The 230,686-nt window shown below is 56.0% G+C and carries 179 protein-coding genes, 1 tRNA gene and 1 riboswitch (3 of these 181 only partly in view); of the genes, 50 read left to right on the top strand and 130 right to left on the bottom strand.

Annotated features, from left to right (window positions below; all coding sequences use genetic code 11):
- The 27 genes from ABID47_RS26235 to ABID47_RS26105 all read right to left on the bottom strand — a co-directional run.
- On the bottom strand, positions 1-333 hold the 5' end (the start) of the coding sequence (locus tag ABID47_RS26235; RefSeq protein ID WP_354501182.1) for a hypothetical protein. Its footprint begins 1,437 nt before the window's first position; only the first 333 of its 1,770 coding nucleotides appear in the window; the start codon lies at positions 331-333; the stop codon falls past the left edge of the window.
- A gap of 42 nt (positions 334-375) precedes the next feature.
- On the bottom strand, positions 376-1,380 hold the full coding sequence (locus ABID47_RS26230; protein WP_354501180.1) for a sugar phosphate isomerase/epimerase family protein: 1,005 nt from the start codon (positions 1,378-1,380) through the stop codon (positions 376-378).
- A 162-nt stretch (positions 1,381-1,542) separates the two neighbouring features.
- Positions 1,543-2,415: a carbohydrate ABC transporter permease gene (locus tag ABID47_RS26225; RefSeq protein WP_354501178.1), complete on the bottom strand. Its 873-nt coding sequence runs from the start codon at positions 2,413-2,415 to the stop codon at positions 1,543-1,545.
- Between the two features lie 40 nt (positions 2,416-2,455).
- The gene (locus ABID47_RS26220) at positions 2,456-3,352 is read right to left on the bottom strand and encodes an ABC transporter permease (protein ID WP_354501243.1); all 897 of its coding nucleotides are present in this window, start codon (positions 3,350-3,352) and stop codon (positions 2,456-2,458) included.
- 44 nt (positions 3,353-3,396) lie between these two features.
- The gene (locus ABID47_RS26215; RefSeq protein WP_354501176.1) at positions 3,397-5,025 is read right to left on the bottom strand and encodes an extracellular solute-binding protein; all 1,629 of its coding nucleotides are present in this window, start codon (positions 5,023-5,025) and stop codon (positions 3,397-3,399) included.
- Between the two features lie 307 nt (positions 5,026-5,332).
- Positions 5,333-7,594 (bottom strand): helix-turn-helix domain-containing protein, encoded by a 2,262-nt coding sequence (locus tag ABID47_RS26210; protein WP_354501174.1) that lies wholly within the window; start codon positions 7,592-7,594, stop codon positions 5,333-5,335.
- Positions 7,595-7,868: 274 nt separating this feature from the next.
- Positions 7,869-9,035 carry an SEC-C metal-binding domain-containing protein gene (locus ABID47_RS26205; protein WP_354501172.1) on the bottom strand — a complete coding sequence of 389 codons (1,167 nt, stop codon included), beginning with the start codon at positions 9,033-9,035 and terminating at the stop codon, positions 7,869-7,871.
- A gap of 200 nt (positions 9,036-9,235) precedes the next feature.
- A complete protein-coding gene (htpG, locus tag ABID47_RS26200) occupies positions 9,236-11,113 on the bottom strand; it encodes a molecular chaperone HtpG (RefSeq protein WP_354501170.1) in 1,878 nt (625 codons plus the stop codon).
- Positions 11,114-11,359: 246 nt separating this feature from the next.
- Positions 11,360-12,247, bottom strand: coding sequence for a carbohydrate ABC transporter permease (locus ABID47_RS26195; RefSeq protein WP_089548628.1), 888 nt, complete (start codon positions 12,245-12,247; stop codon positions 11,360-11,362).
- Positions 12,248-12,265: 18 nt separating this feature from the next.
- Positions 12,266-13,135: an ABC transporter permease gene (locus tag ABID47_RS26190; RefSeq protein WP_354501241.1), complete on the bottom strand. Its 870-nt coding sequence runs from the start codon at positions 13,133-13,135 to the stop codon at positions 12,266-12,268.
- Positions 13,136-13,256: 121 nt separating this feature from the next.
- The gene (locus ABID47_RS26185; protein WP_354501168.1) at positions 13,257-14,894 is read right to left on the bottom strand and encodes a type 2 periplasmic-binding domain-containing protein; all 1,638 of its coding nucleotides are present in this window, start codon (positions 14,892-14,894) and stop codon (positions 13,257-13,259) included.
- A gap of 265 nt (positions 14,895-15,159) precedes the next feature.
- Positions 15,160-15,465 carry a Dabb family protein gene (locus ABID47_RS26180; RefSeq protein WP_354501166.1) on the bottom strand — a complete coding sequence of 102 codons (306 nt, stop codon included), beginning with the start codon at positions 15,463-15,465 and terminating at the stop codon, positions 15,160-15,162.
- 154 nt (positions 15,466-15,619) lie between these two features.
- The gene (locus ABID47_RS26175) at positions 15,620-17,302 is read right to left on the bottom strand and encodes a sensor histidine kinase (protein WP_354501164.1); all 1,683 of its coding nucleotides are present in this window, start codon (positions 17,300-17,302) and stop codon (positions 15,620-15,622) included.
- Positions 17,271-18,023, bottom strand: coding sequence for a response regulator transcription factor (locus tag ABID47_RS26170; RefSeq protein WP_116233912.1), 753 nt, complete (start codon positions 18,021-18,023; stop codon positions 17,271-17,273). Before ABID47_RS26170 ends, ABID47_RS26175 begins: the two co-directional genes overlap by 32 nt.
- A gap of 319 nt (positions 18,024-18,342) precedes the next feature.
- On the bottom strand, positions 18,343-19,539 hold the full coding sequence (locus ABID47_RS26165) for a Gfo/Idh/MocA family protein (protein WP_116233911.1): 1,197 nt from the start codon (positions 19,537-19,539) through the stop codon (positions 18,343-18,345).
- A gap of 294 nt (positions 19,540-19,833) precedes the next feature.
- On the bottom strand, positions 19,834-21,405 hold the full coding sequence (gene gcvPB, locus ABID47_RS26160) for an aminomethyl-transferring glycine dehydrogenase subunit GcvPB (RefSeq protein ID WP_354501161.1): 1,572 nt from the start codon (positions 21,403-21,405) through the stop codon (positions 19,834-19,836).
- Positions 21,402-22,826 carry an aminomethyl-transferring glycine dehydrogenase subunit GcvPA gene (gene gcvPA, locus ABID47_RS26155; RefSeq protein WP_354501239.1) on the bottom strand — a complete coding sequence of 475 codons (1,425 nt, stop codon included), beginning with the start codon at positions 22,824-22,826 and terminating at the stop codon, positions 21,402-21,404. The genes gcvPB and gcvPA overlap by 4 nt, the downstream gene beginning before the upstream one ends.
- 101 nt (positions 22,827-22,927) lie before the next feature.
- Complete coding sequence (locus tag ABID47_RS26150) at positions 22,928-23,710, bottom strand: SDR family NAD(P)-dependent oxidoreductase (RefSeq protein WP_354501159.1); 783 nt, start codon at positions 23,708-23,710, stop codon at positions 22,928-22,930.
- Positions 23,703-26,852, bottom strand: coding sequence for a beta-galactosidase, LacZ type (lacZ, locus tag ABID47_RS26145; RefSeq protein ID WP_354501157.1), 3,150 nt, complete (start codon positions 26,850-26,852; stop codon positions 23,703-23,705). Before lacZ ends, ABID47_RS26150 begins: the two co-directional genes overlap by 8 nt.
- Before the next feature lie 53 nt (positions 26,853-26,905).
- A complete protein-coding gene (locus tag ABID47_RS26140) occupies positions 26,906-27,718 on the bottom strand; it encodes a carbohydrate ABC transporter permease (RefSeq protein WP_354501155.1) in 813 nt (270 codons plus the stop codon).
- Complete coding sequence (locus ABID47_RS26135; RefSeq protein ID WP_076175657.1) at positions 27,715-28,704, bottom strand: carbohydrate ABC transporter permease; 990 nt, start codon at positions 28,702-28,704, stop codon at positions 27,715-27,717. The genes ABID47_RS26140 and ABID47_RS26135 overlap by 4 nt, the downstream gene beginning before the upstream one ends.
- Positions 28,705-28,729: 25 nt before the next feature.
- Positions 28,730-29,995, bottom strand: a complete 1,266-nt coding sequence (locus tag ABID47_RS26130) for an ABC transporter substrate-binding protein (RefSeq protein WP_116233906.1) — start codon at positions 29,993-29,995, stop codon at positions 28,730-28,732.
- A gap of 131 nt (positions 29,996-30,126) precedes the next feature.
- On the bottom strand, positions 30,127-31,308 hold the full coding sequence (locus ABID47_RS26125) for a response regulator transcription factor (protein ID WP_354501153.1): 1,182 nt from the start codon (positions 31,306-31,308) through the stop codon (positions 30,127-30,129).
- Entirely contained in the window at positions 31,268-33,031 is a 1,764-nt protein-coding gene (locus ABID47_RS26120; RefSeq protein WP_354501151.1) for a cache domain-containing sensor histidine kinase, read from the bottom strand. Before ABID47_RS26120 ends, ABID47_RS26125 begins: the two co-directional genes overlap by 41 nt.
- 214 nt (positions 33,032-33,245) lie before the next feature.
- Complete coding sequence (locus ABID47_RS26115; protein ID WP_354501149.1) at positions 33,246-34,955, bottom strand: amylo-alpha-1,6-glucosidase; 1,710 nt, start codon at positions 34,953-34,955, stop codon at positions 33,246-33,248.
- Positions 34,956-35,138: 183 nt separating this feature from the next.
- Positions 35,139-36,035: a phytanoyl-CoA dioxygenase family protein gene (locus ABID47_RS26110; protein WP_354501147.1), complete on the bottom strand. Its 897-nt coding sequence runs from the start codon at positions 36,033-36,035 to the stop codon at positions 35,139-35,141.
- Positions 36,036-36,168: 133 nt separating this feature from the next.
- Positions 36,169-36,951 (bottom strand): helix-turn-helix transcriptional regulator, encoded by a 783-nt coding sequence (locus tag ABID47_RS26105; protein WP_354501145.1) that lies wholly within the window; start codon positions 36,949-36,951, stop codon positions 36,169-36,171.
- Between the two features lie 207 nt (positions 36,952-37,158).
- Here ABID47_RS26105 and ABID47_RS26100 point away from each other — a divergent pair, with 207 nt between their 5' ends.
- Positions 37,159-37,770 (top strand): hypothetical protein, encoded by a 612-nt coding sequence (locus ABID47_RS26100; RefSeq protein ID WP_354501143.1) that lies wholly within the window; start codon positions 37,159-37,161, stop codon positions 37,768-37,770.
- Between the two features lie 143 nt (positions 37,771-37,913).
- Here the strand turns inward: ABID47_RS26100 and ABID47_RS26095 are convergent, their stop codons facing one another.
- Both ABID47_RS26095 and ABID47_RS26090 read right to left on the bottom strand, forming a co-directional pair.
- Positions 37,914-38,732 carry a phosphotransferase enzyme family protein gene (locus ABID47_RS26095; protein ID WP_354501141.1) on the bottom strand — a complete coding sequence of 273 codons (819 nt, stop codon included), beginning with the start codon at positions 38,730-38,732 and terminating at the stop codon, positions 37,914-37,916.
- Between the two features lie 71 nt (positions 38,733-38,803).
- On the bottom strand, positions 38,804-40,366 hold the full coding sequence (locus ABID47_RS26090; protein WP_354501139.1) for a sigma-70 family RNA polymerase sigma factor: 1,563 nt from the start codon (positions 40,364-40,366) through the stop codon (positions 38,804-38,806).
- Positions 40,367-40,637: 271 nt separating this feature from the next.
- Between ABID47_RS26090 and ABID47_RS26085 the strand changes: the two genes are divergently transcribed.
- The gene (locus tag ABID47_RS26085) at positions 40,638-41,264 is read left to right on the top strand and encodes a DUF3298 and DUF4163 domain-containing protein (RefSeq protein WP_354501137.1); all 627 of its coding nucleotides are present in this window, start codon (positions 40,638-40,640) and stop codon (positions 41,262-41,264) included.
- Positions 41,265-41,467: 203 nt separating this feature from the next.
- Here ABID47_RS26085 and ABID47_RS26080 read toward each other — a convergent pair whose 3' ends face one another.
- From ABID47_RS26080 to ABID47_RS26045, 8 genes are all read right to left on the bottom strand, one after another.
- Positions 41,468-42,328, bottom strand: coding sequence for a carbohydrate ABC transporter permease (locus tag ABID47_RS26080; RefSeq protein ID WP_116233967.1), 861 nt, complete (start codon positions 42,326-42,328; stop codon positions 41,468-41,470).
- A 104-nt stretch (positions 42,329-42,432) separates the two neighbouring features.
- Complete coding sequence (locus tag ABID47_RS26075) at positions 42,433-43,305, bottom strand: carbohydrate ABC transporter permease (protein ID WP_354501135.1); 873 nt, start codon at positions 43,303-43,305, stop codon at positions 42,433-42,435.
- Position 43,306: 1 nt separating this feature from the next.
- Positions 43,307-44,389, bottom strand: coding sequence for an ABC transporter ATP-binding protein (locus ABID47_RS26070; protein WP_354501133.1), 1,083 nt, complete (start codon positions 44,387-44,389; stop codon positions 43,307-43,309).
- Positions 44,390-44,442: 53 nt separating this feature from the next.
- Positions 44,443-45,759, bottom strand: a complete 1,317-nt coding sequence (locus ABID47_RS26065; protein ID WP_076175633.1) for an ABC transporter substrate-binding protein — start codon at positions 45,757-45,759, stop codon at positions 44,443-44,445.
- 219 nt (positions 45,760-45,978) lie between these two features.
- Positions 45,979-46,575, bottom strand: coding sequence for a glycerol-3-phosphate responsive antiterminator (locus ABID47_RS26060; RefSeq protein ID WP_084204193.1), 597 nt, complete (start codon positions 46,573-46,575; stop codon positions 45,979-45,981).
- A gap of 44 nt (positions 46,576-46,619) precedes the next feature.
- Entirely contained in the window at positions 46,620-47,462 is an 843-nt protein-coding gene (locus tag ABID47_RS26055; protein ID WP_354501130.1) for a metallophosphoesterase family protein, read from the bottom strand.
- 103 nt (positions 47,463-47,565) lie between these two features.
- Complete coding sequence (locus ABID47_RS26050) at positions 47,566-48,240, bottom strand: hypothetical protein (protein WP_354501128.1); 675 nt, start codon at positions 48,238-48,240, stop codon at positions 47,566-47,568.
- A complete protein-coding gene (locus ABID47_RS26045) occupies positions 48,213-49,220 on the bottom strand; it encodes an ROK family protein (protein ID WP_354501126.1) in 1,008 nt (335 codons plus the stop codon). The genes ABID47_RS26050 and ABID47_RS26045 overlap by 28 nt, the downstream gene beginning before the upstream one ends.
- 307 nt (positions 49,221-49,527) lie before the next feature.
- Between ABID47_RS26045 and ABID47_RS26040 the strand changes: the two genes are divergently transcribed.
- From ABID47_RS26040 to ABID47_RS26030, 3 genes are all read left to right on the top strand, one after another.
- On the top strand, positions 49,528-50,661 hold the full coding sequence (locus tag ABID47_RS26040) for a CobW family GTP-binding protein (protein WP_354501124.1): 1,134 nt from the start codon (positions 49,528-49,530) through the stop codon (positions 50,659-50,661).
- A gap of 36 nt (positions 50,662-50,697) precedes the next feature.
- Entirely contained in the window at positions 50,698-51,690 is a 993-nt protein-coding gene (locus ABID47_RS26035; RefSeq protein ID WP_116233889.1) for a permease, read from the top strand.
- A 107-nt stretch (positions 51,691-51,797) separates the two neighbouring features.
- Positions 51,798-52,739: a TIGR03943 family putative permease subunit gene (locus ABID47_RS26030; RefSeq protein WP_354501122.1), complete on the top strand. Its 942-nt coding sequence runs from the start codon at positions 51,798-51,800 to the stop codon at positions 52,737-52,739.
- A gap of 124 nt (positions 52,740-52,863) precedes the next feature.
- Here the strand turns inward: ABID47_RS26030 and ABID47_RS26025 are convergent, their stop codons facing one another.
- Together ABID47_RS26025 and ABID47_RS26020 are read right to left on the bottom strand one after the other, a co-directional pair.
- Positions 52,864-53,718, bottom strand: a complete 855-nt coding sequence (locus ABID47_RS26025; protein ID WP_089548651.1) for an NAD-dependent epimerase/dehydratase family protein — start codon at positions 53,716-53,718, stop codon at positions 52,864-52,866.
- Positions 53,719-53,775: 57 nt separating this feature from the next.
- Positions 53,776-54,714 (bottom strand): aldo/keto reductase family protein, encoded by a 939-nt coding sequence (locus ABID47_RS26020; RefSeq protein ID WP_089548652.1) that lies wholly within the window; start codon positions 54,712-54,714, stop codon positions 53,776-53,778.
- 146 nt (positions 54,715-54,860) lie between these two features.
- Here ABID47_RS26020 and ABID47_RS26015 point away from each other — a divergent pair, with 146 nt between their 5' ends.
- Entirely contained in the window at positions 54,861-55,205 is a 345-nt protein-coding gene (locus ABID47_RS26015; protein WP_076175611.1) for a winged helix-turn-helix transcriptional regulator, read from the top strand.
- 44 nt (positions 55,206-55,249) lie between these two features.
- On the opposite strand, the gene ABID47_RS26010 is transcribed toward ABID47_RS26015, so the two are convergent.
- Together ABID47_RS26010 and ABID47_RS26005 are read right to left on the bottom strand one after the other, a co-directional pair.
- Positions 55,250-56,755 (bottom strand): serine hydrolase domain-containing protein, encoded by a 1,506-nt coding sequence (locus ABID47_RS26010; protein ID WP_354501119.1) that lies wholly within the window; start codon positions 56,753-56,755, stop codon positions 55,250-55,252.
- A 186-nt stretch (positions 56,756-56,941) separates the two neighbouring features.
- Positions 56,942-57,235 (bottom strand): hypothetical protein, encoded by a 294-nt coding sequence (locus tag ABID47_RS26005; protein WP_354501117.1) that lies wholly within the window; start codon positions 57,233-57,235, stop codon positions 56,942-56,944.
- 224 nt (positions 57,236-57,459) lie between these two features.
- Here ABID47_RS26005 and ABID47_RS26000 point away from each other — a divergent pair, with 224 nt between their 5' ends.
- The gene (locus ABID47_RS26000; protein WP_354501115.1) at positions 57,460-58,038 is read left to right on the top strand and encodes a TetR/AcrR family transcriptional regulator; all 579 of its coding nucleotides are present in this window, start codon (positions 57,460-57,462) and stop codon (positions 58,036-58,038) included.
- Between the two features lie 302 nt (positions 58,039-58,340).
- Entirely contained in the window at positions 58,341-59,465 is a 1,125-nt protein-coding gene (locus ABID47_RS25995) for a cytochrome P450 (RefSeq protein WP_354501113.1), read from the top strand.
- 213 nt (positions 59,466-59,678) lie between these two features.
- On the opposite strand, the gene ABID47_RS25990 is transcribed toward ABID47_RS25995, so the two are convergent.
- On the bottom strand, positions 59,679-60,626 hold the full coding sequence (locus ABID47_RS25990; RefSeq protein ID WP_354501111.1) for an aldose epimerase family protein: 948 nt from the start codon (positions 60,624-60,626) through the stop codon (positions 59,679-59,681).
- A 30-nt stretch (positions 60,627-60,656) separates the two neighbouring features.
- Positions 60,657-63,998, bottom strand: a complete 3,342-nt coding sequence (locus ABID47_RS25985) for a DUF5107 domain-containing protein (protein ID WP_354501109.1) — start codon at positions 63,996-63,998, stop codon at positions 60,657-60,659.
- A 192-nt stretch (positions 63,999-64,190) separates the two neighbouring features.
- Between ABID47_RS25985 and ABID47_RS25980 the strand changes: the two genes are divergently transcribed.
- From ABID47_RS25980 to ABID47_RS25970, 3 genes are all read left to right on the top strand, one after another.
- Complete coding sequence (locus ABID47_RS25980; RefSeq protein ID WP_435530667.1) at positions 64,191-65,297, top strand: helix-turn-helix domain-containing protein; 1,107 nt, start codon at positions 64,191-64,193, stop codon at positions 65,295-65,297.
- Position 65,298: 1 nt separating this feature from the next.
- Entirely contained in the window at positions 65,299-65,457 is a 159-nt protein-coding gene (locus ABID47_RS25975) for a response regulator (protein WP_354501107.1), read from the top strand.
- An 80-nt stretch (positions 65,458-65,537) separates the two neighbouring features.
- A complete protein-coding gene (locus ABID47_RS25970) occupies positions 65,538-67,049 on the top strand; it encodes an alpha/beta hydrolase family protein (protein ID WP_354501105.1) in 1,512 nt (503 codons plus the stop codon).
- Between the two features lie 228 nt (positions 67,050-67,277).
- Here ABID47_RS25970 and ABID47_RS25965 read toward each other — a convergent pair whose 3' ends face one another.
- The 4 genes from ABID47_RS25965 to ABID47_RS25950 all read right to left on the bottom strand — a co-directional run bounded on the left by ABID47_RS25965 (position 67,278) and on the right by ABID47_RS25950 (position 74,631).
- A complete protein-coding gene (locus ABID47_RS25965; RefSeq protein ID WP_435530666.1) occupies positions 67,278-69,404 on the bottom strand; it encodes an alpha-galactosidase in 2,127 nt (708 codons plus the stop codon).
- 131 nt (positions 69,405-69,535) lie between these two features.
- On the bottom strand, positions 69,536-71,161 hold the full coding sequence (locus tag ABID47_RS25960; protein ID WP_354501103.1) for an ABC transporter substrate-binding protein: 1,626 nt from the start codon (positions 71,159-71,161) through the stop codon (positions 69,536-69,538).
- A gap of 139 nt (positions 71,162-71,300) precedes the next feature.
- Positions 71,301-73,115: a cache domain-containing sensor histidine kinase gene (locus tag ABID47_RS25955; RefSeq protein ID WP_354501101.1), complete on the bottom strand. Its 1,815-nt coding sequence runs from the start codon at positions 73,113-73,115 to the stop codon at positions 71,301-71,303.
- Positions 73,084-74,631 (bottom strand): response regulator, encoded by a 1,548-nt coding sequence (locus ABID47_RS25950; RefSeq protein ID WP_354501099.1) that lies wholly within the window; start codon positions 74,629-74,631, stop codon positions 73,084-73,086. The genes ABID47_RS25955 and ABID47_RS25950 overlap by 32 nt, the downstream gene beginning before the upstream one ends.
- Positions 74,632-74,897: 266 nt before the next feature.
- Between ABID47_RS25950 and ABID47_RS25945 the strand changes: the two genes are divergently transcribed.
- From ABID47_RS25945 to ABID47_RS25930, 4 genes are all read left to right on the top strand, one after another.
- On the top strand, positions 74,898-75,869 hold the full coding sequence (locus ABID47_RS25945) for an ABC transporter permease (protein ID WP_354501097.1): 972 nt from the start codon (positions 74,898-74,900) through the stop codon (positions 75,867-75,869).
- 21 nt (positions 75,870-75,890) lie between these two features.
- Positions 75,891-76,784, top strand: a complete 894-nt coding sequence (locus ABID47_RS25940; RefSeq protein WP_163881234.1) for a carbohydrate ABC transporter permease — start codon at positions 75,891-75,893, stop codon at positions 76,782-76,784.
- A gap of 1,135 nt (positions 76,785-77,919) precedes the next feature.
- Positions 77,920-78,366, top strand: coding sequence for a DUF5301 domain-containing protein (locus ABID47_RS25935; protein WP_354501095.1), 447 nt, complete (start codon positions 77,920-77,922; stop codon positions 78,364-78,366).
- A 711-nt stretch (positions 78,367-79,077) separates the two neighbouring features.
- Positions 79,078-79,977 carry an aminoglycoside 6-adenylyltransferase gene (locus tag ABID47_RS25930; protein WP_354501093.1) on the top strand — a complete coding sequence of 300 codons (900 nt, stop codon included), beginning with the start codon at positions 79,078-79,080 and terminating at the stop codon, positions 79,975-79,977.
- A 146-nt stretch (positions 79,978-80,123) separates the two neighbouring features.
- Here the strand turns inward: ABID47_RS25930 and ABID47_RS25925 are convergent, their stop codons facing one another.
- The 8 genes from ABID47_RS25925 to ABID47_RS25890 form a co-directional block, all read right to left on the bottom strand.
- Positions 80,124-81,293: an SGNH/GDSL hydrolase family protein gene (locus ABID47_RS25925; protein ID WP_354501091.1), complete on the bottom strand. Its 1,170-nt coding sequence runs from the start codon at positions 81,291-81,293 to the stop codon at positions 80,124-80,126.
- The gene (locus ABID47_RS25920; RefSeq protein WP_354501089.1) at positions 81,280-81,924 is read right to left on the bottom strand and encodes an HAD family hydrolase; all 645 of its coding nucleotides are present in this window, start codon (positions 81,922-81,924) and stop codon (positions 81,280-81,282) included. Before ABID47_RS25920 ends, ABID47_RS25925 begins: the two co-directional genes overlap by 14 nt.
- 17 nt (positions 81,925-81,941) lie before the next feature.
- Positions 81,942-83,717 (bottom strand): alpha-1,3-galactosidase-related protein, encoded by a 1,776-nt coding sequence (locus tag ABID47_RS25915; RefSeq protein WP_354501087.1) that lies wholly within the window; start codon positions 83,715-83,717, stop codon positions 81,942-81,944.
- Positions 83,718-83,883: 166 nt separating this feature from the next.
- Positions 83,884-85,551 (bottom strand): extracellular solute-binding protein, encoded by a 1,668-nt coding sequence (locus ABID47_RS25910; protein ID WP_251678817.1) that lies wholly within the window; start codon positions 85,549-85,551, stop codon positions 83,884-83,886.
- 127 nt (positions 85,552-85,678) lie between these two features.
- Positions 85,679-86,587: a carbohydrate ABC transporter permease gene (locus tag ABID47_RS25905; RefSeq protein WP_076175564.1), complete on the bottom strand. Its 909-nt coding sequence runs from the start codon at positions 86,585-86,587 to the stop codon at positions 85,679-85,681.
- Positions 86,588-86,602: 15 nt separating this feature from the next.
- Positions 86,603-87,544, bottom strand: a complete 942-nt coding sequence (locus tag ABID47_RS25900; protein WP_354501085.1) for an ABC transporter permease — start codon at positions 87,542-87,544, stop codon at positions 86,603-86,605.
- 267 nt (positions 87,545-87,811) lie between these two features.
- Positions 87,812-90,103 (bottom strand): helix-turn-helix domain-containing protein, encoded by a 2,292-nt coding sequence (locus ABID47_RS25895; RefSeq protein WP_354501083.1) that lies wholly within the window; start codon positions 90,101-90,103, stop codon positions 87,812-87,814.
- A gap of 274 nt (positions 90,104-90,377) precedes the next feature.
- Positions 90,378-92,717, bottom strand: a complete 2,340-nt coding sequence (locus ABID47_RS25890) for a glycoside hydrolase family 95 protein (protein ID WP_354501081.1) — start codon at positions 92,715-92,717, stop codon at positions 90,378-90,380.
- Positions 92,718-92,916: 199 nt separating this feature from the next.
- On the opposite strand from ABID47_RS25890, the gene ABID47_RS25885 reads away from it, so the two are divergent.
- Complete coding sequence (locus tag ABID47_RS25885; protein ID WP_354501079.1) at positions 92,917-93,783, top strand: helix-turn-helix domain-containing protein; 867 nt, start codon at positions 92,917-92,919, stop codon at positions 93,781-93,783.
- An 86-nt stretch (positions 93,784-93,869) separates the two neighbouring features.
- On the opposite strand, the gene ABID47_RS25880 is transcribed toward ABID47_RS25885, so the two are convergent.
- The 11 genes from ABID47_RS25880 to ABID47_RS25830 all read right to left on the bottom strand — a co-directional run bounded on the left by ABID47_RS25880 (position 93,870) and on the right by ABID47_RS25830 (position 110,573).
- Positions 93,870-94,697 carry an aldo/keto reductase gene (locus ABID47_RS25880; RefSeq protein ID WP_354501077.1) on the bottom strand — a complete coding sequence of 276 codons (828 nt, stop codon included), beginning with the start codon at positions 94,695-94,697 and terminating at the stop codon, positions 93,870-93,872.
- Positions 94,698-94,793: 96 nt separating this feature from the next.
- Entirely contained in the window at positions 94,794-97,397 is a 2,604-nt protein-coding gene (locus ABID47_RS25875) for a carbohydrate-binding protein (RefSeq protein ID WP_354501075.1), read from the bottom strand.
- A 31-nt stretch (positions 97,398-97,428) separates the two neighbouring features.
- Positions 97,429-99,495 carry an alpha-galactosidase gene (locus tag ABID47_RS25870; protein WP_354501073.1) on the bottom strand — a complete coding sequence of 689 codons (2,067 nt, stop codon included), beginning with the start codon at positions 99,493-99,495 and terminating at the stop codon, positions 97,429-97,431.
- An 890-nt stretch (positions 99,496-100,385) separates the two neighbouring features.
- A complete protein-coding gene (locus ABID47_RS25865) occupies positions 100,386-101,057 on the bottom strand; it encodes a ThuA domain-containing protein (RefSeq protein WP_354501071.1) in 672 nt (223 codons plus the stop codon).
- Positions 101,058-101,110: 53 nt separating this feature from the next.
- Positions 101,111-101,812 (bottom strand): SDR family oxidoreductase, encoded by a 702-nt coding sequence (locus ABID47_RS25860; RefSeq protein WP_354501069.1) that lies wholly within the window; start codon positions 101,810-101,812, stop codon positions 101,111-101,113.
- Between the two features lie 28 nt (positions 101,813-101,840).
- Complete coding sequence (locus ABID47_RS25855; protein ID WP_076175540.1) at positions 101,841-102,293, bottom strand: VOC family protein; 453 nt, start codon at positions 102,291-102,293, stop codon at positions 101,841-101,843.
- Between the two features lie 141 nt (positions 102,294-102,434).
- Positions 102,435-103,472, bottom strand: coding sequence for a LacI family DNA-binding transcriptional regulator (locus tag ABID47_RS25850; RefSeq protein ID WP_354501067.1), 1,038 nt, complete (start codon positions 103,470-103,472; stop codon positions 102,435-102,437).
- Positions 103,473-103,824: 352 nt separating this feature from the next.
- Positions 103,825-105,558 (bottom strand): allophanate hydrolase, encoded by a 1,734-nt coding sequence (gene atzF / locus ABID47_RS25845; RefSeq protein ID WP_354501065.1) that lies wholly within the window; start codon positions 105,556-105,558, stop codon positions 103,825-103,827.
- Positions 105,555-109,187 carry an urea carboxylase gene (gene uca / locus ABID47_RS25840; protein ID WP_354501063.1) on the bottom strand — a complete coding sequence of 1,211 codons (3,633 nt, stop codon included), beginning with the start codon at positions 109,185-109,187 and terminating at the stop codon, positions 105,555-105,557. The genes atzF and uca overlap by 4 nt, the downstream gene beginning before the upstream one ends.
- Positions 109,180-109,848, bottom strand: a complete 669-nt coding sequence (locus tag ABID47_RS25835) for an urea amidolyase associated protein UAAP2 (protein ID WP_354501061.1) — start codon at positions 109,846-109,848, stop codon at positions 109,180-109,182. Before ABID47_RS25835 ends, uca begins: the two co-directional genes overlap by 8 nt.
- Before the next feature lie 2 nt (positions 109,849-109,850).
- Entirely contained in the window at positions 109,851-110,573 is a 723-nt protein-coding gene (locus ABID47_RS25830; RefSeq protein ID WP_354501059.1) for an urea amidolyase associated protein UAAP1, read from the bottom strand.
- Between the two features lie 119 nt (positions 110,574-110,692).
- Positions 110,693-110,801, bottom strand: a riboswitch (guanidine-I (ykkC/yxkD leader).
- A 261-nt stretch (positions 110,802-111,062) separates the two neighbouring features.
- Here ABID47_RS25830 and ABID47_RS25825 point away from each other — a divergent pair.
- A complete protein-coding gene (locus ABID47_RS25825) occupies positions 111,063-112,394 on the top strand; it encodes an APC family permease (RefSeq protein ID WP_354501057.1) in 1,332 nt (443 codons plus the stop codon).
- A 123-nt stretch (positions 112,395-112,517) separates the two neighbouring features.
- Here ABID47_RS25825 and ABID47_RS25820 read toward each other — a convergent pair whose 3' ends face one another.
- The 14 genes from ABID47_RS25820 to ABID47_RS25755 all read right to left on the bottom strand — a co-directional run bounded on the left by ABID47_RS25820 (position 112,518) and on the right by ABID47_RS25755 (position 128,355).
- On the bottom strand, positions 112,518-113,126 hold the full coding sequence (locus ABID47_RS25820) for a YdcF family protein (RefSeq protein ID WP_354501055.1): 609 nt from the start codon (positions 113,124-113,126) through the stop codon (positions 112,518-112,520).
- 154 nt (positions 113,127-113,280) lie between these two features.
- Positions 113,281-113,354 (bottom strand) — tRNA-Pro (locus ABID47_RS25815).
- Between the two features lie 383 nt (positions 113,355-113,737).
- Positions 113,738-114,229 (bottom strand): hypothetical protein, encoded by a 492-nt coding sequence (locus ABID47_RS25810; RefSeq protein WP_354501053.1) that lies wholly within the window; start codon positions 114,227-114,229, stop codon positions 113,738-113,740.
- An 86-nt stretch (positions 114,230-114,315) separates the two neighbouring features.
- The gene (locus ABID47_RS25805) at positions 114,316-114,825 is read right to left on the bottom strand and encodes a metallophosphoesterase family protein (RefSeq protein WP_354501051.1); all 510 of its coding nucleotides are present in this window, start codon (positions 114,823-114,825) and stop codon (positions 114,316-114,318) included.
- A gap of 356 nt (positions 114,826-115,181) precedes the next feature.
- Complete coding sequence (locus ABID47_RS25800; RefSeq protein ID WP_145948345.1) at positions 115,182-115,499, bottom strand: cupin domain-containing protein; 318 nt, start codon at positions 115,497-115,499, stop codon at positions 115,182-115,184.
- 36 nt (positions 115,500-115,535) lie between these two features.
- The gene (locus ABID47_RS25795; RefSeq protein WP_354501049.1) at positions 115,536-117,851 is read right to left on the bottom strand and encodes a DUF4962 domain-containing protein; all 2,316 of its coding nucleotides are present in this window, start codon (positions 117,849-117,851) and stop codon (positions 115,536-115,538) included.
- Positions 117,852-118,051: 200 nt separating this feature from the next.
- Positions 118,052-118,819, bottom strand: a complete 768-nt coding sequence (locus ABID47_RS25790) for an SDR family NAD(P)-dependent oxidoreductase (RefSeq protein WP_354501047.1) — start codon at positions 118,817-118,819, stop codon at positions 118,052-118,054.
- Positions 118,816-120,669 (bottom strand): sensor histidine kinase, encoded by a 1,854-nt coding sequence (locus tag ABID47_RS25785; RefSeq protein WP_076175508.1) that lies wholly within the window; start codon positions 120,667-120,669, stop codon positions 118,816-118,818. The genes ABID47_RS25790 and ABID47_RS25785 overlap by 4 nt, the downstream gene beginning before the upstream one ends.
- Position 120,670: 1 nt before the next feature.
- Positions 120,671-121,711: a response regulator transcription factor gene (locus tag ABID47_RS25780; RefSeq protein WP_354501045.1), complete on the bottom strand. Its 1,041-nt coding sequence runs from the start codon at positions 121,709-121,711 to the stop codon at positions 120,671-120,673.
- Positions 121,712-121,817: 106 nt separating this feature from the next.
- Positions 121,818-123,389 carry an extracellular solute-binding protein gene (locus ABID47_RS25775; RefSeq protein WP_354501043.1) on the bottom strand — a complete coding sequence of 524 codons (1,572 nt, stop codon included), beginning with the start codon at positions 123,387-123,389 and terminating at the stop codon, positions 121,818-121,820.
- Positions 123,390-123,513: 124 nt separating this feature from the next.
- Positions 123,514-124,386: a carbohydrate ABC transporter permease gene (locus tag ABID47_RS25770; RefSeq protein ID WP_354501233.1), complete on the bottom strand. Its 873-nt coding sequence runs from the start codon at positions 124,384-124,386 to the stop codon at positions 123,514-123,516.
- 25 nt (positions 124,387-124,411) lie between these two features.
- The gene (locus ABID47_RS25765; protein WP_354501041.1) at positions 124,412-125,383 is read right to left on the bottom strand and encodes an ABC transporter permease; all 972 of its coding nucleotides are present in this window, start codon (positions 125,381-125,383) and stop codon (positions 124,412-124,414) included.
- A gap of 1,412 nt (positions 125,384-126,795) precedes the next feature.
- On the bottom strand, positions 126,796-127,608 hold the full coding sequence (locus ABID47_RS25760; RefSeq protein WP_354501039.1) for an SDR family oxidoreductase: 813 nt from the start codon (positions 127,606-127,608) through the stop codon (positions 126,796-126,798).
- A 339-nt stretch (positions 127,609-127,947) separates the two neighbouring features.
- Entirely contained in the window at positions 127,948-128,355 is a 408-nt protein-coding gene (locus tag ABID47_RS25755; RefSeq protein ID WP_354501037.1) for a MerR family transcriptional regulator, read from the bottom strand.
- 184 nt (positions 128,356-128,539) lie between these two features.
- On the opposite strand from ABID47_RS25755, the gene ABID47_RS25750 reads away from it, so the two are divergent.
- The 5 genes from ABID47_RS25750 (at position 128,540) to ABID47_RS25730 (ending at position 131,603) form a co-directional block, all read left to right on the top strand.
- Positions 128,540-128,920, top strand: coding sequence for a carboxymuconolactone decarboxylase family protein (locus ABID47_RS25750; RefSeq protein WP_354501036.1), 381 nt, complete (start codon positions 128,540-128,542; stop codon positions 128,918-128,920).
- 240 nt (positions 128,921-129,160) lie between these two features.
- The gene (locus ABID47_RS25745) at positions 129,161-129,919 is read left to right on the top strand and encodes a YheC/YheD family protein (RefSeq protein ID WP_354501034.1); all 759 of its coding nucleotides are present in this window, start codon (positions 129,161-129,163) and stop codon (positions 129,917-129,919) included.
- Between the two features lie 173 nt (positions 129,920-130,092).
- Positions 130,093-130,575 carry a DUF2975 domain-containing protein gene (locus ABID47_RS25740; RefSeq protein ID WP_354501032.1) on the top strand — a complete coding sequence of 161 codons (483 nt, stop codon included), beginning with the start codon at positions 130,093-130,095 and terminating at the stop codon, positions 130,573-130,575.
- A gap of 10 nt (positions 130,576-130,585) precedes the next feature.
- Positions 130,586-130,810 carry a helix-turn-helix domain-containing protein gene (locus ABID47_RS25735; protein WP_105441995.1) on the top strand — a complete coding sequence of 75 codons (225 nt, stop codon included), beginning with the start codon at positions 130,586-130,588 and terminating at the stop codon, positions 130,808-130,810.
- Positions 130,811-130,832: 22 nt separating this feature from the next.
- Positions 130,833-131,603, top strand: coding sequence for a DUF817 domain-containing protein (locus tag ABID47_RS25730; RefSeq protein ID WP_354501231.1), 771 nt, complete (start codon positions 130,833-130,835; stop codon positions 131,601-131,603).
- Between the two features lie 127 nt (positions 131,604-131,730).
- On the opposite strand, the gene ABID47_RS25725 is transcribed toward ABID47_RS25730, so the two are convergent.
- From ABID47_RS25725 to ABID47_RS25710, 4 genes are all read right to left on the bottom strand, one after another.
- On the bottom strand, positions 131,731-132,144 hold the full coding sequence (locus ABID47_RS25725; protein ID WP_354501030.1) for a DUF6508 domain-containing protein: 414 nt from the start codon (positions 132,142-132,144) through the stop codon (positions 131,731-131,733).
- A gap of 137 nt (positions 132,145-132,281) precedes the next feature.
- Positions 132,282-133,406, bottom strand: a complete 1,125-nt coding sequence (locus ABID47_RS25720) for a response regulator (protein WP_354501028.1) — start codon at positions 133,404-133,406, stop codon at positions 132,282-132,284.
- Positions 133,384-136,533 (bottom strand): ATP-binding protein, encoded by a 3,150-nt coding sequence (locus tag ABID47_RS25715; RefSeq protein WP_354501026.1) that lies wholly within the window; start codon positions 136,531-136,533, stop codon positions 133,384-133,386. Before ABID47_RS25715 ends, ABID47_RS25720 begins: the two co-directional genes overlap by 23 nt.
- Positions 136,534-136,878: 345 nt before the next feature.
- Positions 136,879-137,379, bottom strand: a complete 501-nt coding sequence (locus ABID47_RS25710) for a CYTH domain-containing protein (protein ID WP_354501024.1) — start codon at positions 137,377-137,379, stop codon at positions 136,879-136,881.
- A 378-nt stretch (positions 137,380-137,757) separates the two neighbouring features.
- On the opposite strand from ABID47_RS25710, the gene ABID47_RS25705 reads away from it, so the two are divergent.
- Positions 137,758-138,507, top strand: a complete 750-nt coding sequence (locus ABID47_RS25705; RefSeq protein WP_354501022.1) for a class I SAM-dependent methyltransferase — start codon at positions 137,758-137,760, stop codon at positions 138,505-138,507.
- A 4-nt stretch (positions 138,508-138,511) separates the two neighbouring features.
- Here the strand turns inward: ABID47_RS25705 and ABID47_RS25700 are convergent, their stop codons facing one another.
- Both ABID47_RS25700 and ABID47_RS25695 read right to left on the bottom strand, forming a co-directional pair.
- Positions 138,512-138,784, bottom strand: coding sequence for a hypothetical protein (locus tag ABID47_RS25700; RefSeq protein WP_354501020.1), 273 nt, complete (start codon positions 138,782-138,784; stop codon positions 138,512-138,514).
- 96 nt (positions 138,785-138,880) lie between these two features.
- On the bottom strand, positions 138,881-139,411 hold the full coding sequence (locus ABID47_RS25695; RefSeq protein ID WP_354501018.1) for a TetR family transcriptional regulator: 531 nt from the start codon (positions 139,409-139,411) through the stop codon (positions 138,881-138,883).
- A gap of 284 nt (positions 139,412-139,695) precedes the next feature.
- Here ABID47_RS25695 and ABID47_RS25690 point away from each other — a divergent pair, with 284 nt between their 5' ends.
- A complete protein-coding gene (locus ABID47_RS25690) occupies positions 139,696-140,571 on the top strand; it encodes an NmrA family NAD(P)-binding protein (RefSeq protein ID WP_354501016.1) in 876 nt (291 codons plus the stop codon).
- 288 nt (positions 140,572-140,859) lie between these two features.
- Entirely contained in the window at positions 140,860-141,837 is a 978-nt protein-coding gene (locus tag ABID47_RS25685) for a ring-cleaving dioxygenase (RefSeq protein ID WP_354501229.1), read from the top strand.
- Between the two features lie 35 nt (positions 141,838-141,872).
- Here the strand turns inward: ABID47_RS25685 and ABID47_RS25680 are convergent, their stop codons facing one another.
- The 17 genes from ABID47_RS25680 to ABID47_RS25600 form a co-directional block, all read right to left on the bottom strand.
- Positions 141,873-143,366 carry an FGGY-family carbohydrate kinase gene (locus ABID47_RS25680; RefSeq protein ID WP_354501014.1) on the bottom strand — a complete coding sequence of 498 codons (1,494 nt, stop codon included), beginning with the start codon at positions 143,364-143,366 and terminating at the stop codon, positions 141,873-141,875.
- A 186-nt stretch (positions 143,367-143,552) separates the two neighbouring features.
- Positions 143,553-144,431 (bottom strand): hypothetical protein, encoded by an 879-nt coding sequence (locus tag ABID47_RS25675; RefSeq protein ID WP_145164138.1) that lies wholly within the window; start codon positions 144,429-144,431, stop codon positions 143,553-143,555.
- Between the two features lie 425 nt (positions 144,432-144,856).
- Positions 144,857-147,028 carry a Sip1-related alpha-galactosidase gene (locus ABID47_RS25670; RefSeq protein WP_354501012.1) on the bottom strand — a complete coding sequence of 724 codons (2,172 nt, stop codon included), beginning with the start codon at positions 147,026-147,028 and terminating at the stop codon, positions 144,857-144,859.
- Positions 147,029-147,208: 180 nt separating this feature from the next.
- Entirely contained in the window at positions 147,209-148,222 is a 1,014-nt protein-coding gene (locus ABID47_RS25665) for an ROK family protein (protein ID WP_354501010.1), read from the bottom strand.
- A complete protein-coding gene (locus tag ABID47_RS25660; protein WP_105444281.1) occupies positions 148,219-148,848 on the bottom strand; it encodes a D-sedoheptulose-7-phosphate isomerase in 630 nt (209 codons plus the stop codon). The genes ABID47_RS25665 and ABID47_RS25660 overlap by 4 nt, the downstream gene beginning before the upstream one ends.
- Positions 148,832-150,361 carry a four-carbon acid sugar kinase family protein gene (locus ABID47_RS25655; RefSeq protein WP_354501008.1) on the bottom strand — a complete coding sequence of 510 codons (1,530 nt, stop codon included), beginning with the start codon at positions 150,359-150,361 and terminating at the stop codon, positions 148,832-148,834. Before ABID47_RS25655 ends, ABID47_RS25660 begins: the two co-directional genes overlap by 17 nt.
- Positions 150,358-151,023 carry a class II aldolase/adducin family protein gene (locus ABID47_RS25650; RefSeq protein ID WP_354501006.1) on the bottom strand — a complete coding sequence of 222 codons (666 nt, stop codon included), beginning with the start codon at positions 151,021-151,023 and terminating at the stop codon, positions 150,358-150,360. The genes ABID47_RS25655 and ABID47_RS25650 overlap by 4 nt, the downstream gene beginning before the upstream one ends.
- 1 nt (position 151,024) lies before the next feature.
- Complete coding sequence (locus ABID47_RS25645) at positions 151,025-153,454, bottom strand: alpha-mannosidase (RefSeq protein WP_354501004.1); 2,430 nt, start codon at positions 153,452-153,454, stop codon at positions 151,025-151,027.
- Positions 153,455-153,505: 51 nt separating this feature from the next.
- Entirely contained in the window at positions 153,506-154,435 is a 930-nt protein-coding gene (locus ABID47_RS25640) for a class II fructose-bisphosphate aldolase (protein ID WP_354501002.1), read from the bottom strand.
- Positions 154,436-154,590: 155 nt separating this feature from the next.
- The gene (locus ABID47_RS25635) at positions 154,591-155,313 is read right to left on the bottom strand and encodes an aspartate/glutamate racemase family protein (RefSeq protein ID WP_354501000.1); all 723 of its coding nucleotides are present in this window, start codon (positions 155,311-155,313) and stop codon (positions 154,591-154,593) included.
- A 7-nt stretch (positions 155,314-155,320) separates the two neighbouring features.
- Positions 155,321-156,709 carry a sedoheptulokinase gene (locus ABID47_RS25630; RefSeq protein ID WP_354500998.1) on the bottom strand — a complete coding sequence of 463 codons (1,389 nt, stop codon included), beginning with the start codon at positions 156,707-156,709 and terminating at the stop codon, positions 155,321-155,323.
- Positions 156,710-157,083: 374 nt separating this feature from the next.
- Entirely contained in the window at positions 157,084-159,135 is a 2,052-nt protein-coding gene (locus ABID47_RS25625) for a YyaL domain-containing protein (RefSeq protein ID WP_354500996.1), read from the bottom strand.
- A gap of 54 nt (positions 159,136-159,189) precedes the next feature.
- Positions 159,190-160,443 carry an amidohydrolase family protein gene (locus ABID47_RS25620; RefSeq protein WP_354500994.1) on the bottom strand — a complete coding sequence of 418 codons (1,254 nt, stop codon included), beginning with the start codon at positions 160,441-160,443 and terminating at the stop codon, positions 159,190-159,192.
- A 98-nt stretch (positions 160,444-160,541) separates the two neighbouring features.
- Entirely contained in the window at positions 160,542-161,849 is a 1,308-nt protein-coding gene (locus ABID47_RS25615; protein ID WP_354500992.1) for an ABC transporter substrate-binding protein, read from the bottom strand.
- A 173-nt stretch (positions 161,850-162,022) separates the two neighbouring features.
- Complete coding sequence (locus ABID47_RS25610; RefSeq protein WP_145028812.1) at positions 162,023-162,844, bottom strand: carbohydrate ABC transporter permease; 822 nt, start codon at positions 162,842-162,844, stop codon at positions 162,023-162,025.
- Between the two features lie 14 nt (positions 162,845-162,858).
- Positions 162,859-163,731 carry a carbohydrate ABC transporter permease gene (locus ABID47_RS25605; RefSeq protein WP_076173788.1) on the bottom strand — a complete coding sequence of 291 codons (873 nt, stop codon included), beginning with the start codon at positions 163,729-163,731 and terminating at the stop codon, positions 162,859-162,861.
- Between the two features lie 22 nt (positions 163,732-163,753).
- Positions 163,754-164,776 carry a LacI family DNA-binding transcriptional regulator gene (locus ABID47_RS25600; RefSeq protein WP_354500989.1) on the bottom strand — a complete coding sequence of 341 codons (1,023 nt, stop codon included), beginning with the start codon at positions 164,774-164,776 and terminating at the stop codon, positions 163,754-163,756.
- Between the two features lie 635 nt (positions 164,777-165,411).
- On the opposite strand from ABID47_RS25600, the gene ABID47_RS25595 reads away from it, so the two are divergent.
- Positions 165,412-165,846, top strand: a complete 435-nt coding sequence (locus ABID47_RS25595) for a ferritin-like domain-containing protein (RefSeq protein WP_354500987.1) — start codon at positions 165,412-165,414, stop codon at positions 165,844-165,846.
- A 36-nt stretch (positions 165,847-165,882) separates the two neighbouring features.
- On the opposite strand, the gene ABID47_RS25590 is transcribed toward ABID47_RS25595, so the two are convergent.
- Both ABID47_RS25590 and ABID47_RS25585 read right to left on the bottom strand, forming a co-directional pair.
- Positions 165,883-166,605, bottom strand: coding sequence for an SDR family oxidoreductase (locus ABID47_RS25590; protein WP_354500985.1), 723 nt, complete (start codon positions 166,603-166,605; stop codon positions 165,883-165,885).
- Entirely contained in the window at positions 166,605-166,982 is a 378-nt protein-coding gene (locus ABID47_RS25585) for a MerR family transcriptional regulator (RefSeq protein WP_306434130.1), read from the bottom strand. The genes ABID47_RS25590 and ABID47_RS25585 overlap by 1 nt, the downstream gene beginning before the upstream one ends.
- A 268-nt stretch (positions 166,983-167,250) precedes the next feature.
- On the opposite strand from ABID47_RS25585, the gene ABID47_RS25580 reads away from it, so the two are divergent.
- The gene (locus tag ABID47_RS25580) at positions 167,251-168,183 is read left to right on the top strand and encodes a copper amine oxidase N-terminal domain-containing protein (RefSeq protein WP_354500983.1); all 933 of its coding nucleotides are present in this window, start codon (positions 167,251-167,253) and stop codon (positions 168,181-168,183) included.
- Positions 168,184-168,281: 98 nt separating this feature from the next.
- A complete protein-coding gene (locus ABID47_RS25575; RefSeq protein ID WP_354500981.1) occupies positions 168,282-168,830 on the top strand; it encodes an AAA family ATPase in 549 nt (182 codons plus the stop codon).
- A gap of 50 nt (positions 168,831-168,880) precedes the next feature.
- On the opposite strand, the gene ABID47_RS25570 is transcribed toward ABID47_RS25575, so the two are convergent.
- The 3 genes from ABID47_RS25570 to ABID47_RS25560 form a co-directional block, all read right to left on the bottom strand.
- Positions 168,881-169,249 (bottom strand): sensory rhodopsin transducer, encoded by a 369-nt coding sequence (locus tag ABID47_RS25570; RefSeq protein WP_105444263.1) that lies wholly within the window; start codon positions 169,247-169,249, stop codon positions 168,881-168,883.
- Between the two features lie 162 nt (positions 169,250-169,411).
- Entirely contained in the window at positions 169,412-170,572 is a 1,161-nt protein-coding gene (locus tag ABID47_RS25565; RefSeq protein ID WP_116233792.1) for an MFS transporter, read from the bottom strand.
- Positions 170,573-170,694: 122 nt separating this feature from the next.
- Positions 170,695-171,246, bottom strand: coding sequence for a PadR family transcriptional regulator (locus tag ABID47_RS25560; RefSeq protein WP_263881855.1), 552 nt, complete (start codon positions 171,244-171,246; stop codon positions 170,695-170,697).
- 318 nt (positions 171,247-171,564) lie between these two features.
- On the opposite strand from ABID47_RS25560, the gene ABID47_RS25555 reads away from it, so the two are divergent.
- The 5 genes from ABID47_RS25555 to ABID47_RS25535 all read left to right on the top strand — a co-directional run bounded on the left by ABID47_RS25555 (position 171,565) and on the right by ABID47_RS25535 (position 178,278).
- On the top strand, positions 171,565-173,322 hold the full coding sequence (locus ABID47_RS25555; RefSeq protein ID WP_354500978.1) for a cache domain-containing sensor histidine kinase: 1,758 nt from the start codon (positions 171,565-171,567) through the stop codon (positions 173,320-173,322).
- Positions 173,315-174,880, top strand: coding sequence for a response regulator (locus tag ABID47_RS25550; RefSeq protein ID WP_354500976.1), 1,566 nt, complete (start codon positions 173,315-173,317; stop codon positions 174,878-174,880). Before ABID47_RS25555 ends, ABID47_RS25550 begins: the two co-directional genes overlap by 8 nt.
- A gap of 118 nt (positions 174,881-174,998) precedes the next feature.
- Positions 174,999-176,339: an ABC transporter substrate-binding protein gene (locus tag ABID47_RS25545; RefSeq protein ID WP_354500974.1), complete on the top strand. Its 1,341-nt coding sequence runs from the start codon at positions 174,999-175,001 to the stop codon at positions 176,337-176,339.
- Positions 176,340-176,533: 194 nt separating this feature from the next.
- On the top strand, positions 176,534-177,433 hold the full coding sequence (locus ABID47_RS25540) for a carbohydrate ABC transporter permease (RefSeq protein ID WP_354500972.1): 900 nt from the start codon (positions 176,534-176,536) through the stop codon (positions 177,431-177,433).
- Between the two features lie 5 nt (positions 177,434-177,438).
- The gene (locus tag ABID47_RS25535) at positions 177,439-178,278 is read left to right on the top strand and encodes a carbohydrate ABC transporter permease (RefSeq protein ID WP_435530665.1); all 840 of its coding nucleotides are present in this window, start codon (positions 177,439-177,441) and stop codon (positions 178,276-178,278) included.
- 89 nt (positions 178,279-178,367) lie between these two features.
- On the opposite strand, the gene ABID47_RS25530 is transcribed toward ABID47_RS25535, so the two are convergent.
- Positions 178,368-178,802 (bottom strand): Rrf2 family transcriptional regulator, encoded by a 435-nt coding sequence (locus ABID47_RS25530; protein WP_354500970.1) that lies wholly within the window; start codon positions 178,800-178,802, stop codon positions 178,368-178,370.
- Positions 178,803-178,976: 174 nt separating this feature from the next.
- Between ABID47_RS25530 and ABID47_RS25525 the strand changes: the two genes are divergently transcribed.
- Positions 178,977-179,768, top strand: coding sequence for an alpha/beta fold hydrolase (locus tag ABID47_RS25525; protein WP_354500968.1), 792 nt, complete (start codon positions 178,977-178,979; stop codon positions 179,766-179,768).
- A gap of 143 nt (positions 179,769-179,911) precedes the next feature.
- Here the strand turns inward: ABID47_RS25525 and ABID47_RS25520 are convergent, their stop codons facing one another.
- The 3 genes from ABID47_RS25520 to ABID47_RS25510 form a co-directional block, all read right to left on the bottom strand.
- Entirely contained in the window at positions 179,912-180,289 is a 378-nt protein-coding gene (locus ABID47_RS25520; protein WP_354500966.1) for a hypothetical protein, read from the bottom strand.
- Positions 180,290-180,487: 198 nt separating this feature from the next.
- Positions 180,488-181,123 (bottom strand): LysE family translocator, encoded by a 636-nt coding sequence (locus ABID47_RS25515; RefSeq protein ID WP_354500964.1) that lies wholly within the window; start codon positions 181,121-181,123, stop codon positions 180,488-180,490.
- Between the two features lie 126 nt (positions 181,124-181,249).
- Positions 181,250-181,852: a thiamine pyrophosphate-dependent enzyme gene (locus ABID47_RS25510; protein ID WP_354500962.1), complete on the bottom strand. Its 603-nt coding sequence runs from the start codon at positions 181,850-181,852 to the stop codon at positions 181,250-181,252.
- Between the two features lie 279 nt (positions 181,853-182,131).
- On the opposite strand from ABID47_RS25510, the gene ABID47_RS25505 reads away from it, so the two are divergent.
- Positions 182,132-182,578 (top strand): DUF6843 domain-containing protein, encoded by a 447-nt coding sequence (locus ABID47_RS25505; RefSeq protein WP_354500960.1) that lies wholly within the window; start codon positions 182,132-182,134, stop codon positions 182,576-182,578.
- A gap of 212 nt (positions 182,579-182,790) precedes the next feature.
- Here ABID47_RS25505 and ABID47_RS25500 read toward each other — a convergent pair whose 3' ends face one another.
- Both ABID47_RS25500 and ABID47_RS25495 read right to left on the bottom strand, forming a co-directional pair.
- Positions 182,791-184,287, bottom strand: a complete 1,497-nt coding sequence (locus tag ABID47_RS25500) for a DEAD/DEAH box helicase (protein WP_354500958.1) — start codon at positions 184,285-184,287, stop codon at positions 182,791-182,793.
- A gap of 370 nt (positions 184,288-184,657) precedes the next feature.
- A complete protein-coding gene (locus tag ABID47_RS25495) occupies positions 184,658-190,834 on the bottom strand; it encodes a phosphodiester glycosidase family protein (protein WP_354500956.1) in 6,177 nt (2,058 codons plus the stop codon).
- 918 nt (positions 190,835-191,752) lie between these two features.
- On the opposite strand from ABID47_RS25495, the gene ABID47_RS25490 reads away from it, so the two are divergent.
- The 5 genes from ABID47_RS25490 to ABID47_RS25470 all read left to right on the top strand — a co-directional run bounded on the left by ABID47_RS25490 (position 191,753) and on the right by ABID47_RS25470 (position 199,896).
- Positions 191,753-192,652, top strand: a complete 900-nt coding sequence (locus ABID47_RS25490; protein WP_076173809.1) for a carbohydrate ABC transporter permease — start codon at positions 191,753-191,755, stop codon at positions 192,650-192,652.
- 15 nt (positions 192,653-192,667) lie between these two features.
- Positions 192,668-193,543, top strand: coding sequence for a carbohydrate ABC transporter permease (locus tag ABID47_RS25485; RefSeq protein ID WP_354500954.1), 876 nt, complete (start codon positions 192,668-192,670; stop codon positions 193,541-193,543).
- Positions 193,544-193,658: 115 nt separating this feature from the next.
- A complete protein-coding gene (locus ABID47_RS25480) occupies positions 193,659-195,011 on the top strand; it encodes an ABC transporter substrate-binding protein (protein WP_145164195.1) in 1,353 nt (450 codons plus the stop codon).
- A 163-nt stretch (positions 195,012-195,174) separates the two neighbouring features.
- On the top strand, positions 195,175-198,432 hold the full coding sequence (locus ABID47_RS25475; protein WP_354500952.1) for a carbohydrate-binding protein: 3,258 nt from the start codon (positions 195,175-195,177) through the stop codon (positions 198,430-198,432).
- Between the two features lie 306 nt (positions 198,433-198,738).
- Positions 198,739-199,896, top strand: coding sequence for an epoxide hydrolase family protein (locus ABID47_RS25470; RefSeq protein ID WP_354500950.1), 1,158 nt, complete (start codon positions 198,739-198,741; stop codon positions 199,894-199,896).
- 129 nt (positions 199,897-200,025) lie between these two features.
- On the opposite strand, the gene msrA is transcribed toward ABID47_RS25470, so the two are convergent.
- Positions 200,026-201,000, bottom strand: coding sequence for a peptide-methionine (S)-S-oxide reductase MsrA (gene msrA / locus ABID47_RS25465; protein ID WP_354500948.1), 975 nt, complete (start codon positions 200,998-201,000; stop codon positions 200,026-200,028).
- Positions 201,001-201,156: 156 nt separating this feature from the next.
- Between msrA and ABID47_RS25460 the strand changes: the two genes are divergently transcribed.
- Positions 201,157-201,828, top strand: coding sequence for a YitT family protein (locus ABID47_RS25460; protein ID WP_354500946.1), 672 nt, complete (start codon positions 201,157-201,159; stop codon positions 201,826-201,828).
- Between the two features lie 66 nt (positions 201,829-201,894).
- On the opposite strand, the gene ABID47_RS25455 is transcribed toward ABID47_RS25460, so the two are convergent.
- Positions 201,895-203,196 (bottom strand): MFS transporter, encoded by a 1,302-nt coding sequence (locus ABID47_RS25455; RefSeq protein WP_354500944.1) that lies wholly within the window; start codon positions 203,194-203,196, stop codon positions 201,895-201,897.
- A 196-nt stretch (positions 203,197-203,392) separates the two neighbouring features.
- Here ABID47_RS25455 and ABID47_RS25450 point away from each other — a divergent pair, with 196 nt between their 5' ends.
- Both ABID47_RS25450 and ABID47_RS25445 read left to right on the top strand, forming a co-directional pair.
- The gene (locus tag ABID47_RS25450; protein WP_354500942.1) at positions 203,393-203,671 is read left to right on the top strand and encodes a hypothetical protein; all 279 of its coding nucleotides are present in this window, start codon (positions 203,393-203,395) and stop codon (positions 203,669-203,671) included.
- Between the two features lie 64 nt (positions 203,672-203,735).
- Entirely contained in the window at positions 203,736-204,197 is a 462-nt protein-coding gene (locus tag ABID47_RS25445; RefSeq protein ID WP_354500940.1) for a LytR/AlgR family response regulator transcription factor, read from the top strand.
- A 51-nt stretch (positions 204,198-204,248) separates the two neighbouring features.
- On the opposite strand, the gene ABID47_RS25440 is transcribed toward ABID47_RS25445, so the two are convergent.
- From ABID47_RS25440 to ABID47_RS25425, 4 genes are all read right to left on the bottom strand, one after another.
- Positions 204,249-207,419: an ATP-binding protein gene (locus ABID47_RS25440; RefSeq protein ID WP_354500938.1), complete on the bottom strand. Its 3,171-nt coding sequence runs from the start codon at positions 207,417-207,419 to the stop codon at positions 204,249-204,251.
- Between the two features lie 180 nt (positions 207,420-207,599).
- Positions 207,600-209,342, bottom strand: a complete 1,743-nt coding sequence (locus ABID47_RS25435; protein ID WP_354500936.1) for a family 43 glycosylhydrolase — start codon at positions 209,340-209,342, stop codon at positions 207,600-207,602.
- 429 nt (positions 209,343-209,771) lie between these two features.
- A complete protein-coding gene (locus tag ABID47_RS25430) occupies positions 209,772-211,169 on the bottom strand; it encodes a family 43 glycosylhydrolase (RefSeq protein WP_354500934.1) in 1,398 nt (465 codons plus the stop codon).
- Positions 211,170-211,226: 57 nt separating this feature from the next.
- A complete protein-coding gene (locus ABID47_RS25425) occupies positions 211,227-212,984 on the bottom strand; it encodes a glycoside hydrolase family 2 protein (RefSeq protein WP_354500932.1) in 1,758 nt (585 codons plus the stop codon).
- A gap of 175 nt (positions 212,985-213,159) precedes the next feature.
- On the opposite strand from ABID47_RS25425, the gene ABID47_RS25420 reads away from it, so the two are divergent.
- The gene (locus ABID47_RS25420) at positions 213,160-214,074 is read left to right on the top strand and encodes an ArsR/SmtB family transcription factor (RefSeq protein ID WP_354500930.1); all 915 of its coding nucleotides are present in this window, start codon (positions 213,160-213,162) and stop codon (positions 214,072-214,074) included.
- Positions 214,075-214,170: 96 nt separating this feature from the next.
- On the opposite strand, the gene ABID47_RS25415 is transcribed toward ABID47_RS25420, so the two are convergent.
- From ABID47_RS25415 to ABID47_RS25370, 10 genes are all read right to left on the bottom strand, one after another.
- Positions 214,171-215,130 carry a glycoside hydrolase family 43 protein gene (locus tag ABID47_RS25415; protein WP_354500928.1) on the bottom strand — a complete coding sequence of 320 codons (960 nt, stop codon included), beginning with the start codon at positions 215,128-215,130 and terminating at the stop codon, positions 214,171-214,173.
- Positions 215,131-215,305: 175 nt separating this feature from the next.
- Complete coding sequence (locus tag ABID47_RS25410) at positions 215,306-216,106, bottom strand: AraC family transcriptional regulator (RefSeq protein WP_354501226.1); 801 nt, start codon at positions 216,104-216,106, stop codon at positions 215,306-215,308.
- A gap of 290 nt (positions 216,107-216,396) precedes the next feature.
- The gene (spoVB, locus tag ABID47_RS25405; protein WP_354500926.1) at positions 216,397-217,953 is read right to left on the bottom strand and encodes a stage V sporulation protein B; all 1,557 of its coding nucleotides are present in this window, start codon (positions 217,951-217,953) and stop codon (positions 216,397-216,399) included.
- A 286-nt stretch (positions 217,954-218,239) separates the two neighbouring features.
- Positions 218,240-218,881: a TetR/AcrR family transcriptional regulator gene (locus tag ABID47_RS25400; RefSeq protein ID WP_354500924.1), complete on the bottom strand. Its 642-nt coding sequence runs from the start codon at positions 218,879-218,881 to the stop codon at positions 218,240-218,242.
- Between the two features lie 217 nt (positions 218,882-219,098).
- The gene (locus ABID47_RS25395; protein ID WP_354500922.1) at positions 219,099-219,299 is read right to left on the bottom strand and encodes a hypothetical protein; all 201 of its coding nucleotides are present in this window, start codon (positions 219,297-219,299) and stop codon (positions 219,099-219,101) included.
- A 36-nt stretch (positions 219,300-219,335) separates the two neighbouring features.
- The gene (locus ABID47_RS25390; RefSeq protein ID WP_354500920.1) at positions 219,336-219,932 is read right to left on the bottom strand and encodes a MurR/RpiR family transcriptional regulator; all 597 of its coding nucleotides are present in this window, start codon (positions 219,930-219,932) and stop codon (positions 219,336-219,338) included.
- Between the two features lie 72 nt (positions 219,933-220,004).
- Complete coding sequence (locus ABID47_RS25385) at positions 220,005-220,769, bottom strand: PHP-associated domain-containing protein (RefSeq protein WP_354500918.1); 765 nt, start codon at positions 220,767-220,769, stop codon at positions 220,005-220,007.
- Positions 220,766-221,914, bottom strand: coding sequence for an ABC transporter ATP-binding protein (locus tag ABID47_RS25380; RefSeq protein WP_354500916.1), 1,149 nt, complete (start codon positions 221,912-221,914; stop codon positions 220,766-220,768). The genes ABID47_RS25385 and ABID47_RS25380 overlap by 4 nt, the downstream gene beginning before the upstream one ends.
- Positions 221,915-223,741: an ABC transporter permease gene (locus tag ABID47_RS25375; RefSeq protein ID WP_354500914.1), complete on the bottom strand. Its 1,827-nt coding sequence runs from the start codon at positions 223,739-223,741 to the stop codon at positions 221,915-221,917. It abuts the gene before it with no gap.
- A gap of 42 nt (positions 223,742-223,783) precedes the next feature.
- Positions 223,784-225,082 (bottom strand): ABC transporter substrate-binding protein, encoded by a 1,299-nt coding sequence (locus ABID47_RS25370; protein WP_354500912.1) that lies wholly within the window; start codon positions 225,080-225,082, stop codon positions 223,784-223,786.
- A gap of 426 nt (positions 225,083-225,508) precedes the next feature.
- Here ABID47_RS25370 and ABID47_RS25365 point away from each other — a divergent pair, with 426 nt between their 5' ends.
- Complete coding sequence (locus ABID47_RS25365) at positions 225,509-226,303, top strand: DUF6492 family protein (protein WP_354500910.1); 795 nt, start codon at positions 225,509-225,511, stop codon at positions 226,301-226,303.
- Positions 226,300-227,412 carry a glycosyltransferase family 4 protein gene (locus tag ABID47_RS25360; protein ID WP_354500908.1) on the top strand — a complete coding sequence of 371 codons (1,113 nt, stop codon included), beginning with the start codon at positions 226,300-226,302 and terminating at the stop codon, positions 227,410-227,412. Before ABID47_RS25365 ends, ABID47_RS25360 begins: the two co-directional genes overlap by 4 nt.
- A gap of 42 nt (positions 227,413-227,454) precedes the next feature.
- Positions 227,455-228,795, top strand: a complete 1,341-nt coding sequence (locus ABID47_RS25355) for a sugar phosphate nucleotidyltransferase (RefSeq protein WP_354500906.1) — start codon at positions 227,455-227,457, stop codon at positions 228,793-228,795.
- A gap of 111 nt (positions 228,796-228,906) precedes the next feature.
- Positions 228,907-229,362, top strand: coding sequence for a GyrI-like domain-containing protein (locus ABID47_RS25350; protein WP_354500904.1), 456 nt, complete (start codon positions 228,907-228,909; stop codon positions 229,360-229,362).
- A gap of 149 nt (positions 229,363-229,511) precedes the next feature.
- On the top strand, positions 229,512-230,686 hold the 5' portion of the coding sequence (locus ABID47_RS25345; RefSeq protein ID WP_354500902.1) for a sensor histidine kinase. The gene runs 1 nt beyond the window's last position; only the first 1,175 of its 1,176 coding nucleotides appear in the window; its start codon is at positions 229,512-229,514; its stop codon straddles the right edge of the window (only 2 of its three bases are visible, at positions 230,685-230,686).
- Positions 230,674-230,686, top strand: the start of a protein-coding gene (locus ABID47_RS25340; RefSeq protein ID WP_354500900.1) for a response regulator transcription factor. It continues 632 nt past the right edge of the window; 13 of the gene's 645 nt are visible here — the first part of the coding sequence; the start codon lies at positions 230,674-230,676; its stop codon lies beyond the right edge, outside the window. Before ABID47_RS25345 ends, ABID47_RS25340 begins: the two co-directional genes overlap by 14 nt.

Raw genomic sequence — 230,686 nt, 5'->3', positions numbered from 1 at the left:
ACCGCCTGCCACGAACGCCGTATCCGGCGGGGAGTGCATATTCGTCCAGCCCGGGGAGATGGAGCCGTCGGCATGCTGGAATCTTAATAGGAATTCGGCTCCATACTCCAGCCGGCTGAGCAGCTCTTCGTTATGATAATAACGCGAATCGGGATTGATCAGCGCCGCGGCCCAGAGCGCCATCACCATCGGCGTGCCGCCATGGCTGGCCCAGGCGATGCCGTTGACCGGGTCCGTGACGCCCCCATGATAACGGCTGTACTCGTCCAGCACTTGGCGGCTTAGGCTTTCCTCCACGCATCGGTCGTTAATGCCAACCAATTGTTCATACATGCTTTATTCACTCGCTTTCGGGTTCATCATGCCGCCGTATCCTTACTCCACACCACTTTCGTTAACCGGAATGTGCCCCGTCCCGGTCCGGCCGCCTGCTGCGCGCAGACGCTCCAGCTTGGCCGTCAGCAGCCCATGGCTGCGGTCGATCTCCTCCGGCGTACAGGCTGATTTCAGCTCGTAGACCTTCACGGGCGCGGCTTCGATCACCGGCAAAAACCGGTCGAAATAAGCCATGTCGCCGCTGTGGACATAGGGGCACCAGTGGTCGGACAAGCCCACGCTCTCGTGGATATGAATCCCCGCGATATGGTCCATGATCAGGCTCATGTCCGCCGCGTTGTCGTACAGACCCATCCGCTCCATCATCATGCCGTGGCCGAAGTCGTACCACAAGCCGATCTTGGCGCCTTGAAGGCGGTCAATGATGCCGCGCGCTTCCCTCAGCGTCGGCATCTGGTAGCACCGCGACCGGGTCTCGATGCCGATTGTTACGTCCCATCCTTTGGCTGCGATCCGCCCGCAGGCCTCTTCCAGGCTGTGCGCGATCCGCTCCGCATAATGCCCGCTCAGCGAATCCCGGCGCTCCAGCATCTCTTCCCACAGGCTGCGGTATGCCGGCGAATCGGGCCCGTGCTCCTTGTAGAGCGCCTTCAGCTCCTGATCGATATTGGCCTCAAACGGTACCTCTCCCGGGTGGACGACCACGGCTGCCGCTCCGTAACGGGCGGCATATTCCGCCGACTGCACCAGCAGATCGACCGCCCGCTTCCGCTTGGCTTCATCCTCAAATCCGAGCAGCACCGAATCGGTCCCATAATCGGGATCGTCAATAAACGGGAACGTATTATGCACACTGGAAATCCCGATTTCGCCGCGCTCAATCATCGGTTCGATCGTGGACAGCATTTCCCGGGTGACGTTATAGTTGAGCTCCACGCGCTTAAAGCCCAGATCCCGGATCTCTTCGATCATATCGCTTCCCACGGCGTGGCGTTTAATATTCCAGCAGGTTGAAAAGGAATACTCTCCCTTATCCAGAACCATCAAGCCGCCTCCTTCTACTCGATTAAAAGCGTTTCGCCCCTCGAAAGGCATCGCTCACTCAATCTCAAATTCAAACTAAGCCTCATATCTCCTGCCAAAAAACCGGTGCAACTGTGCAACTGACCCTTACAGCCAGTGAATATATTACCCACTCCCTTGCACCTATCCCTTAACCGCGCCGATCATGACCCCGTTCACGAAATACCGCTGCAGCCAAGGGTATACGAGCAGTATCGGAACGGTGGCAAAAATAACGCTCGCCGCCTTCAGGCTCTCCGGCTGCATCGGATTCACCATCGCGCCCTCCATCTGCATCAGGTCGGACACCATGTTGTTCTGGATCAGCTGATACAGCTTCAGCTGCATCGGATACAGCTCCGGGCTAGTAATGTACAGCAGCGTATCCGTGAACCCGTTCCACCGGCCCACCGCATAGAACAAGCTGAGCGTGGCGATGACCGGCATCGACAGCGGCAGGATAATGCTGATGAGCGTCCGGAAGTGGCTGCTTCCGTCCAGTTCAGCCGACTCCTCCAGGCTGTCCGGGATGTTGTTGAAGAACGAGATCAGGATGATCAGGTAAAAAGGGTTGATCAGCCCGGGCAGAATCAGCGCCCACATCGTATCGATCAGATGGAGGCTGCGGACCAGAATGTATTCCGGGATGATGCCGCCGCTGAAGAACATCGTCACCACGATCAAAAACATGATCAGCTTGCGGCCTTTCAGCTTTTTCTGGGTGAGGGGATACCCCGCCGCAACGGTCATCAGCATGCACATGACGGTATGCATCACGGTGAGCAGCACCGTAAAGCCAAGCGATCGGATCATCGACAAGTCGCTGAACACCTGCCGGTAAGCCCCCCAATTCAGCTCGACCGGGAGCAGGCTCACTTCTCCGGAGAGAACCGGGCGGCTCGAACTGAGGGATATAGCCAGAATATGAAGGAACGGGGCCAGGCAGACCACCACGACGATGCCGAGCAGCACCATATTGACGATATCGAATCCCCTGCCGGACGTTTGCGATCTCATCTTCGTTCACTCCTTTTCTCGTAAAAATGCTCCTGTCGAGCTACAAAATGCTTTCATCGGTCAGCTTCTTCGAGACAAAGTTCGCCCCGAGGACGAATACCAGCCCTACCACCGCCTGGAACAGGCCGACAACAGTAGCCAGCGTATACTGTCCCGATTCGAGGCCGATCCGGTACACAAACGTGCTGAGCACGTCGGAATAATCGCGTACCATCGTGTTGCCGATAATGTACGGGCGTTCGAAGCCGATCGAAATCATGTGGCCCAGGTTGATGATCAGCAGGGTCACGATCGTCGGCTTGATGCCGGGGAGCGTAATGTGCCAGATGCGCCTCATCCGCGTAGCCCCGTCCACCTCCGCCGCTTCGAACAGCTCTTTGTTAATGCCGGTCAATGCCGCCAGGTAGATGATCGTCCCCCAGCCCGCGCTCTGCCATACCCCGACCAGCAGATAGGTGATCAGCCAGGTATTTTTATCCGTCAAAAAGGGAACCTCCGGAAAACCAAAGGCCGTAATGACGTTGTTGATCATGCCGGACTGGGTGCCAAATACCTGGTACACGATGCCCCCGATAATCACCCAGGAAATGAAATGGGGAATGTAGAGGATCGTTTGGGACAGCTTCCTGAACCACGCGCTCCGCAGCTCGTACAGCATAATCGCCAGGATCAGCGGAGCCGGAAACGAAACGAGCAAATCGAGAAAATTCAGCATCAAGGTGTTGCGCAGCGTTTTGTAAAAGTCCCGCATGCCGAACACTTCCTTGAAAGCGTCCAGTCCGATCCATTCGCTGCCGTTAATGCCTTGAAACAGATTGAAATCCTTGAAGGCGATCTGAATGCCGTACATCGGTCCATACCGGAAGATGATAAAATAAGCCAGCGGCAGAAGCAGAAGCGCATACAGCTGCCAGTATCTGCCCAAATAACGTGTCATTTTCACAAGCCTTCCTCCTCTGTTGACGGGCCTAACCGCACGGTTTATTTCGACTTCATTTCGCCGTACACTTTGGTCCGCTCATCCAGAACGGCCTGGCCGCCGCTGGCCATATAATCCTTCATGAGGGAATCGTACACCGCTTCGAACTGCTCCGGTTTTACCGTCGTCGTCTTGACGATCATTTCATTGAACTTGTCGAGCAGCGTATTGCCGTATTTGGCCTGGGCTTCGATTGGCCGGTCCATCAGTACCGGCGGCACCGTATCCGAGTTGGAAATCTTCAAGGCTTCCCGGGCACCGTCCTGATACTTCGGCGGAAACTGAAGCGCTTTGGCCTCTTTGTTCTTCTCAGGGCTTCCCAGCTGCTGTCCGTTGGTAATGAGGGTCATATCACCGGCGTTGAACATCCGGTTCTTCGCTTCCTCCGTCGGATTTTCCAGCGCCACCGGGATGCCGTCTTTCATTGTATAATTCTCGCCTTCGACCCCTGTCTGCATGTTGAAGAGCACGTCACCCGATGCCATCCAGTCCAGGTATTTCACCGCTTCTACCGCATGCTTACTGGATTTGGGGATCATAACGTACAAGCCCACCGGCGCGTATTCCGGCTTGGCATGCTCACCTTTTTCATTCGTGTATACATCCACCGCCTGGAGTTCCGCATCCTTGACGTTGGACTGCAGCGTCTCGTAGGTACCGTCGGCATAGTAAATATTCGTGTCGTCCTCGCTGAAGAAGCCAACTTTTCCGGTGGAGATATCCTCGCTCATCTTCTTCTTGTCCTCGTCCAGCCCGAAGTCCCGGCTCATCAATCCCTCGTTGTACAGCTTGTTCATGAACTGGAGCGCATCCTTGAAGCCGGGAAGCAGGATCGGATAATCACGGGAGCCGAGCTGCTGCGTCAGCGTATATTTCTGCTCCTCCGTCGTCTCCTTGATGAAAGACCAGATCAGCGGCTCATACTGCGCCGGAGCGATCGTCATGCCGAGCGGGATCACTTTGCCCCCGGTTCCGCCCGGATCCTTGTCCTTAAAAGCTTTCAGCGTCGTGTACAATTCGTCCGTCGTCTGCGGCACAGGCAGGCTCAGCTTATCGAGCCAGTCCTTGCGGATAAACGAGGAATACTTGCCGAGGTTCGACCGTTTGGCCGGAACGGCATACAGCTTCCCTTCCACCTTTCCATAGTTCAGCACCTCCTCGCCAAGAAACTTTTTCAGGTTCGGCCCGTACTGGTCGATCAGCTCCGTCAAGTCCGTCAGCCCGCCCTGCAGCGCATATCGGTAAAAGGTGCTGGAATCATACGTGAACACGATGTCCGGCACATCTCCGCCGCTTGCCATCAGCACGTTCAGCTTCTCGACTTCCTCCGAACGCGGGACGGGAACGTAATTCATCTGAATCTGATTAGGAGTGCCGAACTTCTCCTGAACCCAGCGGGTCCAATAATTATCTTTGATGGTATACCCCGAAGGCGAATTGCCGCGGTCGAACACCTCCACCGACAGGGTCACCTGTTTGCCTGAGGACCCGGATCCTGATCCGGATCCTTCCGAGGCCGCCTGTTCCGATTTGGGCGAACATGCAGACAACAGCATACTGCCCGCGACCAGCACGGCTGACATGAAGCGAACCGATTTTGCCAAAGATCTTGTGTTCCTGTTCCCAACCATTCGTATCATCCCTTCATCTTTTCTTGCCGGCTCCGCTGAATGGCAAGCGGATTATTGTTTACGCTTTCAATCGGGCCGGTTACCGCATCAGCGGGAATGCCCACAGTATGTCACGGGATGCGGTGGCTGGACAATAAACCAGTTTCGGATCGATAAACCGTTTGGGCGTAGAGGCGGAAAACCTATGACACCCTGTTGAGCAAACCGTTTTCCGGCAATAAACTATTTTCAAAATACCGCTCAGGCCAGCAGCCGCAAGGCTTGGTGGACTGCTTACGGCTCCTGCATCTGCCCTCGAACGCGTTCCTTAAATCGGAACGTCACGCTGCGTCTTCGCCTTAAATTTGCGGTAATCGCCCGGGGTCACCCCCACCTCCCGCTTGAACGTCCGGCCGAAGGTAATGGAATTGGCGTAGCCGACCTGAAGCGCAATGTGCTGGACGGTATCGTCGGTCTCCAGCAGCAGCCGTTCCGCTTTGGCCATCCGCAGCTGGACCATGAAATCGACGAACTTCATGTTGAACTCTTCCTTGAACAGGTAACTCGCGTATTTACCCGAGATCTGGAAGCGGTCGCTCAGATGCTTCAGCGACAGATCCGGATCGGCAAAATTCTCTTCGATGTATGCCTTCATCTCCACGATCATCGCCCGGTGGCTTTTCGTTTCACTGACGGCGACGAACGTACGGTAAATCTCTGCCAGCTGCTCCGTAAATAAGGATCGCAGCCGTTCCAGCGACGTCGTCTCTTCAACAACCCGGCGCCAAGATCCAGCCCGCTCGCCCGTAAAACAGGACTGCAGCTGTTCGGAAAGGTCCCCGACCTCCCGCGCCAGCATTTCCATCATCGTCAGCAGCAGCATGCGAATATCCTCATCCTTCAAGGCATCGGCTTTCAGGTCGTCAAAAATCCGCTCAAGACGGCTCCGCCAATCGCCGTCGGACAGCCGGAACTGCTTCACGAATTCGGCGATGCCCTGCAGGTGGGTATACGTTCGGGTCGCCGCATTAACCGGCATGTCCTCGCTGAGAATAAATGCCCTCTGGCCAAGCGACAGCTTATGCTGCAGCGCCCTGGCCGCCGCCTGATACGAGGCGGACACCTCTTCCCATGAGCCCGAACGCGGTCCGACGCTGACCATCAGGGACAAGCCCAAATGGTCATTGGTCCAGGCGATGCCCCGCTCCGATAGCCTTCGAATTCTCTCCTGCGTCTCTTCTTCCGTCACATCCGGGCTCACGCCGAGCAGCAGGCCCATCCGGTTCGCTTCCGTCCATTCCCCCCAGCCGTGCAAGCCTTCGTCGCGGGCCATTTCCTGCAGCACATTGGTCAGCGCAAACTTGAGCGTACTCTGGTCCTGAACCGAAAAGCCCTGCTGGAAACGCGGAAATTCCAGTATTTCCACGAGGACAAGCAGATACGGCCCCGTGACCTGTACCGGCAGCGGCTTCAATCGGTCCAGACGCTCGCCTGCATCCCCAAGGCGTTCCCCCTGAACGAGGTCGATGAACAGCTGCCTTCTGGCGATCAGCATGTTCTCCTGCTGCTGCTTCTCGTAGTCGGCGGTCTGCCGGATTAAATTTTCCAATGCCCGGTCGATCAGAAGCAGCTCGTCGCTCTTGGCGCCGCCCGGAGGATCCATCCGGTCACGGACGGCTTCGATCCGGTGCATCATGGCGCGGATCGGTTTATAATTGCGCTTGGTGATATACAGTAAGTAGGCGACGGCTGCCAGCACGGTGCCTACGCCGATGACGATCCAGATGTACGAAACGACCGACACCCACGTAAACAGCTGGCCCGCTGCGATCCCGCTCTCAAACGTCCAGCCGGTAGCTTGGAACGGAATACGGTTCAAAATGCGGCCTTCTGCAGCCTCTGTGCCTCCCGGTTCGGATGGACGTGTCGAGAAGATGAGATTTCCTTCCCGGTCGCGGATTTGAAGAAAGGACACATCGGTATCTTTCATGGTCCGGATTTTCTGCTCCAGCGCATACATGTTGACGTTAATGACGACAAAGCCCTGCGTGCCGAACGGAAGCGGGGCCCGTTTGTACATAGAGATGACCCGCCGCTTCGCATCGCTCCCCATTTCATGATAGTCGCGGATCGGGGACCAGCCCTGGTATGCCGGCTGGCCCAGCGCCAGCTCGACAAACGGCCTGTCGGCAAACTCGTCCCACGCCAGGAGACCGCTCGTTGTGAGCGTCTGCCGATCGCCGCTGCGGTACACATACACGGAATCCACGAGTTCGTCTTTGGCAGCCAGGGTTCGCAGGCTGTCCACGACTGCGTATACTGCATCCCGCTCATGTGGACCGTCCGCCTGAAGAAAATCGTTGTAGCGGCTGTTCCGCTCCACCTCATCCAGTGCGTTCATTTCGATTTCCTTGAGGGCCATCTGGACCGTGTCCACGATGTATCCCGTAGAAATCTGATCCGCCTTAACCGTCTCCTTCTGGGAAATTTCATTGACGACGAGGAAGGACAGGAACACAAGAATCGTTACAGTGATCAAAAAGATAGGAAAATACGAAAGCAGCATTCGGCGGTACCAGCTGTTCCGCAATGCCAATCACTCCTTTACAACGGGTTATTTGCCATGGAATCACGATAACGGATCAAAGGGGCAATGGTAGTCGCCAATTTTTTTCGGCAGGGGGGTAAGCGCTTTCTTTATTCATTTTATTCTATCGGATGGGACCGTTCGGAATCAATCCATAGGCGCTGGATCATATGAAAAGAAGGAAACTCAAAAACGGCAGCCCGGGACATGACGTTCATGTCCGGACTGCCGCTCATATAGTTGATGATCTATATAGGATAAATAGAGCGATAAGCGTTTATTTTCCGTGGCACTTCTTGTACTTCAGCCCGCTGCCGCAAGGGCACGGCTCGTTGCGTCCCACCTTCGGCACGGTATCCGCTGCGGAAATGTTCACCAGCTTCACCAGCTCCGGCTTAACGCCATCGGCAATGGCCTGAAGCTCCACCAGGGTAAAGCCGTTATTGGCCCACATCCGGGTATGGTTATAGACTTCGGTCAGCAGCTGAATCGTCTGCTGGGCCTGAAGCGGGTTTTTGAAATTGATTTTGCGGCTCTCGAATTCGTAGATCAGATCCTGAATCGACGAACCCTTGGCGCACGCCAGCTGTAGATCGTCGATCAGGTATTCCACCGTCTCCTGGTCCTTGCACAGCTCCCGCAGCACGTACTGCTGAAGCGCGGACAGCTGCGGCGTCATTTCAAAATACGTCTCGTCCGCATACCGGAGCAGCTCCTCTTGGTCGGGAACATAATACGGTTTCCCTTCGACCTTCGCGATCCAGTCGTTGATCTTCTGCTCGTCCAGGTCGTGGAGCAGATAGCTGTTTACGATGTATCCGCCGTGAAGGAGCAGGTTCTCGCCACGGCCGATCGCCTCGTTCACTTCATTCAGAAGCTCCTCCGCACTCAGCGCCTGTTCATTCTGGGCGTTGTAGATCTCAAGAAGCTTGTCCACCTTAACCGCTCCATACAAATGGGATGCGGCAACAATATATTGATAAGCCAGCTGGTGCTGGCCGTGCTGCTGTTTCAAAGCAGGCAAATCAGCCTTGCGGATGGCGTCCCTTATTTCTTCCGGCATGATCAGGTGCAGCTGACCTTCCGAGAAAAAGCTGAATACGAGCCCGCGATCCAGCAAAAAGGCATAATCCCCGTATGGAATCGTATTATCTTGAACGGAAGACTCCTGAAGGAGCGTCTCAAACAGGCTCCATTCGGCACCATCCATCTGGAGCAGCATGGACGACAAATGCTCCGTATTCGTGACGTAATCCGACAGCGCTTCGGCAAGCTCTTCCTTCTTCATCTTGGAACGACCTGTGATGCTGTGGACGGAAGCCAGCGCGGACAGCCTCGTCTTGGTCAGGCTCAGCAAAATCTCGGACAAGCTGGTCATGGGTTCGCCGATGATGGCGTGCTGTATGTTTGTTTGTTCCAGTTGTAACGTAGGGTCTTCCAACATGTACACCTCTTCTTCGTTATTAAGCATGCGCAGCATGACCGGTTAAGGCATCACCCTGCGCCCTTCTACCATTATACACGATGTTCGCTTCACAGCCCGCCCTCCGGCAAAAAAAGGAACCCGGCCCGGAGGTCAAAACTCCGGCAGGCCGGGTTATACCGCCTGTCAGGCATTCTGCCGCAGGTCGGGAGGAGCTTGGCTTACACCATAATTTTGCAAATATCGTTCGTAAATTCGACCGGATCCTGGATCGGCAGCCCTTCGATCAGCAGCGCCTGGTTGTACAGCAGGTTCGTGTACAGGCCCAGCTTCTCGCGGTCCTTGTCATAAGCATCCTTCAGGGACTGGAACACCTCGTGGTGAATGTTGATCTCCAGCACCTTGTCGGCCTGGATGTCCTGGCCGCTCGGCATCGCTTTGAGCACCTTCTCCATTTCGATCGACAAGTCGCCTTCCGTGGACAGGCAGACCGGGTGGGACTTCAGCCGTTTGGAAGCCTTGACTTCTTTCACCTTGCCCGAGAGAATGTTCTTCATCTCCTCGAAGAGCTCCTTGCTCTCCGTCTCCGCCGCTTCATCCTTCTTGTCCGCTTCCGTCTCGATACCGAGATCGCCGCTTGATACCGACTTGAATTCCTTGTCCTTGTACTTCATCAGCATCTTGATGGCAAATTCGTCAATATCGTCGGTGAAGTACAAAATTTCGTAGCCCTTATCGGCCACCATTTCCGTCTGCGGCAGCTTCTCAAGCCGTTCCACGGATTCGCCGGCGGCGTAGTAAATATATTTCTGATCCTCCGGCATGCCGGATACGTATTCGTCCAGCGTTACCAGCTTCTTCTCCTTGGAAGAGGTAAACAGCAGCAGGTCCTGGAGAACGTCCTTATCCGCGCCGTAATTGTTGTACACGCCGAACTTCAGCTGTCTGCCAAACGCCTCGTAGAACTTCTCGTATTTCTCCCGCTCATCCTTGAGCAGCGTTTGCAGCTGGCTCTTGATCTTGCTCTTGATATTTTTCGCGATCAGCGTCAGCTGACGGTCATGCTGCAGCATTTCTCGGGAAATGTTCAGCGACAGGTCTTCGGAATCGACCATCCCTTTGACGAAGCTGAAGTAATCCGGGAGCAGGTCGCCGCATTTTTCCATAATAAGGACGCCGTTCGAGTAAAGCTCAAGCCCCTTCTCGTATTCCTTCGTATAATAATCGAACGGGGTGTGCTCCGGAATGAACAGGATCGCGTTGTACACAACGGCCCCGTCCGCCTTGATGTGCACATGCGTCAGCGGCTTGTCAAACCCGTAGCGCTTCTCGTTGTAAAAGTTGACGTAGTCCTCTTCCGTCAGCTCGCCCTTGTTCTTGCGCCAGATCGGAACCATGCTGTTCACGGTCTGCTCTTCGCTGTATTCCTCGAACTCTCCGTCCGCGCCCTCTTTCGGCCGGTGTCCGGTGACGTCCATCTTGATCGGGTACCGGATGAAATCCGAGTACTTCTTGATGATCGTCCGGAGGCGGTAATCCTCCAGAAATTCATCGTAATTGTCTTCTTCCGTGTTATCTTTGATTTTCAACACAATTTCCGTACCCACGGTATCCTTCGCCGCAGGCTCGATCGTATAGCCGTCCGCTCCCGCAGACTCCCACTTGTACGCCGTATCGGAGCCAAGCGCCTTGGTGATGACCGTCACCCGGTCCGCCACCATGAACGCCGAATAGAAACCGACCCCGAACTGGCCGATAATGTTGTGGCCGTCCTTGGCTTCGTTCTCGTTCTTGAAGGCCAGCGACCCGCTCTTCGCGATGACGCCCAGATTGTTCTCCAGCTCCTCCTGCGTCATCCCGATGCCCGTATCGGAAATCGTCAGCGTTCTGGCTTCTTTATCCGGCGTGATCCGGATGTAATAATCGTCTTTATTGAAAACCAGCTGGTCGTCTGTTAGCGCTTTATAATAGATTTTATCGATAGCGTCGCTGGCGTTGGAGATGAGTTCGCGCAAAAAGATCTCCCGCTGCGTATAAATGGAGTTGATCATCATTTCAAGCAGTCGTTTCGACTCGGCTTTAAACTCTTTCATGGCCATCTAGCATACTCCCCTCAACGAACATAGTATCTTAGCACTCAAACATAATGAGTGCTAATTATTCTTATTTTTATATAACATAAGTTCATTTTTGAAGTCAACAATTGGTTATCCGCACCACTTTCGCATCCCTTCCGGCCATTCCCGGCAAACGCCGAACAGGGCTGCCCCCGCAGCCTTTTGCAAAGCTTGCGCGGTCAGCCCCGTCCTTCATTGTCGCTGTCATGTTTTGCCTATCGGAATCCGCTATTCCTTGACCGACCCCAGCACGATGCCGTGGATGAGATACCGCTGCAGGAACGGATAAATCAGCAGGATCGGGATCATGGACACGAGAATTTTGGCCGAGTTGAGCGTGGTGTTAGAGATCTTGTTGTACTGCTGCAGCTGCTCAACCGACAGATTCTGCATTTGGTCCCGGGTCAAATTCAGCTGCTGCAGATACGTTTGCAGCGGGATCTTATGACTGTCGTTGATCAGCACGATCCCGTCGAAGAAGTTGTTCCAGTGGCCCACGATGACAAATAAGGTGATCGTCGCCAGGCTGGGCAGGGACACCGGGATGAAGATATGCCACAAAATTTTCAGCGGACCCGCCCCGTCGATAAAGGCCGCCTCCTCCATCTCTTTCGGAATCCCTTTGAAAAAGTTCATCAGCAGGATAACGTTGAAGACCGGCACCGCGCCGGGCAGCACGAGCGCCCAGATTGAATTGATCAATCCCAGCTTGCTGATGACCATGTACCAGGGAACAATGCCGCCGCTGAACAGCATCGTGAACACGATAATCCACATATAGACGTTGCGTGCCCGGAACTGCGAGGCCGTTCTCGACAGCGGATACGCCATCAGAATTGTCAGCACCATGTTGATCGCTCCACCCAGGGCGACCCGTTCCACCGACACCAGGAAAGCCCTCCAAAACTTCTCGTCGTCCAAAATTTTAACGTAAGAGGAGAAGTTGATATCTACCGGGAGAAAATATACCTTGCCCGCGTTGACCGCCGTGCTGCTGCTCACCGACACCATGATCGTATTGATGATCGGGGCCAGGGACAGGCAGGCGATCAGCACCAGCACCAGGATGATCAGGAAGCGGGAAGCCTGCGCCCCAAACGTTCTCGATTGTATCATGCAAATCAGCGCCCCTTTCTAGAAAATCCGGTAACCGGCGTATTTGGAAGCCAGCTTGTAGGATACGACGATCAGCACGAAGCTGATGACCGATTTCATCAAGCCGACCGCAGTGGCAAACGAATACTGCATCTGGATCAGACCCATCCGGTACACGAACGTATCGATGATGTCTCCGGTCTGATATACCAGCGGATTGTACATATTGAACACCTGATCAAAGCCGGCATTCAGCACATTGCCCAGGCTCAGCGTGCCGAGCAGGATGATCGTCGGCAAAATTCCGGGCAGCGTAATGTTCAGCGTCTGCTTCCACCGGTTTGCCCCGTCAAGAGCGGCCGATTCATACAGCGAAGGATTGATGCCCGTCAGGGCGGCCAAATAGACGATCGTTCCGTAGCCGAACTCCTTCCAGGTGTCGGTCACGATCAGCAGCGGCCTGAACCAGGTGTTGCTGGCCAGAAACATCGTCCGATCGAGTCCGAAGAGCTGCAGGATATTGTTCACCATGCCGTCGTAAGAGAAGATCATCGTCATCATCGTGCCGAGCACGACCCAGGACATGAAGTGGGGAAGGTACACGATCGTCTGCACGGTGCTTTTGAACACCTTCAGGCGGACTTCATTCAGCAGCAGCGCAAACACGATCGGCACGATCAGCCCCAGAATGATTTTTCCGACCGCGATAACCAGCGTATTGACGAAAATTTGCTTCGCGTCCGGGAGCTGAAACATATACGTGAAATTGGTCAGCCCGGCCCATTTGGAGCCGAAAATGCCTTTGGCCGGGATAAATTTCTGAAAGGCCATCACGATGCCGAACATTGGGACGATGGAGAAAATGAACAGCAGCACCATGCCCGGCAGCAGCATGAAGTGATAGGTCATTTCATGAAAAGCTTTCCGTTTCTTCCGTATCCGTCCCGAAACCTGCCGCTCCGTACTGAGACTTGCTTCCAGCGAAGACATACTTATCACTTCCATTTATCCAGGATGTATTGACTGGGACTTACCTGCTGCTCATCTCTTCCACTTCCTGTGTGATCTCATCGCCGCCGGTCTTTTTCCAGGTCGACACGAATTGATCAAAAGCATCGATGCTGGCTTGGCCCATAATAATCTTCAGCATCATTTCCTGCTCCATCTTCTGCAGGTTGGCCCATTTCAGTTTCATTGTCTCCGTCGTACCGTAGAAGCCGGCCGGGATTACTTCAAGGTTCGGATTGTTGGCCTCACGCTGCCCCTCGATCCGGGACAAATATTCGCCGTACGTATTGGCGTCGATCGCAGTCCCCTTTTGCTTGAACTCCTGGTACGCTTCATAGGACACGACGCGGTCCTCTTGAATTCCGTCGGCGCTGCCTGCTTTGTCAGCCTTCATGATGTCATCGTAATAGCGCTTGAGCACGTCGTCATAGTCCACCTGCATCGGAATTTGCGTCGGCTCGTTATTCCAGCGGCTGTGGTCGGTCAGCCCTTCGCTAGCATGCTCCTTCTTGTACTGGACGGCGTCGTCCGTCAGCGAGTACAGGAAGTCCGTCGTCAGGTTGATCGATTTCATGATCGCTTCAGGATGAGGGTAACCTTTGCGCACGACAACAATGCCTCCACCAACGGGGTCCTGCCGGATCGTTTTAAATTTGCCGTTCTCATCTACAGGTGCGGATACTGCCACCCATTCGGCTTTCGGATCCTGCTTGATAGAGTCCTTGTAGTTCGTGTATCCGATCCACCATGGGTTAAAGAGCATGCCGGCCTGGCCGTTGATGACCAGCGCTTCCTTCTCTTCGTCCGAGCGGACCGCAAACTGCTTGTCGATCAGCCCTTCCTTGTAATGCTCGGCCAAATCGGCGAGCGCCTCTTTCATTTCGGGCTGCACGGAGCCGTACACGACCTTGCCGTCTTTCTTGATCCACTGGCCCGGAAATGCATTATAAGCTGCAAATATCGGCGAAAAATTCATCGCGTCCTGATTCATCCCGAACCCGATCGTCTTGCCGGTTCCGGAGGCATCCTTCTCCACAAAGGTTCTGGCCAGGTTCCACACATCGTCCACCGACTGTGGCAGCTTGCCGCCGACCTTGTCCAGCCAGTCTTTGCGAACCCACAGCAGCTGATGCTGATTGCCGATATTCGTCATCGGCAGACCCATGATTTTGCCGTCTACCTTCACTTGGTCGAGCAGCAGATCCCCATAAGAGGAGTAGATGTTTTTGACACCCTCGGAGGCGGTTTTTTCGTAGACCTCGGTCATATCTTCAATGAGGTCATTGTCTACAAGCTGATTGAAAATCGTGCGGCTGACCAGCATCACGTCCGGCAGCTCACCGGTCGTCATCGACAGGGACAGCTTCTGGTCCATATCGTCGGTCTCCCAGGCTACCTTGGCCTTCACGTTCACTTTGCTCTCGACGTAGCGGGTCGCCATGTTGTTTTCAATCGAATCGCCCTTCGGCAGATTGTTCGTATGGCTCGTATTGCGTCCGATGGTAAACTCCACCGGTGATTCGTACTTACTGTACGGCTCGTAGTCCTTTTCGCTGACAACCTTGTCCTCCGCCTTGCCGCTTCCGCCGCCGCATCCGCTGACGATGAGCGCCGTTATGCACGTGACGGCCAGCAGTGACGATATTTTTCGCTTGTTCATCCCTTTGAACCCCTTTCATGTCGATTCCTTGTACAAGTAAAATTGTATGCGGTTGCAAAAAAATCGTATATATCACATTTTTCCGTTCTGTGTCACTTTTTTCATGAATGCCCCGCAGCGGATTCGACACACAAAAAGAGCGCCCCGAAGGAACGCTCTTTTGGCTCTGGAGGCAACTACCAGACGTTGAGCATGGGAATACCCCGGTATATGCCAACAGGCAGCACGACCGCCCGCTTCACACAGCCTCACCGATTATGGATGCTCAGCCTTGAACGGGGTAGTCCACCACCACGACCTGCTCGATCAAGCCATCGAGTTTGCGGACAAATTCCTGATGCGCCGGATGCGGCCCATAGGCTTGCAGCGATTCGCGGTCCTTGAAAGTCACGCGAAGCCCAAGGCTGAACCCGTGGATGTTCTCCGTTTCCTCCGTTTCATTGACGCCGGCCGTGAGGTCAACAATGCCGGGGATCTGATCTTTCAGCCCCCACAGCAGTTCAAGGAGCTCCTGCTCCAGCTCCGGTTCAAGAATGCGGTTAAATTTAAATGAGACCAAATGTTCAAACATGTGGTTTCTTCCTCCTCAAGCGTTCTTTCTTTCCTTACTCTCTTTCCATGCGGAATCCCGCTCTTCCTTCTACTCGCTAAAAATAGGATCGCCTGCCGGCCAATGGCGCTTCGAAGCGGATACACGCCCCATTCGCTACCGCTGATCCCACCCTCTATGGACCGGCAGCCGCGCTCTCGGCCAATCCCATCGGCGCTGTGCCCGCCGGCTCCGCAGGAAACGTCAGGGTGACCGTCGTGCCCATCCCGGGAACGCTGTCGATGGCAAGGCCGTACGTCGGCCCGTAATACAGCTTCATCCGGTCGTTGACGTTCTTCACGCCGGTTCCCCCGTTCTCGGCCGACAGCAGCTTGGCGGCCTGGACAGGGGTCATACCGACGCCGTTATCCGTTACGCTCAGCGTCAGGATGCCCTCCTGCCGGCGCGACGCAATGACGATCCGCGGAGTTTCCTCAGCCTCCGGATGGGTGAATCCATGCTTGATTGCGTTCTCCACGATCGGCTGCAGCACGAAGTGAATGATTTTCAAATCCGCCGTATCTTCATCCACTTGAAATTCCACGTCAAAGTCCCCGTCATTCATGACGAGCTGCAGGTCCAGGTACGCCCGGATATGCTCGATTTCGTTCGCGACCGTCGCCATATCCCTGCCCCCGTTCAGGGTCGTCCGGTAGAACTTGGCCAGCGTCGATACCATGTACCCGGTTTCCAGATCACGCTTCTTTTTGGCCCGCCAGTGTATAAAAGACAGCGTGTTGTACAGAAAGTGGGGATTGATCTGATTAATCAGCCGCTGGTATTCACTCTGCTGCCTGGCGATTTCCGCCTGATACACCTGGTGAATCAGACTGTTGATGCGCCCCAGCATCCTGCCGATGCCGTTCGTCAGTTCCCCAAACTCATCCCGGGAGGAGCTCTGGATGACCACGTCCAGGTTGTTCTGCTCCACCTTGTCCACTTTGTTTTTGAGGTGGATGATCCGCCTCGTGAAGTTGTTCGACACGATATAGATCAGGAAAAAGGCGACGAGCAGGCTTAATCCAATGACGAGCAGGGTGATTTTGAAAAACGTCAGCGCGTTGACATACGCATTCGCATTGGAGAGGTAATAATGGATCGTCCAGCCGTTGCTTTTCAGTGTCCGGTCGAGCCGGGTCGCCCCTTGCGCGGGCGGGTCCGCCTTCTGTTCACGGAAGATCGGCTGGTGCTGCGGACCCTCGATCTGTACGGTAATATGATCCGACAGCTTGTCCATATCCGAGAAAATGCTGTCGTAATTGACCGAGATCACCATGTAGTTGCTGTCCTTCAAATTGCTGATCAGCTCCTGCACCAGGTAGACGTGACTGCCGTCCACCACCCAATGCCTGCCCCGGTACCCGTCGAACCACGGCTTTTGCTTCAAATCGCTGAGCGGCAAAATGTTGTCGCGGATGCCGAGCAAATCCCCGGACGTATAGAACGTAATGCCTTCGATATTGTCGTCCATCGTTTTCGTATTGGAAATGAGCGGGTCCATAATATCCCGAAAATCGAGGAACATCTCGAAGTAGTTGCCCGCATAGTTCCGGGTGAATAATTTCGAAAAATCACGGTTCAGCACGATAAATTCGCTCAGCGTGTTGTAGCGGTTGATTTTATAATCGAGAATGTTCGCCACTTGGTCCAGACTGGCCGCAGCTTCGCTCTTCAGCTCCTTCATTTGGATGCGGTAGGACTGGATAAAAGCGAGAACGCCTAGCAGCAGAATAGGAATCAGCGCAATAAAAAGGTGGGACAGCAGCAGCTTGTTGCGGAACCGGATATCATTGAACCTGCTCTTGATCCAGTGAAGCATGGACATTCCCGCTCTCTCTATACTGTAATGGGCTCACGCCGTAGTTGGTTTTGAACAGCCGGCAAAAATAAGAGGTGTTGTCGATGCCGACAAACGCCGCGATGTCGTTAATTTTCATATTGGAGTTCAGCAGCAGATGGCCTGCCTTGCGGAGGCGGAGGTCGGTCAAATATTTGGAAAAGTTCATCCCGGTTTCTTTCTTGAACAAAATGCTCAAGTATCCTGGGGACAGGTACACCTCATTAGCCACCTCCGTCAGGGACAGGTCGCGCTGAAAATGGTCCTTCACGAACTCCTTCACCTGGCGGATCACCTTCGATTCCTCCGATTCCACCTCCGGCTCGCCGGCATGGGGGCGAATATGCGTAATCTCCTCCATCACCTCCAAAAATTCCTCGGTCACAAGCGGCTTGAGCAGATAGTTGACGACGCCCAGCTTAATGGCAGTTTTCGCGTATTCGAATTCGTCGTATCCACTGCAGATGACGATTTTGAGGTTGTCCTGCGTTTTTTTCGCCAGCCTGCCGAGCTCGAGGCCGCTCATCAGCGGCATTTTGACATCGGTAATCAGAATATCGATCGGGTGACGGTTCAAAATGGTTTCGGCCGCGCGGCCATTGTCGGCTTCGAGCACGTGGAACGGAAACCGGTATTCCGATATCAAATCCTTGATGCCCTCTCGTTGAACATGCTCATCGTCTACTACAAGAACATTAAACATCGTACGGACTCGTCTCCTTATGAACTAATGATATGCAGGGATAGAACTTTAGGGGCAAGCGGCTGCTGCGCTTTAACGATGCAAACGGTGGAAGTGATTGATATATTAGGTATGTCTGCTTTTATTGCATTATATCATATGAAGTGAAAGTGCTTTCAATAATTTGTTCACTCATAGGGTAAGGATGGCCGGCGGTTAAACAAAAAAAAGAGCACCGGCTTCATCGCCAGCGCCCGTAACCTGTACATTCGGGAAAGTTTCTCCGAAATGGCTGCAGGTCACTTTTTCGAGAAATATCGCTTAAATATCGCTTTATCGATCAACGACTCATCCACTTTCCGTTCGTGAAATCCGGAATCGCCACCGGATGACCGCCGAGCGCAATCGACTCCTCGGACAGAGCCGATATGCTCATCCATGCTGCCATATCGTACACGTCAAGCGGCGTATCCGTGCCGTTCTTCACGCATTCGATAAATTCGGAGTAGACCAGCCAGTCCATGCCGCCGTGGCCCCCCTTTACGCCTTCGCTGATGAATTTCTTCCAGATCGGATGCTCATACTGCTCACGGAAGGAATCGGCGTTGCCCCATTGGTTTTTCCAGTCAAAGTGGTGCTCGTCATGCTGTCCATCGATGTAAATGGAATGGTTCTCCTCCACATACATCCCCTTCGTGCCCCGGACCGTAAACCCTCTGGAGTAGTAGCGGGGAAGCGTCGTGTCGAGCGTGATCGTGATCGTTTCGCCATGGGCGCACTTGATAACGGTAGTAACGATATCGCCCTGCATAAACTCGGTCTGGGCAAGCGCCGAATCGGCGCCTCTCTCCCGGACAACGTATTCATGCATGCCTTTGGCCTTGGAGGACATGGAGACGAGGGATACCATCCGGTTGCCGTGGTTGATGCCCAGGATCTGAGCAATGGGTCCGAGCTCATGCGTCGGGTAGTTTTCACAGTTGCGGTGAATATAGTTGTTCAGGCGGTAATGCCGGTTTTCGATGCCGTAGGCAATTTCTTCGCGCAGATCGTGATGGTAGCCGCCGGCGCAGTGAACGATGTCGCCGAATACGCCCTGCTTGACCATGTTCAGCACCATCAGTTCTTCGCGTCCGTAGCAGCAGTTCTCCATAATCATGCAGGGTACGCCGGTGCGCTCGTACGTCTCTACCAGCTTCCAGCACTCCTGCACCGAATAGGCGCCGCCGACTTCGCTGGCCACGTAGATCCCGGCTTCCATGCATGCCGTTGCAATATGAATATGGTCCGCCCAGGATGCGCCGATCACAACGGCGTCCAGCCCTGGGAGGGCCACAACTTCCTGATATTTGGTCGTTACCAGCGGTCTGGCGGTTCCTGTCTCCTGGACATAGCCCGCCGCCTCCTCGCAGCGGTCTTCATACAGGTCGCAAACCGCGACAACCTCGACATCTTCCATATGCAGGATGATTCCTCTCAGCAGCCCCATGCCGCGTGCGCCGAGACCGATCATTCCAACACGCACCTTCTCCTTCACCCTCGATCACTCCTCCAAATATTTGGTTGTTTTGGCTGTGAACAATGCAGTCCATCTTTGGCTGTTTTATGGACTATACAAGCATAGTTCTCTATAAAAAGGGTTATTCCTTCTCCAAATTTTTCGTGTTTTTTGGATAACGAGTGTAAGGGAACCGGAAGACCTATTCCTCCCCCGGATCCAGCTTGGCCAGCCGCTCTTTATGTCTAAGAGGACTATATTGGGCCAAGTCCATAAAAAAAGACCAAAGCCATCGGTTCGGCTGTGGCCTTGGTCTCACAAGTTCATTTGTGGTTACTTCACTGCTGACGGTTCGGTCTTCTTCAGATAGGCGCGCCAGGTAATGCACCACTGCCGCGGATCGTCCAGGGACGATTCGTCGTTGCGGTGAACCGTGCTGGCATGAGGAGCCGTCCGGACCATCTCGGGATTCGTGTACGCTTCATTTGAAATATGCTCCAGCGCCTGGATGTACTCGTCCAGATCTTCCTTGGAGTACGATTCGGTCGGCTCGAGCGTAAACGGCTGCGGCACGATGTACGGATGATGGGACGTCCAGTAATGCAGGCCGAAGTCGCACATCCGCCGCGTAATATCTTCGGTCGTGACGCCGGTCTCGTCGGTCAGCTGCTTCCAGCTGTAGCGGACCTGCTCCAGGCGTCGGCCCTTGATGTATGGCGCGCTTGCCCCGCGGATCTGGAGGATTTTGTGGTACAGATAGTTATTGTTCAGCACAGCGGTCTGCGCCACATCCTTCAGCCCTTCCGCGCCGAGGCTGAGAATCCACGCGTAGGCGCGGAGCACCGTCTGGGCGACGCCGTGGAAGCTGCGGACCTTGCCGATGCTGCTGCCGCCCTGTTCCCGCAGGACATAGCTCCCGTCCGCCGCCTGATCCACCAGCGGTCCCGGCAGAAACGGCTTCAGCGCGTCCGTCACGCCGAGCGCGCCGGTGGCCGGTCCGCCGCACATATGCGGCGCGGCAAACGTCTTGTGCAGGTTGAAGAAGCACATGTCAAAGCCCGCTTCCTTCGCGCGGGTAATGCCGAGCAGGCCGTTGGCATTGGCCTGGTCGTAGTAGCAGACCCCGCCGGCGGCATGCACCACGTCCGTAAACTCGCGGATCCGGTGGTTATAAATGCCGGTGTCTTCCGGGTTCGCCACGACGAAGCCGGCGGTCCGTTCAGAGACCGCAGCTTTCAGCTTCTCCAGGTCCGGGAATCCGTCCTTGTCCGGATGAAGGGTGATGATTTTGTAGCCTTTGACGGCAGCGGTCGCGGCCTGGGACGGGTGGGAGAAGATCGTCGTGATGATCTCGTCACGCTTCTCCCCCTCCCCGCGCGAGTCATGGTAAGCCCGCACGATGGAAGCCATGGCCAGCAGCGCCTGGGTGCCGCTGCTCGGCTGAAAGCTAAAGGCGTCCATGCCGGAAATCTCCCGCATCGCAAGGTCCAGGCTGTAGTAGATTTCCAGCATGCCCTGTACCGAGCTCACATCCTGGAGCGGATGGAGCTCGGTCATATGGGGGCTGCGGATCAGCATTTCGTTGATCCGCGGGATATATTTCATCGTGCAGGTGCCCTGCCCGATTTCGACGTTCAAATCCGAGCCCAGCGTCTCCTGGGAGAGGCGCAGGTAATGGCGCAGCACCTTGGCCTGGCCGATCTCCGGCAGGGCAGGCGCCTGGCTCCGGCGCATGTTCGCCGGAATGGCGTCCTGCACGCCGCCGGCTTCCGCTGCAACGGCCGGTTCGGCCTGCGGCGGGATGACGCCCCGCTCTCCCGCGCGGTGCAGTTCAAAGATGACCGGCTCATCCCATTTGGCTTGGTGGAACTGGCGGACCTTCCGGTCCCTGACAATCCGTTTCATGGCGTCTGCTCCTCTCCTGATGCTCCGGCCGCCGCGGAGCCTGTGCCCACGATGGCGCGGACGGCTCCGGCCAGGCGGTCCAGGTCGGCCTGGGTATGAATTTCCGTGACGCAGTACAGGGCGCACTGCCCCCACTCGGGATAGCTTGCCGACAAATCCTTGCCGCCGAAAATCCCTTCGTCCAGCAGCCGGCGGTTGATGTCGGCCACGGTGCGTCCCGTACCGTTGAAATCGACGACGAACTCCTTGAAGAACGGCGTGCCGCCAAAGCGCAGGGATACACCTGGAATGCCGGACAGCTGGTTGGCAGCATATTTCGCCTTCTGGACGATCGTTCCCCCCACTTCCTGCATGCCGTTTGGTCCCATCAGGGCCAAGTAGACGCCAGCCGTAATGCCCCACAAGGCGGTTTGCGTGCCGACGGATTCTTTGCCCTTCTCCCGCAGCGCAAACGAGGTGCGCTCGTATGCAACGTCGCCGAATCCGTACTCGCCCTCCACTTCCGTCGGAACGATGCCGAACAGCCGGGACGGGTATTCCATGACGAATTTCTCTTCATCGCGGGTTGCGATAAATCCGGCCTGTCCCCCGCCGTAGTTCATATGCATGCCGAGCGGCTGCAAGTCCCCGCAGACGATATCCGCGCCGTAACGGGCCGGCGGCTCCAGCACGCCGAGGGAGATCGGGTCCACCCCGACGATCGACAATGCCTGAGCGGCATGGGCGAGGCGGGATATGTCCGCTCCCTGGTCCTCGATGATGCCGAGATACCCGGGATTCTCGAAATAGACGGCGGCGGTGTCCCCGTCCAGCTTGGATTCCAGATCGGCCAGGTCCATTTTCCCGGTGGCCGGGTCGATCTCCACCATGCGGATGTCCATGACCGGCGTGCAGTAATTACGGATGATGGCGACCTTATCCGGATCTACCGAGCGCGGAATCAGGGCGGTGCGCCGCCCGGTGATGCGGCCGGCCATGCGGATCGCCGTGGACGCCGCCTGCGCCCAGTCAAAGGTCGGAACGTTGACGACGTCCATATCCACCAGCTCGGCCAGCAGGCTCTGATACTCAAACAGCGCCTGGAAGCGGCCGTGATCCTCATAGGGCTCGCCGGCATAAGCCGTCACGAATTCGGAGCGCTGGTTAATTTCGTCGCAAACCGCCGGAATAAAATGCTGCCAGCAGCCTGCCCCCAAAAAATTCAGGTAATCCGCGCCGTGCTTGTTCTTGGCGAGTATGCCTTCGATATGCCGGCGCAGCTCATATTCGTTCATGGCCGGCGGAAGGTCCATCTCCCGCTTCAGCTTCAGATGATCGGGAATGGCGTCATGCAGCTGGTCCATGGACGTCAGTCCGATTTCCCGCAGCATGGCGTCCCGGACTTCCGGGACGGTATTCGGTATATAAGGATGGGCATACATTCTGTGTTCTGCCAAAGTTAACGCCTCCGTTCTGTACAGAATGAACTAAAGAAATGATGGGATTGTAGTATAGGGTTGAAAAAATCAGAACGTGCTTCGTGTCAGGCGATCCCGCCGCCGTCGACGACGAGCACGCTGCCCGTGACCCAGGCGGACAGGTCGCTCGCGAGAAACAGCACCGCGTTCGCGATATCGCGCGGCGTGCCGAGCCTCTCGAGCGGGCGTCCCCCGGCGGAGGCGACAAGGAACGCCGCCTCGTCCTGCTGCAGCTGCTTGGCTTCGTCCCGAAGCAGCGGCGTGTCCGTATCGCCCGGCGATACGCAGTTGACGCGGATGTTTGCCGGCCCATGGTCGATCGCCATCGCCCGCGTCAGGTTCACGACGCCGGCCTTGGCGGCGCAGTAGGCCGCGGCACGGTCCCCGCCCTTAAGGCCCCAGCCGGAGCCCGTATTGATAATGCTGCCTCCGCCGCTCCGCTCCATCACCGGAATGACGTACTTCGAGAGGAGGTAGACGCCTTTGAGGGACACGTTGAGCACCAGGTCCCAATCCCGCTCCTCGAGCTCGGTCACGCTTTGGCGGCGGATCACGCCCGCATTGTTGAACAGAATGTGGATGCCTCCCAAATCAGCGGCGATCTCCGCCGCGGTCCGTTCGCAGTCCGCGGCCGAGGTGACGTCGCAGCGGCGGAAGGTGGCCAAGCCTCCTTCGGCCCGGATGCCTGCGGCTGCCGACTCCCCAGCCGCCTCATTGATATCGATCAGCACGGCGTGAGCGCCGAAGCCCGCCAGGAGCTCGGCGGTAGCCAGGCCGATGCCGGATGCTCCTCCGGTCACGACCGCCACTTTCCCCGACAAGTTCAAAACGTCCTGTGTATTAAGCATCCTCGTTCTCCTCCTTAAGTGGGTATCGTGCGGCCTCCCCAGCCATCTGCCGGCTCAGCCGCTCCGGCACCTGGTCCTCCGCCAAATACGGCTGCAGCAGCATCCGGAACCGGAACGGTTCGGGCTTCACCGCATGCTCCGGCGCCTGCGCCGGACCGCAGCTGTTGCTGCCGAGCCCGTTCTGCCGGTAGTCCAGGTTCAGCGTAATGTAGTCGCGCGGCTTAAGTTCAGTCATGTGCTGCGCCTGCTCGAGATCCTGATCCGTGTACCGCCTTGCGCTGAACTCCAGTACGGGCGAGCCCGCCGCAAGCAGCCCCAGCCCCGCGCTGTCCGCCATCGAGACCCAGCGCACATCGGTGCGGTTGCCGTTCTCCTGCGGATACACGTACGGCGTAAACAGGCCGTCCACCGTGCTCCGGTACACGCCGATGCGACCGGCTTCCTTGCTGTCCGAGTAGCTCTCCCCGGGACCGCGGCCGTACCAGGCCACCCGTTCACAATCCCCCGGAAGCTGCAGCTGCAGCCCGATCTTCGGCAGCATGGACGGCGGCGTGCCGATCGGCGATCCGGCTACGTCCATGATGATAAGCCCGTCCGCCGTCACCGTGTACGACGTCTCGCAGCGGAAGCCCCAGTCGTATACCGGCGGCGCGATCCGCGAGGACCAGGCCAGCCGGACCGCGTCCGCGCCAAGCCGCTCCCAGCGGAAACCGTCCACCCGCTCGGTCAGCCGGTTCAGGTGCGCCTTCCGCCAGTCCGCCAGCACATACATATCGTTGTCGATCGGCGCGCGCCAAAAGTTCAGCCGCGGTCCGTGCCAGATCAGCTCTTTGCCGTTCATCCGGAGCGAAGTGATGCCGGGTTCAAGCCTGCTCGCTTCCAAGTGGAATCGGTCGCTTGCCAGGATCAGCGCATGCCCTCGTTCCTGAACAGACAGGTCCCGGCGCAGGCTCGCAGCCTCAGCGGACCGGGCTGCTTGATGCCGCGACGCCTCTGCCGGAGCCACATCAGGCAGCGCCAGCTGCGTCCAGGCGACTTCATGCCCCTGCTCCGCCCAGCTGCAGTCAGCCGCCAGCGTGAAGCCGACGTTCAGCCACCGCTCCGTCCCGGCTTCCAGACCGCTTTCCGGACGGTCCCACGCAAAGGGGAGCGCAAGCTCCGCCGATTCCCCCGGCCCCACGGCCGGAAGGGTCAGCACACCGCTGCGCAGGGTACGGCCGTCGGCCGTCACGCTGTAATCCGCCTGAAGATGTTCAAGCGTCATAAAGTCATACTTGTTCGTGATGCGGATGCGGCCTGCTTCCGCCCACTCCACACGAACCGGCTCAATGACTTTCTTGTATTCGATCAATCCAGGCGACGGCGTGCGGTCGGGGAAGATCAGACCGTCAAGACAAAAGTTCCCGTTGTTCGGCACGTCGCCGTAGTCGCCGCCGTAGGCGTAATCGTCACGCCCGTCGGCCGTGCGTCTGCGCAGACCGTGATCGATCCATTCCCAGACGAAGCCTCCCTGCAAGCGTGGGAACTTCTCGAAGGTATCGAAATACGCCGTAAGCCCGCCGGGTCCGTTGCCCATCGCATGGGCGAACTCGCACAGAATATGCGGCTTCGGATGGTCCATCAGCTTCCCGAAGCCCTCCATCTTCTCCACGGAGGAATACATGGTGCTGACGATGTCGCATACTTCCGCTTCCCGGTCTTCTTCATAATGCACGAGGCGCGTCGGATCGTTCGCCTTACACCACTCGGACATGGCGCGGAAGTTGCAGCCAAAGCCCGACTCGTTGCCGAGCGACCAGAAGATGACAGAAGGATGGTTGTGGTCGCGCTCGACCATGCGCCGGACGCGGTCGACATAAGCTTCCGTCCAGGCGGGATCGTCGCTGAGGCGCGAAATGTACCCGAGCGGCTCAAACCCGTGCGTCTCCAGATCCGTCTCCTCCATCACGTACAGCCCGTATTCGTCACAAAGTTCATAGAACCGCGGATCGTTCGGATAATGGGCCGTTCTGACGGCGTTGATATTGTTGCGCTTCATCATCAGGATGTCTTCCCGCATCGTGGACAAAGTCACGGTTCTGCCGGTATCCGGGTGATGGTCGTGCCGATTGATTCCTTTGAGCAGGATCGCCTTACCATTTACGAGGAATCTGCCGTCCTTCACTTCCACCTGCCGGAATCCCACCCGCTGCGCAATGATCTCGGTCTGATTCCCGCGCGCGTCCGTTACCATGATCAGTAAATGGTACAGTGCAGGATGTTCTGCGCTCCACAAAGCCGGATGAGCAACGGGCAGGCGGACATCCAAGGTACTGGAGCCATTTGGCACTGCTTCATTAGCAGAGGCAGCTTCCTGCCCCTCAGGGTCAAGCAGCCGCAGCGCGACGCCTCCGTCCAGTTCAACCCCTTCCAGGTCAAGCCGAACGTTCAGCACCCCCTGCTCAAACTTTGCGTCCAGCTCGGTAACCACCTTATAATCGGCGACGCGGATCGAGGCGGGCTCGGCGATCAGGTAGACGTCCCTGAAGATGCCGCTCAGCCACCACATGTCCTGGTCCTCCAGGTAACTGCCATCCGACCACTGATATACGCGGACGGCGAGACGGTTGACCCCCGGCTGTAAATAAGGCGTAAGGTCAAACTCCGAGGTCAGCCGGCTTCCCTGGCTGTAACCGACGAACGATCCGTTCAGCCACACATGAAAGGCGCTGTCCACGCCGTCGAATTTGACGGTAATCCGTCTTCCCTGCCAATAGGGCGGCAGCTCGAATTCCCGGACGTAGCTGCCCGTTGGATTGTCATTGGGTACCCGGGGCGGATCCACCGGAAACGGGTAGTCCAGGTCCGTATAATGCGGACTGCCGTACCCCTGCAGCTGCCAGTGTCCCGGCACCCGAATATCCGCCCAGTCCCAGCCGGTCAGCGCTTCTTCCCGAAAGTCGTCCGGCGCCAGCTCCGGCCTGGATGCATAATGAAATTTCCAAATGCCGTTCAGCGATTGAAACCAGGGCGAGCTTCCGCGGTCGCCGCTCAAGGCCCCTTCGACGTCCGCATAAGGAACGAAATAGGCTCTGCCTTTCATCCGGTTCTTTTCCAGCACGGCGAGATCGTCCCAATCCCGGGGGATGTTCGTGTTGTGCATGCTTTCCCTTCCTTTCTCTCTGGCTGCATCTCCTCACTTGTTCGAAAGAGGCGTCAACCTTTGATGCCCGTGCTCGCAATGCCGCCGACGATATAGCGTTGTGCGAAGAAAAAGATGGCGAGCGGCGGAATGGAGATCAGGCAGGTGATGGCCATAATCGACTGCATATCGACGCCGTACATGCCCTTGAACTGCGACAGGCCCAGCGTCAGCGTGTATTTGGTCTGGTCGTTCAGAAAAATGAGCGGTCCGAGGTAATCGTTCCAGCAGTTCATCATCTGGAACACCGCCACCAGGATAAGCGACGGCCCCATCAAAGGCACGATCACCCGCATCAGCACGGTAAGCTTGCCGGCCCCATCGATCGTGGCAGCTTCATCTAATTCCCGCGGTAATGTCATGATGAATTGTCGCAGCAAAAAGATAAAGTATGCAGAGCCGAACCAGGACGGAACGATCAGCGGCTTGAGCGTGTTGATCCACCCCAAATAATTGAACTCCATATACTGCGGGATCATCGTCACTTCCCACGGAATCATCATCGTCGCCAGCACGATCAGAAACAGCAGGTTCCGTCCCTTGAATTCGAACCGGGCGAAGCCGTAGGCCACAAGCGTACAGGATACCAGCTGGCCGATGGTGGATAGCAACGTGACGATCAGCGTGTTTTTCAAAAACAGGTTAAAGGGCTGTATATTCCAGGCATCCGCAAAGTTGCTGAATCGGAAGACGGATGGAATCCATTTGGGCGGAAACAGGTACAGCTCCTGCGGAGACTTGAGCGCTGTCGTAATGGCCCAGAACAATGGCGCGATAAAGAGCAGGGACAAGACGATCAGCGCAAGATAGCTCAGCGTCTTTTTCATCCTACCCGTCCTCCTTTCGCCGGCTTCGGCTTCTTCTGCGGTCCGCGCTTCATTTCGCCTTCATAAAACACCCACGCTTCCGACGACTTGAACACCAGGAACGTCAGCGTCAGCACGATCAGGAACATGAACCAGGCGTTGGCGGCAGAGTAGCCCATTTTGAAATATTTAAATGCGTTCTCATACATGTACATCGCGTAAAAATACGTCGCCTTCATCGGTCCCCCGCCCGTCAGGAGCAGCGCCAGCGTCAGCTGCTGGAACGCCGCGATAATCGACGTGATCAGGTTGAACAGAATCGTCGGGGTGATCATCGGAACCGTGACGCTGACAAACTGCCGAAGCTTGCCTGCGCCGTCGATGGAGGCCGATTCGTAGAGATCCTTCGGGATGCCTTTGAGCCCCGCCAGAAAAATGAGCATCATCGAGCCCTGTCCCCATAAGCTGGCGACGACCATGGCGACCAGCGACCATTTGGTGTCGTTCAGCCAATCCGGCCCCTGAATCCCGAAGATCGACAGGAAGTAGTTCAGGATGCCGTAATCGCCGCTGTACACCCAGGACCAGATCATGGCCAGTGCCACACCCGAAATAACGGACGGGAGGTAGAACGCCGTGCGGAAAATCGCGCTGCCCCGAACCTTCTGGTTGAGCAGCATCGCAAGCCCGAGGGCGACAATGATGTTCAGCGGCACGAACAGCACGGCGAATTTCAGCGTCACCATCAGCGATTTCCAGAACAGCGGATCGTCGGTGAACATTTCCACGTAGTTGCCAAGCCCGATAAACGTCACTTTGCCGACAATCGGCCAGTCAAAGAACGAAATGACGAGCGAAAACAGCAGCGGTCCCAGCGTGAAAACCAGAAAGCCGAATATCCACGGAAAAATGAAGAGGTAGGGGGCAGCCCCACCCCGTCTGCGTTTCTTCAAGGCCTTGAGGGCGGCTGACTGTTCCCGTGCCGGGTGGAGGTAGGTTTGAGCCATCTCAAAAACCTTCTTTCTTCAGGTATTATTTCATGTAGCGCTCGCTGTCCTTTACGGCCTGGTTCAGCACATCCTGGGCATTGCTGCCGTGCATGACCGATTCCACTGCGGCGGAGAGCTGCCGGTTAACCTCATTCCACTTCGGATTCAGCAGGAACGCCGGGGTGTTGTCCGAACGCTCCAGCATCGTATAGTACGGCTTGTAGAGCGGATCCTGGTCCTTTTTCAGCTCGGTCACGACGCTTTGACGCACCGGAAGGTCGGCAACCCGCATTTTGATTGACGCATCGGATACGTAGAACTTGATGAACTCCCAGGCCAGATCCTTCTGCTTGGAATCCTTCGCGATCGACAGCGCCGATTCAGCCAGTACGCCTTTGACCGGTTTGCCCGGGAAGGCCGGCATTTCAACTGTGCCTACATCGACCCCTGCCTGACGGAACGACTCCAGCGGCCAGATGCCGCTTTCCCACATAGCGATTTTGCCTGCCTTGAAAATGTCGTCGCCGCTCTGCTGCCCCTTACCGCCGGTCAGCACGGCCGAGCCGTTCTTCACCATGTCGCCGAACATCTGGATCGCCTCTGCGGTTTCCTTGCTGTTCATGTAACCGTCGATCGTCTTGCCGTCAGGAGAAATGAACGAGCTCCCGTTGCTCCATACGAACCCCTGCAGATCGTAAGTGTCGTTCTCCGCGCGGACGCCGAAGCCGTACTGCTTCTTGGATTTGTCCGTCAGCTTTCCGGCCATCTCCTGGAATTCGGGCCAGGTCCAGCCGTCCTTCGGATACGGCACGCCCGCCTCATCAAACAGCTTCTTGTTGTAATACACCACCCGCGTCGTAAAGCCCGCCGGAATGCCGTACAGGGCACCGTCGATTTTGCCGTAATTAAACAGGCCCTTGTAGAAGTCGTCAATATTTAAATCCTTGTCTTTGTCCGCATAGCTGTCCAGCGGCTCCAGCGACTGGTGGTATGTCGGAAAATCCCACATGTACATGACGTCGGGCGGATTGGCGGCGCCAAAGCCCGCAGCGAGCTTCTGATCAAAGCCGTCCGCGTATGCCTCCACCTGCACCTTCGTGCCCGGATGGCTCTCTTCGAACTTCTTGGCGATGTCCTGCTCAATTTTGAGCGCATCCCCCGTATCCCAGGTGGCAAAGCGCAGCGTCTTCTCCGATCCGGAGCCGCCGCCCTGGCCGGCCGTTTCGGCCTTGCCCCCGCTGCCGCCGCAGGCCGACAGTGACATCATCAGCGCCGCTGCAAGAACGATAAGTGAAACCTGTTTTTTCATATTGTCAGCTCCTCTCGCGAATGAGGCATCTCATATTTGAACCGCTTTCATCGTAACGCTTTTGAAAGCGGTTCAAAACGTGCGTTCATCGGCAATTTGGCGTCTTTTTGTTTGAACTTTCGTGCGGGGTGTCAAACTGTCCGGTCCGATTCGCCTTTTTGCACGGTCCGGAATTGGCTTGGAGTCTGACCCGTGCAGCGCTTGAACCATTTGCTGAAATACTTGCTGTCGCCAAGTCCCGTCCGCTCGGCGATATCCTGCATCGTCAGGTCCGTATCCCGCAGCAGTCCCTGGGCCAGCCGAAGCTTGCGCTTGTATTGGAACGCGATAAAGCTGTCGCCGACCGTCTTTTTGAACAGGATGGAAAAATGGCTGCGGCTGAGCCCGACCTCTTCCGCCAGCTCGCTCGCCGACCAGTCGGAACCGGGCTGCTCATGAAGCAGCCGCACCGCCTTTTGGATCGGCTCGGGCCAATCTCCGCCGGATACGCCGTACGCCCGTTCCAGCTCGGCCTCTTTATGCAGGGAGCGAAACGCTTCCGCGATGCCGCTGCTGGTGCCCAAGGGGCCCTTGGCGGACCACTTCAGCCGTCCATGGCTGCCCTTGGCTTCGATCAGCAGGCTGTTTGCCGCCTCCTGCAGCCCTTCCGGCACGATCCAATAGCAGGCGTCACCGCCATAGGGGATGACCGCTTCATTTCCCGTGCTGTGTACGAGCTGCTTCGCTTTCAGCCATTCGGCCCACGGCATGCCGCAGCCCTCCGTCCGGACAAGGTACACATGCACGTCCTGGCCGCCAAAACGCCACGCCTCCGCGCGAAGCCGCTCCAGCTCGGCGGGAAATCTTCCGCTGCTGCCGCTGAGCCAGCCGAACAGGAGCGCCTCCAGCTTCTCCCCGTCCAGCGGTGCCGGGGACGGACGCCGCTGCAGATCCCGCCGCAGCTTCTCCAGCAGCCCTTCCAGCTCCTCGTCCTCAAACGCGGTCTTCAGAAGGTAGCCCGAAGCCCCCAGCTGGATGCCCTGCTGTGCGTATTCAAAATCCCGGTGGCAGCTGAGCAGGATAATTTTCGTCCGTTCCTCGGCCTCCTTGACCCTGCGCAGCAGCTCGATGCCGTCCATCTCCGGCATCACGATATCGGTAATGACGATGTCCGGGCGATGCTCCTTGAAGGCTTCCCACGCCTTCGCCCCGTTGGGAGCGTCGGCCACGACCTCCATACCGAACCGCTCCCAGGGCACCGTCGATCTCAGGCCTTTGCGAACGATGCTCTCGTCATCGGCAATCAGCACTTTCAGGTTGTTTGCGTTCTCCATCCGGATGCTCCTCCTTTTTGGGCCAGCGAATCAGTATCGATGTTCCCTCTCCTTTGATTGAACGTACCGTAAGTCCGTACCGCGGGCCGAAATGCAGCTTGAATTTCTGGTCCGCGTTTCTTACACCGAGACCGCCGCGGCCGCGGGGCTCGGGATTCGGAGCGAAGAGCTGCGCAAGCTTCTCTTCCCCGATGCCGGCCCCGTTGTCTTTTAGTTCCAGCAGCAGTTCCTCCCCCTGCTCCCGGACACGCAGCTCGATTATGCCGGCCCCGTCGGTAAAACCGTGGAAAAAAATGTTCTCAAACAGCGGCTGCAGCGTCATCCGCGGGATGACAAACCGTTTCAGATCTTCCTCGCAGTCCAGCTTATATTGGAATACGGCTCCATAACGGATCTCCTGGATTTTCAAAAAGTGCCCGATCATCCGCAGCTCCCGCTCCAGCGTAACGAGCTCCTGCGATATATCGAGGTTGCCTTCCAGCACCATCGTCAGGTGATACAGCATTCGGCGGATTTCCTCCGCCCCTTCCAGCCTGGCCTTCCACTGGATCGAGTTCAGCGTATTGAAGAGCAGATGCGGATTGATCTGATAATGAAAAGCCTTCAGCTCGGCCTCCTTCTTGAGGCGCTCGCTTCGCTCCACTTCCTGGACGAGCGACTGCACGCCGCTGACCATCCGGTTGAAGCTGATATCCAGGCTCCCGAGCTCGTCCCGTCCTTCGACCGGAACCCGCGTGTCCAGTTTGCCGAAGCTGACCTTTTGCATCGATTCCTTCAGGGAACGGATCCGCCCCGTAAACCGGGACGTAAACAGATAGGCCAGCCCGAAAGCGAGCAGGCAGGACCAAACCGCCACGATGACCGTATTCGACCGGATGACTCCCGATGACTGGTAAAACGCCTTGGCAGGCAGACGCGCCTCGATCTTCCAATGATTGACGGACAGTGTCTTGTCCCAGATGATATCGTTATCTCTCGGCGTAAAGGATTCCGTGCTTTCGTAAACGGTCCGGCCGTCCGGCGCCTGAATCGAAAGATGCGCCTTCGTGTCCTCCTCGAACTGCCGGAACATGCGCAGCAGCTCCCGGGCGTCCTCTTCGATCAGAATCGTGCTCCCGTCCTGGGCGCCGCCCGGGTTCCGGATCGGCACGGCCAGTCCGAGGACCGCCGGGCCGGCTTGCTCCGAGGCGGATATCGCATGGTTCTGCATATGGAAGCCCAGCCAGTAAGGGCCGCTATTCGAGGCGGGCATGCTCTTCCAGGCCGGAATAGCGGCGAGCTTGCCGACGTCGAGGTTATTTTCGCCGTAGTAATAACCGGATGGCGTAATAATATAAATGCCGGCCGTCTGGTCGTTAGCCAGCGACCTCAGGACGGATTCGAAGTCGTTCTTCTCCATGATTTCGCCGTAGGTGACCGGCGGATCGCTCCCGAGGTCCGCATGGGCGGGGTCCAGCAAATACGAGTAGATCGTCTGGCTCATCTGCTTCATGCGGACAAGCATGGAGTCCGACTGCTGCTGCAGCTGGGTCACCGCGTTCTCGCCGTAACGGCCGAACTGGGAATTGACCGTACTGGCGGACTGGTAGTAAGAAAGCGCCCCGAGCGAGAGCAGCGGGATCAGCGTCACAATCAGAAAGCATACGAGCAGTTTGGTCCGGATGCTGCGGTAAGCTCCTGCCGGAAGCCAGCGCCGCAGCGGTCCGTGCCGGCGGATATTCATGGCGGGTCCCCTCCTCTTCACGGTAGTCGTCTATCTGCATTCTAGCATGGACGGACAGGGGACGGAGCCCTTTCGCCGCGCAATTGTTACCGCTTACAAGAAATCCGTGGTCAAGCGCCTTGTTTGCCGAAGCCAGGCACCTTTCAGAAACGGGAAAAGCACTTCCCCGGAGGACTTTTCCAAAAAGTCCCTTCCGAAGAAGTGCATGATCCCGCTATAGTTCCCCGTATTCATATCCGAGGATCAAAAATACGCTCGACGTCCAGGTAAAAGCCCTGTCCCGCAGCCCTTCCCCCGTCAGCGCGTCGAAGTTCTCCGCCATGCCGCTCTTGTTCAGCATGCGGCAGAACCGCTGCGCCACCTCTCTGGCGAGCTCCGTATCCCCCGCCGCGGCGGCGCCTTCCACGAGCAGCATGGTCGATGGCGCCCAGATCGGCCCGCGCCAGTAGCCGTCAGGCTGGTAATACGGGCTGCGGACGCTTTCGGTCGCCCAGCCGTTGCCGGTGAGGAAACGGCCCTCTTCCCGCAGCCCCTGCAGCAGCGCGGTCCGTATCTCTTCCGGCAGCCGGTTACCGAGCAGGATCGGCACGAACAGCAGCAGGCTGTCGCCTTGCGAACGCTCATGCGTCCCTGACCGGCATGCCGTGAAGCGGCCGTCTTTCCAGAAATGGCTTAGCATGGCGTCCAGCGTATCCCCGGCAAGCAGGCGCCACCGCGCCGCTTCCTCTGCCTTCCCCAACAGCCCGGCAATCTCGGCCAGAAGCTCCGCCTGCAAAATCAGAAAGGCCGACAGATCCGGGCTTTCCACCGGAATGCCGTTATTGAACGCCGTGCTGTTGTCCCAGCCGGAATCGTTGCCGTGATTGTACTGGGGAATGCCGTCGCCGTCGCCGTCTCGGTACCGGAACCACCAATCCGTCCATTTGGACAGCGGCCCGTATACTTCCCGAAGCTGCGCTTCGCCGATCCAATCGGTCCGGCGCATCATCCAGCCAAGCGTCCAGCCGTGGATCGGCGGCTTGTTGCAGTTCCACAGCTCGTACTTGTCGTTGATAAAATCGGGAAGCAGCCCGCTCTCATCCTGCCGGTCGAAAAAGATCATGAACTGGTCCCACGCCAGCTTCGGATCGTGGCGCACCAGCGCCATGGCGTTAAAGCAGTGGTCCCAGCTCCATATATTCGTCATCCAGTTCTTCGACATGTACATCGCCGGGCGCGTCAGGCAGCCTTCGGCCGGGACGAGGCACGACCATGTAATGTAAGCCGCCAGCTCCCGCCCTTCCTGCCAGCGCGCCGGCACCGTAAGGCTGTGATCCAGCCAGGCCGCGAATTCGGCCTCGGCTTCCTTCACCGCCGCCTCAAAAGGCTCCCAGGCCGGCCGCGGCTTCCACACGGTGCGGAACTCTTCAATAGCGAATTCGGCCGTACCCGCGGCACCGTCGGGCCTGAACTCAGCCACGATGCGCGAGCTCTTGATCTTGTCCCATATCACTTCCATCTTCATGCAGCCGGCGAGACGGGTCAGCATAAACCGGCATTCGTGCGTAAAGCTGTTCACTTCCCAGCTGCCGGGCACCGCCTCGTAGGCATAATCGTAAGCCGCCGGCTGAAACGTCAGCCGGATGCCGCAGCCTCTGGTCCGTAACCGCGCGGTGCGGCTGTCCGATATGCACAGCTCTGCATAACTACCGCTGTCGAGGGCAGCCAGCTTCACGCTGGCGGGATTGGCTTCGGCCTTGAACGGCAGAAGCTCTCCGGCGTCATCCAGCAGCTCGATGCGGAACGCCTCCCCGAACTTGTCGTCCCCGCCCCGGACGGTGCGCAGGTACAGCCCGGCCGGTCTATTTTTACCCTCAGGCAGCAGCGATACCGCCAAAAACGTCTCTCTGCGGCTGAAGGGTACTACGTTCAGGTCAAAGTTCATGGCTGTTCTCCTTTTATCCAGGAATATAACGCTTTCATTGTAAACCGCGGCTCCTGGAAGGGAAACGGCCAGGTGTTTCCATGTACCTGCACATTTGTTGGGGACGGCTTTATTTTCCGGACAATCGTGTCTTTTTGTCAGGTGGGAGGGGGTGCGATTGTTAGATTCGGCAATTTGTCTCCCTTATACGCCCCATTCCTTGCGGGCATCGGCGACCGGCTTGGGCGTCGTTTTGCACCATGCGTAATGCCCCTTCGGCTTGCGGCCCACCCATCTCTCATCAACCGGCTCCGATGCGAGCTGGTAGCGGGTATCTGAGCTGATCCGGTAGCGGCCCGTCATGTTGTTAAGCGAAGTATGCATCATGTACATGCCGAAAATAATGGCATCGCCCGCTTCGAAAGACGTTGTGGCCCATCGTCCCCCAAACGTATCGACGATCTCCACAGGGTCTTCGGAAAACCAGCCTGTCGCGACATTATCCCGGTCCACATCCATTTCGCCGTACGTTTGCCTAATTTTACTGAAATGCTGGGAGCCCAGGCACATAGCCAACGTTCCGAGCTCAAGCGGCGTGTCTCCGAAAGGGGTCCACATCGTATATACGTTTTTGGTGCCCCTTCCCATATACACGACGTCGTAATGCGCGCCGGTATTCCCGCCATGGGCTACGGCCCGCGGCCATTTATAGTCGTATGTCATCGATTTGCCGCCAAGCAGACGGTCAAAAAAATCCAAGACCGAAGGATGGTTCACCACATCCAAAAATCGGGGGAAGTCCGCCTGCAGCTCTTCCGCGCCGCCGCCCCACATCATGCTGCGGTTGTCTTGGGAAATGCGCCCTTCGTCCAGCGGAGTCCCCGGCTCCAATCTGCCCATGGCCTGGAGTTTGCGTAAAAACTCCTCCCTTGCGGACAGTACCCGCTCGCGGTCGTGAAATCCGCGGATCAGCAGGTATCCCTCCTCCGCCAGACGCAATCTCAGCGCATCCGTGTCCTCCAAAATATCGTTGCTGCTGCGCAGCTCGGTCAAATACCGGCTTCCCATCACAAGCTCCCTCGTTCCGATCGTCACGTTCATGCCGCTCTCTCCTTTCAAGGTATCACCGCTTTCCTGCCGGAACCGGAAGATTCCCCCTCATCATAGCCCCTGCTTCAGGAGAAAGTCGTTAATCGAAACCCGCCACAATTTACGCAAAACCGGACCGGATGCCTCAATGATGGTCGCGGCGCTGCCTCGTTCTCCACTCTGACGGTGGACAGCCTTCGGTCTTTTTGAACCACAGCGAAAACGAGTGCAGCTGGGCAAAGCCGATCTGCTCGGCTATGGCCTGCATATCCTTGGCTGCCGAGCTGAGCAGCCACTTGGCTTCTTCCAGGCGGCACATCTGCTGATACTGCTTGGGCGTCATGCCGTAGGCTTTGAAGAACCGTTTGCGGAAGCCTTCCTCCGACAGGCCGGCCATCTCCGCGAGGCTGCCGATAACGATAGGTTCTTGAAGATGCCGGCGAATATAATCGCCTGTATGCGATACCGTGAACGACTGCTGGTCCGGGTGGGAATGCTCGTTTAAAAACAGCAGCAGAATTTCGATCCAGGCCAAATCATTTCGGACAGGCTCTTTCAGCGTAGACGAACGGCTCCTCAGCCATTCCCGGAACAGCCGCTCATAGCGGTCCTGGTCGAGGCGGGATAAGGCAATGAGGCGCGGTTTGCCAAGGACAACCAGCCGTTCGAACAGCTCACGTACATGTGCCGGCAGTCCGTCAACGAGCACAACCCCGAACCGGATCGGGGTCATCGCATGGAAAGAATGAGCGGATAAGGACGGGATCAGCGCGACATGCCCTGCTTCGACACGCCTTTCTTCCTGTTCATAAACAAAGCGCCCGCTTCCTTCCAACACGACGGTGATTTCCAAATCGGGATGGCTCCACTGCCGCTCGTCCTCCCAGTCCTTGTCGTGGGTTCCGATAAAACCTCTAATTTCAGGCAAAATCGCTTCATCCTCCTTGCCCGCAAGCTTGGGCCAAGCCAAGCGCTTGATGATGTTATGTTCACTATACATCAATCGCGGAGAGGATCTACAGTCCCAAGCTTTATTGCTTGTCCATACTTTTTCATATCTCAGTTTTCAGCCTATGGTATAATCAGGAAAACTTATGTTTTAATGGTATATTGACAATAAGGGAGGAACTGGATCATGGGATGGTCGGAACTGCGGGCGGTGCCCAATGATTACGATGAGGAAATCCATGCGGTCGATACGCAGCTGATTGAGCTGCTCAACCACCGGAAAGCCCTGGCGAAAGGGCGACGGTGTTTTCCGCCTAAGGAAGTAATGAAGGAGTTTGAAGAGAAATTCGGCTTGAAGCCTCCCTATTTGAACTGGCTGTTTCATTCGATTAACGGAGGGTTTCATCGCCCACGCTCCGAAGGTCCCGGCGAGCTGCAGGGCATTCTGCAGATTATGAAAACAACCGTGCAGGAAGGGTACCAATACAGGATCACCCATGCGATGCAGCATGAGCATGGCAGTATTGTACATATCGAAATCAAACAGCTGGAGGATGTGGATGATTTCACTGATTTCCGCCCTCTTCTTCAGCTCGATGTTACTAGCCAAGATAGAGAATACAGTGTAGGGCGCAACGGATCCCGCGGTGGTGGAGGAATCAGCTCCATGTCCTTTATCGTCGAACCGCGCCTGCCGGAGCAGCTGAACCAGATTCACTTTGCCCTGATCCCGTTCGAAGAGCCTATGGATTTTAGCCGCAAGGAGATCTTTCTGGATCAGGAGGTTCATTTCGAGTAAGCTCCCGGGGATGAGTAACAAAGGGAAGGGTCAGATCCTTGTGTACATCCAAGTAAAGAAGCAGGCATCTTGCCTGCTTCTTTGTTATGATCTGAACCTATAGTTAGTAGTGCAGTATCTCCTCATCCTGTGAAGATTCCACCTCAACAAGGAAATGATGCAAGGTGCTCGATGATGGGCCCAAACGCCTCCGCTTCGGTGAAAAAGCGCTCCGTGTCCTCCCCGCAAAATATCGCGGATACCGACAGGCGGAAGATGACCGCCCGTAACAGCATTTCCCGGTAATACCCGTCATTCGGCAGCAGACCAAGATCTGAGAGCGGACATCCCTGCCAGGCGATGCCGTCGCAGACGAGAATCGCTTCAGCATACGCCTGCGGGGCAACTGTCGGGGAAAAGTCGATGATCAGCGGACCGAGGGCATCGTCGAACAGGATGTTCCCGGCTAGATCGCCGTGGATCAGCTGAACGGGATACTCCCCGCTTCTCTTGACCTTTCCGAGCAGGCCCGCCAGGAAATCCCTCACAGGGACAGGGAACCCGGCCGGGAGCCCTTCGGTCTGCCACGCGATCCGGTGGCCCCGGGACCAAGGATGGTCCGGCTCCGAAAACCCTTCATAAGGAATGCTGGCCAGATCCCGGTGGAACAGCCGGGCCACCCTTAGCTTTTGTTCCAAGTTACCCTGAACTTCCCTGCCCGGCTCGAATCGGCTGCACGTCCATCCATCGCTGACAAAAGACCCGTTCCGTGCCGGAACAGGCCTGGATACCCGGTATCCACGCGGCTGAAGACCGTGCATGATGCCAAGCACCCACTCGTCATGCTGTTCATTTCCCGACGGTTTGAGAACTGCCTCCTGTACCTTCACCGATGTATTTTGCCCGCCTTCGAGAGGAACCGCCTCCCCTTGAAGCCCGAATGACTCCAGAATTTCCCTAGATAAAAGCATGGCCTCTCCCACATCCCTTCCCCCTTCTATTTTACTGTATGGCAGCGATGATTTTGACCGGATTTCACCTTCCATTGCCGTTCCTACTCCCCGCATTTCACCAGCTTTTTCCGATCCTGATCCCAACGCCACACAGGCTGGTCACCGCTCAAATGAACGCCTCCGTACCACCGGTCGATGCCGCACTGCTCCAAGTAATCCTCACCGTTTAAAACCCGGGTCCCCCACTCCGTAATCTTGACCTTGCTGTCCCGGAAAGCAGGAGAAGATCCCGTATATCCGGGAAAGGATTCCACCCCCTCCAGCGTCAGCAGCGGGCTTGGGCCCTGACACAGGCTGCGCAGGACATCCCAGTACTGCAGGTCGCCCATGCCCAACCCGTGCAGCTGGTCGCCGATCTGCCTGAACAGGTCGAGCGGCGAGTGAATCCCTTCGCTTACCTTTTCCAAAGTCATTTGCTCCACGATCCCCAGTCCGTTATAAACGGAAGGAAAACGGGACAGGTGCAGCTCAAATGCCTCCCGCACGAACGGAAGCGCCGAGGTGTCCTCCTCCAATAGCTGCTGGAGCTTCATCGGATCAGGTGAGGTGTATGCCTCCCAGACCCTGCTCCCCAGATTCAGCTCTTCCGCTCCGATATAATGCCACGTTCCGGACAACGTCTTCAGCTGACTGGCCGTTAGCTGACCGAGTCCGCGGAACAGGCCGACTCCCGGATAATCTCCGATACAGAGCAGATTCAGCTTCGTCCCGCCAAGAGACTGCCGTCCAAACCAGTGCAGCAAATAAGACAGCATCGTTTGGTCAAACAGGTCATGCTCGAACCACAGCACGATTTCGTCATACTGCCGGAATCCGGCCAGTTTTTGCTCCTGCTCCTCGCAGTTCCGGATATACTCATCAGCCGGGATGCCCATGTCTTTCTCAAGGTATCCCGCGCGGACCGCGCGGCTCTCCGGTTCCGCCGGCTCCAGAAACACCGGGCCTTCCGGATATACCTCGCGCCATACCAGGATATCCCCCTGAACGACTCCCTGCTTGAGCGTCTCGGCGACCGTATCGCCGTTAACAATATGCAGCATGCGTTTTCCTCCTTCGTGTAAATGCTTGAATACATGCGCAAAATCGGCGACCGGCAGCGTGCCCCTCAGCTTGCGGCGTGCATCGAACAGCCTCTTTTTGAGCGCCGTCACCGGCGTTCCCGCATACTCCGAAATTTCCTGCAGACTATAGCCGTGAAAATAAAACAGCTGGACCGCCTCCCGCATGCCGGGAGATAAGGCCTGGACCGAATCGTGAAGCATCCGGTACAGCTCCTGCCGCGCCACGACCTCTCCGATATCCGGCTGACCGGGTGCAGTCACTTCCCCCTCCTCCAGCGCGGAAGTCTGCGGCTTTCTGCGAATCAAGCGATAGCACTGGCGATGCACAATCGTCCGCAGCCACCCCGGAAAGGCGTCCGCTTGCTGCAGCCGGCTAAGGTGGACGAATGCTTCCGCAAACGCCTCCTGCACCGCTTCCTCCGCCAAATCGTGATCCTGCAGCTTCCCGTATGCGGCCGTATGCGCCATCGCATAATACTGCCGGAAGAGACGATTTATCGCATCCCCGTCCCCCTGCCGGGCTTGTTCAATGATCTGCCGCACACCCACTCTCCTCCCTTGATCTTGGTTTTAACCCTATAGTGCAATATCAGATCCGTAAGGTTACCATGAGCCTCGGAATATTTTTTAAATATGCTGAACCTGTTCAGAAAAATCGCCTGAACGCGGCGTGCCCCCTGTTCTCGTATTTACATTATATCGATTAGATCGGCTGGCCTCAGGTGGAAGTAAGCAGCCGTTCTCCGCTCCCGTCACCGAACGCCCAGGCCCGGAATAGGCTGGTGTATACCATTCAACGATTGGAGCGAACCGCATGCCTCAATACGTACCGCCGGTCACCATCCATACCGTCACCTATACGGCCCCCGGCACGGTGATCCACTATCCGCAGGTAACCGGGCTCGCCGACAAAACGGCCGAAAACAAAATCAACCACACGATCATCCGTACGATCCAGGACATGCAGCGCGCCCAGCAGGCGGTTCAGACGGGAAGCCAGCCGGAAACGACCGGAAATTTCGAAATCAAAACGAACGAGCGCGGCATTCTCAGTCTGGTGCTGAGCAATTACACCTATTCCACGCCGATGGCGCATGGATACACGATTGCCAAGGGATTGACCTTTTCCATGCAAACGGGGAACACCTATACCTTGTCCAGCCTGTTCAAACCGGGCTCCCCTTACCAAGCGGTCCTGACCGCTGCCGTTAAAAAGCAGGTGCAGGAGCGGAATCTTCCGGTACTGGATGCGGGGAGCATCACAGTCGCGCCTAACCAGGATTTCTACCTCGCCGACAAGGCGTTGGTGCTCTTTTACCCATTGTACGCGATCACACCCTATTATGTCGGTATTCCGATGTTCCCGATTTCGGTCTATGTTCTGCAGGACATCGCCGCTGAAGACGGCCCGCTTGCGATACTTGCCGCAGATGTCGTGTGAAGCGGCGCCCCAGTTGACGGGATCTGAGCGGCCGCCGTTAACCATTTTCGCAGCCTAAAGTTACCCCCGATCTACAAGCTGGGATAACTCCAAAAAAAAGCAAAGAGCCGCTTCCGTATCGTCCGATAGACGAAGGAGCGGCTCTTTTACACGTAAGCCTGCGTTCATGGTCACTGTGGTACACGTGGGATACAGCATCCCTCTTACTTGACGCCGTTGTACACAAACGCTTTGATAATATGCTTTTGCGCCAGGAAAAAGGCGGCCAGAATCGGCGCGACCAAAATGACGTTGCCGGCCATCAGGATGTTCCAGGTGCCGCCGCCCTCGACCTCGCGGATTTTGGCGATGCCGATCGGCAGCGTTCGCGCCGTTTCGTTCGTCGTCATGACGAGCGGCCAGAAATAATCGTTCCAGTGTGCGATGAAGCTGAACAGGGCAAACGTCACGAGCACCGGCTTCACCATGGGCACCATGATGCGGACGATGATTTTCCATTCCTTGGCCTGATCCAGGCGGGAAGCTTCCACCAGCTCCTCAGGGATCTGCCGGAACGCCTGCCGGAGCAGGAAAATGCCGAACGCACTGGACGCGAACGGGAGGATCAGCCCGAGATGGGTGTTCAGCAGCTTGAAGGCGCTCAGCTCCAAATATACCGGCAGAAAGATGAGCTGGGTCGGGATCATGAGCGTCACCATAACCAGGCTGAACAGAAAGCCGGAGCCGACAAACCGGTATCTGGCAAATGCGTACGCAGCCGGAATGATCGTCAGCATCTGCAGCAGCAAAATGCTGACCGAAATGACGGCGCTGTTCGTAATGTAATGCAGGAACGGCCCGGTTTGCCACGCGGAGGCGTAATTGCTCCATACCGGATTCCGGGGAATCCATTCCGGCGGGAAGATCATCGTCTCCGGCAGCGTTTTGAGGGATGTCGAGAGCATCCAGACAAACGGCATGGCAAAGATGAGGACCAGCAGCAGCAGCGCCGCCACATTCAGCGCCTTCAGCAGCAGGACGGCCGCGGAGCGCACAAGGGCAGGTCTGCCCGGCGCTTCCAGCATGCGTCCGCCGGGAACGGCGACGGTATGCCCGTCAAAAGCACGGTTTGCGGGTTCCACGCGGTTTTCCCCCTTTTCTAAGATCATAGAAGCAGAAGTCGTTACGGTTAACGGTAATGAACACGGCTGGACAGCAGCCGGAAATAGACGATGGTCAGAATGCCGACGATGAACAGCAGGATCACGCCAGCCGCCGAGGCATACCCGATTTTGAAGAAGCGGAAGCCAGCCTCGTAGATGTAATACACCAGCGTATTGGTCGAGTTGACCGGGCCGCCCTGCGTCATGATCGCGATCGTCTCGAACACCTGGAACGACCCGATCAAATTGATGATGACGAGGAAAAAGATCGTCGGCGACAGCATCGGCAGAATCAGCCGCGTGAACGTCGTCCACGGCCTGGAGCGGTCCAGGGAAGCCGCCTCGTATATATCCTGCGGGATGCTCTGCAGCCCCGCGATAAACACGAGCGCGTTATAGCCGAGCCCTTTCCACACGGCCACGATCACCAGGGAGATCAGCGAGGTGCTCGGATGGGACAGCCATTCCAGCTTGCCGAAGCCGAACAGGCCGATCACCCAGTTCAAGAGCCCGTATTCGGGGTCCATCAGCCAGCTCCACAAGAGCGAAATCGATACGAGCGAGATGATATGGGGGCTGAAGATCGCCCCCTGTACCAGGCCGTAGAAGAAGCCGCTGCGGTTCAGCCAGATCGCCATGAACAGGGAGAGTCCGGTCGTCAGCGTAACCGTCAGCACGGTATAAAGGGTCGTGTTCGACAGCACCTTGCGGAAATCCGGCTCCGACAGCAGATCCACGAAGTTCTGGATGCCGACGAACGTTTTTGTCGGGCTGACGAAGTTCCAGTCGAACAGGCTTAAGTACATCATGTAAAAAATCGGGTAGATGAAAAACATAGCAAAGACGATAATTGCCGGCGCGACCATGCTGTACGGGCGCAGCCGTTCCCAGACGGTCATGCTACACCCCTCCTGCTATCAGCTGCCGCGAGGAGGTCTCCTCGTTCGCCGCGCCCGCCGTCTGCACCCGGCTGCCGTTCAGGCTGAAATAATAGAGATGCCCGTGCGGTACGGCGATGCGTACGCGCTCCGCCGTCACCAGCGGCTTCAGAAACGTTTTGACAAAAAACGCTCCCGCCTTGGAACGGATCTGATAGATGTGCTCCGCCCCCAGGCTCTCCCGCGTCAAGATGTCTCCTTCAAGCACAAGCCCCTCCACCGGGGCGTCCGGATTGATCTGTGCATGCTCCGGCCGGAAGCCCACATGGTAGGCTCCGGACTCGGGCTGGACGCGCAGCCCCTTGATGTCGCCGAACTTCATGATGTTCATCGCCGGCGTGCCGATAAACTGGGCGGTGAACAGGTTGACGGGCTGTTCGTACAGCTTCATCGGCGAGTCCGCCTGCTGGACCGCCCCTTCGTTCATGACGACGATCTCGTCGCCCATGGACATAGCCTCGACCTGATCATGCGTCACGTAGACGAAGGTCGTACCAAGGCGTTCGTGCAGCTGGATCAGTTCGGTCCGCATCTGGTTCCGCAGCTTCGCGTCCAGGTTGGACAGCGGTTCGTCAAGGATAAACACCTTCGGCTGCTTCACCATCGCCCGGGCGAGCGCCACGCGCTGGCGCTGGCCGCCGGAGAGGTTCTGCGGCTTCTTGTCGAGGTATGGCCCAAGTCCGACGATTTCCGAAATGTCGGAGACCAGTCGCTCCCGCTCCTTGCGGGAAACGCCGCGGTTTTTGAGGCCGAACTCGATATTGCCCCGGACCGTCATGGTCGGGTACAGCGCGTAGTTCTGGAACACCATCGCCACGTCCCGCAGGCCGGGCGGCGTGTCGTTCACACGCTGGCCGTCGATGAGAATATCTCCTGCGGTCTGTCTTTCCAGGCCGGCCACCATGCGCAGCGTCGTCGATTTGCCGCAGCCGGACGGCCCGACCAGGACGGTAAACGAACCGTCCCGGATCGTCAGATTGAGGTTCTCAATCACGGTTTCTTCCTTGTATTTCTTGCAAATGCCGATCAGCTCGATTTGGGCCATGCCGAATGCCTCCTTGTTTGGCGGGTCTGTTTCATTGCCTGAAAGGCGCTAACTTATTTGCCGAGCAGTTTATCCGACTTGGCCGCGGCTTCGTCCAGCGCCTGCTGCGGCGTCGTCTTCGGATCGATAATCGCCTTCTGGATCGCATCGCGGACGATCTTGGCGACTTCCGGATATCCGTTCTCCATCGGGCGCGGTCTGGCATATTTCAGCTGGTCGACGGCGACTTTATACTGCGGATACTGGGTAAAATGCTCCTTGAGCTCTTCGCTTTCCACCGCCGACGTGCGGGTCGGCAGGTATCCGACATGCTTATGCTGGTAAATCGTGTTTTCCTGGGAGGTCATCCATTTCATGAATTCCCATGCCGCCGCCTTCTCTTCGGCGCTGCTCTTCGACGTCATGACGAGCTGGCATCCGCCTGTCGGCACGCCGTAATCCTTGTTGGCCGGCATGAAGGCCGTCTCCAGCTCAAAGCCGTTGCCCTTGGCGATTTCCAGGCTTTGCGACACGCCGGCGGTCGAGGCGAACTTAAACGCGGAAATTTGGTTCGCCCAATCCTTGTCTGCCGTATCCCCGGCTTCGTCGCCGACTGGCATTTTGATCAGGCCTTCGTTCACCAGCCGCTTCCAGAAGTCCACCGGCGCCACGCCAGCCGCGTTGTTGAAGGTTGCCTTCTTGCCGTCCTCGCTCAGCATCGTGCCGCCGCTTTGGGCCACCAGCGCCTCGTAGAACCAAATATCGACCGGCACGGTCATGCCGAGCTTGCCTTTCTCCTTGAGCACTTTGGAGTACTGCTCAAACTCATCCCACGTTTTTGGCCCAGATGGATCCAGCCCGGCATCTTTTAACATCGTTACGTTCTTGTACATAATCGGAGTACTGCGCATAAAAGGCAGCCCATACAGCTTGTCGTCCACGTAGGCGTTCCCCATCAGTCCGGGGATAAAATCGTCCAGCTTCAGCTGGTCCTTGTCCTTCTCGGCGTATGAGGTCAGGTCTTCAAGCATGCCGGAATGGGCGAACACGCCCGTAGAGGCAATTTCCAGATCCGTGACCGCCGGGGCGTCCCCAGCCGCAAAAGCCGCCTGGACCTTCGCATGGAGATCATCGTAATTCCCCTGATGCTCGGCGACCACCTCGATCTTGTCCTGGGACTCATTGAACGTTTGGACCATATGCTGCTTGGCCTCCTCGATCTTGTCGCCGAAGGCGTACCAGTACTTGATGACGATTTTTTTATCCGGCTTGGCCGCTGCCGCTTCTGCTGTCTCGCTGCCGGCCGCCTTCTCGGCTCCGCCGCCGCATCCGGCCAGCATGCCCGTCATTACCGCGGACAGTGTAAGCAGTGCGATCTTTTTCTTGAACATCGATTGATTCCTCCACCCTTGAATTTGGTTTATGTTTGCTGTACAACGACGGCTGCAGCCCAAAAAATAAAGAAACCCGAATACCGCCGAGTGGGAACGCTGGCTTAGCGTTCTCTCGACAGATCAGGTTTCTCCATAACTCCAACCGTTCTATTTACTTGTCGAATTCATCATAAGGGACAACTATTAACGCGGTTTATGCGGAATATTAACGGGACATCAAATGATCTTTCTTCTCCACAGCTCGGGACGGGACGCGGAAATGGCGGTCGCTCCCTGGTCCAGGCATTCCTGTGCGTGGCTGTGCTCATACAGCAGGCCGCCGGTGATGATCGGGAGTTCCGTAAAACTCTTCACCCTGCGGATCATGTCCGGAATGCGGGCAGGCATCAGCTCGATGATGTCCGGCTCGGCCTGGGACAGGCTCTTCGCGATGTTCTCCAGCCCTTCGCTGTCGACGAGAAAGAAACGCTGTACCGTGAGCAGCCCCATTTTTTTGGCGGTTTTGATAACGCTGGTTTTGGTCGAAATGATGCCGACCGGGCGGATGCTCTTGGCCAAATAGTCTAGGCCGTAATGGTCCGTGCTGAGCCCGCCGATTTTTTCCAGATGCATGAACACCGGCAGACCGTGCTCCCGGAATACGTTCACATAGCCTTTGGCGACACCGATATGGCCCATCAGCAGAAAGACGCCGCTGAGCTCATCCCGGTGCTTCAAGGCGATTTCAATATGGCGGGGGTCTTTGATGGAGGCAATCCGTTTATGCTTGGCGAGACCTTTGAAAAAATGCTCCCGGGTCATAACGTCATTCATGCGTGTACAGCCTCCCTTTCACGAAGGTCGTGATTACTCTATATTCAGATTTGTGGCGCAATCGGCAGCGGAACGAGGAGAGCCCGGTCGTCCTCCATCCCTCTGGCATCCGGATTCGGGCTGAAATGCTTCATATGCTGGTGAAGGAGCGCCATGTGATCCGGCAGCGTCGGGTCCATCACTTCGACCGGTGTGATGCGGATCGCGTCCTCCGCGATATCGACGATCCGGAAGCCCGGCTGATCCAGGCAGGCTGACAGCTGCACAAACGACCAGTCCTGCCGATGAGCGATCGAGTCCATATGCGTATGGCCGTTGAAATAGATGCCAATGCCCTGCTTTTGGTTCAAAATGCTCCACATGTCGATGATGGGATGAATCGAGCCCTTATCCTTTTCCGAACCAGCCGTCGTATTGTACACGGGATGATGGCCAAAGACGAGCAGCGGCTTGTCGCCCGACAGTCCGACCTGCTCCTCAAGCCAGCCCAACTGTTCGGGATCGAGCCAGCCGCCCCAGTCCTTAAAATCCATTTCCTTGGCCGTGTCGAGAAACACGAGCATCGCTTGATCCGTGTCGATGGCATGGTACCTCTCCTGGCCCGTCATCTCCAGCACCTCGGCTCTGCGCTGCGCATACAAGTCATGATTGCCCAGCACGTGTATGAACGTTTTGTCCTGGCGGCGAAGCAGGTCGTACACTTCGCGAAGCTCGGAGGCCGTGCCGAAGTTGGTGAGGTCCCCCAGCGAAACATACAGGTCCGCTTCCTGCTCCAAAAACTGCTCCAGCACCGTTTGATAGAATGCACGCCGGGCTTCCTTCAGCCCCGGCACCGACTCGTCGATTTCGTGGTAATGCAAATCACCCAACAGCGCCAATCTCATCATTTCTCTCCTCCCGGCTTGTTCGAATTGGATTTTTCCTCCTTCATCTTATCGATGGATTGTTTCCGATCCGTTAATTGGGAAGGCTGATTATGTAAAATTCCGGTTAATCGATTCGTGTCGTCCCCGTGTTGTTGGTGTTCGCCTCGTCCTGAGTAACCCGTCGAATGATGTTTCCGCTTCCCTCATAGCCTGTAATTTCGAACTTCGTACCCTGTGACGCATCCAAAAACACGTAAAACAATTTGAAGTTTTGCTCGATGGGAATGATCTGCGCCTGCTTCTCATAGCCGGTAGTGTCCTTGACCACGATGCGGCTGATGTCGGGATGCAGAGCGATGCCAAAATACATGGGAAAGGGAGAGCTGCCGAATTCCGTGCCCTCCGTCCCGGGCAGGTACATGGCAAAAAAGCTTTCCTTCCGAGCCTCGACATCGGAAAGTCCGGGGTGATAGTTGGAGGCTCCGAAGCTTCCCCCATAGCCCCACTTCCAGCCTTTTTCGAATTTCCTTACATATTCTGCAGCGATGGTGTACCCACCGTTGGATGTCTTCCGCAGGAAAAATGCCACCTCCCCGTCAGCAACCGGACGCTCATCGATCATATAGGACACGTACCCCTCGCCCCGGATCTTCTCAATCGCCTCCACCACCGTCGGGCTCCCTTCCGCTTTCTTGTCTTGAAGGCCGAATAACTTCCCCTCGTAAGCGTAAATAACGACCAGAATGACCGCAGCCAGCACCAGCAGCATAATCAGCCTGTTAGCCCATTGTCTGACCATGAATTCCCTCCTTTCAAACGTCCGTCCGCATACACGGCGGCGCCCAGCATCCCGGCCTTGTCCCCAAGCTCGGCCTGCACGATACGGCATACGCCGGCGGACAGCTGCAGCGCATGGCGGGCTACCGTCTCGCGCACCGGGCGCAAGAGCCGCTCTCCGGCTGCGGCCATGCCGCCGCCTACAATGATTATTTCGGGATTCAGCAGATTGATGGCGTTCGCTAGTCCGTACCCGAGCAGTTCTCCCGTCTCGTGCATGACTTCAATAGCGAGCGCGTCCTGCCGGTCATAGGCGTCTGAAATGAGCTGTGCCGTCATTTGCGAGTTATCGTTGCCCGTCCATTCCTGAATGACGCTCGTCCGTCCTTCCGCCAGCTTTTCCGCAAACGTTCGGACCATGCCCACCGCGGACACGTAGCGGCCTAGGCAGCCCGAGCTGCCGCAGCGGCACGGCCGCCCTTCCCTGTACATGTTCATGTGGCCAATCTCGCCTGCGCTCGAAGACGTGCCGTAGATCACCTTCCCCTCATAAATCATTCCCGAGCCCAGTCCGGTTCCCAAAGTAATGAGCATCAGATTCCTGCAGCCCCTGCCGGCGCCAAACCGCCACTCCCCGTACATGTTGACCCGCACATCATTATCGATGAAAACCGGAAAAGCGAACTCCTCCCGCATCCGGTTTACGACGTGGATATTTTCCCATTCCGGAAAGTTGGGAGACAGAATCGACAGCCCTTCCCGCGGATCCAGGAGCCCCGGAATGCCCATCCCCATGCAGCTCACGTCCATCGGCCCGATCCCCGCTTCCTTCATCAGTTCATGAACGATCCGCTTCATCCGGTTCAGCACATGTTCCGGTCCCTTGTCCGCTTCGGTGGCATCCATTCTTTCCGCGGCAATCCTCCAACCGGCATCCGCGTCAAATACCGCCGATTTGATCCGGGTTCCGCCGAGGTCCATGCCGATGACAAATTTGCTCATGCCTTCCTTTTCCTCCTCCGGAAATCCTTGGTCGCTGACATAAACCTATCATAAACGACTTCGCTCCGGATATGAATGGATCTATAGCATTCTTTTCCAGATTTCTCCTCAGCAGGCTGCCCGGTAATGGCGTCAATTGCCGCGGTTCTGAATCTATCAGCACCTTCTGGACCACCAACTTCATAGGCATTAAATCGTAATCTTTACGTATAGATAAAATGGGCGAAAAATTCACGCTTGGTACAGGCCGTATTATTCCTGGGCCTGCTCTATATTCGACAACGAGGATAAAGGAGATGAATCGCACATGGTAACGCCCGTCATCATATTAAGTGGATTTTTGGGAAGCGGCAAAACGACGCTGCTGCTGTCGGTGCTCAAGGAGTGTTCGGCCCGGGGGCTGACCCCCGGCATCCTGATGAACGAGCTGGGCAAACGGGATGTGGATGGAACGATTCTGGAGGAACAAGCGGGGGTTCAGGTGCAGAAGCTGCTGGATGGATGCGTCTGCTGCAGCCGGAAAAGCGAGCTGCCGCAGGGCCTATCCACCCTGCTGCAGCGGTCGCCCGACGTCATCGTCATCGAGCTCACCGGCGTGGCCGATCCCGAAGAGATCCGCCGCACCCTTCAGGAGCCGGGGCTTGCCGGCCGGGTACGGCACCATTTTACGGTGACGATGCTCGACGCGGAGAACGTGCTGGAGTTCAACAGCCGCTTCTCCGCCGACAAAGAGCTGGTCCGCACGCTGCGCAAGCAGATCGAAAGCGCCGATCTGGTCGCGGTCAACAAGCAGGACCTGGCCGCCCAAGGCACGATGGACAAGATCGAAAGCATGATCCGTAAGCATAATCCCGAGGCTGCGATCGTATACACAGAGTATAGCCGGATTGACCTGTCCAGCCTGCTGGACGGGGTCGACCGCCGCCAAGGGTCCAAGGCCGCTGCTGTCCGGGCTGGTGCACAGACACCAGCGCAGGAGGTGCTGAGCAGCAAGGCGCAGCACAGGTTCGGTGGAGCTGTTGACCCTGCCGCTTCGCATACTCACCGCCTTGCCCATAACGGTCACGGTGCGGGATCTACGGCCACTGTCCACGCGCATGAAGGGCATGGCGGCCACGGCGGGCATGAACATCTTGACGAGGCGGTCTCTTTTTCCAAAGTCAGCACCGTCACACTGACCTTTCCCCCGGCGGAGCAAAGCCCGGCTTCCCTGTCCAGGGAGCGGCTGGAGGCGTTCTTCCGTGAGTGCGGAGATGCGCTTCTTCGTGCCAAAGGGCATGTGGCGCTCGCCCGCCATGAACCGGTCCAACTCGTCCAGTATGCCGGGACGCACACGTTCTGGGAAACCTCCCGCTATCCCGGCGCACCGTACCTCGTCATGATCGGCCTGAATTTGAACGAGGCGCGGCTGAAGGAACGCTGGTCCGAACTGTTTCGTTAAGCTTCATTATTCCTTGTGGAAGGAGCTGATCCCGCCATGACCACCCTCTCCCCTTTTAAAATCGTCCCGCTGCTTCTTCCCGCCGCCTTTCTGATCATCCTGCTCGTCCTGTGGCTGCCGGAGCGCATCGAGCTGCTGGATAACGTCTATATGGACACGTTCAAAACCAGCTTCGTCGGCATTCTGCTGGAGGCGCTGCCGTTCGTGCTGGCCGGGGCGCTGCTCTCTTCGCTGCTGCAGGTGTTTGTGCCGGACGAGGTCCTGTCGCGCTGGATTCCGAAGAAGCCGGTTCCGGCCATCCTGTTCGCCTGTCTCCTCGGCGTGATCTTCCCGGTATGCGAGTGTGGCATGATCCCGCTCGTCCGCCGGCTCATCCATAAGGGCATGCCCGTGTATGTCGCGATCGTGTTCATTTTATCCGGACCGATCATCAATCCGGTCGTTTACGGAGCCACCTTCATGGCGTTCCGCAGCCATCCGGATCTCGCATACGCCCGGATGGGACTGGCCTTTGCCGTCGCTTTCCTGATCGGGCTCATCGTCTACGTCACGGTAAAAAAATCGCCGGTGAGATGGTCGATGGAGCGGGAAACCGGCGGGAATGCTCATCTCCACGCCGCACGTGGCGGCCGGCTGGCGTCGGTATTCGTCCATACGTCGGACGAGTTTTTCGACATGGGCAAATATTTGATCATCGGCTGCCTGCTGACGGCGGGCATTCAGACGTTTATGGTCCGGGAAAGCCTCTCCGCCATCGGCGGCCATCCGCTGGGCTCGTATCTGTTCATGATGGGACTCGCCTTTGCACTCTCCCTGTGCTCCACGTCGGACGCCTTTGTCGCATCCACCTTCTTGCACACCTTTCCCGCCGGATCGCTGATCGCGTTCATGGTCTTGGGCCCGATGCTGGATTTCAAAAACGCCATGATGCTGATGGCGCTGTTCAAAACCAAGTTCGCCCTCTATCTGTTCTTCCTGATCGCCGCCTGCGTCTTTGTCGGTTCGGTTCTGATTTCGGCCTGGCTGTAAACTTTTTGGCGGATGTATCATTCGATCTGGTGTGGACGCCCATGCCAGGAACACGCCCGCGCAAGATGCGAGAACCCAATACCTAATCCGACTGGAGGTAGAGCCAAGTGAACGATTCCCGCAGCATCCGGCTGCATTACCTGTTCCGGGCGGCCGTGCTGGCGGCCTTCGCCCTCTATATTCTGCACCTGATGCAGCAGGACGCGCTGCATTATTACGTCGCGCCCGCCCTGGCGAGATGGATCCGGGTATGCCCGGTTCCGCTGGGCCTGATGGCTCTCAGCCTGGTGATCCAGGCGCTGCTCGGACGCAGCCAGGTGCTGTGCAACTGCGATCACCGCCTGCCTGCCGGCTTTTTGAAAAGCACCGGCCTGTACGGCTTGTTCGTGCTCCCGCTGCTGCTCGGGTTCCTCCTTCCGGATAAGGCCCTCGGCAGCATCGCCGCCGCCAAGAAAGGCATCTCCCTCTCCTATTCCGCGATGGAGCCGGAGAAGGCTATTCCCAGCGCATCCACGGTGCCGAACAAGTCAATTCCCAGCGCCCCCACAAATCGGGATACGACCGTCACCTTCGAGACCACCGATCCGTATGCAAAGGAATTCGCCGAGCTCGCCAAACTGCTGTACGCCCAGCCCGTCATCCCGGTCTACCCGGCGATTTACTCCGAAACGTTCGGGGCGATCGAGATGTTCAAGGAGCAGTTTGAAGGCAAGGAAATCGCCGTATCCGGCTTCGTTTACCGCGACCAGACAAGCGGAGCAAGCGGCCCCTTCGCGGTCAGCCGCTTTCTGGTGCAGTGCTGCACGGCGGACGCCACCCCTTTCGGCATTATGGTCGATCCGCAGCAGAAGCTGGCCCTGCCGGCCGATTCCTGGGTCAAGGTGCAGGGCAAACTGAAGATCGTGTCCCAAGGGGGCAAGAATCTGATCGAGATCGAGGCTTCGCAAATCACGCCGATTGCCCAGCCCCAGACCCCTTACATCTACACAAGCGCCGACTCGGTCGCCGCCTGGAAAGAGCTGCAGAAGGACGCCGCCAAGGCAAAATAGCAGGGAATGACCGACAAAAAAACCAAGAAGACTCCGGATGATGCCTGAGTCTTCTTGGTTTGGAGTTTGCATAGGAGTATCTACTTCCGTGGTCGATGCTTCTTGCGGGTACTCCCAGCTGCGTTCAGCGAAGCTTCGCAACCTCGTCGCGCCAGCGGTGCTGCGGCTGCCAGCCGAGCAGGCGCTTCGCCTTCTCGTTGCTGAGCAGGGTCTCATGCCCCGCCAGCGGCGCGCGGATGTCCGTCACGCCGGGATACCTGGCGGCCAGCAGTTCGCGGCTCGGAACCGCCATGCTGGAGTCGTCGGCGGCCACGTTAAGAGCCACCGCACCGAGCCCGTCCGCTTCGACGGCCAGCCGGATGGCCGAAGCAGCGTCGCGGGTGTCGATGTAGCTCCACAGAATGCGGTCCCGTTCTTCGGGCTTGTCGATGAATGAGGGAAAACGCTCATACCATTCCGGAGGAATGACATTCCCGAGGCGAATGGAGACGACCTGCATGCCGGTGCGCCGGTGGAACATGTCGGCGGTCATTTCATTGACCACCTTGGACAGTCCGTAGCTGTCCTCGGGCAGCTGCGGATGCGCTTCGTCCACGGGCACGTACTGCGGGCTTAAGGGACTGACTGCAAATACGATGCCGTAGGACGATTCGCTGGACGCGATCACCGCTTTGCGGATTCCGAGGCCTGCGGCGGCCTCCAGCACGTTGTACGTCGACATGACGTTGTTCCGGAATGTAACTTCCGGCGTGCGGATGTGCGCCGCCGGGATCGCTGCCAAATGAACGACGGCATCTGCCCCGGCCAGCGCGCCGTAGGTCTCTCCCAAATCCTCAAGATTCGCAATCAACGTAGGGCAGAGGTTCTCGTCGGGACGCCGGAAGTCCACGTTCAGCACCTCATACCCCTGCTCGATAAAATGACGCACGACCCACTGTCCAAGCATGCCGCTTCCGCCTGTAATGACGACTTTGGCCACAGGTAACGCCTCCTCTTCGCTTCGGTTCAAACCTGGCCGAACCCTTGGCCGGTCCGATTATTTCAGAATGTCTTCGATCCGCTCCTGCACGTCTTCGCTCAGGACGATGCCCGAAGCCTTGGCATTCTCCGTCACCTGCTCCGGACGGCTTGCGCCGACCAGCGCGCTGGCCACGTTGTCTTTGCGCAGAATCCACGCAAGGGCCAGGTTGCCGACGGAAATGCCGAGCTCTTTGGCGACGCCTTCAAGCTGCTGCACTTTGGCAATCTTTTCTTCGGTGATGCCTTTGCGCATCCAATCGAGCTTCGCTGCGCGGCTGTCCTGCGGAATGTCGGAAGCCGACGTGTATTTGCCTGTCAGCAGGCCTTGGGCCAGCGGGGAGAACACCACTTGTCCGATCCCTACGCGTTCGCTGAGCGGCATGACTTCCTTCTCGATGTAGCGCTCGAACATGTTGTAAATCGGCTGGTTGACCACAATGCGGTCCAGCAGATAACGGTCGGCCACGCCGATCGCTTCGGCGATCTGCGATGCCTGCCATTCGCTCACGCCGACGTACAGCACTTTGCCCTGGCGAACCAGGTCGTCGATCGCGCGCAGCGTTTCTTCCAAAGGCGTCTCCGGATCATGGCGGTGGCAATAGAAAATGTCCACATAGTCATGTCCAAGCCGCTTCAGGCTGGCATTCGCCTGCTCCGTAATATGCTTGCGCGACAAGCCGCGGTCATTCGGGCCTTCGCCCATCGGCCAGAACGCCTTGGTCGCCAGCACGTAGGATTCGCGCGGATACGCTTTCAGCGCTTTGCCGACAAGCTCTTCCGCCGCGCCTTTTTCATAGACATTCGCCGTATCAAAAAAGTTGATGCCCAAATCGTAAGCCGTTTTGATCGAATTCACCGCATTTTCGCGTTCTACGTAACCGCCATATGTAAGCCAGCTGCCCAAGCTGATTTCGCTGACTTTAAGCCCGCTTCTTCCCAGTCTCCGGTATTTCATTCCATCTACCTCCTTGTTGTCCTGTTACCCTTTTCATTCTATAAAAGTTCATATATGATTTAAAGAAGTGAAATGTTTTTCACTTAATTATATCAAGGGTAGATACTATATAGAGTATAGTTATATACATATAAGGAGGAGAGTCTATGGAAACAGTCAAAAAAGCGAGCAGTTACATTCCGAAAAACCCGACGCATATCGAATGCAACATTGAGAAAACACTGGATGTGCTGGGCGGAAAATGGGCCTTTCTCGTCATCCGCGAGCTGTTCTGCGGCACTCTTCGCTTTGGTGAACTGCAGCGCCGTATCCCCAGTGTAAGCCCCCGCGCCCTGACCAGTACGCTGCGCCATTTGGAGGAGCAGGGCGTGCTGGAGCGGGAAGTATTCCCTACCGTACCGGTGACGGTGGAATACTCGCTCACGCCTAAGGGACAGGACCTGCATGTCATCTGCCATGAAATGAAGCTGTGGGCGGCCCGCTGGACTTAAGCAGCTCACGATTCGGAAATGTCATCAAGAAAAAAGCTCAGGCACTAGGCCTGGGCTTTTTGGTGTTCCCGTAATATCGCAACCATGTAGAAGGCCTTGCGGACGAAGCCGATCGCGCCAAATGCCGACAGCAGCGCCAGCCAAATCACGACGCTCGGCATCAGCAGGAAAATTTGCTCCCATTTCACCACTCTCCCGCCGCCAACGAAGGTCAGGATCTGCGGCAGGCTGATGAAAATCGCAAGCGGGATCAAGGTGGCGAGCATCCGCAGCGCTGTCAGCCAAACGCGGCGCTGCCGGGCCTTGTGTTCCCACCGCTTCCAGCGGAAAAAGAATCCACGCACCCACAGCAGGACGGTTAGCAGCGTCAGCAGCGCGATCCCCGCTTCGATCATCCCTACGGAAATCGCTGACTTTGGCGGCTCCTCCCCACTCAAAATGTCGGCAATGCCTGAAGCGAAGGTGCCATAGTTAACCAGCGCATTCAAACCGCTGCCAAACAGGATGACGATCCCGTAGCCGCTCGCCGGCATCAGCAGCTGATCCGCCTGATACGTCCACAAAATGCCGTTATGGCTTAACCTTGCACCGTCCACCGTCCATCCCATACCGTAACGGCTCTCCACACCAGCGGGAACCTCGTGCATTGCAGCGATACCCTCCGGGCTGAGCAGACGTGTTCCCCCATAAGTCCCCTCGCCGAGCTGCAGCATCAGCCACCGTGCCATATCGTTTGCGGTCGAGACATTCCCTGCGGCTCCCTCCACGAACCAATCCGGTTCCTTCAAGGCGACCGGCTGGCCATAGAGCAGCATGTGGCCCGGCTCTTTAAACGAACTGGTCAACGCGGCGTCCGTCGTATGGCCCATGTGCAGCGGAGCAAAGATGTGCTTTTGCAAATAGTCCGGAAAAGGCTCCTTGCTCACCGTCTCCACGATCAGCGCCAGCAGCTGATAATTGGTGTTATGGTAATGAAATGCCGTTCCCGGGTCGCTGGCGAGCTTGACCCCTTTCAACCGGGCGATCGATTCGCCGAGCGAAGCGGGCTGCGCCGAAAACGCCATTTCCGGAAACACGGTATCGGACAGACCGCTCGTCTGGTTCAGCAGATGCCGCACCGTGATCTCCTTCCCCCTCGGATCGTCCATCCGAAAAGACGGGATAAGGTCCACCGCCTTGTCTTCCAGGCGGATCTTCCCCTCTTCAACCAGCTGCATGACGGCCAGCGCCGTGATCGACTTGCTCAGGGAAGCGACCGGAAGCGGCGTGTCCGGCGTGACGGCTGCACCGCTTCCGGTTTGCCCGTACCCTTTTGAGTATACGACTTCGCCGTCGTGGACAATCGCGACAGACAATCCGGGAATCCGGTTCTGATGCATGCGGGTCTCGATGAACCGGTCGATCTGATCCTCGCGGCCTGTCTCAAGCTTGGGAGCTGCTGACGCCAAGTTGGTGTAAGCTCCTGAGAAGACGGCTGCCAGGAGCAGCACGAGTATCATTTTTCGGGATATGAAGGCAATGGACCTCCGCTTTTCTTTACTCTTCATCATCAATTGAATTCCTCCTCTTGTATCGTAAGCCCAGTATAGGAGCCAAAACGAAAGAGAAGTTAAAGACAATTCTTAAGAAAGAGTTAAGTTGAACACTACGAAGTTTAGCGCTGAATGCCCACAAAAAAGAGGAGCAAGCGTAAAGCTTGATCCTCTCTTGATCTATCCACACGAACGCAGGATAGGCTACCCGTTATTCGCGGCATAATCCGCATTCGCTTGTTCCAGCATGGATTTCCAATCCTTAAAGTCGGTCTGCCGGGATACATGCCGATCCAGCAGCTCATCCGGTATTTTATTCAACTCTTCTTGGGTTTCCGCGTGAAAATTGCCATTTTCCAAAAAATCCTGAAAGCTGGCAAACGACGAATGCTTGCGCATAAACGAGCCGTTTAAAAGCTTGTCGAGGGCAATACGGCCGGATTCTTCCTGCGCCGACTTTTGGCCTTTTAATTCCATCAGCAGATCGTCAAAGGACATGGATTTATTCTTTCTCAGAAGATCACTCCTAAATTGAATTTACGCTCAGTATAACATATCAGGTTTCATTCTATCTCATACCTTTAAAAATCGGGCGTTTCCCCACACATCGATCTGGGTCCAGTTGACTAAATATTCCCAGCGTGTTATGTTGTTTTTGAACTGACCAGTCAGATTAATCCCGTCCAACCGACGAATGAGATGGAAAGGACCGATACATCACCGTGAGCAAAGAAAAGATTCTGCACGCAGCCACCCGCGTCTTCTCCGAATACGGCTACCACCGGGCCAGCATGGATGAGATCGCCCAGCAGGCGCAGGTCGCCAAAGGCACCTTGTACTACAACTTTCCGGGAAAGTCCCAGCTCTTCAAAGCCGTGGTAAAAGCCGGATTCGAGGACATTATGGAGCGGACGAAAACCGACCTTAGCTCCGCGCTTCCGATCAAAGAGCAGATCCTTCGGGTTCTCCGCCACCATCTGGACTTGTTCCTGGACTCCCGCCATTTTGCCCATATCGTATTCAACGAAATTTCCAACGGCATTGAGCCCGATGTGCTGGATGAACTGAAGCAGCTCCGGCGCGAGCATTTAAGCTTTCTGGCCGGCATTCTTAAAGAAGCCCAATGCGAGGGCGGCATTATGCGCGACGTTGACGCGGACCTGGCTGCAGCCAGCACGATCGGCATGCTGGAAAGCACATGCAATTATTATTTGAGCCACCAGGAGGAGTACAGCCGCGAAGACCTGGAGAGCTTCGTATTCACGGTTGTCGCCGAAGGTCTGTTTAAGTCGCTTGATTAAGCAGGACCTTTTTTTGCCCACATCAAACTGACCAGTCAGTTCAAAAAAATTGCGGAGCGTTAAACAGAAGACCTTTATTAGGAAACAGAGAGAGAGATCGAGACACAGAACTTATTTAGGAAATCAACTCATCCAGAAAAAGATCAGCTCTAGCAGACAAACCTCGTTTACTTGTCGACAGACCCTATTTATGTGTAGACAGACCTCATGGATCGGAAGTTCTCCAGCGGAATGATCGTAAATCGGCTTTGCCCAAAATTTAGGTTGTTCTCATCTAAAAAAGAAAGCGACGGTGTTGCTTCATGGAATGGAATGCAAATGGACTGCTCCCTTTGGAATGGTATAAAAAGATGCGCCGGGATTCCCCCGTTGTCCAGTCCAACGACGGGCAAGTTTGGGACGTGTACGGATATGACGATGTAAAGACGGTATTTACGAATCACGATATTTTTTCCTCGTCGGCCTTCCCTGACTCCGAGGACCCGCTGGAGCACAGCATTCTGCGGCAGGATCCGCCCAAGCACCGGCAGCTGCGCCGGCTGGTGACCCAGGCGTTCACGCCGCGCGTTATCGAGTCGCTGGCTCCCAAAATCCAGTCGATCACCACCTCGCTGTTGGACGAAGCGGAGAAAAAGGGGCGGATGGACGCCATCGCTGACTTTGCCAGCCCACTGCCGATCGTCGTCATCGCCGAGATGCTCGGCGTGTCGCTGGACCACCGCGAACAATTCAAAGCCTGGTCCGACGCCCTGGTCGGAGACAGCGGCGAAGATTTCTATCAGTGCCAGCACGAGATGAGCGAATACTTCTCCGAAATTGCCGAGGACCGCAGACGCCATCCGCAGGACGATCTGGTCACCAAGCTGGTCGAGGCTCGAATCGACAATGAGCATCTGACGGACCTCGAGATCATCGGCTTCTGCATCCTGCTCCTCGTGGCTGGCAACGAAACGACGACCAACCTGATCTCCTCGGCGATGCTCGGCATCGACACCCTGCCGGACGTCCGTGCGCAGCTGCTTGCCGACCGCAGCCTCATTCCCGGCGCGCTGGAGGAAGTGTTCCGCTATTTCTCGCCGGTGCAGGTCATGTTCCGCCGCGTGAAGCAGGATACCGTCCTTGGCGGCCAGGAGATGAAAGTAGGTCAATTCGTCCATATCTGGATGGCGTCGGCCAACCATGACGAGAAGGTGTTCGAACGTCCGGAGGAATTTAATATCCACCGCAATCCGAACCCGCACCTGGGACTGGGCAGCGGCATCCATTACTGCCTCGGCTCCCAGCTTGCCCGCCTCGAGTCCAAAATCGCGATCGAAACGCTGCTTGCCCGTTTTCCCAAATACCGCCGCAACCGTTCCGCTGAGCTGGCGCGAATGGACAGCATGATGATGTTCGCGCTGAAGGAACTGCCGATTATTTTGACATAGATACATTGGGCTATAAAAAAAACAGAAAAATCCTGCATCCCTGAAGAGGGTGCAGGATTTTTTGGCTGATGCAACGGACTCGTGGATCGGAATTCGCAGCCCTCGTCTGAAACCTGCTGCTCTCCGGCGCGGGGTTTTCGTAGGTTGAATCCCCTGCTGCAATGGTCCGGATTACGATCGGTTTGTCGTTCAGCCACCCGGTTTCGTTTTATCTCACCGCTTGGCTTCCATCCAGCTCACTTCCAAATGCCACGCATACGTGCCGCCGCCCTCCAAGACAGCTGCGGCATCCCGCTTCATGGCATGCGCCAAGTCGTCCAGGAAGCCCGTGGCCGGCTCCAGTGCCAGATGATACTGCCCCTGGTAGCCGCCGTAATTCGCCCACACCGACAGGTAAGGCACCTTCTCCTTCGGAAAGGTAAAGGTGATTCCTTCCTGCTTGACCGGATCATAAACGGAAGCCTTTCCTTCCGGCAGCTCACCCGTAAAATAGAATTTCTCGGCCGTCCGCTCTTCACGGCGTCCTGTGTGGTCCAGGCGGCATTCCGGGCGATCAAGAAAGGGCTGTGGCCACGCCCGCAGATCCCCCCTTTTCCCAAGCCTGTCACGTTCCGAATAGGAGATTGCAATCCCGCTCAACCCATCCGGCACGATGATCTGCATCCCTTCCTCGATCCGCAGCAGCGGATGGGCTGCCCACAGGAACGCAAACGGGAACGGGCTGAGATTGGTCACCTGATAGTCGATCCGGAGCCGGTCCTCTGCGGCAAATGAATACGTCTTCTCGAGCCGGTACGGCATCCTCACGCCGTGCACGCAGCATGATAGGCGATCTCCATGTCCCTCGGCCTTCCAGGGAATGGACCAGACCTCGCCGTGATCCGGAAGCTCTGTCCCCTTCCAGGGATGCTCCGGATACCGGCATACGTTGATCGTCGGGAACATTTCATCCCATCCGCTTCCGTCGCTGTCCGCGAAGGAGCTGGCGTAGCCCCGATTCCCGAGCGGTCCGTCCGCCGGCGCGAGCCATTCCCGGCCGGTCAGACGGTTGCGGAGGGAGACCATTTTGCAGCCGAGCTCCGGCAGCAGGGTGATCTCCATAGCAGAGGTCCTTCCCGTCCAGGCGTTAAAGCCGTTGATTTGGTACGGTGTCCAGCTCATCTTTCGCCCCCTTTTCCCCGGCCTGAGACGTCATATTCCCGTCCGGCATAACTCAAGATGCTGCGCGGCCCCCTGATGGTGCGGCTCCAGCGCCAGCGCCTGGCGGAAATGCTCCTCGGCTTCCCGAATTCGGCCCAGCCCCAGCTGCCCAAGTCCCATCATGTAATGGCAGTGGATTTCGTTGCGCTTGTGCAGATCGTCCTCAAACACGAGAAAGTCGGGAAGCGACACGGCGAAATAATCGATGTGCGGCCGGTCGAACAGATGCTTTTCCCCGTAGTCGACCAGCTTGTTGAAGCGGCTCCGCGCTTCCGCTTCCCGCCCCAGCCTGCGCAGGGCCGCGCCCTGGTAGAAAATCATGTGCGGCGGCTGGTCGTTGTAGTACATGGCGCTGGCCGGCTCCTCCAGCCCTTGCGACGCCTGAAGCAGCGCATTTTGCGCTTCCTCCTGCCGGCCGAGCAGGCCGTACGCGACGCCGAGGTAATAGTCGATGTTGTTCTCCTGAGCGCCTTCCAGCTTGCCCTCGCCAATGTTCGGCGGGTACTGCTTCGCGAGCAGCAGCTGCTCGGCGGCCTCCTCCGCCCGGCCTTCGTTCAGCAGCCTTTTGGCGATTTCGACACGGGCGGTCACGTATTGGGCCGGCACTTTGCCTTCCCCGCCTTCCCATGGATGGAAGCTGCGGGCGAGAATGAGGCTGAGCGCCTCCTCATGGCGGTTCAGCGTATTGTGCAGCGTTAAGTATTCGAGGTACAGGTCATCCCGAAGCTCTACCAGCTCGCGGTGCGCTTCCAGCGCCTGCAGCCGTTGTTCAGGCGGGCAGCCGGTTTTTTTGTACAGCTGGTCCAGCTCGTAAAAGACGCGGGCGTCCGCCGGGTTCAGCCGAAACGCCGTCTCCAGCGCAGCTTGCGCATCGTCCGGACGGTTCAGCTTGTTGTAGTAGGCTAACGCCAAGTTGCGGTAAGGCGTCGCAAAGCTGCCGTCCAGCGCCACCGAAGCTTCCCAGCACGCGGCCGCCTCGGCATGGCGCTTTTTGTCATAGAGCAGGTTGCCCAAGTAGTACCTTGCCTTAGCGTCTTCTGGGCGCAGCGCCGCCGCTTCTTGGAGCACGGCGTAATCGTGCAGCGTGTTCGGGAAGCAGTACGCCGGATCCGCCGCAGCAGCCAGCTCATCATAAGCGTCTGCCTGCTCATCCTGTCCGTTTTTCCGGCTCCAGCTCGCCTGGTAATAGCGGACCATCGGGTAGACACCCGGCTGCTCCGGTGCTGCGATGCGGCCCAGGACCTCAAGCGCATCCGCGTATTGGCCGGCATCGGCGTTATCCTGAGCCAAGGCGATGTAATTGTGCGCATCGCCGCGCATGAGGCCCGCCAGGCTGCCCAGCGCCTCCTGCGCCTCAGCCGTTCGGCCGGTTTCGCGGTAGACGGCGATCAGCTCGCTACGGGCCGCGAATTCCACCGGATCGATGCGGATCGTCTCCCGCACCAGCGTCTCGGCCTCCGCGGCGCGGCCCAGCCTCCGCAGGATGACGCTTTTGAGATGACGGGCCTTGTAATGGCGGTATTGGACGTTCAGGGAACGGTCCACCAGTTCGAGCGCCTCGTCATACTGCGCCTGCCCGCAGGCGATCTGCGCGAGGGCAAAGTATCCCGCTGCCTGCCATGCTCCCGTCCACACGCTCTTGTAGAAGGCGGCGTATGCCTCTTCGAGCCGGCCCTGCCATTTGAGCGTCTGGCCGAGATGATAGAACGGCTCGCTGTCATACGGCCTTGCGTTGTGGCGCGTCAAGGTCTCGATCGCTTTTCGGAAATACACTTCGCTGGCCTCAAAGCATCCCCTCCGCAGCAGCAGCAGTCCGTAAGCGTTGTTCAGCCGGATGTCGCCGGGATCCCGCTTCAAGCCTTCCAAATAATAAGCTTCCGGCTCACGGGTTGCGTGCCGGTACTGCTCCAGATGCAGTCCCGCCAAATATAGCGCTTCGGTGCTTGGCAGCAGCTCCGGCGCCTCGATGGCTTTGGCCGGATCGGGAATCTGCTCGATCTTTTTCGGCATCGGCCGGTAGGAGACCAGTTCCCTTCCGTCCGCGTCCAGTACGATGACCCGCAGCTCCTCTTCCCGGACTTCGGCACGGATGTTCACCTCCGCCTGGAACACGTCGCTCGGCGACAGCTTCACCGTTTTGTCCAGAACGATCTGTCCAGCACTCTTCAGCAGCACGCGCGCTTGTTCAAACACCGAAGTGGCGTAAACCTGAACTAATGCCTGCCCGTCCGCCGTCTCCAGATTTACGGCCGCATCGATGGAGGCGTTCTTCACCAGACCGATCTTTTTATACGGCATAAAATACTGCTTGAAGCTCTTCTCCTCGTACGGCGCGAGCCAGCTGAAGTCCGGCTGGTTGTCGGTGTAGACGCCGGTCATGAGCTCGATGTACGGACCGTCCTCGTCCGTAAGATTGCGGTCCCACGCCTTTCCGAACTCCCCGTGTCCCCAGGTCCACTGTTTTTTCCCTGGCGACACATGCCTGTTCGCAACATGCAGCAGCCCTGCGCCGACGCCGTGGTCGTAACCGCCGACAAAATTATAGTCCGAGTGGTAGGCCATGTAGGAGGTGGGCACGGGAATGTTGCTGTATTTGGAAATGTCCACACCGGCGGAGTAGTCCATTTTATAATAAGTGCCCGTGGCGATCGGAAACTTGGACACGTCGCGCTTGCCGTGGTCGAACACCGCATGCACGTCCGGCGGAAACACGGACTGCGTGTGGTCGTTGACCGCAACCGCCGGGTTGGCCCACCACAGAAACGTCTGCGGCGCCGCTGTCCGGTTGTACAGCTGGGCCTGAATTTCGAGGTAGGCCTTGCCCGGATGCAGGGTGAAGCCGGTCGTCACCTTGGTGCCGTACATGCGGTCGATTTCCCCGACCCATACTGTTGCGCTCCCGTCCGGATTATGTTCGATCGTATGCTCTACCTCGCCGAACGTGTTCGGGCGGTGATGCTGCGGCCAGTTGAACTCGATCCCGCCGGAAATCCACGGTCCGGCCAGGCCCACCAGCGCCGGCTTGATCACCTGGTTATGGTAGACAAAGTCGTACCCGTTCGTCTTGTCGACCGCCCGGTAAATCCGTCCGCCGATCTCAGGCATGACCTGGATTTGCACGTACTCATTTTCCAAAAAGATGATACGGTACGATTTCGAAACCTTTTCGTCGTAAATTTTATCGATGACCGGCAGCGGGTAGACCCGTCCCGAGCTTCCCTGATATACACGCTTCTCCAAAAACATCGGGTTCGGATCGGGCTTACCTGCCTCGTAAGTCGGGATTTCCACCTGCTCCTCCCATACCTTTACTTCTTCTGGCGCTTTGGCCATGCTGACTCATCCTTTCTTTCGCTTGGACGCATTAATAATTGCAATGGTGATGTCTGCATTCGGGAACCTTTCAAAACTCTATCCTCATCTTAAAAGGAAGCGGCGACGCCCTCCATTCACGATCTCATGGGAATGATGGATTATATTATGATTTTTCAGTGTCGATAGGGCGTGTTGAGACGGAGGTTTCCATTGACAAAGGACACGGCCCAAACCATAGTAAATACTATGGAAAAGATACGAAAACCCGACGGATTCAAATCCGAGATACTCATCGTCCTACCGGATCATATTCTGATGGAGGCGTCGTCGCATCCGCTGGTCCGTCCCCTCTACGTGACCGATACCGGATACTTCCCGCGCGCGCTGCATCATTACCGGGAGCGGCCCGAAGGCAGCGAAGCGGTCATCGTCATATTTTGCATGGAAGGAGAAGGCTGGTACCGCTTGGGAAGCGGCCGGGCGCAGCCGGTCGGCCAGGGCCAGGCCATCGTGATTCCCGCGCGGACTTCCCACGCCTATGGCTCGTCGGAGGAGCATCCGTGGAGCATTTACTGGTGGCATTTCAAGGGGGAGCAGACAGAGGCGTTTTTTGAGGGATTTGGTCTGGGACCCAATCCAGGGCATGAGCCAGTACACGAGTCAGGGCACGGGCCAGAGGCCGAGGAAGCCACTACGCATGTTAGCGGGTCCGATGAATGGAATAATATCGGTGTGGGTGCACCGGGAACCTCGGACAGCGGGGACCTCACAGAGCCTCCTTCCCGTCCTGTTAAAACCGCCGCCGCATCCCTTTCCGTCACCCTGCCTCCGGACAAAGCGCGCCAGCTGACGGAGCTGTTCCAGGAAGGGTATGCGCTGCTGGAGCAGGGCTATACGCTGAACCATATCATTTATGTGTCGCAGCTGGCGCATCACCTGGCGGCGATTTTGAGACTGTGCCGGCTGCAGCCCCAGGATGGGATTTTCCGCCACAGCCAGCACGATATCACGCAAACGGTGCGGTATATGATGGACCGCCTGGAGGGCACCGTCACACTGAAGCAGCTTGCGGCCCAGGCACGCGTGTCGGTTCCGCATTTTACCCAGCGCTTCAAGGAGGCGACCGGCTACTCTCCGATCGACTACTACCTGCGGCTGAAAATCCAGCTGGCCTGCAGGCACCTGGACCTCACCGGGCAAAGCGTAAAGGAAATCAGCCATCGTCTCGGGTTCCAGGATCCGTATTACTTCTCGCGCCTGTTCAAAAAAATTATGGGCAAGTCGCCCTCCGAGTACCGGGGGACGCGAAAGGGGTAAATTGGGAAGAGAGTTTCAGAACCATGAATACCAGCTGGTTATTTTGGATCTGTTGCTCCCACAAATCGAGGGTCAGGAGGTCTTACGCCAAATTCTAGCGAAGGGAACCGTTCCCGTGATTATTTTGTCGGCCAAAGACAGCGAAATCGATAACATATGAAATTTAAGAACTTTGTTAGAATTACGATAAAGGTACGTTAGGATTTATCTGTATATTGGGCTTCAAAAGGAGGAAGCCAAATGAGAGTATGTGAATTAGCGTTGATTATGGTGAATTTGATTGCCTTGATTTTAGGCATGAGAAATAAATCGTCTAAGACCATTTTGTTAGGACTGACAGGTCTTCATTGGATCGCGCTTGCCCTTCACGGTGCCATTGAGGGATTCCGTTATCAGATGGTGTTCTCTTACATTTTTGTTGTTCTTTTTACGATTTACGCTCTAGCGAGAGCTGCGTTCAAGTTCCCGGAGTCCAAGATCCTGAAAATTCTGAAGGGGTTTACGATCGTCTTGTCCGTGCTATCCCTCGCGTTAACGTGCCTCTTGGCATATACTCTTCCCGTCTTTAAGCTCCCCAAGCTCACAGGCAGCTATGATGTAGGGGTTCAATATGTTGATTTGACGGATGAAAAGCGTCTCGAGCCCTTTTTGCAGGGATCGGCCAAAAAGCGGGAATTGGCGGTTAAAATATATTATCCTGCGTCAAAGGATAAAGCCAAGCCGTATGCTGCTTATTTTCACGATTCACCTGAATTGATAAAGACGTTCACCGCAGCCTACGGAATGCCTGATTTTATGTTCAGCCATCTGCGGCTTGTTCAAACCCATACGCAAGAAGGTCTGCCCGTATCCGATAAACAGGCGCGCTATCCCGTTATTTTTTTCTCCCATGGCGCCGGTACGAACATGGAAGTGCATACTTCGCAGTGTGAGGATTTGGCCAGTCATGGCTACATTGTCGTGGCCGTTAACCATACCTACGTATCGTCGGCAACCGAGCTTCCCGGCGGAATCGTCACGGACCGGGACGCGACGGTAAATTTTGATCAAGGCGACCCTCGGGAAATTGTCGCCCGCATTATGGCTGACGATGTCGGTTCCGTGATCGATAAGCTGGGTGAAATGAACACCGGAACAACGGATTCAATCTTTGCAGGGAAGCTCGATCTGGGTCAAATCGGCGTCATCGGCCATTCGCTGGGCGGCGCGGCGGCATATGATCTGGCATTGAACGATAGCAGAATCAAAGCCGTCGTTAACCTGGATGGCTCAGTCTATACTGTCCCTAAGGACAAGAATCGCATCGCCCCTTTCCTAATGCTTGCCAATGATGAAACTGGCGTCCAGATGATCCAGAAGCATGAAGCCTCGATGAAAAAATGGGAGGATATGCCTGCTGAAGAGCAGGAAGCCGTGGCGTCAGCATATGGAAGCAAAGAAAATTATATCGATATTTATAAGAAGCAAGAACAAGCGGCCGCTGGACTCGCCGAAACGTTGAAAGCATCGGGCAGCTTATATTCAATCGAAGGCAGCGCCCATATGAAATTTACGGATATCGGACTATTTGTGGGTGCCGGATTCCACCGCTTCATAGGCATTCAAGGCAGCACTTCAGCCGCAGAATGTCTGGCGATCACGGAATCTGTGACATTGGATTTTTTCAACCAGCATTTGAAGCATGAAACCGGAGATTCGCCCGAGTCCGTGCTTCGCCAATATCCGAAATTGCATAAGGTCAAGCTGATGTGACAGCAGCAACTCGTTCCCCGGCTCACTACATCGCCTCCAACAACAGTAAAGGACGCCTCGGCCATTTCAGCCTGGAGGCGTCCTTCCGTTTACTCGCTTCATTTTGTACGGCTGTTGGCCAGCGGCCTTGCGACTGCCAACCGGCCCGGAAACGGTTGTCGTTACACTCCATCAGCTGGGGCGGCCTACAACCTGCCGGCCAGCTACCGGCCACCAGCCAGCATTCGCCTACTCCACCGCCGTCACCCGGTACAGCAGGCTGTCAAAATCGCCCCGCAGCGGCAGCTCAATCCCGATGTTCATCAGCGCGCGTCCGCTCCAGCTGCCGGGCAGCCCCTCGATGGCGTACGCCCGGTCCGCCTGCAGCCCCTGCAGGCGCAGCCGCGGCAGCGGTTCGCCGAGGCGCTGCGAATGCAGGAAGGCGAACACGGCGCTGTCCGTGCCGGCTTCATCGACGTACTGCACGGCGGTGACGCCCTTGTGTTGGAGATCGGCCAGCCGGTATTGGCGGCCGAACTGCACGAGCGGGCGGATCGCCTTGTACTGGCGGATGAATTCGCCGGACTGCTCGATCAGCTCGTCGCTCCACTCGTTCAGGTTGGAGCCGATGCCAAGCGTGCCCATCATCGCGCTGTGGAAGCGGTACTTCAGCGACACGTTCCGCTTGTTCATGCCCGTCGGCGACTCCGTCACCCAGCAGGTCATCATTCGCGGCGCATACGTGTACGAGAAGCCCTCCTGGATGCTTAAGCGGTCGAACGCGTCGGTGTTGTCGCTCGGCCAGGACTGGTCGGCATACCGGAAAATGCCGAGGTCGATCCGCGCGCCGCCGCCCGCGCACGTCTCGAATTCCACATGCGGGAACCGGCGCCGCAGCTCGGCCCAAATCTCGTACAGGCTGTGGACGTGGCGGATCCACAGCTCCTTCTGCCGGTGCAGCGGATGGTCCTTCATCCCCGGCTCGGTGACCGTGCGGTTCATGTCCCATTTGATGAACTTGATGCAGTGGTTCTGCAGCAGCTCAGTCATGAACTGAAGGATGTACGCCTTGACCTCCGGCTTCGAAATGTTCAGCAGCAGCTGGTTGCGCAGCTCCGTCCGCGGCCGCGTCTCAAAATGGTACACCCAATCCGGGTGGGCCCGGTACAGGTCGCTGTCCGGATTGACCGCCTCCGGCTCGACCCAGATGCCGAACTCCATGCCAAGCTCGTGAACCTTGCCGATCAGCTCGCCCAAACCGTTCGGAAACTTCTCCTTATTCACGTACCAGTCGCCCAGTCCGGCCCGGTCGTGATTCCGCTGGCCGAACCAGCCGTCGTCGACGACAAACAGCTCGACGCCCATTCGCGCGGCCCGCTCGGCCAGAGCCATCTGGTCTGCGGCGTTCACGTTGAAATACGTCGCCTCCCAGGAGTTGTACAGTACCTTGCGCGGCTTAGAGCTTGGCAGCACGTACGCGTGCTGGTACTGATGCAGATTCCGGCTCATGCCGCCGAAGCCGCCAGCCGTGTACCCGCCGACGAACCATGGCGCGTCGAACGACTCGCCGGATCCCAGCACCCACTCGCTGTCGAAATCGTTGATTCCCCCGGTCACCCGGACATGGTTAAACACCGTTTTCTCTGCGGTAATCTTCCAGTTGCCGCTCCAGGCAAGCGCCCCGAACCAGACGCGGCCGTCCGTTTCCGTCGCCTGGCCTTCATCGAAGGCAAACCACGGGTTGGCGTGGCTGTCGGTAAAACCTCTGCGCGACTCCAGCACTTTTTTCCCCTCGCTCAGCACGTTGCGGCGAAGCTGGAATTCGCCCGACCATTTGCCGGTGACATGCGTCAATCGATAATCCCGCAGGTCCGGCAAGCTCCAGGCGGCCGACTGTACGCTCTCGAGGACGATGTCGTCTCCGCCGGTATTGACGATACGCACGGAACGCTCAAGCAGGTCGTATTCCGGGATGACCCGGTACAGCAGATGGGCTTCCAGCGGGTAAACCCGGTCCTTCAGCACAATGACCAGCGTCGGCCGGCCGTCCTCCTCGCGGATTTCATGACGCACATAGCCTGCCGAAAGGTCCCGGACGCCGTCCGGCATGCGCACCTTCAGGGAAGGCTCGTCATAGTTGACCCCGCCCCAGAAGCTGTACTCCTCGGCCTCCATATCCACTTCGGCGTCAAAGGAGCTGTGCGACCGCCCTCGCAGCAGCGGCGCGCAGTCGTCGATCGTGACAGGCTCGCCCCAATACAGATGCTGCAGCCGGTCCCGTTCATTGATCCCGAACACGTAGGAGCTGCGCTGCGTATGAATCGCAAAGACCCGGCTTTTTTCCTCAAACTCAAACTGCATATCTACATTTCCCATCGTTCCTCATCCTTTACCGTTTGAAAATGGATCGTTTCCCGCTAGCTTCGGGCGTGCAAGCCATCACGGCCTGCGCCCCGGCAAAAAAGGGAGGCCAAAGACAAAGGCCGTCTTCTCCTCCCCCGCTTGCGTTATTTAGACTCCGTCCACAGCTGCTGGCGCTTCTTATAGTTCTCGGTGTAGATTTTCTCCAGTTTGGAGAGGCCAGCCGCCTCGACTTCCTTCATCATTTGGTTGTACTGCTCGGTCACCTGTTCTTCGGTCGGGGCCAGGGCCATCTTCAGGAAATACTTGTTGATCGTATCGTTGACCTTCGTATCCATGATTGCTTCCGGCGTGCCGCCCGCAGGTCCCAGGTTGTCATACGGCGCGGTGTCAAAAGAGGTATCGGCCAGGTTTTTGATCGCCAGATCGGTCACCGGATCAGACTGGAAGCGGCCGATCAAGTCGTAAGGCGTGCCGTCGGAGCCCGGTCCGTTCTTGATCATCCACGTCCACTTGCGAATACCCGTCGTCCGGGAAGCCTCATCCCAGTTTTTCTTGAACGCATCAAGCACTTCCGGACGCGGCACATGCTTGCCGTCCTTCATGTCCCAGTCCTTGCCTTCCACGCCCCACATCAGGAGGTACTGTCCCTCCTCGCTGGCCAGGAAGTCCAGCAGCTTCATCGTGCGCTCCGGATCCTTGTTCGAGCGGGTGATCGCTACGCCGTCCCAGCCCAAGGAGCTCTTCGGACCGTACGTCGTCTGGTCAGCGCTCACGCCCGGAGCCAGCACTTTATATTGATAGAACTGGCGCTCGTCGGCTTTGGCCGGATCGGACACTTCCGATTTCAGCAGCGAGTTGGGGTTGCCCACGTTCCACAGCGCTTCGGCCGTGGCGAACACGTTGCCGCCCGCCAGCTTCTGCTCGAACTGCTTCGTTTTCATCGTCGCCCATTCCTTGTCGAGCAGTCCTTTGCGGTACAAGGAGTTCAGAAATTTCACCATCTCCAGGTAACGCGGATCGCGGATGTCCTTCTTCAGCTCTCCGTTCGTTTCATAATACGGCATCATGCCGAACATGCCTTTGAAGGTGCCGGATACGCTGCCGATATTTTCGCCGTTCAGCGTCATCGGGATCGATTCCTTGCCGTCGATCGTCGGATATTTCTCCTTGAACTTCACCAGAAGGTTCTCGAACTCTTCCGCCGTAAACGGTTCGCCGTTGTTCACTTTGTCCCCGACGCCGAGCTCCTTCATTATATCCATGCGCATCATAAAGCCGAAGACCGGATATTTCTCAAGGCCGTACCAATTGGCAAAATAATAGTTTTTTCCGTCGTCGTTTTTCGTTTTGGCCAGGGTGTCACCGTACATTTCTTTAATATGCGGACCGTACTTGTCGATCAGATCGTTCAGCGGGATAATCGCGCCCGATGAAATATATTTGTTCATGATGTCGCTGCCGCGGTCCAGCATGACGACGTCCGGCAGGTCGCCGCTCGCCAGCATCAGGTTCAGCTTCTCCACCGGGTTGCCGGTCGGCTGCTGAATTTCGACCGTGACGCCGGTCTTTTCCGTAATCGCTTTGGCCACCGGATTGTTGAACGCATCCCCCGTATTTTTATCGAACCACGTCAGCGTGATCGGCGCATTGCTGTCCGCGGCCGCGCCTTTGTCATCACCGGATGCCGCTTTCCCGCCTCCTCCGCCGCCGCAACCGGTAAGCGCTGTCATCACGAGGGCTGCCGCGAGAATCCCTTTGATCGTTTTCATTGCCTGAACCCCTTTCTGAAGTCGTCATATTCTTGTTCCCGAATACATGTCTAATTGTAAAAACGGGGAGTTCAATTAGCTATAACGCAATATTACAATTCATAATGGAAAACGTCTTTCATCGTTTCAAGGCAGCTTCTCATCCCGGTGCTTTTGCGGCAGACGGAGGCGGATCGAGCGGTATCCGGATCGTGACGGCGGTGCCGATGCCCGGTTTGCTGAACATGGACAACCCGTATTCCCCGCCATAAGTGAGCTTGATGCGGTCATCCACGTTTTTGATACCGTAGCCGGAAGCGCCGGGAACGCTGTCGCTCTTTTGCATTGCCTGGTCCAGCTGTTCTGCCGTCATCCCGGCGCCATCGTCAATAACCTGCAGCAGCATGTCATGCCCGTCCCGCTTCAGCTTGACGTTTATGTTAACGCCCGACTCGTCCCACATCGCGTGGTTGATGCAGTTCTCGATAAAAGGCTGCAAAATCAGCTTGATCGTCGTCCGCTGGAACAGCTCTTCATCGAGGTCGTAGTGCATATGCAGCTTGTCCCGGAAGCGGATGTCCTGAATCGCCACGTAATTTTTGACGAGATTGATTTCCTGCTCCACCAGGATGATCCGCTTTCCCTTGTTCAGCGACACCCGGTAGTACTTGGCCAAATAGTTGACCATGCGGTAGACCTGCCCCGCCCCCTCTTTCAAGGCCAGCGAAGAGATCGACGACAGCGTATTATACAGAAAATGCGGATTGATCTGCGCCTGCAGCGTGTTCAGCTCCGACTCCTTCATGGCGATTTCCTTCACGTACACATCCTGAATCAGGCTCTGGATCGTTGCGGCCATTTTATTGAAGGCAAAGGACAGCTGGCCGATCTCGTCATGCCCCATCGGTTTGATGGAGAGGCGGAAGTCGCCCCGCTCCACCTTGCGGATCTGCTGCAGCAGCACCTCGATCCGTTTGGTCAGCACCTTGGTGGTAAAATACAGCAGCAGAATGGCGATGCTGATCGTGATCGCGGAGAACCAGATGATTTTTCCCGTAGCCTTGTTCGTGTTGGACAGCAGCTCGTCATACGGCACGGTAATGACCGTACTCCAGCCGTTGCTCAGCTTGTTATAGGTGAAAAAGCGCTCCTGCCCGTTCATTTTCAAGTCAAAATGACCCGATTTCCCGCCCAGCTCCTTTTGAATGGGATAGAGGTCGTACAGCAGGCTGGAAGCCAGGTTCTGATCCCCCGTGCTGATGATCCTTCCGTTTTCGTCGATAATGTAGACGCTTTTGTTGTTGTTTTCCATCTTGATGAGGGAGTACAGCTCGTTGTCGCTAATGTCCAGCGTTAAAATCCCGTAGGGATGCTGGAGGCTGAAATAGCTCAGCGAACGGGCCAGCGTAAAATGCGCATCCGGTGCCGTGTAGTCGTCCGTATGGGTATACACGGTGCTTCCGGCGGCTTTCAGCGCCTTTTCCTTGATTTCGGCGGGCAGCTCCTCCATATATTTCACATACTGGCCGTCGGAGTACAGCGTTTTGTTGCCGGTAAAGATCGTGATGTTCTGAATGTTGGAATTCAGCGTCATCAGCGAAGGCAGCGTGCGGTTGATGTATTGAAAAGCGTCCAAATAATAAAACGCCTGCTCGTAATCCGTCGATAAATAATTGCGCAGCTGGGCATCCATGTACAAAATGTTCGACAGCTGGTTATAGTAATCCAGCCGCTTCTCCACGTTGGTGTTGATCTGGGCCAATGTCACATTGAGCGCGGTATACGTCTGCTTCGTAATCGTGCTGCGGGTCGACGTATACGAATAATAGATCAGAATGGAGAACGGCAGAATAATGACGATCAGAAAGATGAGGAAAAATTTGTGCCGCAGGCGCGGGCGGGCAAGCCTGCCTGTCCGGGTGAACGGAATGCGTGCGGCGATTTTATCCCAGAAGGAGATGTTTTCGGTATTCATTCGGCGTGACTCCTTGGTTTTTCACGAATAAGGAAATAAAGTAGGACGTGCTCTCGTAACCCACCATCTGGGCGATGTCCTGCACCTTCAGCGATTCGTCGGCCAGGTAGCTTTTGGCCTTGTCGAGGCGGATTCGGGTCAGGTAGTCGTGAATCGTCATCCCCGTTTTCTCTTTAAAAATGGACCTCAGGTAGTTCGGCGACAGGTACACCTGGTCCGACAGGCTGTTAATCGTAATCGGCTGATGGAAGTTCTGGTCAATCATCGTCCGCACCTGATGCACCAGCTTGGCGTTCTTGTCCGCAAACCGCTGCCGGACCGAATCCGCCGCCTGCTTGGCGTAGTCCATCACCAGCGCTTCAATCTCGTAAATGGTTTGACAGCCGTACACGGTATGGTACAGTTCAGCACGCTTATGGCTTTCCACAATCGGCTCGTGAATGTGCTCCAGCAGGTGCTCGATCCAGCCGATGGCCGCGCCGCACACCTCGTTTTTAACAACCCTCAGCGCCACCAGCTTGGCGATCTGCTCACTTAAAATCTCACCCGCCCGTTTCAGATCATGCCCGTCCAGCGCTTCGATCCATTCCTTCTCCGCAAGCGCGGGCGCCTCACCACCCTTGGACTGCTGAACGTCCGCCGGCCCGATGACTTTTCCCTTTCCCGTGTAAAATAGCTCCGCTAATATGACCCGTGTTTGCCGGTACAGCGCCTGAATTCCCGTCAGCAGTTCCTCCTGCGGTGCCGCGGCGATCGTTACCGTAAGATGCAGCGATTGCCGGATACGCTCCAGCAAGTCGTTCCAACCATACTCACCCGGCTTGGCCGCAGCGTCCATAAATAGGCCCATCTCGCCTTCTTTGAACAGGACGATGTCGGCGTCCATTCGTTTCTCGGCCAGCCATTCCCCGACCAGCTCGGACACCTGGTCGCGTCCGTCTTCCACGGATACGCTTTGTGCCTCGGCGCTGATCCCGTCTAGCTGCAGCAGGGCCAGCGCATACCTCTGCCCCTCCGGGTGGCGGGATAGCCGGCGAAAGCTGGCGGCCAGATTTCCGGTGCGCTCCGCATCGGATTCATGAACGATCTCCTTCAAAATATGGGAGCGGGTCACGCGGATCGAGCGGTTCTTCATCCGCACTTCCTCGCATTGATGCTTCACTTTATCGATAACGCTTACAATTTCGCTGAGATCGAGCGGTTTCAGCAAATACCCGACGGCCCCCACGTTCAAAGCCGATTTGACGTAATCAAATTCGTCGTGTCCCGTCAGGAACACGAGCTGCATCCAGTCATAACGCTCCCGGATATGCCGCGCCAGGTCGAGGCCGTTCATCAGCGGCATCTGCACGTCGGTCAGCACGATGTCGGGCTGGATCGCCTCGATCTTCTCCACGGCATCCCGTCCATTGACGGCCGTGCCTGCGACATAGAGCCCCATTTCTTCCCAGCGGATATAGTCCCTCATCATCTCAAGCTCCAGCTCTTCGTCGTCTACCAGAAAAATGCTGTACATGGTCTACCCCTCCAGTCCCCTTTTGCTAACGTTTATATAGAAATGAACTAAAGAAAGTCCTTTTCTGACACGGAAATGCCCCGTGAATCACGCGATAACGATAGAAAACTTTAGTTCCTTCTATATTATAGTGGTTTCCCGTTACTTAACTAAGGGTCCTCACAAATGTAAGTCATTTTCAAGCATCTTTCGTTACAATGGCGTATCGACACTCATTTTTTGCGGGTTTTATAATTTGAGTTAACTTAAGATGCGAGGTGCCCCCTATGAAAACCGAACTGGCTTTACAGAAAAGATCGGAGTTCCCGATCCCCCGGCGCAAGCTGTGGGTGACCGTCAAACAACAGAAGTATCTGTTCCTCATGATGCTGCCCGCGATCGTCTGGGCGCTCATCTTCGCTTATACGCCCATGGTGGGGCTGTACATGTCCTTTGTCAATTACCAGCCGACGCTGGGCGGCTTCTGGCATACGTTGTTTCACAGCGAATTTGTCGGATTCAAGTGGTTCCAGTACTTTTTCAACAACGGCGACTTTCTCATCGTCATGCGCAACACGCTGGCGTCGACTTTAATTACACTGCTGTTCTCGTTTCCGATGCCGATCCTCATTGCCATCGCCATCAACGAAATCCGGAGTGTTCGCTTTAAAAAGACGGTGCAGACCGCATCGTATCTGCCTTATTTTATTTCCTGGGTTATCGCGGCCAATATTATCGTAACGCTGCTGTCCTCGGACGGCGCCATCAACGGCATATTGAAGTTTCTGCATATTACGCGTGAGAGCGTTTTATTCCTGCAGCACGGCTCCTACTTCTGGTGGATCGTCGCGATCGGCAACACGTGGAAGGATATGGGCTACAACTCGATCATGTATCTGGCCGCCATCTCCTCCATTAACCAGGAGCTGTACGAAGCCGCCAAGGTCGACGGTGCCAGCCGCTTCAAGCAGATCCGTTACATCACGCTGCCGCACCTGAAGCCGACGATCGTCATTTTGCTGATCCTTGCCCTCGGCGGCATTCTAAATGCCGGCTTTGACCAGCACTTCCTGCTCGGCAACGATTTGACGCGCGACTACTCCGATGTGCTGTCGACCTATTCGTTCCGCTACGGTATTCAGAACGGCATGTTCTCTTACGCCTCGGCCGTCGGTATGTTCAGCTCCGTCGTCGCTTTTATCATCGTCATCATCGTCAACGGCATCGCCAAGCGGCTCAACGGCCAGTCTTTATTCTAATCGACCCGGGAGGTTTACGATATGAAAAACAGCAAAACGGTCCCCGAGCATCTGTTCGATGCCTCACTGTACGTCTTTTTGGCCATCATCTTCCTGGCGACGTTCTATCCGTTCTGGAACATCTTCGTCATTTCCCTGAACGACGCGACGGACACGTTAAAAGGAGGGCTGTATTTCTGGCCGCGCGTGCCGACCTTTGAGAGCTACATGACCATCTTCCGTAACCCGGAAATTTGGAGCGCCATCAAAATCACCGTGCTGCGGACGATCGTCGGCACGGCCGTGTCCATCTTCTGCATCTCCATGCTGGCCTACGCGCTCAGCAAACGGAACCTGATCGGCTGGAAGTACTTCTCCTTCTTTTTCGTGTTCACGATGTATTTCGGCGGCGGCCTGATTCCGACCTATATGGTCATCAAATCCGTCGGGCTGATCGATTCGTTTTGGGTGTATATTTTCCCCGGCCTGATCGGCGTGTTTCTGATGATTCTCGTCCGGACCTTTATCGAGCAAATCCCCGGTGAGATCGAGGAATCGTCCAAAATCGACGGTGCGAACGACCTTCAAATCTTTTTCCGCATCATCATGCCGCTCTGCGTTCCCGTGCTGGCTACCATCGGGCTGTTTCTGGCCATCGGCCACTGGAACTCGTGGTACGATTCCTACGTGTACACCTACAAGCCCGAGCTGAAGACGCTGCAGGCCGTGCTGGTCAAAATCCTGAACCAGTTCCAGACGGCCAGCATGATGTCCGACGCCCAGCAGCTGGCCCAAAGCTCCAAGCGCATCCCGGTATCGAGCGAAAGCATCCGGATGGCGGTGACCATGGTCGCCACACTGCCGATCATTCTGGTATATCCGTTCGTGCAGCGGTATTTTGTGAAGGGGATCATGATGGGGGCGATCAAGAGCTGAGGAAGGACTGGGTGTGTGCGGGGATGGCAAAACCGAATGTGGTAAGTCTGTGAGTGGATTGGATATGGCCGAGCTGCCGTAGAGTAAGTGGAGGAAACCCAGACGTTCGTGCGTGGGAGGGGCGGGATTGGGGTTTCAGCCGCTGTTGAGACCGGGTTCCTTGGAATTGATAAGGTGGTTGGAACCCGGTCTCAAAGGCGGCACGTAGACTTTCCACCCCAATTCCCGCCTCCTCTTGGAACCACTTTTCCGTTGACATCCACGTTTGTGAGGCCCTTCCCCCTCTCTTGATGGGAAAGGAATAGGCTCGTTCCGGACCACTTTGGCCGTGAACTCGCCTGAGAATAATCAGCGCCTGGCCCCTGGCCAGGCTGCTTTGTGTTTGGCACGGCGAACTTGGCTGGACTCGGAAACCACAAGACCAGGGATGATTGGCGAAACCCAGACGTTAGGCGAGTGGGATGGCCCTCTTCCCCATCTCTCGATGGGGAAGGAATAGGCTCGTTCCGGACCGCTTTGGCCGGGAACTCGCCTGAGACATCAGCGCCTGGCCTTTGGCCAGGCTGCTTTGATTTGCTTAAAGCCATTGTTTTATTGCATCCATGTTTAGAGCAAAGTTTGAAAGACATCATGTCATCTTGGTTTCGCTCCCTTTAGTTTAATCACCGGCCGTTAGGCTTGCCACCTGGAACATGCGGATCATATCGATCACCTTCTCGATCATGCTTCCCCTGTTAGTTCAACTGGAGGCTCCGCCAGGCGCACCGCACCGCCGGAGTAGTTGAACTATCCGAACAAGGAGGAACGCGCAGCGGCAAATCCTTGTTCGGATATCAGGGTATGATAGGCTTGTGTAGGAGGCATGTTCAACCCCAGGGCCGGAATTTCGGAGTAGCCGAAATCAACCATTCTCTAAAAATAAGCCGACGGCTGAAGGCTTCTCATATAGAGTGTTTCCCTGAAACAAATCTGACTCGATAGGTCGTTTCTTAGGTTGCCTAAGACAACCTGATTTAATAGAAACAAATTATCGCTTGATTTATGCCTCTCATTATTTATAGAATTGGGAGTAAAAGTAAATTTTCAAATCCGCGGCATACTTACGTGATTGGTCAGAACGAAGGGGGATGAAGTGATGAAACGACTCGTATACCTTGCGGCCGCCTTCCTCATCGTGGTCGGCTTGGGGATTTTCTACTTTTCACCAAAAAACTTTACGCTCCAAGAAGCTGTATTGGATAAGCTCGATACCAACAATGTTGCGTCCATTGAAGTTATCAAACGCGAGCAGCAGGGTGAGCACACCAAAAATGTAACGAATTCGGAAGAAATCAATGAAATATTGAACTCACTTTCTGCGGCGAAATTAAAAAAATCCAGAGCATCTGACATTCAATTTACCGAATCCTACTGGATGACCCTGAAAACAAAGGACAAGGGAAGAGCTTACGGGCTGACTCTCTATGACAACGACTATATAAATACTTTCGAATACAACGCCGCCGTGCCTAAAAATTCATCTAGGTCATACAAAATTACGAACGACTTCGATGCTGCAGCTATCCGAAATGCATTTAAATAACTGTTGTTTGCATGACCGCCCCCTTTTATTGTGAAATGAAAAGCATTTGCCTCTTGGCCACCTCAGTGAGGATGAAATCCGTCCTTCCTCAATGGACAATTTCATACTTTGTCTTACAAAAGAAGGACTCGATATATATATTCTCCTGCTGGCGGATCTACTCTAAAATCCCTGTATCTAGTACTAATCAAAATATTTTTACTATATATAGAACTCAACAGTTAGGAAAAAATATGTACTTCTGTCCACCATTTAAAAGACAAAACCTGAATTTGTTCATCATATGTAGACAGTCTAAAATAAATGTGAACTCGCTTTATCACAGACCATTCAGCTATCCCCTGTATAATCCAGATTTTTGGACTATCCGTTGCCCCCACCCGACGGTTCGGTCATCAAACGGGATGTTACCGATATTTGCTTCAGGAAAATTCACCTAAGTTGAACAGCACGTTTTCCCGCCCTCCCCCAACTTGTGGTAAGATGTCAGTAATTATGGTATGGGCGGTATACCGCCTGTCATGATCCTTACAATTCCGTTCTACAGATGATGCACCCACCACTAAAAAGGAGGACAATCATCATGAAGAAGCTGCTTGACCACTTGTAACGTGAACTCGTCGTTCGCTGGAGTATCCGAATTCGTGGACCGCCTCTTGTAAGCATGACCCCAACTCCAAATTAATATGAAAAAGGGAGGCTGTACCCGGGATGAGAAGCGAACGAGAAATGTTGGATTTGATTTTGAATGTAGCCAAAAGCGACGAGCGTATCCGGGGCGTTGGGATGAACGGCTCGCGCACGAATCCGAATGCACCGAAGGATGTTTTCCAGGATTACGACATTGTGTATATCGTGACTGACGTGGGGTCTTTTATCCAGGATCCCGACTGGGTTCACGTATTCGGCGACCGGATCGTCATGCAAAAACCGGAGGAGATGAAGCTCGTTCCTCCGGCTATGGACGGATTTTATCCGTATCTCATGCTGTTCACGGATGGCAATCGGATTGACCTGACCCTTTGCCCGATCGATAAAAAGGATGACTGGAACGGCGGTGACCGCTTGGCCTTGGTGCTGCTCGACAAAGACCAGAGCCTGCCGCAGCTGGCAGAGCCTACGGATCAGGGGTATTGGGTACAGCAGCCGACCGCTAAATTATTTGCCGACTGCTGCAACGAGTTTTGGTGGGTCTCGCCCTACGTCGCCAAAGGCTTGTGGAGACAGGAGATCCTGTATGCGCTCGACCATTTGAACATCATCCGGGAGATGCTGGTCAAGATGCTCGAATGGCAGGCCGGCGTCTTTACCGGATTCTCGGTAAGCACCGGCAAAAACGGGAAGTACTTAAAGGGGTACATTCCCGAATCGAGCTGGGAACAGCTTTTGGCCACCTATCCAAAAGGCCAATACGAAGATGCTTGGAACGCGCTGTTTACTATGACCGACCTATTTCGCAGCACGGCGCAAGAAGTGGCAGCGAAATTCGGCTTTGCCTATCCAAAAGAAGATGACCGCCGGGTGACGGCTTACCTGGAGCGTGTCCGAACACTGGAACCCGGGGCCGCTGAAATATTCCCGCCAGGTCGTGAGCCAGGTAAAGAAGCGTAGGTACAGCACATGCTAACGTTTTTCCGTAACGGTCGTGAAATAACACCAAAAACCAGCCGGAACCCTGACGGGGGTCGGCTGGTTTTTTTCTAGAACGTGGCTGAGGCGTACGTGTCCCGTCCAGAGAGAGACATGCTATGCCCTTTTTAATGGCTCAGGATTCGCAGCACCTGCAGTCGCGTTCCCAGACTCTCCACGTCTTTTCGCCCTGTGTTTCTGATCTCCACCCGCATTTCGGCCGGTTCGGAACCAGTAGCCAGCATGATGATCACGGGTCTGTAAGCCAGCTTACACCAATCGTCGAAAAGGTTCACCTCTTGAAAAGGGCCTCCGTTCACGGCGTATTCCAGAATGCCGGAGTCGGGGCCCATAAACAGGCAGAGTCCCGTTCCGCGGCCAGTCACGATATAACTGAGGCTTGCTCCTTCGTTCAGCGCCTCCAAGTGACCGTCATCGAACCGCCAGTTCATGACCGGCTTGTGCTGAAGCCCGTTGTAGTCAAATCCTCTTTGGCTTAAAATGCTGTCCGCCCGGATCATCCGTCCGTACTCGTAATTCCCCGCTTCCAAAGGCGGGAGGGAAAGGACATCCCTTCCAATGCTGGTAGCATGACCGGTTTCAGCTGTCGCATCCGCTCTTGTCTCAAAGAAAGGCTCAAGGAATTCCCGGGCAAAGCCGGCATACAGCGCGTGGCCCTCGTCATTCGGATGGACCCCATCCGGCGCGAGTTCCCTCCATGTCCAGAGCCCCTCCTCCATGCCCTGCTGAATGGCGGAGGCGTAGTTGACGGAAGGGATGCCGTAATACGCGGCGACCTCCTCGTGTACTGCGATGTTGAACGGGACGCCCGGTCCTAAATTTTTGTCCGCCGCGATATAGACAAAGCAAAGGTCCGTCTGCGGCGAGCGCCGCTTGCAGCCGCGGACGATCCCCTCCATGCCGCGAATCGACTCGCTGCGGTCCGTCCCGTCGTTGACGCTGAATTCGACGAGCAGAAGATCGACCGGCCCGTGCTCCAGGACATGCTCCTGCAGCCGGTGCGCGCCGAAGGTCGAGTCGGTGCCGCCGACGCCGGCGTTGATGCAGGCCACCCGGCCAGCGCCGTGCCGATCCTCGAGCCAGGTCTGTGTCAGCCCACGCCAGCTGGTCTTATCCGCGTCCGAAGCTCCAGCTCCCTCCGTGATGGACCCGCCAAGGAAAGCAACGGTTACGGGCAGTCCCTTGCGAATCTTATCCTGAAATGCGGGTAGACCGCTCCGGGTATGGATGATGGGTTGGGGATACGCATGCGGATGAATCGGCTTAGAATGCGGCATGGTCCCCGGCCCCCTCTGCCTGTCGTTCTTGCCATTCCTGCCGCTCCTGCCGTACTTTCCGGGGTTCGGAACTCCCGCCTCCCGTTTCCGCTGTCCCAAGCTCCATTTCCAGCCGGTTGACAAGTTTGATGAGCTGCATCGGTTCGCTGATCGTATAAGCGGGCTGCTCGGACTCGTCTGCAGGCGTATGGGGGTACCTTGGCGTCCAGCTTTGAAAAACGCTGATGATGCCGAGAGCGTTCGCTCCCTTGATATCCCTGCTTAAATTGTTGCCGACCATGACGGTGCGGGCAAAATCCGCTTCGGACCCGTTCAGCGCGCCGATCGCCGCTTTAAACATCCGCGGGCTCGGCTTGGTGGCCTTGATCAGCTCGGAAATGATGAGCGCATCGAAATAATCGTGCAGGCGGTGCTGACTCAGCACGTTTTTGAAGGATTGTGCATCTCCGTCGGCCACGAGCGCAAGCGTAAAGCCAAGCGAATGCAGCGTCTTCACCATCTCCGCAGCCCCCGGAATCAGGTCGGCGCTAACCACGATTCCGTCTTCGTCACGAACCTCGGTAGACTCGTCCACCAGCGTATCCCCGCTGTCCAAAAAAACGATCAGTCTTTTCTTGTCGATGACGTCCATCTCCTTTATTCCTCGTTCTATTCGTCTGTCGGAGCCACCATGAAGCCGACCGAATTGTCAGCCATTTCAGCTCCGCTGCAGCGTTCCAGCTTAAAAAGTCCGTCAGGGTACAGCCCATGAAAGAGCCCGCCCGAATACAGCCCGTCTTTGCTGCCAGCCTTCCCTGCAAGCAAAATCTCATTTCGGCAAAAGGCCAGTCCTTCCGTGCTCCGCGCCGACAGCAGCACGGCATGAGCCATTCTGAACCGGTTATCCTCGATCCGGATGTTGCGGTGGACCGGTAGGTCCGGTACGTCCGGCACGGAAGGCTCATTCTCGGGAGCGATCCGGATCACCGGATGCTCCTCTCCGCCACAGTCGATAAATTGGTTGCCCGCAATGCGCACATCCGTGACAGCGCCTGATTCGTACCAGGAATTCGCGTCGCCCGCAACCAGAACGGCACTCATGTTCATGCGTTCAAACCTGTTGCCCTCTATGACTGTTCTCCGCGGCGACGACACCAGTATGCCCCGGGTCGGTATTCTGGCAAAATGGTTTCTCGCAATCACGACCTCCGGCGTCCAAGTCACATTTTCAATCACATCATGCTCCCCTATCGATGCTGGGGCCGGCTGCTCCAATGTCAAAAGCAGCTCGCGGGGATCGAGCATCTCCATGGCGGCGATCCGCCCGAAAGCATACGATGCAAGACTGTGCGCATTGACAAAGGCAATCTCGTCTTCCGAAAAGAAAGCGCGGAAACCATACGTTTGCGGATGCATGAATCGAACCCGCACTTGATCGGGCGCCGGCTGGCCGACGATACGGAGGTATGTGCCGTGAACGTTGATCGCATCGTCATGGGCTCCGGCAAACTGGCTGTCCGTGATCGAGACGCGGCCCCGGCAGCCTGAACAATGGATAAAATCGGCGAAGCCCGCCACCGTTCTCCCCGTCTCAGGGCGCGGCGTCACATTCAGATCGGCGAAGGTCAAATCTGCGCTAAACTGGCCGACGATGCCCAGCCCATGCATAAAATGAAGGCCCATGCCGATCAGACGGATCCTCTCGCATTCCAGGATCAGCACGCCGACCTGGTCACGAATACCGTCTCTCATTTGTACGGTCATTCCAGGCAAAACATGCGGAGCGGCTTCCTCGCCAAAATGAAACCGCAGCCGCCGGCTGCCGATCTCCTCAATGCGCTCAGCCCGTGAAGGCCAATCTTCCACACGCCAGGTGGCATTTTGGACCAAGTCGCAGTGCTGTACCGGCCCTTCCCGGAATCTCCATCCTTCACCGACCCAAGTGAGACGTCCGTCTTCCAGTTCATAATGTGAATCCCGATGGACGCAAACATCGAGCTCATGATCTCCGCGCCGCTCCACGGTCATCTCGGTCACGGTCGGCACCACATAGTCGAAGCGCAGGTTGCGGATTTCGATATCCGTGCAGCCGTCCAGCAGCAGCATCGTTTGCTTGCCGTGGATCACAAAAAGGGAACCGTTCCCCTCCAGCGTCAGCCGGCGAAGCCCTTTTAGCAGCAGCGCGACCGTCTTCGTAACGTCCGGGTTTTCCTCCTCGCTGGCCGTATTGGTAATATGATAAGCCGCCCTAACGGCATGCTCCGGATAAAAATGATATGTTCCAAGTGGGATGTCCAATACGACAGGGCCATCATGCGAACCGGCTGCCTCGAGCGCAAGCCGCATGGCCGCCCCCGCATTGGCCTGTAAGCCCTCAGCGTCGCCAAAGTCCGCCAATGATATCATTTTGGCCGTAGACGAACGCGGATTTCCAGAATCAATCATGCCTTGCTCCTTTCGATGCGTTGTCTGCTCCATCCTTGAATATTACAATCGCAGCCCGTGTTGCAAAAATAAAGGAAAAAGCCGAAGATGCCAGTCTGTTATAGAACCGGCATCCCGCAAATGAACCAGCAGGCTTTGCCGGCCGCCGGTTCCTTGTTATATCGTATTATTTTGCTAACTTATCATAAGCCGTCTGCAAAATTTCCAGGTAACGGTCCAGCTGCAGGTCCTTCAAGCCTTTCACATAAGCATCCCAGTCTTTGTCCAGGTCTTTGTTGCCGGTGACGAACTGCAGTTCATTTTGCTCAATGTAATTTTTCAGGTTGGTCTGCAGCATACTGGCTTCGTCGATTTCAGTCGGGTCGATCCAGACGGACCAAATCGGGAAAATTTCTTTAGGCTCATGTCCTTGGTATAGAAGCGTAGCGTTGTACAATCTGCGTTCATAGCCGTCCGAAGCGTAAATATCGGTGCCTTGTACCCAGGTGTCGCGGTATTCTTTCGGCATGTAGAAATGCCCCATTCCGCTCCATCCCGCATTGTGCGGCTGCTCGCCTTCCTTCGTCGGAATCGTTTTGACCATCGGCTTGACGCCTTCACCAAGCGCTTTGTCTCCCGGCTCCGGATCTGTCCAATCGATGCCCTTCATACCGGTTCCGGCATTGGTTTGCCCTTCGGGCGTGAACATATAATCCACCATTTTAATTAATGCGATCTGCGCTTCTTTGCTTGCTTTATTCGTAATCACGAATTTGGCTCCGGAAGTGACGCCCCCGGCATCATGTGTGGCATACGAGACGCCGTTCGGACCAGTCAATGGCGGCAGCGGGTTGTAGTGTGCGGAACGGGTGTTGCCCGGGTCGATATTGACAAAGATGGCCGGGTGCATGCCTGCTCCTGCGCCAAGAATTTCAGCACCGGCATTTTCGCCGACTTTTTTGAAGGCCTCAGCATTTTGCGTAAACGCGCCCGGGTCGATCAGCCCTTCATCATAAAGGGACTTCACGTATTTCAATCCTTCCTTCCACTCCGGCGTAATGGCTGCGGACTGCACCTTGCCGCTGCTCATCGTCAAATAGTTCCGGTCATCGTCATAGATAAAGCTGTTCATCAGATACGGAATGATGCGGACGCCGAAGTCCTCTGTCGAACCGCTGAGCGGAACTTCGTCGGCTTTGCCGTTGCCGTTGGGATCCTTCGTTTTAAAAGCCTTCAGAACCTCTCTGAATTCCTCCGTGGTCTTCGGCTCTTGAAGATTGAGCTTTTTCAGCCATTCCGTATTGAGCCACATTTTGTTCGGATAGGAACAGTGGAAGCATTCGGTATAAGCCCCAAGCCCATAGATATTGCCGTCAGGGGCCGTGACAAGAGCTTTCATTTCAGGACTCTCTTCCATCGCCTTTTTGATGTTGGGCCCGTACTGGTCGATCAGATCGTTCAGAGGAATCAGCACCCCTTGCTGCCCGTATTTCAGAACGTCAGCCTGTGAAAATTCATCGATGTAGGCTGTCAGCAGATAAGCATCGGGGTAATCGCCGCTTGCCAGCGAAATCTGGCGTTTCTCCTTGGCTCCGTCAGAAGGGTTAATCTGCCATTTAAACTGAATGTTGAATTTGTCCTCGACGAATTTGGTAAACTTGTTCGTCGGAATGTCGATTCCCGATTCCTGAACGGCGAACACGCTGACCTGTACAGGTTTCGACGATCCTCCGTCAGCTGCGGTACCGCCTCCCTGTGCGCTGTCCGGGCTATCTGTCTTTTTGCCGGAGCAGCCGCTGATGACGATGAAGGTGGCCATCAGCAGGATAAACATTCGGATTAGGCTCTTTTTCAATCGAATCGCTCCCTTTTTAATAGTTCTGCAGCAAGCTTGTAATGCCTTCCGGGCATTTAAGGCAGCACCACCTCCTTGTTAAAATGAACTTCATATTCATATCCGACGGACCGGACAGCACAGCACGTTATCCTTTGACCGATCCGACCAGCATCCCCTGCACGAAATAGCGCTGCACGAACGGGTAAATGACAAGCACCGGAAGGGTCGCCACCACGATCAGCGCATATTTTAACAATTCGGCTAGCTGCTGTTTCTGCACCATCGCCATGGCGTCCATTGTTCCTCCCGAGCTGTTGTTTTGGATAATGATGCTCCGAAGGACTAACTGCAGCGGGAACAGGTCTGCGCTTCTGAGATAGATCAACGCATCGAAGTAGGCATTCCACTGCCCGACGGCGTACATCAGCACCAGAACGGCAATGATCGGCTTGGACAGCGGCAGCACAACGCTTCGGATAAACCGGATATCGCTGCAGCCGTCGATTTCGCTGGCTTCCAGCAGTTCTCCCGGAATCGACGATTGAAAGAAGGAGCGGGCGATAATCACCTGCCATACCCAGATGGCATTGGGAATCAGCAGCGCCCACCTTGTGTCGATCAAGTGCAGCTCTTTAACGACCATATACGTGGGGATCAACCCGCCGCTGAAAATCATCGTAAACGTGATGATCATCATGAATACGTTCCGCCCGAAGAGGGACCTCCGGGACAACGGGTAAGCAATCATGACCGTCAGCGTGACGCTGATCAGGGTGCCTGCCGCCGTATAAATAATTGAGTTTAAATAGCCCGTCATAATTTCCTGCCTGCTGAACAGCACGCGGAAGCCCTCAAACGAAATGTCGACCGGCCACAGCCATACCTTTCCAGAGGTGACCGCCGCCGGACTGCTGATGGAGCTGCTTAAGATGTAGACGAGCGGATACAGAACCGCCAGGACGACCAAAATCAAAATGGTGTAGACGATGCCTAAAAACAGGCGGTCGCCCTTCGACTCCTTGATTGCTTTTCTTCCTGCGAGTTGAATGGTCATACCTTTGCTCCTTCCTTACCAAATGCTGTTGTTCGTCAGCCTCTTCGCCAATCCATTTACGGTCAGCAGCAGGATGAGGTTGATGACGGAATTGAACAGGCCGACGGCCGTGGCAAAGCTGTAGTTTGCATTCAGCAATCCGATCCGGTATACATAGGTTGCGATAATTTCCGAATTCACCTGATTCAGCGGGTTTTGCAGAAGATATACTTTTTCAAAGCCGATCGCCATGACGTTGCCGACATTCAAAATCAGAATGATGACGATGGTCGGAACGATGCCCGGCAAATCGACGTGCCAGATTTTCTGGAACCGCGAAGCCCCGTCCACCTTGGCTGCTTCGTACAAGGTCGGATCGATGCCCGCCAGGGCCGCCAAATAGATGACCGCACTGTAGCCGGCCGTCTGCCAAATGTCGGACCAGACATAGATGGAGCGGAACATGCCCGGGTCGCCCAGAAAATTCACCGATTCAAGCCCGAAATAATTCAGGACGACGTTGGCGAAGCCCAGCCTTGGGGACAGGAACAGCATGACGATCGACACCATGACCACCGTGGAAATAAAATAAGGGGCAAAGGTGACCATCTGTACGAACTTCTTGAATCTCTTCCCACGCAATTCGTTAATCATCAGCGCCAGAATAATCGGAATCGGAAATCCGGCAAGGATCAAATAACCGCTCAGCAGCAGCGTGTTTTTGAGCAACGTCCAAAACAGCGGATTTTTAAAGAACAGCTCAAAATGCTTGAAGCCTACCCATGGACTGCCCCAAATCCCCTTAATGACGTTATAATCCTTGAATGCAAGGACTGCGTTAAGCATCGGGTAGTATTTGAAAATAAGGAAAAATAACAGCGGAGGAATCACGAGCAGATAGAGCTGCCAATGCTTCTTCATGCTTTTACCGGCAGTCTGCCAGTAACTGACCTTGCGCGTACTGCTTTTGCGCTTCATTGGAATTGCGGCTTGCTTGTTCAGAATAATAATCCCCCCTATGCCATCAGCGTGGATGCGTGATGAAATGACAGCGTTTTCTTTCTTGCTTGAGCATAGTGGATCAAACGGGCGCTTGAACAGGTACACTTCGGTCGTTTTGCATCCAATTTCCCCTTTTTCGGGGGTCCATCGCTCTAAGCGCTGTACATATTTCCGCTTTAGCTTCCGCACGTACAAAAGCCGCATCGTCCTCAAACGGATCCAGCGGCTTTTCAATCGTTAGTGCTATTCGTCGAGCGTTTGCCTGTATACACTCGGCGTGACGCCGATCAATCGCTTGAACGCCCGGCGGAACGAATGGGAGCTGTTGTACCCCACCCGGGCGGCGATATCGTCGACCGTATGATTGCTTTCTTTGAGCAGTTCAGCAGCTTTCTCCATGCGCACCTTGATCAGATGGTCCGAGTAATTGACCCCGGTTACTTCTTTAAATAACTGAGAAATGTATTTTTCCGGACGTTCCACATATTCGGCCACCCGGTACAGGGTCAGATCGGGATTGGCGTACATTTCCTCCGTGTACTGGTACATCCGCTGAACCAGTTTGGCGTGGGAGTCTTTTTTCTTGTTAGCGATATAGCCGCACAGCGTGGCGGTAATGCTCTTGATTTCCGCCTGAACGGAATCCAGCGGCTCGGCCGGGCCGATGTCGATGACCCTCCGCTTCACGGTTTCAACCATGTTCGTCTCCTGGAAAACCTTCTGATCGAGCAGCTTGAGGAAAGTTCCTTTGATCTCGCCGACGAGCTGATGCTTCATCTCGACAGACAATTCGCGCCTTGCGATATTTTGCTCGAAAATGCCGTCGATGATTTTCCCGGCCTCCTCCTCTTCCCCGGCCCGGATCGTACTTGCGAGGCGCTGCTCCGCGTCGAGCGGGTAATAATACGTCGTGTTTTCGATGCGGGCTTCATGATTCCACAGCATACCCTTGGAGTTCACAAACACGGCATATTCCAGCGCCTGCTTGGCCTGCTCGAACGATTGGCTCACATCCATCAGCGTCTCAAAGCCCTCGCCGAAACCAGCCTGGATGGAAACCTTGTATTCCTGGAACAGATGCTGGATCAGCTCTTCCATCAGCGCGGTTATCCGCTCCTCCTCGTCCTGCCCGGGTTCCCGGTTCTCGTGCGAGAAAAACAAGACGACAAGCTTATCGGATCCAAGGTCAGATACCGGCAGCGGACCCGCGATTTCCAGCAGCGCTTGTTTCACAAGGAGGCGTGTGGCGCTGAGCTCATTCAAAATTTCCACGCTGTCCATACCCGAGTATCCGTTAATGCAGAGAATGCCTGCATAACCGCTCTCCTTTTCGAGTGAAATGTTGGCCTGTTTGGCCGCCGCCACGATGACATCGTGCGATTCGAATTCGCCTGCAATGAGGCGCTTAATGAAAGCGTCGCGGACCAGCGGAAGCTGAAGGGTCAGCTCGCCTTCGAGCTGTTTGTTTGTCTTGATCATATTGGCAATATTGCCGCTAAGAAAATCATACGCATTCCTTTTCTCCAGCTCGTCCCGGCCGAACTGTTCTTTGATAATGCCGATCATGCTTTGGATCGGAACGCTGTGACGACGCGCCAGCAGCAGCCCGACCAGCAGGCCGATCAGCATCGTCCCTCCGGTAAGGATAAAGGTTGCGCGCTTGATCTTGTTGGCGTTCTCCATGAGGGTGGTCCGGGGAATGCCGGCCTGGTACACCCATCCATTCTTGTCCGAACGGGTTGTGATGACCAGGTCATCCTTATAAAATTGGCTCGTTTTATTGGCATCAAAAGCCGGGTCATCCTTCAATTTGTCCACATACGACGGAACGCTCCCTTGGAGCGCAAGCGTATTTCCTTGACTGTCATAGATGTGCACCCATCCGCCAAATCCTTTGGTCAGACCTGACAGCAAACCGGTTATGGTTTTTTCGTCGATCATGACCACCACGCTCGCCGGCGAGGAATCGTTGAAGCTGTCGAGCGGCAGGGACTGCATAAATGTAATGACGGAAGTACCCATTCCCCTCTCCGTATAGGCAGTCAACGGCTTGATTTCGCTGCGGTGGGTCTTTAGCAGCACTTGGGTCTTCCATTCGTCAAACGACATATCGTCATAATGAAAATATTCATAATAATGCTCCGGCCGAAAAGTGGAGCCTGAAGTCAGGATCAAATCATAATTGGCCAAATAAATGAAATAGTTTTGAAGAAAATCGTTGGTTTGCCCAAAGGTCAGCACGTTCCGCATCGCCTTCCACAAACCGTACACATCCTGCACTTGATGGCGGTCGTTCATCAGCATATTCACTTCCTGGCTGATGGCGATTTGCCGGGTCATGCCTTCCACCTCCGCCATCCGGTGCTCCAGCAGCTCCTGGCTCTTTTCCAGCTGAATCAAGCTGTTATCGATCGAGATTGACTGTGTAACGGATATCGAGGTGAGGTAAGAAATGTAACCGCCCACACAGGGGATCAGAAGAATGACGATATAAGAAATCAGAAAATTTCGAAAAACGCTGGAACGTTTCAGCATGATATCCCCCTTGTTTTGATAGCGCTATCATTTTGTGGGTTGAAAGATGCATGGCCTGCTCATGCAGCGTACATTCCATAATAAAGCCTTGATCGCAAATTTGTATAGGTACACTCCAGCCAAAAGGTACATTTTTCCCTGTTTTGCGGTTAGAATGCAGCATTACCAGTCTGAGGAGGCCGTAAATCATGATTTGTTGATATAAAAAAGGCAACCGCAGCCCGAACGGCTGCAGTTGCCTTTATGCCTAAAGTTCACCGAAGCTCGGCGCGGCTCAGCTTGTTCGTCCGGCAGCCGTATTCGCGGCGAGCGCTCCGTCCAGCGTATGCACCTCGCCGGCGGTTAAATTCAGCGCCACGCTCCGATCCCCGCAGTATACCTGAACGGTTCCGCCCGACAAGGCCTGTATCCGGGCCTGGACAAGCTTGCCATGTTTCCATGCCAAGTCCACTTCCATGTTTCCTTTGGCCCGAAGCCCCCGAACTTCCCCGTCCGGCCAGCTGTCCGGCAGCGCCGGCAGCAGATGAATTTCCCCCGCATGGCTCTGCAGCAGCATCTCCGTGATCGCAGCCGTCCCGCCGAAGTTGCCGTCGATCACGAAGATGTTCGTCTCGGCCCCGGCGATCCCCGACTTGGAATAGGTCAGCATGTTGTCCAGGCACAGCTCGCCGATCAAATGGGCGATATGATGCTCGGCCTGGCTGGCGTCATGCAGCCTGGCGAAGAAGAGGCCGAATAAGGCGGCGGTAAATTCCACATCCTCAAGGTCGATGCGCTCCATGCGGTTTTGCAGCGTTACCCGCGACGCCTCAGCCAGTGCCGGCGTATGATGCGGCGTGATCTGGCTGCCGGGATACAGGGCAAACAGATGGGCCAAATGGCGGTGCTCCGGCTGCGCTTCGCCGTAGTCCTTCAGCCATTCCTGCAGCTGGCCGCGCCGGCCGACCTGCAATGGAGGCAGCAGTGAGATGGCGTGCTCCCACTTCCGCTGCAGCTCGGCGTCCACGTCCAGTTTTCGGGCTGCATTCAGACAGAAAGTGAAGAGATCCCGCACCAATACCTGGTCCATCGTCGGACCCATGGAGAGCTGCTGCGCTCCTTCCTCCGGAGACCCGGGATAGAAGCTGTTCTCCGGCGAGTTGGAAGGCCCGGTCACCAGCCAGCCGAATTCCGGATGCACGGTCATGTAGTCCAGGAAAAAGGCCGCGGCTGCTTTGAGCACCGGGTACGCCTCTTCAGCCAGGAACATGTCGTCCAAGCCGTATTCATAGTGCTCCATCATATGGGTCGCGAGCCAAAGGCCGCCCGTCACGTTCAGCCCCCACGACGTCTCCCATCCGGGCGAACAGAAGCCCCAGACGTTGGAGAACACGTGGGCCACCCAGCCCTCTGCGTCGTAATACTGCCGCGCGGCCGACCGGCCGGCCTGGGCGAGCTCCCGGACGTAGCGCATCAGCGGCTCGTGGGAATCGCCAAGATGGGCAATTTCCGCCGGAAAATAGTTCATCTGCGTGTTAATGTCCAGATGATAGTCGCAGCTCCAGCCCATCCGGCACGCTTCACCGTCATTCCAGATGCCCTGCAGGTGCAGCGGTAGCGGCGAGTCTTGGCGCGATCCGGCGATCATCAGATAGCGGCCGTACTGGAAGAAGATCGCGAACAGTGCCGGATCATCCGTCTGGCCCGCCCGGAATCGGCGCATCCGCTCATCGGTCGGCAGGCCGGCCGCCGCTGACGTGCCGAGATCCAGCCGCACCCGCTCCAGCAGCGGCCGGTAATCGGCGGCATGGTCCGCCTTGAGCCGATCATAGCCTTTGCCAAGCGCCTGCTCCAGCTGGCGGAAGCCCGCATCCCTCCATGCATCGTCCTGCTGGCGGTAATCCGTGTGCACGGCGGTGTACACCCACACTTCCTCCGCCTGCTCCACCCGGATCATTCCGGACGAAGCCAGCATGCTGCCGCCGCGGGCCTGGACACGTACCGCTCCGCTGCAGGACACCCCGCATGTTCCGTCACTGTGCACGGTTTCCACCGCTTTGCCGGCGAAGGCCAGCATGTCCGGCTCCCGGGCTTCACTGCCGAATTCCTCCGTGCGGCCCTCGAGCCGGAGGGTGAACGATAGCCCCGCCGGGTCCTCGCTCCACAGCCGGGACACCATCAGATCGTCCGCATGGGAAATGAACGTCTCCCTTTCGAACCGGTATCCGTTCATTGTACCGGCGGAGCGCGCCTCGGCCTGCTGCAAATCCAGCTCCCGGCGCATTTCCGCTCCCCCTTCCGAGGCTGCCGCAGGCCACTCCAGAATGATGTCGCACAGGCTCAAATTCGTGCCGAAGTTGCGCTTGGGCGGCTGCAAATGCTCCTTCGCCAGCTTGTCGCCAGCGGCATAATCGCCCGCAAAAAAGCGCTCACGCATCCGCTCCAGATCCTGCTTCGTATTGGAGCGGCCGTGGCAGGGCTCCGCTTGTCCCGACCAATAAGTGACCTCGGTCAGACTCCAAACTTCCTTGTGCGGAGCCGATATAATCACGCCGCCTATTCTGCCGTTCCCGAGCGGCAGTCCCTGTGCCCAGCCTGCCGCAGGGCCCTCGTACCAAAGCTTCAAGTCATTCATCCGATATCCTCCACCACAATTTATTTGCGAATTCATCCGCTTTTCTTACTGAATACTATTCCGGAACCGTTGATTTTATCGTATCATTTTGATGTATAATCCGTCTTTGTTAACGCATCCATTGATTTATCAATTCATCCGCCAATCTATCGATTTGAGTCAGCAAGCATACACCTTCTAAATGCGGGGGAGACATGATATGAACAAAAGCTTATCCGAGATAACTCCATTCGTAGGCGACTCCATGAGTTATCTGTACGACGGCAGCAGCAACGAGCATCTGCGCGCAGGCAGCGTGTATGCCCTCCACTTGTTTAATGAAGGCCCTGGGGAAATGGAGGTCGACGGAGTCAAATATCCGATCGAGCGCGGAACGCTCATTTTTTTGCGCCCGGGCCAGCCGCATGCTTTTCACATCCGCCCCTCCCATCCGCTGCCTTCGTATAATCTGTATTTCGATTTATGGGATAACGCCAACCCGCTCTCTCCGAGCCGGTCTTTTATCCATGCGCCCGAGCCTTTCATTTTTGACCGATTGTCTATCGAACTGCCCTGCGATGAACTGGACCGGCTTCCGAGCGTCTTCTCCCTGCGCGCCCATCCCCATTTGTATGATGGAATCGCCATGATTGCCAGGATGTACAGCGAATCCAAGTATTACCGCAGCGAAACGGTGAACAGCTTTCTGTACGGCTGGATGCTGTCCTGGCACAACGCCGTGAACGTGCAGCATCCGAGCGATTACCGCATCGTCCGCCTGCTGGAGTATTTGAACAGCCGTCCGGAGCATGGACAGTCGGTTGAAGCCTGGTCCCGGTTCTGCGGTCTGAAACGCACTTATTTCCATGAACTGTTTCTGCGCGAAACGGGGATGACCCCGAAGGCCTACCATCATCAGCTCGTGATGAAGCGGGCGGCCCATATGCTGGTCGAAACCGACCTGAGCATTACGGCGATTGCGGAAAAGCTGGGGTACCCGTCCATCCACCCGTTTTCCCGGCACTTCAGCAGCTTTCACGGCACGACTCCCAGCCAGTACCGGCTGAATCCGCTGCACCGGATATGAATCCAGGGAACAATAAAAAATCGCGCATCCGCTGGTCAGCCGGAATACGCGATTGGGTTGGTCATACTTGCTCTGATAGATGCTGCTTAGAAATTAAAATTATCCGGGTCCCCGCCGGTCCGTTGATTCCGGTTCAACCCGTCGATCTGCTGCATTTCGTCCGCCGTCAATTCGAAGTCGAACACATCGGCATTTTCGATGATCCGGTGCTCCTTGACCGATTTCGGAATCGTCACAATCTCGTGCTGAAGATCCCAGCGGATGATGACCTGCGCGGTGGATTTACCGTATTTGGCGCCGATGCCTGCCAGCACTTCATTGTCCAGCAGCTGGCCCGCAGCCAGCGGCGACCAGGCTTCGATCTGAATGCCCTGCGATTTGCAGTAGCTGCGCAGTTCCGTTTGGGAGAGCAGTGGATGCAGCTCCACCTGATTGACGGCCGGCTTTACCTCGGCATCCTGCATCAGATCCTCCAAATGATGAACGTGGAAGTTGGATACGCCGATCGTACGGACCCTGCCGTCCTTTTGCAGCTTTTCCAGCGCACGCCATGTATCCTTGTATTTGCCTTTGACCGGCCAGTGAATCAAGTACAGATCCACATAGTCCAGACCCAGCTTGCTTATACTTTGTTCAAACGCCTTCAGGGTAGAGTCATAACCTTGATCCGAATTCCAAACTTTGGTGGTAATGAACAGCTCCTCACGCGGAACGCCGGATTCCCGGACCGCCTTGCCGACCCCTTCTTCGTTACCGTACAGCGCAGCCGTGTCAATGCTGCGGTAGCCGTGCGTAATAGCCGCTTTCACAGCGCCAACGACCTCATTGCCTTCCTGTGCCTTGTAGACGCCCAGCCCGAGCCATGGCATGGCATATCCGCTGGACAAGGTTGTGGTGGACTGCAGATTGTTCATGAGTAAGACGCCTCCTTCGAATCAGGTAAATGTCGTGGATGACCGAAAACCACCCATCCTGTCCCAAGATAAACCAGCCAATGGGTAAAGTCAAATTCAAGGACTAATTTGGTACAGCTTGGATTCGGCGCTTTTCAGCGTAACGTCCAGCGTTGCACCTGCCGTTACCTTTTCCCTGGTCCACAAGTCGGTCACTTGAACGGAAGCCCCATCTTGGACAGGAATGCCGGCACGCTTCAGGTCGATCTGATGCTGCTCCGGATTTTGCGTGTAATTGAATACGGCCAAGTAATACGTGCCTTGGTCTTCAAGCACAAACAGGTCCGCCGCTTTCGTTCCCGTATTTCCTTCCACCGGCTTAAAGGCTTTGCCCTTCACCGCCAGCGCGTTCACTTCCGGGTTGGTGAGCAGGCTCTCCATGTACTGGCGGGCCGTGGGGTCGTTCACATCGTCAGAGTTCAGGTAGACCGTACCCGAAATAGCCGCTGCATTAACACGGGTCTGCGCTCCTTCATACGAGCCGCCCTTCACCAGCGTCATATAGTCCGGGTCGCTGTAATGATAAATCGTCCCGTTCTGCCACCAGCCGTAAGTCAAATTGTTCAGCTGGTATTCCGTGCTGCCCAGGCTGCCGTCCACGTCGCAGGAAATGCGGCGGCTGTGCGCATATTGGCTCGGGAACAGCGGAGCAATCGATTCGCTGATGAACATCGTGCCGCCGATGGCCTGATCGAGGTAAGCCATTCCCTGATTGTACGCCTGAATGCCGGTTTGCACTTTCGAATCGTAATGCCGGCCTTCCAAAGAGCCATGGGACAGGAAGTCTACCTTAATATACTCAAAACCTTCTTTTTTGAAACGGTTCATATAGTAGTCGATCCGGGCTTTCACGGCCGGATGGGTCGGGTCCACGGCATAAGCACCGTCCAGCTTCGGCAGAACGTTGCCGGATGCATCCCTCAGCACGATATCCCCGTACTTGTATTTGCCGTCCGTCCCTTCGACCGCCTGGTCCATGTTGTCCCCCCAATAAACGAACGGGGAGTAGTAGATGCCCGCCTTCTGGCCGTTGCCGTGAATCAGCTTCACGAGATCGGTCAGCTGCTGGTCGGTCATGTTGTCCCAATACGAATCGAGGTTAATGTACACGTTCCCGTCGTTCTCGAAAGAGTTGTTCTGCAGATGCTCCTTCACATAGTTGGAGACGGCTGCCGCGTTGTCGTAGCTGAGATGATCGGCATAAGCGCCCCAGCTATTCCAGCCGACCGGTACGCCTTCAGGGATGTTCTGCCCAAAAGCAAGCGGCGGCGCAATCGCGGCGTTCACCTGGCCGTAACCCTCCATACCTTTGCGGTAGTCGTCGTACAATCCGATGAACACCTTCGGCGAAGTCACGCTCTTTCCGGACACGCTTCCGTGCGGCAGGCTGTCATGCGTGGAAGCCTGTGAAGTAAAGCCCCCGTACACGCGCAGCTCGTTCAGCTTATTGTCGATGCCGCTCCAGTGGATTCCCGTTTTCCATGTGTCATGCGTAACGGAACCGACCACCAGACCTTTTCGGCTTGTATTGTCATAAATGGCTGTTAGTTCGGAACTGACATAGTTATCCGTATTTAACCGGGTATTGATACTTTTCGCCTGGTACCGGGACCAGCTGTCGTTATCAAAAGGCGTCACGAGCACCCGGTTGTCGCCGTAGCTGCCGATATCGACGCCTCCCCGAGCCTCGACGGCCAGCGGCGCCATTTGGTTGGTCGTCAGCCCGGCGGCTTGGGAAGCCGTCACTTCCGTCAACACGTACGGTCCATTGTTATAAATGTAAAAGACCTGGCTCAGATCCGGCAGTCCTTTTTGCACGCTGCGGACCGTAACCTTGATGCCTTCGCCCGTGGCGTCACGGAAGGGAGTCACACCGTCCTTGGCTATAAACGTATGCTTGCCGTAATCCTTGCTCGCCACCGTTTTATCGAGCTGGATTTCGCTATAGGCACCTTTGATCACCGGCTTATGGTTCCAGTTGTACTGGGACAGGCCTGTTGAAGTGTTGTACAGCAGTTCATACGACGGATTGGCTACACTGAATCCGCGCTGATACTCAGTCAGCGTAATGGGGCCGTACTTCGTGACTTGGAGCTGTTTGCCCAGTTCGCCAATGCTGCCGTCATGGTCCGGCACGCCGTCGCCGGCCGATGCCAGCCGCAGCTCGATCAGGTCGATATCCGGCGAGTATCCGCCGCCGTCGTCGAAGAGGATCGTATTGCTGCCCTGCTTCAAGTCGATCTGGATATCGTAGGTGCCGACCGTATTCCAGTCCGCCGTTTTGGGAAAGTTGAAATTTTCCCCTTCCGCCCCGTTGACCGAAATGACGGCGGCGCGGGGGTCGCCGGAAATGTAGTGCACCGTCATCGTATAGACGCCGGCCTGATCCGCGGTGACGCCATTAAACTGCAGGGTGGAGCCGCCGTACAGGTTGCCGGCTTTTTTGCCGCCCGAGCAGGTTCCGCAGTCCGCCGGACCCGCATTGCCCGTAAACGTGTTGGCGCCAGCTTCCGCCTCGTACGAAACAGCTGCTGCATCGGCTCCCGTTCCGGCAGCCGTTTCAGAAGATGCGGCCCAGGAAGCCCCGGGCCAGGACAAGGCCAGCAGCCCCGCCCAAATCATCAGCAATATTTTCGGGATAAACCGGGTTCGTGTACTCATTGGCAATCCTCAATCCTCCTTGAAATTTGAATTAGGGTTGGATGCATAACATTAAAATGGTGGACTCCGCCGGTTCAAGGCTTATGCGGACTTCCCCGCTGGCCTCGCTCTCGGTCCCTTCCCACAGGTCGGTTACACGGTAAGTTGCGAGCGGTTCGAGTCCTAGGCGGTTCAGAGCGACTGTCTTGTTCGCCGCCTGTTTGCCGTCGAAGTTGAACACAGCCAAGTAGACCGTCCCCTCCTCGTCCGGATCAGCCAGCATAAAAGCGTCCGCTGCACGGCCACCCTGGGCGCTTTCCACCGGTACGAACGCTGTGCCCTTCCGTGCTAGCTCCATGATGCTGCCGTTCCGCAGCCAAGCCTTGGCGCGGGAGGCTGCTTCTTCCTGCCTGAAATCGTCTCCGAGCAGCAGCACCGTCCCCGCGATCACGGATGCCGTCAGCCGGGTCCGCCCCTCATGGCGGGTGGTGGCCTCCTGGTTAAAGCTCTTGTACAGCACCGAGTGATCGGGGTCGTTGAACCGGTACAGCGTATCGTTCATCCACCAGCCATAAGTAAGTGAATTGAGCAAATACTCCGTATCCCCGATCATGCCGAACACGTCGCAGGAAATTCTCCGGCTGTGCGCAAAGGCATACGGGAACAGCGGCGCGATCGACAGGTTGATGAAGATCGGCTTTCCGGCGGCTTCCGGAGACAGCTTTTTCGCCAAATAAGACAGCCCGTAATGATAAGCAGCAATGCCTGTGGTGATTTCAGGGCGGTAATGCTGTCCCTCCAGCGCACCGTGCGCCATAAAATCGAGCTTGATGTACTCAAAGCCCTCCCGGATGATTTTGTCCGTAAACCAATCGATTCGCTTCAGCGCCCCCGGATGGGTCGGATCGATCGCGAGGCCGCCGGCAATGTCCGGCAGGATTTCGCCGGCGGCGTCCCGCAGCAAAATGTCGCTGTACGTGAACTCGCCATCCGTTCCCTCCACGGGCTTGTCGAATTGGGACGGACTTCCCCAGAAGGCAAACGGTGTCCAGTACGTCCCCGGCTTATGGCCGTTGTGCCGCACCCGGTTCAGCGCATCCTCCATCTCTTCATCCGTCAGGCGGTCCCAGAAAGCGTCGAAGTTGATGTACAGCGTGTCGTTATTTTGAAAACCATCCGCCTGGACTTCACGCTTCAAAAAATCGCTCGTTGATGTGTACAGATCGTAATCCAGCGTACTCATTGCGGCAGACCAGCTGTTCCAGCCCACGGGAACCCCGCCTTCCCACAGAAGCGCAGGCGACAGGGTAGCATTAGCCCGCCCGTAAGCCTCCAGGCCGCGGCGGTAATCGTCGTACCCGCCGACGAATACGACCGGCGAAGCCACGCGCGTCCCATGGACGTAACCGTGCGGCTGAAAATCCCGGGTCATTTCCCCGGCAGCGCCAACGTACAGCTCCAGCTCATCCAGTGTTCCCGGCTGTTCGCCCTGGATTTTGATGCCGGTTTTCCAGACGTCATGACTTAGTGAACCGGCAACGATCCCTTGCCGGCTGTGCGGCCGGAACAAGGCCGTAACCTCGTAGCTCTCGGTGCGCAGCGGCGCCGTCTGTGTCTCATAGCGGACCCACTTGTCGTTGTCGTATGGAACGCGGAGCACCGTAAGCTCGTCTTCCTTGTCCATGTCCACGGCCGGCCCAAAGGACAGCTGACCGCACCGCAGCACCGTCATCCGATTCAGCCGGATGCGCGTCTTATGAACAGCCACCAGCTGCGTCAGGTAAAATGGCGCACCCTCGTAAATCCAGAAATGCTGCTCCAGTGTCGGGAGCATGTCCGATTCATGCATCAGCGTTAAGTGAACGCCGGTTCCGAAGGCATCCTCGATGCTCTCCGGATCCCCACTCATGCTGTGGCGTTCGTAGCTGCCCGTATGATATTCACGCCCGTTCCACCGGATGGCGCTGCGGATTTCTTTCCAGTCCCACAGCGTACCGCCGGCGGCGCTGTAATGGCCCTGTTCCAGGTCGATCTCCAGTGTCATCCGATCCGTGGATACGTGGACCAGCGAGCCGGTTTGCCGGACCTGGACCGCGTCCGTTTGGCTGTTGGTGATCATTCGCCTCATTTTCCTCCTGTCTCTTCAAGTCTCTGGCTGCACGGGTGGAAGTCAGGAATGCTTGGCATCCGCTTCCGTCCCAGCCGTATGACTTCATTATAGAAAGCGCTTTATCGGCTTGCTATAGAGCGATCTACCGATTGATAGCGGGAATTAACGCTTCTGGATGATGGGCGGGCTGTTAAAATGCGGCATGGGGATGGCCGGCGGTGAGTGCTTGAGGCTCGATGAAGCCACGCCTGGTGTGAGATGGGCCACGGCGCTCGATAGACGCTGGTGCTTCGATAGGCGTTGGCGCTTCGAAGGACGCTCCGTGTACGAAACATTCCTCCGATCGCTGTTGCCCCCGAATTTTCGCGGAATCTATAGAAGGGTAAAATTCGGGGACAAAGGCGACCGCTCCGCTTCTTCGGAATTGTTTCGTCCTCTCCGCTGCGTTGTGCTGGGAGGGCATCCGGTGCGGGGCTAAACATCAAGAAATGCTCGAAACCTCTGGATCTGATAATCATTGCTCCTATAGCGGATTTCATCGCTCGCAAACCTCGCCATACCAATCGATTGTCAAACAAAAAAGGCAGACGCATCCGTCTGCCTTTTCTAAATTCATTCCATCTGCTTATCCATCTTGCTTGGCCTCATTATCTCTGCCCGATCCCTCGTGCCAAGAGCAACCCCATTCCAAGCATCTTAGCATCTCATCCATGCCTCTTCCGGCCTTAATCCCTGACAATACAAGCCAAACTTACGTCTTACATCCTGCGCTTTTGCAATACCACACCCCGGCTCCGGCAGAATGACAATCCCTTTAAACCTTCGATCCATGCAAGCACCGAGCCTTCTCCTGAAACGCTTTTCCAGAACCGGCATCTCCTTATAAGCGACTTCCTTACCTACGCATCCACCGGCTCGAGCTCCAGGCTCCATGCAATCACCCGCTGCATCAGCCGTATGAACCCTTCGTCCAGCAATCCCTCAGGCAGATGTGCCGGCGTCAGGCAGGCTACCCGTCCCTCGCCGTAAGGATGCAGCCAGCCGGCAATGGATTCGCCGTCCCGCGAAGAAGACCGCAGGAAAACCTCAGTCTCCTGCTCGGAGCAGGCGACAAAGTAGTGTTCGTCCTTGAACCGGAACGTACCGTCCAGCTCGCCCAAGGCTGATCCGCTGACCGGTGTATAGGTCACCTCACTGTGCTCCTTCGGGTGTGACAAAAAATACCCTCGCAGCATGTTCACATACGCGCCGTCCTCGGGATACGACGCCAGCCCGGAATGCCATGCTAGCCAGGCACCGCCGTCACTTACGTAAGCTTCGATCTGTCGGCTGATGTCCTCGGTCATCCAGGCTGCTTCCGGGTCGCTTTGCGGCTCCAGGCGGTTCTCCGCAAATAAAATAACGAGGTCCGGCTTCTGCCCAAGCTGCCCAGCGGCGAGATCGGAAACTTCCTTGTACAGCAGCCCCGTTTGTCCATTCGCCAGGAAGGGCTCCAAAACTTGTTCAAGTGACTTTTTCGCCGGCTCGGCTTCATGATAAAAGTCGCCGACGACCGCCCAAATCGTTTTCATGTAGCATCCTCCTTATCGATCGAGTGCAATACGGTGGTCCAAGATCGCAATCATTAAAAGGGCATCGCTTCCCCGCGATGGTTCACCATCCAGGCATTCGGATCGGGGATGACGGTTCGTTCCACAATGCGCAGCAAGCCCTGCGCGGTATCCGCCGGGTCACCCGGCGCTTGGTCACCGCCCATCGGAGTCCGGATCCAGCCGGGATGTACGGCATAAACCGCAAAGTTCTGAGGGGTCAGTTCCTTGCGGAGCTGGGCGGTGAAGTAGTTCAGCCCGCTTTTGGATATCGCGTAAGGATAATCCCCGCCGTAGGCCCCGGCAAAGCATCCGGCCTCCGAGCTGATGTTGATGATGCACGGCTGGGCGCTCCTGCGCAGCAACGGAAGGAAATGCTTCACGGCCTTCATCGGTCCGTACAGGTTCGCCAGCATAGACTGTTCCATATCGGCAAAATCCAGCTCCTCCAGCTTATGCTCGCGGCCGATCAGTACACCTGCGTTGTTAATCAGGGCATCGAGCACATCCGTATGCTCCAGCACGGCTGACTTTGCGTTTTTCACGCTCACTTCGTCAGTGACATCCATTGCGATCAGCGTGAGCTGGTCCGGATGAGCTGCACGCAATGCACGAAGCGGCTCGGTATGCCGCTCCATATCCCGCACGCCTGCAAACACGGTATGCCCAAGCGCAAGCGCTGCTTTGACCGTTTCAAAGCCAAGCCCCCGGGCCGATCCCGTAATCAAAATATTCATAGCTTCAGCACCTCATCTGCTTATCGGATTAATCGTTTTCCAGCAGCTCGATCAGAACTTTCAGCTCGTTGCTGCTGTCGATGTATGCGTAGCGCCCGCCAGTGTATTCGCCTTTTTGAATCAGCGGCATGTGGCGGCCTTCCAGAACGGCGATCTTGTCCTTCATTCCTTGAATCCCAAACGCGATATGATGCACGCCTTCACCATGCTCATCCAAAAATTCGCGCCAGGTCGACGGATGCTCATCCGGCTCGATCAGCTCGATCTGCAGCTGCCCGCAGTCAAAAAAGGCCAGTTTCGCGCGCGCCTCCGAAGGCTGCCCGTTAAACTCCGTCTGGGCGACATCCACGGTGTCCGTCCAGGACCATTTCGGCCGCTCCACCCCCAGAAAATCCGCATAGCTCTGCGAAACGGTATCGATGTCTTTCACGACAATCCCGATTTGTGTAACCAGCTTGGTTCCTAATGCGCCTGCCGTCATATAAAAATCCTCCTTAACAGTGCTAAATTTGGAAAAAGCATTTTTCACTTCGAACCCTAAGCAGCCAATAGATTCCCTCTTCTGTTCCCGCCAAACAACAAATCCCCAAATCCGACGCCCATTTCATCCTTACTGTTTAAATCAGACTTTCCGGCACGAGTCCCGGATGACCAGCTCCGCGGTCCCTACGTATTTTTTGAACATCTGTGTCTCGTCCTCAATGGTCTCGATGACCTGCCGCGTCAGCATGTCGATCATTTCGGAAAAGTTCACACGTATGGTGGTTAGCGCTGGCTGAATGCGCGAGCTCAAAAGATGATCGTCAAACCCCATCAGGGAGATGTCATCGGGTACCCGCAATCCGGCCTCGTTCAAGGCCCGAAGCGCTCCGAATGCCACGCTGTCGTTGCAGGCGAAGATAGCCGTCGGCAGGTCTGGGATGCTCTGAAGCCAGCGCGCGGTCGACTCGTATCCGCTTCGTTCGGAGAAATCCGATGGCAGGACCCAGTTCGGGTTCACCTTTAGGCCGTGAGCCGCCATTGCATCCTGAAAAGCTTTCAATCTTTCGGGACCGGAGCAGCGAAGCGGATCGCCCGCAATAAACGCAATGTTCCGGTGCCCCAGGCCTACCAGGTAATCGACTCCCTGCTTCATGCCCAGCTTATTGTCAAAATTGCAGATCACCCGGTTCGGTTCCAGCCGCCCCTCCAGATGCTGGTCCACGATTCCCGCCACAAATCCTTTGGCAATGAGCTCCTCGATAAACGGCTCATGATTCGCCGCGCCGATAAATATGCCGCCGTCAATCCGCCGCTGATAAAACGTATCCTTCACCTTGCGGACGGCTTCCATATCCTCTGTGCTCCGGATAATGTGAGTCAGGACGTAGTAGCCGCGGCTGGACGCGCTCTCGATCACATCGCTGATCAGCGCGTGGGTCAGCGTGTCGTGAATCGCTTCCGGCGAAATCAGGAACAGACCAATCGTAAGCGTTTTCATACCAGTCATGATGCGTGCCGAAAAATTAGGTGAATATCCGTACCTGTCGATGACCTGCATAACCTTCTCCCGCGTAGCCTGCGGCACGTTCGGGTAATTGTTGATCACCCGGCTGACGGTGCTTCGCGAGACGCCTGCGATTCTGGCGATTTCGATGCTGTTGATGTCGTTCTTCCTCATCCTGCACACTCCAATTTCATTAACACGTGTTCACAAAAGGCAGCGCAGCTCCAGTATCCGTGAGCTCCGCTTCACCATGCCTGTATGTACAATCGCGAATCCGACATTCGCCATTCAAAAAATAACACCTATGGGCATAAACACGTGTTTATGAGTTCAATCTATCCCCTCTTCCACATGTTGTCAATACATTTTCGAGGAGGCGGAGGGACATGCGTTAATCGCGCTTGCTATTTGAGCCGTTTGGGAAAAAGAGTTGAGTATGCTCGCAACCATCTCTCAGTTTTTGTTGCCATAAAAAAAGGCCAGAACCGGTTGAGACCGGACTGGCTGGCTTTCTATCATAAAAAAACTATACTTCGGCCATCGCGTTTCTCCAGCCTCCGGAAACCGTAATGTCCAGTGCCCCTTCTGCGGCGTACGCCTCACAGACAAAACCCGGGACGCTCCGCCCGTCCGCTAGCTCCACCCGACCGATCCCGAGCGGCGCGGGAATCGAGGCTGTGAACCTGCCAAAAGACTCCATGGGCATATCCCACAGCTCCACCGCGATCGGCGCCCCGCCTAGAGGCGTCCGTACCAGCCCAGGCTTCGGCGGCTCGGTCGCCAGTTTGTACAGGCGGTACACCGGGGCGGTTTGCGCCTCTTCCGCAAATACCGCGTCTAGACCCGTCATCTGCGGCTCCAGCGGCATGCCGCGCATATGCAGTCCGCAGACGGCGACACGAATTGTGTCCTGCTGCCGCAGCAGGAAGCGCGCTGCTTCAGTCAGGTTCGCTTCTTCTTCAGGAAGCCCAAACAGCGTCACGCCGAAAGGGAGCTCCGGCCCCGCCTGCCCGGCCGGAACCGCCAGCGCGCTGAGATCCAGCAGGTTGCAGTGGTTCGTGTAGAGGCCCATCTTGCTGTTCGTTCCGATGGGGTCGGAGCCGACCTGCTCCCTCGTCCACGTGCCGCCGCAGGTCGGCAGCACCAGCACGGCTTGCCGCAGCCAGGAACGGACCGCCCTGCGAATCTCAGCCAAACGATGCTGGGCACGGAAGAGGGCTGCCGCCGTATGCTCGGCCTGGGCCCCCGAGCGCAGAATCGTTTCCGTCACCGGAAACGTCGACCCGGGATGCGCCTCGATGAAGCCGGCGAGCGCGCTCCAGCGCTCGGCTACAAGCGGCCCCTCGTACAGCAGGGCCGCCGCTTCCTGCAGCAGGGACACATCCACCTGCTGCACGCGGACCCCGGACCGGGCGATCGTCTCCTTCGCCCGGTTCCAGGCCGCCTCGTATTCGGCCGCGAACGGGCCGAAAAACTCGGGGCGGCCCTGCGGGAGCAGCCACGTCTTCGGCTGCTCGCCGCGGTGCAGCGGACGGTCCGCGGAGTACGGATCGTCCGCGCACCACCCGCGTGCGGCCGCATCCACAGCGGCCGCGTCGTCCACGTGACGGGCGAACACCGTCACGCAGTCGATGCTGCGGCAGGCGGGAACGACGCCCGCCGCAGGCCAGGCGCCGACGGCCGGCTTATAGCCGACCAGGCCGTTCAGCGCCGCGGGCACCCGGCCCGAGCCGGCCGTGTCGGTGCCGAGGGCGAACGCAGCCTGCCCGCGGGCGACGCTGACGGCCGAGCCGGAGCTCGAGCCGCCGCTGATCAGCTCCGGACGGAGCGCATTATGCGTCTCGCCGTAGGGGCTGCGCGTGCCGACAAGGCCGGTGGCGAACTGGTCCAGGTTCGTCTTGCCCACCGGAATCGCACCGGCGCGGATGAGCCGCTCCACCACCGGCGCGTGCCGTTCCGGCACATACGCATAGTCGGGGCAAGCCGCGGTGACCGGCCAGCCGGCCACGTCGATGTTGTCTTTCACCGCAAACGGGATGCCCCATAATGGACAGACCTCCGGATCCAGCCCCTTCAGCCCTTCGAGATAAGGAGCAATTCGTTCCTCCTCCGGCGGCATGATCCAAATATTCATTCCGCTGTCCCGTTCCGCACGCCCGATAATGGCCGCGATCACCTCTTGCGGCGTAAAGCTGCCGCTCCGATAACCCTGCTGGAGGGCATGGATACTCAGTTCAAAAGGAACCGCCTGGATGCTCATGACGCCGCCTCCTTTTCCACCGGGAAGATCGCTGCGATGCAGTCGCCTGCCCGCACCTGATCGCCGGACGCCACAAAGACGGAGGCAATGATGCCATCGAACGGGGCAGGCTGGGAAAACTCCATTTTCATACTTTCTTCTATTATAATAGTCTCGCCCTTGCGGACTTCCTGGCCCGGCTCTACGAGCACCTTCCAGACGCTGCCCGACATCGAGCTGTTCACGCCGAGGCTTCCTTCCGGGAGCGCCCCCTGCTCTTGGGCCGCGGCTGCCTCCGGTTCGGATACATGCTCCGCGATGCCAAGCTCCTTCCAGTACGCCCGCTCCTGCTGAAACGCAGCCTGCTGCGATGTCCGGAATGCCGCCGATTCCTCCTGGATCGTGCCCAGCCAGGCCAGATACTCGCCGAGATTAAACGTCGTTTCTTCGACCTCTACCGTAAACTCCCCGCGCGGGAAGTCCTCCCGCATTCGCAGCAGCTCCTCCTCCGATACCGGATAGAAGCGGATCTGGTCAAAAAAGCGCAGCAGCCACGGCTTCCCCTGCTCAAAGTTCGCCGTCCGGCGGAATTTGTTCCACATCTGTACCGTGCGCCCCACGAACTGGTAGCCCCCTGGCCCTTCCATGCCGTATACGCACAGGTAGGCTCCGCCGATGCCGACGGCATTCTCCGGCGTCCAGGTGCGGGCCGGATTGTATTTGGTCGTCACCAGCCGATGGCGGGGGTCCAGCGGAACCGCAACCGGCGCTCCCAGGTATACATCCCCGAGCCCCATGACCAGATAGGAGGCATTAAAAACGATTTCCGCGACCTCCTCGATCGAGCCTAGCCCGTTCATGCGGCGGATAAACTCCAGGTTGCTCGGGCACCAAGGCGCATCCGGACGCACGTTTTGCTGATAGCGCTCGATTGCCAGCCTTGTTGCCGGATCATCCCATGATAAAGGCAGCTTGACGATTCTGGAAGGGACCTCGATGGAATCGAGCGACGGCAGCGTCCGGTCGATCTCCATCACCTTCGCCGCCACTTCCTTCACGGACATACGGGCCGCATCTACATGAATTTGCAGGGAACGGATGCCCGGCGTCATTTCGATATACGGGATGCTTCCGCTGTCCGTAACCGCCTGCATCAGGACATACACCTGGAAGCGGTACAGCAGGTCGAGTTCACGTTCTCCATATTCCACTAAAATATTTTCGTCCCCGGAGCAGCGCACCGCAATCGGAAAGCGCCGCCCCTCTTCCTCGTATGCGAGCAGCGGCATATAGTCGCCGCGGGATGTATGTGGAAGCTCAGGCAGCTTCGGCACAGATGCTCCGCCGGAGAGCTCACGCAGAAATACCTCCTGGGCTGCTCTCAGCTCTTCGGCTTCCTCTACAGTGATCAGCCGGAAACGGACCTGATCGCCCGGGCGGAGCTGCCCGATTTTCCAGAGCTCCGCCGTCGCGGTTGTGACCGGGCAGACGAACCCGCCGAGGCTCGGGCCGTCCGGTCCGAGCAGGATGGGCATGTCGCCCGTCAGGTCCAGGGCGCCGACGGCATAGGCGTTGTCGTGGATGTTCGACGGATGCAGCCCGGCGTCGCCTCCGTCCTCCCGGGCCCACAGCGGCGCAGGGCCGATCAGGCGAACGCCGGTGCGCGAGCTGTTGAAATGCACCTCCCACACCGTGGAGGTTAGCTGGTCCAAATACGCCGGAAGCAGGTATTCGGCGGTACAATGCGGTCCGGGAATGACCCCGAGGGTCCATTCCCGCGTCAGCGCCGGCTGCGATGCCGGTGCGCGGAAGCTTAGAGGCTCGGACTGGCGGTCCGGCGCGTCGCTGCGGACCCGGAGCACCACCCCCGGCCGCAGCGCGCTGCCGGTATGGCCGCCGAAGCCGCCGAGCGTAAACGTCGACGCGCTGCCCAGCGTCAGCGGCATATCCAGGCCGCCGGCGACGAGCAGGTAAGCGCGCATCCCAACGGCGGCTTCGCCCAGCGTTAGCACCGAGCCCACGGACGCCGTCACCGGGGTATACGCCGGCACCGGTTCGCCGTCCAGCTCCGCCTGCATATCGGCCCCCGTCAGGCAGAACCGCATGGCGCCGCGAAAGCGGTAGCTTCCTCCGCGCAGCGTCATTTCCAGGCCCGGCGCTTCCTCCGGATTGCCGAGCAGCCGGTTGCCGATGGCAAAGGCCAACCGGTCCATCGGCCCTGACGGAGGTACGCCGATATCCCAGTACCCCGTTCGGCCCGGAAGGTCCTGTACGGTGGTTTGAACGCCGCCGTCCAGCACCTCGATCGCCGTCTCGACCGGCTCAAAACCGGCCAGCATGTTCGTATAGACCCGCCCTTCGCGGAACGCTTCGGTATCCAGAAAAGCTTCGATATAAGACTGATTTGTCGTCACACCGTACACGCGCAGCGTCTGCAGCGCCTCGATCATCCGGGAGACGGCTTCCTGCCGCGTCTTGGCGTGGACGATGATTTTGGCCAGCATCGGGTCATAGAGTGTGGTCACTTCGAGGCCCGGCTGAATCCACGTCTCGATCCTTGCGCGTTCCGGCCAGACCACCGCGTCGATCCGGCCGTCCGCCGGACGGAAAGCATTGACGCAGTCCTCCGCGTACAGACGCACCTGCAGGCTGTGCCCCTCCGGTTCACGCACCCGCTGCGCGAGCCCCGGCAAATCGCCGGCCGCCTCCCGGACCATCCATTCCACGAGGTCGATGCCGAGCACCTCCTCCGTGACGCCGTGCTCCACCTGCAGCCGGGTGTTCACTTCCAGGAAGTAATACTTCTCCTCCATCGGATCGTACAAAAACTCGACCGTGCCGGCGCTGCGGTAACCGGCGGCTGCGGCAAGACGCCGCGCGCTTTCGTGCATTTCCCGGCGCACCGGTTCCGCCAGCAGCGGAGCCGGCGTCTCTTCGATGATCTTCTGGTTCCGGCGCTGTACCGAGCAGTCGCGTTCGCCCAGAGCGACCGCTTCGCCGTCGCCGTTGCCGAAGATCTGCACCTCGACGTGGCGCGCCCGCTCAATATACTTCTCCAGAAAAACGCCCCCGTCATTGAAATTCGCCGCCGCCAGCCGGGTCACGGATTCGAATGCATCCCGCAGCGCCGCTTCGTCGCCGCAAATACGCATCCCAATGCCTCCGCCGCCGGCCGTGCTCTTGAGCATGACGGGGTAGCCGATCGCTTCAGCCTGCCCGGCGGCTTCGTCCACCGACGAAATAAGCCCTGTGCCCGGCAGCAGCGGCACCCCCGCCTGCTCGGCCATCGAGCGCGCGGTATGCTTCAGGCCGAACAGCTCGATATGCGCGGGGGACGGCCCGATGAACGTGATGCCCTTCTCCGCGCAGGCTCTAGCGAATCCGGCGTTTTCGCTTAAGAAACCGTATCCGGGATGCACCGCGTCCGCCCCGGTGTCCAGAGCCGTGCGCAGGATCAGCTCGGCATTCACGTAGCTCTCCTTTGCTGGGCCATCCCCGATGAGCACGGCTTCGTCGGCCTGCTCCACATGCAGGCTGTCCCGGTCCGCTTTTGTGTACACGGCCACCGACGCAATGCCCATCGCGTGCAGCGTCCGGATAATCCGTACCGCAATCGTTCCGCGGTTGGCGATCAGCACCTTTTTAAACATCGCCTTCGCCTCCTTCTGCATTCCAGACCAGTACCTGCGCCGGCGTCGGGTTATAGGCATTGCAAGGATTGTTCAGCTGCGGGCAGTTGCTGATCAGGACGGTGACCGGCGCCAGCGCCGTCAGCTCGACGTAACGTCCCGGTCCGGATACGCCGTCCGCAAAGGTCAGCTCCCCTTCCGGCGTCACCGGCACATTCATAAAAAAATTGACGTTCGGGGCCAAATCCCGCTTCGTGTATTCATCCCGGCCCGCCAGCATCAGCATGAAGGTATCCCGGCAGTTATGCATCGGGAGCGTATCGTGTGAATACCGCACCGTATTGCTCTGGGCCGAGCAGGCACCGCCAAGCGTATCATGCCGGCCGCAGGTGTCGGCTGTAATCTGCAGCAGCTCCCGCCCCGATTCGGCAACGAGCACCGAGCCTGTGGTCAGATAAATGTTATTTTGACGGGTAATCGTACGGACCGCACTGTAATGATCGCCCGGATCTTCCTTTGAATAAAACAGGGTGTCCACCGCCTGATTGCCCTCCACATCGACGATGCGCAGCACCTGCCCGGGGAACAGGTCATAAATCCATCCCTCTCCTGCAGCTATGATGTGGTTGTACACGGCATCCGCCGCGTTTCGTTCGCTTGCCACCGCTTGAAATGTGCTCATTTTCAATTCGCCCCTTTCATGAGTGCATAGGCATTCCATGTGTTTTCAAAAGCTCGCCGGTTCTCGCCACAGTGATTCACGCACAGATCGTATTCCGTCATTGGCGCAGCATCCGTTATACGGATATCCACCGCTGCCCCCGGATAGACCGCCGAGGGGTTGAGTGGATGCGGCGTGTTCGACACGACCAGCAGCACATCCATTTCCGTCCGGAGGGTGACGGAGCGCCCATCGGTTGGCTGGGGAACATACCTCATCGTCCCGTCAAGCTCGCATACCACTTTCGAAAAGAAATTCACGGGCGCGCTCAAATCCCGCGGCGTCAGGTTATGGCGGTACAGCTCCACCGTCAGGTTTTCCTCGCCGCTTCGCAGCCAGGCGTTGCGCTCCTGCTGGTACGAAGTCGGACCATACTTGCCGTCCGTTCCCTTACGGGTCGTGTACCCGCCCAGGGGATCATGCCAGCCGGCAGTATCTTCAATGATGGATGCAAGGACGCGACCCTGATCGCTCATCAGCACGTGACCGGCCGTATAAAAGGCGGTATGCTGCGCCTTGAGCGAATCCGGCATGTTGTACCTCTCCGACGGATACGCCGCATGATACAGCAGCGCAGACACATTCGCTGAATCGCCCGCGGCCGTCAAGGTGACCGACTTGCCTTTGCCAATATAGGCGGACCATTTGCCGCCGGGACCCATCGTTATCGAAAAGCTTGCTGTCATTTTCATTCCTCCTATGGAGCAGGCCTGCTGCTGGCCGGACATAAACGCCAGTGAGCCCCAAACCTGCCAATTAAAAATAAAAAAAGCCCGGGAGAAACATCAAAGCGTGCTTTGATAGATTCTCCCGGGCTTTTTTCCCGCCGTGTACACCAGGCTGCCCCGGTGCGCCTTCTCTCGGACCAGCCAGCCGATGACTTTCATCGACCCGGAACCCTAGAAGACATTTCGTATGCGGTTGTTTATGTTAAGAATACTAACATGATTTCTCGGCAGTATGCAATAAAAACTTACAAAAAAATTTATGAAAATGCGGATATTTAGCTGTAAAAGGCGGTTTAATGTGAGGTTATAGGCCATTAAGGAACATATGTTTGTATGATAACTCAGAAAAAAGACTTGATTTTTCGGAAATAGCCTGCAAAAATGTGAGATGTCATGACATATCGAATCGCCGTCAGTTGCTTTATCCCTTTGGAGGAGGAATGTCATATGTCAAATAACATAACATTAAAAAGAGATTTATCCTTGTCCCATGTCGTGACCATGGGCCTGGCCTGGATGTCGCCCATGATCTTTTTCACCAGCTTCGGCGTGCTTCACGAGGGTTCGGGAGGCATGCTCTTGGCCGCTTACATGCTGGCGTTTGTAGCCATCGTCTTCACGGCGGCAAGCTACGGGCAAATGGCGAAGGCTTTCCCTGTCTCGGGTTCGGCGTACACCTACGTGACCAAAGCGATGAACCCGTTTCTCGGCTTTGTGGTGGGCTGGGCCGTCCTGCTCGACTATTTATTTTCGTGCATTATCGCCGTGCTCATGTTCGGAATTAATTTGAACGCGCAGTTCCCGTCCGTACCCTCGGCGGTCTGGATCATACTCCTGACGGCTGTCGTCATGGCGATTAATATCATTGGCATCAAAACATCGGCCAATGTCAGCAAAATCTTCGTCCTGATGCAAATTTTGTTTATCGCCGGCTTCTGTGCACTTCTGGCATACAAAGCGCTGCAAGGCGGGATTACCGCGGGACTTGACCCGTTTGCCGCAGGAAAAGGCGTCTCGTTCTCTTCCATTCTGGCCGGAGCCTCGCTGGTCTGCTTCTCCTTCCTCGGATTTGACTCCATTACGACGATGGCCGAAGAAACGAAAGACCCGAAGAAGACGATCCCCCGTGCCATTATGGTCATTGTCGTCCTGGCCGGGCTGATGTATTTTGCCACCGCTTATTTAATCCAGCAAATGTACCCTTCCTTTTCGTTTGCGAGCGCCGACTCCGCCGGCTTCGAGCTGATGCAGTCCATCGGAGGCAGCGTGCTGGCCTCGGTGTTTACGTTCGTCATCATTTTCTCCATTCTGTCCCAGGGCATGTCCTCCATGACGACCGTCACCCGGCTGCTGTTCGTCATGGGTAGAACCTCTCTCCTGCCCAAAACATTCGCTTCCATCCATCCCAAGTTCCGTACGCCCGTGTTCAATATCGTGCTGGCCAGCGTGATTTCCTTGTCCGCCCTGTTCATCAGCCTCGAAACGGCGATCAAATTCGTGAATTTCGGCGCGCTGACGGCGTTCCTGTTCGTCAACCTGTCGGTGATTTTCCACTACATCGTCCGCAAAAAGGGTCGCACTCCCAAAGACCTCATTTTCCGTCTTTTGTGCCCGCTACTCGGTGCCGGCTTCGTGCTGTACCTCGTCACCCTTCTGGACGTTTCCTCACTGCTGCTTGGCGGTGGCTGGCTTGTATTCGGACTGCTGTTCTATGCGCTGCGGCGGGCCAAACCGACGGTACATGAAGCACCGGCTGCGGAAATGGAGAGCGCGGTTTAAGGGAAAATGACTGCTCACCATCTGTCGTTCACGCAAGAGCAGCGGATTTTTCGAAAAAAAAGGACACGACCCGCCTGAACCGCTCAGGCGCTGCCGTTGTCCTTTTTTAACTGGAGCATGGAACTATCCCAAATCCAACATATCGTCCGCAATGATTCCGTTTTGCACATACCGGACGAGCTTGCCGGCTTCATTCGAAGCCCGGTTGAACCCTTCCGGCGTCAACCACCAGTTGTCCTCCCGGGTCGACGCATCCTCTGCGGCACACATCGAGTATTCGATCCAGGAAGGCATGTACGTCTTTAAGGTCAAGTACGCCCGCCGCATATGGTATGCGGAAGTAACGATCAGAATCCGGCGGATACCGTGCAGCGAAATGGCCCGGTCCAGGACAAGCAGCGAGGCGAGCACGTTCTCCTTCGTATGCCGCGACTCCTGCTCCACCAGAATTTGTCCGGCAGGGACGCCCAGTTCCACCGCCCTTTCTTTCATCATCAGCGCCTCGGGCAGCGGCTGCCCTTTCCAGATCGTACCTCCCGAAAAAAGAATCATCGGTGCCCGGCCATCCTTGTATAATTGAACCGCTGCGGGAACGCGGTACCTCGTGCCCTTGTTGCTTCCGAACACGAAAATGCAGTCGCCTGGCCGACCGTCGTCGGAAATTCCCTTGTACAGCAGTGCGGTAATTTGCTCGTGCGATAATTGGCCGGGATTGCATTCTGAAATCATCATCTCCGGCACCCCCGTTTTCCTATGGATTTCTTAGCAAATCTTGCAATAAATGATAGAACCACTTCAATTGTATGAAACAACAACTGAAATGGTTCTCAATTACGCCGTATATGATGACGATGCCCAGGCATCGCCGCGCTGATAAAGGGAACTATCGGAGTAGCGGGATTCGAACCCACGGCCTCACCCACCCCAAGGGTGCGCGCTACCAGACTGCGCCATACCCCGATATATGAACCGCATAAGGCGGTAAATCAACCGCATAGCGACGCGGCTTCCAACGTTCAATGTGCTTAGTCCATGGAAATGGTTACGTTTTCCATCACCGTATTTAACGCTATTATAGCGTATTCGCGCGCACGCCCGCAATACTTTAGGTACGCAGCTTTGCGGATAAATTTTTGATCACAGCAATCGGTCAGAGGTAATCTTCGCTTAATCGGCGTAACCACGATCAGATGCGGATGATGACTTTTCCTCAAACGAACATCACGAACTTTGGAAGCGGCTTGATGACGGGTACAAGAAGAAAGAACCGCAGCAAAGCGGTTCTTTCTAAATGATATAACGTATGCTATTTAAACGTATAGCCTCGTTTCAGAAAACGTAATTTATGCCCGCATTTGAACCAGCGCCTGCCCTGGTGCAGCCTTTTCCCGATTGCCCAGCAGCGAGGAAATTTCGTCCACGGTATAGTATCCGGCGAACCGTTTTTTCCTCACCGCCTTCGTCAGCCAGCTGAAAAAATCCCACACCGGGTCGTCGACCCATCTTCCGCCATGGTTGATCAGAACGGGCGTATACGAGATTTTTAACGCACAAGCGCCCTGCCATTCGAAAAAGAAAATGTTCTCCGTATTTTTTTTCTGCAGTAAAAAGGAGTAGCAGCCCTCCTGAAGAAGATATTTGTCCTGGTTGTGAAAGAAAACCGGTCCTTCCGCCGTCGCCACGATCCCAATCAAGTCGCCGTTGTGATGGACGTAAAAACCCCGGGTATATTCGATGTTCATATCGGATGTGAGCCGAACCTCCTGAAGCGAGTAGGGTTCGACTCCCCGGTGTCTGGTTTGCGCTGCGTCCTGAAAATGACTAATGATTTTCATGATTACACATAACCTCCCTCTTCGTACAACGCTTCAATGAGTATACCGCTTGATTCTATACCAATTCTGAACATTGCGGGGCATCCCTATCCTTTATCCTCATAAAACACATGCCGGGGCAAGACTTGTCCACCCTTGATTTCAAGCAGTCCAAACGAATACAGCTTCTCCCTGCGCTTGTCCGTAGGAGAACCAGGATTAAACATCAGCACGCCGTCGTCCATCTGCAGGTAAGGCTGGTGGGAATGGCCGAACAGGATGCAGGAAACCGGCTCGCCCTCAAAGGCTATCCTGGCCTTTTGCGGAGTGGTTATTTTTGATGAATAAGGCTCATGTCCGTGAACAAGCCCGATTTGTACCCCTTCAAAGGAGAGTATCTTTTTTTCGCCAAAACGCTCAATGATCTCGTACCCGTCATTATTTCCGGCGATGCCGTCCACAGGAGCTAATTTCGACAGCTGATCGTACACCTCCAGGGTCATCCAATCGCCCAAATGAAGAATATGGTCTACCTCCCGGAACGCTTCCGTCAGCTTTGCGGGGAGCTTTACCCTCCCTTCTCTTAAGTGCGTATCCGAAACAACACCGATAATCATGGTCGTTCCTCCTTTTCTCAATTTGATTACTTTTCCACAGATCACATTTCACATGAAAATTGCATTTTCCAGTTACTCCATCTATACCCTGCCTGACCGATCATCATAAGTACACTTGTGCAGCTATTTTCCCCTGGTCCAACTATTATAGCAACGTCCCTGTCTGTGATCCCGCACAAAAAAACTGCCCCGCGGCTTCCATATGGACAGTTCAACGTCCAAAAGGTGCCGAGAGGCAGTCTAGGAACAGCCTGTGTTAAGGCTGTCATGGTACAGTCACGGTACTTCATCGTACTAACTTGGCCACGCTTAACTTCGTCCAAACGAACCTGAAGCAGCGACCGTCGTGCCGTCCATCAATACTTGATCAAGTCGGCACGCAGCGGCGTGAAGCAGTCCAGCAATGCGCTGGCTTCCAGCGCTTTCGCCCCATGCCTGGCGCCCATCGGAATGACGATGTGCTCGCCCTGCGCGATGACCGTCTTCTTGCCTTCGATCGTGAACTCGACGCGCCCCCGCAGGCAGTAGGACATCTGCTCATGCGGGTGGGCATGCTCATATCCTTCCGCACCGGCTTCAAAATGTACTTCCATCATCATCAGCGACGCCCCCGGCTGCAAAATTTTGCGCTTTACGCCGGGCTCCGCGTCCTCCCAAATTCCGATATTGCTCACGATTGTTCCGCCTCCTTATACTTGTCATTTCATAAACTAAAACGCCTTCGTGATTTCGATTTTCTGCGTTTGCCCGTTGTCCGTTAAATACAAATTATAACTGAATCCTTGATCGTCCATAAAATAAGAAATGTATTTGGCGGCCTCATTTAGCCGCTTTGGCACGAGCAGCGTGGCGATCCGGTGCGAGGACGCGTCCTTGGTCTCCGCCGACAGATGCCAGTGCGTATCGAGCCCGGCGATTTCCTCGGGATCCACGCCCTCGAATCCGCTTGTCTGCGACAGCGCAAGCTCTCCGGACGTGCTGAAGATGAAACGGCCTTCCATCAGGGCTTTCTTGCCGTTCACGTAGAAGGACTGGCCCTTCAGCTCCATCTCGTACAGCGTGTGGAAGAGCCACTGCACCCGTCCCGGCTGCTCCAGGTCGATCGAATCGACAATAACGAAGTAGCTGTTTTGCACAAAATAAATCTCGCGCTTGTACTGCTTCAAATACGGTACATGCTCCCGGTAAGCGGAGGTTGGATTCAAACGAGTGTAGGATACGCCCTTGTTATGCCAGGCGTCCTCGACCTCCCCTTTGGCCGCCAAGTTCAGCGCCTTGTTCATGCCGGCGAACTGCCCCTGCCCGTCGATGAGGACGGCGTTTTTGGACTTGGTCTGCCTGCGCCAATTCAGATGCATCGAGCTGTTAAACGCGACATAATACCCGCTCTCAATGGCCAGCGGCTCCCCGTAAGCGTGCAGCAGGAACGCGCCCTGATCGCCATGGCTGTGGCTGACCGAGCCGTAACGGCTGCTCTTGGCGATCAGGGAAATCTGCTCCGCAGGATCGTGCAGGCGGTGATGCATCGCCACCCAGCCGATGTCGCGGAACCATTTGACGGGCTCGATGCCGGAAGGCTCTACCGGTTCAACCTGCGGATAATTGTGCCGGTACACGAGGTCATCGAAGGCAAAATCCCACCAGCCGTAGTTGTAAAACATGCGGTCGGCCTCCGGATTCGCGTCCTTGAGCTGTTCGAAGTACCATTGGTACCATCCGTTTCCGGTCACGCCGGCAAACTCGCGCATATTGTAGCCGACCTTTTTGATGATGTCGTCCCCGAGCGTCGAGTTGTCGCCAAAGGCCGTGCGCGTCGACGTGGTGGGGCTGTAGCAGTAGAGGGGAAAATCGCCTGTACGCTGAAAAAAAGGCCGCCGGAACACGTCGAGCCCCGAAAAGTTTTTGAGCAGGTTCAGGCCCTCCGTCAAGTAAGCCATGCCCGTCGTCCAGTAGTGGGGCCCTTCGGCCCAGCCGCCGTCCTTGCCTCCCCACGGGGAGAACAGCGTGTAATAGTACTCCACCGTGTAGTCCATCCATTCCCTGGCCTCCGGCGCCTCGTCGAAGAGTGCAATACAGCAGGGCACGAGCACCGAGGATAAGGAGCGGACCGCGTGGCTGTCATAAGGGACATGATGGATCTTCGAGCGCTGGATCACATGGTACGCCACCTGCCGGGTCCGGGCGAGCAGCGGCTCCCGCACCGCTTCCCGCTCATCCTCCGTCAGCTCGCCGTGGAGCCAGTCGTAGCCCCAGGCCAGCGCCGCGGCGATCCGAAACGCCGCTTCGTCGTTATAGTCGCGGCTGGTCGGGCCGTCCGGGTCCCAGGACGCGGCGTGCAGCAGCCAGGCTTTCGCCTCCGCGAGCAGCTCGGCGTCCTGCAGCACGGCACCGGCAACGCTCAAATGCCGGATGGCGTACAGCACCTCCTGGCAGGCCAAATAGCTTCCGCGCCACAGCGCCGCCGTCCGGCGGTTGTCCGGGTAGGGCTGCGGTTCCGCAATCAGCTCCCGGGTCAGCCAAGGCTTGACCGATTGCTCGAAGAAGGCCTGCCATCCGCTGCCTGCCGCATCCTCCCTTACTGTGCCGCGGTACGCTTCCAGCTCATCCGGCTGCAGCCACAGCCGGGGATGACCGGTGCGTACCCGGCTGTAGCGCTCGCTCCGGGACGGGAGCGCCGTCTCCGGCAGGCCCTCCGGCACCCGAAATTCTCTTACGGTGCTCCATTCGGACTGCTGTGCCTCCGGCCCTTCCCCTTCGAGCAGCGCGTAGCGCCAATAATACGTTCCCGGCCCCAAGGCCTCGGAAGGCGTAAAGAAATTGTAGGGGACCGGCCCGTAGGTTCGGGTCGTCTCCCCGGTGAAATCCGGCGCGGATGACACCTCCAGCACGTACCGGTCATCTTCCAGTTTCGCCGGGATCCAGGTAAACCTCGGCGGGTTCTCGATCAGCTCCGTTTGCCCGGAAGGCGCATACTGCACCGTTAAATCGCCGCTTTGCGGCTGATACAATCCGTTTGCCGTTGCCATTGTCGTATCCCTCCAGTTTGGGTGACGCTGTAGTAAGCTTATCGTCCTGATCCTTATCTTGCCGTACCCATATCACGTTCCTTGTGAGTGAGTCGTCTGTTGTTCATCATTAGTACCATTTCAGCTTCAGCTATCCATTTCCGTTTGAAAGTATTTTCAGGGCAAGGTCAATTTGACCGTTACTGCCTTGGACGCAACCTTTACCGCATGAACAATCCACCGTTCACTTCAATAGTCTCGCCCGTAAGATAGCGGGACAGGTCCGATGCCAGATACAGCACCGTATCGGCGACATCCTGCGGCGTCCCTTCCCGGCCAAGCGGGATTTTGGACACCGTGGCGGCCCGGCCCTCATCCGAGGTGAAGGTCGCATGAAAGGCCGTCCGGCCGATAAAGCCCGGCGAAACGCAGTTGACCCGGATGCCCTGCGGCGCTACTTCCTTGGCCAGTCCTTTGGAGAAGGAAATGACCGCCGCTTTGCTGGCCGCATACACCGATGCCCCCGGCCCGCCGCCGTCATGGGCGGCGACCGAAGTCATGTTGATGATGGACCCGCCACCGCGGGTTGCCATGCCTGGAATGACCAGCTTGCTCAAAAACACGCAGGATTTGAAATTGACGTCCATGACATGCGTATAATGCGCCTCGGTCATTTCGGCATTCGGTACCCGCTTCACCAGGTGACCCGCATTGTTCACCAAAATATCCACCGGGCCGCCAAGCTCCCGCTCTACCGTGTCCAGCATCGCCGTCAGTTCCTCAATGCGGGTGACGTCCGCCTGGACGACGGCGGCCCTGCCGCCCGACGCGGCGATTTCCGCCGCAAGGGCTTCCGCCTCCTCCCGGCCCCGGTTATAATGAACCGCCACCGCGGCTCCCGCGGCCGCGAGCGACCTGGCCGCTTCCCGGCCGATGCCTGAGCTGGCACCGGTCACCAGCGCCATTTTTCCCTGTAAATCGATCTTCATCCCACGTTCTCCTCCTCATACATGCAAGTGATGCTGCCGTCAAACGGCAGCGACATCCGAATCGTCGTTCCGTGATGCAAAGCGCTGTCAATCGTCAAACCGTACGCTTCTCCATACACCATCTGAATCCGCCGGTGCACGTTCATAAGGCCCAACCCGCCTTTGTGGTACAGGGAGCCCGAATCGGACTCCGCGAGCCGGTTCAGCTCCAGCTTCTGGCGCAGCGAATGAAGCTTCTCCTCCGTCATGCCGGCGCCGTTATCCTGCACGGTCAGCCGGAACCCTCCTTCGCGGACCTCCGCGCCGATCCGGATCCGGTGATGATCCTGAATCCCGTCGGGGAACGCATGCTGGAACATGTTTTCGATCAGCGGCTGCAGCGTCAGCCGGACCATCTTGTGCAGCAGCAGATCTGGAGGAACGTCAACGTCCAGCTCAAACTGCCGCTGGGTCCGGTACTGCAGAATCGTCATGTAATTCAGCACATGCTTCAGCTCGTCGACGACCGTAATCTCCGACAGGTTCGTCTGAATCGCATACCTCAGCATGGCCGCCATCGCTTCGACCATTTCCATGATTTCTTCGGAATCCTGGACGACGGCGTAGCATTTGATGGTCTCGAGCGTGTTATACAGAAAATGCGGATTGATCTGCAGCTGCAGCGCCTGGAATTCGGCCTTATGCTGCTCCAGCGCGATTTTCTGAAGATTCAGCTCCGTCTTGTGCGAGCGGATTTCCGCCTCGTACACGCGCTCGATCATCTCCGACAGCCGCGTCAGCATCAGGTTGTAGCTCGAGATCAGAAAACCGAACTCATCCTGGCGCTGCTCCTCGCCCTCAATCGTCTTCCACTCGCCTTTTTCCATCATGCGCATATTGCGGACGAGCTTCTTGAGCGGCTGCACGAGAGACCGGCCAAACCGGCCCGCAATCCACATCGCGACCATTAACGTGATGAAGCCGGCAATGACCGTCGTATAGCGGATGTTCATGATCGGTTTACGAAGCTCTTTCACCGGGACCGAAATGACCATCTGCCAATCGGCGGCGCTGAGCCGCTGCGACACATACATCCGCTTTTCCCCGTTGACGACGGCCGTGAAGGTGCCCTGCCCGCTGAGCAGATTTTTCTTGACTTCATCGTCCATGAACTCCGGGATGACGGCGTCCTCCGGCTTGTCGACGAAATTGCCCTTGCTGTCCACAATGAAGGAGTAGCCTTTGTCCCCCAGGTCCATTTGTCCCCACAGCTTGGATATCTCCCTGGTGTTAAGCTTCATGCCAAGGATGCCCCGCGGCTGGTGCGACAGAAGCCCGCGCACACGGCGGATGAACGTAATGTACTGCTCTTCCCCCGGATCCACCGTTGCCGAGTTGATGATCGCGCCGAGACCGTCCTTCGGAATATTTTGCTCGATTAAACGATAATACGATTTATAATCCTTGACCTCATCCTGGATGATGTCCTTCGTTGTGATCGCCTTGCCGTCCTGATTAATGACGTAAATCAGTTCGATCTGCGGATAAATGATAAAGGCTGAATCGAACACCTTGCTCTGAATCCGCCGCGACAGCTCGTAATACTGGAAACTGTTGTCCGGATCCATCTCCATGAACTTCAGGACGTCCGGATCGGACAGGATGATTTTGCTGGCATTGTCGAACGTCTGGAGGTATAAGTCCGTATGATAGGCCGCGTGGGTGATCATTTGGGACAGGTAGCGTTCCAGCTGGCGGTCCAGAAGTTTGGACGACTGCACGTAAGTGATGGTGCCGACCACCGATAAGGAAATGACGATTAATACCATGAAGTAGCCGAAAATGCGGTGGGAGATGCTTCTGCGGAACATGTCAGATCCCCAGCCGCTGCCGGTATTCCGAAGGCGAGATGCCTTCGTATTTCTTGAAGGTTTTCGTGAAGTTGGAATGGTCGGCATATCCAACCGCGTATGAAATGTCGGTGATCCGGTGCGATTCCTCGCCGAGCATCCGCTTGGCGTATTCCATGCGCCGCTTCGTGCGGTACTGGACGAAGGTCTCCCCCGTCGCCTGCTTGAACATGACGCTGAAGTAATTCGGATGCAGCCCCAGCTGATCCGCTACTTCCTCCAGCGACACCTCGCTGGCCAAATTGCGCTCGATGTAATGCTTGGCTTCCTCGATCGGGTCTTTCCATTTCCCTTTCCGCTTCCGGTACAGGCGGTCCAGCGTCTGGCCGATCCGCTCGGCGAACCGTCCGAAGGCCTCTTCCCCGGTGGAGTCCGGGCCGAGCTCCAGGCTGTCGTCCAGTTCGATGTTCATCTCCCTGGCTCTCAGCTTCTTAACGAGCAGGCCGTGAAATTCCTCCAGCATTTCGGCCTTTTGCCGCTCCTGAAGCTGAAAAGCGGAAGTCTCCCTCCGCCACTCCTCCAGCAGCTCCTGAACCTGGCTGCGGTTCATATAGTAAATAGCCTGGTCAAACCGCTCCAGCCACGCATCCATCTTGGCGACAGAGAGGTAGGCGGAGGCCGGCTTCTGCTTCTCGGCGCGCTGCACCAGGCGCCGCAGCGTATCCGCAAGCTCCCGTTTGGCCACCGGCTTCAGCAGGTATTCCCTGACGCCGAAAGCCATACAGGCCTGGGCATAGGAGAAATCGCCATAACCGGATACGACCACCGTCTGCACCGGGTACTCCTGCTTGGCGATGGCCTCACACAGGGACAGGCCGTCCATGACCGGCATCCGGATATCCGTAAACACGAAATCGGGGAGCTCCTCCCCGATCGCCTGCAGCGCCTCGCGCCCGTTGGCGGCGAGCCGGATGGATGAAATCCGGATCCCGGACTGCTGAATGAATACGCTTAGTCCTTTCAGAATCATAGGTTCATCGTCAACGAGCAAAATCCGATACATCCTCAAGAGCTCCTTTCGATTTCGTATTCAGAATTCGTTTCTGGGCGGCGGGAACCGGTGCAGGTCGCCGCCCCAATATCTCTAGCAGGTGAACAACCGCCAATTCCTACTTCCGCGGCAGGAAGATCCCCTCTTTTTTCTGGTAGCGTTCATTGGCTTCCTTCAGTACGGCATTGCCGCCCTTGGACTTCCATTCCTCGATCACCTTCGGCCAATTTTCGATCGGCTCCTGGCCGTAGACCATTTTGACCATGTGGGTCACGAGCACAGGCGGCGGCGTATCCGAAAGCGGAGTGATGTCCGGGTTCTTTTTAAGCGCTTCCAATCTAGGGTCGAATTCGAAGCCGTCACGGCCCTCGTTCGCCAGAATGTTATCGAACACGCCCATCAGCTTGCGCCCGTCTTCCGTCAGGCTGAGCGATCCCTTGTTGTACGTCGTGTCCTGCACGAGCCACAGGAAGGATTGGCGGTAGCGCTCCTCGTCAACCGCTTTGGAGTCGGTCGGCTGCTTGTAGTTGATTTTGTCCCCGTCCATCGTGTATGTTTCGCCCTCGACACCAAAGGTAAAAAACTTCTCGGCTTCATCCGATACCATCCAGTCGAGGAATTGGATGATTTTCTCCGGATGTTCGTATTTGGCATTAATGAAATAAGAACGGTTTACGTCGCCGTACAAATAATATCCGCCCTTGCCGTCCGGTCCGGTCGGGGAGGGAATCACTTCGAGCTTCGCGTCGGGAACCGTATCCTGAAGCTGGGTCTGCCATTGAAGCAGCTCGTTGGCGTTCATCGACCAGATGCCGGCTTTTCCGGACAGGATCGTGTTCTTGAATGTCGTCGGGTTGATCGTGGCAAATTCCTTGTTGATCAGCCCTTCGTCATACATCGTCTTGTAGGTGGACAGCGCTTTCATCATATTGTCTGCATCGAAAAATTTGGGCTGCACCTGACCGTCCACTTCCTCAAACTGGCTTAAATAAGGGAAAACATCGTACGCTCCGAAGACCGTATCCGCATATTTGAAGTCCTGACGGCCCATGTAGGGATTTTCGACGCCCATCTTTTTAAAAGCGCGCAGCACTTCCATAAAATCGTCGATCGTCTTCGGCACCGGCAGGCCTGCTTTGTCCAGCAGATCCTTGCGGATCCAGGTCGCGCGGCGGGAAGGGTTGCCGAGCCACTCCGGAATACCATAGATTTTACCTTCATAGGTCATGCGATTCCAGGCTTCTTTCGGGATTTTTTGCAGCAGGTTCTGCCCGTACTTCTGCAGCAGGTCGTCCAGCGGCATAAAGACCCCGGCCTCCACCGACCCCGCCATCTCTTTCCCGGTGACGCCGCCCTGGCCCTGTACCACGTCCGGAATGTCGCCCGTGGCAAACATCTGCGCCATCTTCTGGTCGTATTCGCTGTGCGGAACCAGGCGGATGTCCATGTCGGTGTTCGTCAGCTCCTCCAGCTTCTTCACCCACTTATCCGCGTTGATATCCGGCGATTTTTCCACATGGCCGAAATTGAGCGTCCGCAGCGAAATCGAAAACTTGGTGACCCCGTTGTCCTCCGTGCTCGTCCCCGCATCCTTGCCGCTGGCGGATGAATCATTGTCCTTGCCGCCGCACCCGGCGAGCAGAGATGCCGTCATTACGGTGGCCAGCATCAGGCTTACCCATTTTTTCATCGTATCCCCTCTTTCCCCGCTTTGATTGCTCTTGTGTATGCTCTTTGTTGGATTTGGCAAGTTGATTGTATCCTTAACGTTTGCCCGACCGTGAGGTGGCAACTTCAGTTCGGGTAGTTCATTTTTAAGATTTGACCGCACCTAGTGTAAGCCCTTTCACAAAATGCTTCTGCAGGAACGGATACAGTAAAATGATCGGCAGCGTCGCGATGACAATGGTCGCCATTTTGATCCCCTCCGGGGAGGTAAACGCCAGCTCGCTGAACTGCGAGGCGCCGGGGTCCATGCTGAGATCGTCGGTCTCGAACATCTTTTTCAGCAGCACCTGCAGCGGCCACCACTTCGGCTGATCAATGTAATACAGTGCGTTCATATAGGCGTTCCAATGTCCCACCGCGTAAAAAATGCCGAGCGAGGCCATCACCGGCTTGGAGAGCGGCACCACCATCTTCATCAGGATGCGAACCTCCCCGCAGCCGTCGATACGGGCGGAATCGATGACTTCCGCGGGCAGCTGCTTGAAGAACGAATGCATCACGAAAAAGTTAAACGCGCTGATCGCACCGGGCAAAATCATGGCCCACGGGGTATTCATCAAATGCAGATTTTTCATCAGCAAAAAGTTCGGAATCAGCGGCGCGCTGAAAATCATCGTGATCAGCACCATCAGCATGATCAGCTTGCGCCCGACATACTCCTCGCGGGACACCGGGTAAGCCAGCGTTGCCGTCGCCACCAGGTTGATCAGCGTTCCGGCCACCGTGATGAAGACGGATACCGCGAACGCGCGCCATATTGACGCGTCACTGAACACGTACCGGTAGTTGATCGTCGTAGCGTCCACCGGCCAGAACGTCACCTTGCCCGACGTGACCGCTTCCGACGAGCTGAAGGACTGGGCGATGACGTTCAGAAACGGCAGGAACATGGCGAGCCCGAGCAGGCACATGAACAGGATGTTGAACGCGTTGAATAGTTGATAGCTCCTAGACATCATTCGGTGCAACCGTCGTTCCTCCCTTCTAGTACAGGCCTTCGCCCGTCGTTTTCTTGCTGAGCAGGTTGCCGGTCAGGACCAGCACCAGCCCCACCACCGATTTGAACAATCCCACCGCCGTCGTGTAGCTGTACTGCTGCGACAGGAGGCCGGAGCGGTAAATGTACGTGTCGAGAATTTCCCCGTTTTCCGTATTGAGCGCGTTCAGGAACACCCACACCCGCTCAAAGCCGAAGTCGAGGAACTTGCCGATGTGCAGCAGGAACAAAATCATGATCGTCGGCAGGAGCGCCGGCAGCGTGATCCGGAGCGTTTGCTTCCACCGGTTCGCCCCGTCGATCTCGGCCGCTTCGTACAGGTCCGGATTGATTCCCGCCAGGGCGGCCAGGTACAGGATCGTGCCGTATCCCATGTCCCGCCAAATGCCCGAGCCGACCAGTACGCTGCGGATGTAGGCGTTGTCGCCGAGGAAGTACACCGGCTCGATGCCGAACAGTCCGAGCAGCTGGTTCAAGATGCCCGTGGACGGGGACAAAATGGCCACGGACATGCCGGCGATGACGACCCAGGACAGAAAGTGCGGCATATACACCACGGTTTGGATGACCCTTTTGAACACGACCAGCCTCAGCTCGTTGAGCAGCAGGGCCAGAATGATCGGGGCCGGAAACGCAATGATCAGGTCGTAGAGCCCGATGAGCAGTGTATTTTTCAAGATCCTCAAAAAGTCGTAATGCTGGAACATCATCGTAAAGTTGGCGAAGCCCACCCACTCGCTGCCCGTGAAGCCCTTAAAAATGTTGTAATCCTGAAACGCGATGATCGAGCCGCCCAGCGGAATGTACTTGAAGATGAGAAAATACACGATCCCGGGAAGGGAAATCACGTACAGCGCCTTGTACTTCCACATGAGGTGGATCAGTCCGCCGCCCCTTCCCGGCCTTCGGACCACGCCTGGGGGCGTCAGCTCGGCCGCTTCCGTTTTGATCGTCGACATATCGGTCCTCCTTTTACGCACGTCGTATAGCTGTGCTTATTTTTCATAGTAATGGCGGAGGGGTGGGGGATGCTTGGCATGAACAGGGGTGGGCTGGTTATTTTTTAAGGTTGGGGGCGTTGATTGATAAAAAGGACAGAAGCCCTTATGCCGCATCTGCGATGGGATCATTGGGTCGATTCGAAGGAGCAGCAACGAAACCCAAACAGCGGTGCATCATCTTTGGGACCGGGGCGCCTCGAAGAAGCCGTAACGAAACCCAGACTTTTGTGCTCGGGGGAGGGACGCATTTGGGGTTCCAGCCGCTGTTGAAGCCGTGTTCCTTGATGAGATGAAGAGGTGGGAACACGGCTTCAAAGGCGGCACGTAGACTTTCCACCCCATATGCTTTCCCTCTTTGGAGTTCAGGTGGTGGGAACTGCTGCCTCTTGGGGTAGCTGCTAAAACGCCCCTATCTGCTTCTCACTGCTGCTTAGCCAATTGTTTCTCCTTCGGTTACCGCACCAGCACAACGCCTTTGCTCGTGACCTTATAAAATCCCCAGCTTGTGGGGGGATGCAAAAAAGAGGCGTGTCGCCTTATGGCACGCCTCTTTCTGGTTGGCTGCTGGTCTCCTCTAAGAAGTCGTAACGAAACCCATACTTCAGCGCTCGGGGAGGGACGCATTTGGGGCTCCAGCCGCTGTTGAAGCCGTGTTCCTTGATGAGACAAGGAGGTGGGAACACGGCTTCAAAGGCGGCACGTAGACTTTCCACCCCATATGCTTTCCCTCTTTGGAGTTCAGGTGGCAGGGACTGCTGCCTCTTGGGGTAGCTGCTAAAACGCCCCTATCTGCTTCTCACTGCTGCTTAGCCAATTGTTTCTCCTACGGTTACTGCCGTTAGCACTACTCCCCCACTCGTGACCTTTAAAAATCCCCAGCTTGTGGGGGGATGCAAAAAAGAGGCGTGTCTCCTTACGGCACGCCTCTTTCGGTCATCTAGCTGATTCGAAGGAGCAGCAACGAAACCCACACCTCAGCGCTCGGGGAGGGACGCATTTGGTGTTCCAGCCGCTGTTGAAGCCGTGTTCCTTGATGAGACAAGGAGGTGGGAACACGGCTTCAAAGGCGGCACGTAGACTTTCCACCCCATATGCTTTCCCTCTTTGGAGTTCAGGTGGCGGGGACTGCTGCCTCTGAGGGGCTTGAGGAGACTGACCTCGTCTCCTCACTTTAACTGCTGGCCATTTGTTTCACGATCGCCGCCACCAGCACAACGCCTTCGCTCGTGACCTTATAAAATCCCCAGCTTGTGGGGGGAAACAAAAAAAGAGGCGTGTGGCCTTACGGCACGCCTCTTTTGGTTATCTAGCTGATTCGAAGAGATTAGCAGCGAAACCCATACTTCAGCACTCGGGGGTGAGCCCCCCTATCACCGGAACTGCTGAGCAATACCAGCCATAAATTCCTCCTCCGGCACCCTGCTGCGCAAGTCCAGCAGGAACTCGGCGTCCGGACCGGCGATATACCGGAACCGGGGAGAAGGATCGACCGCCGCCTCGTAGATCGTCTTTGCGATGTGCTCTGGTGTGGACGACTGGGTTTCGAAGCTCTCCAGCTGTTTTTTCATAACGGTGCCGGTATAGGCTGCGTACGCCTCCAGCGAATCGTCCTTCAGCACATCCAGCGAACGTCCGGTAAAATCCGTCGCCACGTTGCCCGGCTCCACGAGCTTCACCCGGATGTTGAGCTCAGCCAGCTCATAGTAGAGCGATTCGGAGAAGCCTTCCACCGCCCACTTGCTCGCGTGGTACAACGACAGCAGCGGGAAAGCCACCCTGCCGCCGGCTGACGAGACGTTGATCACCGTTCCGCCGCCCTGGGTCCGGAAATGAGGAAGAAGCGCCCGGGTCGTCTGCATCACGCCATGGACGTTAACATCAAACTGTTTACGTACTTGGGCGTCCGTCGCCGCTTCAAAAGCGCCGAATGCCGCATAACCCGCGTTGTTCAGCAGGACATCGATCCGCCCAAACCGGTCCATCCCCTCTGCTATCGCCGCCTCGATGGTTTCCTTCCGCTCTACGTCCAAACGGGTCACCAGCACCCGCTCCAAGGACCGCAGCCCGGTTTCCTGTTCCGGCGAACGCATCGTCGCAATGACGTTCCACCCCTGCTGCTGAAAAAACTGTGCCGCCGCTTTTCCAATACCTGATGAAGCACCCGTAATCAAAATCGATTTCATGCCAATTCCTCCTCGTCTTCTCATTTACAAGGAGATTATAGCGCGTAGAATGAACTATGTAAACTAATATTAACTATTTTAGTTAAGTTTACATAAAATCATTAATATCGTTTGTCTCCGCAGCAGACTAAAACGAGCACGGATGCGGGACGGACAAAGGAGATTTAAGGATATAGGAGGCAAATAGGCAGTCGCCGCAAAGGGAGCCTAAGAATTTCCGTTCGCGTATTACCTAGAAATGAGATTTAGTGTACTACCTCGGAATGAAATTTAGTGTATTCCCTCGAATGAACGATATGGTGCAGACAACAAAAAGAGGCCGGCACGGCCTCTTCCTGCTCATTTGCCGGGCGGCACTTTGGGTGGCACCGCCTGGTTTTGTTCTTTTTCCATCCCTTTGTAATGATCGATCTTGTCGTCAATACTTCGCAAATGATCCCGGAGCACCCGCATTTGCTCATGAATGTGCGCCTGGTGGGCCTCCAGCATTTCCCGCCTTTCCGTTATCGTGGAATCGCCTTCGCTCCGCAGGTCCGAAAACCGCTTCATCCCGCTGATCGGCATTCCCGTTCCCCTTAACCGCATCAAAAATTCAACCCATAACAAATCGAACTCCCGGTACAGGCGGTAACCGTGCTCATCCCGGGGTATCCCTTCCAACAAGCCAATCCGCTCGTAGTAACGCAGCGTATGCACGGACAGACCGGTTTTTTGGGAAATCTGCTGAATCGTGTATTGGTTCTCCATGGCTGCATTATATCACTAAATCCCCTATGCATAGCAGGCCCTATGCTTCGATCTGCTTTAATTCCTTGCGTCTCCTTGGAATGGCAAAATCCCATGCAAAAAAAGCCTTGCTTTAGAGCGCGCTCAAAGCTGTAGCATATAACTCACGAAGCGGTTAAAACATCATTTCAGGAGGTCATAAACAATGACAAACGAACGTTACGAACGCGGATGGGAAAAGCTGCTGGAGGTCGATGGCGACGGCGGGCAGCGTGTTATGGACTCGCTCAGCGATATCGCCCCGGACCTAGGGAAATACATCATCGAATTTACCTTTGGCGACATTTATTCACGGGAGGGGCTGGACCTGAGGCAGCGCGAACTGATTACGATCGCTTCCCTGACGACGCAAGGGGGATGCGAAGCGCAGCTGAACGTGCATATCAACGCCGGGCTGAATGTCGGGCTGACCGCCGGCGAAATTGTGGAAGCCATCATCCAATGCGCGCCGTACACCGGCTTTCCCCGGGTGCTGAACGCGGTATTCGAGGCAAAACGGATTTTTAAAGAACGCCATTTCATATAATGGGCGAAGGGGCGGCGGAATGAGCCGCCTTTTTTGATCTGCTATATAGAATGAACTAAAGAAATGAATGTTATAGGGCCATATTGGGCCGTTATAACAGGAAGTTCAATGGAAAACTTTAGTTCAATCTATCTAGCGGATAGAACTTTAACCTTTTCCGTTCTTATCGCCACAATAGACAGATATCGTTGCAAGCACATCTCTACATTCATATGTTAGGTCAGGAAGGTGGTGGTATGTATGGCTAAGTACAAAAGCAGCTCGATCAGCGATAAATGGAAGAAAACGAATTGGTTATTGGAGCAGGGCAATTTACGGAAACATGTCCCCCACACGGCAACTTTTGATAGAAAAAACCTGTTCTCCATGCTTTCCAAATATTCAACCGTTTACTTCAAACCAACACATGGTTCCGGCGGGGCGGGCATTATTCGGATCAATAAAAAGAACAATGGGTACCAAACCCAATTCAAGAAAGAAAAATCCTTCTTCGCAACAGCTGACGAGCTATATCATATGCTTTCCCGCTTTTCTAACAAAAGGCCGTATTTGTTACAGAAGGGGATCCAATTAGCAAAAACGAACGGAAAGCTGTTCGATATTCGCGTGATGGTGCAGAAAACGAAAAAAGGGGAGTGGATCAGTACGGCCGTCTTCGCGAAAATCGGGAGTCCTGGAAAGATTGCAACGAACTACAACCAGGGAGGAAGCCTCGGTTTATTTCAGCCAACGCTGACAGGCGCAGGATTTCATTCGGCCTCCATTCAAAGTACGGAAGAAGCGCTGAAGCAGTTAGGAGTTTCGGTAGCGAAAAATTTTGACCGCCATCTCAAAGGATTTCAGGAACTGGGTTTGGATGTAGCGGTGGACAACAAGGAGAAGCTGTGGATATTGGAGGTCAATACACGGCCCCAAATTTATCCGCTAAAATTTTTAAAAGACAAAAAGTTATACCATCGAACCCTATCTTATGCAAAGCAATATGGGAGGCACAAATAACCGCCATCAAGACGCCATGAGCAAACATGGCTTTTTTTGTTATACATCCATCGTTCGGGGAGATCCTTAACTCGACTAACAACAAAATGATAATATTATTCATTAATTATTTATTGTAAAACGATAAATGATGTGCTAAATTCGAGGAACAATAATGATTAAGAGGTGTTTTTATGAAACGGGTGTCGACTCTCTTCTTAAAGGTGGCTGTGTTTCTGATCGGAATGCCGATCCTTGCTTTGTGCATCTTTGTGGTGCCGGGAATCGCGAATTTCGCAGCAGAATTGTATCCGGATCATACCTATCTCAAATATCTCGTGTTTGTTGACTTGTATGCATCGGCAGTCCCTTTTTACCTCGCTCTGTATCAATCCTTCAGACTGTTGATTTATATCGACAGAAATGAAGCCTTCTCGGAGTTGTCCGTAAGAGCGCTAAAGAATATCAAATACTGTGCGGTCGCCATCAGTATTTTGTATGTGGCCGGCTTACCCCTTCTATATCTGATTGCGGAGGCAGACGACGCTCCGGGTGTCATTTTAATCGGACTGGTCATTATTTTTGCATCCATGGTGATCGCTTTCTTTGCTGCTGTTCTTCAGAGGCTTTTGAAAGAAGCGATCGATATCAAATCGGAAAATGACTTAACGGTCTGAGGTGAAAACAATGGCTATCGTAATCAATATCGATGTAATGCTGGCGAAAAGGAAGATGAGCGTAACCGAGCTGTCGGAACGGGTAGGAATCACCATGGCTAACCTGTCTATATTGAAGAACGGGAAGGCGAAAGCGATTCGATTATCGACGTTAGAGGCAATTTGTAAGGCGTTGGATTGCCAACCCGGAGACATTTTAGAGTATCGGAGTGATGAAGAACATGATGGATCATAGCCGAATGATGGAGTCACCGGTCATCAGAGCGTTCAAGCAGCTCGTTCGATTCGGTTGGGAGCAGGCTTTATCCTGTTTGTTCCCTGTCGTGATTTTTGCCTCCTTGGCTTTGACGAAAATCTTCCCCCTCCCCTTTCTGCCCAGGTATGACTGGCTGCTGATCATTTGCCTGCTGATGCAGTGGTGGATGGTTCGCTCCGGACTCGAAACACGGGACGAACTCAAGGTGATCACGATGTTCCATCTGATCGGGCTGGCTCTTGAACTTTTCAAGGTACATATGGGCTCTTGGTCATACCCGGGAGAAGGATATTTCAAAATATTCGGAGTCCCTTTATACAGCGGGTTCATGTATGCCAGCGTAGCGAGTTATCTTTGCCAGGCGTGGAGAAGGCTCAAGGTTGAACTGATGAATTGGCCGCCGTTTGCGGTCGTTATCCCCCTTGCGGCTGCGATCTACTTAAATTTTTTCATACACCATTTCTGGATTGATGTCCGTTGGTGGTTGTCCGGGCTTGTCATCCTTGTCTTTTGGCGGTCCTGGGTTCAATATGAGGTGAACGGAACGCGTTACCGTATGCCGCTTGCCCTGTCCTTTGTGCTTATCGGATTTTTTATTTGGATCGCAGAAAATATCGCCACGTTCTTTGGCGCATGGCAATACCCTAACCAGGCCGAGGCCTGGAGTCTCGTTCATCTTGGAAAAGTGAGCTCATGGCTTTTATTGGTGATCGTCAGTTTTCTGATCGTAGCGACGTTAAAGCAGGTAAAAGGAAAAATCCCATCAGAGTAGACTGGGGACATTTAAGCGATAAAATTATCGCAAGCCCGGAAGTGAGTTTAAAAAAAGAAAGGCGGCCGGATGGGCCGCTTTTTCTATTCCAGCGTATGTTTTTCGGATAGTCCCGTCGTTCCCTCCGTTAGGTTCCCGGCCTTGATCCCCGCTCAGCCTCCCGCAGCTTATACAAAATGCTCAGGAAAATGCCTTCCCGGATCGCCTTCTCCCATAACCCGTCGCAAAAGCGTTCCTGCCGGACGAAATAGGTCAGCGCCGCCCGCAGCAATTCCATATCCCGGGGCATCTCCAGTCTGCTGATCGCTTCCGGCGCAAGAGCATCCCCCTTCTCGAGCAGCTGCAAATAATCCTTCATCATCAGTCCACTGCCGCTGACGGCTGCGATGAAGCGCCGGACACCGGCGTCGTATACCGGATAAGGCATCGTTATCACGCCTTCCTCGCTTTGGGTGCCTCCGGCCCATGTGCAGAAGGAATTGTTTTTATTTTCAAAATAACGGATCCATTCCTGCAGCTCCTGCTCCTGAAAACCCACCATTGCCGATCCCTCCTTGGTTCTAACATATCACAGCTGCCGTAAGCTGTGCTCCCGAAGGGGACATCAACTGGGCGATTCATACAACCTGGTCATTGGGTGCGCCTATATTGGTCGGGAGGTGAGGTGTACTTGTACGGCTAGAAAATTTGCTCCGCCAGCATCACCGTCTCCGTCTCCGGCTCAGCGTCCAGCTCCTCGGACAGGACCCGTACAAACGCATCGTAATGCCTCTGGGCCTCGCCTGTTTCGCCGGCCTGAAGGTAACTGAGCAGAACCTTCCGGCATACCTCATCCGAAAAAGGTTCGACGCTCTGCAGGCCCAGCAGCCGGTCCAGCGCCCTGCGCGCCTGTCCGACGGCTTGTTCATATTCGGCGGCCAGCAGGCTGGAGCGCACGAATTGGCGCCGAAGCTCCTCGCGGGCCGACATCGCCCAGCCGTAATCATGCTCCTCAAGATAGTCGCCCTGATATTGGGCCAGTCCGCTCTGCAGGCGCTGCAAGTCGCGCAGGTCACGGATTTCTTCCATCGCGGTATCCCTTAAGAACCGGTCTACGTCCACCTCGACTTCCCGCTGTACCAGACAATAGCTCTCATGGGAGTAATCCACGGTGGAGCCCAGTCCCCAGGCTTTCAGCATTTTGCGGACCTGGTACACGGAAGTATGCAGCTGGGTCACCGCCTTATCGGCGGAGAGTTCCGGCCATAGGGTCATCAAAATCTGGTCCTTCGCGACCCACCGGTTGCGGTGATGCACCAGCAGGGCGAACAGCTCCTGCGCTTTCTGCGTCCGCCATTTGAGCCGGCTGCTGCTCCCCGTGCCATCCAATACCTCAATCCGCTTAAAGCAAATGATTTGGGGATCCTCCCGGACAAGGACAGGTGCCGCCGTCTGCTGATGGGGCGCCAACCGCGCCTCGAGCCGGCTCACGGTTTTGGCAAACCGCTCGGGATCGACCGGCTTCAGCAGATAGTCGATCGCGTTTACCTCGAACGCTTCAATCGCGTACTGATTGTACGCTGTCACAAACACCACCTGAATGCCGGGATGCATAGCGTGCAGGCGTTCCGCCGCCTCCAGCCCGTTCAGACCGGGCATCTCGATATCCAGAAACGCGATGTCCACCGGAATCCCCTCGGCATGCTCCAGTGCCGCCCGTACCTGCGTAAATTTGCCGGCGATCTCGATTCGCCCGTCCCCTTGAATCAGCCGCTCCAACTGAAGCAGCGCCGGATTTTCGTCATCGACCAATATCGCTCTCATGCCTGTCCTCCTCTTGTGTCATCCGAGAGTCACGCTGTTTCTGCTTCGGCACATGGAACCGGACCACGGTTCCCCGCTCCGGATCGCTGTCGATCATAAGCTCTGTGCCAAACAGCGTCAGCAGGCGGGCGTTAATATTTTTCAGCCCTACGCCGTTCCCGGCTCTGCCTTCCCGCACAGCTTCCATCCGTTCCGGCGTCATGCCAATCCCATTGTCCTCAACGGTGATTTCCACCCGCTCTTCCAGCTCTCGCACCGATATCCGAACCCTGCCGCCCTCTTCCTTGCGCATGATTCCATGCCTGACCGCATTTTCAACGATCGGCTGGATCGTGAGCGGGGGCACCAGACGATTCATATCCGCCTGAATATCGTAGTCGACCTGCAGTCGGTCCTCAAACCGGGCCTTCTCCAGGTTTAAGTAGGACGTAACCAAGGCCATCTCCTGGCGAAGGACGGTCAGCTGGTCCCGGTTGCGAAAATCGAAGCTCCCCCGCAAATATCGGCTGAGCTCGTGAAGCAATTCCGCCGTCTTCTCCGGGTCGATAGGCAGCAGGGCGATCATCGTATTCAGCGCATTATACAGAAAATGCGGCTTAATCTGGGCCTGCAGAAAGGCCATTTCCGCAGAAATGGCGTTCCGGACCGACCTGCGCAGCTCCAGCAGGGTTCTGACCCTGGCCCGCAGCTCTTCGGCATCAACCGGCTTGCGCAGAAAATCGTTCGCTCCGGCCGACAGCCCGATGCGGACATCCTCCGGCAGGCTTCTGGCCGTCAGAAGAAGAATGGGAAGGGCCGACAGGGAAAACTGCCGTCGCACACTTCGGCACAGGTCCAGGCCCGACATGCCCGGCATCATCCAATCAGCAATGACCAGATCGATCGACTGCCCGGACTGGATCTTTTCCAGTGCTTCCTGCCCGTTGCTGGCCGTCATCAACCGGTAGCCCTCGAGTGCCAGCAGATTGCGCAGCACCTGAAGATTAACGGGATCGTCGTCCACCATCAGGACGGTGGCGCGTTCCGCCCCGTGATCAGGCATCTGCGGATCGGCAGGCGCCAGTGCCACAGCCGTTTCCTCGCGGATGCGTTCCGAAGAGATGCCGGCTGCTGCGCGATCTGCCGTTTTCGGTCTTGGACCGGCGGCAGGAACGGTGAAATGAAAGGTTGAGCCCCGTCCCAGCTGCGATTCGACCCAAATGCGGCCGCCGCTCAGCTCAACGAGTCTTTTGGTAATGCTGAGCCCAAGGCCGGTGCCGGAAGATTCGTGCCCCTCCGGCATGTCCAGCGTATCGAACGGGGTGAAAATAGCCTCCAGCCGCTCCGCCGCTATGCCAATCCCGGTGTCGGCCACTGAGATATGCACGGCATCGCCCCGTTTGCCGGCCGCAATCCGAATGCTTCCACTGGAAGTGTTCTTCACCGCATTGCCAAGGAGATTAAACAAAATCTGCTGAAGACGGTCCTCGTCCGTCAGCAGGAAAGGCAGATCCTCCGGCAGGCTTTCCTCCAGCATGATTCGTTTGCTCCCCGCGAGATTGCGGATGATCTCCAGCACGGAACCGGTCACCGAAGCCAAATCAACGGGCTGCCTCCTCATGACGATCTCCCCGTTCTTCAGCTTGGCAAAATCCAAAATATCGTTGATCAGGAGCGTCAGCCGCTTCCCTGTCGTCATGATCAGCTTGAGATTGCCGCGCTGCTCCCGGTTCAGTTCCCCGGAGGCCCCTTCCAGCAAGGATTGGGCCATGTTGACCATTCCGTGCACAGGCGTCCGCAGCTCATGGGAGGTGTTCGCCATAAACTCATCTTTCAAACCATCCAATGTCAGGAGCCTGCGGGACAGCTGCTCCACTTCATTAAACGTCCGGTCGTAGCGCCGGGCGAGCAGGGCCGACTGAGTCACGACGAAGATCAGCATTTCTACGGGAGTAAAAACCATGCCTTCGTAGACCCCGATCAACGGGAGCAGGTTGGTGATAATAACCATGAGGATGCTGATGATGCCGAGAATCGTCAGCAGGTATTCTCCCGAATTTCGCCGCCGGCGAAGGTCCCGCAGCATGATGCCGATAATGTAGGCAATGCATGACGCTGAGAAGGCGACCAGCAAGGGTTCGATTTTGGAGAACAAAAGACTGGGGAAAATAATCGCAACCGCGATGGATGCCCCGCCGAGAAACGCGTAAGAACGCATGACGATGGGATGAACACCGCCGCGTACCGAAGCGGACACAAACTTTAATAAAAAATAGTAGATCAGTGCGGATATGATCAGCTGGCTCTTCAGGACCCACTCATAGGATAGGCCCGGCCAAAAGCCTGCGATCAGCTTCTCCCCGTGCAGCAGGACATAACCAATCGCCGTCAGACAAAACAACCCCAGATGCAGGGAGGCCGGCTCCTTCTTGCGGATTTGCTGAAATCCGAGAAAATATAGGGCGGCGGTAAAAAATCCGGCGATCGTCATCCAGTCGGCGAACAAATACATCTCCTTGCTCTGCATAATCGCGTGCTGCTCCCCGAACAGGATTGGCGTAAATACGCCGCCGGTGGTATACAAGTAATTGGCGACCTGAACGATAATTTCGATCCGTCCGCCTGAAAGGGTGGCAAAACCCAAGAAGGGAACGTTATTCTGAACGCCGTCATCGGAGGTACGCCCAGGATTTCCGCTGGCTCCAATCTCGTAACCGCCCATGAAAACCCGGCTGGCGGAACGGATATTGTTGGTCTGCAGGCCGTACGTCAGCGCTTGCCCTGGCTTGACCTGAACGATCAGGCGAAACGTCCCGTAGCCCTCGGCCATTCGCTGTCCGTCCTCCGCTATATAATCGTTCCAGGCGCCCGGCAGGCGTGCCATCCCGGACAGCCTTGGACGCTCGTCTTCCTTCACGGTGATGCTGTGGTCAAAATCCTTTGGAGTCAGCAGCTGGCTCCGGTAAAATTCCCACTCCCCGTTCAAGCTGATCGCTCCGTGGTGCCGGAGATCCAGCTTGCTAAGGTCAAGAACCCCTTCCACCGCCGTAGGCTGCCTGTCCATCACGAACTGCTGCCATACGGCGTACACCGGCAGAAACAGCACCAGCAGCATGCCGATGATAAAAATAATCCATTGCCTTTTCATCCCAACGCTCCCCGGGCTTTACGCAGGGTAAAGCCTATATTCAAGCCGCTTTTCGCGCGCTTTATTCCGTCAAAGCAACCGCTATACTTTATGTCGGCGCCTTGAGCCCAAAACGTAATAAAAAGCCCCCTCCAAAAAACATTTTTTTAACCATCAAAAGTAAAAAACGTCTATCGGCGTCATTCTAAGGAAGCCAACCCGTTGTACTATGGCAGCTTTTCTTGCGATTTAAGGAATCCAGGTCTCCGAAGCATCACATCCTTGGATCAAAAAAAGAGACCTTTCGGTCTCTTGATTCCCGGCCTCAACTTGATCCGTCCCGTGGCCAACGAGCTTCATAATTCCCTAACTTCGCCGGGACTGAAGCTCACGCCAAACCTTCTTGTTGCTGTACTCCTTATCCGTGCTGATGTCCTGCCCGAACCATGCCGGGGGAACGAAGCTTTCGGCCTCCTCCTCCGAGCTGAACTCCACCTCCAGCACCGTCAGCTGGATTTGATCGTACTCATCGATCTCCACCTGCACGCCATCCCACAGCGCCGTAGAACGCTTTTTGATCAAAGGGACGGCGCCATGGGCCCGAATCATCTGATCATACAAGCCGCCGGCGATGGATACCTCCACCTCTTCCCGGGCGATGCCGAACCCCCTCTTGAACGTATGCGTATACTCTACGTCTCCGCTGGCGGCGTCGGTTATTTTCCGAACCCTCAGTTCCTGATCTTCATACAGCGCAAGATACGTCTGCTCGATCAGCTGCTCCTTGACGATCCGCAGTTTTCCTTCCTTAACCTGAGCCGCCGGGAATTCCGGCAGCAAAAATTTGCGTTCAATTTCTAGCGGCACCCGCTGTTCCCCCTTGAAAATGGTTAAGCCGGTACCCGGCTCTATCCATCCATTCATTTTGATTTAAGCCTTACTCCTTACACTTCATCCACAACATAGCATTACCCATTATACGAACGAAACCATAGGAGGACAATCATTTGGATTGCCGTTTACCCTTGTGTTCTGGGATATAGGCCTTTTATAATGTAACTATTCTTTCAAAGGGGTGAAGCGGATCGTGGCACTGCATTTCGTTCGAGGTATGTAATTTCCGGGCTGGGTCAAAACGCGTACCAGCTATCAAGGGACACGTCTGTCCTTTGATCCATTTGGAAACGAACCGGCAACGTCTGCATGCGTCACTATTCTCTTACTTTTTGAAAGGTGGAATCATCTATGGATTCTTTTGATTATAAAAAATTTTACAATGAAGTCGGCCAAATGAACGGCTGGGATTTCAGCCGATTGAGCGTGACTGTTGAGCATGCCCTGTGGAATTTTTGGAGCGAAGTTTCCTCCCGCTGTAAGGCCGGAGATATTTTACTGGATATCGGCACCGGAGGCGGCGAGGCTCTGCTGCGCATGGCGGATGCGGCCCTGCTTCTGATCGGAATCGACCATTCGGAAGCCATGATTCATACCGCCAACCGGAACCGGGAACGATCCGGCAGGTCCAACATCCGCTTCTTGCCCATGGAGGCGTCCGAGCTCGATTTTCCTGAACGATTCTTTCAGGTAATCAGCTGCAGGCATTCAGAATTCAATGCGGCCGAAGTGGCCCGGGTGCTGGCCGATGACGGTGTGTTCCTCACCCAGCAGGTCGGCGAAAGCGATAAACGCAATCTGACGCAAGCTTTCGGCAGAGGCCAATCCGGGAATACCAAGCGGGGAACGCTTATGGAGCGGTATGCCGCCGAACTGAAGGAAGCCGGATTCCGGCAGATTGATTGCCGGCAATACGATGCGGTGGAGTATTATGCGACGGCCGAAGACTTGATATTTTTGCTGAAGCACACCCCGATCATCCCCGGCTTTGGGCAGACGGATACCGATTTTCAGACGCTGCACCGCTTTATTGCCGAACATCAGACGCCGAAAGGAATCCAAACGAATGCCGACCGGTTTATGATCATCGCTTATAAATAAAGGTTTATGGAACCTTCTCAACACTTAACACTTTGATATGTTTCGGATCGTACACGTCCTGACTGGTATAGCTGCTCTCCAGCCTGAGGATCACGCGGTCATGGACTTTGAATTCATCGATGTTCTCCGATACGGGAACACATGTACCCTTAACGCAGATCTCTTTAAGATCTGAATTTATGGTATCGATCTCTCCTTCAATAGTAAACATATTTTGCTTTGCCGTGCAGCCAACCATAAAGCCGAGCGTCAGCATGGCTAGAATTCGTTTCTTCATCTTCATAGCCTCCTTAGCGCACAGGCAGCAGCTGATCTTTATGGTCGGCTGCTGTCTTTTCACATCGTATTCATGACCACCGTTAACGATCATCTTTTAAGATTGTTCCAAAACGGGAGCCAATCCCGCCGCCACGACCACCAGCATTTCCTGCACCATCTCTTCCGCCGGGCGATGCTCAGGGTCTCTGCTCCACTGAATGGCTGTCCCCAATATGCCCCAGCTTATGAGGAGAGCCGTGGATTCCACCGCTTTTTTTGCCTCCGGCGCCTTCGCTTCTTCGCTCAGCCATGTGAACAGGAGTTGATAGAGTTCTTTATGAATGGCGCTTTCAAACAGCGGTTCATACGGACTGTTCTCCGGAGTACGAATCATATATTGCCGGGTCAGGGAAAGAAAATCAAAAACGATTTGAATCAAAGACCGCAGGCTGCTCATATTGGATATGGAATGATTAGGTAATTCCCTCTCCAGTTTCTTTTGGAATTTTTGCCTCATCCAACACTCCAGGAAAGCATACTTATCTTCGAAATGCGCGTAAAATGTGGCCCGATTAACCGTCGCGCGATCGGTAATGTCCTGCACGGAAATGGAGTAAATATTTTTCTTTTGCTCGATCAGCTCCATAAAGGATTGCAGTAATAACTGACGCGTGCGCTTGACGCGGGGATCGTTTGGGTTTACTGGCATGCTATCACTCCTTGTACTTATAACCTAATAAACAACATAATCGTGCAGATGTTGCCTACACAACGAAAACGGCTTCCTGCTGATTGCCTGCATCGCTGAACCAAACTAATATCATGTATACAGTATAGTTTAGCCGAAAATGATGCTTAAACAACACTGTTAATTAGCTGCTCTCTCTTATAAGTTGGGCCAGCCATAACCGATGAAAGGATGAATTGTTCATGATCGTTATTACGACTCCCACCGGTCAAATCGGCCAGCAAGTCCTTGAACACATCGTTGATAGCGGGAAGCCGATCCGGGTCATTGCCCGGGACCCTTCCCGGCTGCCGCAGCGAGTGCGCGACCGTGTCGAAGTCTTTCAGGGATCACACGATGACATGGATGTCGTCTCAAAAGCATTCGCAGGTGCAGAGAGTGTTCTTTGGCTGGTGCCTCCGAACCCTCAATCGGGGAACTCCATGGAATACTATTTGAATTTCACCAGACCGGCTTGCCAAGCCATCCAGAGCCTTGGAGTAAAAAGAGTTGTGGGCGTGTCCAGCTTGGGGCGTGGCTTCGGCAGACATGCCGGGATATTAACCGCAGCGTTTGAGATGGACGCTCTCATCGAAAGCACAGGTGTAAGCTATCGTTCACTGCGTATGCCGTACTTTATGGAAAATATGTTTCATGATCTAGAATCCATCAAAAGCCACGGAACGTTCTATATGCCTATGGCTGGAGATCAGGTGCTCCCGCTCTGCGCAACCCGGGATATCGCCTCGACCGCAGCAGCACTCTTGCTCGATGAATCCTGGAGCGGTCAAGACAGTGTCCCGGTCGTCAGCCCCGATTCTTTAACACCCAATGAAATGGCGCATGTCTTGTCTGAAGTGCTCGAGCGTCCGATTCACTTTCAGCAGGTTTCCATTGCTGAGTATAAAGCTACCCTATCTCGGTTTGGAACGGAGGCTTGGGTCAAGGACTACATGGATATGGTCATTGCCCAAAATGAAGGCATCTACGACGACGATGTACAAAAGGCACAGCCTTCAGACACCAGCTTCCGCACATGGTGTGAAGAAGTGTTCAAGCCGGCTGTACTAGCCCCCTGATGTCCCTTGAAAAATGACCAAAAGAAATCTATGCATGCGAAGCCCGGTGTCCAGCGATACCGGGTGTTTATTATGATTATAGAATTTATAAATTTCAGCGGGTTATCCCGATACTTTGCCATAGATCTCTAGGTTTTTGCCGATGGATCGCCAAACGTTTGACACATCGGAAACAACGTGCTATATTTATCTTAAATTAAAGATTCTTTATAACAAGGAATTGGCGCAAGCCATTTCATTCATGGAAAAACAGTTTTAAGGGAAGCTTAATTATAAGGAGGAATTATGATGAACGGATTAAAAGGAATTCACCACGTGACTGCGATTACGAGCAGCGCGGAAAAAAACTATCAGTTTTTCACCTATGTGCTGGGCATGCGCCTGGTCAAAAAAACGGTAAACCAGGACGACATCCAGACTTACCATTTGTTCTTTGCCGATGACAAAGGAAGCGCGGGAACCGACATGACATTCTTTGATTTTCCCGGCATTCCGAAAGGCGTTCACGGCACCAACGAAATCGCCAAAACGTCGTTCCGCGTTCCGAGCGATGCGGCACTGAGCTATTGGGTGAAGCGCTTTGACCGTCTCAACGTGCAGCATTACGGCATTAAAGAGATGTTTGGTAAAAAGACGCTCTCCTTCGTCGACTTCGACGACCAGCAGTACCAGCTCATTTCCGACGAGCACAACGATGGTGTTCCTTCCGGAACGCCGTGGGAAAAAGGGCCAATCCCGCTGGAGTACGCCATCACGGGCTTGGGCCCGGTCTTTGTGAGAATCGCCAATTTCGATTACTTCAAAGAAATGCTGGAGAAAGTATTCGAGTTCAAAGAAATCGGCCAGGAAGGCTCCTACCACCTTTTTGAAGTCGGTGAAGGCGGCAATGGGGCTCAGGTCGTCGTGGAATACAATGCGGTGCTGCCGCCTGCCCGCCAAGGCTTCGGTACGGTGCATCACGCGGCATTCCGCGTCGATGACCGCGCCGTTCTGGAACAATGGATTACCCGCCTGGACGAATTCGGGTTCTCGACTTCAGGTTACGTGAATCGTCACTTCTTCGAGTCGCTGTATGCGCGGGTGGCGCCGCAAATTCTGTTCGAGCTGGCGACCGACGGCCCTGGCTTTATGGGCGACGAGCCTTACGAAACGCTGGGCGAAAAGCTGTCCCTGCCTCCATTCCTGGAGCCGAAACGCGAGCAGATCGAAAAGCTGGTGCGTCCGATTGACACCGTGCGCAGCACGATTGAATTTACAAAAGAATAAGGCGTTAGTATATAAAAAGCAGCTCCTGATTGCGGTCAGGAGCTGCTTTTGTAATAGGACAGCAAGGGCTGGAGCAGGCGGAGAAAGCCTTGCTCGTACAGCTTCCGGTACGCCAGATGGCGTTCCGGATCAGGTTCGTACACCTTCGCCTCGGGGTAGCTTACGGCAGCAGCCGCTTCGCGGAAGGACGGGTACAGGCCGACCCCGACGGCGGCGGCCAGGGCAGCCCCTAGCAGCGAGGCCTCCGCTGCGCCGGTCATGGTCAGGCGGACGCCTGAGACATCGGCCTTGATCTGCAGCCAGTGGCTGTTCCGGGCACCGCCGCCGACCACGTGCATCCGCCGGATCGGACTGCCGCCGACCCGTTCGGCGCGCTCCCGCAGCAGTTCCAGCTGATAGGCGTTTCCTTCCAGCACCGCCCGGATCAGGTCCCCCTTCTTATGCTTGGCGTCCAAGCCGATGAATGCGGCCCGGGCACCGGGCACGGGATGCGGGGCGCCACTTCCGGTCAAATACGGATAATATAAAATCCCGGTGGGTTGCCCGCCCGCCTCATCCAGCAGCCGCATCATATCCGGGTAGGACAAGCCTGCGTCCGACAAGGCTTCGCGGGCCCACTCCACCGAACCGCCGGACGAAGAATGTCCTCCCATCCAGTACATGCGGCCCGGCACCGGATGAATGCCGAAAGACAAGCCCGATGCATCGTCGGCATCCCCCAGGGGACGCAAGGGGAAGGTCCCGACCAGCGTTTCGGCGGTCCCCATCGAATTGTACGTGCTGTCCGGGCCGTCTGGACAGGCCAGCGAGGCGCACACATGGTCATGTCCGGCCAGGACGACCGGGGCTTCGCCGAGGCCCAGTCCGTTCATGGCCGGCAGCACCGTGCCGACCGGCGTTCCCGCCGGCTGAATGGGCGGAAACAGCTGCGGATCCAGCCCGAAGCTGCGGATCAGCGGCTCATTCCAGGCGCGGCTGTCAATCCGGTATGCGTAGGTTCTGGCCGCCAGCGTCTCATCCTCGGCGATCCTGCCGGTCAGCCGGTAAGCGATGTATGATGCGGCGGATAGCCATACGCTGCCGTCAAAGGCGACCGGGCACGCTTCCCGCAGCCAAAGCAGCTTCGGCAGGCCATGTTTGAACGACGGGCGCAGTCCGGTCATGCGGAAGAGCTCCCGTTCGTCCACCTCCTGCCTGATCCGCTCCGCCTGCGGTGCCGAGCAGGTTTCGAACCAGGGCAGCATCGGAGTGCGCGCTCTCCCATCCGCTCGGTTCAGCAGCAGGCCGCTCTCCGCCATGCTCGTAATCCCGACGGCATCGATCGCTTCGTCCCGCTCTCCAAGACGCTCTACCGCCTGCTGGATCAAACCGGCCGCGGTCTCCCACAGCACATCCGGGTCATAGACAGTGGTACCGGAGGGGCCCTGCGCCTTCGGGTTCGGTGCCGAGACGACGGCCATTTCCGAGCCGTCGTTCCCGAACACCCCTGCTTTGATATGAGTCGTGCCGATATCCAAAGAAAGCAGCATCCCGATTCCTCCTCTCCAAAAAGGGCTCCTCTACGGGAGCCATATGTATATTTTTTTATACCCCAATCGTAGCATGTAGGATTTGAAGATAACACCCTCCCAGCCCGGAACGTGCATCACACTGCCCCACCGCCCCCAACAGCATACGCTGCCGGGGTATCCAGTTTCCGCCGGGGAGAGCAGTCCTTACCAGGACGAGAGTTCCGTCCGCTTCCAGTTGTCTTGGGCAACGCACACATATACGTACTGGTCGTCCCAGGCCATTTGTCCCTGACTGCAGGGCTCGGTGGATGATTTCGGCGTATGCTTCTCACGGATGCGGAGCTTGTCTCCGTTCACATCCAGCTTGGTGTCCGGTTCGTCCGTGCCGATCCCGACGTTGCCGTCGCTCCGCTGCATGGTCAGCGGGGAATCGACCACTTCGCCGTCGTCGCCATAGCGGACGAATTGGAGGTCGGACCCTGTGTTGCCGCCCTTCTCTTTCGTGCTGTCCGCCCGAACGGCCCATCTCGGCGTCGTTTTGTTGTCTTCGCCGGCAACGCTGAACTGGAGGTCCCGGTTTGAACCGGTTTCTCCTGCAACCCGGAGGATGCCGTTCATCACATTAAAATTGGATGATTGGGTACGGATTTCGCTGACGTCCATGTCATAGGGAATTTCCAGCCGCGTGAACAGCTGGTCCGCATATTGACCGTCCGGCGACATCGTCGTCTCAAACGAGAGGTGTTTATGGTCATGCTGCTCGGGATTATTTGCTTTGTCGTGGGAGATGATGGCGGTCTTGTCCTTCCCTTTTTCGTCGGCCCAGGCAATCGCGGGTTTGGCGCGGTCGGCCGTCCACTGCAGCCGGATCAGGTCGGACTGATGCCCTTCCTCATTAATCCACTTCTTGTCGGTGGACAAAAACAAGCGCTCATTATGCGGAACGACGATTTCGCTGCCGTTCTGTTTCGTTTGATCCAACACGCCATCTGCCGAGCTCAATGTTCGGTCGGTGCATCCGATGCCTACCAAGCAGACGCCCCCAAGTATTATTTTTGCGATCATCGACTTCGATATTTTCATTGCTATCCCTCCGTTATCATTTCATTCGACTTTATTTATGGAATCAGCCAAAAGCTCCGTTTGATCGTATACTAGACCGCACACTGCGTACATCCATTTCATCAAATTTCCCGGAAAAATGATTCTTTTCGTCTATAAAATTTCAAATTCGATGTGCCGACAGCGGTTTTCAAAATAGGTCTTGCTGGTAATATTTTTCTAAAAGTACCAACACACTGCAAATTACCGCAGTTCCTCCTATTTATATGAATTTGTACCTATACGGCAGTCAACGAGTCCAGCGGAGGGTGATCCATAAATCCGGAAGATAAGGAGGCAAGGAATAAGATCTTGATATTGCAGCGAAAATAGTTAAAGCAGCTCGTTTGTCATCAGATGAACGAGCTGCTTTTGCTATTTTTTTCATTAAAGTCTTTACGCGGCTTTTACACCGAGACGATTTCGATGTGCACCGGTTGACCGGGCTCCCCGCAGAGAACCTCATAAAAATCGCCGGGTTCGCCCCCGATCGGAGTTCCCTCTACCGTCAGGCCGTTTGCGGTAACGCTTAATGGCGCCGTTTTGGAGGCAAACACGAACCGGCCGCCTTCCCGCAAGAGGACGTTTGTCACCTTGCCTACCTCAGTACACCCGGCAACCGCCGCCGGCGAAATGTATTTGTCGGCCAGCCCAACCGGGGTAACGCTGCCAGTAACCGGGACGACCGCATAGAGGGCGCAGCCTCCTTCCTCCAGACGGATCGGGGTCTGCTCGTCGGCGCGCATCAGCCAGCCCTTGCCGGCAAAATGGTCGTACACGGCGAATTCCCCGCCGCCGAGTCCCGGCACATCGGCCGGTCCGACCGAACCCATAACCTGAGCAGAATCCCCGCTGATATGAAAAGCAGCCACAACCCCTGCGCTGCCCGCCCGGTTCCACAGTTTAAGGGGAACGTGCTCTTCGGCCGGATTCAGCAGCAGGCAGTCCGGGGTCGGATTGGCCGTCTCGTCGCAGCGGATGACGGTGCCGTCTGCATAGATCAAAGGCCAGATGCGCGACGGATCGGTATTTCCCGGAGCGTCGCTGATATAGACCGGACCTCCGCTTACCGCACGCAGCACCGCACTCTGCACGTCGTCGTGGTTTTTGGACCAGTACATATCCCAGTCTCCCCAGTAAAAGGCCCCGTGGTAAAAGGAATTGTAGCCGTTCTGCAGCGCATGCTCCGGAAAGCCGCGCTTCTCCTGCGGCACAAAATCGTCGCTGTTGCGCGAAACGGCCGACTTCGGCCGGTGCCATATATTTTCGGACGCCATGCCCATGCAGTTGATGATCGTCCCGTCAAAATGCAGCGCAACCGAAGCCTCCAGCGCCTCGTGCGCAGCCGCGGCAGCTTGGCCGATGGGCATGCGTCCCTGCAGGTAGTTCAGAACCGCGCTTTGGCTGTCCACCTTGACGAAATCGACGCCCTGGCGGCGCAAAAATCCGTGCCAGGCATGCCAGAAGGCAAAGCCTTTGCCGGCTTCCGGATAAGGGATCAGATTGCCCCGGGGTACCCGGTACAGATGGTCCGCATACGTTCTGGCGATCGGGCTGTCCTCCAGAATGCCGCCCCAGTAACCGGCGATGGTGTGCCATACCCCGACGTGGCGGATGCCATACCGCTCCTTCAGTGCATGCACGGCACGCTTCAAACCGCCGGGAAATTTGACGGGATCCGCTTCAAAGGAAGACAGCTTGCCCGCAGAAATATCGGACCAGCCGTCGTCGATCATCACCCAGCCGACCGGCAGCCCAAGCTGCTGCAGCTCGGCGGCTTTGGCCAGCAGCCCTTCTTCGCTGACCTGATGGTAAAAAGCGTCCCAGCTGCACCAGCCGAGCTTGTCTAACATCGCCGGAAACGGCTTCTGCTCCCTCGGCAGCGTCGGATAATCCAGCTCTTTCAGTGCGGAAGCTACATTGCGCTTGACGAGATCGTATGGATCGCCCCCGGCCGCAAAGGCAAACACCAGCGCTTCACACCAGGTATGCCCTTCCTCATAAGCGGATAATCGAAGCGTAATCCCTTCCTCGGCTCCGGCGGCATCCGCACGCCACACCGGCCCTGTCACCGGCAGCAGGTGGCCGTATTCGCCTGCCGTCTTCCACAGCACCGACTGCATCTTCTCCGGCAAACCGGCCAGATCGGTGCCAAAATGAGGGCGGGTCCACCAGTCCTTATGCTGGTAGTTGGCCATCAGCCCCTCGATCTGCCCAGCGGGCCGCAGCGTCAGCATGACCGCATGCTCCCCTGCGAACGAGCGCTGCTTGCCGAAATCATTTTCATTGGTGATGCCGGCTTCCACGGTGACCAGCATCGTACCGCCTGCCTTCTCGCGGACAAAAACCCGGGCTTGAATGGACTCATCCTCGCTTCGGTAGTGAAACCGGGTTTCTTCAAAAATCCCCTGTTCCGTCGAACCTTTCTCTGTTTCCGACCCTGTCAGCTGCAGCCGAACCGCTTCCGTCCCCGACTGAAGCCGAACGGAAAGGCCAAACGGCCGGAGCAGAGCTTTCTCTACGCCGTCCTTCCCAAGGTTTTCACTGGAATGAAACGCCCCTTGCCCTTCGATACTCATCAACGATTCCCCCTGCTGCTCCCAAAATGACGAACATGCCAATTTCCAACTATCTATACGACAATGGCCTGAGGGCTCTGCACTTCCATGCCATCAGGCCGCGAATCCTGTATCACAACGTTATGATCAACCTGTTATCATCTGTTAAAAGTTCGCCGGATCCACCTTCGGTTTCCCGGATCAATTATTCCCTCGTTTATGCTCCCCCAGCGCGTGAAGCGCAACGGACAAGCTTGCCGCATCCCCGACATGCTCGCCAAGCTCAGACGGCAGAATCTGGCAGGCCGCGAGCGTCCCCGGCAGCGCTTCACGCCGCAGCTCCTCCAGCACGAGCGGCCGGAGCACCTGCTCCTGGCGCGCATAGATGCTGCCGATTACGATCCGCTCCGGATTGAGCGTATCGACGAGGACGGCCAGGCCCCGGCCGAGCTTGCGGCCGATGATGCCCACTGCATGGCGCGCCAGCGCGTCCCCGGCGGCAGCCGCCTCAAACACGTCCTTCGCCGTCCATGCATCCTCCCCGCTCCCTCCGGATTGCGGGGCCATCCCTCCGGCACCGGCGGAGGATCGCGCGGCAGTCTCTGCCGCCGCTTCCTTCAAACCGGCAAACAGGCGGGCAATGCCCCCGCCGCTGCAAAAACCCTCAAAAGAGCCGGCCTTGCCGTAGCCGACCGGCCCCTCTTCCGCCAGACGGATATGGCCGATCTCACCGGCCATGTCACTTGCGCCGGCATACAAGGCTCCGTTCAGGATCAGACCCGCGCCCATTCCTGTCCCGAAGGTCAGGAAGATCATGCTGGACGCCCCGCGCCCAGCCCCCCACCGCCATTCGGCGAGGGCGCAGGCGTTGGCGTCGTTTTGGAGCGCGGCGGGTACGCCGAAGCGCTCCCGGAGCGGCGTGAGGACGTCGATGCCGTCCCAGCCGGGCAGGTTCGGCGGGGAGAGAATCCGTCCCCGCCGGCTGTCAAGCGGGCCGCCGCAGCTGACGCCGACGGCCGCGAGCGGCTCGCCCCCGCCGGCCGAAGCGGCCAGGCCGGCCAGCTCGTCGCACAGCGACGCCATCGCTTCCTCCGGCGTGTCCGGCGTCGGGAAGCTGCGCTTGCCCACGATTTCGATCCGGTCGCCTTCCGCCCTGCCAAGCACCGCTGCGCACTTCGTTCCGCCGATATCGAGGCCTCCCAGCAGTGTGCTCATGCGAAAAATGCCTCCTCCAGCATCATGCACAGCGTATGGTAAATCGGCAGATGCCTTTCCTGGATATCCGGCGTGCCGTCGTAAGGAACGCAGACGGCAATGTCGCACAGCTCCTTCAGGCGTCCGCCAGTGCGGCCGGTCAGGCCGATCGTAGTCATCCCGAGGGATTTGGCCACCTGAACGGCACGAACCACATTCGCCGAGTTGCCGGACGTGCTGAACACGACCAGCGTATCCTCCGGCCGGCCATAGCCGTACACCTGCTGGGCCACCGCCATATCGGCGGCAACGTCGTTGATGAACGCGGTCGACAGGCCGCTCTGGCTGACGAGAGAGATGGCCGGCAGCGCACCCTGCAGCCGGTCGGCGATATAAGCGCCTTCCTCGCCGTGAATGAGCATCTTATCGCGTTCGGCCGGCGGCAAAGTCCGCTTCAGCATAAAGCCCTTCATCAGCTCGCCAACGACATGCTCACAGTCGGCGGCGCTGCCGCCGTTGCCGGCGAGGAGCATTTTGCCTCCCCGGCGAAAAGAAGCCTCCATCGCCTCGTACGCCTGCCAAACCGCGTCCCGGCACGGCTGAAGATCCGGATATTTCGCAAACAGCTGCTCAAAGATCGCGCTCATCGCAGTCACTCTCCCCATGGATGTTCATTCCCTTCAAATGTTCGATGGCTTTGACGATAAACTCCGGGCTGCCGAAGCTGCCCGATTTCAACACCAGCAGACGCGCCTTGCCGTCCAGTGACATGCAGGAGGGCAGCCCCGGCTCAATCTCCTCCAGCACCCGCAGCCCGGTGATGCCCAGCCGGCCGCATACGGCAGCAGAGGTTTCGCCGCCGGCGATGACGATCCGGCGCTGCCTGGCACGCTCCGCAACATCGGCTACCGCGCCGGCCAGCTCATCCGAGACGATGCGCGAGAGCACCGTACCCGATAGGCCGAGCTCCTCCGCCCGCTTGCGGGTCGCTGCCAGCTTGCCGGCATCGTTCGATGCATGGATCAGCACATCGCGTCCGGATGCCAGCTTCGCGCCGGCCCGCCGCACGACATCGGCGATGTGCCCGTTCTTGCGTGCCGGTTCCAGCAGCAGCAAGGAATCGAGCTCGATGATCGTAACACCCGCTTCCCGGGCGCAAGCAATCTGCGCCGCGGTTTGCGGCATCAGGCTGCCTGCCGCGAGCAGCACCCCTTCGCCCCGGGTGGCATTACCGGCTGAGCCTGCGTTGTCCAGTGAGGCGTCTGCATCTTTGCTCAGTAACCCGCTATTTTCAATAAGGTCAGCAGCCGCCCTATCAACTTGCCCGCCATCCGGCCCGGTCCCGGCAGAGGCCAAGTTCTTCCCAATTCGTTCTTCTTCATCTGCTCCCAGGTCAGCCCTTTTGTACGGCGCCCCATTTTCCACAGGCCCGGTAGTGGATCGATCTGAGCTTACCCGGGCTGCATCCGCACGCTTCAGCAGCGGCGCGAGCTCCTCATAGAGGCCGGAACTGCCGCACAGCAGCGGCTCATCCTGTACCGCCTCGGCGATGATCCGTAGCGACTGCTGATCGCGGACGTCGAGAATCAGGTAGGCACATTCGCTCCGCATCCGGTTGATTTCCCCGCGCAGAACTTCGGCGCCCTGCTCCACCACGCCGATCGGCAGCATCGCCACCTTACGCTCCGTCTGCGCCTGCAGGATCGCCGTCAGCTCCGATTCCTGCATCGGATGCACCGGATCATGCCGGAATTCGGACTCGGCCAGCGGCTTGCCGTGCACATAATGGATGCCGTCCAGCGTGACGCGGCCGTTCTTCGGAAATCCGAGCACGACGACCGCGAACGCGGCGGGCACCGCATCCAGCATGGCGTCGAATTCCGCTCCGATGTTGCCGCGGAAGACCGAACACGTTTTGTTGACCAGCCGAGTGCATCCGGCGGCGCGCAGGGCGACGGTAGCCGTGTACACCTTGGCGTAAGCCTGATCCGCGGTATCGAGCCGCGAGTTCGTGTCCACCACGACCACATCCGGCGGCGGATCCGGCAGACCGTGCCGGAACTCATCCACCGGATACACATGCGTCGTCAAACCCGCCTTGGCGAACATGATGCCGATGTCGTTCGCCCCGGTAATGTCGTCGGCAATGACGCCGATCATCCGTCCCACCTCCTCCGCGGCCGGTAGCCGGAGCGCTCCAGGAAGTCCTGCCGGACCGGATCCGGCAGCTCCTGCAGACGTACGCCCGCGCTCCCGGATTCAATCACCATCCGGCAGGCCATTTCGAGCGTCTGCAGCGCCATCCGCGCTTCCTTGATGCTGGTGTCATAGACCAGCACCCCGTGGTGCTCCAGCAGCAGCACGTTGGCCTGCTTCGCCTTCTCCCTGACCGCTTCCCCCAGATCCAGCGAGCCGGGATGGGCGTACCGGACGCGTTCCACACGCTCCAGGTAGTACATCGTCTCCACAAACAAGCCGGAGGGAAGCGGAATATCGGCACAGGCGAACAGCGTGCTGTAAAAAGGCGACGCATGCAGCACTGCCCCGACGTCAGGCCGCAGGTCATACACGGCCTGGTGCATCGGCACTTCCTTGGACGGCTTGGGCCCGGCAGCTGCCGGCGCCTCTCTGCCGTCCAGACAGCACTTGGCGAAATCTCCTTCGCCCAGTTCTCCCAGAAACGTCCCCGTGGCCGTGATCAGGAAGCTTGAATCATCCAGCCTGGCGCTGATGTTGCCCGCATTGCCCCAGGCGAGCCCCGTGTCCATCATAAATTTCCCGGCCGCCCGCAGCTCGGCAGCCGTCTCTTCGCGGCGGCCCATATTACAGATCCCACTCCAGAAGGCTGGTTTCTGTCACGGGAAGGCTTTTGTCCGCCGGCACGCGGAACGTTTTGATTTCTGAGGGCTTAAAGTCGGCACGGATGCTGCGCTCCCATTTCGGGAGACTGATTTCGGCCGTCGTCGCCTTTTTGTCCGTCTCATACACGCGCAGGATCAGATCATCGTTATCCTCCGCTTTTTTCACCGCGCTGACGATGATGTTGTCCCGGTCCACCGACAGGTACGAATCCGTCTGCGGCAGCTTTCCTTCGTGATACGTTTCAATGATAGCTACCGGCTTGCAGTTCAGCTCCGCGGCCCGGCGCACGGTGCCAGCCTGCTCCCAGCCCTCTTCATGAGGAAGGAGCGAATAGTTAAACTGCTGAATGCCCTGGTCAGTAAAGGCATATTCGCCGTCCGCCTCCGGCACGTATGGATCGTGATGGGCGTAAATCGGGCTGCGCAGCACGGTCAGGGCCAGCTCCTTATTGTGGATGCTGTAGCTGTACTTAGCGTCATTCATCAGGCTCAGCCCGTACACGCGGTTCGATCCCGGAACGATCCCCGTATAGTCCACCCAGCTCTGACCCGGCTCTTCCTCGCCGTTATGCTCACGCTCGATCGTTCCGTAAGGAATTTCGTACGTATGCCGGCTGAAGACGCAGTTCACCGGGAAGACGAGCTTCAGCATTTTGAACTTTTCCCGCCAGTCTACGGTCACGCGAACGTCGATTTGGTCCCGGTCCGGATACATCGCAAAATCCTGCACCAGCCGCGAGCTGCCGTATTCGCTTACTACTCGGATGACCGATTTGACCGGCCCGTGCTCGATGCGCTGCACTCTCACCGCCTTGAACTGCCCTGCTGTCCGGTTAAAATGCAGCACGTCGTGGCTCCACGTATCCGAGGTGTCGTCGATGACGACCGGCCTTGCCCCTTCGCCCCGCAGCACTTCATGATCCACCCTCTTGTCTCGCAGGCTCTTGATAAAGCCCGTGTCCTTGTCGAACTCCAGCCGCAGGCGGCTGTTTTCCAAGACGAGATCGCTGGCCGTGATCGGCTCCCCGACCGGCTTTAGCGAAGCCGATTCCAGGAACAGCTTGTAGACCCGGTATCCGAGCGGCGGCAGTTCGGCCATAAAACTCAGACGGTAGCGGCCTCTGGCTGCGGCCTGCGACTTGACGGTCTGGAACGGCACCGGCTTGCCGGTATCGTCGACCAGCACGCTGTTGTCCTTGATTCCGCCAATCTCCAGCTCGACGTTCACTTTGCTGGACCAGGCGTGCGGGTTGAACACGACGATCGGGCGCATCGTTTCATCCTGCTCGATGCCGATGTTCCAGGACAGCGACTGCACCGCATAGTTCAGCGAGCGGTCGGCGATCGCCATCGCCTCTCCGAACAAATATCTCGCGTCCTCATACGCCGGCTCCAGGCTCGTTCCGGCCAGGATGTCATGGAACTGGTTGAACAGCACATTTTTCCAGGCGCGCGTGAATTCCTCAGGATACGGCTGCCCGGTGATCCATGAAGCGAGCGCGGAGAACTTCTCCGCCGCAATCAGCCGGTTCTCCGCCTGGCGGTTCCACTGCTTGATGCCGGAATGCGCGGCATAGCAGCCGCTGGCGTGATGCTGCAGGTCGTCGTGCACAACCGGAAAATCAAGTCCGGAAGCTTCCATGTCTTTGAAGTACCGGTCAGGCGTAGCGAACTCGAGCTTCGGCAGATCCGGTTCCTGGTTCAGGCGCCGAATGCTCTCGATATTTTCCTTGGTCGGTCCGCCCCCGTGGTTGCCCACGCCGTAGAACAGCATCAAGTCGTTCAGCGGTTCCTTGAACTCGCCGAGGCAGCGGCGTACGTGATTTTCCAGATCTTTGCCCCAGGACAAATACTCGAACATAATGCGGAACGTCAGCACCTTGGACCCGTCGTCGGACTGCCACCAGAAAAGCCGGCTGGGCAGGCCTTTTTCGTTCGGCATCGGGCGCATCATCACGTAGTAGTCCATCCCGCTCTTTTTTAAAATTTGCGGGAGCATGGCGTTGTGGCCAAAGCTGTCGACGTTGTAGCCGACTTTGGCGGTCACCCCGAACTTCTCTTTAAAATAACGCTGGCCGTACAAGCCCTGGCGAACGAAGGATTCACCCCCCGGAATGTTGCAGTCGGGCTGGATCCACCAGCCGCCGACGATGTTCCACCGGCCTTCCTTGATTCGTGCGCGGATTTCCTCGAACATCGCGGGCTCGTTATTTTCGATCCACTCGTACATGGCCGCCGAGCTGGACGTAAAAATAAAATCCTCCGATTCCTTCATCCGGTCGAGGGCCGAGCGGAAGGTCGCTTTTGCTTCCTGGAAGCCCTCCTGCCACTGCCACAGCCACACCGGGTCGAGATGCGCATTGCCGATCATGTACAGCTTTTTGTCCTTCATACGTGGTTCAGCTCCAATCCATGGTTACTTGGGTGTAAGGATGAATCCGGTTTATTGGAAAAAGCGTCCGGCCTTTCCGGCGCTCAGCACGAAATCCTTCATCTTGTTCATGACCGTCTGCTTGACGGCGTCGCGGCCGGCAGCCAGCTGATCCGGCGCCAGTGCCCGGCACTCCGCATCCGTCATCCGCTCTTCACGGCCCAGCGCCGCGAGCAGTGACAGTTCCAGGTCGGTCGCGATATTCACTTTGCTGACGCCGCCCCCGTTCAGGGTGAACGCCTGCTGCATCATGTCGGCCGGAACGCCCGAACCGCCGTGCAGCACCAGATGCACCGGGGTCAGTGCCCGGATCGCCTCCAGGCGCGCATAGTCGACCTTCGGCTGCTTCACGTTGTAGACGCCATGCGCGGTGCCGCACGATACTGCCAGCGCGTCCACGCCGGTCAGCCGAACGAACTCCGCCGCCTCATCGGGATCGGTGTACAGCTCTTCGTCGGTTTCCGTCTCGACGAAATCGGTCGTGCCGATCATGCCGAGCTCGGCTTCGACCGAGACGCCTCTGGCATGGGCATAGTCGGCCGCTTCTCTGGACTCGCGGACGTTGTCCTCGAACGGCTTTTCCGACGCGTCGATCATGACGGAGGTAAAGCCCGCTTCGATGGCCTCGGCGATGACCGCCATGTCCTTCGTGTGATCCAGGTGAAGCACCACCGGAACGGTGATCTGCTGCTCCTCCAGCTGGTGATAGAATTCCTCCGCAAATGCCTTCGGCGTAATGCCGTACCGGATCAGCTCCTTCTGCGAAATCTGGACGATCAGCGGCGAATCTGCCTCCTGCCCTGCCGCCAGAACGGCGGCGATCATGGACGTATAACGCGGTGAAAACGAACCGATCGCGTACTTTCCGGCTTCGGCGGCTTGAAGGGCCTGCTTCAGCGTCAGGACGTTGGAGCGGCCCGCAGCTCCTGCTTGGGTCGTCATAGGGTAAAAACTCCTCTCGCTACTCTCTTGTAAATCTGAAAAATGGACCTTGTCTTCCGTCCATTAAGTCTGTTTTTCAGTTAAGCCTGTTCTTCAGTTAAGCCTGTTCTATAGTTAAGTCTGTTCTATAGTTAAGTCTGTTCAGTGAAGTCTGCTCAGCTCATTCTGTTCGCCGACAATTGCTCACGCACGCGCCCCATTCCGAAGGCGGGGCTTGTCAGAAAGCGGCTCCGTTCCTCCGGAGGCAGGCCTTCCACCGCCCGCGCCATCGACGCCTGGGCCAATACGACGATGTCCGCCTTACCGGCCATCCGGACCAGCGTCTCGGCCAGCACTTCGTCATGGCCCTGCCGGTCGCCGGCCAGCAGGCGCTCGTACGCGGAAGAGATCACCTCCGGCACCAGCCGGACTTCTCTTCCGAGCCGCTCTGCCTGCTGCTGCAGCAGCCGCTGCGTCGGCCCGAGCGTCGTGGCCAGCGTGGCCGCCACGCCGATGGTGCCGGCGGAGCGCACCGCATGCTCCGCCATCGCTTCGTCGATGCGCACGATCGGTACCGCGATCTCCGGCTGTACGGCAGCGCACAGCTCTCCGATAGAGGAGCAGGCGTTCAGGATGCAGTCCGCACCCTGCTGCTCCGCAATGTGCGCATACTGCCTCCACCGCCCGGCGATGGCTTCCACCCGCCCGCCGTTCTCCGCAAGCTCCGGCAGAATCGAGTCGTCCACCAGATTGATGACACGGAGGCCGGGCATCAACTGCTGTGCCAGGTCCCTTAAAGGATCAACAGTGACCGGGGTCGTATGAATGACCGCCAGTTTGAAGCGTCCCCATTCCTGCGGCTGGCGCGCTGTACTTGTATCGACTGTATCCATGTCCATCACAAGTTCACCCTTTCCTCATTTCGCTAAGTGCCGACCGGACATCCGGATAATATCCGGCCGCCGCTGCACTGTACACGGCCGCTCCATAGGCCGCTTCCTCCTCCCCAGGCGGAAGCTCAAGCGCCAGCCCGAGCTTCGCTTCCAGCATCTCTCGGAGGAGAGGGTTCCGGCGGATGCCGTTGCCCGAGCCCGCCGCGGCCGAGATGCTGCCGCGCAGACCCGCCGGCAGCGCGCCGACGTACTGCATCAGCTCGTCGGCCATGCCCTGCAGGAAGCCTGCGGCCAGATGGCCGGGCGTGAAATTGTCCGGCCCGATGCCGCGGATGGCCCCCCGAAGACCCGGATCCTGCCGGGTTCCGTAGAACTGGGTCTGAACCTGAAGCGGCTCATCCCCGCGCCGAATCGCCTCCCGGGCCCATTCATTCATCCGCGCGTAGATCTCGCCTTCATCCGGAGACGTGCCGAAGGCTCTGCCCACCTCTTGAAAGAACGCCAGCAGCATGGCGTAGGACTTGCCCCCGCTAAGGGGGGCGCCTACCAGCAGCGAGCCGCCTCCCGGAAACGGCCGGATTTCAAGACCGGCCGCAGCATCCAACTCCCCCGGAGACACGTCGTTGTCCGTGTAAATGGAAATTTGCGAGCCGGTCCCAACGTTGACGAGCAGCGTCCGCTCCAGCTGCGATACCGAACCGAGGAAGCTCGCCTGGTTGTCGCCGATCGCGCATGCTACGGGCTTGCCGTCCGGCGTTCTACCGGCCGGCTCCGTGCCCCGGCATACGGGCGGCAGAATGGATGAATCCATCCCGGCCCGCCGCAGCGCTTCTTCATCAAAGCAGCGCCGGCTTGCCGAAAACAATCCGATCCCGGCCGCGTTGGATGGATCCATGAGCGGTTTGGCGGCGCCCGTCAGCTGCATAGCCACGTAATCGCCGATCGTACATAAGTAAACCGCATCTTTGGGAACGTTCCCGTTTTTCACATGATGAAAGTGCGTTACCAGTCCGTAGCCGCTGGCTGCCGGATAACCCGTGATTTCCCGAAAATACCGTGCGTAAGAAGCATCCCGGTCCTCCATCCGCTCGTCTCCCCGCCCGTCCTGCCAGGTATAGAGAGGGCTGACGCTTTGGCCATCTCCGTTGACATAAAGAATGCCGTGCATCTGGCAGGAAATTCCGACCGCGGCAACGTCCGGCCATTCCTCTTGGCATTCCGCAAGCAGCCCTCGGACTTGCTCCATAATCCGCTGCGAATCCTGCAGCCGTTCCCAGCTGCGCTCCCCACGAACCGAAGCATCGTTCGCACAAGTTGCCACGCGGACCGCCCGGCCTGACGCAGCCGAAATCAGCACGGCGCTGATCGATGTCGTTCCGATATCAATTCCTGCAAATAACATACGTTGTCCCCTCCCGTATTCGTCCTGCATCTTATCTCGCCTAAGCGATTTCATGGATTTCCTTATTCTTTTTCGCGGGCATAAAGCTAGGCACCTTCAAGCCATCCGCTTTTGGGTTATGAAATCCTTGTCTCGCTGGAAGGCGGTTTCGATAGGATGAAGAACGTCTACCGGCATATTTTCATAAGGAACAGACAGCGTTTTTTTGTCTCCAGCTACCAGCTTTCGGTTTTCGATCTCTTGGTCTTCGCATCTGTTCTCGATCCATCAGTCTTTAGATCTTCTTCGATCCTTCAGTCTCTCGATCTGTTTGAACCCTCTGTCTTTCGATCTGTATTAATCCTTCAGTTTTCAGTCCCTCGGTCTCAGATCCTTCAGCCTTCGATCAGCTCACTCAGTCCCAGCTCCGCCGCGTATTCCGCCGCCTCCTGGGACGCGTACAGAATCAAGCCGATGCACCAGGAGTGCGACAAGGTCAGCATCATTCCTTTGGGCTGGAAGCAGTTCGTGTTGTAATAACGCTCGGTGACCATGCCTTTATAGGCGTTGAAGTCCCCGTCCTCCCGTGCGATAAACTGCAGGAAACAGGCGATATGGTCGCGGGTGCGTTCCAGATAATACCGGTCGCCGGAATGCTTCCACAACCGCAGCATTTCCGGCACGCAGAACAGGCCGTAATTATGCAGATGCTGGTTCGACGTGGACGCCTGATCCGCGCCGCGCGAACGGAAATCATACTGCGCCAGCAGGGTGTGGCGCGGGAAGCACAGATTATACGTCCAGCGGAACGTCATCATCCAGTCCGCCGCGCTGGATGCGAGCTCCAGCCACTTCGGCTGCCGGTCATACTCGTACAGCAGCACATAGGCGGCGACGGCGTTATAGGCGTCTTCCGAGGTCGGCGTCAGATGCACATCCTCCGGAGCGCCGTAAATATATTCATCCCTGATAAACTTCTCGTAATAGCTGCCGGCACACTCGGCGGCTTCCGCAAACCGCGATTCCCCGAACAAGGCCGCGCCTTCAAGCAGCGCCGCGATCCACAGCATGCCGCCGGCGCCGTCCCATTCTTCGACCTCCCCGGTCTCCGCATGGTAATAGGAGCCGAAATTGCCGTCGCTTCGCTGGCAGGAAGCCGCAAAGTTCAAGTTCGACAGGGCCGCCGCTTCCCAGTCCGGATGGGATGCTCCCTGCCCGCGCTCAAAATCCAGCGCCCGGACCATGAACAGCGTCGCTTCGGCCGCCGTTCTCGCCTGCAGCCAATCGGGCTTCGGATTCCAGCCGGCGTTCCAGCCCCGGCCTTCGATCCAGGACGCCCAGAAAATGCCGCTCGGCGACAAGCCTTCGGCGATTTTGCTCAGCACATCCATTCCGGCCGATGTGTATTCGGCAATGCCCTGTCTGCGTCCATATTGGAGCAGCGCATGCGCGTAAGGCGCTCCGCTGACCCAGCCCACGTGCATATGGGGGCGGTCCCCCTGCCCTTTAACGTTGTTGTTCAGCTCGCGGTCAAACGCCGCCGTTTCGTACAATATGCGGTGCTCCGGACGATAATGCCACGTAAACAGGCCGTGGGCGGTCAGCTGCGCCGCTTCGTCCAGATCCATCCAAGGCCGGAGCGGGTAGGCCTCGGCATGCAGCCGGTACATCCGTCGCACGAACGGATCATACGCATGAGGATCGCCGGCCGCCGTATACACCCGGTAGCGAAGCGTTACCTGCTGCCCCGGCTCAAACCGTGCGGACGCCAAATCCGCCAGCGCCGGAACCGGCTCGCCGACGAACGTCACCGGCTCCTCCCGGTACGGAAAGTTCAGCCAGACCGCCGTTCCGTCCGCGTTACCCCGGAAACCGACGCCCGTCAGGCCCAGCTCCGACATTTCTTCCGTGCAGAGCGCCCCGCACAGCGCGTCATTCCAGGCAAACACCACCGGCAGCGCCGCCCGGTCCGAGCGGAAGGACCAATAATCCGATACCATCTGCTCCGGGTCTCCGCCCCGGTAATCGTAGCGGGGATAGCGCCGTAAATTTTTCTCAAAGCGGTTTTCCTTGTAGAAGGCGCCGGGGATCATCCAATCCGGCTTCCCTGGACCGATTACCTCTGCCCGCAAAGTCAGTCCCATATTTTTGGGAACGTTCCCGTTATACGTTAAATGAAGGGTGACGTCGTAGCCGCCACAGCTGTCCTTCACCGCTTCCCATTTCGCTTCGGCAGTAAATTCGCCCGAAGAGCCGGACATCGTCAGCCCTCCATCCGTCAAAGCATCCACCCTTTCGATCGGAACCTCCCAGGTCGACCCGTCCAGCAGGCTCCATGCTTCGATCAAATGACCGAACCGCAGCGCAGCCTCCCCCTGTTCCTCACCGGGCCGATACACGTTCAGTACGTAACGCTCACCACCGTCTGCCTCTGCCTTCCATCCCACGATTACTCCCGCCTTTCTTCCAATAAGCATACTTTTCAAGAAAACTATCCTACATTACATATCCAGCTGGTATATCTCGATCAGGTTGTCCCGGAAAATGCGCTTGGCGAATTCCATCGCCGCCTTTTCCGTCATGCCGCCTTCCTGGACTTTCTCGGTTAACACGTCGCCCACGATGTTCCGTACCAGCTTCAGGTGCGCGTACGTTCCCTCGATATGGTTGTAGTCGCCGCCAAATCCCTGGATCTTCGACTGCGGCACCATCTCGATCATTTGATGCAGAATCTGCTTGCCGATCGTCGGTGAAATGATATGCACCCAGGTAAAGTCGGTGTACACGTTCGGATAATTTTTCGCGATGCTCAAATACGATTGATGGTAAGGAAAACCGCAGTGCAGCAGGACGAATTTGGCGTCCCGGTACTGCGCCAGCAGCGGCAGCAGCAGCTCTGCGTTCGAGTTGGTCAGGATGTTGCCGTTGCCGGACACGCTAGATTCATGATGGCCGGTGTGAATCTGGATCGGCAGATCATAAGCGATGGAACGCTGGATGATGAAATGAATGAGGTAGTCCTGCAGCGCCAGCGTCTCTTCCTTCGACAGCCCATCCTGCAGCGTATAGCCCAGCAGCCGGTTGAAGACGATCTCCGCTTCGTGGAACGTCGGGTTGGTGCTGGCGAGGCTCCGCCAATACGCATGGCCCAGCTTCGTTGCGACCATTCCTTCCTGTTTGTATCTATGCAATAAGGCATCCACTGCTTCGAGATAGCCCGGGAACGAATGCACATGCACCCCTGCGGCGTTCTCCACGTCGTGAATATCCTTGAGTGTTCGAAGTTTAAAGGTAAAATCCAAAAACATGATCGGCCGGAACAATTCGTAATCCAATTGCGTGGTTTGGATCAGCGTGAACGCCAGGTCGATTTTTGAGCGTTCGTACAGCACCTCCCGGTACCAGTCCGGGTTATTCGTCGCCGCCTTCACTTTATCATTAACCTCCAGAATGCCTTGGACCGTCCAATCTTCAAAGCCGTACAGGTCCTTCATGGCCGTCCGGAACATGTTCGCGTACGTGGTGTTGTTCGCGCGCTGCCAGTACTGCAGGAAGGTGGCCGCTTTCTCTTCGTCACTGCGCACCCGGCCGCTTAAAGCCCCGCGCTGCATCCCCGCCGTAATGAAGTCGGAATCAAGGTAATGCATCAAGGAGAAAAAATCCTGCTGCTCTCTTTGTCTGATCTGCGGAGTCGCCAAATGCTCGTGTCCGTCGATGATCCGTAGTTCGCTGATATAATCATGTATGCTGCTCATCGGGCCTTTCTCCTTCCAAAAATGGAGCGGCTGCTCCTCTTCCCATCCGAACAGCAGCCGCGTCTATTTATCTGTCGTTTCTGCCCTTGACCGGGCGATCAGTCCACATTCAGCTCAGGGAAAGCGTTCTTCACTTCTTTTTTGAAATCGGTCACGACGTCGTCAAAGCTGCGGTTGTTCGTTATGCCGTCACTGGCGACCTTTCTCCACTTGCTCAAAATTTCCTCACCGTATTTATCCGCTTTGGCTGCCGGAATTTTCACGACGGTTTCGTAATATGGCTTCAAGACGTTTTCGTCGCCGAACAGCGGGGACTTAAACGTATCCAGGTTGGCTTCGTACACTTTGCTGTTGCCCGGCATATTGCCCGTTTTCTCCAGGTTGTGCTGCTGCCATTCCTCGCCGGCGATATATTTGATGAACTCATACGCCAGATCCTTGTTCTTGGATTTTTCGTAGATGCCGCGGTACGTTCCGCCAGAGTAGAAGCCTTCCGGCGTTTTGGCTACGCCGTACTTGCCTTTGGCCTTGTCGTCCTTGTTATCGACCATAAACCCGGCCCATGCCGGCATCGAAGTCAGCACGACGCTGCCGTCGTTCAGCGCGTTGCCCCAGCCCGCCGACATGAATGGAAGCTTGGCGTCCACGTTGTTTTTACGGATATCCAGCTGCGTCTGATAGATCGTCTGCCATTTCGGATCGATGTTCAGCTTGCCGTCCTTCACCCACGGCTGGGTGTTGTAAGCTTCGATGTCGAACAGGTCTCCGGCGTTTTGGATCAGATGCACTTTGCCGCCGCTGTCCGCTGCCACCTTTTTGCCGAGCTCAATGATTTTGTCCCACGAGCTGACCATATCGCTGACTTTGTCAGGATCATCCGTACCGAGGTATTTCTTAGCCGTATCACGCAGATACCAGAAGCCGCCCGGAGAAGAGTGGTCGGAAATCGCCCGCAGCTTGCCGTCCTGGGAGCGTCCCAGCTCCTGAACGTAAGGGATGTAATTTTTCACCAGATCCTCGGCGCCCATCGCCGACAGGTCCGTCAAAAACTTCGAATCGATGAATTTGCCGATATATCCGCGCTCCAGGTCGAAAATATCGGGAACGTCGCGGCCGGACTGCAGCGCGGTCAGCAGCTTCGTCTGGTATTGGTCGCCCGGGAACATTTTGACGTCTACCGTGACGCCGGGATTTTTCGCCTGAAACTGGTCGGCCATATCCTTCACCTGGTCAAAGAACGTCCAGATGACCAAGTGGCCCTTGAGCTCGCCGGATTCGGCGGCTTTGCCCGAGTCGTCTCCGCTTGCCGTACCGCTGCTGTCCGAAGCTTTGCTTCCGCATCCGGCCAGCATGCTGCCGATCAGCAGGACGGACAGCACCATCATCAGCCATTTCTTCGTTTTCAAAACCGATCTCCCCTTTTGGTCGTGATTGAAGTGCATGCGTAACATATGCCCGCAATTTGTAGAACGCTTTCAATTGACTGTGTTATCTTGGCGGTCACTGCGCCGTTTCCCGGTCATCACCTCTTTCCCTGGAGTCTGAAAGTAAACCGGCGTGGATAGCCTGCTCCGACCGGTCAGCCTTTGACCGCTCCCGCTGCCACGCCGTCGATAATCCGTTTGGACATGAACGAGAAGAAGACGAGGATCGGCACGACCGCAATCACGATGCCCACATACTGTGCGCCAAAGTCTGATGTAAACTGGGACTTCAGGCTCGCGATCATGACCGGCAGCGTCTGCAGGTTGTTGTCGAAGAGGACGATCATCGGCGTGAGAAAATCGTTCCATTTGCCGATAAAAGCGAAGATCCCCAGCGTCGCAAGCCCCGGACTCATGATCGGCAGCACGATCCGGTTAAAAATCTGCCATTCACCGTACCCGTCCATCCGTCCCGATTCAATGATTTCCGTGGGCACCGAGGAATCCGCGAACTGCCGCATCAGGAAAATTCCGAAGGCGTTGTGGATCGACGGCAAAATGAGCGGCCAGTACGTGTTCAGCATGTTCAGCGAATCCATCAGCTTGAAAAAACCGATAATGCCGAGCTGGCCCGGAATCATCATCGTGCCGAGCACAAACAGGAACAGTACGTTTTTGTACTTAAAGTTGTATTTCGAGAAGCCGTATCCGGCCAGTGCCGCAAAATACACGTTAATAATCGTCGATGTGACGGTGATCAGGACGGTGTTCCCGAAGCCCCGCCAAATGTTGACCGTGTCCTTCAGCCTCGCATAGTTGTCGAGGAACTGGTCTCCCGGAATGAGCAGCAGCTTGCGCGCGATATCCGAGTTGGCATGGGTCGACGTTATGATCATGCTGTAGAAGGGCAGCAGGCATGTCGCCGCCACGGCGATGAGAAAGAGGTACAGAATGCCTCGGGTAAGTATTTTAGCCATGAAGGTGGACCTCCTTAATCCTTCAGCTTCGACGCTTTGGCCGTAATGGCCGTAAAGAACATGACCACAAAGAATATTCCGTAGGCGACCGCCGCCCCGTAGCTGTAATCAAAGTTTTTGAAAGCCGTTTCATATAAGTACATGACCATCGTTCTTGAAGAGTTGCCCGGCCCGTCTCCGAGCATGAGCGGCGCATCAAACAGCTGCAGACCGCCGATGACCGACGTAATGAACACAAACAGGAATACTGGGCGGAGCAGCGGCAGCGTAATGTGCATCGCCGTCTGCTTTTTGGTCGCCCCATCCACTTCGGCGGCTTCATACACTTCTCTCGGAATGCCCTGAAGTCCGGCGATAAAGACGATCATGTTAAACCCGAAGTACTGCCAGCAGATGACCCCTGATGCGATAATTCTGGACCACCATGGGCTGTTAAACCAGTTGACCGGATCGTGAATGATCCCCAGACTCATGAGCAGCTTGTTGATCGTCCCGGTCTGCCAGTCGAACATGAGGGAGAAGATGACCCCCAGCGTGACCGGCGTAATGATGTGAGGAAAGAAATAGACCGCCCGGAAGAAATGCTTGCCCCGGATAAAACGCTCGTTCAGCACCAGCGCGAGCAGCACCGACAAGATGAGCTGGGGAACGTTGGATAGAATCCAGATAATAAGCGTGTTGCCTATCGTCTGATAAAAGAAGCTGTCGTGCAGCAGGCGTGAGTAATTCGCCAGCCCCACATAGACCGGATCTGAAAATCCGTCCCATTTCATGAAGCTGAGGTAGAGCGTGTACAGAATCGGCATCAGCCCGAATACGGCAAAGCCGATGAAGAAAGGCGCCACAAAGATGTAACCGTAAAATGACCTGTTGACCTTGGAGCCCATCGTATTCACCCCTTTTTACACTTTACTTGGTTCCGCAAGAGTCCCGGACGATGAGCTTCGGCTTCAGCAGATGGATCGCTTCCTTGCTCTTGTCCTGGACGCCTTCAATTTGCTGAAACAATCCTTCCGCCGCTTTTCGGCCGATGGCTTCAAAGGGCTGGCGCACTGTCGTCAGCGACGGGTACACCCATTCGGAGATCGAAATGTCGTCATACCCGACAACCGACATCTGCTTGGGCACGTTCAGCCCGTGCTCCTGGATGGCCCGCAGCGCCCCGGTTGCCGCTTCGTCGTTGGAGCCGATAACGGCCGAGAAGCCTTTGCGCTCCAGCAGCTGCTGCATGGCCTGATATCCGCCTTGGCTGCTCCAGTCCGACTCCACCACCCATTCCGGACGGTAGGTTAACCCAAGCGCTTCCATCGCCTGCAAATATCCGTTAAAACGGTGCTGGTTCGCTGCGGCATGCTGCGGTCCGGAAATGTATGCGATCTCCCGGTGGCCCAGGCTGTGCAAGTATCCGACGATATCATAGACCCCCGCCGCATTGTCCACGTCGACCGCGAAGATGCCGTCCTTGCCGCCGTGATCCCCGATCAGCGCGATCGGATACTGCGAATCCCTGATTCTCTCCAGGTCTTCGTCTTTGCGCTTTTGGAAGCTCACCAGGATCACTCCGTCGACCTGCCCTTCGTACAGAAGGTTGAGAAAGGATATTTCTTCGGCATAGTTGGAAGTCCAGCTCAGGAAGGTGCAATTGTATCCCTTCAGATTGGCTACTCCCTCAATGCCCCGGATGATGCCGGAATAGAAAATATTCGAAATGTTGTCGACGACGACCGCGATGCTGTTCGTCCGGTCAAGCACCAGCCTGCGGGCGTTGGCGTTGCGGTGGAAATTCAGCTCCTTGATGGCTTTATCCAGCGCTTCCTGCGTTGCTTTTTTAACCTGCTGCCCGTTCAGGTAACGGGACACGGTGCTTTTGCTTGTTCCTGCCAATCTGGCGACATCGTGAATGGTTGGACCCACTGTTATCACTCTCTCCATGTATCGTTTCCCATGTTTCGGCCCCTTCACTTGCCTATCCCGCTGATGCGGAATCGATGGCAAGATACAGCACGAATACCATTTTTGGGAACGTTCCCATTTTACCAGACAGCCTAGGTCCAAGAAAAGGACTTGTTTGGCAGGAGCTGCCATTTCTTTACCGGAAGGATTCACGGCACTAGCAGTTGGTTGTCTGTCCCCCGTCTTAGAGCTATCCATACAGCCTCTATGAGGTTCCCGTCTTGACAAGTTTCCGTCACGGTCCTCCAATCATCCGCCGCCAACTTCATTTTGGGAACGTTCCCAAAATGAAGGAAATGCTTCTCCCCGCTTTGCTTCATCAGAGTTCATGTAGACGAGAAAGGATCTAACAGGAAGCCGAATGACCGGATCAAAACCGATGAAAATTTTGGGAACGTTCCCGTTTTGGTGCAACAACTTGATTAAGATGGGTCTATAATAGCGCTTCCAGGATGGGGTGTCAACGGGTATTTCAAAAATAAAAAATAACCATTTTATGGGTGGCGGCTTATCTTTGTCCCTCCCCACGATTTTTTCCTAAATGAATGACATTTGCCCAAGAAGCTGAATAGGGTGAAGAAAAGCCTATATTTGCGAAGGGAGATACACCAAGGATGTATTACTATACGTGGGACTATCGGGCTCCGGCCTCATCCATCGCCGATCTCGAGAAAGCCATCAACGGAGAATACTCCGCCATTGCCTGCTATGAACGGCTGGCGGCTGCGGCGCCAAGCGAAGAAGAACGCACACAGATCACGGAGATCCGTAAAGACGAAATCAGACACTATCAAACGTTTGCCGGGCTGTATACGTCCCTGACCGGAAGACAGCCGGCACCTGTCATCAATGAGCCCTGCCCCTCCGTCTACCGGGATGGCCTCCACTTTGCCTTCAAGGACGAACAGAACACGGTGGACTTCTACCACGAAGCCGCCGACCGGGCATCCGATCCGGCCGTGAAGCAGGCCTTCCTCAGGGCAGCCGCCGATGAGCAAAACCATGCCGTTTGGTTTTTGTACTTTCTTACAAAGCAGGCCAGGGATTAACCCCTGGCTATTCATTTTTGGGAAACGGTCTTCCGTTCACCAGGCAATAGCCCGCCGTTCCCGGAAATATCCACCGCTGGGGCCGTCCTCTCCTGCAGTGGCCAGCCACACGGCCGTATCGGCCCCCTCCGCCACCGAGTGCGGAGCGTCCGTCCCGCCCATATCGGTCCGCACTCTGCCGGGGCAGACTGCATTCGTTTGAATGCCATATGCCGCGGTATCCTGGTCCACCAGCACCGTCAGCGCATTCAGCATCGTTTTGGATATCCGGTAAGCGGAGGAAGAACCCTTATGCCCGAGGAGACCCTGCATCACCTCAAAAGAACCGAGACCGGACGACATGTTGACGATCCGCCCGTACCCTTGCTCCTTCATCAACGGCACCACCGCCTGGATCATGCGCAGCGCGCCGAAGAAGTTGGTCTCCAGCGTTTCTTTCATCACATCCTCCTCCACGTCCAGGACAGATACGCCTCGATCCAGAATGATGCCCGCGTTGTTAATGAGAACGTCCAGCCTGCCATGTTCCTGCCGGATTCGATCCACTATCGCATCGATGCTTCCCGGGTCCTGCAGATCCACCACCTGGACCTCCAGCTCAAGCCCCTCCGAACGCAGCTCGAATACGGCTTGCCGCCCCTTCTCTTTGCTCCTGCAGCCAATGATGACATGCAGCCCTTTTTGCGCCAGTTGTCTGGCGATTTCCTTTCCGATCCCGCGATTCCCGCCGGTGATCAGTGCAACCCGCTTGCTGCTCATCAGTGATCGCCTCCTTCCTTCAATTGACGTCTCCAAACGGTTAGGCATTCCCGCAAATGGTCTTCCGCTTTTCGAAGCGTGTCGATCCGCTCCCCAATCTCCGCCAGCTTGGCTTCCCCCACCCGGATCGCTCCGGGCAAGCATTCCCGCCGAACCTCCTCCGATCCGGCGCACGGATAGGCATCGCTGATTTCTTTGGCGCTTAGTCCAAGGCTGAAGTACAGCTGGATGATCCGGACGCGCTCGACATCGGACAAGCTGTACTCCCGGTATCCGTTATCCAGCCGGACGGGATGAAGCAGCTCCTTCTCCTCGTAATACCGCAGTGAGCGCAGGCTGACGCCCGTCGCGCGGGACAGCTCGCTGATATGCATCATCGTCACTCCTTTCATCGGCCTTGCAGCCATCTGTTAAAGCAAGTGTAAACCCTCACATCATGTGAAGGTCAAGCGATGTTTTGCGGGTAGAATTATCATTCACTCTGATCGATGGGTTGTCCGTTAATTTTCTGGTAAGTGCACTGGAAAATGGGGGGCTGGTTGAGGCCATGACCTCGGTCTTTGTGGGGGCTAGTTGATGTAATGAAGTCATACTTTCTCGTTTTTAGGACGTCTATATATAGGAATATCTAAACAGGAGGGACGAATGATGAAGAAAATCACCATGGCCTCGATTTCATTTCTCTGCGCAGCAGCTATCATGCTGCCGGATCACAGTATCAGTACAGCAGCAGCCAGAACCAATAGTGAAACTCATGTCATCATCAATAATCAAGATCTGGCACCACAAGATGTCCTTATAAAAAACAACCAAATATTTATTAGCTTCACTGAAGCTAAAGCGTTAGATAATATAACTTTCCAATGGAATCATGCTGCAAAACAAGTGACCGCAAAAGGCAAGGATACCCGTCTGTTGCTCACCATCAACAAAACAACCGCCCTGAAAAACGGAAAAGCTGTGAAGTTGAACACGGCTCCGTTTATCTATGATGGAAAAACGATGATCCCCCTGCGATTTGTCACTGAAACCATGGGCGGCTCTGTTACCTGGAATCCATCCACTCAGACAGCATTCATCACAAAGGCAAGCTCATATTTGATCAGCGATCTCACGAGTGATGAGTTAAGCGTTGCAAGGAATGCAGCGATCAATCTTCCAAGAGTGTCACTGCTGCCTAAAATAAATACTCCCACTTACGAGACTTCAAGTATCCAGTATTATTTTCCCAAAAAAGTGCACGATCAATTTTTCGAAAAAAACAACAATGCCATCAGTTATTTTGAAATTTCCGATGATATCGCTTATTTGAAATGGCAAGGTCTAATCACCAATACAGCAAGTACTCAAAAGCAGCTTTATTTTATATACGGAACGATAACCAACGAAATTGGAAAACGGCCTTCCGTTAAAGACTCCACATTCGCCGCCTTCCGTTGGATGCCGCATATCGGATCGACTGGCTATAGCTTGATTCATAAGGACAATTGGAACGACGTTGTTTACAAGGAAACGGAAGTGGACCAAAATAACGCAAAACCGAACTATATTATTGTTCAAATTCCTGAAGAAGAATAGAAGCTGGCCTAGTTACCCGGTGGATCGAAATGTTGGACTGATCAGGCAGGATCTCTCTTCCGGAGAATCGAAATTATCGTTAACGGGAGGCGAGGATCATGACAGCTTATAGACCGGACAGTGCGAAGACACCGGACAAAATTCGCATTATCGGCTCGGTCGGCAGCGGCAAATCGACTTTGGCAAGAGCGTTGTCCGACCAATTGGGCATCCCTTATTATGAATTGGATAATATGGTGTGGAGGCGCACGGATCATGGGGACGTGAAGAACAGCTTCGAGGAAAGAGACCGCATCCTGAACGGCATTCTCGAGCAGGACCGGTGGATTATCGAGGGCGTCCATTATCAGTGGGTGCTGCGGAGCTTCGCGGATGCGGACCTGATCGTTTACGTCGATACGCCGATCTGGGTCCGCAATTACCGCATACTGAAGCGTTTTACCGTGCAAAAGCTGGGGCTAGAGCAGGGAAACTACAAGCAAACGTTCAGCATGCTCCGCAAAATGTACCAATGGAACTACCGGCACGCGAAAAAGGAAAAGCCGGAAATTATGCAGATTGTAGAGCCATACCGCGGAAAGCTGCGGATGATCCGCAATTCGTCTGTGCGGCAGGCTTTAATGCTGCCCGAAAAGGCCCGGCCCTAAAGGGATTGAGGTACCTAAAGGGCCTGAGGGGCCAAAAAAACTGAAGCTCGTTACTCCTTCACCGGATAGGCCATGACGCTCATCAGCGCATTCTCGGCCTGCGTAGAGTCCAGCCGGCTGTACTGCACAAAAATCGGTGCGCTGCCGGTGACCTCCATGGCATAAGGAACCCCTTTCGGTATGTACTTCCCTTCCACGTTCAGATGGGCCGTGCGGATATGATGCGTCCGCTGCCCCCCAACAGTCGCCGTCATGCCCAGGAGCGGTTCCCGGTCTTCGAAAAAAGCGTTGACCGTCACCGTCACTTCTTCTCCGCTTAAGTTCAGCACGCAAATCGATTCGTGGCTTTCCAGCTGGCCGCTGCTCGTCGGCGGAATGTACCCGTCGGGAATAATCCACTGTAACTGACCTTTGGACATTCGAATCCCTCTTTTCGAAAAAAGTTTTGCCGTGCCTCCTTAGCCAGGCCCATAAGACGGAGACGCGGCTTTTTTCCATTATAAACCTCTCAGGGAAGCGATTACATCCAATATTCCTTAGTTTTTGGTTAAAAAACAGGGCGCGCTGCTAAACCGTTCTTATTACTCCACGGCCGCCTGCTCCACCTGCCGCTTCGCCAGCGGTTTGCGGACGAACGCCAAAAATATCAGCGCTGATACGGCAACGGATGCGGCACAGACGCCGAACAGCGTATTGTACCCCGTATACTGCGACACCCAGCCCAGCAGGATGGAACCCAGGCCGATGCCGAGGTCGAAGGCGGTCATGTACGAAGCGCTGGCCGCGCCCCGCCGCTCCGGATCGGCAAGCCGCAGGTTCACCGCCTGCATGGCCGGCTGAGCCGAGCCGAAGCCGATGCCATACAGCACGGCGGCGGTGATGACGCCGGCAAGCCCACCGGCGAAGGCAAGGACGAGCAGCCCCGCCGCCGTAACGGCCAGCGCCGGCACGATCACGTAAGCTTCGCCGAGCCTGTCGGCCAGCTTGCCGGCCACCGGCCGCGCCAGCGTCAGCGCCAGGGCGTAGACGAGAAAGAAGGTGCCGGCGTTCACCCGGACCGATTCGGCAAAGAGCGGCAGAAACGTTGTGATCCCGCCGTAAGCCGCCGACAGGAAAAACAGCGACGAGGTGACGGGAAGCACCGATTTTTCGAAAAAGACGATTTTCCGCCGCTCCGCCTTGACCTGAAACGGAATCCGGGTCAGAAAGACGAGAATGAAGGCCGCGGCGGACAAGCCGGTCGCCAGCAGAAACAAATCGTGAAATGAGCCGCTCTGGTGCACCCAGGTCCCGAGCATCGGTCCGACCGCCATGGCGATCGTCATCGCCAGGCCAAACCAGCCCATGCCTTCACCGCGCCGCTGGACGGGAATGATGTCGGTGACCGATGTGCTAACTGCCGTGGTAGAGAGCGCCCAGCTGGCTCCATGAAGAATCCGCAGTCCGAGAAGAACGGCGATCCCGCCAACCCAGTCATACAGATACATGGATAATACAAAGAAGAGCAATCCCCAAATCATAAAGGGCCTTCGACCGTAACGGTCGAGCAGCCCACCGACAATGGGACGAAACAGGACGGCGCTCAGCGTGAATACGCCGGTTACGAGCCCGACTTGGGATTCGTCCCCGCCCATCTCCTTGATAAAGAGCGGCATAGTCGGCAGCAGCAGATAAAACCCGGTAAAGAGCACCAGCATGCCGGCCGTGATTTGAATAAAAGACCTCGTCCAGAGCCTTTCCATGGATGAATTCCTCCCTAACCATAAATTAAAGTGGTTTCATGCGCTCCAAATCTTCTGGAATCATAGTGCTGGTTCAATCCCTGTGGCGATATTCCTGATCGTCATCTTTCACGACATTTTCATCAATCTTCCTCGGCTTGGATCCGCTCGATCTCTGCTGTGATCCAGGCTTCATCCGCCTCCCCCAGCCGTTTGCGGTAATCAAACATCCGGAGCAGCTGGTTCCTCTGCTTGGCGGGTTCCGGCTGCTGCGATTGCAGGTACGCCTCAAATCGGGACACATACTCCCGGCTTCTTCGGATGATCTGCAGGTAATCCTCCAGACAGGCCAGGCGGACCTCCTTGGTCACGTAGCCGAAATACACCATTTTGAACCGGAAAATCAGCGCGGCCTCTGCTTCCGGGTTCGGCTCAAGCGTCTCCTTCATCAGCTCTTCGAACCGCTCCCGGCCGGCATCGGTAATCGCGTATATTTTCCGGGTTCGCCCGCCCTTCGTCTCTTCTTCGATCCGCAGATGAATCCAGCCGGCCTCCGTCATCCGCGACAGAAGCGGGTACAGCGTGCCGGAGCTAATCTTACGGCCAAGCCCCACCGCGTTATTCAAGACGTCCTGGAGCATATATCCGTGCTTCTCACCTGTCATCAGTTCGCCCAGAACGAATAATTCGTACACCCCTCTCACCTCCGTTAAATATGTCGTTTCGATATATATTATATGTCGGATCGACATATTTGCAAGCCCCCATTTTAAAAAGTTTCCCACCTTTTTTACATAGAAAAAGGCGGTTTCTGCAGAGGATCCCACATTAGGATTCGGTCTGATAAAACATGCAAAATCACGACATCCGGCCATCCCAATACCGACATCCCAAAGGTCTCCGAATCGTCCCTAGGTCCCGGTCCTAGGCCTCTCCTGCCTGTTGACAGCGTTTCCAAAGCGATGACATAATGTTGTACAAAAATCCCGCCTAGGCGGGCGGAGGGAGTAGCCGTGCAGACTTGGAAGAGCCGATTCAGGCATATGAAAATCAAGAACAAGCTGTCCATTCTGATCGCATTTATCGTTGCCATGACCTTTGCCTTTGCCCTGATTGTGCAGCAGTACGCCTTCTCGGTGTACGACGAGCAGCTGTACGTGAAGTCCTCCCGCGTGCTGTACCTGTCGTCTTCTGCGATCGAAAAAGAGCTCGAACGCCTCGAGCAGCTGTCCTTCAACATCATCACCGACACGCAGATCCAGTCCCAGCTCAAATCCATCGCTCAAAGCGACTCCGATTACGATCGCCTGACCCTGCGCAAGCACATGGTTGACAGGCTCCTCACCTATGTCGGGTCCGAGCCCTCCCTCTACTCGATCCACATGGTCGATGCGGCCGGAGCACAGCAGGATGTAGGCAGCCTGGTTCCCATCCAGGCCGGAAAGCGGGACGTGATCCTCAGGCTGGCAGACAACGCCGAAGGCCAGGCGCGCTGGACCTTCCCCGACGCATCCGATCCGGCCCTGATCCTGACCCGTCAAGTCCGTTCCTACTCGGGCACCATGTTCGACCTGCAGGATATCGGCACCATTTTCATGCGGATCAACATGGAGCGGATCGTGCACGAGCTTGGCGCGGGGGAAGGCGACCTCATCGTCACCTCCGGGCCGGACGTCATTTATCCCTCGCAGCCGCATTTCGATCCCGCCCTCATCCAGAGCTCCATCACATCCGAGACCGGATATTTTATCAAAGAAGTTCAGGGAAAAACGTATTTTGTCGCCTATAACCGTTCTTCCGCCACCGGGTGGACCTACCTGAACGTAACCCCGTTCAACCAAATTTTCCGGCAGATCGTCCTGATCAAGGAAATCGTTATCGGCGTCTTCATTCTGATATTTGCCTTCGCCATTCTGTGGGGCATCCGCTTCTCCCGGGGGCTGACCCGCCCGATCGAGAATCTGATCGTCCGCATGAAGCTCGCAGAGAAGGGGAACTTCGCCGAAGCGAACATCCTTGCCGGCGACCAGGAGCCGCCCGCGATGGACGAACTCGGCCTGCTGCACCGGACGTTCCGCCTTATGGTGGAGAGGATCAACGATCTGATCACCGAAAATTACGCCAGCCGCCTCCTGATCAAGGAGACCGAGTTCAAGGCGCTGCAGGCGCAGATCAACCCTCATTTTCTGTACAACACGCTGGAGTCCATCAACTGGATGGCCAAAATCAACAAGCAGACGCAAATTTCGCAAATGGTGCAGGCGCTGGCGTTTCTGCTCCGCAATTCGGTCAGCCTGAAGGAGCCGATCCTGACGCTGAAGGAGGAGCTGGAAATGGTGCAGCATTACATTACGATCCAGAAATTCCGGTTTGAAGAACGCCTGTCCTTCCACATGGACGTTCCCGAACGGGAGCACTTCCGGAAAATTCCGAAGCTGACGCTCCAGCCCCTGCTCGAAAACGCGATTCACTATGCGCTGGAGCCTTCCGTCGGCACGTGCACCATTTCCTTGACCAGCCGGGAGGAAGCGGACGCGTTTATCCTCATCGTCGAAGACGACGGCCCGGGCATGGCGTCAGATACGCTTGAGCTGCTGCGGGAAGGCAGGCTGACCACGGCGGGGAACGGCATCGGCCTGCTTAACATCGACGAGCGGATCCGCTTTGCGTTCGGTGAGAATTACGGGCTATTCATCGACAGCGCTCCTGGTCAGGGGACCCGCATTCATATCAGGTTACCGAAAGAAATGGAGGGATCCGAGCATGTATAAAGTGCTCTTGGTAGATGATGAACGCATCATATTGGACGGTATTTCGCAAATGGTTGACTGGCAGGCCTTTGGGACTGAGCTGACGGGAACGGCCCAGAACGGATTGCAGGCTTACGACCTGATCGCAGCCGATCCGCCGGACATCGTCATCAGCGACATCCGGATGCCCGGACTCGACGGGCTTGGGCTCGTCGCCCAAACCTATGCCACCCACCCGAACGTCAAATTTGTGCTGCTGTCCGGATTCGGGGAGTTCGAATACGCCAACCGGGCCATGCAGTACGGGGTCAAGCACTACCTCCTTAAGCCGACCGACGAGACCAAAATCGCTGATTCGCTGAAGGAAGTGACGGCCGAGCTGGATCAGGAACGCCGGCGGGAGGCTTTTACCCTGGACATGAAACGGCGCTTCGAGAAAGTCATCCCCCACGTCAAAGAACAGGTGCTCCGCGAGTTCGTGACCAATAAAACCTACGGACGGCGGGATCTCGAGGAATACCGCAGCCTGCTTCCCTGCGACTTCGGGCGCCCCGTCCGGCTGCTGCTCTGCCATATTGAGGGCGAAGCCGATTACGAACACCAATTTGCCGTGAAAAATATCGCCGAGGACCTGCTGCAAACGGCGTTGATGAGCACGACGCTGGGCGACCACGCGCTGATCCTTATTTCCGACCCGGAGGACCAGAAGCTTCTCCACAGCCGGCTGCAGGACATCCGCCGCACCTTCCGGCTCTATTACAAAATGAACGTGACCGTCGCCGTCAGCGATCCCGGCCCGATTACGTCCGCGCGGAAGCTGTACCGCGAAACGCTGCAGTGCCTGAACTACCGCTTCTATCTGGACGAAAGCGGAATCATTACGCGGAAGGACACGTTTGTGCCCGACGGCGGCGTCAGCGAGTTCGCCTTTGACGAAGAGCGCCTGATGCTGCCCGTGCGTTCGGGTGACCGCGAGGAGGCGGCGCTCGCCCTGGCCGAATTCATCGCCGAGCTCAAGCGGGCCCAGCTCAGCATCGAAATGACGAAGTCGTACGCGATTTCGATGTATGCCGCGCTGGTGCGTCTGGACAGACCGGAACGGATGGCGGAGGCCTACAAGCGGATCTCCGAGATCGCCGACATGGGCTCGCTGCAGGCGATTCAGTCGTTCCTCGAGGAGACGGTCCGGGAAATGACCGGGCGCAACTACGAACGGAATGCGTTTAAATACAACGCCATCGTGCGGAAGGTGATTGACATCGTAGAGGAGCAGATCGGCAACGCCTCCCTGTCGCTGAACCTCGTCGCGCACGAAATGCTGTACATGAACGCCGACTATCTAGGCAAGCTGTTCAAAAAGGAGACCGGCGAGAAGTTCTCCAACTACGTCATGCGCATCCGCATCCAGCGGGCGACCGAGCTGATGGCCGAAAACCCCGATGCCAAAATATTCGAGATGGCCGAGCAGCTCGGCTTCGGCGACAACCCGCAGTATTTCAGCCAGGTGTTCAAAAAACAGATGGGCTGCACGCCGTCGGAGTATATCCGGAAGCTGACGGGCGGCATCTCTGCTTTTTAAACAAACAGGTCGGTTTTTTTCCTTACCCAGATCGCCGCAAGCATTGATAATTGGAAATGTAAGCAGTATCAGATAAAGCACACCAATCTACCGTTAATCCTATGGGGGAGGAAATGACATGAGAAAAGCGTTAAGCGCCGTTCTTCTTTTTTCCTTAATCACCGGCCTGATCGGCTGTTCCGCCGGGGGCAGCAGCGACAAATCGGCCAGCGGAGGCGACGCCGCGCCTGCGACGACTACATCGGCCGGCGAGAGCAAAGATCCGGTCAAGCTTCGCATCGCCTGGTGGGGAGGCCAATCCAGACATGATTACACCCTGAAAGTGATCGAAATGTACGAGAAGCAGCATCCAAACGTCACGATCGAGCCCGAATACGCGCCGTTCGACGACTACTGGAAGAAGCTCGCGCCGCAAGCCGTCGCCGGCGGGCTGCCGGACATCATCCAGATGGACATTTCGTATTTGAGCCAGTACGCCAGCCGCAACCAGCTCGCCGACCTGAAGCCCTTTACCGACAGCGGTACGCTGAATGTCGCCGACGTCAGCGAGAACGCCCTGAAGGGCGGCGAGGTCGACGGCAAGCTCGTCGCCATGAACCTCGGGGTCAACGCCCTGCAGACGACCTTCGACATCGAGACGATGAAGAAGAACGGCATCGACATCCCGTCCAAAGACTGGACCTGGGACGATATGGGCAAGCTTGGGGAGCAAGCCAAGGCCAAAGGCTTCCAGATCGGCGGATTCGCCTATCATCACGAGGTGTTCTTCCCGTATTACCTGAGAACGATCGGCCAGAAAATGTACAGCGACGACGGCAAAACGATCGGCTATGCCGACGACCAGGCTTTTATCGATTATTTCACGCGATATCAGCAATGGTATGACAAGGGCTATATCCTCTCCCTCGACAAAGAAGCACAGAAGAAGGGCGTCGCCGAAGAGGACGAAATCGTTCTCGGCCACTCCATCTCCGGCATCGGCTGGTCCAACCAGTTCCTTGCGGTGGCGAATCTGGTCAAGGACCGTCCGCTCGAGCTGAATCCGATGCCGGGTCCAGGCACGAAGGAAGGGCTGTTCCTGAAGCCTTCCATGTACTTCTCCATCGCGGAATCGTCCAAGCAGAAGGAGGAAGCGGCCAAGTTCATCAGCTTCTTCATCAACGATATCGAAGCGAACAAGCTGATCAAGGGCGAACGCGGGGTGCCGGTATCCTCCAAAGTGAAGGATGCGCTGAAGCCGATCCTGACCGAGAACGAAGCGAAAATCTTTGATTATGTCACTTGGGCCGAATCGAACAGCAGCCCCGCTGACCCGCCGAACCCGATCGGATCGGTGGAAGTCGAGAAGCTTCTGCGGGATTTGAGCGAAAAGATTCTGTTCAAGAAAATTCCGATCGACCAGGCGGCGGCGGAGTTCCGCAAAGAGGCCAATGCCATCCTGGCCCGCAGCCAGAAATAACCTGAAGGGGAATCCTCATACGGAAAGGAGCCGGGCCCCGGTCGGGTTCGGCTCCTTCCTTTTGGCTTAGGTGAGAGAACGTGCCCTATAAACTCTCTAGTTACAGAGGAAAAGCAGTGGTTTCTTCAAAGGTAGGCTACTTTCGCTCACAATACCGTACGTATCCAATTTTGTAAGCTTAGGGGTTGACGATAATGAAAAGGCTGCGGGATAACGAGCACCTCACCGGTTACGTGTTCACGTCTCCGTTCGTGCTGGGCTTTCTGATCTTTACGCTATATCCGGTGCTGTCTTCGCTGTATTATTCCTTCACCGACTACAACCTGATGGAGGCGCCGAACTGGCTCGGCCTGGACAACTACAAGCGGATGTTCATGGAAGACGACAAAATCGGCAAATCGTTTCAGGTCACCTTTACGTATGTGCTGGCCAGCGTGCCGCTCCGTCTGCTCTTCGCCCTGTTCGTCGCCATGATCCTGAACGTGGCCACGAAAGCCGTGGGCCTGTACCGCTCCGCCTTCTACCTGCCGTCCCTGATCGGCGGCAGCGTCGCGGTGTCGATCATGTGGCAGCAGATCTTCGGGGATCAGGGGCTGGTGAATTCCTTTCTGAACCTGATCGGCATCCACACCTCGACCTCGTGGATCGGCAATCCGAGCACCGCGGTGTGGACCTTGATCGCCCTGTCCACGTGGCAGTTCGGCTCGTCGATGATCATTTTCCTGGCGGGGCTGAAAAATATACCGAAAGACTACTATGAGGCAGCGGGCGTGGACGGCGCCAATGCCATCCGGCGGTTCTTCAACATCACGCTGCCGATGCTGAGCCCGATCATCCTGTTTAACCTGACGCTGCAGACGATCTCGGCATTTATGACGTTTACGCCGGCCTACATCATTTCCCGCGGGGAAGGCGGTCCGCTCGATCAGACGCTGCTCTATTCGCTGTACCTGTACCGCAAGGCGTTCTCGCACTTTGAGATGGGCTACGCTTCGGCACTCGCCTGGGTGATGCTGCTTATCGTCGGATTTCTGACCCTGCTCATCTTCAAATCCTCGACCCGCTGGGTTCACTACGAGACGAAGGGAGACTAACGGCCATGACTATGTCCACACCCAACCGCGTTTTGTACCATGTGCTGGTCGGCATCTTCGCCCTGTTCATGATCTATCCGATTCTATGGCTGGCGGCCAGCTCCCTGAAGCCGAACGACGAAATTTTCTCGACCGCCTACAGCCTCATTCCAAGCCGGCTGGAATTCGCCAACTACGTCTCGGGCTTCAAGGGATTCGGCGGGACGACGTTTGCGACCTTCTTCAAAAATTCGTTTATTATCGTCGTTCTGTCAACGGTCGGCGCCGTCGCCTCATCGGCTCTCGTAGCCTTCGGCCTGGCGCGGACGAAATTTATCGGCCAGAAGTTCTGGTTCGCCGCCATGATGGCCACGATGATGCTGCCGCAGGACGTCGTCATCGTGCCGCAGTACGTCATGTTCGCCAAGTTCGGCTGGCTCTCGTCCTTCAAACCGCTGATCGTCCCGCATTTCTTCGGCACGCCGTTTTTCATCTTTCTGATCATGCAGTTTATCCGCACCATTCCGGGCGAGCTGGACGAAGCGGCGAAAATCGACGGCTGCAGCAAATACGGCGTGTTCTACCGGGTGGTCCTGCCGCTCATCGGACCGGCCTTGATCACCAGCGCGATCTTCTCTTTTTACTGGAGATGGGACGATTTCATCAACCCGCTCATCTATTTAAACAGCCCGGATAAATTCCCGGTCTCCCTTGCGCTGAAGCTGTTCCTCGACGGCGAATCGCTGAACAACTGGGGCGGCATGTTCGCTATGGCCACACTATCGCTTCTGCCAGTCGTCATTGTGTTTTTCATTTTCCAAAAATACATTGTCGAGGGCATCAGCACCACCGGTTTGAAAGGATAACAATAGGGTTCTCCATAAGCATGCCGTCCACTGCTCAAAATAACGGAATGACCGGATTCCTTAAGTAAGGATATCCGGTCATTTTCATGTTAACCTTTAATTTCCACGATTCCACTCTTCACCATAGAATCAATCGTAATGCCTGACAATTCGTTCTCCATCGTCGATTGGACTTTCGAATAAACTCCGTCTAATAAGTACGGCATTTTACTTCCTACCGGACAAGTCGGGTTGGTATCCCGATGAATCATAAAAATCTCCTGGTTATCTTCCATCGTAGCTCGGTATACATCCAGCAGTGTGATTTGATCCGCCTTTTGGGCCAGGCTTATCGCGGCATTCGTTCCAAGAGTCGATGTAATAAGACCGCCTTTCGTAAGCTTTCTCATGATTCTTCTAATCACCGCCGGATTGGCGTTTACACTCATGGCAAGCAATTCGGACGTGGTCCGGCCTTTTTTATTAAATTCAAGAAAGCATAAAATATGAACCGCTACAGAGAACTGCTGGCTTCGATTTCCCATTTTTGCAAGGTCCTTCTTTCCGATTAAAGCTTATGTTTAGTGTATTGATTTTTGAAAAGCAAATCAAACTTATAATAATGAATTAAAGCATCAACTTGACTTCTTAAGGATGGATCGTTATTTTAGTATATGTAACAGTAACTGTTACTGATACTATTAATTGGAGTGGATCGTATGAATTATCATGTTAACGGCGTCGAACTTCATGTAGAGCAGCAGGGACAAGGAGATACGGCACTTGTGTTTTTGCACTTTTACGGCGGGTCCGCACGAACCTGGACGAAAATGGTTGATGTTCTCAAGGAGGATTACCTTTGTATAACTTATGACCACCGCGGATGGGGAGACTCAGATAAGTCAGCTTCATCTTATACCCTTCAGGATCTTGCCGATGACGCACATGCGCTTATTCAAGCGCTTGGCTTGAAGCGTTATGTGCTTGTCGGTCATTCCATGGGCGCTAAAACGGCACAATTGTTGGCTTCACGTCATCCGGCCGGTTTAGAAGCTTTGGTCTTAGTTGCACCATCTCCCCCGACACCTCAAGATATGCCGCAAGACATGAGAAATGCCATGGTTCATTTTTATGATTCGCGTGAAGGAGCAGAAATCGCTTTGGGCAATATCGCCCTGCTTCCTCTTGAAGAGCATATCCGCGAAATGGTGCTTGAGGATATGCAACGGAGCGCACCTTTAGCCCGTGCGGCATGGCCTGAAGCTGCAATGCTTGAGGATATATCCGCAGAAGTGAAAAATATCCATGTTCCCACCCTTGTGCTCGCCGGAGAATCTGACCCGGTAGACCGGTTGGAAACACTAAAAAGCGAGCTGCTGCCGCGCATACCACATGCAGAGCTGCACATCATTCCCCAGACCGGCCACCTTTCTCCATTAGAAGCACCCGGCGATATCTCAGAAGGAATCTCACACTTTTTGGCCAAGCAGAAATGGGGGAATGGCGAATGATAATGGAAAACGGCAGGTCAGCTGTAAGCTGAATCCCTGCCGTTTTTTTGCGCTTACACTCCTCTCCTTGTGACGGAAAAGCGGAGGTTGCGCATTTATCATGCTGTTGTATGGTATAAGGTGCCTCTGCCGAGGCCTGCCGTTTACTTTTTCTCGAACAGACCGAGACGGTTGTTGGGCCGGCCGTTCAACCGGATTCCATCGCCATTCTTGCTGTTCTTGCGCTTGGTACCGTTCAGGCGGTCTGTCAATTCGTTAAACCAGGCTTCGTCATAGGTGGCCAGTGCCATGTCAATCAGGCTTTCGACGTTGTTCTTATCTGCAAGCGGGTTGACCGGCAGCGATCTCAGCCAGGATTCACGTACACCGATCACGCGTCCAACCGCTTCCTCGTTGTCGGACTGAACGACGCGTACTCTCGCGATGCCTTTCTGAGCGTCCACCGTCTCAATGTATCCGTGAATAAACTCACCGTCTACCGTCTTCCCTTGGACCCAATCGCTAACTTCGAATCTCATCATTCCACCGCCCATCTTTAAGTATATACAAACTGTAACCAGAAAAATCACAAAATGAATATACTGTAATGATACTAAACACAGTTGGGAATGTCAAATCCGCCAACGACCATTTCGCAAACGACCGATTACATGGATGAGAAGCCACCTGCCGCCATATCCCCCATCTATAGTGTATGCAGTTAGCGGGCAATAGGTTCGTTACTGCCTTTGGAATGCGACCTTTAAACCTAGTCCGATATACAGCGCTCCTACAACTTTGCCGCTAAATCGGCCCAAACGACGGATCCATGCCGTCCGACGTACCATCCTTCCGAGAGCAGACACACTTAATACAATTATGGTTGTATACAGTGCACTTAAAACCACAAAAATGAGTCCGAGGATCAAAAACTGCCCTATCGTATTCCCATGCCCTGAGTTCACAAATTGCGGCAGGAACGCCAGGAAGAATAGTGCTGTTTTAGGGTTGAGAACTTCCGCCATTGTCGCTGAAGCATAGGATTTTAAAGCTCCTGCCGATTCGACTTTTGGCGTTTTCAGTTCCGGTTCCTTACTTAGCATTGCGCGGATTCCCAAATACAGCAAGTAAGCCGCTCCGGCAAATTTAACGAAGTTGAAAGCGAGCGATGAGGTCATCAATATGGCCGAAAGTCCCACCGCAGCAAACAACGTATGCAGGAAATCTCCTGTTGCAATGCCCAGCCCTGTCATAATGCCTCCTTTCCGCCCATTCTGAAGGGTACGGCTAACGGTAAGGAGAACCGCCGGCCCCGGAATCACAAACAACCCCAGCACAACGAGAACATACGTAATTAAAGTTGAGAGATCGAACATTTCGCATCCTCCCTTGAATCGATATCGTCACTTTATTTTACATATTATGGCACATGCATTCACGCCACGCCAGAGTTTCGGGAGGATAAAAATGGATTATCTTTGTGTGCATGAGCTCTCAGTTTTTTAATGAAGATCATCGCTGCGGCTCTGCAGCCATTGCTGGAATTCGGCGGGGGTACCCACATTATCATCCAATACGGCCGAATAAATATCGAAGCTTTTCACTTGATTCCCATATTCGGCCCGCTTTGCCCATTCGGTTTTGATGCTTAAAATAGCAGCGGTCTTGGCAGGAGTAAGGCGTGCAGGCATCGTTTGAATATGCAGCAAATCGGGCTGTTTGTCAGGCTCGTCTACAAACCAGATATCCAGCTCCCACCGGTGACCGTTTGCGGACCCGTAGGTCAATCCAAGAAAATAACCGTCTGGGTAAGCCGGATCAGTGTTCCATTGGCCCGTATCGTTAATAAATTTCATCTCCCGTACTCCCGGATTGGACATCAGCTGCAAAGCAATTCCAGAGACCACAGCCATATCCAGTTTGGAGCAGACCACCGTCACATCCAGGTCCCTCCAAGCCATTAAACCTAGCGCAGCGCTCCCTACGATTACGGGCTTACCGGCTGCTGCCAGCAATGGCATCAGGTTCAATTCTTCAGCAACCGAACCCGCTTCAACTTGCAGCTGCTTTTGGCGGGCAAGCAAATCCTCTTGGTTCATCATCATCCCTGCACCCTTTCTATATCCGCTAAACTTATCCTATTTCCTCCGGCTGCCAAGTTCGAAGCTTCCAGCAGTATCGTGTTCTTCGTCTTTGAGGAATGGATAGCCGGGCATTCTCCAAAATGTTCTCTTAGCATCATTATAATGTTTTTTGAGGAATTTTTAGAGGAAATCGATAGATGAACTGCATGATTTGGTAAGCACAAAATGTGGAGGATCATTATGGAAATCTGTTGTAATATAATGTAAGTACCTTAATGAACAATCAAAGGCGGTGAAGATTTGAAAGGTCTGATTAGAGCATATAAGGTATTCATTGCCGTGTTTGCCGTCATTGTGGTTGCTGCCGTTGTGATTGGGACAAGGGGTCTGAATGGGCAGGAAAATCATACTTATGTACTGCCGGCCGGGTACACAGGATGGGTAGCGGTCATTTACAATCAAAAGGGTTATCCCGAGCTCCCGAAAGAGGGAGACGCCATTGTAAACCACATTCCGAAAAACGGAGTTTTGAAGACGTCAAGCGCACCTACAGCCGGCGGGATGACATTTTTTTATGCAGATGATCAAGGTCAACGGACTGAAGTGGGGATGGGAATGATTCAAGGCCAGCACATGGGCACAGATACGATCCCGCGTCCGGACGGTACGAAAGAAGAAAAAACGATCAATGCGTTCTATGTCGGCACCGAGCAGCAGTATTACGCTCATTTACAGGAGCAGCCATGATAGAACAAACTTAAAGCCACAGTGCTGTTATCCTCCAATCATCCACCATGAAGAGCAGCTGCAGCGCCCCGTCCACTGAACCCCTCCCTCAGACTCCTTCTTTTATGGAAAATACAAATGACCCACAGGAGGGTCACGGGCAACGTGTCCTTCCTGTGGGTCACTGATCACAGATCATCTGCGGTCAAAGCGTAAAACGTCTAATCTCCATGTTAATGAGACGAACTTACCTTATTTCTAGGGTCCGCCCCGCTTGGTTTCGGTCTGCGGTTCGTGCGTCCGTTGGAATTTCCATTTCCATGGCCCTTGGACTTGTCGTTCGCATTTCCCTTCGAATGGCCTCCCGCATCACGCTTCAGGCTGCTGTTCGCGTTCCGATCAGGTTTGCGGGCACCGCTCACCGCCGCCTTTGGGGCACGATCCTGCTTCGGTTTGCCCCGCTGCTGCCCATCTTCCGTCCGCCCTTTACGAGCATCTCCAGCCTGCGGCTTGCGGGAATGGCCAGCTTGCGTCTTACCCGGCCGGTTTGCCGTGGAATTCCCCAATGGGCGATTTGCCGCTGCCGTTTGGGGCTCCATCGGATAGTCATGCCCCTTCACTTCGGGAATGGCCTTGCCGATCAGCTTCTCGATGTCCTTCAGGTACGGCAGCTCGTCTGCTTCACAGAAAGAGATTGCTGACCCGCTCATCCCCGCCCGGCCCGTGCGGCCGATACGGTGAACGTACGTCTCCGGGATATTCGGCAGATTAAAGTTAATGACATACGGAAGCTCGTCAATATCGATCCCCCTGGCAGCAATGTCGGTCGCCACCAAAATGCGCGTCGTCCCGTTTTTGAAATGGTTCAGAGCGTTCTGCCGGCTGTTTTGCGATTTGTCGCCATGTATCGCCTCCGCCGTAATATTCGCTTTCTTCAGCGCGCGAGCCACCCGGTCGGCTCCCCGTTTGGTGCGGGTAAACACCAGGGCCGACTCGATCGTCGGATCCTGCAGCAGCTGGTTGAGCATCTGCAGTTTGCTTCCTGCCGCCAGCAAATAAACCGACTGCTCGATCCGCTCGGCCGTTGAGGAGACCGGCGTCACTTCCACTTTTACCGGGTTGACGAGCAGCGTTTGGATCAAGCCGTTGATTTCCGGAGGCATCGTCGCCGAAAAGAACAGCGTCTGCTTCCGCTTCGGCATGACGGCGATGATCCGCTTCACATCATGGATAAAGCCCATGTCTAGCATCCGGTCGGCTTCATCCAGCACGAGCATTTGAATATGCTGCAAATCGATATGCTTCTGATGGATCAGGTCGATGAGCCGGCCTGGCGTGGCGATCACGATATCCGCGCCCTGCTGCAGTGCCCGTTCCTGCGGCTTTTGCGGAACGCCGCCGACAATGACCACCGCACGCAAATCGGTAAACTGGCTGTACGCCTTCACGTTATCCATAATCTGAATGGCCAGCTCTCTCGTCGGCGTCAAAATAAGCGCCCGGACTCTGCGGCCCGCCCCCGGTTTGCGGGGCTCCCGGCTCAACAACTGTATGATGGGCAGGGAAAATGCAGCGGTCTTGCCGGTTCCCGTCTGGGCGCAGCCCAAGAGATCCCGTCCGGCCAGCACAGCAGGAATGGATTGTGCCTGAATCGGCGTCGGCTCGGTATAGTTCTGTTTGGCCAGCGCTTTTAAAATATTCGGGTCAAGCTTCAAATCTTTAAAGTTCATATATGCTCCTTTTACTTTAAACCTGTATTCTTTAATCACGAAACCTGTGTACTTTTCATCCAAGTTACCACAAGCCGTTCTTTTATGTCGTAATACATAACGATACCACATCTGGACACCAAAAAAGAAGCAGAATCTTTCTCCGCTTCCTTAAAAAATGATGTATATGGACTAAATTGGCAATAAGCTTCACGGAACTGAGCACGGATCAAGGGAATGAACGCGCAATGAAAGTGTTCCGCCAGCATATCATACGGATGATGGCAAAAGAGACCGGAAGGGTCAGCTCACCAAGCTGTTCCCCGCCGGTCTTCTAGTTGTTGGATCTTCTAACTGGGTGGATCGTAAATTACCGGATCGTTACCTTCGTTTATTTCCCCGCCTGCCCCAGCTTGGCCAGGACGTTATACAGGATCTGGGCCGTTTCGGCCCGGGTGGCCTGGCCGTCCGGATGAAACCGGCTAGGCCCCTGCCCTTGAATCAGTCCGGCGGCGTACGCAGACCGGACGGCTTCCTGCGCCCAGGCCGGCGAACCGGCGACGTCCGTAAACGGCGCCGTTTCCCCGCCGGCTGCGGCAGTTCCGCCCGCGGCCCGGTAGGCGCGGACGATCATGGCCGCCGCTTCCTGGCGCTTGATCAAGGCGTCCGGCGCGAAGCTTGCGCCGCTGACGCCTTGGACGATGCCCGCCTTGGCGGCGGCAGAGACGGCTTCCGCGTACCATGCCGCGGAAGGCACATCGCTGAAGGGCGCGCTGCCGTCGCCCTTCAGGTGCAGCAGGCGGACCAGCATCGCCGCCATTTCGGCGCGGGTCACCGGCTGATCCGGTGCGAAGCTGCCGCCGCCGACGCCGTCAATGAGATGCTTCGCCGCCAGCTCCCGGATCACGCCGGAAGCCCAGTGCCCGCTCGTATCGGCGAAGCTTTTGGCGTATTCCAGAACGGCGTAAGCACCATCCAGCGAGCTCACTTCGGCAATCAGCTTGCCGCCTGCGGCCGTTCCGCCGATATACGTGAGCACGCCTTGGCTGTTCAGGCCATACAGCCCGGTCAGCTTGGCATCCAGCCCCGAAGCGACGGGGAGCTCCAGCGTTATCGGCTGCTGCAGCGCCGTGATCGGGTGAACCTGGCCATCCTTCGATATGAGGCTCAGGTTGAGGGTAAAGAGGCTGCTTCCTGCGCGGAGCACCGCGCCTTCCGCCTGCCCGGCCTTCGCCACCCGCTCTGCGGCCTCCGTCTCCGAGGCGCGGGATGCCGCCAGCCGAATCGTGCTGTCTTCGAGCTGATCGGCGGGCACCTGACCGCTGGCCGCCTGCAGGACGCCTGCGGGCAGCGTCAGCTTCAGGTCAGCCGCGTTCACCGTCAGCGGCTGTCCCTGGAGCAGCGAGGCGGCGCTGCCCGGCAGAATCAGCTCATTGAACGGCTGATCTGTGTCCAATTCGGCTCCGCCTTTCGCCAGAATCGCCGTCAGCTGCGCGGCGTTCAGCTTCCATTTGCCGCCTTGGCCCGGCTTCGGATCCGGCTGGGCGGGCGGAGTCACCGGCGGCTGCACCGGTATAGAAGAACCTCCTCCACTATTGCCTGAATTCCCACCGTTATTTCCTCCGCCGTTACCCGGGTCTTCTCCGCCAGGGTTGTCACCATCTCCCCCTCCCGGCTGCTCCGGCGCTTGAACGGTAAGTTCATACTCGGCCGACAACGATCCGTAAGCGGCCGATATCACCGTCTTCCCTTCGGCCAGCGCAGTCACTACGCCCTGTTCGCTCACCGAAGCGACGTCCTCATGGCTGCTGCTGAAGGTTACACCTTCCAGCACCTGGATGCGCGTGCCGTCTGCGTAGACCGCTTCCGTTACCGTCTGATCGGTCTCCCCTTCCTTCAGCACTTCTTTGCCCGTCAGCTCCAACGATTCCGGTTCGCCTTCCGGCGCCGGATTCACGGTGACGATCGTCTCCGCGAACAGATCCGGGTTCACCGTGCTTGCCGCCCGGATAACGGCCGTTCCCGTACCGGTCGCCGTCAACCGGCCTTCCGGCGATACCATCACCACTTCGCCGCCCTCCCCGGTCGGCTCGGCGCTGTAGACGGACCATGTGACGCCCGGGTCCGCTCCATCCGGCTTCACCTTGGCGGTCAGCTGCCGGGTTTCGCCGACGGCCAGCTTCACGTCCTGCTGCTCGATCTCGACCGATTCCGGAGCCGGAGCCTCCGTCTGCTTCGACAGCGTAAACTCGTCGACGGTTCGTCCGCCGACCGTCTTCGTCTTAAAGCGCAGGCTGTCGCCGTCCACCTCGACCGAAGCGTACATTTGCGTCGCTTCGTCGTCGGTAATCCGCTGCCAGTCCCGCTTGGTCAGCGAGTAGAACTTCGGTCCGGTTGAGCCTGCCACGACATAGGTCGTCCCCTGCCCGTCCGGGACGATCTCGTTGTTCATCATCGGGAAGGTCCGCAGGTAAATATGATCATGCCCGTTCAGGACAAGATCGACCCGATGCCGCTCGAGCACCGGCGCCCACAGCCGCCGGATGTCGGCCGTATCATAAATGCTGCCGTACGGGCCGCGGTGGAAGATCGCGATCTTCCATTTTTTATCCGTCCTGGACAGGTCCTGGTCGAGCCACTCCTTTTGCTCCTCGTACTGGTATTCGCTGTTCAGGACGACAAAATGAATATTTTTGTAATCAAAGGAAAAATTGCTTCCCGCCAGGCTTGGCACTCCGTTGCCCGGCTGGTTGAAATGGGCCAGGAAATCGTTGTTTTCCTTCGTTCCCATCACCTCATGGTTGCCGATCGCGCCGACCAGCGTCGTGTTCAAGAACGCCTCCTGCGCTTCGCTGAACCACCACTTCCATTCCTGCTCGTTGAAGCCTTTGTCGACCATGTCGCCGACATGGACCATAAACTCGGCGTCCGGCGAATCTTCCACCGCCTTCTTCAACGTGCTGCCCCACAGCTTAAACCCTGCCAAGTCTCCTGCCTGGGAGTCGGCGAAATACAGGAACTTGGTATGATCGCCGTCTGCCTCAGCGGTCCTGAACGTGCCCTGCGGGCTGTAATGGCCGCTTCCGTCACCGACGCGGTACACGTATTCGGTGCCCGGCTCCAGGCCGTTCACCGTCGCCTTGTGCACCCGGACCGCACCCAGATCGAGCGTCTGGTACAGATAGCTTGTTCCTTCCGTTTTCACCGCATTCGGCTGGTCAAACGCAGTAAAATCCGCCTTTTTCACCACTTCTACCACGGTCTGCTCCACAGCCGGGCTCGTATGCCAGATGAATCCGCGGGATGCGGCCGGATCCTCGCCCATGCTGACGTTGATGTTGTACGGCGTTTCGGTACCGGACAGCGGCGACACCTTAAACTCCGCCACCGGGCTGTACTGGTCTCCCTTCATCGCCTGCACCTGATACGTCTTCACCTCAGCCGTCAGCAGCTTGGTGCTCAGCTCGCCCTGTGCATCGGTCGTTCCGACCGGACTGCCGTCCGCGGTGATCTGCGCGCCTTCCACCGGCTCCCCCGACTCGTCTTTGACCGAAAAGACCGTTTCGTAGCCCTGGATGTTGCCGTTCTCGTTCCAAGACAGCGACAGGGCGCTCTTGATATCCGATTTCAGCGGCAGCCCGAAGAAGGGATACACCACGCTGCCTGTACCGGCAAAGGTAACGTTACCGGACTCGAACCGGATTTCGTTTGTTCCGGCGGCGTCCTTTTTCACGTCAAAGCTGATTTGTCCGATCAAATCGCTGTCGGTCAGACCCGCTTGGTCCAACCGGCTGAAGGTCAGCGCGGCCGTGCCGTCCTCGCCGATGACTGCGTTTGCCTGGGTCGCATCCAGCTTGCCGCCCCGAATAAATTTGAGATTCTCCACCTTGCTCAGGTCAAAAGCAAGCCGAAGCTGTCCTCCCTGCAAGCCGGAGGCCTTCACTCCTTTGATATCCACCGTGTAGGTACGCCCCCCGTACAATTCCTTCGGCGTGTCATACGTCAGCTTCGAGCCGCCCGTATCCACGTTGAAGGTCCACGCCTCGGTCGTCCGGTTGCCGGCCAGGTCCGTCACCGACACCTTGGCCTGATGCAGCCCGTCCGCCAGCGGCGTCGCCGGTGTGTAATAAATCCGGCCTTCCGGCGGATACAGCGTGTGCTGCACGCGCTGGCCGTCCAGGTCGAACCGGATCGAGTCCGGATCGATCAGTGTCGTGCCCGGATGCTGCGCCGGATCATATCCTGCGTCTTCACCGTACACCTTGATCACCGGCTGGTTGCTGCGGATCGTCTCTCCGTCCGCCGGCGAGAAGTCCTTCAGGACCGGCGGCTCCATGTCATCCTGATTCGGACCGTACAAGGCCCGGATCTGATCGACGTAGATCGCCCCGGCATCCTTCTTGGCCGATGAAGTTTCCATGTAGCGCACCGGCATGTCCATGATCAGCGGAAGCGTCCGGCCTTTGGGCACTTCCGCCTCCAGGTACTTCCACCCGGTCCAGTCGATGCCGATATTCTGGTCGGTCAAATCGAGCGGTATCGTTCCCTTGCTGTCGCGCAGCTGTGCACGCAGCCAGTGGGTTTTGCCGTCCCCGTACACCCACATGCTGATCTTCTCCGGATAACCCGGGATTTGAATGGCCTCCGCCTGCGTCTTGCTCTGCAGGTAGGCGCCCGAAGTTCCCGGCGTGCCGGTAAAATCATACTCCAGCTTCAGCGAACCGCTGCCGAAACGGACCAAATCTTCATTCGTCTCGATGCTCACCTTGGACGTTTTAAACTGCGCGCCGGCCGACGGCAGGTACTTGTCCAGGCCGTTTTCGAAATCCTCCAGCACCACCGGAGGCTGGCCGATGGTCACATCCATCTGAGCTTCCACCCCCTTGTAACTCACCACAATTTTACCGCTCAGCTCATTGCCTTCCGCCGCGGTAAAGACGCCGGCTTCGTCGATCGAGCCGATCGGCCCTTCGACTCGCCATGTCAGCAGCCGGTTGTCGGCCTGCACCACCTGGCCGTCGCGGAGCGCCGTCACCTTCAGCGTCTCCGACTGGCCTGGCGGGAAGCTGCGCAGCTGATCGCCAAATTTCAGCTCGGTCAGCGTATCGACTACCTCGACTTTGCCGGCTCCGCTTGCGCCGCCGGACGTGACGGCGATATCCGCCTGTCCGGGCGTGGAACCCGCCGTAAAGACGCCGCTGCCGTCGATCGTTCCGATCGCCGGGTTGACGCTCCACTCCGGCGTGCCGTCCATCGCGGCCGGATGCAGGTTGGCATCGACGACGGCCGCCTTAAAGGCCGCCGTCGAGCCGGCCAGCACCCTCGCCAGCTGCGGCTTCACGACCAGCTTGTCCACCGGCCCTTCCGCCGCCTTGTTCACAAGCAGCAGCCCGTTGGCGGTCTTGCGCTCCCCGCCGTCCGAGGGGGAGTTCAGCAGCGTACGGCTGGTGTCGCCCGGCATGCGGGCGATAAATGTCGAAGAGCCGCCGCCGTCCAGGTTGATGGCGTTCACGACGCCCATTTCCTCCATGATCTGCCCCAGCTCAGCCAGCGTCACGCCTTCGCTGAAGCCCGGCTGGCGCCCGTCGATTTCCAGCATGACGACGGAGCCGTCCGCTTTCGTACCGATCGCCGTGCGCGGATGGGCCGCCGGGTCGCTGTTCGGCTGTGCCGCCCCGTCCTTGACGAGCAGCGCGGAGCCGCCGATGGCCATCGTCACGCCGCTCCAGGCCGGCTCAAGGCTGAAGGAGACCGATGCCGTATCGCCTGCTTTGAGGCCGGCGAGCACCTCGCGCTGGCTGCCGGAAGCTGACAGGATGACCTGCCCCTGGGCCGTCTGCGTGCTGCCTTTGTCTTTATGGACATCGGCTACCTTCAGCTCCAGCGTCTCCCCGCTCTTGACCTCTCCCTTTACGACGTCTAGAACAACTTCGTCTCCTAAATCATTGGTCATGGTCGTGCCGTAGAAGTCGGGTGTGTACAAAACGAGATCGTTATTGCCCCGCGTCCGGTTGATGGACGTCAGCTCAGTCTTCTGTCCATCGATCTCCAGCGTCCGCGTAAGCTTCGGACTCGGTCCATATATCGTCGTGCCGTCCTCCTTGATGCCAAACGCGTACCAGTCATTGGGCGGACTCGTCAGTATTTTTCCGCTGCCCATGAAGTAACCGAGCGGGACGCCGGAAGACATATCATAAAAGTCCCCGTTGATCCCGGCGATCACCCGATTCCCTGCTCTGTCGATATCCGCAGCCATTTTGCTGACCGGCTGCATGCCGTATACTTTGCCGTCCGTCATGCCGGGCTCAAGTGCCAGCGCCGGATTGGACGGATCGAACTCCACCATGTGCAGCTTCTCCAGCCCGCGGTCCAGCTTCATATCCCTCCAGGTATAGACCGCGCCCGGTCCGATCTGGACCTGCCGCTCGTCGACGAAGCTTCCGGCAGCCGCGGCCTGTGCGCCGGCTTCCGCCGCCAGCACGGGCCGCCCGCCGGGCAGAGCCAGGGTCAGAACCAGCGTGCCGGCCAGCAGCGACGCCCATAGGCTCCTCGTCCGTTTTCTTATCATTCCATCCTTGCCTCCCATTCGATCTGACAGAATTCGGGTCCTTCATAGAACGCCTCGACAGCAAAGTATAACGGTAGCGTGTAAAGCCATCTCCCCTCTCTTCGTAAAATTTTGTCAGGTAAATGTAAAATAAAATTAAATATTCACTAACAATATAAAATTATATTTCACAGTTGGATAGGAGCTTTGTAACTAAGATCGGGACAAAACCAGAGGTTTGAAGCCCTGTTTTAGCAGCATATTTCGACAGTGAACTTGAATCCGGCAGGCACGGCGCACCGCGAACAAAAACGAAAGCCCTTACGCATAAGCGCAAGAGCAGCATTATCTTTTACATAGCATGATATATCATATCTTGTATACCGCAGTTTCCTCCTCACCGGACTTAGATTGAAAAAAAACAGATCCGGTATCCACGCTTGTTTGCTGCACGCAATAAAAGACATGAGCTCGCCCTTCTGCACAGATTTGTCGGCTATACCCCAGTTTTGTCGGTTATATCCCATTTCTGCACGATCGCGTTTCCGATTCACACGGCACTGCCATGACGAACGCCGAACCACTTTATTCAGCCTCCTCCCCATTCGCCTCATATGATAGGCGCATTCAATTTACAAATAATATAACAGCAGTTACAAAAAACTTAATTTAGTATATTGACACTATACTGTTATGTCATTATATTGAGAAATGTAAGCGGTTTATTTACGTGACTTTGCCTAAAGCAGCAGATGAAATTGAAGAAAGGAGAATAAACAGGGGGCCGGAGTGCAGCCAGAACGGACCGATCCACAGATCGCCTGCATTCCGAATGCAGTTGGTTACACCGTACTTTACTTTTACGCACGGGGGCGGGACATAACAGCGGGTACACGCACCGTTCCTGTCCGGATGCTGAATGAGGGAGGTATATGAAAAATGACGGTAAGCAAAAAGAAGCTTCGCGGCTGGGCCAAAGGCTATCTGTTTATTCTGCCTTCCATTATTGGCTTCAGCGTGTTTGTCGCCTATCCGCTGTTGTCGTCCATTTATTACGCCTTAACGGAATGGAGCGGCTACGATAAGCCCCGCTTTGTCGGCTTCGACAACTTTAAATACATGTTCACGGAGGACCCGGCCTTCTGGCCTTCGGTCCGGGCGACGCTGTATTTTGTCATCATGAGCGTTCCTTTATCGCTGATTCTGGGCCTTTTGCTGGCCATGCTGCTGAACAAAAGCCTGCCCGGCATCAAATGGTTCCGCACGATTTATTACCTGCCGACCGTCGTGCCGTCCATCGCGACACTCACGCTGTGGCTGTTTATCTATCAGCCCCAATACGGGCTCGCCAACTCGCTGCTCAGGCTGCTCGGACTGCCCGAAGGCACCTGGCTGACGAGCGAAACGACCGCCCTTCCCTCCATCGTGCTGATCGGCCTGTGGCAGGTCGGATCCGGCGTCATTATTTTCTTGAGCGGTCTGCAGTCCGTTCCCCAGGAGCTGTACGAAGCGGCCGAAGTCGACGGAGCTGTCCGCTGGCGGATGGCCCTGCACATTACGATTCCCATGATTACTCCTATCCTGTTCCTTCAGCTCATACTCGGCATCATCGGCGCCTTCCAGGCCTTCAACCAGGTACAGGTTCTGACCGGCGGCGGCCCGAACTTCTCCACATCCCTGCTCAACTTCAAAATTTACAACGACGCCTTTAACGGCCGCATGTTCGGCTATTCGATCGCGGAGGTCTGGGTGCTGTTCGTCATCATCATGATCTTCACCGCGCTGACTTACCGGTACTCGAACCGGTTCGTGTATTACGAAAGCGACAATTCGAAATAAGGAGGCTCCCTGCTGATGGTGATGCAAACGGAAGTACGGACAACAACACGCAAACCCAGACGGAAATTCAGCATCCTGGACACCATCCGGTTTATTATCCTGACCCTCGGTGCCATCGCCATGCTGTTTCCGCTGCTGTGGATGGTGACCATTGCCCTGAAGGGCAACAATGACGTGTTTAAAATCCCGCCCGAGTGGTTTCCCCGGGAGCTGCACTGGTCCAACTTCGTAACCGGAACGCGGGAGATCAACTTCTGGCAGACGTTCGGCAACTCGATGTTCATCGCGGTGCTGTGCACGATCGGCCAGGTCGCCAGCTCCGTGCTGGTCGGCTACGGGCTTGCCCGATTAAGCTTTCCCGGCCGGAAGCTGTGGTTCTCGCTGTTCGTAGGCAGCCTGATGCTGCCGGGCTTTGTCGGCATGATCCCGCTCTTTAACCTCTACACGAGCCTGGGCTGGTACGACTCCTGGCTGCCGATTATCGTGCCTGCTTTTTTCGGGAACGCCACATTTTCATTCCTGTACGTCCAGTATTTGAAGACAATCTCCGTTTCCTTTGACGAGGCGGCCAAAATCGACGGCGCTTCCGACTTCTACATTCTGATGAAGGTGCTCGTACCCATGACAACGCCGGTTATCATGACGATGGTCATCTTCTCCTTCCAGGGAGCATGGAACCAGTATCTCGAGCCGCTGATTTATATTATCGACCCGAGCAAATGGACGCTGTCCCTGGCGATGGCTTCCTACAAAGGTACTTATGCGACCGCCTGGAACCTGTTCATGGCCGCGGATCTCATCTACATTTTGCCGATGCTGCTCATCTTTTTCTTCGGCCAGAAGTTCTTCATGCAGGGGCTTGGCTCCGTCAATTCCGCTTCATTAAAATAAATCGGCCGCCCCGGGCGGTTAGGAGGTGGTGCCTGCCGGCGGTGGGATCAAGGAAATAATATATCAGGTACAGGTGTCAAATGTATTCGAAATGAGATATCAGGGAGGTCTTTCTATGACAAAGGGTGCAAAAAAGTGGTTTAGCGGCATGCTTACGTTACTCCTGTTCTCCAGCCTGCTCGCTGCGTGCGGCGGTGGCGGGTCATCCGATTCCGCCGGCTCGGCGGGCACGTCCGATTCGGGTGGTACGTCCGGTTCGGAATCATCCGGCAAAAAGGTCGAAGTAACGATGATCACCTGGGAATCGAAAGAAATGAACGATAAAATCATGGCGGCTATGAAGCAGTTTGAGCAGGAAAACCCCGACATTACGGTGAAACTCATCCCTACCCCACTCGACAATTACGGTGTCAAGGTCAACGGGATGCTGACCGCCAAGAAGGCCCCGGACATTTTTATGACAGGCAACGATATGCTGCTGGACAACGCATCCAAGGGACTGCTGTACGACTGGACGTCCCAGGCGGAGCAGGACAAGGAATTCATGGACGGCTTCTACAAAGGCGTCGTGGACAGCTGGCATTATGACGGCAAGCTCGTCGGTCTGCCCGGCCTGCTGAATACGTATGGCATTTTCTATAATAAAAAAGCGTTCCAGGACGCCGGCCTGACCGAGCCGAAAATCGGCTGGACTTATAACGATCTGTTCACAGCTATGGAGAAGCTGTCCAGCAAGCAGGGCGGAGTACAGCAGTTCGGCTACTACGCTCCGCTTGATCCGTTCTATCTGTCGCTCTATTCGGTCTCCTCGGGCGCCGCTCCGTTTGCCGACTCTATCCTCAATCCGACCAAAGTGGAGATCAGCGACAAGTTCGTGGAAGGCGTGGAGAAATATAAAACCGCTATTGCAAACGGTTACATGAATCCGCCGACCTTTGATTTGACCAACGTCATGAGCTCCTTTAAGCAGGGCAAGGTGCCGATGACGCTTCAAGGCCAGTGGGTTGCGGACGATTTGATCCGTACGGCGCCGAAGGATCTGCAGTGGGGCTTCGTGCCGATGCCGGTCGTGAACACCCAATCCGAGATTTACGACGCGGTGGGCTGGTGCAGCCCGACAACGGTCAAAAATCCGGAAGCCGTCTGGAAAGTGCTGAAATTCCTAGATTCCAAAATGTACGAAGAAGTGCTTCCGCAAACGCCGGTCGCTCCGGCAGCGTACCAGGCATCCTCTTCCGCTTACTTTGAAGCGCTGAAGACGGCGGGCCATGCCGATGTCGGCGAAGGCATCGACCACATTTTGAAATCGCCTGATACGCAGCCGGTCCGCTTCCTCTCGTCCTGGGCAGGCAAAGCGAATCCGTTCATCGAAGCTTCCTGGAAGAATGTCCTGATGGGCAAAGCGCCGATCAGCGAGCTGAACACGATGGCGGATAAGATCAACAAGGTCATTTCGGAAGCCAAGTAACAAGTCGCGGGATTAACGGTCCCCTCTGCCCTTCAGGCGTGTATACTCCTGCAAAACTCCTGCCTTTTATGAATCCGAACGCCGGATGCCCGGATGCAGGCGGGGACCGTTCATATAATCCATCGTTGAGCGTTCCACAACCACCATAAAGGAGGAGACTTTAATGACTAAGAGCAAACGCCACATGACCCGGCTGTTGAGTGTGCCGCTGGCGGCAGCCCTCACCCTCGGCTCCGTCACCGTCTGGGGGCCGGGCACAACCTATGCGTTCAGCGCCGAGGACGGCGACACGGCCATCGAAGCGTTTAACGCCAAGTTCTGGGATCCGGCGGCCAATATGTTCTGGAGCAGCACCGATCACAAGGATCACCAGGGATTCTGGGTGGAAGCCGAACTGTGGGAATTGGTGATGGACTCGTATCTCCATACGTCGGATCCCGAGCTGAAGGCGCAGCTGCGCAAGCAGATCGACGACGTGTATACCGGCACGGTAGCCAAATACGGCAGCAACTGGACGAACAACCCCTTCAATGACGACATTATGTGGTGGGCGATGGGCAGTGCGCGGGCGTACCAAATTACCGGTGACCAGAAGTATTTGGACGCGGCAAAGTACCATTTTGACTGGGTATTCAATACGCAGTGGGACGAAGACTTCGCCGGCGGCGGCATCTGGTGGCTGAACAGCGAGCATAACACCAAAAATGCCTGCATCAACTTCCCGGCGGCTGAGGCGGCGGTCTATCTGTACAACGTCACCAAGGATCAGCATTACCTGGACGCCGCGAAGCAAATTTTCAAATGGGGCAAAACGATGCTGACCGACGGCAACGGTAGAGTGTTCGACCGGATCGAAACGGAAAAAGGGCCGATCCCGGACGCGACGCACTACAACCAGGGTACATACATCGGGGCGGCGGTAGGCTTGTACCGCATTACCGGAGACACCTCCTATCTGGACGAAGCGGTCAAGGCGGCGGCTTTTACCAAAGACCATTTGGTCGATAACGGGGGCGTGCTGAACTTCGAAGGACCGAACGGTGACCTGAAGGGCGGCAAAACGATCCTGCTCCGCAACCTGTCCTTCCTGCAGAAGGCGCTGGACGAGCGGACCGAAAGCAAATACAAAGACTTCGGCGCGCAGTTTGACGCCTGGGTCTCCTTCAATGCCGAGCTCGCCTGGACGCACCGGAATTCCGACAATATCGTCGACGGCAACTGGGCGGGACAGCTGCTCTCCGGCACGTACGAATCCTGGTCATCCGCCGCAGCCGTAGAAGCGCTGAATGTGCTGAAGCCTCAGGATGCCGAGATTCATTATCCGGAAAAGGACCCGTACGGCAAAATCGAAGCCGAGCGTTACAACATCGGTCAAGGCTTCATCCTGGAGGGTGCGCTGGAAGGAACGCTGCAGCTGGGCGGCATCGAGGCGGGTGACTTTGCGGCCTATAAAAACGTCAACTTCGGCACATCCGGCGCCAAAGGCTTGATCGCGAGAGCGGCCAGCGGAACCGGCGGCGGGAACATCGAAGTCCACCTGGATTCGCTTGACGGACCGAAAGTCGGAACGCTAAATGTCGAAGGCACTGGCGGATGGAACAATTACATCGATGCCGTCACCGTGCTCAAGGATGACCAGGGCAATCCGGTTACCATTACCGGCACGCATGACGTCTATCTCGTTTTCACCAAAACGAAAGACCAATACCTGTTCAACCTGAACTGGTTTAAATTCACCACCGGCGACCCGACCCGCACCGACGCTTACGCTAAGCTGAAAGGCGTTAACTATGACAGCAGCGAGGGCCTGAGTAAAGCGCAGGGCGGTTTTCTCGACGCGATCCACAACAACGCCTATGCCTCTTATAAAGGCATCGACTTCGGCTCCGGCGCCGCCGGCATAACGACCCATGTCGCCAGCGGCAATCAGGGCGGATCGATCGAGGTGAAGCTGGATTCCCTGAACGGCCCTACCGCAGGCATCGTGGAGATTCCGGCCCTCGGCGGCTGGGATACATGGGTGGACATCATGGCGAACCTTGATGATAAACTCGCGGTTGGTGTGCATGACGTGTACCTCATTTTCCACGGAAAAGACGGCAGCGACTTCCCATGCAATCTTGATTGGTTTACCTTTACGACGATGAAAGGCACGGCGAGAGACGCTTATGCCAAGCTGGAAGCTGAAAACCGGACGAACGGCGTCGGCTTCGGCACGGAAAGCGGCGGCGGCCAGACCTACCTGGCCGGCATTTTCGGCCCGAACAACGGGTACGCCATGTACAACTACGTTGACTTTGGCAGCACAAGCCCGACGAAGTTCCACGTCAACGCGGCCAGCGATACGAGCGGCGGCACGGTCGAGGTGCGCATCGACAGCCTGAACGGTCCGGTCATCGCCAGCAACAATGTCACCGGAACGGGCGGCTGGCAGAACTTCAAAGTGTTCTCGACCGATGTGACGACACCGGTGACCGGTAAACATATCGTGTTCCTGCTCTTTAAAGGTTCGGACTATCTGTACAATCTTGACAAATTCACCTTTGGCGATCCGTCCGTCTTTACGAAACCGAACCCGCCGACGGAACCGGTGGAAGATCACGTGCCGCCGGGCGACGTGGAGAACGTGCTCGTCAGCCGCGGTGACGGCCAGCTGACCCTGACCTGGGACGGCCCGTACGATTTGGACGCGGACAAAGTACGGGTCACTGTGACGAGCGGCGGCCAGCAAGTGGGTGACGTGCTGGAAGTGAAGCGCGGCATTCAAAAAGCCGTCATCCCGGGCATCAACGACGGCAAGGACTACAGCATCCTGCTCCAGGCCGTGGACAAATCGGGCAACGTGTCCAAGGGCGTCACGGTGGACAGCAAGGTTGAGCCCGCCTTCGCCCTGACAGTGAACGGTAATGCCGTGAAGGACGGCGATACGCTGGACGACAGCGCGGTGCTGTCCTTCCAGGCCGGCGGCGGCCTGGCCGCAGGCGGATCGGCCGTGCTGACGCTGGCCGGCAAGGAATACAAGGTCGATGCCCAGCAGGCTGGCGTTGACGTGGCCCTGGCCGGCCAGCTGGGCGACCAGACGGTCACCATCGACGTGTACGGCGGCCCGGGCGAGCCGACTCGGACGGTGCTGCAGCTGCATGTAACGACCGGCCCGGGCTCCATCCAGCAGCTGATCGACCGCTACAGCGCCGCCGGCGACCTGGGCGGCGGGCTCGTGCCGCAGCTGACCAATGCGCTGAAGCAGGCGCAGCATCAATGGGATGGCGGCAAGCCGGACCAGGCCGTGAAGCACCTGCAGGACTTCCTGAAGCATCTGGACAACAAGGGGCAGAGCGGGAATATCAAGGATGACGCCAAAGCTGTGCTGACCGCGGATGTGAACGCGGTGATCGCGCAGTGGCAGGGCGCGGAAAAGTGATTTGCGCGTAGGTTTGGCGTGGTAGTAAACGAGGGGCTGCCCTTTCACGGAATTATCCGTGAGGGGGCTGCCCCTATGTGATTTTGGCGGAGAACGAAGTGGAAATAGCTGCAATCATGTAGCTATTTTTGCGGGAGCCCCAGAGGTAACCACTTCGAAATTACGCAATGTCCGTGCCAGTATTTTTGTGCAGTGTTTTTGTGATCCAGCCCGCTTTATTTTTGTTGACAAATCAACAATAAAGATGTTATATTCCTGTGTACAACGTTGATTTATCAACCATATGAAGGGAAGGAGCATATTTTTATGAATAGGATGGACAGCACCAAAATACTGCCGTTTCGCATCGAAATTGCGCAAAGTGCACTCGACGACCTGCAGGACCGTCTCGCCCGTATCCGTTGGCCTGACGAGCTGCCGGATGCCGGTTGGGATTACGGCGTGCCGCTCGGCTATCTCAAGGAACTGGCGGAGTACTGGCTCAATTCATACGATTGGCGCAAGCACGAAAAGCGGTTAAACGGGTTGTCACAGTTTACTACGACCATCGACGGGGCCAACGTTCATTTCCTGCATATCCGTTCCCCGGAGAAAGATGCGCTGCCGCTGATCCTTACTCACGGTTGGCCGGGCTCGATCGTCGAATTCCTCGATCTCATCGGACCTCTCTCTGATCCGCGGTCTCACGGCGGTGATCCGGCTGACGCTTTCCACCTGGTCATTCCCTCGATCCCAGGCTTCGGGTTCTCGGGCCCTACCCTGGATAGGGGATGGAATATGCGCCGGGTTGCCCGGGCTTGGGCGGAGCTGATGAGTCGCCTCGGGTACGGCTGTTATGGGGCCCAAGGCGGCGATTGGGGCGCAGGCATTTCCCGGTTGTTGGCCGAATATGACAGTGAGCATGTGTGCGGCGTCCATGTGAATTATTTGCATACCGTTCCAGCGGAGGACTTCGATCCGAGTGAACTGTCTAAAGAAGACCGTGAAAGGCTCGAACGCGCACAGAGTTACCGGTCCGCACCGGCAGGATATGCGAGGCTCCAATCCACCAGGCCCCAAACTTTGTCCTATGCGCTCACGGACTCGCCGGTTGGGCAGCTGGCATGGATCGCTGAGAAGTTTTACGAATGGACCGATCCTGCCTGCAGGGTGGACGCCGACCGGCTGCTAACGAATGTGATGCTCTATTGGCTTACGGGAACCGCCGGATCATCAGCCCGATTGTATTACGAAAGTTCGAAATCGAAGGGGCCCCTTCGGTGTCCCGTACCATTGGGCGTGTCCGTGCTGCCTTACGACTTGGCATTACCGGTATATTCTCTTGCGCAGCGCCAACATCCCATCATCCATTGGACCGAGTTTGAACACGGCGGACATTTCGCCGCCATGGAGGTTCCGGATCTGCTCGTTGAGGATATACGAACCTTTTTTAGAAGATTCCGCACAGAACTTCAACCGTCTTAACCCAGCCGGTGGCTTTACACTGTAACGAACCATGCCCTTAGGCCGTCCTTGAAGTTTGGACTTTAACGAACTATATCCCAGGCCATCCCCAAAGGATAGCTTAAGGTTTCTCCCCCCTACTCTCTCACCTCACACTCCCTCAAACAGCTCCGTATACTTCCCGTACCCCTCGCGCTCCAGCTCCTCCCGCGGCACAAAGCGCATCGACGCCGAGTTGACCTGGTAACGCTGCCCGGCAGGCGGCGGGCCGTCGTGAAACAGGTGGCCCAGGTACGAACCGGACAAGCGGCCGTACAGAGCGGTGCGTGCTTTGCCGCTGCGCAGGTCGGCCTTTCGGCGGAGGAAGCCTTCGTGGATCGGCCGCGTGAATGCCGGAAGGCCGGTCCCCGCATCGAACTGATCCCGCGAGCAGAACAGCGGATCTCCGTTCACGACGTCCACATAGATCCCATCCCGCTCGTTGTTCCAGTACGCATTCTCGTACGGCGGCTCATCCGCGCCGTGCTGCGTGACCTCATACTGAAGGCGGGTCAGCCTTTTGCGCAGCTCGGCATCATCCTGCTTTCTGCGCCAATACTTTTCGGCAAACGTTCCCCGTCCCGACCCTTCGTGGTAGAGGTTGTAGTCGTAGCGGTGCGTTTTATAGTAGTCCTGGTGCTCATCCTCCGCCGGATAGAACGGCCCCGCGGGCAAAATTTCGGTGACAATGTTCCCCTTAAACCGCCCGCTTGCAGCAAGCTCCTGTTTGGAAGCCTCCGCTTTGGCCCGCTGCTCCCCGCTATGTACAAAAATGGCCGTCCGGTAAGAGTTCCCCCGGTCCATAAACTGCCCGCCCGCATCGGTCGGATCGATCAGCTGCCAATAGATGTCCAGCAGGCGCTCATACGGAAACACATTGGGGTCAAAAGCGATCTGAACCGCTTCGTAGTGCCCGGTCGTTTCGGTCCCAACTTCTTCATAAGTCGGATGCTCCGTATGGCCCCCGGTATAACCGGACACGATCGAATGGATCCCCGGCAGCTCGTCAAAGGGCTGCACCATGCACCAGAAGCACCCGCCCGCAAACGTGGCCAGTTCCCACCCCTGATGTTTGTCCTGCTCCATGCTTTCCTCCCCCTTCTTTTAAAAGTAAACATACCACAGTTCCGCATACCTTGCCCGCCCGGCATGAACTGGCATCCTTGTCCGCAGACAAGCATACATTTTAGTAAGGCTTGACCAGCTTGTGACCACCAAACTATTCTCCAAAGGATGATCGGGTTGAAAATACAGTTAATTCCCGGCCGTTACCGGCACCACCGGCACCTGTTTTACCGCCGCCTCGGCAGGAAAGTCTCCCTCATTACAGCGGGAGCGGTGCTTCAAGGCTTTGCGATGGCGGTTTTTTTATTCCCGCACAGCATCCCTTCCGGGGGAGGTGCCGGTATTGCCGTGCTGCTGAACCACGGGTTCGGCCTGCCCATGAGCCTTGGCTTCTGGGTCGCCAACTTCGCCTTTCTTATTTTTGCCGCCCATCATTTGGGCATGTTCAGTGCCATTGGCACCATTTACGTGATCACGGCCACGTCCGTATCGGTCAATTTTTTTGAAGTATATGTCCGTCCGCCGCTGCTAAATGTGTGGCTCGATCTCTTGATCGGCTCCCTTATTCTAGGTACAGGCGTCGCCATGCTGATGAGGCAGCGGGTATCCAACGGAGGCATCGGCTATACCGCCTTGGTGATATATAAGTATAAAAAAATAAAACCCGGCACATCCCTTTTCTGGATGAACGGGGTTATCTTTATTCTGGCGGCCTATGTCGTCAACTGGAGAATCATCCTTTTTGCCATCGGATGCCAAATGATCTCCACCCGGGTCATCAACTACATCCTCGGCCGCAAGCCGCAGCGGAGATGGACGGCCGGATTCGCCTGGCGCAGCAAAAAATAGCAGCTTGCTCCTGCCTATCTGCGCCTGCGCACAAACCATAGGATCCATCCAACAGAGCAAGCCGGATCAAGATCCGGCTTTTTGGCGTCCACCGAACGGCCGAATGAGGCCCGCCGGCTTGTTGCGGTAGGCTTTGGCGCGTTTGCCACCGGACGGCTTTTCTTCCCCGGAATCGACCCGGATCAGGAAAAGGGCCAGAAGCCCGATCACAAACGTCAGTCCGGCAATGGACAGAAACATGCCCGGCCGCGACCATCCCATCATCCACCCGAACAGTGGCGGACCGACCGCCACCCCGAAGAACCGTACCGACCCGTACAGGGAGGTCACAATGCCCCGTCTTTCCTTCCCGACCGCTCTCGTAATAAAGCTGTTGACGCAGGGCAGGATCAAGCCCGTTCCCAAACTGCTGACGGCCAGCACCGAGATAAACAGAGTCAAGTGCCCGATAAACGCCAGCGAGACATAAGCAATCGTCATCAGGGTAAATCCGATCACGATGAGCCGTTTCATCAGCTTTTTGTTTTCCCCGATTTGGCTGCCCGTCACATAGGATGTCGTGCACATGACAAGCAGAGGAATGGCCAGCACCAGCCCTTTGCCTGCCCCCATGATGTTGTGTTCCTTTTCCAGCATGTCGGACAGGTAGAAAAGGATCCCGAACAGCGCAAACAAACAGGTCGCGCCGGCCAAGTACGCGGGGATCAGCCATCGTCCCTCATGCTTGAACACACTGCCAAGGCCGTGAATGTATTTCTTGAACGGCATCGGCTCTTTCTCTTTCTTCTTCTCCTTGATCAGGAGCCACGTGAGCGTGATCGAAATAATCACGACCGCCGGGAAGGTGAAAAACACACTGTACCATACGATCAAGGCCACCAGCGATCCGAGAATCGGTGAAATCACTTTGCCGAAACCGTTGGATGACTCGACCAGGCCGAGCACTTTGCTCTCCTGGGATCCCTTGAACAAATCACCCGTGAGCGCCATGGCAATCGGGGCTGTCCCCGCCGCACCTATGCCTTGAAGCGTCCGTCCCACCATAATCCAAAGGAACGGCTTGGGAAACAGAGCTGCCGCAAATCCGGCCAGCAGCCCGCCGATGCCGTACAGAATCAGAGCCGGCACAATGACGACTTTTCGGGAATAGCGATCGGATAAATACCCCAGAATCGGTATAAAAAAAGCAGCAACCAAAGAGAAAACGGTGATGGTCAGGCTCGTTTGAAACGATGAAATATGCAGCTTGGACTCCATTTGGGGCAGGATTGGAATCAGCATGGAATTGCCAAACGTCATGATAAAGGGAACCGAGCCAATGGCCGCGATCGTTTTCCCTGATGGACGTTCCTGCTGTTCTTCAGCCATCGCAGGATTGCTCCTTTCTTAGGAAAGTACAACCTTTTCTGCTTAGATTGTCCCTGGAAACGCCAAGTTATGCTCAATCCTGTTGCTTGGAGATTGTTCAGAACGTATTCAGAGCAGTGTGGTCTAATGTAGGTATCGCTTTTAACGGAGGCATGAGTATTGTTATTAATTAATGGATTTGCTTGGTGGTGAAGGAATGTTATCGAAAATACAGCAAGAAGCTTTAAAACAAGCCTGGAAGCATGGAGGTAAGCTCGTTCGTTGGAATGACGGAGGCTTTTGGACGTATGAGGGCGTTCTGCCGAAGGCAAGAAATGGCCCGACAAGGCTGCCTGATGTCGAATGGTGCTGCACGACAAATACGATTTTTGCGCTGGTTCGCCGCGGGTACATGGCCATGGATGATTGGCATACGTGTTCGGTCGTACAAGAAGAAACGTATGAGCAACCTGGTAAAGATGGAGCGTTAGAATAGTTTCAGAATACATAAGTATACCGCATCCGAGAAAACACGGGTCTGTAAGGGGAGAGAAAGCCGCTTGAAGGTAATTATCGTCGATGATGAGCATCTGGCATTATTAAAAATGGAAAAACTGCTTCAGACACAGACCGCTGTTCATGTTCCGTGGAATGTAATCGGGTCCTATATGAATCCGCACGATGCGCTGGCGGCATGCCGGATCGAGGTACCCGACGTGGCCTTTTTGGATATCGAATTGCCGGAGATGTCCGGCATGGAACTGGCTGAGCAGCTGCTCGCGATTCATCCGCAGATGCACATCGTTTTTGTGACTGCCTTTCAACAGTTTGCAGTTCACGCATTTCAGGTGAATGCCCTCGATTATTTATTGAAGCCCGTTCAACCCGCGAGATTGGCTGTCACGCTGAAACGAATCGCACAGTGCTTGAGCCTGAAGGCTGCGGGTTCCGGAACGATCCTGGTACCCCTGGAACAAAGCTTGTTGGCAAGCCAAACCATAAGCCAGGGAATGAAACGCTGAATACGATGAACAAAAACACAAAGCAGCCTGCTGAACAGGCTGCTTTGTGTTTTATTCTATGCTTTGAGAGGGCTCGAATTCCCGATAGTCCCCGGAGCCCTGGCTCGGAATCACGAAGGACATCACCGTCCCCTGCCCCAACTGGCTCTCGATCTGAAGTCCTCGGCCGTACCGCTGCAGAAGCCTCCGGTTCGTATTCTTCAGTCCAATGCCTCCGGATGACGGTTCGCTCGTGGAATGCGGTTGAAGCAGACTCTGTACTTCCTCGGGAGTCATACCCTTTCCGTTATCCCTGACTTCAAATCGCGTGCCATCCTCTTCCCGGCGGATGATAATCTGCACGGTTCCGCCTTGTATCCGGCTCAGCAGCCCATGCTTAACTGCATTCTCGACCAGTGGCTGCACCGTGAGCGGCGGTATAAACAGCGATAATTGCGGATCGATATCCCAAATGACCGCCAGCCGCGGCCCAAAACGCGCCTTCTCGATGTATAAATATGCCCGTACAAGCTCGAGTTCATGGGAGAGCGGCACCGCTTCCTCCGAGTTAATAAAATCGATGCTGATCCGCAGATAGGAAGTAAAGGCATCAGCCAGCTCCCGCATTTGATCCAGGTCGATATCGCTTAAAGCCATAATCGAATTGATCGTATTAAACAGAAAATGAGGCTGAATCTGTGCCTGCAGATATGCCGCTTCAAGCCGGAGGCGCTCTTTTGCCGATTTTTTAAGCGTCGCCAAGGAACGTACCCGGTATTTCAGCTCAAGCGCGTCCACCGGTTTCGCCACATAATCGTTGGCACCGGCCATAAATCCGGCATAAATATCCTCCGGCCGGCTTCTTGCGGTCAGCAGCAGAATCGGCAGCTCGAAGCTGTTGTACCGTTCGCGGACGATTCGCGTCAGCTCATAACCCGACGTATGCGGCATCATGACATCCGAAATGAGCAGGTCCCATGTCGAGGACGAGAGCTGCTGCAGCGCTTCCTTCGCCGATAAAGCAGTTTGAATCTCATACGGCTCCTCCGCGAAAATGCCTGCGAGCACCCTCAGGTTTACCGGATCGTCCTCGACGACTAAAATTTTGATTCCAGCGGATATCGATTCGTCCAGCGATCCACCGCCATGGCCAGCATAAACCGTCTCCATGGAGACTGCCGCTTCTGTGATGTGCAGGGCATCCGATGGGGCATCCTCCAGATCCAGCTCCGGCTCGGTGCGGCCTCCTTCGGAATTCTCATTCTCTAGATCCGCCTGCAGCCAACCTTCAGCCTTAGGAAGCGTGAAGCTGAACACCGCTCCTTGTCCAGGGGCCGATTCGGCGGTCAACCTCCCCCCGTGCAGCTCGACCAGCTGCTTGCAGATGCTGAGGCCAAGCCCGATCCCCCCATGATCGTCTTCATCCTCAGCCTGCTCATAGGGAAGAAAAATCCGTTCCAATGCGCTCTGTTCCAGCCCTCGACCCGAATCGGCCACCTGAATGACAACCGCCTCTTCCTTGGCCTCGGCCGAAATTTCGATGACGCCTTCATCCGTAAATTTGATCGCGTTGTGCAGCAGGTTGAACACAATTTGGGTCAGCCTTTGTTCATCCGCATCAACCGGAGGAAGCTTGTCCGGAATCGACAGGACCACTTGAACGGGTTTCCCTTCCGTCATATGAGCCAGCATGCTGACCACGCCGGACACGACCGATTCGACCTGCAGGGCTTCCCGGTGCAGCACGATCCGCTGATCCTTCAGCATGACGGCGTCAAGGAGGTCATTCAGCAGCTGCGACATCCGGCGGCTGATGGTGACGAGCAGCTCCATATTTTGCTGGCTTGCTTCCGACAAGGAGCGTCCCTCGCGGGAAAGAACCGATTGCGCAATGTTGATAATCCCGTGCAGCGGCGTCCGAAGCTCATGGGAAGTGTTCGCCAAAAATTGATCCTTCCGTTCGTCCGCCCGGCGAAGCTCGGCGTTCAACCTGGCATTTTCCGCCGCATTTCGGAAGTACCGCTTAAACCAGTACACCGAGAAGCCGACGACCCCAGCCACGATATCGACCGGATAATAAATCGGGGTGAAATTCCAGTCGAAATTGACAAATCCCCATAAGATATTGGAAATGACACTCGTTGCCGCCAGCAGAATGATAAAGGCATCCTTCCGCTTTTGATACACCATCTTGCCGATGAGCCCAAAGAACCAGATGCTCGGAATCAGGTAAAACCAACCGAAGACATGATGGGTCCTTGTGATATGAACCAGATTCGCGGGGGCTGCAAGTATAAAGATCCAGTACAGCGCAGAGGCGACCAAATACGTAAGGAATACTGGCCCGCGCCGGACTTGCCCGGTAAAGCCCCTGCCCATCAGCAGCATGCAGAACGGAACGCCCAAATACGACAAAATCCGAATTTTCAGCATCCAGGTGTAATTCAGGGGGAACCAGCTCATCAGCACATACTCGTGATCCGAGACCACCGTCAAACCCGCGAAAATGAGCAGGAACACAAAAGCAAGCAGAAGCTTCTCCCGCGGGTTGATCAAGAACATAATACCGGCGTACAGCGCATGAAGAAGCAGGATCGTAAAGACGACCACCTGAAATACAATCGAATACCACCACTCAAAATCAATCGCCGCCTGCGTCCCGAACCGCATGGACTCGATGATGCCCCCGCTCGTGGGATCATGATAATTCGCCGATTGCACGAAAATATCAATCACGTTCTGCTCGTTCGGAGCAGCGTCCTTGGCGAAAGACTGGATGACCGGAATATACTCTTTAGCACTCGCCGCCGGTTTGCCGGCCTCGCCGACGATGTTCCCGTTGACGATTACAACGGATGAAGCTTTAATTTCTTTAATCCATAATTTATAACGCTTGTCCGGCTGCTCATCGACAAGAATCCGGAGCCTGTAGGTCCCGTACCCGAACGACGAACCGCCTTTGTCCTGCCAAGTCGGGCTCCAATCTCCGGGAACATGGATCATACGCCTATCCTGATCAGCTTCGTCTGCTTGGCGGCTGTCCGAGATCAACTGATCCGGATAAAACTCCCAATCCCCGTCCAACAAGAGGGAGTGCCTGTCTTCCATAGGATGCCCGCGCAGATCAAGAGTGCCCTGCACAACCTTGGGCTGCTCATCCGTACCAAACGTATCCCACCAGAACCATCTTGCCCCCAGCATGAGGGCTAAATATGTAATGAATATGATGATTTTCTTAACCAAATTCTACTGAGCCTCGCTTCACTTGAAGTCGTCCATATTCATAGTAACGGATACAGCTGCATCCCGCTATTGCAATCTTGGAACGTCCGAAAAAAAGAGACTGGAAAGTAAGAGAACTTAGCAACAAAAAAGACGGCTTCCTGTAACAGAAGCCGTCTTATATTGGAATCTGCTATATCTTCAATCCAAACGGTACAGCAGCCAAAACTGTGCGGTTCCGCCGGGAATGTCCTGCCACGTTCCCACATCCGTACCGCTATTAATGCTTGCTCCGTTAACGTCAAGCGCCTTTCCCGTCTGCACATTAAACCATTTGCAGTAACCGTTGCCGGTATCCACGAGTTTCCACTTTTGCGTATCCAAGCCTTGATACTCGGCTAGGCCCGCTCTTCCCCAAGCGGCCGCAGGATCGATCACGGTCAAGGCTTTGCCGGACTCTGGATTCACGAATGAATAGGTTCCGTCCTCATTTAGGGTAATCTTCCAGCGCTGCGCCGCCCCTCCGTCGGAATCATCCTTCATTTGGGTCCATGTCTCGCCCGCTGCATTTGGGTCGGCCACACTGAGAGCTTTGCCGCCATTCGGGTTAATCAGTTTGTACTCGGCCCCAGGCTTAATCGAGAATATGTTGCTGCCAGCAAGTTCAATGTAGTCGATGTCAATGGCATGTTTGCTTTTCGCAAATTCGATGACGTTGTCGTAGCCTTTCTTCAATTCGACCTGGATCGAAGCCGTTGCATACTGCTTGCTTCCCGTGTGAGGCAATGCCACCGTCACGGCCGAATGACCGTTCACCGACACCTGTTCCGAGGCATCGGGACCTGCGGTGTTCGAGTACCTGATGTTTAAGGTATAGCTCCCTTCTTCAGGCACAATGACAGCCTTGATCGATAAGGAGCTGTTCGTGTTATTGAGCCGCACGACTTTGCCGCCGGACGCGCCTTCCTCCTCCTTGATTAACGCTTTGACCGGTGTTCCATGCTCCGCTTCAATCCGATAATCACCGGACGGAACCGCAAGCGGACCGTTGGTCGGAACTCCGAAATTCGGGGAACCGTCATTATTCCAGGTAAAAGGCTGTACTCTGGTCGGCCGTGGGCCGCAGCCTTGACCGGGGCTGTTGTTGCCGTGGTACACGATTAAATCTTGCGTCCCGTCCTTGGATGGGACAAAGGAGTTGTGTCCCGGAGCGTAGACCCCATTTGCCGCAGACTTGGCGAAAACCGGCTGATCGCTCTTCGTCCATGACGCGGGATTCAGCAAGTCGCTTGCAGCATCCGCACTCAGGATACCCAGCGAGTAGTCATCCTCCCAGCAAGCGCTTGCAGAAAAGACAAGGTATATTTTCCCCTGGTTTTTCAAGATGACAGCGCCTTCATTAACAGGCATGCCTTTCATTTCCCAGTCGTATTCGGGCTTGGTCAGGATACTGCTGTCTCCGTCCAGCGTCCACGGATTCGACATCGGTGCGATGGCGATCGCGCTGCCGTGGCTGCCCGACCAATCCCCATATGCCGCATACAAAAAGTACAGCCGGCCATTATGGTCGAATACGGTGCCGTCTAATCCCGCATATTGTGTATTCAGCTTGCCTTTGTCCGTCCAGCTGCCCTGTAAAGGATCCGGGGAATCATTCTCCAGGACGTATACTCCCCGGCAATCATCGCCGCAGCCGGTATTCGCCGTATAGTAGATATACCATTTGCCGTCGATATGGTGGATCTCAGGCGCCCAAATATCCTTCAAGCCGGAAGGGGGCGTCCATACCGTCTTTCGTTCTCCCAGATCCATCGCGGTCAGTGATCTGGATTTCCAAATATCCAGCCTGTTGCCTAACGTGCGTGTAAAATAATAGTACCCATCCGAATGCAGCATCACGTACGGATCCGCTCCCGCCGTATTGATCGGGTTTGAATAGTTCATTGTTGATGCAGCTGACGTTGGGTAAGCCCCAAAAGAAGTCCATGTCAGCATAAAGAGAAGAATGAGCGATGTGCATTTAAAACCGATTCTTCTGACAGCATTCATTGTTCTGGCACCTCCGGTATGTATAGTGGTTTTGTTGATCGCGATCACGCAAAAACCATTATAGGCCAGGAAAGGCACGTAAAGTTCCGGAAAGCGGCATATTTCTGCCGGACAAATAAACATAAGATAAACCGGATTCGACGGTCGAAAGCAAGAAAAACGTGCATCGACGTATATTTCTAGAAGAGCAGACCGCGCGTGGGGCTACCCTGAAAACCAAAGGCCGGCTCAGGATTGAGCCGGCCACCGATACGGGTCCTTTTACAGCGATAAGTCCGGATTAATTTTTCCCTTGATTACGTACAAATCCGTGAACCTATAAATCTATTTGGCCCGCTTGATGTCAAAAAAGTCGATCTCCCCGTAGCCTGAACCCTTGGTGAAGCGGATCGTGTTGGTGCCTGCATGGAGCTGAATGCGCGCCGTGGACAATCCCCAGTTCTCCCAGCCTTTATTCGTGATGTAAAAGGGGCTCGGCATGCCCGAATTAACGGCCAGCTGAAGATGGGACCAGTCCCCACCGGCCGTTCCGTTCGCGGTTCGTGCCAGCAATATATATTCGCCGGCTTTCGGCACTTTCACGGCATAGTCCACGTAGCTGTCCGGCGTATCGATATGTCCGGCCTTCATGCCGCCCGACCCGTTTGGACTTTGCGAAGCGTACGCCGCTCCGCCGAACGTTCCTTTTTCCCCTTCGACGCGGATATGCGTTGTTTCACCGGAAGGCAGCGGAATCGGGACATTGGGATCGGCCGGTACGCCCAGATTGGGAGTATGGTCGGCATTCCACGTAAATTTCTGCGTGCGAATCTCCCGGTTCCAACCGGCACCGTCGAATTTGGCCGTATGGTACACGATCCAGTCCTCGGTTCCGTCGGGCGATTGGGTAAACGAATGATGTCCCGGCCCATATAGCCCGTTTCCGGACGCGAAGATCGGCTGGCTGCGTTTCGTCCAAGAGGCCGGATTCAGCAAATCGCTGGAAACGCTGGCTGTGATGAGCCCGAGGCAGTAATCGTTCGTCCAGCTTCCGCTCGCCGAGTACACCAGGCTGATGACGCCATCCCGCACAACAACCTGCGGACCCTCGTTGACATAAGGCGAGTGGTTAGTCTCCCACGGATAGGTCGGCCTGGAAATTTCAACGCGGCTCGAGTCGATCGTCCAAGGATTGCTCATATGGGCGATGTACAGGTTCTGACTTACGTTGACATCCCCCTCCCAGCCCGACCAAATAAAGTAGAGCTGTCCGCCTGTCTGCAGCACGGTACCGTCGATAGCCCATTTATTCGTCGGGTCAGTGATCTGCCCCTTGTCCTGCCAGGTTCCCTGCGTCGGGTCTGCCGACGTATTCTCCATCACGTACATGCGGTGATTCGCGTTGTCGCCGTCATCCTTGGCGTAATAGATGTACCAGGCCCCGTCAATATAATGAAGCTCGGGAGCCCAAATATTGCAGCAGCCCGTTTCGACGACTCGGGTCGGGGCCGCATCGATCGCCGTCAGCTCGGCCGATTTCCAGATCGTTACGTTGCCGCCCGTCGTTTTCGTGAAATAGTAATAACCGTCCGTATGTTTGTAAACCCAGGGGTCCGCTCCATCCTGCATGACGACGTTATAAAAATTGTTCCGGCTGGAAGCCGCCTCCGTGACCTGCCCCATGGGAACGAGCAGCAGCATGCATAACGCAAGCAGCAGCGGATTACGCACTATAGCCTTCATGTACAGGCATCCTCCTCTTCGGGAATATAAACTCGTACCGTAACCTTCACTCAAGCATTAATCTTCAATGGCCGCTTTGCGGGAATTGATGCGGCGAATCACTTCCGGATCAAACTTCTGACGTCTGTCGTAGGTGTACAGCCCGTTTACTTCCTGTTCCACGTCATACAGCTGGGTATAACAAAATCCGAACATCATCGGGTGCTCCAGCAGAGCGTTCGTCAGCCCTTCGTACCGCTGGAGAAACGCCTCCTCGGATGTCGGCCGGTCGCCGTAGCCCCAAGCCTTGTCGTCCTTCTGGTCGGGGTTCCACCAGATGCCGCCGTATTCGCTGATAAAATAAGGCTGCCCGCCGTACGTCTGCCGGTTCGGAAACGTGTTATACACCTCGCCGCCCGTTTTCATCGGCTCGTATCTGGCCCGGAACGTCTCCGGATTTTGATCGTAATCGTGCAGGTCGAAAATATCCGTCACGACGTGGAAGTTGCCGCTCGTATCGATTACCGGGCGCGTCGGATCCAGCCGTTTCGTCGTCTCGTACACGATGCGCAGCACTTCGTTATCCTGCTTGGCGCCGTCCCGGTCCCACGTCTCATTGAACGGGCACCAGCCGATGATCGCCGGATGATTGTAATCCCGCTCCACACCTTCCAGCCATTCGGGCAAAAACCGCGACAAGCTTGCGGGAGTGGTAATGTCCAGCCCCCAGTTGGCATGCTCTCCCCAGACGAGATACCCCAGCCGGTCGGCCCAATACAAGAAGCGCGGTTCGAACATTTTCTCATGAAGTCTGGCGCCGTTGAATCCAAGCCCCAGCGAAATCTCAATATCCTTCCGCAGATCTTCGTCCGCAGGTGCGGTATAGATGCCGTCCGGGTAAAATCCTTGATCCAGCACGAGCCGCTGGAACACCGACTTTTCGTTGATCCGGAACGCCATGCCGTCCAGCCGCACCGTTCGCAGGCCGAAATACGAATCAACCGCATCGGCATCGGCGTCCGTCAGGTCCGGCCGTTCGAGAGACAGCTTCAGGTCATACAGCCGGCCGTGGCCCGCCTCCCACAAATGGACTTCCGATACAGGCACGGTCACCTTGACACTTGGCCCTTGCACCGCAGCCGTAGCCTCACCGACTTCCTTTCCTTCATAGAAGGCGGACGCCTTCAGCTGCGCTCCGGCGGTATTTCCACTGACCTTCACTTCCAGGTGCACGCATGCATTCGCCGGATCGGCCACCACCTTCATGTCCGCTAGATAGGTTTCAGGGACCTGCTCCAGCCATACGGTCTGCCAAATGCCCGTCGTGCGCGTGTAGTCGCAGCCATGCGAGTGGAAGCGTTCACTTTGCTTGCCGCGCGGCTGGCTTCCCGAGCGAACGTCATCCTCCGCATAGACGGTCACCACGTTGGCGCCTTCCTTGACATGCGGGGTAATATCGAAGCTGAACGAGGAGTACCCGCCGCGATGCGTACCGACGGAGGTTCCGTTCACCCACACCTCGGTTTCGTAGTCAACCGCGCCGAAATGAAGCAGGATCCTGCCGCTGTTCCAATCCTCCGGCAGGGTGAATTCCCGCTTATACCACACGGCGGCCATGAAGTCCTTATATTCTACGCCGGACAGCTTGCTTTCCGGACAAAACGGAACGGTGATCGTTCCTTCGAGCGCATGCTCCGGCTGGTGGTAGCCGCGCTCCTTCCCGCTCTTGCCGTGATCAATTTCGAACTGCCAAGGGCCGTTCAAATTCAGCCAGCGATCCCGCACCCATTGCGGACGCGGGTATTCGGGACGGGGGATGCTGAGGTTCGATTCCATAGAATAGCTCCTTTTCGGTTGATTTTTAGTTAACTAATTAGTTAATTATTAATCCTAAAATACTCACATAGATCGTAAAATACCTGTGATATTTAGTCAATGGTTTTCTTGTTTAGTTAACCTTTTGGTTATACAATGGATAGACAACACCTATCAGACCGAATCGGAGGCATCTATGGAAATCAAGGTAAGCCAGGAAAATTTACCGTTATTCGTTGCGCTGGCGTCGGATACGCGCATTCGGATGGTCGAAATGCTCAGCAAAGAAAACCTCAATATTCGGGAAATGGCGCAAAGGCTGAATCTCTCCTCCGCCATCGTGACCAAGCATGTTCAACAGCTGGAAGAAGCGGGCATTCTCCGTACGGAGGTGACTGCGGGCAAGCGCGGTATGCAGAAGCAGTGCTCGCTTCGTCTGGAGCAGGCATCGCTGGTGTTCAAAACGGACGATGTCCTGCCATCCGAGCCGCATCAAGACGGCTATGACGTCGACATTCCCGTCGGCCAGTACTCCAGCTGCCAAGTCAAGCCCACCTGCGGACTGGCTTCCGAAACCAAGCTGATCGGCATGCGCGACGACCCGCGGTATTTCGCCGAGCCGGAGCATGTCAAAGCCCAGCATATTTGGTTTGCCGCCGGCTATGTCGAATACCGCATTCCGAACTACGTCTCCGGCAAAAACAGCATCAGCGAGCTCCGCATCTCCCTGGAGATCGGATCGGAGGCGCCCGGCTACGCCGAAGATTGGCCGTCGGACATTACGTTTCTGCTCAATGACGTTCCCATGTGCGTCTGGACCTCTCCGGGCGACTTCGGCAGCGTACGCGGAAAGCTGAACCCTTCGTGGTGGGATCCCGGAAGCTCCCAGCACGGCCTGTTGAAAACGCTGCTGGTGACCTCTTCCGGCACGTATATGGACGGCGTGCGGATGTCGGATGTATCGATACAGGATATTCCGATCCTGCCCAAAGAAGAAATCCGATTCCGGATTCTGTCGCCGGAGAATGCGCGGAACGCCGGAGGCGTCAGCTTGTTCGGCAGGCACTTCGGCAATTACGGGCAGGACATTCAAGTCCGAATCCGCTACTAAGCCAAAGGCTCAGGCCAAACGGTTATGTTTGCAAGAACATGCCGCTTAGTCTGAGCCTTTTGTGATACTTTTTTCATATACCTAGCCTTCCTTCGCTTATTCCTCTCCAGAAGGCACAGGTAGATAATGCGTATCGCTCCAGGGAACGCCGAAATCGGGCGTACCATCCGGATTCCAGCCGAACTTCTGTATGCGCGTCGAGCGGAGGCTCGTATCGGAGCCGGGCGAAGGAAGGGCATGAAAGACGATCCAGTCCTCCTGATCATCCGGAGACTTCGTAAAGCTGTTATGGCCTGTTGCATATACTCCGTTTTCTACACTTTTGCGAAATACAGGCTGCATCGATTTTTGCCATGAAGACGGATCCAGCGGATCGGCATCTTCATTCATCGTGAGCATACCTAAAGCATAATCCTCAGACCACGTGGTGCTTGCCGAATACACCAGAAAAATCCGGCCGTTGCGATGCAGCGTGACGGGACCTTCATTAATCGCCATTCCGCCTTGCTTTTCCCACGGGAGTGTCGGGGCAGTGAGCAAGTGATGTTCCCCTATCAATGTCCAAGGATTGGCCATTTGGGCAATATAAATCGCAGATCCATAATCAGGGAAGTTTCCGTAGCCGGCATACAGAAAATAGAGCTCATTCCGCAAGGACATCACGGTGCCGTCCAATCCCGGGACAGGCGTTCCAAGCGCCCCTTTCCAGCTCCACTCGCCTTCCAGCGGATCAGCATTTTCATTCTCCAGTACGCATATCCGGCGGGATTCATCGCCTCCCCCATCGTTCGCTGTATAGTAGATGTACCATTTGTGATTCAAATAGTGTATTTCCGGCGCCCACAAATTGCAGCTGTAGGGACCTCCCGGTTCGGGCGTCCAGATGGTCTTCTTGCGCCCCCAGACCAATCCGGTCAAGCTGGAAGATTGGATAAGCTCCAAGCAGCCTGACCTTGTTGCCATAAAGTAGTAGCTGCCATCCGTGTGCTTAAGCACCCAGGGATCGGCAGCGTTGGCTACGATGGGATTGCAAAACGTCTTCGTTTTGGTGGACATCTTCTCACTCCTTTTTCCTGAACAAAGCAGTCATCCCTCTAATTATCCCGTGCGATCCTATCGTAAACAATGTTGAAAGCGATTTACTTTTTGCGCATAAAAAGGAATGACCGAATCGTTTTCGACCGACGAAAAAGAGAACCGTCCTGCCGAACGGTCCTCATCATCATTCAATTCATTGATTTTGTTTACGCCATTCCAGCGGAGTGACTCCAGTCGATTGGATAAAGAACTCATAAAACCGGCTGGATGAAGTAAAACCGACCTCCGAGGCGATCGAATCGATCGCCTTGCTCGTTTGCTGTAACAGCCGTTTAGCCTCCATCAAACGAAGGCTGATGATATATTGCTTGGGCGAGACGCCGACCGATTCTGTAAATTTCTTCCGAAGGTTGCTTTCGGACAAAAAATGACGCGCTGCCAGTTCATTGACGGTAATGCGGGTATGATAGCTGCTGTGAATCTCTTTTAACACTTCTTCTATGACCTCGTGACGGATATCTGCTCCAGGCACCGCCGATTCTATGTTACGCTGGAATACCAGCAGTGCTGTCTCAAAAGCGATTCTCATCATGTTGTAGGAGTCGATCGTTTTCCCTTCGGAATTCCATTCTTTCTCCAACTGAAACAAACTGATTTCCACCCAGCGCGTATCGTCAGCGTCGAGATGGCTGCTCCGGATGCGCTGCGACTCACTCTCTGCTTCATGAAAGAGATACTGGCAGTGAACGGGAAGCTGATCATGGAAAAAATGAACGGAAACGCCCTTCCAAGGTTTTGTACAGACGAAGCCATGATGAAGCCCGGAGGGGATCAGGATCAGGTCGCCGGCAGCCACCTTGATATTTTGCTCGGAAGAGCTGTAGTATCCATCCCCTTCCAAAATAAGCGTTAACTCATCATATTCATGGGAATGCGACATAAAGAGGCCCTCACCTTGACTTGCCTGAAAGGTGTGAGGTTTAAAGCGCTCCATACTGACTACAAAACTCTTAACACGGTTTCCCAAGGTTAGCATCCTCTTTCCCTTGACGCTTCTTTCTCCTTTTTATTCTATGAAGTCCGCTTCTCCCCGTCAATGATCCCGCTAAGCCGATGGCTGAGCCTATCGGGTATTTTGTGATCGCCGTGAGCCGCCACATTAAAAAATGCACCTTCCAACCGGTCCAATGAGCACAAGAACATCGCATCATTTGATCCTATTGAAAGATGCATATGAGAGTATATGAGCCACTCTTCTGCAGTAAGGATGAAACCCAATCTCTCTCAAGACACCGGAATCGTCGGCGCTTTCGGCCGGCTGCGCAAAGCCCGGGTCGCCTGCAGGGTGATGGTATACACGAGCAGCGATACAAGAATGGCCCCAAGCAGCGCAGCCGTCGCCCCCAGCTGAACATGCTGCTCCAGGAAACGGTGCGCGGCCAGCCCTGTCACCGTCATGACGATCCCTCCGATGCCCGCCTTGATCACCATGCGGAAGTCAAAATAAAAGCCGATCGAGCCCGCTACCGCGTAGAAGTTGAGCACGGTCAGCATCAGGATGCCGAGCCCGAACCCGAGCGCCACGCCGCGGATCCCCAGGTTCGAACCGAGTACGAAGATCAGGCTGATCTCAAAAATGTTGGTCATGATATGGTTCCACATAACGGTGGATGCTTTGCCCAGTCCAAGCAGAATCGCCTTCAGCGGCGCCTCAAAATAGTGGAGGAAAAACAGCGGCGCCAGCAGCTGCAGCAGCACCCCCGCTTCCGGCGAATGGTACACGACCGTCGTCAGCGGCACCGCCCACATATACAGAATGACGGTGCAGGGCACGCCGACCAGCAGCCCCGTGCGCATCGCCATGTCCATGCGGCTGTGCATGAGCCGGGTGTCGCCCTCCGCGCTGGCTTCGCTAATTGCCGGGATCAGCGCCGTCGACAGCGACTGGGTGAAGAAGCCGGGGAGGAACAGCAGCGGGATCGCGTACCCTGCGAGCATGCCGAACTGCTTCGTTGCCATCTCCACCCCAACACCGGCAAGGACGAGGCTCTTCGTAATGACGAGCGGCAGAAATGCATGATAGATCGAATGGATGAAGCCGCTGCCGGTCATCGGAAGGCCGATGCGCAGCAGGTCCCGCAGCGTGCGGTCCCCCTTGAGCCGCACGCTCGGAACAAACCGCCGCTGCTCCTTCGATTTTCCCCGGTTCGCCCACTTGAACACGGAGAACAAATACAGCAGGCCGACGCCTTCGCCGATCACCGAGGCCCCCATGGCTCCCGCCGCCGCGTAGGCGATGCCATAAGGCAGCAGCATGTTGACGACGCCGATGATGACGATGATCTGCGCCACATTCTCCAGAATGTCGGATAAGGCGAGCGGGTTCATGTTCTGCCGGCCGCGGAAATACCCCTTCAGCACGGCAGACATGGCGATAATCGGGATGATCGGCGTAATCGCCACCATCGCATAATACGCCCGCTGGTCGGCCAGCACGATCGAAGCGATCCACTTGGAGCCGAACAACGCGGCCAGGGTCAGCACGACGCTGAGCGTCCCCGTTACCGACAGCGAGACGGCGAGAATCCGTTTAATCCTCGCCTCGTCCCCTTTGACTTCCGCCTCGGACACCAGCTTCGAAATCGCAACAGGCAGCCCGAGCTCGGTCATCGTAATAAACAGCGGAAGCAGCGGATGGGCAATCATCAAGAGCCCTACCCCTTCCGCTCCCAGAAAACGCGCCAGCACAATGCCGTTCACAAACCCAAGCCCTTTGGTAAAAAAAGACGACAGGGTCAAAACGAACGTTCCACGGATAAAGCTTTGCTTGTTCAATCCCATTGGTCACATCCCACCCACTGTTTGTCCTGATCTCTCTTTTATTAGCGTATTCGGACAAGGGGCAATACATGCAGACAACCCTGACATCTTCGAATGCCTTTCCGGCTCAATGCAACCAAAGAAAAACATAAAGGAAGCCAAATGGCTCCGCATATCACGCCATTGACTTCCTTTGAAAGAGAATATTAACTAGAGGATTATTTGTAAGTTCATAGCAGTTCATTACATAGGGGACAGTTTACCAAAGGGACGGATCCGGATTTTTCGTCTTGCTCTATACGACCTTTTAATACGATATTTTTTGAATCGTCTGCAGCAGCAGCTCTTCCATCTCGGCATCATCCACGGAATCGAGCATGTCCGGGACGAACAGCTGGTATTTTTTCATCTTATAAAATTCAAACAGCGCCTGCTTCAACGAGAAGTCATGCCTCACAGCGAACGAAGGCTCTACCAACTGGCGGAGCATGAGATCGTCTTGTACAACAGACAAGGTGGAGTTAACCGGATGAAAAACGTTCTTCTCCACGCCTGCCTCATAAAACCGGCGCAAATTCCGGTGCCGCTCCAGTTCCGCCGTAACCAGCCTGTCGTATAGAACCGGGTATACCGACTTGAGGTCCTCCAGCAAAATATCGGGCATGTACAGCACGCATTGCAAAGATTGGATGTACAACATATGGAATCTCTTGCCCCACGAGAGCCCCTCATCCTGCAATTGGACGTCCGCGTTTTGCAGAAAGGCGATGCAGTGATCCACAAACATTTCAATGATTTCGTCTTTAGATGAAAAATATTTGTACAGCGTCACTTTGCTGATATCCATGTGGCGGGCCATGTCGTCCATATTGATGGTGCTGAACTTGCTTTTTCTCAACACCGGCTTGATTTTATCCAGGAACAAATTTTTGTTCTCTATCTTTTTCATGTTGTCCTCCGCTCCAAACTCTTAATACTCCTATTATATCATACTGAACTCCTTTCATTCCGTGCATTAGCTTATATGAAAAGAACTAAGTTAACGATCTTTCAGTAAACCAGTTAAAATTAAGGCGACCGGTTCCGTACCGTCGGCTCTTTACACCACGGATCATATCCTTAACACCCCTAACTTTTTACCACACAAAAAAAGCTGCCAAGCGGCTCTAAACCCGCTTTGGCAGCACTTTCTGATATCTGCGCCGCAGCTCGTGCAGCTCCTCGCTTCCCGCAACCGCCTGCTCCTCCATCTGCTTGCCGACCGCCACGATCAGCGTCTCGAGCAAGGCCACCGGCGCCACCATGGAGTGGAACTCCCACAGCTGGCCGCGTGCGGTGTACAGGGTCACGTCAGCCTTCTCCAGCATGCCGCTGACTGCAAGATCGGTGATGAGCAGCGTGCGCTAGCCCTTCACCTTGGCGTGGTCCAGCAGCACCGACAGCTCCGGCGACTCGGACACGAAGCCGAAAATGACGATCACGTCCTGCGGCTGCACATGCACCAGCAGGTTAAACAGCTCGTGCCCGCCCCGGTCGAGCCGCTTGACCCGCATGCCGAACCGCGTCAGCCGGAAATCGGTCAGCGCGGCCAGGCTCTCCGCGGAGCCGGGGCCGTAGATGTACACGGTCCCCGCTTCGCGCAGCAGCGACGCCGCCTCGTCAAACGCCTCCTGGCTGAGCCGGTCGGCCGTCTGCTGCAAATAATCTGCACCGACGAGCAGGCTCGCAGCCGCGTCGTTTTCGTTTATTTTCGAAAACGCCGACTGCAGCTTCTGCGAGGGGGACAGCAGCATTTCGTCCTTCACCTTCTGCTTGAATTCCTTCAGGTTTCGGCATCCGACCTCGGACCAGAACCGCGACACTGTCGACGTGCTGACCTGGCAGGCGGCGGCGATGTCTTCCTCCACCATAAACGGGATGTCTTCCATGTGCTTGCTGATATAATCCGCGATCCGCTGGTGTCCGCGGGACAGCTTATGGCCTTCCAGCGCAAGGTTCATAGTTCTTGCCACCTCTCTATAGCGGGATGAATGATCAACGGTGTTAACGATGCAGGGAATGAAGTGTTAACGTTACACGGCTTCCACTTCGACCTTCTTCTTCAATAGCTTCTTCACCGCGCCCGCCGCGCGCACCTGTAAGTGCAAGCTCGGAGAGATGACCCGTTTGCAAGCCCCCGCCCGGATAGCCGCCTTCAGCTCGGCGACGGTCTCATAATCGCCAGGCAGGACGTTATAGACGCAGCCGACCTGGAACATCTGGTGGGCGTCGCTGCCTGCAACAACCGGCACGCCCAGCTCCGCGCCAAGCGGCAGCACCAGGGCGATATTTTCCTGAATGCCGATCTCATGCAGGTCCTTGCCGTTCAGGTCGAACGCGTCGAACCGGCGCAGCAGCTCGCGGTCCACATGGTACAAAGGGTTGGACTCCCGGAACGGGTGGCCGCCGATCACCATCATGCCCCGCGGCTCGCACAGCTCAAACAGCTCGGCAAGTCCGATGAATGATTCGGCAGCTGTGTGCGCCTCAAGCAGGGCGCGGATTTCGAGCAGGGCGTCCTTGGGTCCAGAGACGAGAATATGCCCGCCCTCGGCTACGTCCACTTCCATGCCAGTAAAGATTTTGAACCCGTCACGATCGTAGTAGTGGTTGTTGCCCGGCAGCATCCGGTCGAGCGTCCCGTAGACCTCGTCGAAACGGCGCGTATTGAAATGCTCGGTCAGCGTGATCGCCTGCAGGCCTTGATCGCGGGCTTCATCCAGCATCTCGTTGAAGTGGTCCATGGAAAACTCGGTTTTCTTGGACAATTTAACATGAAAGTGAAAGTCAATATTCATCGGTGTATTTCCTCCAATATGGGTGTAATGGTCGTCACGCCGGTCTCCAGGCGTCTGCCTGTCTCCCGGTCGTACAAGTTGATGCGTTCTTCGCGGAAGGACGCGTACAGCATGCGTCCCGGGGCGTAATCCGGGTCGCCGATGACGCGCGCGCCCAGCTTCTCCTGGCCGTAGGCGACCCTCACCAGCGTCTCGCCGCCGGCGGGCAGCACGTCCTCCACCTTCACCGGGATGGAGCCGGCGGTGCGGTTCTCGTGCAGCACGACGTCTTCCGGCCTCACCGTCAGGACGACCGCTCCCGCTCCATCCGCTCCGCCGTCCATTCCCGCAAGCCGGAAGCTTCCGAGCGCCGTGCTGACGGTGCATCCGCCTCCGCTCATACGGCACACGCCTTCCACCCGGTTCAGCGGATGGTCCGAGCTGCCCATGAACTCCGCCACCTGCAGCGTCCGCGGATGGCGGTACAGCTCGCGCGGCGTATCGGCCTGCACCAGCTCGCCTCCGAAAAACACCGCGACCTTCGTCGACAGCGTGATCGCCTCATGCTGGTCATGCGTCACATAGACGATCGTCGTGCCCAGCTCGCGGTGCAGCCGCTTCAGCTCGGCGCGCATCTCCGTCCGCAGCTTGGCGTCCAGGTTCGAGAGCGGCTCGTCGAGCAGCAGAATCGACGGGGACGTCACGATTGCCCGGGCGATCGCCACCCGCTGCTGCTGCCCGCCGGACAGCTCGCCGGGATAGCGGTCCGCCAGCTCCGGGATGCGCATTTTCTTCAGCGCCGCCATGACGCTCTTGCGGATCTCGGCCTTCGGCTGTTTGCGCACCTGCAGGCCAAAGGCCACATTGTCAAAGACCGTCATATGCGGCCACAGCGCATAGCTCTGAAACACCAGGCTCACGCCCCGCTTGGCGGGATCCAAATGGTACGCCAGATTGCCGTCGGCCACCTTGTTCCCGGAGATGACGACGGTTCCTTCGTTCAGCTTCTGCAGGCCGGCGATCGCGCGGAGCAGGGTCGTCTTGCCGCAGCCCGACGGGCCGAGCAGCGTTACGAAATCCCCCTCTTCGACGGTCAGGTCGATGCCCTTCAAAATATGCTTCTGCTGTACATGCACATGAATCTGCCGCAGTTCAATCGCATTCATTCATTGCCCTCCCAATCCTTTGGTCAAATCGGCCTTCCCGAACTTCACCGCCAGCGCATAGACCGCCACGACGATCGCGATAATGATCATCAGCACGACGTTGGTGAGCTGGTCGTACCCTTTTTCCACATAATAAAAGGTAAGCGTCGTCAGCGTCTCCGTCCGCGGCGTTACGAGCATGATGATCAGCTCCATCTCCTTCATCGCCCCGATGAACACGAGGATGAAGGCGGACAGCAGGCTCTTGCGGCTGAGCGGCAGCAGCAGGCGCCGGAAGCGTGTGAACCAGGAGGCGCCGCCGAGCACGGCCGCTTCCTCGAGTTCCGGGCCGATCTGCATCATGGCGGCGCCGCCCGCCTTGACGGTAAAGGGCAGCTCTTTGACCACCGTGATCAGAATAATGATCGTAATGGTGCCGTACAGCGCCGGAATGAACAGCACCGGCTTTGCAAACATTGTAATATAAATCGCCGCGAGCGAAATGCCCGGAATAAAATACGGGAAAAACGACAGTTGATCGACGAGCCTGCCCATGGCCGTGTTTTTGCCGCGGGCCACCGCGTATCCGAACAGAAGTCCGATAACTGCGGCCGCGACCGAGGCGATGCCGGCGATGATCAGCGAATTTTTCAGCGCGAGCAGGAAAATCGGGTTCTGCAGCACGCCCTTCTCCCCGGTGTTGATGTCCGGATCCGAGCCGCCCGTCCAGTAATGAAGCGTGAAGTTGTCCGGGCTGAGCGAGCCGTCCTTCAGCAGGAACGTCTGCAGCAGCAGCACGATAAAGGGTACGACTGCAATCAACACCATGCCGGCCGCCGTCCCCACAGCCGCCGGAAGCCGCCATTTGCCGAGCGGCACATGCGTCACCGCGCTGCCCTTGCCCGTCACTGTCACATAGCTGCGCCTGCCGCCAAGCAGGCGCTGGTTGAAATAGATCGCCAGCATGGTGATCAGCATCAGCGTCAGTGACAGCACGTTCGCCTCGGTCGTTAGCCGCGACCGCATGCTGGAGTACAGCATCGTCGAAATCATGTAGAAGTTCACCGGGGTGCCGAGCAGCGCGGGCACGCCGTAGGAACTGACCGCTTTCGTAAAGATCAGGATGAATCCCGACAGCACCGACGGCAGCATCAGCGGAAACACGATCCGCCGCAGCACCTGCATCCGCCCTGCTCCGGCCATTTCGGCCGCCTCTTCCAGCTGGCTGTTCATCGAGCTGAGCGCCGCGCCCACGAGCAGGAAAAAATACACGCTGTCGTGGATTGACAGGGTCAGCACGATCGGCACGAAGCCGTACGCCAGCCAGTCCGGCGGCGCCACATGCAGCACCGACTGCAGAATGCCGGGCGTACCGCCGATTTTGCTGTTTTTGAAAAAGGTCAGCCACGCCTGGGACAGCATCCATGACGGCAACAGGTACGGAATGATCGCCAGAAACGTAATCGTCTTCTTGAGCGGAACGTCCGTCCGCGTCACGAGCCATGCCAGCCCGCAGCCGAACACCATAGACAGCGCCGAGACGGTCACGCCCACCGCCAGTGCGTTCAGCACCGGCTTGTAGAAGAGGGACCAGCTCATATCGCTTGCCAGCACGCGGCTCCAGTGATACAGCGTCAGGTGCCCCGGGTCCGCCGCGGGCGTAAGCCGGGCGTCCTGGGTTCTCCATACGAACGTCGACCAGATCAGGTTCAAGACCGGCCAGACGATGGTGTACGCCAGAAACAGAAGGGCCGCCGCCCCGATCAGATACAGCGGATTCCGCAGCGCGTCCCGGCACCGGTTCAGCCACCTTGCTTGCCATGTATTCAGCGCGGGCTTATGCAGCATCCCGTTTCCCTCCTGTTTGTGTCATTTCGGTCTTTCGGCCCGTCATTTCTGCTTGATCCAAAAATCGCGGACCTTCGGCGCCTCGAAGTACAGCTTCTCCCCGTCAAACACCCACAGGTTCAAATCTTCGAAGGCCACCTCGTTTTTGGTCTTGACGTCGGAGCGCGGCACCCAGGAACCCACTTCATTGAACGGCGCCATGCCTTCGCCTTGGCCGTCCTTCTCGCCCATCATCCAGCGGATGAACAGCTTGGCCCCTGCCGGATGCGGCGCTTTGTTCGCGAGGAACAGGTATCCCGAATCGGGTACCGACGTCTTCGGCTTGATGTCATAGATCGGCAGGATGCTCCAACCTTTCTCCTCGACCTTGGATACGTCGCCTGATACCGCCAGCCCGACCGCGTCGCTGTTCGCTTTGCCGATCGCGTCCAGCACGTCGTCGCTTCCTTTTAACACGACCAGCCCGTTGTCGAACAGCTGCTGGATAAACTCATACCCCGCGTTCTCCGTGCCGTGCAGCTCGATGTCCTTGCCGAACTTCTCCTTGTACGCCGCCGCCATGTCGTCGCTATGGATGACCATCGTCGTAAACAGGTCCATGAATGCCGGCGAGCTGAGCGGGCCAGCCGTATAAACCTTACCTTTGAATTCCGGGGTGGTCAGGTCCCACCAGTTGGTTACCGGGGCAGATTTGTAATGCTCGGTATTATAGAAAATCGTGCGGAACTCCAGGTAGTTGGCATACCCTTCGGCCTGCGTGCGGTACGGCTCGTCCACCTTCTCTGCCAGATCCTCCGGCAGGTACTTGACGTACCGTCCCGGTTTCACCATCTCTTCCTCGACGGCCCCGCTCACTTCCTTCGTGATGATCACGTCCGGGTTGAACTGCCCGGCGTCCTGCTCTTTCGTCACCTTGTCCATCATCTCATCGGACTTGACTTTGCTTACCTCAATCTTGATGCCGGGATACTGCTTCATGAACGTCTCCGCAGCGTCGTTGGCACGCCCCGAAGTGGAGTAGACGATGACCTTGCCTTCCTTCTTGGCCTGCTCGTACAGCGCTTCCGGCGTTTCGCTGCCGGACGCCTCTGCCGTATCCGCGCTCTGCACCGTCCCCGCCGGCTTGGCCGATGCGTCTGAACCGCCCGCCGTGCCGCCTTCTCCCTGTCCGCATGCAGTCAGCAGCAGGGCCGTGCCCAAGATGAGCGCCGCCGCTTTGCCTGGCCAGAACCAGGCGGTCCGTTTTCCTGTGAGGGCGTATGGTTCCCGCCCGATCCCCTTACTTTCGTTCGTATTTACCGTCAGAATGCTCCCCGCGTTTACGTTCCTTTTTGACCTCATATCCTATGGCCTCCCCATTGTTCATTCAGAATTAGTGAAGCGTGATTGGTATCCGGATGTTTCGCTTACCTCTTCACTATAGGGACGGAGTGTCAACGGAATGTTAGGCGGACGTGCGATTTCGGTAAAAAATTATCACAAATTTATTATAAGATAAAAAACTTTCATTTCTCCCATGATGCCGATTCCTTTCTGAAGCGTCCAAGTTTCCTCAGCCCTCTCCTGCGATAGGCGCCCTTCGGTCTTCTCGTATCCTCTGCTTTTGATCTATAAAAATCATTTTCATAGCCGTGTCTGCGAACCCCAACGTTTGCTCCAATGCGGCAAATCCCTTGATTATTGTGCGTTTTACAATCTCTCTATGCCCATTCCCTTTCTCTCTTCCGGCATATGATACTCATACATTTGATATTTGGAGATGAGCAGATGACAACCCCCATTGATGTGTTTATTCCGGCGATTGAGAAGGATCTGGCAACCCTCCCCCATGTCATTGATGCCGTCAGAAAATATGTACAGCACCCGATCCACGAAATTATCATCGTGGCCCCCCGAAAGCAGCGGATTGTGGATTTGTGTACGAAAAAGGGCTGCCGATTCGTGAACGAAGACACGGTTCTGCCCATTACGAAAAAGGACATACACTACCAGTCCAAAACGTGGGACCGGTCCGGTTGGTTGTACCAGCAGCTGCTGAAGCTGGGCGGCGATAAGGTATGCTCATCCAAATACTATTTGGTGATCGACGCCGACACCGTGCTCATTCGCCCCCATACGTTCAAGACGGGCGACAAGACCGTGTTCTACTGCCGGAACTGGAGCCAGCCCGAATATTTCAACACGTACAAGAAGCTGATGGGCAAAAGCCGTGCTTCCAAGCGCTCCTTCGTCACGCATTACATGCTGTTCGAGAAGGCCAAAGTCAAACAGTTAAAGCAGGCGATCGAGGCCAAACATCATACGAGCTGGTACTCCGCCATTATGAGAAGCATGAACAAATCAAAGCAGTTTGCTTTTTCCGAGTTTGAAACGTACGGCAACTTCCTGTATTCGTCGGAGCCTGGAAGGATGGTGCTGAAACAGGCCAACAACAAAAGCCTGCATACGAGCTTTTCCCAAATCTCGCCTTCCAAGATGTCGTCTCTGCAGCAAAAATACCGGTCTGTTTCTTTTCACGAACGAAAAGGGTATTCGAAATCTTCCCAGGTGAAATCGAAATGAAGCCCTATGTCGTTGTCTGGAAAGGCCCCGTCCACAAAGCCAGCGGTCTTGGCCGTGCCAGCAGAGCCTATGCCAAATCCTTGAAGCGGCAAGGGGTCGCCGTCCGGTTAAGTCCGCCAGACCACCGCAAGCCAAACGCCGCGCAAGTCACAAAGGTTCTCATATACCACCATATTCCCAGCCGCATGCAGTGGAAAAAAGAGCGCAGCACGTATGATTTCATCCTGTTGAACACGGTTTGGGAAACCAGCAGGCTCCCCAGAAGCTGGCTGCCCCATATGAACAAATTCGATGCCGTGTGCGTGCCGTCCCGGCATAATCGGCAAGTTCTCAGAAACTGCGGCGTCACCGTCCCGATTTTCGTCGTTCCCCATGGGGTGGACGCCCGGGAGTTTCATCCGAACCATCCGAAGCTATCGTTACCCGCTGCCGCCGGGAAGTTTACGTTCGTATCCGTCTTCGGCTTTCAGCACCGCAAAAATCCGGAGGGACTGCTGCGGGCTTATTGGGAAGAGTTTTCTTCCAAAGATAACGTCATCCTGGTCATCAAAACGAACGGATATGCGGCCAAGGAGACGGAAGCGTGGATCAAGCAGCAGGTCATGCGGTACAAAAAGCGGCTGGGCATTCAGAAGGATACGGCCCCTGTCGTCATCATCGGCCGCCATATGAGTGAAAGCCAGCTTAAAGGCCTGTATGCGCTCGGCGATGCCTTCGTCCTTCCTACGCGCGGCGAGGGTGTCGGGCTGCCTTATTTAGAAGCGCTGGCAAGCGGCATACCGGTCATTGCCACCGGCTGGGGCGGGCAGATGGATTTCCTGACGCCCCGCAACTCCTTCCTGGTCCCCTACCGGCTCAAGAGCCCGGCGAGCAGCATGAACCGCGCCATTTCCAGGAGGTTCAGCAACCTGTTTGCGCAGAAGGGGCAGCGATGGGCCGAGCCGGATTTAAGCAGCCTCAAAAGGCTCATGAGGCAAGCGTACGAAAATCCCCGGCTTTGTAAACAGAAAGGAAGCCAGGGCCGAAAGGATATGCTTAAGCTGTCGTGGGACCAGGCCGGAAAGCTCATGAAGCAGGCGATTGAAGAGACGATGCGTTCCAAGAAATAAAGATGAAGGGTGATGGTTCCCCAAGGAAGGAGGATGAGAAACTTGCGTATTGTACTGTTGTGCGGGGGATCGGGAAAAAGGCTGTGGCCTTTATCCAACGATATACGCTCCAAGGTATTTTTAAGGCTGCTGACCACTGAAGACGGGGTTAAGGAGTCGATGATCGAACGGATCTGCAGACAACTGGACGAGGCCGGTCTGCTCCAATCCACCTGTATCGTCACCCATCACAGTCAAGCAGAGATTACGCGCCGCTATGTCGGCGATAATATCCCGATAATCAGCGAGCCTTTTAAAAGAGGAACGTTCACGGCCGTCGCATTGGCCGCCAGTTATCTTCATGAAAAGCTGCAGGCCGATCCGGACGAAACCATTTGCATCCTTCCGGCGGACACGTACGTCGACACCGCATTCTTCCGGCTGCTGCACCGGTTTCCCGACGTCCTGGGACGCTCCAGGGCGGATCTTGCTCTCCTCGGCACAAAGCCGGTGCAGCCTTCGGATCAGTTCGGCTATATCGTCCCGGCTCTGCCCAAGGCGGACGGCGAGTATGCTTTCGTCCAGCGGTTTATCGAAAAGCCAAATACACGCACGGCCCGCCGCCTCATGGCGCAGCAGGCGATGTGGAACTGCGGCGTCTTCGCCTTTCCCTTGAGGTTCATGCTGACCTATTTGAAGGACAAGGGCCACCCTGTCCGGATCGCGGAATGGCTGGCAAATTACGAACAGCTCCCCGAAGCCAGCTTCGACCGGGAAGTCGTCGAGACGACCCTCCCTGTCGTTGCCATGGAGTACGGAGGGCACTGGACCGATCTGGGCAGCTGGATGGCGCTTACCGGCCATATGAAGGATCGAGTGATCGGACTCGGGCACATATCGGACGATTCCGCGGATACCCATCTCATCAACGAGCTCCCCTACCCCATTGAAATGATTGGTGTCTCTGGGATCATTGCCGCGGCCAGCACCGACGGCATCCTGATCGCAAGCAAGGAGCATGCGCATCGGATCAAGGAACGGCTTGCCCTCGCGTCTCAAATCCCGATGTACGAAGAGAAACGGTGGGGCTCCTGCCGGATCCTGAGTTACGGGAAAGATGCATCCGGCGTGGAGACGATGATCAAGCAGGTGCGACTTGCCGCCGGCAAGTCTACAAGCTATCACGTTCATCACCGCCGGCAAGAATTGTTGACCGTGGTGACGGGCAGCGCGGAAGTGATCTTGGAGGAGCAGCGGTACCGCCTGAACGCCGGTGACGTACTGAAAATTCCGGCCGGCGCCAAGCATGGCATCAAGGCCATTACTCCTCTGGAGCTGGTGGAAGTCCTGCTCGGCCCCGATCTTGCTCAGGAGGATATCACCCGCATTGCTGTGGACTGGTAGAATGGCGTTTCGGTCCAAAATGTCGTAAATTTGCAGTAGGAATTGTGACCGGCCGAGCCGAAGTAGTCATCGATCGAACATGATTCCGCGAATCGCGGAAAGAGGAGGCCGATGATGGAGCCGATGGTGGAGCCTGTGATCAAGACGGAAAGAAAGGCGTTTACCTTGTTCGGATGTTCCAAAGCTCATGATCCGGGCAAGCCGTACAGTGAGACGATTTTCGAATTGTTTGACCAGGTCTGGCATGAAGTACGCAGCAAAGAACTCGCTCACAAGGGGATCAATCACGTCGTCTATGAGCAGGGAAATATCGTGTTTGCGGGAATCGAGCTGGTGACCCCGCCTGAGGACAATTCCGTCTTGAAGAAGAAGGACGTCGTGCTCGAAAAATACGCCTACGGCAAGCACATCGGGCCTTACGGCGAATTGGACGCAACGTACCGGCGTATTGATGCGCTCCTCCAAGCCGCAGGAGAACACAAAGAGCTTCCCCTGATTGAGGTTTATGGCCACTGGAACGAGGATGAGTCCAAGCTGGAGACGGAAATTTATCACAACCTCATTTGATATCATAATTAAATCAATCTTAGGAGCAGTTTCTCTACTGCTCCTTTTGCTATGTAGAACTTCGGCAGGAACATGGTTCAATTGCTGTTTTTGGTCAACATCCTGTAATTTTCATGCAAGTTTTTTTAGATTTCCTGTATGATGATGCTATGAAAAAAATATTATCTTTCATGGATTGGGGTATATTCGCTCTTCGTTTATACCATTATATTTTGCTGTTGTCCCGGGTTCTGGCAGTAAGCGAGTTTTCGAACCGGACGTTACTAAACGTGATCTGGCTGAGTATGGCCCTTGTCGCCCCTTTGCTGTTCTGGTTTCCCGGGCGCCGGATGAACAAAGTCTGGTTTTGCATATTGGAGCTGTTGCTTGGCGGTTCTTATTATGTGAATTCTGTCATTCATCCGGACCTGACTTCAAAAGCGGACTATTTGCTGCCGAGTCTAACTATCGGGTACTTATTAACCAAGCAAACCCTTTGGATCATTCCCTTACTTGTTTTCATTCCTTTTTCGTTTCAGTCCTCCCTAAAATTATCTTGGGAGCAAACCCTGGGTATCGGAACAGACAATCTGCTGTTCTGCTTCATCGGCATGTGGGCAAGCTCCGTAGCTAATGCGTATGATCAGAAGAATAAACTGGCAGCCGAAGTGGAGCATCAAAATAAGCTCTTAACTCACTACTCGGCCGAGGTCGAGAAAATGACTTTGCTTGAAGAACGCAACCGCATGTCCAAGGAGCTTCATGATACACTGGGGCATTCCTTTATCTCACTCATCCTCAGCCTTGATGCTTCTATTGCCCTGATGGATAGCAAGCCTGCCGAGGCCAAAGACCGGTTAATTCGCTTAAGAGCATTGGCTGAGAACAATCTGGAGGAAATGAGGAACGTCGTGCACGAAATGGGCGAAGAAGAGGAATCCAGTCTGATCCGGCAGGTTGAATCCCTTGCAGCCCGTTTCCGGGAGCATACGGGTACGGCCCTGACCTTGAGTCTGCCAGGGACAGAGCGTTCCATACGCTTCGAAGTACGGCAAGCGATCCTTCGGGTCATCCAGGAATCCTTTACGAATGCACTAAAACACGGAAAGGCCACCCAACTGCATCTGGAGCTTACTTATTCTGAGAGCCATCTGCAATTGTCCGTTCGAAATAACGGCACGCCGATCGACAAGCTGGATTATGGCTTCGGCTTGACCACGATGAAGCATCGGGTTGAGCGGTTGGGGGGCAGCTTACAGATAATATCTGGGAAGGGAACTCCAGTGTTCACCGAAGTCAAATGCGAAATCCCGCTGAAAGGAGTCATGCCGCATGGAGAAGATTA

The sequence above is a fragment of the Paenibacillus favisporus genome, assembly GCF_040545415.1.
Lineage (GTDB): Bacteria > Bacillota > Bacilli > Paenibacillales > Paenibacillaceae > Paenibacillus_AQ > Paenibacillus_AQ favisporus.
This window is presented reverse-complemented; position numbering and strand designations above follow the sequence as displayed.

What these genes read in the sequence shown, in the direction of transcription:
- ABID47_RS26230 (WP_354501180.1), bottom strand. Translation starts at nt 1,380, where the DNA reads ATGGTTCTGGATAAGGGAGAGTATTCCTTTTCAACCTGCTGGAATATT.
- ABID47_RS26225 (WP_354501178.1), bottom strand. Translation starts at nt 2,415, where the DNA reads ATGAGATCGCAAACGTCCGGCAGGGGATTCGATATCGTCAATATGGTG.
- ABID47_RS26220 (WP_354501243.1), bottom strand. Translation starts at nt 3,352, where the DNA reads ATGACACGTTATTTGGGCAGATACTGGCAGCTGTATGCGCTTCTGCTT.
- ABID47_RS26215 (WP_354501176.1), bottom strand. Translation starts at nt 5,025, where the DNA reads ATGGTTGGGAACAGGAACACAAGATCTTTGGCAAAATCGGTTCGCTTC.
- ABID47_RS26205 (WP_354501172.1), bottom strand. Translation starts at nt 9,035, where the DNA reads ATGTTGGAAGACCCTACGTTACAACTGGAACAAACAAACATACAGCAC.
- htpG (WP_354501170.1), bottom strand. Translation starts at nt 11,113, where the DNA reads ATGGCCATGAAAGAGTTTAAAGCCGAGTCGAAACGACTGCTTGAAATG.
- ABID47_RS26195 (WP_089548628.1), bottom strand. Translation starts at nt 12,247, where the DNA reads ATGATACAATCGAGAACGTTTGGGGCGCAGGCTTCCCGCTTCCTGATC.
- ABID47_RS26190 (WP_354501241.1), bottom strand. Translation starts at nt 13,135, where the DNA reads ATGACCTATCACTTCATGCTGCTGCCGGGCATGGTGCTGCTGTTCATT.
- ABID47_RS26185 (WP_354501168.1), bottom strand. Translation starts at nt 14,894, where the DNA reads ATGAACAAGCGAAAAATATCGTCACTGCTGGCCGTCACGTGCATAACG.
- ABID47_RS26180 (WP_354501166.1), bottom strand. Translation starts at nt 15,465, where the DNA reads ATGTTTGAACATTTGGTCTCATTTAAATTTAACCGCATTCTTGAACCG.
- ABID47_RS26175 (WP_354501164.1), bottom strand. Translation starts at nt 17,302, where the DNA reads ATGCTTCACTGGATCAAGAGCAGGTTCAATGATATCCGGTTCCGCAAC.
- ABID47_RS26170 (WP_116233912.1), bottom strand. Translation starts at nt 18,023, where the DNA reads ATGTTTAATGTTCTTGTAGTAGACGATGAGCATGTTCAACGAGAGGGC.
- gcvPB (WP_354501161.1), bottom strand. Translation starts at nt 21,405, where the DNA reads ATGAAACGGATTGTCAGGGACCGGAAGGTCCGCCAGTTCCACCAAGCC.
- gcvPA (WP_354501239.1), bottom strand. Translation starts at nt 22,826, where the DNA reads ATGTATGCCCATCCTTATATACCGAATACCGTCCCGGAAGTCCGGGAC.
- ABID47_RS26150 (WP_354501159.1), bottom strand. Translation starts at nt 23,710, where the DNA reads ATGCTTAATACACAGGACGTTTTGAACTTGTCGGGGAAAGTGGCGGTC.
- lacZ (WP_354501157.1), bottom strand. Translation starts at nt 26,852, where the DNA reads ATGCACAACACGAACATCCCCCGGGATTGGGACGATCTCGCCGTGCTG.
- ABID47_RS26140 (WP_354501155.1), bottom strand. Translation starts at nt 27,718, where the DNA reads ATGAAAAAGACGCTGAGCTATCTTGCGCTGATCGTCTTGTCCCTGCTC.
- ABID47_RS26135 (WP_076175657.1), bottom strand. Translation starts at nt 28,704, where the DNA reads ATGGCTCAAACCTACCTCCACCCGGCACGGGAACAGTCAGCCGCCCTC.
- ABID47_RS26130 (WP_116233906.1), bottom strand. Translation starts at nt 29,995, where the DNA reads ATGAAAAAACAGGTTTCACTTATCGTTCTTGCAGCGGCGCTGATGATG.
- ABID47_RS26125 (WP_354501153.1), bottom strand. Translation starts at nt 31,308, where the DNA reads ATGGAGAACGCAAACAACCTGAAAGTGCTGATTGCCGATGACGAGAGC.
- ABID47_RS26120 (WP_354501151.1), bottom strand. Translation starts at nt 33,031, where the DNA reads ATGAATATCCGCCGGCACGGACCGCTGCGGCGCTGGCTTCCGGCAGGA.
- ABID47_RS26115 (WP_354501149.1), bottom strand. Translation starts at nt 34,955, where the DNA reads ATGAACTTTGACCTGAACGTAGTACCCTTCAGCCGCAGAGAGACGTTT.
- ABID47_RS26110 (WP_354501147.1), bottom strand. Translation starts at nt 36,035, where the DNA reads ATGAACGTGACGATCGGAACGAGGGAGCTTGTGATGGGAAGCCGGTAT.
- ABID47_RS26100 (WP_354501143.1), top strand. Translation starts at nt 37,159, where the DNA reads ATGGGATGGTCGGAACTGCGGGCGGTGCCCAATGATTACGATGAGGAA.
- ABID47_RS26085 (WP_354501137.1), top strand. Translation starts at nt 40,638, where the DNA reads ATGCCTCAATACGTACCGCCGGTCACCATCCATACCGTCACCTATACG.
- ABID47_RS26080 (WP_116233967.1), bottom strand. Translation starts at nt 42,328, where the DNA reads ATGCTGGAAGCGCCGGGCAGACCTGCCCTTGTGCGCTCCGCGGCCGTC.
- ABID47_RS26075 (WP_354501135.1), bottom strand. Translation starts at nt 43,305, where the DNA reads ATGACCGTCTGGGAACGGCTGCGCCCGTACAGCATGGTCGCGCCGGCA.
- ABID47_RS26070 (WP_354501133.1), bottom strand. Translation starts at nt 44,389, where the DNA reads ATGGCCCAAATCGAGCTGATCGGCATTTGCAAGAAATACAAGGAAGAA.
- ABID47_RS26065 (WP_076175633.1), bottom strand. Translation starts at nt 45,759, where the DNA reads ATGTTCAAGAAAAAGATCGCACTGCTTACACTGTCCGCGGTAATGACG.
- ABID47_RS26060 (WP_084204193.1), bottom strand. Translation starts at nt 46,575, where the DNA reads ATGAATGACGTTATGACCCGGGAGCATTTTTTCAAAGGTCTCGCCAAG.
- ABID47_RS26055 (WP_354501130.1), bottom strand. Translation starts at nt 47,462, where the DNA reads ATGATGAGATTGGCGCTGTTGGGTGATTTGCATTACCACGAAATCGAC.
- ABID47_RS26050 (WP_354501128.1), bottom strand. Translation starts at nt 48,240, where the DNA reads ATGGTCAGACAATGGGCTAACAGGCTGATTATGCTGCTGGTGCTGGCT.
- ABID47_RS26045 (WP_354501126.1), bottom strand. Translation starts at nt 49,220, where the DNA reads ATGAGCAAATTTGTCATCGGCATGGACCTCGGCGGAACCCGGATCAAA.
- ABID47_RS26040 (WP_354501124.1), top strand. Translation starts at nt 49,528, where the DNA reads ATGGTAACGCCCGTCATCATATTAAGTGGATTTTTGGGAAGCGGCAAA.
- ABID47_RS26035 (WP_116233889.1), top strand. Translation starts at nt 50,698, where the DNA reads ATGACCACCCTCTCCCCTTTTAAAATCGTCCCGCTGCTTCTTCCCGCC.
- ABID47_RS26020 (WP_089548652.1), bottom strand. Translation starts at nt 54,714, where the DNA reads ATGAAATACCGGAGACTGGGAAGAAGCGGGCTTAAAGTCAGCGAAATC.
- ABID47_RS26015 (WP_076175611.1), top strand. Translation starts at nt 54,861, where the DNA reads ATGGAAACAGTCAAAAAAGCGAGCAGTTACATTCCGAAAAACCCGACG.
- ABID47_RS26010 (WP_354501119.1), bottom strand. Translation starts at nt 56,755, where the DNA reads ATGATGAAGAGTAAAGAAAAGCGGAGGTCCATTGCCTTCATATCCCGA.
- ABID47_RS26005 (WP_354501117.1), bottom strand. Translation starts at nt 57,235, where the DNA reads ATGTCCTTTGACGATCTGCTGATGGAATTAAAAGGCCAAAAGTCGGCG.
- ABID47_RS25995 (WP_354501113.1), top strand. Translation starts at nt 58,341, where the DNA reads ATGGAATGGAATGCAAATGGACTGCTCCCTTTGGAATGGTATAAAAAG.
- ABID47_RS25990 (WP_354501111.1), bottom strand. Translation starts at nt 60,626, where the DNA reads ATGAGCTGGACACCGTACCAAATCAACGGCTTTAACGCCTGGACGGGA.
- ABID47_RS25985 (WP_354501109.1), bottom strand. Translation starts at nt 63,998, where the DNA reads ATGGCCAAAGCGCCAGAAGAAGTAAAGGTATGGGAGGAGCAGGTGGAA.
- ABID47_RS25970 (WP_354501105.1), top strand. Translation starts at nt 65,538, where the DNA reads ATGAGAGTATGTGAATTAGCGTTGATTATGGTGAATTTGATTGCCTTG.
- ABID47_RS25965 (WP_435530666.1), bottom strand. Translation starts at nt 69,404, where the DNA reads ATGGGAAATGTAGATATGCAGTTTGAGTTTGAGGAAAAAAGCCGGGTC.
- ABID47_RS25960 (WP_354501103.1), bottom strand. Translation starts at nt 71,161, where the DNA reads ATGAAAACGATCAAAGGGATTCTCGCGGCAGCCCTCGTGATGACAGCG.
- ABID47_RS25955 (WP_354501101.1), bottom strand. Translation starts at nt 73,115, where the DNA reads ATGAATACCGAAAACATCTCCTTCTGGGATAAAATCGCCGCACGCATT.
- ABID47_RS25950 (WP_354501099.1), bottom strand. Translation starts at nt 74,631, where the DNA reads ATGTACAGCATTTTTCTGGTAGACGACGAAGAGCTGGAGCTTGAGATG.
- ABID47_RS25945 (WP_354501097.1), top strand. Translation starts at nt 74,898, where the DNA reads ATGAAAACCGAACTGGCTTTACAGAAAAGATCGGAGTTCCCGATCCCC.
- ABID47_RS25940 (WP_163881234.1), top strand. Translation starts at nt 75,891, where the DNA reads ATGAAAAACAGCAAAACGGTCCCCGAGCATCTGTTCGATGCCTCACTG.
- ABID47_RS25935 (WP_354501095.1), top strand. Translation starts at nt 77,920, where the DNA reads ATGAAACGACTCGTATACCTTGCGGCCGCCTTCCTCATCGTGGTCGGC.
- ABID47_RS25930 (WP_354501093.1), top strand. Translation starts at nt 79,078, where the DNA reads ATGAGAAGCGAACGAGAAATGTTGGATTTGATTTTGAATGTAGCCAAA.
- ABID47_RS25925 (WP_354501091.1), bottom strand. Translation starts at nt 81,293, where the DNA reads ATGCCGCATTCTAAGCCGATTCATCCGCATGCGTATCCCCAACCCATC.
- ABID47_RS25920 (WP_354501089.1), bottom strand. Translation starts at nt 81,924, where the DNA reads ATGGACGTCATCGACAAGAAAAGACTGATCGTTTTTTTGGACAGCGGG.
- ABID47_RS25915 (WP_354501087.1), bottom strand. Translation starts at nt 83,717, where the DNA reads ATGATTGATTCTGGAAATCCGCGTTCGTCTACGGCCAAAATGATATCA.
- ABID47_RS25905 (WP_076175564.1), bottom strand. Translation starts at nt 86,587, where the DNA reads ATGACCATTCAACTCGCAGGAAGAAAAGCAATCAAGGAGTCGAAGGGC.
- ABID47_RS25900 (WP_354501085.1), bottom strand. Translation starts at nt 87,544, where the DNA reads ATGAAGCGCAAAAGCAGTACGCGCAAGGTCAGTTACTGGCAGACTGCC.
- ABID47_RS25895 (WP_354501083.1), bottom strand. Translation starts at nt 90,103, where the DNA reads ATGCTGAAACGTTCCAGCGTTTTTCGAAATTTTCTGATTTCTTATATC.
- ABID47_RS25890 (WP_354501081.1), bottom strand. Translation starts at nt 92,717, where the DNA reads ATGAATGACTTGAAGCTTTGGTACGAGGGCCCTGCGGCAGGCTGGGCA.
- ABID47_RS25885 (WP_354501079.1), top strand. Translation starts at nt 92,917, where the DNA reads ATGAACAAAAGCTTATCCGAGATAACTCCATTCGTAGGCGACTCCATG.
- ABID47_RS25880 (WP_354501077.1), bottom strand. Translation starts at nt 94,697, where the DNA reads ATGAACAATCTGCAGTCCACCACAACCTTGTCCAGCGGATATGCCATG.
- ABID47_RS25875 (WP_354501075.1), bottom strand. Translation starts at nt 97,397, where the DNA reads ATGAGTACACGAACCCGGTTTATCCCGAAAATATTGCTGATGATTTGG.
- ABID47_RS25870 (WP_354501073.1), bottom strand. Translation starts at nt 99,495, where the DNA reads ATGATCACCAACAGCCAAACGGACGCGGTCCAGGTCCGGCAAACCGGC.
- ABID47_RS25865 (WP_354501071.1), bottom strand. Translation starts at nt 101,057, where the DNA reads ATGAAAACGATTTGGGCGGTCGTCGGCGACTTTTATCATGAAGCCGAG.
- ABID47_RS25860 (WP_354501069.1), bottom strand. Translation starts at nt 101,812, where the DNA reads ATGAATATTTTGATTACGGGATCGGCCCGGGGGCTTGGCTTTGAAACG.
- ABID47_RS25855 (WP_076175540.1), bottom strand. Translation starts at nt 102,293, where the DNA reads ATGACGGCAGGCGCATTAGGAACCAAGCTGGTTACACAAATCGGGATT.
- ABID47_RS25850 (WP_354501067.1), bottom strand. Translation starts at nt 103,472, where the DNA reads ATGAGGAAGAACGACATCAACAGCATCGAAATCGCCAGAATCGCAGGC.
- atzF (WP_354501065.1), bottom strand. Translation starts at nt 105,558, where the DNA reads ATGAGCATCCAGGCGGTTCCTTTTGAACTGAGTATCCATGCCCTCCAG.
- uca (WP_354501063.1), bottom strand. Translation starts at nt 109,187, where the DNA reads ATGTTTAAAAAGGTGCTGATCGCCAACCGCGGAACGATTGCGGTACGG.
- ABID47_RS25835 (WP_354501061.1), bottom strand. Translation starts at nt 109,848, where the DNA reads ATGAGCACATTTCAAGCGGTGGCAAGCGAACGAAACGCGGCGGATGCC.
- ABID47_RS25830 (WP_354501059.1), bottom strand. Translation starts at nt 110,573, where the DNA reads ATGACAGCAAGCTTTTCGATAACGATGGGTCCCGGCGGCAAATGGTCC.
- ABID47_RS25825 (WP_354501057.1), top strand. Translation starts at nt 111,063, where the DNA reads ATGTCAAATAACATAACATTAAAAAGAGATTTATCCTTGTCCCATGTC.
- ABID47_RS25820 (WP_354501055.1), bottom strand. Translation starts at nt 113,126, where the DNA reads ATGATGATTTCAGAATGCAATCCCGGCCAATTATCGCACGAGCAAATT.
- ABID47_RS25810 (WP_354501053.1), bottom strand. Translation starts at nt 114,229, where the DNA reads ATGAAAATCATTAGTCATTTTCAGGACGCAGCGCAAACCAGACACCGG.
- ABID47_RS25805 (WP_354501051.1), bottom strand. Translation starts at nt 114,825, where the DNA reads ATGATTATCGGTGTTGTTTCGGATACGCACTTAAGAGAAGGGAGGGTA.
- ABID47_RS25795 (WP_354501049.1), bottom strand. Translation starts at nt 117,851, where the DNA reads ATGGCAACGGCAAACGGATTGTATCAGCCGCAAAGCGGCGATTTAACG.
- ABID47_RS25790 (WP_354501047.1), bottom strand. Translation starts at nt 118,819, where the DNA reads ATGAAGATCGATTTACAGGGAAAAATGGCGCTGGTGACCGGTGCCAGC.
- ABID47_RS25785 (WP_076175508.1), bottom strand. Translation starts at nt 120,669, where the DNA reads ATGTTCCGCAGAAGCATCTCCCACCGCATTTTCGGCTACTTCATGGTA.
- ABID47_RS25780 (WP_354501045.1), bottom strand. Translation starts at nt 121,711, where the DNA reads ATGTATCGGATTTTGCTCGTTGACGATGAACCTATGATTCTGAAAGGA.
- ABID47_RS25775 (WP_354501043.1), bottom strand. Translation starts at nt 123,389, where the DNA reads ATGAAAAAATGGGTAAGCCTGATGCTGGCCACCGTAATGACGGCATCT.
- ABID47_RS25770 (WP_354501233.1), bottom strand. Translation starts at nt 124,386, where the DNA reads ATGATGTCTAGGAGCTATCAACTATTCAACGCGTTCAACATCCTGTTC.
- ABID47_RS25765 (WP_354501041.1), bottom strand. Translation starts at nt 125,383, where the DNA reads ATGTCGACGATCAAAACGGAAGCGGCCGAGCTGACGCCCCCAGGCGTG.
- ABID47_RS25760 (WP_354501039.1), bottom strand. Translation starts at nt 127,608, where the DNA reads ATGAAATCGATTTTGATTACGGGTGCTTCATCAGGTATTGGAAAAGCG.
- ABID47_RS25755 (WP_354501037.1), bottom strand. Translation starts at nt 128,355, where the DNA reads ATGGAGAACCAATACACGATTCAGCAGATTTCCCAAAAAACCGGTCTG.
- ABID47_RS25750 (WP_354501036.1), top strand. Translation starts at nt 128,540, where the DNA reads ATGACAAACGAACGTTACGAACGCGGATGGGAAAAGCTGCTGGAGGTC.
- ABID47_RS25745 (WP_354501034.1), top strand. Translation starts at nt 129,161, where the DNA reads ATGGCTAAGTACAAAAGCAGCTCGATCAGCGATAAATGGAAGAAAACG.
- ABID47_RS25740 (WP_354501032.1), top strand. Translation starts at nt 130,093, where the DNA reads ATGAAACGGGTGTCGACTCTCTTCTTAAAGGTGGCTGTGTTTCTGATC.
- ABID47_RS25735 (WP_105441995.1), top strand. Translation starts at nt 130,586, where the DNA reads ATGGCTATCGTAATCAATATCGATGTAATGCTGGCGAAAAGGAAGATG.
- ABID47_RS25725 (WP_354501030.1), bottom strand. Translation starts at nt 132,144, where the DNA reads ATGGTGGGTTTTCAGGAGCAGGAGCTGCAGGAATGGATCCGTTATTTT.
- ABID47_RS25720 (WP_354501028.1), bottom strand. Translation starts at nt 133,406, where the DNA reads ATGAGAGCGATATTGGTCGATGACGAAAATCCGGCGCTGCTTCAGTTG.
- ABID47_RS25715 (WP_354501026.1), bottom strand. Translation starts at nt 136,533, where the DNA reads ATGAAAAGGCAATGGATTATTTTTATCATCGGCATGCTGCTGGTGCTG.
- ABID47_RS25705 (WP_354501022.1), top strand. Translation starts at nt 137,758, where the DNA reads ATGGATTCTTTTGATTATAAAAAATTTTACAATGAAGTCGGCCAAATG.
- ABID47_RS25700 (WP_354501020.1), bottom strand. Translation starts at nt 138,784, where the DNA reads ATGAAGAAACGAATTCTAGCCATGCTGACGCTCGGCTTTATGGTTGGC.
- ABID47_RS25695 (WP_354501018.1), bottom strand. Translation starts at nt 139,411, where the DNA reads ATGGAGCTGATCGAGCAAAAGAAAAATATTTACTCCATTTCCGTGCAG.
- ABID47_RS25690 (WP_354501016.1), top strand. Translation starts at nt 139,696, where the DNA reads ATGATCGTTATTACGACTCCCACCGGTCAAATCGGCCAGCAAGTCCTT.
- ABID47_RS25685 (WP_354501229.1), top strand. Translation starts at nt 140,860, where the DNA reads ATGAACGGATTAAAAGGAATTCACCACGTGACTGCGATTACGAGCAGC.
- ABID47_RS25680 (WP_354501014.1), bottom strand. Translation starts at nt 143,366, where the DNA reads ATGCTGCTTTCTTTGGATATCGGCACGACTCATATCAAAGCAGGGGTG.
- ABID47_RS25675 (WP_145164138.1), bottom strand. Translation starts at nt 144,431, where the DNA reads ATGAAAATATCGAAGTCGATGATCGCAAAAATAATACTTGGGGGCGTC.
- ABID47_RS25670 (WP_354501012.1), bottom strand. Translation starts at nt 147,028, where the DNA reads ATGAGTATCGAAGGGCAAGGGGCGTTTCATTCCAGTGAAAACCTTGGG.
- ABID47_RS25665 (WP_354501010.1), bottom strand. Translation starts at nt 148,222, where the DNA reads ATGAGCACACTGCTGGGAGGCCTCGATATCGGCGGAACGAAGTGCGCA.
- ABID47_RS25660 (WP_105444281.1), bottom strand. Translation starts at nt 148,848, where the DNA reads ATGAGCGCGATCTTTGAGCAGCTGTTTGCGAAATATCCGGATCTTCAG.
- ABID47_RS25655 (WP_354501008.1), bottom strand. Translation starts at nt 150,361, where the DNA reads ATGATCGGCGTCATTGCCGACGACATTACCGGGGCGAACGACATCGGC.
- ABID47_RS25650 (WP_354501006.1), bottom strand. Translation starts at nt 151,023, where the DNA reads ATGGGCCGCCGCGAAGAGACGGCTGCCGAGCTGCGGGCGGCCGGGAAA.
- ABID47_RS25645 (WP_354501004.1), bottom strand. Translation starts at nt 153,454, where the DNA reads ATGAAGGACAAAAAGCTGTACATGATCGGCAATGCGCATCTCGACCCG.
- ABID47_RS25640 (WP_354501002.1), bottom strand. Translation starts at nt 154,435, where the DNA reads ATGACGACCCAAGCAGGAGCTGCGGGCCGCTCCAACGTCCTGACGCTG.
- ABID47_RS25635 (WP_354501000.1), bottom strand. Translation starts at nt 155,313, where the DNA reads ATGGACATGGATACAGTCGATACAAGTACAGCGCGCCAGCCGCAGGAA.
- ABID47_RS25630 (WP_354500998.1), bottom strand. Translation starts at nt 156,709, where the DNA reads ATGTTATTTGCAGGAATTGATATCGGAACGACATCGATCAGCGCCGTG.
- ABID47_RS25620 (WP_354500994.1), bottom strand. Translation starts at nt 160,443, where the DNA reads ATGAGCAGCATACATGATTATATCAGCGAACTACGGATCATCGACGGA.
- ABID47_RS25610 (WP_145028812.1), bottom strand. Translation starts at nt 162,844, where the DNA reads ATGGCTAAAATACTTACCCGAGGCATTCTGTACCTCTTTCTCATCGCC.
- ABID47_RS25605 (WP_076173788.1), bottom strand. Translation starts at nt 163,731, where the DNA reads ATGGGCTCCAAGGTCAACAGGTCATTTTACGGTTACATCTTTGTGGCG.
- ABID47_RS25600 (WP_354500989.1), bottom strand. Translation starts at nt 164,776, where the DNA reads ATGGAGAGAGTGATAACAGTGGGTCCAACCATTCACGATGTCGCCAGA.
- ABID47_RS25595 (WP_354500987.1), top strand. Translation starts at nt 165,412, where the DNA reads ATGTATTACTATACGTGGGACTATCGGGCTCCGGCCTCATCCATCGCC.
- ABID47_RS25590 (WP_354500985.1), bottom strand. Translation starts at nt 166,605, where the DNA reads ATGAGCAGCAAGCGGGTTGCACTGATCACCGGCGGGAATCGCGGGATC.
- ABID47_RS25585 (WP_306434130.1), bottom strand. Translation starts at nt 166,982, where the DNA reads ATGATGCATATCAGCGAGCTGTCCCGCGCGACGGGCGTCAGCCTGCGC.
- ABID47_RS25580 (WP_354500983.1), top strand. Translation starts at nt 167,251, where the DNA reads ATGATGAAGAAAATCACCATGGCCTCGATTTCATTTCTCTGCGCAGCA.
- ABID47_RS25575 (WP_354500981.1), top strand. Translation starts at nt 168,282, where the DNA reads ATGACAGCTTATAGACCGGACAGTGCGAAGACACCGGACAAAATTCGC.
- ABID47_RS25570 (WP_105444263.1), bottom strand. Translation starts at nt 169,249, where the DNA reads ATGTCCAAAGGTCAGTTACAGTGGATTATTCCCGACGGGTACATTCCG.
- ABID47_RS25565 (WP_116233792.1), bottom strand. Translation starts at nt 170,572, where the DNA reads ATGGAAAGGCTCTGGACGAGGTCTTTTATTCAAATCACGGCCGGCATG.
- ABID47_RS25550 (WP_354500976.1), top strand. Translation starts at nt 173,315, where the DNA reads ATGTATAAAGTGCTCTTGGTAGATGATGAACGCATCATATTGGACGGT.
- ABID47_RS25545 (WP_354500974.1), top strand. Translation starts at nt 174,999, where the DNA reads ATGAGAAAAGCGTTAAGCGCCGTTCTTCTTTTTTCCTTAATCACCGGC.
- ABID47_RS25540 (WP_354500972.1), top strand. Translation starts at nt 176,534, where the DNA reads ATGAAAAGGCTGCGGGATAACGAGCACCTCACCGGTTACGTGTTCACG.
- ABID47_RS25535 (WP_435530665.1), top strand. Translation starts at nt 177,439, where the DNA reads ATGACTATGTCCACACCCAACCGCGTTTTGTACCATGTGCTGGTCGGC.
- ABID47_RS25530 (WP_354500970.1), bottom strand. Translation starts at nt 178,802, where the DNA reads ATGGGAAATCGAAGCCAGCAGTTCTCTGTAGCGGTTCATATTTTATGC.
- ABID47_RS25525 (WP_354500968.1), top strand. Translation starts at nt 178,977, where the DNA reads ATGAATTATCATGTTAACGGCGTCGAACTTCATGTAGAGCAGCAGGGA.
- ABID47_RS25520 (WP_354500966.1), bottom strand. Translation starts at nt 180,289, where the DNA reads ATGATGAGATTCGAAGTTAGCGATTGGGTCCAAGGGAAGACGGTAGAC.
- ABID47_RS25515 (WP_354500964.1), bottom strand. Translation starts at nt 181,123, where the DNA reads ATGTTCGATCTCTCAACTTTAATTACGTATGTTCTCGTTGTGCTGGGG.
- ABID47_RS25510 (WP_354500962.1), bottom strand. Translation starts at nt 181,852, where the DNA reads ATGATGATGAACCAAGAGGATTTGCTTGCCCGCCAAAAGCAGCTGCAA.
- ABID47_RS25500 (WP_354500958.1), bottom strand. Translation starts at nt 184,287, where the DNA reads ATGAACTTTAAAGATTTGAAGCTTGACCCGAATATTTTAAAAGCGCTG.
- ABID47_RS25495 (WP_354500956.1), bottom strand. Translation starts at nt 190,834, where the DNA reads ATGATAAGAAAACGGACGAGGAGCCTATGGGCGTCGCTGCTGGCCGGC.
- ABID47_RS25490 (WP_076173809.1), top strand. Translation starts at nt 191,753, where the DNA reads ATGACGGTAAGCAAAAAGAAGCTTCGCGGCTGGGCCAAAGGCTATCTG.
- ABID47_RS25485 (WP_354500954.1), top strand. Translation starts at nt 192,668, where the DNA reads ATGGTGATGCAAACGGAAGTACGGACAACAACACGCAAACCCAGACGG.
- ABID47_RS25480 (WP_145164195.1), top strand. Translation starts at nt 193,659, where the DNA reads ATGACAAAGGGTGCAAAAAAGTGGTTTAGCGGCATGCTTACGTTACTC.
- ABID47_RS25475 (WP_354500952.1), top strand. Translation starts at nt 195,175, where the DNA reads ATGACTAAGAGCAAACGCCACATGACCCGGCTGTTGAGTGTGCCGCTG.
- ABID47_RS25470 (WP_354500950.1), top strand. Translation starts at nt 198,739, where the DNA reads ATGAATAGGATGGACAGCACCAAAATACTGCCGTTTCGCATCGAAATT.
- msrA (WP_354500948.1), bottom strand. Translation starts at nt 201,000, where the DNA reads ATGGAGCAGGACAAACATCAGGGGTGGGAACTGGCCACGTTTGCGGGC.
- ABID47_RS25455 (WP_354500944.1), bottom strand. Translation starts at nt 203,196, where the DNA reads ATGGCTGAAGAACAGCAGGAACGTCCATCAGGGAAAACGATCGCGGCC.
- ABID47_RS25450 (WP_354500942.1), top strand. Translation starts at nt 203,393, where the DNA reads ATGTTATCGAAAATACAGCAAGAAGCTTTAAAACAAGCCTGGAAGCAT.
- ABID47_RS25435 (WP_354500936.1), bottom strand. Translation starts at nt 209,342, where the DNA reads ATGAACTATTCAAACCCGATCAATACGGCGGGAGCGGATCCGTACGTG.
- ABID47_RS25430 (WP_354500934.1), bottom strand. Translation starts at nt 211,169, where the DNA reads ATGAAGGCTATAGTGCGTAATCCGCTGCTGCTTGCGTTATGCATGCTG.
- ABID47_RS25425 (WP_354500932.1), bottom strand. Translation starts at nt 212,984, where the DNA reads ATGGAATCGAACCTCAGCATCCCCCGTCCCGAATACCCGCGTCCGCAA.
- ABID47_RS25420 (WP_354500930.1), top strand. Translation starts at nt 213,160, where the DNA reads ATGGAAATCAAGGTAAGCCAGGAAAATTTACCGTTATTCGTTGCGCTG.
- ABID47_RS25415 (WP_354500928.1), bottom strand. Translation starts at nt 215,130, where the DNA reads ATGTCCACCAAAACGAAGACGTTTTGCAATCCCATCGTAGCCAACGCT.
- ABID47_RS25410 (WP_354501226.1), bottom strand. Translation starts at nt 216,106, where the DNA reads ATGGAGCGCTTTAAACCTCACACCTTTCAGGCAAGTCAAGGTGAGGGC.
- spoVB (WP_354500926.1), bottom strand. Translation starts at nt 217,953, where the DNA reads ATGGGATTGAACAAGCAAAGCTTTATCCGTGGAACGTTCGTTTTGACC.
- ABID47_RS25400 (WP_354500924.1), bottom strand. Translation starts at nt 218,881, where the DNA reads ATGAAAAAGATAGAGAACAAAAATTTGTTCCTGGATAAAATCAAGCCG.
- ABID47_RS25395 (WP_354500922.1), bottom strand. Translation starts at nt 219,299, where the DNA reads ATGCTGGAGAAGGCTGACGTGACCCTGTACACCGCACGCGGCCAGCTG.
- ABID47_RS25390 (WP_354500920.1), bottom strand. Translation starts at nt 219,932, where the DNA reads ATGAACCTTGCGCTGGAAGGCCATAAGCTGTCCCGCGGACACCAGCGG.
- ABID47_RS25385 (WP_354500918.1), bottom strand. Translation starts at nt 220,769, where the DNA reads ATGAATATTGACTTTCACTTTCATGTTAAATTGTCCAAGAAAACCGAG.
- ABID47_RS25380 (WP_354500916.1), bottom strand. Translation starts at nt 221,914, where the DNA reads ATGAATGCGATTGAACTGCGGCAGATTCATGTGCATGTACAGCAGAAG.
- ABID47_RS25375 (WP_354500914.1), bottom strand. Translation starts at nt 223,741, where the DNA reads ATGCTGCATAAGCCCGCGCTGAATACATGGCAAGCAAGGTGGCTGAAC.
- ABID47_RS25370 (WP_354500912.1), bottom strand. Translation starts at nt 225,082, where the DNA reads ATGAGGTCAAAAAGGAACGTAAACGCGGGGAGCATTCTGACGGTAAAT.
- ABID47_RS25365 (WP_354500910.1), top strand. Translation starts at nt 225,509, where the DNA reads ATGACAACCCCCATTGATGTGTTTATTCCGGCGATTGAGAAGGATCTG.
- ABID47_RS25360 (WP_354500908.1), top strand. Translation starts at nt 226,300, where the DNA reads ATGAAGCCCTATGTCGTTGTCTGGAAAGGCCCCGTCCACAAAGCCAGC.
- ABID47_RS25350 (WP_354500904.1), top strand. Translation starts at nt 228,907, where the DNA reads ATGATGGAGCCGATGGTGGAGCCTGTGATCAAGACGGAAAGAAAGGCG.